Here is a 193222-nt window from a genome sequence, read left to right on the forward strand (position 1 = left end):
AAAATGTCTCCGATGACGTACCGCCAAATGCTCGCAAATGCAGCATAAAATGGACTCCGTGATTGACGGAGCCCAATGAATACAGTTTTATTATTTTATCTGTCTACTTGACGGGGAGCAGTTCACTAAGCCCGGCATCGACGGTCAGATTTTCTTCCCCTGCTCCGAGTGTAATGACATCACTGCAGCCACTGCCTGCATGTCCGCTCGCCAGATCAGCACCTCTATTTGCATCGGAATCCATCGCAGTATCATTTCCCTGCATGAAGCCGGTCATTTCGTAGCCGCCTGGGGCAGTGAAACAAACTCGATAATTCCCTGCTCTCAAATCTTCAAACAAGTAATAGCCTGGTTTGCCATCCTTATCCGCAGTTTGCATGTCTGCAACCTTCACATAGGTACCTGTGCCATTTTCCTTGTACAACTCGACCGTTGCCCCGTTAATCCCTTTTACTTCTGGTTCGTCCTGAATGCCATTTTTATTCTCATCGACCCACACGTAGTTCCCAATGCTTCCCAGCACTAAACCGGCGTCAATCGTCAAATTTTCTTCTCCAGCACCCAACGTGATCTCACCACTGCAACCTGTTCCGGTTCTTCCCGCAACCAGACTTTCTGATGCATCCGCGTCTGAATCAAGCGCGGTATCGCTGCCTTGCAGCTCACCCGTAAGCGCATAGCCTGCTGGTGCCTCGAAGCAAACCCTGTAATTGCCCGCTCTAAGATCATCAAACAAATAATAGCCCGGCTTGCCATCTTTATCTGTTGTTCGCATATCCGCCACTTTTACATAGGTACCTGTGCTATTTTCTTTATACAACTCGACCGTTGCCCCGTTAACCCCATTTTCCTCAGTCTCGTCCTGGATACCGTTCTTGTTCGAATCAACCCATACATAATTACCCAGACTTCCAAGGAGAGGATCATTGGCAACCGTTATTTCTTTATCGGGATTAGATGCATCCAGTGTAATCACTTGCTCATTATGGACACTTAACTCATAGCCTGCCGGTGCTTGTTCCTCTACAAGCTTGTAATCTGTGAACAATAAATGGTCAAAGGTTACTTCACCATTTGCATCCGTGGTCGCTATCTGGATCAGCTGTCCATTGGATTGGAAGTACAGCGAGAATACTGCCCCCTGGAGCACTTCCGATGGATCATCGACATCCACCTTCGTCACCGTTAAGCTTCCTACTGTCCCGCTTCCAGACCCCGATCCTCCCGACAGTTGAATCTGATAATTTTTGTTGGAATTCGTCGTGCCAGATAAGATGCCTGTTCCTCTAAAATCCACTTCATTGCTTACTGTTTCACCGTGAGAGGCTTGAATAAAGGATTGATATTCCAGTATATACGGTTGATCAAAAGCTTGAGTAAATACGATTTCAAAGGACCGACTTCCGTTGCCATCATCGATCATCTGCAGCGTATAGTCCGTATCCTTCACCAGCTCGTTACTGCTGTTCTTCGTCACATTTCCATGAATATCAACGTTTGTTTCATACACATGAAAAGTGTCATCCAGTAATATTTGATTGGTGCTTGGCGTATCTATGATCTTCATCCCGGCAGGCAGAGAGGATTGTCCACGATTGATCCAAACCTCCCAATCCATTTTCAGTCCATCCTGACTGCCGTCTTTGTAAACATATTCCGTTCCGTGATTTACCGGCACAGAAGCGGTCCACGAAGCCTCTTCAGCAGCCCCGTCAAACAATTTTGCCGTATTGGCATAATTGCCGTCTACCAGCTGATTGGCTAATGTTGTCTTGTACGTCACCCAATATGGACGGTGAATCGCATTGTCAAAGGTGATTTCAAAGCCCGGGTTCCCTAGTCCATCGTTTATTGTGTCGTTTAATGTGAAGCCGCTTGTGATCTCATTTCCTTTTTGAACGCCATTGGCTCCGCCGGTAAGATTCATTTCATATACTTGAATAGAGCCCGGTACCCGTTCCTGCCCTTGTAAGATAAAATCTTCTACGGAAGCATTCGAATAAGCATTCAGATTGTAGTTTAATCCGATATCCCATGTTATTTCCTTGGTAACGGCGTTATACGAACCATACTTGAATCCGTTATTTTGGGTGTATCCGTCTGGATTGAAGACAGCTTGAATCGTTTTGGTTGTTTGCGCTATGCTGCTTTCTTCCCATGCTATTTCCGCTCGATTGCTGAAGCCTTGACCCGAATGATTTCGTGCTTCCGGATCAAAAGACGTGGTGTAAGTGATCGAGTGCATATTTGAAATCGTGTTTAAAAATGTAATCTCGAAACCGCCGTACACATGATCCGTTACCGTATAGTCCGCACCAACCGTGAGTGGATGATTTCCTTCATCTGTAATCGATAGCGATCCTGGGACCAACGCCATTCCGGCATTAGGATACGTATCTGTGATGACTACATTCTCCATGCTATAGTCATCACGGTTAAATGTCAGGTTCCAATTCGCTGTTTTATTGGCATAGTCAATGGATTGATTGCTTTTTTCCAGTATGCCTTGTCTGATATTGCGGTTAGCAGATTTTGTTATGGCTTCGCTCGTCATCGTGACTTCATTTGTCATTTGCTGATCGTCATATACTTTATCCGTCATCTTTGTTTGGTACACGATCTTATATGGTTTTTGGACAGCTTGGTTAAACTGGAAGATGAAGCCGTCTCCTGTGCCGTATTCGGTGATCGTGTATTGTGAAGCATTGACTAAGGATTGACCGGTTTCATTTCCGTTGCCTGGATCTAATGTTACTTCATATACCTCAAACGAAGGCACTAGCAGATCCACCGCTAACCCTTGCGAAGTAGAGAAGGTATCCTCTAGCTTTGCATCCGTCTGACTAATAGACTTGGAATTATAATTGTATTGTATTTCCCATTCGACCGTTTGGGTGCTGCGTTCATAGCCGCTGCTCCGCTTATTCAACGGTTCTCCACGACTGATCGACACGCTGCTGGTTGCATTCCTTTGAATACCGCCATCTGCCGTAATCGTTGCCGTATTGGAGAATAGCCTGTTTCCGTCCCAGTCCGCGGTAATATCGCTCGTAAACTTCACCCGATAGGCTTTATCGATTTTGCCAAGACTCAAGTCGAGCGCACTGCTTGTGGAATGATCCGTGTATGCACCAGCATTCACCAGCGCACCTTGTGTCACGGTTCCATCCAGTTCAACATGTAATTCATAGATTTCAATAGAACCTGTATCGAGCTCCAGGCCGCTTTCTAGTACATCACTCAGATTCGCGTTCTGGATAACGTCCAGCCTTTTGTTCACATCTATGGTCCAGACTATCTCTGTTCCATTGTATCCACTATTCGGCACTCCGCTTTTCTCAATCAAACTGCCGCTCTCCGGCTTGAGCTTGATTGGGATTATTTTGCCTACACCTGCTATGTCCGGAAATACAAGATTTCTATCTGTGCTCCCTGTAAGATCTTCCCTGATGACACTCCAAACCTTCAACTCGCCGCCAATGTTTGATAAAATTTCAATATTATGATTGAATGTCATCATAACAAGGTTGTTGCTTTTCAAAACGGTAAATGTACCTACATCTCCGTTAGGAGTAGACAAAGGCAACGGCGAAATATCGTTATATAATTCAAATTCCGAAGGCAATGTAAACTCAAACGTATCTCCGGCTGTCGCGCCATGACCATTTGGAAGCTCCCAATTGTAGTGCAGCACCGTTTGAGTTTCCAGCGGGTATCGATTTTCTGGATGATATACGGCATCGATGACCGTAATCTCGTCGGTTTCCGTCAATTTTACGTCCGTTAGGTTTACAGGCGCTGCCGCTGCCTCAGCTATTGGCATCCCAAATGGCACAAACATATGTATGATAAGCATACCTATCAATATAGCTGTCAATGATTGCTGCCACATTTGTCTGTTTCCTTGTTTCTGGCGTCTGCGTTCATCCATTCTGTTCATCATACATCACTCTCTCTTCCTTCTTCCATTCTAATCATGTCTTTGTTTTCTTTGTTTCCCTTGTTTTCGTTTAACTCATGGATGCTGGATACGTGTACCAATGATGCCTTCACAATCAGTCTGTGGGTGGGGTTTTTCATCGGCTCACACGTAATTAACGTCAATTCCTGTTTGCCTGGATCTTGATCTAGGACATGAAGACCGTCAGGTTCCACCAGGAAAGTAGATTCCACTTCATACATGTAGTCCTCATCCATCGTCTCCAGCGTGATCCGATCCCCTTGCATCAGTTCATCCAAACGGCTGAATTGTTCACCATGCGTCCAGCTTCGATGTCCTGCCAGAACAAAATTCCCGTGTTCGCCTGGCTGAACATCCGGCAGTACGGACCCTACCCCTAACTGAAGCGTCTTCTTCGTTGCACCTTCCAGAACCGGTTCCAGCAAGTCAATGGCCTCAATCGAAATCTTGCCGATCAACGCTTGTCCTTCGAATGCCAGAAGCTCATTGCGCTTTCCTGCATCCTCTTCTGCCTCCTCCTCTGTTCGCCCTTCTAATACACTTGCCAAGTTTCTGATCACTGCCGCATCATACGATGGATCAGGAACAGGGGCCTGAGCTGACTTAACGTTCGCATTTCGTACTTCATCCCAATTCGCCAGCAGTGCTTGTTGCTGCCTTTCTTGCATATATTGATTCCACCACGGATACAAGATGAGCACGACGCCTGCGGCAAACAGCATCAACCCCATGAATTTCCGGATTGTAATCGGAACGCGGCTCTTCGTATCACGATTAGATGTCCAAGGAAACCTCTTCAATGTCTTGCACACCTCCTTGCAACAAATGATTATCTATGCAGCTTCTTGTTGAAATTTGCAAAATACAGCATCTTGATCAGTATACTGGAGTGCGCTGACCAACCACTGACCAATACAAATACGAAAAAAAAAAAAGACGTGACTGGTTGCGCCGCCGCTACATTCCGGCTTCCAGTACACGTCTTATACGAATGGTCAGAGATTGCTTGTAGCGGACCGGCATCGTACCGCCCCTATTCCCGATGGCTGCTTGTCCAGTCCTCATACCATTTCATCATCTCAGGGTCTGGCACAGCATCCATTTCTTGCTCCAAAACACTTGCCATATGTAAAAACTGCGAGACAGCCGATCTCCGGTCATTCATGTCGACATAAATGCGGATCATCGCCCAGTGCGCCTGCTCCAGCATAGGATCCAACCTCACCATTCGGGCATATACGGCTAGTGCAACGAGGGGTTGTCCTTCTTGTACATAATAAGCTGCCAATTGATGGGCCTGGTGCTGCCACATCATCTTCAGTCGCTGGCGTTCCGATTCCGCCCAGAGAAATCCGTCTTCTCCGAAGTAATCTCCCTCATATGCTTCAAACAGGCGTTGATAATCCTCCACAGTATGTTCGGATATGATTGGCAATGCTGTCAGTTCTGCCTCCCATTGCTCCGCGTCCAAAGCCATATGATTCATTTCCAGCATATAGCCATACTGCACATAGCTTATGACACATGCATCCTGTAAGCCATGCTCCTTCAAAAGGCTGCGAATCCGGTAAATACTCGTTTGCAAATTAACGAGACCGGCCTTCTCTTCCACCTCCGGCCACAGCAATTCAATGAGCGTATCCCTGCTGATTACTTGCCCCCTGCAATGAAGCAAATAAGCAAACAGCTCTTTAATTTTCATGGTTCGCCACTTTAGTTGTATTAGCTCTTGCCGTGCATTGACCAGTTGCAAACTTCCCAAGCATTTCATGCAAATTACGATTGGGGTGTCTACTTCGGACAGAGCAACGTGGGGCTGCAGAGCCAATCGTTGCGCAATGCGCTCGCGGATACGTTCCATCGTTACATTTAACCGCTCCATAGAGACCGGTTTCAGCAGATAATCCAACGCGTACAAGCGAAAGGCTTCCACTGCGTAATGATCATAGGCGGTAACAAATACGACCTCTGTATCCGCCGAGATTTCCTTTATTTCCGCAGCAACATCCAGTCCGCTGACTTCCGGCATTTGAATATCCAACAATACCACATCAGGGCGCAGATTTGCCATTTCTTTTAACGCTTCAGCAGCATGGATATACGAATGAATACCTTCAATTTTATTCACACCGCTTAGCAACTGTTCCATTCTGAGCAACGCCAATCTCTCATCATCGATGATCATGACTCTCATCTACTTCACCCGCTTCTATATTCCAATAACATTTCTACAGGCATTCTCCCTGTTCAGCTTAATTTTGTCAATGAAATCCTGGTGTAAAAAACAGAAACATTCTCTCCAACATGGTGGCATCTCCATTAGCAACAAAAAAGACCTTGAATGGTTCAATGATAAACCAGTCAAGGTCAAAACGATTCCTACTTATCTCCACTGCAAAATTTGACGTGTCCAGCGGTTAGGGGGGGCATCGCCCTGCATCGGGAAATCCACCGTGTCCAGTCGGTTCAGCGTATACGCGTGGCTGGGGGTAAGGGTGGAGAGGCCGACCTGTGTCGTCAGGGCCATCTGGAAGCGATGCTTGCGTAACAGCTCGATCATGGACGCATTGTAACCGCCATACGGGTAGCACATCACCCAGGAAGAGCGGCTCACACCCACTTCCTGCAAAAAGGCCATCGTGCCCGCCACTTCCTTCTCCTGTTCCTCTACAGACAGTGCATCCAGCCAGCAGTGCTGATCGCCGTGCCCGCCAATATACATGCCGTTTCTGGCCATACATCTGATCTGATCCATGCTCATATACAGCTCGGTGGCCAGGATGGATTCATCGGTCGAGACATATCGCTGGAACAGTTCATCTACGATCGGCTCCCTCACCTGAACGGGCAGCTCTTTTTGCAGCATTCGCTTCAGGAAAATGACTTCCTTGCTGTCCAGTCGATTGGCCACCGCCAAACGCCGGACATAGGATGCGTTACTGTCCAGCGCATAGTTCTCCCGATGTTGATCCAGCAGGTCAAACAGATCGCGGATGACTGGTTCCAGGCGAGTAGCCGATTCCAAAATAAAATGAATCTTGTTCACCTGCAGCACTTTCTTTTCGCGAATCGGCTTCGCAGCCGGGAAGAAGCTGCCCTGAATGCCGCGCTCATGCAACAGAGGAAACACATTTGTATAATGGTCCAAATAACCGTCATCGAAGGTCAGCAGGAGCGCGCGAGCTGGCAGATCCTGCCCGGAATTGAGGGCAGCGATACACGCCTCCATGGTCACAAACGTATAATAACGGGCAAAATAGTCCAGCTGTGCTCTGAACTGGGAAGTGAGCAGTCCCTTAATACCCGGGTACCGCATATAGGGCAGGTCTCGCACATAGTGATACATCACAATGGTCAGTGTCTGCATCCCGTCTCACCTGCCGATCTGATTGGGACGATCCTGATCAGAATCACCCTTGAAGAGGTAATAGGGTCTGTCTGAGGATTGTTTATAGGCGAATTCAAGTTCAACATTCTCTTGACTGAACGGTTCGAAGTAATTGGGAATGATGACCGAACGATCTCCATCCCGCTTCTGAAAACCAGCTTGCCTGATGATCTGCTCTTGCATGCCGTGCTGATAGAAATCTACATATTCCGCTCCGCTATCCAGCAAGAGTTGCTGCAAGCAGGGGCCGAGTCCGATCCACGCTTCCTCCCTGCCGATATAGTCCACAATCCGAATCGCCCGACTGGTCTGATGCTTTGCGGTTCGCATCACAATAAAGCCTTGAGGGGCTTCTTCCCTCACAATGGCATACGTATCATACCGATAGGAAGGATGGCGAAAATAGCGCTGGCGGAAATAGGTCCTCGTCTTATGCGGTATCGCACCGGTTGTCGCGACAAGACCATGGTCCACACCGGACAGGAAGCTCGATTCCTCACAGCGGATCAATTGAACACGTTCCTGGCTCGATTCATTCTGCATACTCCTTCGATCCTCGTCGCTGATCCCGCTGGCAAGCTGGAACGAACGGAGATTCGGATGAAGCATGTAGAAATGACGAAGCTTTCCAGTCGTATAGCCCATCAGCCGATAGATCGATCGCGCCACTTCACTGATGCCAAGCGCCGCAATCGACCTTGGATTCACCTCTGACATGAGATAGGACAAGAGCTGCATGCCAAGTCCTGCAGACCGACTGCCTTCCTTCACCTTCCAGATCGACAGCCATATATCCGGGTTCACGGTCAGGGAAGGGTCAAACTGGCTCGTCGGAATGAAGCCCAGCACGCCTTCAAGCTCTCCACTCGGCTGAACAGCAACGACAAAATGATCGTGGCCTGCCTGCTCATTCCGGTATTGCCAATCCATCAGCGCCGGATCGAGAACCAGCGGATGATCCGCCTTCCAGTGTTCGTGAATGAACCGGGTAAGCCTGCCTCGTTCTTCCAGACGGCTAAAGCGAATATCCAATGCCTCTTCCCCCTCTCATGAAGATCCCGGCTTTCTCATTTTTTTGAAACGTGTACTGTGCAGCGGCTCCTCTGTGACCGTGATTCTCACCGGAATCTTGAATGCCTCCAGCTGCTGTCGGCAATGCGTGCGTACCTGTCTCATCCAGTATGAACGGGATTCCTTCTCGGACAGCGGGCGAAGCGGCCGGATAACCGCGCAGACGATCTGTCCGGTCAAGGCATGTGCCTCCCCGTAAACGAGAACCTCGGCGATTCCCTCCATCGCTTCGATCACCTGCTCCACTTCAGCCGGATAAACCTTCTCCCCGCCCACATTAATCATCTCGGATTTGCGCCCCCGGATGCGCACATACTCGCCATCTACCTCAACCGCATCGCCCGTCATGAACCAGCCATCGGTCGTAAATGGGCTGGGTGCGTTCAGGTAGCCCAACATGGCAGATTCGGCCTTGATTTGCAGCATGCCGTCCACAACTCTCGTTTCATAGCCTTCCCCGCCGATCTTCACCCACAGGGAATCGGAGGATCTGGACTTCGAACGAAGCGTCCCTACCTCTGTCGTGCCATATTTCTGCAGCAGCTTCACCTGCGGGAACAGCGCATTCAGCTTCTTCAGCGTCGCTTCCGGCATCACTTCCGTGCCGTACGTAATGTATTTGAGTGAGCTCAGGTCATAGCGCTCATACGCTTCACTGAGCAGGAACAGCTTCAAGAAGGTAGGGGAAACCGGCAGCACCTCCGCCCGAAACGTCTCTATGGCCTGACAGACAGCATCCGGACTTCGATCACGAATCGTAATGAGGCAGCTTCCGTTGGATAGAGCGTACAGCAGAGTGTCCAGTCCGCCAATATGGTCAAATAGCAAAAACGAAATGGTGCGATAATTATGGCGTTGCTGTCTATATTTCTTCATCAGTTTCGTCACATCGTGCACCGCCGCTTTGCTCGTACCTGTCGTCCCGGAGGAAAACAGCACGAGTCCGGCATGATTCAGCTTTCGCAGCTGGGCGTAAAACGGATGGACCGCCTGAACAGGCCGGCGGAAGGCCTCGACCTGATCCTGCGCATCAAAACGGATTCGCCACTCTGTCTGCGAAATGTCCCGCCAGCTTTCCTTCTTGCTCGCCACCTGGTGAGAGACCGGTACGAGCATGCAGTTCCGCTCGAGCAGCACCAGCAGCATGGAGACCGCCCGTGGAGAGAAATCCGCTTCCAGCATGACCACCGAGCCCGGCTCGATCTGCCTCTGCGCCAGCCATTGCCGATCTGCTGCCATCTGCTCGAGCAGCCAGGCGTATGTCACCACCTGACCCTGCCAGCCGATCGCCTCCTGCTCCCCACAGGCCGCAAAACGCTCGAGCAGCGGGCCAACCGTCATGACACACCACCCAGATATACAATCTGTCCGGTCACAAAGTCACTGTCTTCCCGAATAAAGAAATCAATCACATTGGAAATGTCTCGAAATTCCCCAAACCGTTTGACCGCCTGTCGATCAATCAATGCATCCATCTTGGCTTGCGGGACAGAACGAATCAGATCGGTCTTCACCGGGGTGGGTCCTACCGCATTGACCGTAATGCGAAAAGGGGCCAGTTCTCGCGCCATCACTTCGGTCAAGCTCGAAACCGCCGCCTTGGAAGCAGCATAGACCGCCTCTCCCTCCAGCCTGAGCGGAGTGGCCACCGTGGCAAAATTCACGATTCTCCCGTAACGAGACTTGCGCATCAGCTTTGCCGCTTCCCGGCAAAACAGAAAGGTGCCAAACACATTGGTGCTGAAAATATTCTCGACCGTCTGCAGCGGCGTCAGCAGCAGATGATTCATCGAGGCAATGCCCGCATTGTTCACTAGCACATCTACATGCCCGTGCTTGCCTGCAATATCTGCAAACATCGCTTTTACCTTCGGTTCATCTGCGACGTCGAGGCAATAGTGATGATAATGCCGGATCTCTTCTTCTGCTGCCCCCCTGCTGCAACCGATCACTTCATAGCCCCGCTCCGTATAATACTCGACCAGATACCGTCCGATCCCTTTTCTGGTTCCGGTAATGAGCATGACTTTCCGGTTCGTCATTCCGCTCCCTCCAGTGTATCTGCAATATAATCGATCAGTGTCCCTATCGAGCGAAAAGGACTGTTGCGCAGTGACATCGCCTTCTCGTCCGCCAGCGTAATCGTCTGCTGCGTCTCCTCTTCCACCTTCATCTCAACGGTCACAATCAGATGAACCAGCTCCAGTGAGTCCAGCCCCTCATTGCCCCCAAACAGGACAGTATCGCGTGTGCAGGCCAGCTTTTTCTCGTCTGGCCACTGTGCATTCAACTCCTCGATTGCCGCGTATACCAGCTCCGAAATGTTTGCTTTACGATCCATCGTCGTTCATCTCCCTTTCCTGTCCAGATTCATGGATTTCCTTTTCACGTGCCACCTCAGCAGCTTGCTCACGAACAGACGCATACGACACCATGCTGCTAATAATGTATGTACGAGCAAACCCAATCGTCCTAGATGAATGTGCAACCCGTTCAAAATGGTTCGCTCACCTATGCCAACCTATCCCGAGCAGACATACGTTATATAAGGACATCCGACAGCGAGGCTCGAATCCCATGTTGTTAAGGAGTGGAAGGAATGAATCCAGCCTTTTACCACGCGCTAATGCGAACCGCATCATTCTTCAAATATTACGGACATATTCGCTATCGTTCTGTGCCGGTCGCCAGAGCGATGTTTTACGCGTTCCACCGCAAGGAAATGAAACGACTGTCCAAAAGACGTCTTCGCGCCTATCCAAATATGAAAGCACGCAAACGAAAACTGTATACCCAGCTCATCCGAACAGAGCCGCTGCGCCGCCTGCCTTATCGTCCCCATCCGAGACTGCCGGGCAAAATCATCTACAGCCCCCATGCCGTTCAGGGAATATCTGTTCATCCGCGAACCAGCATCGTATGCGGTCAGCTGCGGTCCGATCGCAAAATGTTGGGCCGTTCCCAAGTTCCCTTCTGCATCCCCGCACAGATGAGGCCCTTGAACAAAAAAAGCTACCGCATTCTACTCCGGCACATTCGCCGTACGATGCGGAACAAACGTGTGCCCAGTTACTTGAGAACCCGCTCCTTCTACCGATGGATGGCAGCCCAGCTCGTGGACGTCATGCGGATTATCGACGGAACCGAGAGGCTCATGCGCAAAAACCGGATCAAGGGCGTCGTGCAGCATTCCACTGTCCACCCGCTCGGCTATATCCTGATGCACATGGCCAAGCAGCGGGGCATCCGCACCATCAACCTCCAGCACGGTCTGAACGATGACTATCAGCTGATGTCCAGCTACGTACACTACTATGTCGCCTGGGGGAGCATGCACAAAAAGCGATTGACGCTGCTGGGCGTCCCGGCCCGAAAAATCGCCTTGATCGGCAGTCCACGGTTTGACGTCATCTATCGCCGCAAATGGCTCCATAAAGCACAGCTGGCACGCAAGCTGAAATATTCCGCCAAAAAATTCGTATTCGTCTATCCCGAACAACCTTTAAATATCCGCAAAAACCGGGCGGCACTCAGATTGATCGTCCGCTCACTGACCCCCTATCGAAGAAAAGTCATTCTCATTGTGAAAAAACATCCCCGCCAGCGAAAATCGACTCTGTCTAGGCACACCTTGCGCAAGCTGCGCTACATTCGACAGATCACCCATCGCCACCTTCATCTGTATCATCTATTGAAAGGATCCAATGCGGTCATTGTTCAATTCTCCACCGCTGGCATTGAAGCGATGCTGTTTCGCAGACCTACCATAGCACTGGCCATGTATAAAAATACGCTGAAGCACGAATTTTCCTATTATGCAAGCAGCAGATGGATCACTTCCGCACGCGGTCAAAGACAAATGAATGCCATTACCAGGAAGATGATATCCAGCAAGCGTTATCGCAATGCCGTCCTGCGCAAGCAAAACCGTTACCTGCGAAGCGCCTACCGCGTCAAGGTAGCCGGACCAGTCGTCAAGAAATATATACGGGCCAGAACGGGACGATAAGCATGACAAATCGAAAACCTGGCAATCAGCTACAAACCGGGACGACGCAGCAAAAAGTCATCGGCATCATCGGTACGGGTGGCCACGCCAAGATCGTCACGGATATATTCCAACTCGTTGAACCGCAGACACAGCTCCTGTTCGTCAGTGCCCATCCCGAGCAAGCCGGTGCATACTTTAATCCTTACCGCATCTACCCAGATCAGGCAGGCGAGCTGGCCCGGCTCCAGGCACAGTGCAACAAGTGGCACGTCGCTATCGGCCATATCCCCACCCGCCGACAAAAGCTTGCACAGCTGCGAAGGCTCAGCGCCACGATCACCAGCGCCATACACCCGAGCAGCATCTGTGCAGACTCCAGTACGGTCGGCACAGGCAGCACCATCTGTGCTTCGGTCGTAGTGGGTGCGGACACGCATCTTGGAGAAGGCACCATCGCCAACACAGCCTGCACCCTTGATCATGACGGACAGATTGGCTCCTGGGTGAATATCGGCCCTGGCTGTCATCTGGCCGGTCATGTCACGGTCGGAGAGGGGTCAGAGCTCGGAGCAGGAGCGATCGTCATTCCGCATGTGAAGATCGGCAAGGGATGTATCATCGGGGCTGGCGCCGTCGTGATCCGAGATATACCGGATGACGCTGTAGCCGTCGGCGTTCCGGCAAAAATCATCACAAAAAAAAGGAAAAGCGAAGACTGACAGCTGCTTCGTCTTTCCTTTTTTCGCTGTGATTACATCTGCTTCATCCGCAGTTGTGGATGGTGGATCATTTGTTTCAACGATGCCAGCATGACGTTTTCAGGTGAACCGGTCAGATCATACGGGTTGTGGCTTTCCGAGTCTCGCATGGACAGGCTCAGCGCTTTGCGAATCGCTTGCTGGATCGCGTCGGCATCGGCCTCACAATCGATCACATTGTCACCCCTCGTACGGTTTCGCTGCCGATGGCCAATATGAACAAACGGGAGCTGAAAGAACGGCGCTTCGATAATCCCGCTGCTGCTGTTTCCAATTAACACATCCACTGCTGACAGAAGGAACAAGTAATCGTGGGCCGGTATGGACGGATAGTAACGGGCACGGGGATGCTCCCGGACATAGGCCATCAGTTCGCGGTTAAACTGCCGGCCGCCCGCATCGCTGTTCGCTCCAATACAGATGATGCTGCCCTGCCTCGCTTCCTCCAGTTGCCTGAGCGCCGCCAGCACGGGGGTAATCTGAGCGGCAAATGCCGTGGAATCCTTGGAATCCGGATGCATGACCAGCAGCATCTTCTTCTGATCTCCCTGCAAGCCATACTGCTCAACCAGCTCCGCCTTTCGCTGGGCGGGCATTTGGCGAACCTCATGGAGATCTTTTTTGCGCAGAGAGCCGATCGGGAAAATGCGCCACTCTTCCTCCCCTAGCTGAACAAGTCGGTGCCTGGCTTCCAGGCTCGATACATAATGCAGATGGGCAAAGGCCGAGATCGCCTGTCGAACACCATCGTCTGCAGAACCGCTTTTTTCACCGCCATGAAGATGAACAATCCCGATATTCTGATAATGAGCTGCAATCGCCGCCGCCAGCATCTCCCCCCGATCGCCCAACACCAGGATCAGATCAGGCGCTTGATCCGCAAATAGATCTGCGAAATGAAGCAGGCACAGAGCCAGTGACTTACTCATGCCAGCCAGGGCATCCCCTTGCATAATGGTCAGCGGCCTTGACAGGATCGCAAGCCCGTCCTGCTCAATCGCCTTCACGGTATGCCCATACTCCTGCAGCACATGCATCCCTGTTGCCACGATGTGCAGGTCGATAGAAGCATCCTGCTGCATCGCGAGCAACAGGGGGCGATAGATGCCGTAATCCGCCCTTGTTCCAGTTATACACAATATCCGAATCATGTTCTCCCCTCGCTTAAATCCGTCCAGCTGAGCGGACTTTGTGCAGACAGGGAACGTTGAAGGGTGCGCCCTGTAACACGCGGGTATGCCGATGCCGGGACATCGGTTTCCGGCCTCAGACAGAGCAGATCTGCTTCCTGGAGGACCGTGCCCGCCTTCAGCTCCCGTCTGGCATAAATGCCTCTGCGTACCTTGTTGCGCGTTTCCTGCTCGGAGGGTCTGCATTGCTTGCGCGTGCTGCCGAGCGCCTGTTCAATATGCCGGATTCCCTGTACCATTCTTTTTAACTCGGCAGGTTCAATGGAGGCAGCATGATCGGGTCCTGCCAAATTTCGATCCAGCGTCACGTGTTTTTCGATCACGCGATACCCCATCGCCACAGCCGCGAACGGGATTTCGATGCCCAAGGAATGATCCGAGTAGCCAACCGGGTGACCGAAGGCCGAACGCATCGTCTCAATCGCAGACAGATGAAGGTCGTGATAGGGAGCCGGGTAAGCGGATGTACAGTGAAGAAGTACGATCGGTGTATCAGCAGGCAGTGTATGCAGGGCATCTTCAATGTCTCCCAGTCCGCACATGCCCGTAGAGAGCAGCATCGGTTTGCCGTACTGTCCAATTTGCTTGAGCAGCGGATAATGGGTGATATCCCCACTCCCGATCTTGAATGCCTGTACGCCCATGTTGTGCAGCGCTTCGGCACTTTGCTGGTCGAACGGGGTAGCCAGGAAGAGGATGCCGGAGGCATCGCAATATTGCTTGAGTTCTTCAAATTGGGTTCGGTTCAGCTGATATTGCTGCAACATCTGCTTCTGATTGTCATAGGTCGTCCGTTCCTGCTGATAACCGGTCAGGCCAGCCGTATCCGAGACCAGCTGATCGCTCTCATACATCTGGAATTTGACAGCATCTGCCCCGGCTTCACGCGCATGATCCACCAGCTTCTTCGCCATCTCCAAAGACCCGTTGTGATTGACGCCCACCTCCGCAATGATCCAGGTACGTTCTCCCTTCCACATTTGATCCATCTGCTCGGCATACATACTCATGGCATCTCCCTCCTGACCGCAGTATCCAGCTGCTCCACGACATATTCCTGCTCTTCGGAAGTAATGAGCGAATAAAACGGAATGGCCAGCGTCTGTTCGGACATCTGCTCACAGACTGGAAAATCATCAGGCTGGTAGCCGAATCGTTTCTGATAGGCAGGCTGCAAATGAATGGAAGGAAAATACGGCTTGCTCTGTATCCCGTTGTCCTGCAGCTGCCGGATAACCCGACTGCGGTTGATGGAAGGGGGCAGGACGACCACAAAAACAAACCAGCTCATCTTGCATGACGGCAAAACCCGAATCAGCTGAACCGGTACCTGTTTGGCCTGAATGAGCTGTATATAGCGAAGGGCGGCCGCTTCCCGTTTGGCGAGTATCTCGTCCAATCGCTCCATCTGCGCAAGTCCGACCGCCGCCTGCAAATCCGACATACGGTAGTTATAGCCCACCCGATCGTGGGTCAGCCATTCGCTGTTCACATTTCGGCCCTGATTGCGGTAGCTTGAAGCTGCTTCATATCCTTGCTGTTCCCTCGTAATCAGCATGCCGCCCTCTCCGGTTGTAATCTGCTTGTTCGGATAAAAGGCAAATACACTCATATCCCCAAGTGTGCCTGCTGGCTGACCCTGCCACTGCGCACCGATCGCTTCACAGGCATCCTCAATGATCTTCAGATGATGCAGATCCGCCACACGCTGCACTTCATCCATCTGGCACGGCTGTCCGAATACATGAACCGCCAGAATCGCCTTCGTTCTGCTCGTCACCGCGGCTTCCAGCAAGGAGACGTCCATATTCATCGTGCCGGGTTCAATATCAATAAAAATAGGCTTGACGCCTTCATAAATCAGGCAATTGCTGGAGGCGATAAAGCTGTAAGGCGTCGTGATGACTTCATCGCCTGGCCTCAGTCCCAATGCTTTGACCGCGACATGCAGCGCACTCGTTCCGCTGTTCATCGCCAGAGCATAAGGCACCTTCAGCAGCTTGCGAAAGCTGTCCTCAAAGCCTCTCAGCTTATCTCCAAAGCTGAGCTGGCCCGAACGCAGCGCCTCCAGTACGTATTTCTCCTCCAGTGAGGTAATGTCTGGCTTCGCCAATGGCACAATCATGGAGAATCGATCCTCTCTCATGGAATTTTTCAAGATGATGGACCTCTACTATCTTATTAGTTCGCCCGATGATTTGCGCCATAGACAGATGCACCTTTTTTGAGCGAAGCCCCGACAGCGTCAGTGAAAACAGTACCTTCTAAGGGTCAGCGAAGCCCCGACAGCGTTAGCGAAGCCTTGTCAGCGCAGCAAAGCCTTGTCAGCGCAGCAAAGCCTTGTCAGCGCAGCGAAGCCTCGCTAGCGCTAGCGCTTTCACACGGAGCCGAGAGAGAAGAAAGCGCATTACAGACAGAAAAAGCGTTCCGCTTCCCGGTGCTCGTGGAATCAGAACGCTTGAACTAGGGTGGCTGGACGAGACAATCAGGCTTTCTCGCCAATGGCAATCCAGTGCAGCATGCCTTTTGCAATCAGACTGTAGCGCGCCCGAATCACCTGCAGGACGGCACGATCTGCCTGCACTTCCTTGATGACGGCATAGCAGGCTGGATGATTAGTCATACCTACCACAGTCACCGTTTCATGCTGATAGGGGGCGTCAAAGGCAATGACAATCTCGACATGCTCATCCTTGGCAAACAATTCGAACGGAACCAGACCGAATTGCTGCATCGGCTGCGAGATCGCGGTCTGCATTTGTACGGGCTTGAAATTGAGCTGATTGCAGGACACCGCTTGATCCGCGATCTTCTCATGCGTCACAGCCTGATCAGCCAGTTGGGCGGCAGATACGGTTCCGTCCTGCAACTTCTCACCGGAAATCGATTGTGGCTGGATATGCTCAGATGCAATGATGCCTGCTTGCAAGTGTGCCGCTTCGATCGCCTGCGGCTGAATATGCGTGCCATCTACGGAGCCGGTCTGCAAATGAACGCCTTCGATACTCGCAGCGCTTAATTTGCTTCCGGTGACAGCTGCATCCTGCAGCTTTTCTTCCGACACCGCCTGATCCTGTAACTGCTCTGTTCCCACACTGGACACATCGAGATGGGCATCCGTGATACTGTTCACATCAATATGGTGTGAGGTGATCGCATGTTCCGCAATGCTGTCACCGGTGACTGACTTCGATTGCAACGCCCGGTTCGACACCGAATCAGAGGCCAGGTGACCCTCATGAACGGCTTCCGCAGCCAGATGCCGGGACTCAATCGCCGCCTCGCCGAGATGAATGGCGCCAACATGCCCCGGGGCGATCTTATCCTTCGTCACCGCGGACGGCGATAGGTGGGATTCCTTGACGGCTTCTGCCTGTAATTCATCACCACCCACGCTGCCGCTCGCCAGTTCATCCTGCGTGATCGACTTGGGTTCCAGATGATAGGGCTTCACGCTCGCAGGCATGAGATGATAGCTCTGTATGGATTTGGCCCCGATATGCGTATCCCCGACGCTGTCTGCGCTGATCTTCTCAGCTGTAACGGCTCCGTCGGCGATCTTCGCGGTTGTGACCGCCTCATCCATTAGCTTCGCTTCCGATACCGCTCCCTGACCGAGCTTAGACTCTGTGACGCATTCGTCCTGAAGCTTCTCGGTATGCACGGCATCCTGACCGAGCAGACTGCTCGTAATCGCCCCGGCCTGCACATGCCGGCCACTAATCGCCTGCTCAGCAATGTGTTCGCCCAGCACCGCCTTTTCCGCAATCTTCTCGGCTGAGATGGCATGCTTTTCAAGATGCTGTGCCTGCACAGAGGCGATGGACAGATGACGACTGTAGATGCTGTAAGTCTGAATATGACTGGCATTGACGCTTTTCTTGGCCAGCTTTTCCTCGCCAACAGACTGCGGGTATATATGTCTGGCCAATACGGCCCCTTCCTGAATTTTGGAAGCGTCGATGCTGCTCTCCTGCAGATGTTCATTCTGAATAATCTGCTCTTCGAGATGCTGGCTCTGAACATTGCGCTGGGCAATATGACGGCTATGCACGGACTCGGCATGCAGATGCTGACTGTGAATGGCATCCTGAGCCAGCTTCTTGCCCGTAATGCTGCCATCCTCGATTTTCACACCGGATACCGACTGATCCTTCAGCTTGCTCTCGGAGACGCTGCCGTCACGCAGGTGAGACTCTGCAATGGAGTCATCAGCGAGATGAATGCCTCGAATGGCATATTCCTTCAGGTGAACGGCATCGATGCTTTTCTTGGCCAGCTTGCGGGAGGTGACCGCGTCATCCCTGAGCTTGTCGGAGCTGATGGACTCATCCTGCACATGCTCATTGGAGACGGCATCCACGGCCAGATGCTCATGATGGACACTCTGCGGGCTGATTTTCTCGCGGATCACAGCGCCGTCCTGCAACGCTTGAGACTGCACGGCCTGCGCATGCAGGTGATGAGGTCGAATCGCACCGCTCTGCACATGTCTCTCGGATACCGCATCCACATCCAGCGCATGCTCGGTGATCGTATTTTCATCGAGGTGATACCCCTGAATACTGCCTTCGCGAAGATGTCGGCCTTCAATGCTGCCTGCGATCACATGCTTGCCGCTGATCGAATCCTTCATCAGCTTATCTGCATGGATGGACTCATCCGAGAGCTTGCTGCTGGTGATGGAACCGTCCTTCAGCTTCTTGCCGGAAATCATGTCATCATGAAGATGTTCTTCTGCCACTGTTTTGGGGGCGAGATGCTCTCCCTTGACAGCCTGAGGGCCGATTGCATGAGAGGTGACTGAACCTTCTGCCAAATGGCCGCTCTCGACGGATTTCTCGGCGAGATGCAGACTGTTGACGCTGTTTTCCTTCAGCTTCTCTGCGGAAATGGCATGGTCTTGGAGCTTGTCGGTGGACACGCTGCTCGGTGACAGATGAGCAGCACGGACGCTATGTTCACTTAGATGATCCGACCCGATCGCTTCCGCCTGAATGTGCTCGCCCGTAATCGCAGCCAGGCGCAGTTTCTCTGAGGTGACCGACTGATCCTGCAGCTTACTCGTAGAGATCGAGTCGGCCTGCAAGTGGTCACTCTGAATAGCGCCGGTCTGAATGTGATGCGTCTGCACCGAAGCATCGGAGATTTTCTTGGCGCTGACAGCTCCATTTACGAGATGATCATTGCGGACTGAAGCTTTGGCCAGCTTCTGCGAGGTAATGGCCCCATCCAGCAATTTATCGGTGTTGATCTGCGCATCCATGAGGTGATAGCCGGTAATGACATTTGCCGCGATTTTCCGTCCATCGACCGCGTAATCCTGAATGTGCTTGCTTTTCACGATGGCATGAGCAAGGTGGATATCAAATACGGATTGCAGTGCCAGTTTCTCGGCATTGACGGAACGATCCTTCAGCTTGTCGGTTCCGATCTCCTCTTCCTTGATATGATCAGCACGGATGGCATTGGCTGTAATATGTTCGGCATGAACCGCATGCGGGGCCAGCTTGGTTTCCGTGACCGCTCCGTTCATGAGATGCTCGCTCATAACTGCCCTGTTTGCAATTTTTTCAGAGACGACCGCCTCATGCTTTAATTTATCTGATGTCACGGCGCCATCCTGCAGCTTCGCCGCGTCGATGCTCTCATTTTCCAAATGCTCAGTTTGGACGGTTCCGATCATGATTTTGTCAGAGGTGATCGCACGATCCTGAATCAGTTCGCCGGTGATGGACTGGTGGTGCAAGTGCTTGGTTTCAATCGAGCCTTCTGCAATTTTCATCGCATCAATCGTCTTGTCGGCGAGCTTATCTGACGTTACGCTGTTTGGAGCGAGCTTGTCACCGGTAATCGAGCGCTCCAGAATCTTCTCCCCTGTAATGGCTCCCTTGGAAATATGCTTGCCGTCTACGGCGCCATCGGCAATCTTGTTTCCGATTACACTTTGGTTGGCGAGCTTCGTATGGTCTACGGCATAATCCTTGAGTGCGAGCTTTCCGATCGTTCCCGGGATGATATTGAGTTCATCGATTGAGCGTTTGGCAATTTTGCGGTTGGTGACCGCTTCATCTACAATATCATCGGTATAAATGACGGCCTGCTTTTTCTCTGTTTTACGCTGCATGACCGTGGACAGATCGAGATCATCTCTGTTCTTCTCCTTGTCCAACATTTTTTTATGTCTTTTTACCAGCTCGATCAGGTCATTTTCGATATCCTGTTTTTTGGCAGCACTGAACGACTCCTGTCCCTCTGGTCTGACAGGCTGTTTTTTCTTCTGCTGGACCTGCTGGACAGGGGGCTGCTGCTCCTCCTGTTTACCGCCCTCCTGCTTGGGATGCTGCTCCTCCTCTTCTTCTTCCAGATCTTCCTCTGACAGCTCCTCTTCGTTCAACTCATCATCCTCTGACTCATCAAACACGATGAAGTCACTGTCATCGTCCTCCAGATCCTGAATCAGACTCAGCTCATTAAATTCTTCATTGTAGACTTTTCTCTTTTTCTTTTTTCGGATGGGAGTCCTCTTCTTCATCAACAAGCTCCTTTCTGCTTGCATATATGCTGTAACATATGCACAAATCCAATATCGAGTTACTTGCACATGAAAAGTTAGGTTCTTACCTAACCGCACCCGTCCACACCAGTTGGAATTTCTGGACGTATTTTAAAGGAGCACCCTGAGAGGAGAGTGAACACATGGAGTCCCCGCACATCGGCATACTGTTAAACTCCTCTATGTTTCGTCAGATTCCTTCGGGAAAGACCAAACATGAGAAAATTGAATTTTATGAAGAAGCGGGACAGCAGCATCAGGTCACACTCTGTTATTTCAGACTGAGAGACGTAGATTTCAAACACAAACAGGTACTGGCCTGGATCAAAATAAACAATCGCTATACCCAGCGAAAAATACCCATCCCGCGCGTCATTCACAATCGCGGCATGTATTTCAAGCGAACGTCCTTCCAGAAAATCAGTCAACTCATTCAGCAGGGTCACATCGTGTTCAACCGCCATACCCGCTACACCAAGCTGCAAATCCATCGATTGCTGCTCAAGCATGCCGACCTGCACCCTCACCTGCCGGAAACAAGCCTGCTCACTCACGCCAGCCTGCGGCAATTTCTCGCCAAATATGGTTCTGTGATCATCAAGCCTAACAGCGGCAGCATCGGGATTGGCATTTCCAAGATCGAACGCAGAGGCAGAAAGTGGTGGATTACGCATACCTCCAAACGCCCGCGCAGAAAAGCCATTCGCGGCAAGCTCTACTCGACACCACAGGTGTACAGATTGTTTGCCAGACGAATCCGCTCCCACAAGTTCGTTGTCCAGCAGACACTGCCACTCGCGTTGTATCAGGGCCGACCGTTTGATCTTCGGGTATCTGTACAGCGGGACGCCACGGGAAAATGGATCATGACAGGACTGGTCGGGAAGGCGGCAGCCAAAGAAAAATTCGTGACCAATGTCGCACAAGGCGGCACGGTCTATGCACTGGAAGAGCTGCTGCGTGATCTGCCAGAGCTGAAGGAATCCGAGGTGCGCGAGCGTATTCAAGCCTTCTCGTTGAAAATCGCGGAGTGTTTAAGTACCCACCTGCCTGGTCTGGCGGACATCGGGCTGGATATCGGCATCAATGCCCAAGGGCTCCCTCTGTTTATTGAATGCAATGGGAGAGATTTGCGATACAGTTTTTTGAAAGGAAATATGATGGAGGAATGGAAGGCCACCTACGCGAACCCGATTGCCTATAGCCGTTATCTGGTGGATACCCTGTCTTCCGAGAAACCGTCATCTTGACCCATGGGGCGTCAGCCCCTTTTGCCTCTTGCGATTCGTCCTCCAATACAAGTCTGCCTACACATAATAGAAAGCGCCTGCTGCTGGCAGACGCTTTCTACTTTCGCTTACTATTCTTTGCGCTCTAGTGTTGGTCGAGCCACCCTTTTTGGGCTCTATTCTCTACTTCCCTTTCTTATCCATCTTTTTTCTTATCCATCGTTTTCAGTCGATGGCTGGACTCCGTCGTTCTCGCATTGCTGGAAGAAGAAGCATCCAGGGAATCCTTTTGATTGAGATGGGCCAGTTCGTTATAGCTGGGACGCAGCCGGACAACTTTTTTTCTCGCACTTCTTTTGCGTTTCATAGGGGCTCCTTTCTTCGTACGCTTTTAGTGCTAATGTATTCCTGTGCGGATCACATCGTACCCGTATCCCGACAATTCCCGCATCTGCCTACCCTTTTACAGAACAGGTTTTCATAGATCATTCATCGATCATTCATAGACATAAAAGATTTTTGTAAAGAATCATTACAGAAGCTTCAAATGTGTTAAAATAGTCATATCCATCTTCAAGAAGGAGGAATAGCATGTCTGTCAATTGTGCTGTTACTCAAGTGACGAGCGAAACCAATCAGATACGGCGTTTCCTGAATGATCGACAGTTCGAGAAACTGGAAACGATTATGACACAAGTCCACTACAAAGAAGGCTCGCGACTGTTCTGGGAAGATGAGCCCGCCGATAAATTATTTTATATTGCCAAAGGTCATGTAAAAGTGACGAAAATGACCGATGAGGGGCGGGAAATGATCCTTTATTTCCTGCAGGAAGGTGACATGTTCGGTGAGATCGGGGGGCTGAGCGAGGTTAATTTCAGCTTCTCTGGTGAAGCACTGGTGGATTCCGTCGTGGAGGTCATTACGCTGACCGATCTCGAACAGATGATCAGCGGGGACGGTGAATTTGCCGTTCAGTTCATCAAATGGATGGGCGTACTGCAGCGCACAACCGAGTCAAAATTCCGTGACTTGCTGTTGTTCGGGAAGACCGGCGCACTGGCCTCGACCTTGATTCGCCTCTGCAACTCTTACGGGAAAATGACCGAAGAGGGTATTGAAATTGAACTGAAACTTACGAATACCGACCTGGCCAACATTATTGGAACGGCCCGGGAAAGCGTTAATCGGTTGCTGAAGGAATACAAGGACAAGGGCGTCATGACCATCGATCATGGCAAAATCATCGTACACGACCTCGCCTACTTGCGAGAGATCGTTCATTGTCCGAATTGCCCGGATGAAATTTGTCGCATGTAAGATTGTTTTCGCTAGACCGCAGCATCTGGTTTGCCAGGTGCTGTTTTTGTATGAAAGGAAAGTTTCAGGAGAACGATGATTGTGACAGACATGTACGCGGAGAGGCGCACAGAGCGGAGAGACACAGAGAGAAATGAGCAACAGATGCCTTTGTTTTGGCGCCCGCCATAACGGGTAAAAGATATGTCATACGTATGTACAAAAACTGGATCTATACATAAAAGGAGCTGCCAATATGTCCAAGCTGGATATTTCTCAATTTGAAAAAAAGATGGTTATCCGAACGATTCAGGCCGAAGATATCGATGATATTCTGGCCCTTCAGCAAATCTGCTTTCCCGGCATGGTTCCCTGGAAACGCGAACACTTGCTCAGCCATATTGACATTTTTCCGGAGGGACAATTTTGTGTGGAGTATGATGGCAAAATCATCGGCTCCTGTGCCAGTCTGATTGTCAATTTCGATGAATATGATGATCACCATACGTGGGATGACATCACGGACGGGGGCTATATAACGAATCATAATCCCGATGGATACAACCTGTACGGCATCGAGGTCATGGTCGATCCGGAATATCGCAGAATGAAGATCGGTCGAAGGCTGTATGAAGCGCGCAAGGATCTGGCACGTGAGATGAATCTGAAAAGCATCATCATTGGAGGGCGTATCCCGAATTTTCACAAGTACAGTGAAACCATGTCTCCGCGTGAATATGTAGAGGAAGTATCGCACCATAATATCTATGATCCCGTTCTGACATTTCAGCTGATGAACGGATTTACGCTGATGCGGATCAATCCCAACTATTTACCTGACGATGCGGCCTCACAGCAATATGCTACCTTGATGGAATGGAACAACATTGACTTTCAGGCCCAGACCAAGCGCCATCTTCGAACCGCGCTTCCCGTACGCATCTGTGTCATTCAGTACATGATGAAAAGTATTGCTTCGTTCGATGAATTTGCCAAGCAGGTTGAATATTATACCAGCGTCGCTTCAGACAACCAGTCTGATTTTGCTGTCTTTCCGGAAATCTTCACCACCCAACTAATGTCCTTTCATGAAGAGAAAACCCCAAGCCGTGCGATCCGCAGGCTGACCGAATATACCGAAGACTATATTCAGCTGTTCACTCATTTGGCATTGAAATACAATGTGAATATCATTGGCGGCTCTCACTTTGTGGAGGAAGATGACCGCATTTATAATATTGCCTATCTGTTCCGCAGAGACGGAACCATTGAGAAGCAGTACAAGATTCATATTACGCCAAATGAACGCAAATACTGGGGGATCAGTCCTGGTGATGAGGTAAAAGTATTTGACACAGATTGTGGGAAAATCAATATTCAAATTTGCTATGACGTGGAATTTCCTGAAATCTCCCGGATCGCGGTAGACAAGGGAGCGAAGATCATCTTCACGCCTTTCTGCACCGATGACCGTCAAGGATATTTGAGGGTTCGTTACTGCGCACAGGCCAGAGCGATCGAGAATCAAGTATACACTGTCATTGCGGGAACGGTGGGCAACCTGTCCCAGGTTGTCAATATGGACATCCAATATGCTCAATCCGGCATTTTTACGCCGTCTGACTTTGAATTTGCCCGTGACGGAATTGTTGGGGAATGTCATCCGAATATCGAGACGGTGGTCGTCGGTGACGTCGATCTGGAAAAAATTAGTCGTCAGCGCAAATCGGGTACGGTTCGCCAGCTAAGAGATCGTCGCAGGGACCTGTACCGCATTCACTACCGTTTGTAAAAACAGAGCTGATGGCAATAACACATTTGTTTATAAAAGCAGAGCCTGTCTCTTGCAACTAAATAGGCTATCACCCCAATCCTGCTCTGTGCGAGATGCATGGAGCAGGATAAGGCCATCTTGTGGAGCACCCCCGCCATTCTCCATGGCAGCGGGTGCTCTATCTGCTGGGCTGAATCGTTTTCTTCAACGAGGCCAGATCCTCGTCGAGCATCGTCATTCTTTCCAGCATCAGTTTGCCTGCATCATGAATAGCCTGATTATACACATACGGCGTCAGCAGCTTGAGCATGAAATCCATCCATTGTTCCGCTGCCAAATCCCCGATGGTTTCTCCTCTTTCCCTATCAAAAAATTCCTTCACTTCTTCTACGATCATCTCTTTTTGTTCTCTTGTCAGCGATGGTTGCATGTTGCTCTCCTCCATTCGACTTATTCAGATTTTTCCAGGTCCTCAGTTGCGGGAAGCGTATGCTTTTTCTCCATATGTACAAACTGTAGACGAGCCGTCACCACTTCCTCGGACACCTGCTTGTAATTCAGTTTCTCGTAGAGATAGATATTTTTGTGATTATGCTTTCCTGTGAACAGTTTCAGCTTATATCCTGCTGGACAAGTCTGTTCAATAGCCCGCATCAGTCTCTGTCCAAGCCCCTCATTTTGTATGGACGGATCTACGATCAATTTCGCGATGACGTACGTCTCGTCCTGAACCGAGGCCCTTACAGAACCCACTATACGTCCCTCCTTGCATGCCACGATACACAGGCTGGTCTTCATCTCCCGTTCAAGCTCTTCCAAGCTCTGCGTCATGGGCTGAATCGTGTTATCCTGCAAGAAATCCGCCTCTATCTGAAAGGCTGTTCGCTGTAGCGCCAGAATCGATGGATAGTCCGTATAAATCGCTTCTCGGAGTGTAATCAACTACCTTCCCCTCTCAATCCCATCTAGATGCAAACGATTCGTTGCTTCATGCCTGTCTGATGCCGATACCACATTATACCAGACCTCTTGAACAGGCCCAACCCTCTACAATCAACAAAAATATTGTACAATCATTATACATACACTTGACAAAGTATATTACAACTCGGTATAGTAAGAATGGAATTGCGGCATAATGAGTCAGATAAGTAGGTTGCAGTTCAAAGAACGTCCAAAAAAAACAGGAAAGAAGGTTGAAGAAAAAATGTTCAAAAGATTACTAGTATTCGCACTTGTCCTGATGATGGTTGTTCCGGTGACTTCTGCTTTTGCAGAGGGAGAAGAAGCAATGGTCAGAGTCGTTCATGCTTCACCAGATGCACCTGAGGTGGATGTTTATGTGGATGGTAATGCCGTGTTGACCAAGGTTCCTTACAAAACAGCAAGCCAATACTTAGCCTTGCCTGCTGGTTCTCATGAAGTGAAAGTCTACGCTTCTTCAGCGAATGGTTCCGGTGATCCGGTTATCGCCGCTACACTGGATCTGGCTGCAGGACAAAAATATACAGTAGCTGCTGTCGGAAAGCTGGCAGAGATTGCGCCAGTCGTTCTGAATGATGCTACTTCCGTTTCCAACGGAAAAGCAAAAGTACGTTTCGTCCATGCATCTCCAGATGCCCCTGCCGTTGATGTCGCCCTTAAAGGCGGAGACGCGGTATTCGCCAATGCTTCCTTCAAAGATGCTGCCGACTATATGGAACTGGATCCAGGCACGCTGGATCTTGAAGTAAGACCTGCCGGAGACAGCAGCACTGTCGTTCTCCCGCTTCCAGGTGTCACGTTTGAAGCCAATACCGCCTATACGGTCATGGCAATTGGTCTAGCCAACGGAACACCATCTCTGGAAGCATGGCCGCTTGTCGATGTGATGGCTGAAATGCCTGATGCCATGCCTAAAACGGGAATGGGTGGTGCTAGTCCAGTCGCAGAGGAACAAAATGGCGTTTCTGTGTGGGCATGGGCAGCTGGTCTGATCCTGGTCTCTTCGGCCATGGTACTGTACACCGTTCGTCGTCGCGTATCTCAACAACGCTAAGATCATGGCTTCCAACCATAAACTAGGCTATTTTATCGGGATTACAGGGCTGCTCATTGGTGCAGCCCTCCTCCTGTTTTCACTGGCTTCACGGGCGGGAGAAGTGCAAGGTCCTGTTCAGTCATCCGAATCGCCACCGGTGGAAAGACAACAGGGGACCGGTCAGAGAGAGATGACTGAGATGATAGACTCTACAGACTCGGCAGAGTTGGGAGAGTTAGGAGAAAAGGGGCAGGAACCTGCTCTGCCAGAAACGTCTGTGTCTCCATCTGCCCCGCGAAATACGAAGCGTACCCAGCCTGTCGCCTTGCAAGGGATCGAGCCGACCAGGCTGTCTATTCCCGCCATTGAGGTCGATACCGATATCGTTCCGGTGGGCATTAACGACAAAGGGGAAATGGATGTCCCCCCAACGAGTGAACAGGTCGGATGGTTTGAATATGGAGCGAAGCCTGGAGAGAGCGGAAGTGCCGTGCTTGATGGTCACGTGGATCACAAAGACGGTCCGGCCGTATTCTTTGACTTGAAGAAACTGGAGGCAGGAGACGAAATTTTTGTCTATGACGCATCGGGTCAGTCCAGATCGTTTGTTGTCGATCGGGTGGTTGCCTATCCGTATGATGAAGCACCGCTCGAGGAAATTTTCGGATGGAGCAGCCAATCCCGTCTCCATCTCATTACTTGTACGGGCACGTACAGCAAAAAAACCGACAATCACGACCAGCGACTTGTCGTCTATGCCACACTGAAATCATGATCTATTCGCTTATACACCGAAAAAGCCATCTCAACCGGACTACTGCAATCTTGACTGCAATGACGTCCTGTTAGATGGCTTTTTTATATCTGAATTGAATGCAATCCAATGATACATGATTGAGTGAAGCTTTGATCAAAGAAACGATCAAGCTATTTCGTCATATCCTCAAACAAGCCGTGAGAGAAGAAGGAGAAGTGGATATAGCTGAGCCCGAATTTGATCTGGAAGTTATGTATCTATCTAGCTCATAACGATATGGTTGCTTATGTAATCAGATTTGATAGTTCCATACATATTTGAGCTATGAGGCATGTAGAACCTTTCATCTATTCCACTCGGAATCGGAATGAGGAACATAAATAACGTCAGTTTTCGCAATGCGGTCATGCAAGCAACGTTGATCTTCTCCAAAAATCATCAAGATGTTGATGATTGCATAGAAAGGGACATAACCAAGCAAGACTTGGGCAACGATAACTCGCAGGAATACGACTCTGTAAAAGCCGATTTTGTCATCGTCGTATTGACTGACCACCTGGATACCCAGACACAACTTTCCGATCGTCTGCCCCCTTGTAGAAGACAAATAGATCTGAACGATCACAAACATCAACACCCAGCTAATAATGACCGTCAAAAATAACTCTTCACTCCACCGACTCCCTATCATAACTATTAAAAAAAATGAGACAATATAAAAAGCGGCATCGAGCAAGTGCGCTAAGAGCCTCCTTGATTTGGAGGATAATAGCTTATCCTTTCCTTCCACATACTTGACATATTTATTGCTCAGTTCTGTAACACGATCTGGCTCCATCTCGTACACGGTATACACACATCCCTTATCATGATTTGAAAGTATAAATTCATCTTTATTTCACAATACTTATTAACTTTTGTAGAGTGTGTATGTTTTTTTCTTTTTTTATTCCATTTTACTGATCCGATCCTGACGACAAAAAGCTGAACTCAAGTAGTGGCTACTCAAGTTCAGCTCTTGGTGAATGTGTATTGGCTTTCCCTCTACTCTTGCTGTGAAGGCAGGGTGTGATGACGTTCTGCTTCAATAATTGCATAGGCTCGTTCCACAGACGCTTTGGAAGGTGGCTCCACATCGTGCAGGGTATAAGGTCTGCCTAGCTGCTCCCATTTATACACGCCCATTTGATGATAAGGCAGCAGTTCCACTTTTTCGACATGCTTCAGTGAGCCGATAAAAGCCCCTAAATGTCGTAAATGTTCTTCATCATCGGTCCAGCCTGGCACCAGAACGTGTCGAATCCACATGGGATTTCCCTGATCGGATGCGAAACGGGCAAAGCGGTGGATGCGTTCATTGCTCTGGGACGTAATATCTACGTGACGCTCTGCATCCATGTGCTTGATATCCAACAGAATCAGATCGGTGACGCTCAACAATTCCTTGGCATGCTCCGGTTCGCAAAATCCTGAGCTGTCTAGCGCAGTATGCAAACCGAAACGCTCCTTACAGGCCTGAAACAGCTGCGCCACAAATGGCGCTTGCAACGTTGGCTCTCCGCCAGTTACCGTGATGCCACCGCCTGAAAACTTGTAATAGTCTACGTATGGTTCAATCTCTGCGAGCACTTCCTCTACTGTCATTTGCTTGCCACAACTGGTATCCCAGGTGTCCGGATTATGACAATATCGGCATTGAAGTGCGCAGCCTTGCAGGAATAGCACAAAGCGGATGCCAGGACCATCAAGTGTGCCAAAGGTTTCCATGGAGTGTATACGGCCTTTCATGTGTGCTCATCCCCTTTTTTCCTGTCTCTCCCTAACTTCTATACCCTATCTATGCATCCCTGTCTCTCAAACTCACTTTTTTGATTCTATGCTTTATGTTTGACTCTCTATCTTTTTAATATCATATTCTAATGTCTGTCTGTCCATCTTTGTCTTCACTCTGGGCTTATTGCTTGCCTTTTACAGCTTTTATATCCTTGCTCAAGCAACCGTTCCATTCCCCTTTAACATCTCTCTCTATCTGCATACAGATTCGATGTAAGTCATGATGCTGTTGCCTGTCTGTGTACATCTCTCAACCTCTGCCGAATGACGTTTAACCTTCATCCAGGACATTAAAAAATGGGGACTGACGTATTTCACAAAAAGAGTTCATTGCAATGCGGATGGGAAGGAGTAGCACGCAGTCCCCAATTTCATATTTTTACCGAACTCTTCCGCCCTTCCCGGCGGAGAGAGAATGGAATCAGGCGACATTTGCGATCCACAGCAAGAGGAGCCTGAGCCTTTCTCTCGCACTCCCACCGCACTCCCTGGGAGAGAGAATGGAGTCAGGCGACATTTGCGCCTCACAGCAAGAAGAGTCTGAGCCTTTCTCTCGGGCTCCCCACCCTCCCCGGCGGAGAGAGAATGGAATCAGGCGACATTTGCGATCCACAGCAAGAGGAGCCTGAGCCTTTCTCTCGGACTCCCACCGCACTCCCCGGCGGAGAGAGAAAGGAGTCAGGCGACATTTACGCTCCACAGCAAGAGGAGCCTGGGTCTTTGGCGGAGAGAGAAAGGAGTCAGGCGACATTTACGCTCCACAGCAAGAGGAGCCTGGGTCTTTCTCTCGGGCTCCCCACCCTCCCCGGCGGAGAGAGAATGGAATCAGGCGACATTTGCGCTTCACAGCAAGAGAAGCCTGAGCCTTTCTCTCGGAGCCTTACATGTTCCCGTGGAACGTCCGGTTTATGACATCAAGTTGCTGTTCACGGGTAAGCTTGATGAAGTTTACCGCATATCCGGATACGCGAACCGTCAATTGCGGATAATTTTCCGGATGATTCATGGCATCGATCAGTTGATCGCGGTCAAACACATTGACGTTCAGGTGATGTCCCTGGTGTCTGGCATAGCCGTCCAGCATTGCCACCAGGTTATCTACCCGGTTGTCTTCGTCTCGTCCGAGTGCCTTCGGAATGATCGAGAAGGTGTTGGAGATGCCGTCCAGACTGTGCTCATACGGCAGTTTGGCAACGGAGTTCAGGGAAGCGAGTGCACCCTTCTTGTCTCGGCCATGCATCGGGTTCGCACCTGGCGCAAACGGCTCTCCTGCCTTGCGTCCGTCTGGTGTCGTACCGGTTTTCTTGCCGTACACCACATTTGACGTAATCGTCAGAATGGACATGGTCGGCAAGGCATTGCGGTACGTTTTGTGCTTGCGCAGCTTGTTCATGAAGCTTTCCACGATGTCCTTGGCGATCTGGTCAACCCGATCATCGTTGTTGCCGTATTGCGGGAAGTCTCCTTCGATTTCGAAATCAACCGCGATCCCTTGTTCATTGCGAATCGGCTTCACTTTCGCGTATTTGATGGCACTGAGGGAATCCGCGACGACGGACAATCCGGCGATACCGCAAGCCATCGTACGAAGCACTTCCTTGTCATGCAGAGCCATTTCAATCCGCTCGTAAGAATATTTATCATGCATAAAGTGAATGACATTCAGCGTGTTCATGTAAAGCTGGGCCAGCCACTCCATCATATCGTCAAAACGGGCCATGACTTCCTTGTATTCCAGCACATCTGCCTTGATCGGTACAAATGTCGGACCGACCTGGGCGCCTGACTTCTCATCGACCCCACCGTTGATCGCATAGAGCAGCGCCTTGGCGAGATTCGCACGGGCACCGAAGAACTGCATCTGCTTGCCGATACGCATCGCGGATACACAGCAGGCAATGCCGTAGTCATCCCCGTAATGCGGACGCATCAGATCATCGTTCTCATACTGAATGGAGCTGGTTTCAATCGATACCTTCGCACAGAAGCGCTTGAATCCTTCCGGCAGCTGATTGGACCACAGCACCGTGAGATTCGGTTCTGGCGCCGGACCGAGATTTTGAAGCGTGTGCAGGAAACGGAAGGAGTTCTTCGTTACGCGCGTTTGACCATTCAGGGCCATACCGCCGATGGACTCCGTTACCCAGGTCGGGTCGCCGCTGAACAGCTCATTGTAGTCTGGTGTGCGCAGGAATTTGACAATGCGCAGCTTCATTACAAAATGATCAACCAGTTCTTGCGCTTCTTCCTCTGTCAGCGTCCCTTCTGCCACATCCCGTTCAATATAAATGTCCAAGAAGCTGGATACACGACCCAAGCTCATCGCGGCACCGTTTTGCTCCTTGATCGCAGCGAGATAGGAGAAATACAACCACTGGAACGCTTCCTTCGCTGTTTCCGCAGGACGGGAAATGTCATAGCCATATTCAGCCGCCATTTGCTTTAGTTCATTCAGCGCACGAATCTGTTCCGAGATTTCTTCGCGGTCCCGAATGACTTCTTCACTCATCGAGCCGACTTCAAGCAGCTTGAGATCTGCTTTCTTGGCTTTCACCAAATAATCCAGTCCGTACAAGGCGGTGCGGCGGTAGTCCCCGATAATCCGGCCGCGACCGTAAGCATCTGGCAGACCGGTAATAATGCCTGCTTTTCTTGCGGCTCTCATCTCTGTGGTATAAGCGTCAAATACACCCTGGTTATGCGTTTTGCGAACATCGGTGAACAGGCGAATCATTTCCTCTGGCAATTCAAATCCATAGGCTTTACACGCATCAACCATCATGCGAATGCCGCCAAATGGTTGAATCGACCGCTTGAACGGCTCATCGGTCTGCAATCCCACGACCTGCTCCAAATCTTTTTCAATATAGCCTGCCTTGTGCGACACGATCGTTGAAACGGTATCGACATCGACATCCAGAACGCCGCCGTTGGCTCTCTCCAGCTTGGATAGTTCGGAAATGCGCTCCCACAGCTTTTTCGTCGCTTCGGTTGCCCCGGCAAGAAATTGATCGTCACCCTCATATGGGCTGATGTTTCGGTCTAGAAAATCCTTCACATCGACCTGATTCATCCATTTTCCGAATGCAAAACCTCTCCAAGGATCTCTGCTCTCACTTTGACGTTTGACTTCACTTTCCACCACTGACATGAAAAAGCACCTCCACTCAAGGTTCAAGATAGAGCGGGGAAGCCTGCCATTCAGGCCGTTGCACCCTCTCTAAGCTTGTTCATACTGATTTCTTCCTGTTCATCCTGTTGCTGTTGTTCTGTCTATGGTTTCAAAACTAGATAACGCTTCTGATAAAAGGGGGGCTTTCGGAAACAAAGTTTCCGAAAGCCTGATCCGGTCAACCTATTGCATCTTGATGATTAAAACTTTCCATAGAAAGCATTGCGGTACACATCAGCCAGCTCTGTGACAAGCGGCAATCTTGGGTTGGCCGTTGTACATTGATCCTCAAATGCACGGTCAGCCAGGTAATCGACTTTTCCTTCAAATTCTTTGGCATCGAATCCAAGATCCTGGAATTTCTCTTCAATACCCAGTGCCTTGTTCAGCTTGCGAATCGCATCAATCAGGCTGTTAACCCCTTCTTCGGTTGTCTTGGCTGGAAGTCCAAGAACGCGAGCGATTTCGGCATAGCGCTTGTCGGCCACGAAATGGTCATATTTCGGGAACGAAGCGAACTTCGTAGGCTTGGAAGAGTTATAGCGAATGACATGCGGCATCAGGATCGCGTTGGTGCGTCCATGTGCAGTATGGTATTCAGCTCCCCATTTATGCGCCAAGCTGTGGTTGATTCCGAGGAATGCATTGGCGAAGGCCATCCCCGCAATCGTGGAAGCATTATGCATTTTCTCACGGGACAACGCGCTGCCTGTCTTGTAAGATTCTTCGAGATATTCGAATACGAGCTGGATGGCTTTCATCGCCAAACCGTCGGTGTAATCATTCGCCATGACGGAAACATAAGCTTCAATGGCATGGGTCAATACGTCCATACCGGTATCAGCTACTGCACGCTGTGGCAAGCTCAATACGTAATCCGGATCGATGATTGCCACATCTGGTGTCAACTCATAGTCAGCCAGCGGATACTTGGTGTTTCCAACGGTTTTGTCTGTAATAACAGCGAAGGAAGTCACTTCGGAACCTGTACCGGAAGTCGTTGGAATCGCAACGAATTTCGCTTTTTGTCCGAGTCGCGGATATTTGTATACCCGTTTACGGATATCCAGGAACTTTTGCTTCAGGTCTTGGAAGTTGGTATCCGGATATTCATAGAACAACCACATGGCTTTCGCAGCATCCATCGGAGATCCGCCACCAATGGTGATAATGCAATCCGGCTGGAACTGGCGCATCATTTCGGTTCCGCGTTCCACGGTCGTCACAGATGGATCCGGCTCTACATCGCTGAAGACTTCAATCGCAACTGGATTCTGACGCTTGCGCAGATAGTATTCGACTCTCTCTACATAGCCCAGTTTTACCATCATCGGATCGGTTACGATCATGACACGAGTGATGTCCGGCATTTTGGCGAGATATTGGGTAGATCCTTTTTCAAAGTAGACTTTGTTCGGAATTTTGAACCATTGCATGTTCACTGTACGATACGCTACGCGTTTCACGTTAATGAGATTCACCGCCGTTACGTTGGATGTTGTGGAATTGTGACCATAAGAACCGCAGCCCAGTGTCAGGGAAGGCAAGTTCGTGTTGTAGATGTCACCAATTGCACCGTGCGTAGACGGGGAGTTAATGATAATACGTCCAGTTTGCAGACGCTTGGAGAAGGCATCGATGACAGCCTGATCGTTGGAGTGGATAACCGAAGAGTGACCCATTCCGCCAAACTGTACGATTTCAGCGGCCCGCTCGATTCCCTGCTCTGCGGTCTTCACTTTATAGCAAGCCAGTACCGGGCTCAGTTTCTCTGCAGACAACGGGAATTTCTCACCCACGCCCTGCAATTCCGCAATTAGCACTTTTGTCGTTTCCGGAACCTTTACGCCAGCCATTTCTGCGATTTTATGCGCCGGCTGACCCACAATCACGCCATTGACGGCACAGGAATCTTTCTTGATAACCAGACCGCTTACTTTTTCTGTTTCCTCTTTGTTCAGGAAGTAGCAGCCATGCTCTTGCAGCAATTTCTTCGCCTGATTGTAAATTGGCTCTTCCAGAATGACTGCCTGCTCAGATGCACAGATCATCCCGTTGTCAAACGTTTTGGACAGTACCAGATCGGTTGTAGCCTGTTCAATGTTGGCTGTCTTTTCAATGAAGCATGGTACGTTACCAGGACCAACACCGAGAGCCGGCTTACCTGTGCTGTATGCGGATTTCACCATGCCTGATCCACCTGTTGCCAGAACCAGTGCAGTATCGGCATGATTCATCAAGTATTGCGTCGCTTCCAGGGAAGGAACCTCTACCCATTGAATGATATGTTCTGGCGCTCCTGCTTTCACTGCTGCTTCATAAACCGTTTTTGCGGCTTCAGCGCTACATTTTTGAGCAGATGGATGGAAAGCAAAGATAATCGGGTTTCTTGTTTTTGCAGAGATCAGGGATTTAAACATCGTGGTCGATGTCGGGTTCGTTACCGGCGTTACCCCTGCAACGATCCCAACTGGCTCCGCAACCTGCTTGTAGTTCTCATATGGATTGTCAGCAATGACGCCAACGGTTTTGTCATATTTAATGCTGTGGTAAATATATTCTGTAGCAAAGATGTTTTTGGTGATCTTGTCTTCATAAACGCCGCGACCCGTTTCGGTAACAGCCATTTTGGCCAGTTCCATGTGACGATCAAGACCTGCGAGCGCCATTTGTTTGACGATCTCGTCAACCTGCTCCTGATCCAGCTTCATGAATTCTTCCAGGGCCTTCTTTGCATTATTCATCAACACATCGACTTGCTTCTGAGCTGTTTGTTGCTCGTTTGCTTTTTTCTCTGTCACATTCATGTTCTCCGCCTCCTATTGGATAATCGAACGCTCACATCATGGTGCGTGTTCTTTATGACTCTATCTTAGTTTTTTTTCGATGGACTCACTATGACAATTGTCACAACGCCTGAACGCAAACGCGTGATTGTGTGTCTTTTTTGTGAAAACTTTCACAAAGTATGGGAGGTCTTTCCCTTACTGCTGCACCTTGATCACGATTTGTCATTTCATTTTATGATATGAACATCCGAAACTTTGTTAATTGTAATCCTCCAGGCCGGGAAACACTGTGAGCTGACTCACATGAACTGAGAACGAAACGTGACGACTGGTAGACATCCGCTGATTTTGTCGATATAATGGTAACGAAATCTTCAAAAGGTGCATATCACCATATACGATACATGCGGGGGTGCTGGAATTGGCCGGCTGAGAATCGTGTCCCTTTAAGACACATACCCTTCACCTGATCTGGGTAATGCCAGCGTAGGGAGCGAAGCCTGTTATTAATCATGACTGTTTTCAAACACAATCGTGAGGCGCTTCCTGCGGGAGGCGTCTTTTTTGTATGGTGATCTATGTGTTTTTCGTGTCAAGATTTTATGTATGCATACCTATATAGATAAAGGAGAGAATTCAACTAATGAACATGATGACAAAACGATCCGGTATTCTAATGCTGATTGCGGTCCTGATGCTGTCCCTGCTCGCCGCATGCGGACAAGGCAACAACGAGAATGGAGAGGCAACCAATACGCAGTCTGAGAACCAGAACGAGGCCGCGGCTAATGGCCATAACGATGAAGAAAACACTGACTCCGCCACAGATTCAAATGAGAAGAAAGAGAAACAAAAGGTAACCGTTGTCCTCGACTGGACACCGAATACGAATCATACCGGTCTCTATGTCGCGCAAGCGAATGAATATTATGAAGAAGCCGGACTCGAGGTTGAGATCATCCAGCCTGGCGATGCTGGTGCTGCGAATCTTGTAGCGGCCGGTCAGGCAGATTTCGGTGTCAGCTACCAGGAGGAAGTCACCTATGCACGGACAGGAAGCGAGCTGCCAATCGTATCGATTGCCGCTGTTATTCAGCACAACACTTCCGGCTTTGCCGCTCCGGTAGAGAAAAATATCAAATCACCAAAAGACTTTGAAGGCAAAACCTACGGAGGCTGGGGCAGTCCAGTTGAAGAACAGGTAATGGATTCCCTCATGCGCACAGAAGGTGCGGATGTAAGCAAGGTAGATTTCATTTCACTTGGCGACAGCGACTTTTTCGCTGCCACGGAGCGCGATATTGATTTTGCATGGATTTTCTATGCTTGGACGGGCATTGAGGCCGAACTTCGCGGCAAATCCATTGACATGATTTATTTGCAGGACTATGCAGAAGAACTGGATTATTATACGCCAGTGCTGATCACCAACGAAAATCTCATTGCCGAGCAACCTGAACTGGTCCAATCTTTCATGAACGCAACAACCGAAGGCTATGAGTTCGCCATGCGTGAACCGGACAAAGCCGCTGAGATTCTGATTGAAGCTGAACCTGAGCTGAACGCAGAGCTTGTCAAAGCCAGTCAAGAGTGGCTCGCAGATCAATACCAGGCGGACGCACCGCGCTGGGGTGAACAGAAAGAATCCGTTTGGAACAACTATACTCAGTGGATGCTAGACAATGAACTGCTGGAAAAGCCGATGGATATCAGCAAAGCGTATACCAACGACTTTTTGCCTGCACAGGGTGAATAACGAGAGGAGCATGTCACCATGGCTAACGCACTTGTAAGTATTCAGATTATCCCGAAAACGAAGGATGGCGAGGATGTCATCCCCTATGTAGACAGAGCGATCGAAATCATCCATCAGTCCGGTATTAAATATGAAGTCCACCCGCTGGAAACGACGATGGAAGGTGAGCTTTCAGATTGTATGAACATTATCCAGCGCATGAACGAAGCGATGATTGAAATGGGATCGCCGAACGTGATTTCCCAGGTCAAGATTTATTACAATCCTGAAGGAGCATCCATGGATGTGCTGACGGAGAAATATCGATGAAGAAATGGAAAAAGGGATTGCAAAAAGGATGGCCAGCATGCACAGCGGCCATCCTTCTCCTTATGTGCTGGGAATGGGGCATTCGGCTCGACTGGATTTCTGTTCCTTCCTATATACTGCCTATGCCCAGTGAAATCGGGGTCACATTTGTTCAGGATTTTGGCACGCTCATGGAGAAGACAGGAAACACTGTGAAGCGGGTGCTGATCGGGTTTGCCATTGGCTCAGGGATCGGCATCACGACCGCGGTGCTGATGCATCTGATTCCGTTTACCCATCGGCTGCTATACCCGTACCTGATTGTATCGCAGAATATTCCCATCATCGCGCTGGCCCCGCTGCTGGCCATCTGGTTCGGATTCAATCAGGCACCCCATCTCATTATTATTACGCTGGTCTGTTTTTTTCCGGTCGCGATTTCCGGCCTGAGCGGATTTGCCCAAACGGATCGCATGATGCTGTCGTATATGCGCATGTCTGGCGCCAGTCGCTGGCAATTCTTCACCAAGCTCGAATTCCCATACGGTCTGCCCAGTCTCTTCTCCGGACTTAAAATCTCTTCTACGTACAGTGTAATGGGCGCCGTATTTGCTGAATGGTCTGCAGCAGGCAGACAGCAGGGAATCGCCGCCTACATGAAAATCTCCCAGTCGGGCTTTCAGGTCGATCGTGTGTTTGTCTGTTTCTTCATTATTGTATTGCTCAGCCTGCTGATGATTAGCCTGATCAAGGGAATCGAAGCGGTCACGCTGAAATGGAAGCATTCTGAGCCGAATGTATAGCCTCTTCGTCCGACGACTTATAAAGGAAGTGAACTCCGATGACTGAATCTGACTCCCATGCCCTCTTACGCATCGGGCAGCTCTCCCATCAATTTCAAATGGATCGGGAAAACACACCTGTACTGCAAGACATTCAACTTCACATTCAGAAGGGTGAATTCATTACCCTGCTCGGTCCTTCCGGCTGCGGAAAAAGTACGCTCTTTCAAATCATCGGCGGATTGATTCGTCCCGTCACGGGCGAGGTAATGATTCAAGGAGAGGCCTCCACTGGCAAGAGCGGTCATATCAGCTATATGCCTCAGCAGCCCGCTTTGCTGCCCTGGCGATCGGTGCTGGACAATGTACTGCTTGCGGCAGAAATTTCTGGTACAGCCGGCAGTGAGGCGCGTTCGCGAGCCAGTGAATGGCTGAAACAGGCCGGACTCGCCGAATATGAGCAGCACTATCCCCATCAACTCTCCGGTGGAATGCAACAGCGGGTTGCCTTTGTCAGAGCCTTGATGAGCCCGCAGGAATTGATGCTGCTGGACGAACCGTTCTCCGCGCTTGACGCGATGACCCGTCAGGAGATGCAGCAATGGCTGATCCGTATCTGGGAAGTCCATCGCAGAACGATACTCTTCATTACTCACAGTATAGATGAAGCCCTGTTTCTCTCTGATCGTATCTATGTCATGTCAGCAAGACCTGGCCGAATCATCGAAGAGCTGAAGGTGCCTTTCTCCAGACCGAGAACCGACGAACTGGTTCTGGACCCTGATTTTGCTGCCCACAAACATCGTCTCTATCAACGCCTGAAAGGAGAACCGACCGCATGAAAGCCAAAGTCATTGACAGCCACGTCCATCTGGATATGTACACAGATGATGAACTCGACCGCATCCTGAAAGAAGGCAAAGCAGAACAGGTGGATGCCTGGATCACGGTCTCCAAGGATATGGAAAGCTGCAAACGCAATCTTGCGATTGCACAGGCTCACCCTGATCTCGTTTTTCCGTGCTTTGGGCTGCATCCCGAGCAGTCGCTTCCTGGCGACGAGGCGCAGTCGGACCTGCTGCAATGGATGCGTGAGCATCAGCATGTCGCAGCCGCCATCGGAGAGGTAGGCCTTCCCTACTTTCTTCGCATGGAGAAGCAGGGCCGGGGAGAAGCCTTTAGCGAAGAGCCCTATCTGGAATGGCTGGAAGCGTGTATCCGTCTGGCCGCTGAATGCCAGCTGCCACTGGCGCTGCATGCCGTATACGAAGATGCTGACCAAGTCTGTGACCTGCTGGAGAAGCACTCCATTCAGCGTGCACATTTTCACTGGTACAAGGGCAGTAAGAAAACGACGGAACGCATGCTGCAAAATGGCTATATGATCTCCTTCAATCCGGAGGTTTGCTATGAAGACAGCGCAGCAAGCAGTGTTCGGGCCTATTCGCCGGATCACCTCATGCTGGAGACGGATGGTCCATGGCCTTTTGAACAAGCTTTCGCGGGACATATGACGGCTCCCTGGATGCTTCATGCAGCCATAGATACCGGAGCAGAAATACTAGGCATGCACAAGCAAGAATTGTACAAAAAACTGCATTTCAACACACGTCAATTTTACTTGTCATCGCGATCAAAGTGGATGACATCGACACGGTCTTGTGATAACATGTTGCCATAGTGCAACACCCAATTTGTTCTATACTTGGGAAAGGCAAATCCTTCGAAAGATGGAGACGCAAAGCCACGGGTCTAATACGAGCACATTCCTTCGTAATGATCGCCGGGTTGCCTCGCCGAACTTGACATCATCTTATACCTTCATCATTGTTGTGTGCGCTTTGCATCCAAACCTTGAGCTACACCTTAAAAATCGTGAAAAAGGAGTATGCAGCAATGAGCAAGAAGCAAGTATCGTTGTCAAATGAGGAAGTTCTATCCTGTATCCATGCATGCAGTTATTGTGTGGGCATCCATAAGGAACACAAGCAGACGCCCATCCAGTGCACCAAATACTCAGGCTCCCAATTTCCGATCTATGTCAATGTGAAGACCTGCTTCACCTGCTCGGAATTTGAATGGGTCATCGAACAGGTACGCACTGCTCCTGCATGTCCTTCGCTCCAGAAGGAAACCGGATAGCCCGATATGAGCAGGCTTGCCTTACCAGGCGTTATTGTGTTTTTCAGGCATCTGTGGCAAGATAAGCGAATAGAACTTTCTTTCAAGCCAGGAGTGAATATGAGGCATGAAACCCGTGTTTAAGCTATTGACCGAGCTATCCTCTCGCAAATGGATCTCGCAATTGACCGGCAAATTCGCCAAATCCAGCTTTAGCAAACGCCTGATTCCGCGATTTGCTAAAAGCTACGGCATCAACATCGAGGAAGCGGAAAAATCCATGGATCAATATGCCAGTTTAAACGACTTCTTCACCAGACGCCTCAAGCCAGGCAGCCGTCCGATCCACCCCGATCCAGCATCGCTGATCAGTCCGGTGGATGCGATCGTCACTGGCAAAGGAGTCATCCAGGAGGGTCAACTGTTCAACATTAAGGGACAGGATTATGACCTGGAGGAGCTTCTTAACCATTCCCCGCGCATGATCAATTACATTCACGGCTATTTTTACGTCTTATATTTAAGTCCAACCGACTACCACCGCATTCATGCGCCTGTCGAAGGGACCATCCTTGAAAAAGACCGAATTAAAGGTAAAGTCTATCCGGTACATGATTTCAGTCTGACCCACATGAACAAGGTTCTCAGTCGAAACGAGAGGGTCGTTACCTACATGCAGCATGCCTGCGGAGAGGTAGCCGTCGTCAAGGTGGGCGCTCTGAATGTGGCAAGTATTCAATATACCGATCATTTGCAGCCTCAGGTTGAACGAGGCGGTGAGCTGGCTTATTTCGAATTCGGCTCCACCGTCGTCTTGTTGACAGAAAACGGCACGCTACAGCCCGATGACAATATCCAGGTTGGCGACAAGGTGAAGCTGGGAACCCATTTGGGCACCCTGCATGCCAAATAAGGGATTTGTGATTTGGCTGTTTTCATCATAGTGAAGACACCGAATACCCTGCAAGGATGAATGACAGAATCTTTCTGGAAGGATGAATCGAATGAATCCGCTTGCTCAACAACTGAATGAATCCGTTCAAAAGGAAGACCCGAACGTTTATGCCATGCTGTCTACTCTCGGGAAGCAAATTTATTTCCCGAAAGAAGGCATCATCAGTCAATCTGCCGAAGCGGCTCAAAAGGCAAAAACCTTCAACGCCACGATCGGTATTGCACTGGAAAACAAGAAACCCATGCATCTGGAAGTGATCCAGGAATCACTGTCTGCGTTTGAACCGAAGGACTTGTATCCTTATGCACCACCGGCAGGAAAGCCTGAACTGAGAAGCTTGTGGAAAGAAAAAATGCTGAAGGAAACCCCCTCGCTTGCCGGGAAGAGCTTCAGTAATCCAATCGCAACCAACGCGCTGACACATGGGTTGAGCATCGTGGCTGACCTGTTTGTAGATCAAGGGGATGCCGTTATCATCCCCGATAAAAATTGGGAAAACTATGAGCTGACTTTCCAGATTAGACGCGGAGCAGAGATGGTCTATTATCCGCTATACAATGAGGAGCGCGCGTTCCATGCAGAAGCCCTCAAGGAAGCCATCCTCAGTCAGAAAGATAAAGGAAAAGCGATTGTTGTCCTTAACTTCCCGAACAATCCGACCGGGTATACACCTGGGCAGAAGGAAGCCGACAGCATTATCCAAGCGCTGCTCGCAGGAGCCGAAGCTGGCATTCGAACCGTTGTCGTAACTGACGATGCTTATTTCTCCCTTTTCTTCGAGGAGGACTCTCTGCACGAATCGATCTTCGGGAAGCTGGCCAATCTGCATCCGAATGTGCTTGCTATCAAGATCGACGGCGCGACCAAGGAAGAGTATGTATGGGGTTTCCGCGTAGGCTTTATTACGTATGCCCATGAGAATCCAACCGTTCTTCATGTGTTAGAGCAAAAGACGATGGGGATTGTTCGTGCAACCATCTCTAGCGGTCCGCATCCATCCCAGACCTTTGTGCTGAAAGCGCTGCAGGATCCTCGTTTTGAAGCACAAAAGCAGGAAAAATATGACATCATGAAAAAACGCGCCAATCGCACGAAGGAAGTGCTGGATAGCGGGAAATTTGATGACGCCTGGGATTACTATCCGTTTAACTCCGGCTATTTCATGTGTCTCAAATTGAAAACCGTCCATCCCGAAACCTTGCGTACGCATCTGCTCGAACAATACGGCATCGGCACCATCGCGCTGGGAGATACCGATCTGCGTGTTGCCTTTTCCTGTATCGAAGAACAGGATCTGGCGCAACTGTTTGAAACGATCTACCAGGGTGTACAGGATCTGGAGCAGGTCGCAGCGAAATAAGCACTTATATTCATGATTGATAGACTCACCCACCTTTTCCCTGGATGGCAGGCTTCTGTATCAGCCTTCCCTTCCAGGCCGAAAAGGTTTTTTTCATTTATCGTGCTGCAGGCCTCGATTCGAATCTGACGGATTTGTTTATACTTTTGTAAGGTTTCATCTGTATACTACGGGGAGTACCCATTCCGATACCCGATACCAAATTACGCAGCCCGGAATGACCGGAATTCGAATGCTAAAAACAGACAAACCGTGAGGTGAGAAGCATGTCCCGTTTGAGTAAAACCGTTCTCTTCGTCAGCTTGCCCGTGATCGTGCTGGCCGGTCTGATTTACTTCTTCTATGATCGATACCAGCAGCAAGAGGTCCAGGCCGCACAGAATCTGATCTCCCAAATTGCAGACCAGACTGGTGTAGAGTTGACCACAGCCACCTTTGCAGGCGGATGCTTTTGGTGCATGGAGCCCCCGTTTGAGAAGCTGGACGGAGTCTATCACGTCATTTCGGGCTATACAGGTGGAGAGGAAGCAGATCCAACCTATGAGCAGGTATCCAGTGGAACAACCGGACATCTGGAAGCCGTGCAGGTTCATTACAACCCGGAACAGATTCACTATTCCGATCTTCTCCAGGTGTTCTGGCGACAGATCAATCCGACTGATGACGGTGGCCAATTCGTTGATCGGGGCGAATCGTACCGCAGCGCAATCTTCTATCAGGATATGGAGCAAAAGCAGCTCGCCATCGATTCACGTGACCAATTGCAAGATTCCGGCAGATTCCAGGCCCCTATCGTAACTGAAATTGTGGAGGCCGGCATCTTCTACCCCGCGGAAGAATACCATCAGGATTACTACAAGAAGAACGCCCTGCGCTATTCGTATTACCGAGATGGATCTGGAAGAGATGATTATCTGGAGCAGACTTGGGGGGATGAACGCGAGTATGAGCCACAAATCTCACTGGATGATTCCCTTATCCCCTCCTTCAACAAAGCGGAAAGACTGAAAGAGCTTACTGATCTTCAATACGAAGTTACCCAGGAAGATGGTACAGAAAGAGCTTACGAGAATGAATACTGGGATCTGAAAGAACCCGGCATCTATGTCGATATCGTTTCCGGCGAAGCCTTGTTCAGCTCAACGGACAAGTATGATTCCCATACAGGTTGGCCGAGTTTCACCAAGCCCCTTGAACCCAACCATATCGTGTATGAGGAAGACCGCAGTCTGATCGCTGTTCGAATAGAGGTCCGCAGCCGGTATGCTGATTCCCATCTCGGTCACGTATTTGAAGACGGTCCTGAGCCTACCGGACTTCGATACTGTATCAATTCCGCAGCCTTGCGCTTTATTCCAGCCTCTGAATTGGAAGCGAAAGGATATGGGGCCTATGCCCCGCTGTTCGAAACCGGAAACGGAACCGAAACCGGAACTAAAACCGAATAAACCAAGCAACGAATACGTCAAAAAAACAACCAACACATCCTTTGTCTGTCATGTGACCAGACATCCAGACGTGTTGGTTGGTTGTGTTTAATCATATCTCAGGAGCTGAAAATCAGGAAATGGCCAATATATCAGGTCTGCTCTGCCCACAATATCGTCTGCAGGAATGAATCCAATTTCTCTGCTGTCCTTGCTATATGGACGATTATCCCCCATGACAAAATACTGGTCTTCCGGTACCGTCTTCAAGGGATCATTGGAATAATTGTATTGACGACCCTGCTCGATTTCCCTTCGCACGGCTTCTTCCAGATAAGGTTCTTCGAGTTTCTCTCCGTTAATCAGCACGTCGTCGCCCTTGACTTCAATCGTTTCGCCCGGCAGAGCAATAATCCGTTTGATAAAATCTCTGCCGTCGGGTGAATGAAGCACGATGACTTCTCCACGTTTAGGTTCCCGAAAATCATAGATAATCTTGTTCACAATAATGCGTTCCCCATCATAAAAATTGGGCTCCATGGACTGTCCTTCCACCTGATAATTGCCCAACAAAAACGTCTTTATAAGTAAAACAAGCACGAGTGCAATGGCAATCGTCTTGATCCAGTCCAACAGTTCTCTGATCATCGGTCTTCTTCCATCTCCCTGTAGATAGCGTTTCTGGTTGTCACACGCAATCATTCTTTTCTAGCATAACAGAGTAGTCAAGAAAAAACAAAGCCTTCTGTCCGCCTATATCCTCTCCTGCTCTTTGCTTAGCTTTCGTCTCAGTACCCCTATAAAGTACAAACGTGACAACACGAGCGCTGCGAAAACCAAGATGACACTCCAGATACTCCAGGCAAGCACGAGCAGCCAAATGCCGATCCAGATGGCCCCTACCGCATACAGCCAAAAGGATACGCTGCTGGCTGCTGCCACGGGCTCCTCGGGAGATATGGCATAAGAGTGCCAAATACGCTTGTCTGTCATGCGTCTGGCGTACACCGTCAGCTGAACGGCAGTTACGTACCATCCAGCTGCTGCAAACAGCAGGGTAACCACCGTTGTTGAACTGACCCCCATCAACAGGGCCACAACGAGCCATTGCCTCAATATAATGCCAGCTTCTTCCCCTCTGATGAACAGCTTGCTATTCAGATGATGAAATTTCCACTCTGAACGAAAGGGAAGCCATTTTGTCCGGTGTCCCAGCCAGAGCGCAACACGAGAGACCCGCTTCGTATCAGCTTGCAGGAACGGTACATCCACAAATAACTGGAGTGTGCGATAAACACGGGCCCGATCCCGTTTCTCAGACTGGATAAGGTACTCCCATGGTAGAGGGTGACGCGGCAAAAAGACAGCTGCCAACAACACGATTACCACAAACAATACCAGCACGAGCAGTGCTTCCACCGTTCCGCGGGCAAAAAATAAAAACAGGATCAAAAACATGGCTATTCTGCGAACCTGCAGTAGTAATACACGTTGCACAGTGGCAACGAGACTCACTTCTATCCATCTTCCCCACACATTTAGCAGCTGCAGGACCAGAAGCCCGGCATACACCCAGACGAATAGCAGAAGCGACAAGTCAGCTTCATCTATCCACAGCCGATAGAGCGGCCACAGCAAAAACCAGGGCAACAAGATCAGGACCGATTTCAACAACCAGGCTCTGCGCATGATCATGCCCATATACGGAGACATCGGAATCGGATTGGCCATCAAAAAAACAAGATCGGCCTCCTGCAGGTACGTACGCAGCGGGGTGATCAGCACAAATGGCAGCAAAACCAGTACAGCTACCCAGACAAAAGGGAAATCTGCCGGAAACGCATCGAGCAGCTTTTGATAGTAATAGATAAACACGCTTCCGCAGGCACCGGCAAAAAACAAAAACCCGCTGCTCAGCACATATCGCAGAAACGGTAGTACCTTGCCCCAAAATTGCTGTCTTCGCTGCTTGTACAAAGCATCCATATTCATGTTACCCGACCATCCAGTACACGCAATTCAAAAATCCGATCCAATCCCGCTTTCGGCTCTCCGCACAGGGTTCTCAGCTCGCTTAGTGTCCCACTCGCATTGACACGCCCTTGATCCAGAATAATGAACTGGTCCCCATACTTCTCGATCGTAGACAAAATATGAGAGCTCATTAAGATGCCCGCTCCTTCTTTTCGCTCCTTGTCCAGCTTCTCCAGTAGGGAACGCATTGCAAGCGGGTCCAGTCCGAGAAACGGCTCGTCTATGATATATACATCCGGTTTGGCTAAAAACGCATTCATGATCATCAGCTTCTGCTTCATTCCTTTGGATAAATAGGCAGACAATTTCTTCTGATGCTTCGTCATCTGGAAGCGCTCCAGCAGCTCCTCCGTCTGTTTCTGAAAGTCAGCCCGGGACAAATTGCGAGACATCGCGGTCATCTCCATATGCTCCAGCACCGTGAGTTCTTCATAAATGAGTGGAGATTCGGGTACATACGCATAGGTTTGCCGGTAGGCCATGGGATCTTCATCCAGTCTCTTGCCATGCAAGGTCACGCTCCCCGAGTGGGGCTTCATCATGCCCAATATATGCTTGATGGTGGTACTTTTGCCTGCTCCGTTCAATCCGATCAATCCGACCATTTGCCCTGCGGACACTTGCAGATTAACCTCATGCAGCACCGGCTTGTTGATGCTGTATCCACCTGTCAAATTCTCTACTTTCAGTAAGGTCATGCTTTATCTCTCCTCCTGCCAATCCAACTGCCTCTCCTGTGTATGATGTACAAGGATGTTTCTTTTCTCCAATTATATCGAATGCCTCGTATGAATGCGAATTGTCAATAATGAAGCGGAAGAAGAAAACTATGAGATCATTTATGTAAGCAGCACCGAGATATTTGAGGGTGATGCTATTTCCTTTATTGGGGTTCCCACCATTCATTCCGGTTTTGATAATGTGGGTGGCGGTTTTACCAATAGCATTATCGTCGTAGGCAGCTATGTAGAAATCGTTGAAGAATAGCCTGTATAGGAAATGACAAACAAAGAATCGTCACCTATATTAACGAATCATGACCCTATTGAAAAGGGGAGCCGCAACTGGGCTCCCCTTTCGTATTGGCATCCGATCCTGGTCAATAGCAGGTTCGATCTTCTCTAACCTTGCTGTCTATCTCTTCATCGCGTGATGAATAGCTTTACAGAATCGTAATATGATGAACAGTCTGCTGGCTGCCTTTCAATGAGATGGACTGGTTTTCTATCAACTTGCTTGCATCTCCGTGAATGGATACTTGCTTGCCAACCGGATAGATGCTGATCTGGCTGTCCGCGTCCAATTCATCTCGAATCAGAATGGTTGCAAGTTCTCCTTCGCTATTCAGCGTATAGCCTTGCAGATACCCACTTACCTCGAATTGCTCCTGCTGGGCACGATAAATGACATGGAGCTGACGAACTTGCTGGTCGTGAACGCTGGCCAGGACGATATCGCCAGCTTGCAGATCTTCAAGCCCGATCTTTTCCCCTTCCATCTTCACGCTTACTTCACTGTGCAAGGTGTAGGACTGTTTCTTCCCATCGACCATCAGCATGATCTGGTCATTGTCATAGACAGACCCGGTTACTGTTCCCAGGACAAAGGCCGCTTCGTCATCATCCTTGTCCCCTTCTTCACCGTCTTCATTTTCATCATCGTCCCGATCTTCATCGTGCTCTTCATCACGATCCTCATCTTCGTCTTCCCCATGCTCGTCCTGCTCATCCGCGTTCAGTACCTCGACAAATACAATGACACCATTGTACAGGTGGATAAACAGGTCATCGCCCATTTCAAGGTCCTCTGCGCTCACCTTTTCCCCATCACGAAATACAAATGCGTTCGGGTCCAGGGATAACTCCAGAGCGTCTCCGTCTTTGGTCGCGATCACAAGCACCCCGTCCTCAGACTGGGCTGCGAGCGTGCCTCTTTGCGTCATGTTGTCTCCAAAGTCCGGAAGCTGGCGACTGGCACGATCGAGGAAAGCCGCAATTTCCGCACGATTTACTGGTTTGTTCGGCTGAAATTTCCCGTTCGGGTATCCATAAATGATGCCATTCTCCACCGCAACTGCCACATACCCTCTTGCACCAGCCGGAATATCATCCTCATCTTTGAAATCAAGCGGATCATTCATGCTTGCCTTCGCTTCTTCCTCCAGCCCCATGGCCTTCACGAGCAAAATCGTGGTCCATAGTCGATTGGCGGGCTTTTCAAGATGCAGTTTATCCTCCGTTTCAATAAACAGATCATTTTCCAGTGCTGTCGCGATGTAGCCTACGGCATTCGGATATTTGCGGTACACCTGATTGGCATCCTTGAAATTCAGTTCAGTTTTCATCGCTTCTTCTGATTCGGCTTCTTCCCGCAGTCCCATCAATCTTACTGCGGTCACGATGGCTTCCAGACGGGAAACAGAGCGTTCCGGTTTGAAGGTGCCATCTTCATATCCGTCAAATATACGCTGGGAAGCAAGGCTGGCAATATTATGCTGGGCCCATGGAAAACGCTCCAGATCCGAGAAGGTAATCTTCACTTCCACTTTCTGTTTTCCCTTAAAAGAAAATTCATGCTTGATCTTCTCATGTCCCTTGCCTTTACCGTGTGCCAATGCGCCGGATGTTCCTCCTGCGATCATGGCCAGTGACAATCCGCCTACCAGTAAGTTCTTCATCCATTTGTTCTGTGTCACACAAACACGCTCCTCGCTTATTATTCAGGCTGATCCCGTTATGGCATACATGCTTGGCTGCATGCTCGGCTTTCCTGCCTGACATACTTGCATGGCATGCTTTACGGACAATCACCTATGTACAACTAAGCATTCGGAGCGTGTCGTTTTCATTTGGGGGGTGACCAATTGACTAGATTAGCAAGATCCTATCATCAAGGACGCCCTTGGTTTCCTTTTTCCTTGAGCCAGCGTGGAGCCCCCTTGCTTTTCTGATCCCGATGGCGACCTTCTTTTTTGGAAACTTGGGTCTTTGAGACTGGTTTTTTACGGGATTTCGCCTGCGACCGATTACCGGATTTGAGCTGTTTAGCCTGCTCCGGACTCAGCCACTTCCCTTCATAATAAGCCTGCTCCACAAGCTCAATCTCCAGTCTGTTCCCCATCCGAACCAGTTCCGCCACTTCCCGCGACGTCGCAAACGTCATGACACGACCAGCAGTCCCCATCCGTCCGGTGCGTCCTGCACGGTGAACGTATTGATCCGTTGTCAATGCTGGATCAAACTGAATGACGGCTTCGATCTGTTCAATGTCCAGGCCTCTCGAACCCAGGTCGGTCGTAACCAAAAACGGCACTTTCCCTGAGCGGAACTGCTGAATAATGTGGGCCCGCTCCACCTGTTCCTGATCGCCATAGATCGCCGCGACCTTCAGTCGGTGGAAGGTCAGCTTCTGCACGATACCGGCAATCTGATCCATTTCATTGGTGAAGATAATCGCCCGGTTCAGCTTCATGGAACGCAGCAGCTTCCTGAGCATGTCGATCTTCTCTCTCTGCTCACACACGACATAGCCATGCGCAATAGTCGGTGGCAGCTTGTCTTCATGCGGCACATAGACAAACCGGACGGCAGAGCTCCATGTGTTCAAATAATCCCGCACCGCTTGATTGATGGTCGCCGATACCGCAACCAATTGCCGCTCCTTTAAGGTAGACTGGATGATTTTGCTCAATTCATTCTGCTGCTTCAGCGCCAGCATTTGATCCACTTCATCCATGACGATGGCTTGTACCTGATGCATCTTCAGCTTTTTGAGCTCAATCAGTTCCACGATGCGGCTGGTGGTTCCAACGACGATTTGCGGATGCTTCTTCAGGTTTTCAATTTGCCGCTGAATATTGACACCCCCGATAAGCGGAATGGCCGCAAGTCCTGTAACAGATTGCAGATCCCGGATGACGTTCACGATCTGCATCGCCAATTCACGCGTAGGAACGACAATGACCGCTTGCGGTGTTTTGATGTCTGGCTGTTTCGCAATTCGGGTCATCAGAGGCAGCAAGTAGGCCAGTGTTTTCCCTGATCCGGTATGAGACTGGATGATTGTGTCCTCTTCACCCTGTATCGTAGCCCATGCAGCCGCCTGAATGGCAGTGGGGGCTGTTTTACCTTCGTTTATCATGAACTCTGACCACTCACTGGGCAGTTGGAGTTCATTCCATGACTCACTCATTTTCAACACCTCATCGATTCATTTCTATCGGTTGACAGCCTCTATTTTCGATTGACCATTCTGGACATCCAGCGGTCGAAGAAACGAGGAAATAAGAGGGCAAATTTTGCAGCCCAGCCTGAATAAAACGGCAAATTCAATTCCAGACGATTGGAGCCGATGATGGCGACCACCCGCTGGGCGACTTTTTCCGGTTTGAGCAGCATCCACTTCGGCAGATTATTGACATACGTCCCATCCGGGTCCGCAATATGAAAGAACGGTGTCTCAATCGGACCTGGGTTGACCAGAGACACGCGAATTCCGGAACCTCTTAATTCCTGCCGCAAAGCGGAAGAAAAGCCGATCACCGCATGCTTGGTAGCGGCATAACCCGCTGATTTGGCAGTGCCTACTTTGCCCGCCAGGGATGCAATATTGATAACATGTCCTTTTCCGCGGCTTCTCATTGCAGGGAGAACGGCTTTCGTACAGCGTACCAAACCGGTATAGTTCACATTCATCATCGACTGGATCTCTTCCATCGTCGTTTCCTCCACCGATTTGAACACACCGAAGCCTGCGTTATTGATACATACGTCAATGCACTTCCAATCCGTCATGATTTGCTGAACGACTCTGGTCACATCCTCTTCCTGTGTGACATCCATCTGGTATACACCACTAGGGCCAGGGATGGAACGGGCAATCTGCTGCAGGGCAGGCAGAGAACGGGCAGTGAGAATGGGAATGTGACCTCGCTTAGCCACCTCCCGTGCCATTTCAGCGCCGATACCGCTGGACGCCCCTGTAATCCATACAATGCTAGACTCCATACTTCTTCTCCGTCCCTTCCCCATGCCGTTTTCATGATCAAATCTCTCGTTAATATACCTTGTTTTCATGAAAATTCCAAGAAAAATACGGGTTTTCTTTCTTATTGAACCTGACTTCGCTATAATGAAGGACAGGATAGACAGATAAACAAAATAAATACGCTTTTCAATCATGATAAAATTCATCTATATATGCATGGGGGAGTGCATATGAACGTCAATCAATTGGAGACCTTAATTGCAGTCTCTCAAACGAAAAGTTTTCGCAAGGCCGGGGAAGTGCTGAATTTAACGCAGCCTGCGGTGTCCGCACAAATCAAGAGTCTGGAGGACGAGTTCCAGACGGTTCTGCTGAACCGCAATCATCCTGTTACCTTAACCGAAAGCGGCAAAATTTTTCTTGAACAAGCTTCAAAAATCCTGGGTCAGGTAGAAGAACTGAAGCAGCGCCTTTCTGACCTGCACCAGCTGCCACAGGGAAACATACAGCTTGGCACGACTACCTCCATTGCGATTCAGGTGCTGCCGCGCGTGTTGTCCTATTTCCAGGATCAGTTTCCAATGATCAAGACGACGATTCATTCCATGACCTCGTCCCAGGTCATTTCCAGTGTGGAGAATGGCAGTATCGATTTGGGGATTTCGTTTATGTTTGACCAAAATCCCCAGCTTGAATCATCGATCTTGTATTACGACAGCTTTGAGCTGGTTGTGGCACCTGAGCATCCACTGGCGGAAAAAAGCCATGCCTCGATTCATTGTTTGAAGGATTTGCCCATGATTATGCTGTCACCAGAAACAGCGGGCCGCAAGTTTCTGGATCGATTGCTGCTGCAATTCCATATTCAGCCCCAGGTCGTCATGGAGCTGTCCAGCAGTGAAGAAGTCAAACGGATGGTCGAGATCAATCTGGGAGCGGCGATTATATCCCGATCTGCGATTACCCAGGAATTGAAAAGGGGCACACTAAAACGCATTCAACTGCATGAGCTGAGTATCGCCCAGCCTGTCAGTGTTTTTTATCGGTCAGGACGTTATCTGAATGCAGCCATACGCCAGTTTTTGAATGATTTGAAAGGCATGCCGGAATCCCAGTTTCTAGGCTCTGAATAAGCGTAGACAAGGAGGAAACCATGAAATTCGATTTGCATACGCATCATGATCGCTGCGGCCATGCAGAAGGAAGTATCCGTCACTATGTCGAGGCTGCGATGAAGGAAGGTTTGTCGGTTATCGGCATCTCCGATCATTCTCCCTATTTTGCCAAGAAGGAGGATCAGGCCTTCCCACACATTGCGATGGCAAAAAGTGCGTTCACACCGTACATCCAGGAAGTGCTTGCCCTGAAGCAAGAATATGCGGATCGGATCGAAGTGCTGCTTGGCCTGGAGTCGGACTATTTTCCCGACGTGCTGGATGCCTATCAGGCGGCCTATCGGCAGGTTCCCTTTGATTATGTCATCGGCTCCGTCCATTACGTGAACGGCATCAGTATTTTCAATCGCAATCGCTGGAAAAAACTGAGCGAGGCGCAGAAGGTGGACGTGAAGGAACAATATTATGATCTTATTGAACAATCGGCCCGCAGTGGCATGTTTGACATTCTGGGTCATATCGATGCCATGAAAGGATTTTATCCGGAGTTTTCTGACATTGAAACAAACCGGATTGAAACTACTCTCCAAGTGATTGCCGAAAACGATGTGGTGATTGAGATCAACACTTCAGGCAAAACAAAGGATGTTGGTGGCTGGTATCCATCGGATGACATCCTGGAAAAGGCGCTTTATTATGGCGTGAAGGTGACATTCGGTTCGGATGCCCACGTTCCCTCACGCGTAGGCGATGAGTTCGAAATGGTGGCAACCAGACTAAAGGAGATCGGATTCAAGGAATGGGCCTGCTTTCGCGCACGTGAGCGGTATATGGTGGGGATATGAAAAACAGAGAGAGGAACGGGCTCCTATTGCTGTGAAACGCAAATGTCGCCCTTTTCCTCTCTCTGTTTTTTTGTGGAGTGAATGGTGAGACAGGAACGGGCTCCTATTGCTGTGAAGCGCAAATGTCGCCCTTTTCCTCTCTCTGTTTTTTGTTGAAATTAGATTCCGAAGGTGTTTCCGCCGTTTACGGTGATGGATTGGCCGGTTATGAAGGAAGAATCGTCGGAGGCGAGAAAGAGGACGGCTTGCGCAATGTCCATAGGGACGCCCATTCTTTGCATCGGAACGTGCTGCCGATAATCCTCAATCGCTTGCTCGCCAACGTCTTCATGACGTTCGACTGGAATAAACCCCGGATTTAGCAGATTTACCCGAATGCCATGCTGACCCAGTTCCTGCGCCCAGGAGCGAGTCATCCCGAGCATGGCGGACTTGGCTGTGGCATAATGGGCAAAATGGGCCGGCCCATTATGAATGACCTCACTACCGATATGGATGATACTCCCTCTTCCCTTTTCCTTCATAGAAGGCCATACAGCCTGCAAAATGTAAAGTGGTCCCTTCACTGAAAAGTTCAACTGCTGCAAGTAGTCTTCCCATGTCGATTGCGCCATCGATTTTGTCGGCTGGGCACCTGTCGCATTATTAATAACTATATCAATCGAACTACCTGCAAGCTTCTCTGCCTGTTCAATCAATTGGTATACGCTTGATTCATTTGTAACATCAGCTTGGCACGCGGCAGCCTGTCCGTTCCGGGATTGAATGTCTCGTACAACCTGTTCGGCTGCTTCTGGCTGATGTGCATAATTTACAATGACATAGGCGCCCTCACTGGCGAGCACTTGACTCATCACTTTTCCAAGTCCTCTGGAACCTCCAGTAACAAGGGCCACTTTTCCCTTTAATCTCACCTGCTCACTCCTTCGTCATGCTGCTCTGCATGGATAAGCTTGAATATGTTTATATCGTGAAGACCTCTATCATAAAAAGACAAATAACATGAAGACAAAAAAAATGGACCTGCCTCGCTGGCAGGTCTTCCATACTCTATTTATTAAAGGGGGTCTTGCTTATTATAATACCCAACGAACGTTATCGTACCATAACAGGAATATTACAGTTGTGTAACAAAAGTCTCTTTTTATTTAAGAAGCCGACGATTTTTTCAATTTGTTCAATACCCGCTCCCGATAGCGGCTGAAAACCACTGACAAGATCCCATACATTGCAAAGGTGAACAACACACTATTCAAAAATGAACCCACCATAAAGCTCTTGCCCAGCTTGTGAAAGGTATTCACAATCGGTTGCAAATAATGAGCTGTATTGTATTCGATATCCGGCAGCGCAGCCTGGGCAGGTGGATCGGGTAGGAACAAGGAACCTGTCTGATAATTCAAGTAAAAGAGAACCGGCCAAAGGAAGGAACCGATCGCAGCGGCAAATACGGCAGCTACAATATTGCCTTTCGCAATCTTTGTGATGGCAATGGACAGGAAAGGCCCGATGCCAAAGGTGGGAAACCAGCATGGAAAAAATCCGAGGATCAGACCCAGCGAGATTTGATGATTACTGTTCTTCATACGAAACAGGCGAATTAAATAATACTTTAGATTTCTGCGGGATTTCAACGACCATTTTACTAACCAATTCATAATTGGAATTCATCCTCATGTCTTAGGCTCCGTGCAATCCTCATTATAACAAATCACCTCTCGTTGTTCCATGGTGATCTGCCATTCACGCACAAAAAAGGAAGGAAGCCAACCTTGCATCCATTCCTCCTCATTTCATCGATATGTCATTATAATTATACGGATGGATTGCCTGGCTCCCCGCCAATCGGCCCCATATTCTCATCTCGTTCCGAAAGTAGCCATCCTGATCCCGTTTCCTTCTCTTTCTGAATCGATTCGTAAAAAAGCGCTTGCGTCGTATATAAATAAGGCAATACCCACAAAAAACCGATCCCGCAACTTAGAACGCAAAGGATATACCAACCCAGGAAGCTCAGATTCAGCTTGAAGTAGCGCATTTTGTTTCCTTCCATGAGCCTCGTGCTTTCCCGAATCGCCTCCATCGGCTTCAATTCAGGATGATCAATCATCAGATAATAAGCCATTGAATATTTCAACCAAGCGATGATGCCCGGCACAATCAGTAACATTGTCCATAATAAGGTGAGTACCGTTTGCATGACGTATAGCAAGAAGGATTTCAAAGGTTGCTCGAAGCCTTTAAACAACTGGGAATAAGCGGTATCTTTCCCCCTTGCAAAGGACAAGAAAAATAAGCTTAATCCATAAAATAATGGACCTGTCAAGAAAATACTCAAGACAATGGAGATAGGATCATCAATATTCGGTATGTAATTCGGTATACTGACTAGTAATCCGTATACCAATCCAGCCAGCACAGCCTTCGTCCACATCCCTTTCAGTCGATGCTGCGCCATTTCCCTGTAATTCTCGCTGTTTGGTATCCCCCTCTTATCCCCATTTTGCCGGAAATGATTTTTTTCATGATGGTCTCTGTTATGTTCTTCTCTGTCGTCCATACGTGTTCGTGATCCCCTTTCACTTTTTCCTTGTATTTATTCAAGATATGACAAGGAGGTCATGATGTATGTCTGTCAAAATATGTGGTGTTTTGTCACATCAATCCTAGTATAACACAGTACTCTGAATATTCATTGTATAGCGTATGAAAAAAAGCAGGTAGATGGGGTGCATCTCCTGCTTTTTCGTATCATGCCTATCGGCTTCCCTGCATTTTTTCATAGAGGGTCGCCTTGTATTAGTTCATGAACCATTTCTTGAACATCTGCTTGGTGGTATCCTTGTTGATCGCGGCAATGGAAGTAGTTAAAGGTATGCCCTTTGGACAGGCTTGCACGCAGTTCTGTGAGTTCCCGCAGCCCTCAATACCGCCATCTTCCATCAACGTATCCAAACGCTCTTCCTTGTTCATCTCACCTGTTGGATGGGCATTGAACAAGCGTACTTGGGAAATCGGAGCCGGTCCGATAAAACTTGTTTTGTCATTCACATTCGGGCACGCTTCCAGACAGACTCCGCAGGTCATGCATTTGGACAGCTCATACGCCCATTGACGCTTGGTCTCTGCCATACGCGGTCCTGGGCCAAGATCATAAGTGCCATCAATCGGAATCCATGCCTTCACACGCTTCAATGAGTCAAACATGCTGCCACGATCGATCACGACATCACGAATGACCGGGAAGGTCTTCATCGGTTCAATGCGAATCGGCTGCTCCAGTTTGTCTACGAGTGCCGTACAGGCCTGTCTCGGCTTGCCATTGATCACCATCGAGCAAGCACCGCACACTTCCTCCAGACAGTTGGATTCCCAGCATACCGGAGAGGTTTTCTTACCTTCCACGTCTACCGGATTTCGCTGAATCTCCATCAGTGCACTGATGACATTCATGTTGGAACGATACGGGATCTCGAATTCTTCCTTATAAGACTTGGAAGTCGGATCATCCTGACGGGTGACAATGAGGCGAATGGTACGGTTTGCAGTCGTTTGTTCGGCCACGATTATTTGCCCCCTTTCTTCTGCTTATCTGTGGTATAGTCACGCTTGCGCGGCTCAATGAGCGAGACATCCACTTCTTCATAAGAGATTTCAGGACCGTTTGCCGTGTGCTTGGCTTTGGTAGTCTTCAGGAATTTCTCATCATCCCGCTCCGGGAATTCTGGTTTATAGTGTGCACCACGGCTCTCATCCCGTTTGAGTGCGCCAAGCGTAACCACTCTCGCCAGCTCAAGCATATTCCACAGCTGACGTGTAAAGGAAGCTCCCTGGTTGCTCCACCCTTGTGTATCGTTGATGTTGATGTTTTTATAGCGCTGCATCAATTCCTGGATTTTCTCATCCGTTTGTTGCAGATTCTTATTGTAGCGAACGACGGTGACGTTATTGGTCATCCATTCACCCAGTTCCTTATGAAGGACATACGCATTTTCCGTGCCGTTCATAGCGAGAATGCCTTCATACTGCTGAGTTTGCTTCTTCGCTTCCCGTTCCAGCACGGAAGACGGGATGTCTTCCACTGTTTTCTCCAGGCCTTTAATATATTCCACGGCTTTCGGACCGGCTACCATACCGCCATAGATGGAAGAGAGCAGGGAATTGGCGCCGAGACGATTTCCGCCATGATACTGGTAATCCACTTCTCCCGCTGCGAACAAGCCCGGGATATTGGTCATCTGATTGTAATCGACCCACAGTCCTCCCATGGAGTAATGAACGGCAGGGAAGATTTTCATCGGAATCTTGCGCGGGTCATCGCCCATGAATTTCTCATAAATCTCAATAATCCCGCCAAGCTTCACATCCAGCTCCTTCGGATCTTTATGGGACAGGTCGAGGTAGACCATGTTCTCTCCATTGACTCCGAGCTTCTGATTGACACAGACGTCGAAGATTTCACGAGTGGCAATGTCACGAGGCACGAGATTTCCGTATGCCGGATATTTTTCCTCCAGGAAGTACCACGGCTTGCCATCCTTGTACGTCCATACCCGGCCGCCTTCGCCCCGCGCAGACTCGGACATCAGGCGCAGCTTGTCATCGCCCGGGATCGCAGTCGGATGTATCTGAATAAATTCCCCGTTCGCATAGTACACACCTTGTTGATATACCGCGCTGGCCGCCGTTCCTGTGTTAATGACAGAGTTGGTGGATTTTCCGAAGATAATCCCCGGCCCTCCGGTAGCCAAGATCACCGCATCTGCCGCAAATGATTTCACTTCCATGCCACGAAGATCCTGGGCCGTAATACCGCGGCAGATACCATCGTCATCCACGACAGCAGACAGGAACTCCCAGTGTTCATACTTGGTAACCAGGCCGGCCACTTCCCAGCGTCTGACTTGTTCGTCAAGCGCATACAGCAATTGCTGTCCCGTCGTGGCTCCTGCAAAAGCAGTACGATGATGCTTCGTGCCTCCGAACCGGCGGAAATCCAACAATCCTTCCGGTGTCCGGTTGAACATAACCCCCATGCGATCCATTAAGTGAATAATGCCCGGTGCCGCTTCACACATGGCTTTGACGGGAGGTTGATTCGCAAGAAAGTCGCCCCCGTATACCGTGTCATCAAAATGCTCCCACGGAGAATCTCCTTCGCCCTTTGTATTGACCGCACCGTTAATTCCGCCCTGGGCACAGACGGAATGGGAACGCTTGACGGGTACGACCGAAAATAAATCGACATGAACGCCTGCTTCCGCTGCTTTCACTGCAGCCATCAAGCCGGCCAGTCCACCGCCGACGACGATAACTTTAGATTTTGCCATTTTGGTTCACTCCCCTTTAACCCGATTATGATGAAATGGATTGACTCATGCTCATCGCCACTGCAAACTCTTCATTGGTGAATGAGGTCAATGCCAGAATGAACAGGGTAGACAAAATGACGAATACGCCCATCCAAATATACGAAGACACACGCTGTGCCCGAGGTCCTACTGTAATGCCCCAACTGACGAGGAATGACCACATACCGTTGGAGAAATGGAATACCGCCGCAACGATCCCGATGCAGTACAGCACGAAATACAGCGGATTGGTTACCAGCTCATGCATTCTGGCTGCCAGGTCTTCATGCCCGATATTGCCAAGGGCCACCTGAAAGCGAGTATCGTAGAAATGCCATACGACAAACACCAGGGTCATCACGCCCGTCACCCGCTGCAACATAAACATGATATTGCGTGCATAGCTGTGCTGGGTTACGTTGTTGCGTGCCTGATAGGCAATGTACAGCCCGTAGACCCCATGATAAAGCAGGGGCAGCCAAATCCCCACGATCTCCAGAATCAGCACAAGCGGCAAACTGTTGAGCCACAGTACCTGCTCAATAAAGGCTTCTTTCCCTCCACTGAATGCTTCATAGTTGGTCAGCATATGTTCCACCAAGAAAAACCCGAGTGGAATGACACCGAGCAATGAATGAAGCTTTCGGGAATAAAATGAGTTCAATTTCTTCATTATGTTTCCCCCCAACTTTCATCTTCTTCTCCAATGATCATATCAAAAATGAAAAGGCTTTCGCCATTACACACAAAAAATAACGCGGTTTACTCTCATCATGCCCGCAAACCCTTCCCATTGTACGCCTCCATACAGAAAGCGTCAACAAATTGTCACGAATTCCACACAGAGATGTGACAAATTCATCTTACCGTGTTTTTGCTTATAAAGGAAGTGCAATTATATTATAATATGTTATAACCATTACGCATAAGGAGAGAAACGATGCTGCAACTGGAGCTGTTGCCCTATTTCATGGCGGTTGTCGATGCAGGCAGTCTGAATCAGGCCTCCAAGTCGCTAAACCTGTCACAGCCCGCCTTGTCACGTAAAATCGCCAAGCTCGAAGAAATGCTGGGGGTCACCTTGTTTGAACGAGCGGGGAAGCGTTTAAAAATTACGGAGGTCGGCAAACTCACTTATTCCTATGCCCAAGAGCTGTCCAGACTGGAAAAGCAGTTCTTGCAGAGCATCACGACCTATCAGCCCCATATTCACAAAGAGTTGTATGTCGGGGCCAGTCTGACGACCCTTCCGTCTACGCTGCCCGATCTCATTCGCTATTTTACAGAAGACAGTGCGCGCTATGATCTGAAGGCATTGACCGGAAAGACGCATGAAGTGATTCATATGGTCAAGGAACAGCAGGTGGATTTTGGAATCGTCGCCTCTCGTATTCAAGAGGATGAGCTAGTCTGCATTCCGTTATTTGAGGATCACCTTGCCCTAGTATTGCCAAAAAAACATGCGCTCGGCCGAGAACTGTCCGTTTCGATTCAAACTCTGCATGACCTGTCGATGATCCTGTTTGCCAAGGGAAGCTGGTACCGGGTGCTGACGGATGAGTTACTGCTCAAGCACCAGGTGCGTCCTCTTATCAAGATGGAGATTGATTCCTTCGAAGCGATCATTAGACTGATCGCCCTGAATGGCTATGCCAGCCTGCTGCCTCAATCCTATCTGAGACCCGCTACTCTCAAGGACAACGGACTGGTACAGGTCGAGGTGGCTGAGCTAAAGGAGATGACCCGTACGACTTCGCTCATCTATCGCAAGGACACGGTGTTTCATCCCGAGGTAGAGTCCAGGCTGCAATCTGCTGTACGTTTCTTTCATCTGATGAAACAGGATGCGCCCGGTCAGCCTCTTATGCATTCCCTGATCGACCCGAATTAGGGGCGAACTCGAGCCGTACAGAGAATGGAATCTTATTGAAAATTACTTCGTACAGGCTTCTTCCAGCTTTTCGATTTGCTGGATCGTCCCGATCAACACCATGATGTCTGCTTCTTCCACGACATCGTTGGCACTAGGCGCTACAATGATATCGTCTTTCTTGTGCAGGGCCACGACACTGCAACCGAATTTGGCACGTGTGTCGAGTTCCCCGAGTGTCTTCCCGCTAATTCTGGAAGGAGCGGACAATTCGGCTATGGTATAGTTCTTGGATAATTCGATAAAATCCAGAATGTTCGGTTGAACGAGTTGATGCGCAACACGCACAGCCATATCCTTCTCCGGATAAATCACGCGATCGACGCCGATCTTTTCCAGGACGCGCCCGTGCAGTTCTCCAAGCGCCTTGGCGACTACGGTCTTCACTCCGAGGTCCTTGAGCAGGATAGCGGTCATAATGCTGGCCTGAATGTCATTGCCAATCGCTACGATCACACAATCAAAATTGCGGACACCGAGTTCTTTCAACACTTCGTCATCGGTCGTATCGGCGGCCACTGTAAAGGTCAAGTGATCACTGAGATCGTCGACCTTGTCCGGGTTTTTATCGATGCCCATCACCTCATAGCCGGCTTCCACCAGCTCGTTGGCCAGATTGGAGCCGAAGCGACCGAGACCGATCACGGCGAATTGGGAATATTTCATAGTAAATCCCTCCGGTTTATTGCATAAAATGAACATAGTCCCCATTCACACGCGCATCCTCGCAGCGAACATCCCCTTCTGTAACGGAGGGATGCATGTTGCGGTCAAAATGAGTATGATGAAGAAGTTCAGATTTATTGTCATTTATTTTTTATTTCGAGGAGACCTGATATGCAGAACAAACGAAATTTGATTTGGCTTGAAGTTGCGGCTGCTGTATGCCTGTTTTTCACCAGTATGATACTCGGCAATATGAGTAATCTGGAGGAAGTCCCCTCAGAGGAAGATATCAAAACTCCGCTCACTGCACAACAGGCAATTGATACCGCAAAAACGTTTATATCCGAGCAATTCGGGCAAAACCCTGCGCAATGGGAAGGATCTTCTGTCTTGCAGGCCCATACGAATCTGTCTGCCTACTTGAACAAATACAAGCTGGCTTCAGATTATCAGGATCAGTATGGAGAGAAATATCCCATTTCCTATTACGAGGTAGAATGGAAAGACCCTGCGCGCGCGAATCAGGCTACGTACATACTCGTCCATTATACGGAAGAGAGCATTCTCGGCTGGAATCAGGTCGGCTATCCCGAGGACACACCTGCCATGAGCGATACAGAGAGACTGGATCGTGCTGCTTCTGCGCTGCAAACACAAGGCTATGACCCGCAGGATTTTCAATCCACTGCGCTGGAAGATGGCCTCATTCGCTTCACCTCTATGGCACAATCTCTTGAGGATGCCCGGCTGACGATTGAGGTGGAATTGCTTGGAGGTAACGTATCCGCTTTTCATGCCTATTTTGCCCCGCCACAGAGCTTTACAGACTGGTTTCAGAATGAAATGAGCCAGCGTGATCAGCTGTCCATCATCAGCTTGCTGCTGTCGCTCTTTATGACCATCGCCGCAATTGTTACTGTGATTCTATATCGCAAGACGGCTTCCTTCAGCCGCGGTATTCTCCTCTCGATCGCGGTGTTGGCGCTGCTGTTGTTCGAAAGCTTCAATTCCTTGCCAATGCTGGAGGCTTTGTACCCCGAACAGCCGGACCGAGACGCAGAGGCACTTTTTCTGGCCGTCGTGAATGGCGTCATCTATGCCATATTAGCCATATCGCTCTATTTATCACTGGTAGCGGGAGACAGTATGTTCCGCACTCTCGGCAAATCTTACTGGCCAAGGTGGCGTGATGCCGGATATCGGGGCCATGTGCTGTCCGCCATGGGCCGGGGCTATCTGTATGCGATGATTATTCTCGGGGTGCAGCAGATTATTTTCTTCATCGCCGAAAAGCAGTTCCATATCTGGACCTTTGATGATCCGCAGTTTTATTCCGAGAACTATTATTACCCGCTGCTGTTTCCGTTAGGCGCCTGGGTAGCGGCCATTATGGAAGAAGGGACATACCGACTGTTCGGCATCTCCCTGTTTCAAAAACTGTTTCGTTTTCGCTGGATCGCAATCATTTTCACCAATTTTATCTGGGCGCTCGGGCACATCTCGTATCCGTTTTTTCCGCCCTATACACGTCTGGTCGAGGTGTTTATCATCGGATTTGTCTTTACGTTCATATTCCTGCGCTACGGTTTTATCTGCGCGGTGTTTGCCCACGCAGCACTGGACTGCTTCCTGATGGGGCTCTCGCTAACCTTTATCGGAGGCGATGCCAATGGCTGGATGGCCTTCTTCTACATCTTGTCGCCTGCCCTGATCGCATTCCTGATTGTGCTGCTTCATCGCATCATCAAAGGCAGACAGGAGGACGCTACAACGGACTGGACCCGACCTGCCCGTCTGTAGTCCGAACGTTTTGCGGTTCCGTTGGCGCCTCGTCACGCAAATGCTGGAGGATCGACTCCACCAGCTTTTCCCCGATTCCGAGCGGCTTGAAGTCTTCGACTTTGGCCTCTCGGATTTTTTTGAGTGAGCCGAAATGCTTGAGCAGTGCCTTGCGTCTCTTCTCCCCGATGCCCGGAATCTCATCCAGCTGGGATTGCACCATCGATTTTCCTCTCGCTTGACGGTGGAAGGTTATGGCGAAGCGATGCACTTCTTCCTGGATACGCTGCAACAGATAGAAGGCTTGGCTGTCACGCGGCATGGGTACGATCTCTGGCGGCTCTCCAATCATGAGCTGGGCGGTCTTGTGCTTGTCATCCTTCACCAGTCCGCATACCGGGATATCCAGGCCAAGCTCATTCTCCAATACATCGATGGCGGAAGAAATCTGTCCTTTTCCACCATCTACCACCAGCAGATCCGGCAATGGCAGCCCTTCCTTCAGCACGCGCTCATAGCGGCGGCGAATGACTTCGCGCATGGTCTCGTAATCATCCGGCCCCTGCACCGAGCGAATCTTGTATTTCCGATATTCCTTCTTGGCCGGTTTGCCATCCAGGAAAACGACCATCGCTGAAACGGGATCAGTTCCTTGAATGTTGGAATTATCAAAGGCTTCAATGCGGTGGATCGGCGGCATTTGCAAATATTCGCCCAGTTCATGAGCAGCGCGAACGGTGCGCTCTTCGTCTCGTTCAATGAGTCGAAATTTCTCATTAAGGGCGACCTTGGCATTTTCATTGGCCATATCAATCATGCGCTTCTTCAGACCGCGCTGCGGAAAATGCACCTTCACCTGCAACCACTGCTCCAGCATGGCGGCAATGTCCTCGCGCTGCTCGTGATCAGCCAGCAGCACTTCCTTTGGCAAGGCGGGATTCTCACTGTAATACTGGCTGACAAAGCTCATAAAATCATCGTATTCATCCCCATAATAGGGGAAGGTCGTGGCTCTGCGCTCCATCATTTTTCCATTTCGCATATACAAAATCTGCACACACATCCAGCCATTCAGGACGGCATAGCCCAGTACGTCGCGATCCATCGTATCGGCGGTCGTGATCTTCTGCTTTTCCATGACAGCATCAATATGGACAATCTGGTCACGCAGTTCCTTGGCTCGCTCAAAATTGAGCTGCTCGGAGGCAGCCAGCATTTTCTCGGTCAGGTCTTGCTTGATGTCCTCATGTCCGCCATTGAGAAATCTGCTGATCTCCTGCACCATCCGGTCATATTCGGCCTGGTCCACCTCAAACTCGCACGGGGCAATGCATTGACCCATGTGGTAGTACAGGCACACTTTATCCGGCATATTGGTACATTTACGAAAAGGATAGAGCCGATCCAGCAGCTTCTTCGTTTGCTGGGCCGCATAGGCGTTCGGATAAGGGCCGAAGTATTTGCCGCGATCCTTCACGACACGGCGGGTCACCTCGAGGCGCGGATGCACCTCTCCCGTAATCTTGATATACGGGAATGACTTGTCATCCTTCAGCAGTACGTTGTAGCGCGGATAGTACTGCTTGATGAGGTTGCATTCCAGAATGAGTGCCTCCATATCGCTGGAGGTGACAATATATTCAAAGTCTCGGATTTCACTGACGAGACGCTGGGTTTTCGCATTATGACTGCCGGAAAAATACGAACGCACGCGATTGCGCAGTACTTTCGCTTTACCGACATAGATAACGGTGCCTTGTTCGTTCTTCATGAGATAGCACCCGGGCTGTTCAGGCAGCAAGGCCAGCTTGTTGCGAATGTGCTCCTGTACTTTCTCCCTCTCAGCTGGTGACAGGGAATCCCGCAGTGGCGGCTGCTTCAGTTGAATTTTCTCTACATGCTTATCCATGTATTCCCCCTCCTCGGTGATAGGCTCTTCTCAGCTCCACCCTGTATGCTTGAAATCATAAAACTTATAAATTCAGAAATGATGTCTACTCTTCATTGTATCATATGAAAAAACCCTTCCACACAGGGCGAAAGGATTTTTCAGTGAAGGTAAGAACTGGATATGAGTTGGAATCTTGAAAGTGTGTATCTTAACAGGAATCTGCTGTGAAATAAGCGACATCTTTGAAATCATCATAGAAATAATGATTATAGTCATGGAGACTGGTTTGTTCAATCAGATTTACGTGTTGTGCAGGGCCAAACTTGTCAAACAGATCGCTTTTTAATTGTTCCATCGTGCAACCATCGAATAGATAGCCAACACAATCATGAATTTCCGGAATGTACAGTGGTGTTCCAAAAAAATCAGAAAGATGCAAGCATACTCTTCTCAAAAATATACGTGTCTCTAATTCAAATTGAAAATGATGCCATCTACTCACATGCCATAATTCGCATAAGTGTTTGCCCACCACTATCTTTAGCCCATAGGGTCCATCCAATGTTAAAGCACTGTCAAACATATAGTCATGTTTAAGATCTTGAAGACTGCCTACCCAATTCCAATCCTCTTCGTTGTGGTCTTTATTTACAAACAGATGGATCGGAAATTGTTCCCTTAACCTTTCGTGAAGTTCATACATATCCTCAAAAGTTTTCTCAGAATAGCCGAACATTGCTGTGAAGTTAACTCCCAAACTGTCCACGCTCCAATCCGTCCAGTAGATTAGGCCATACTCTCCCACTATTGCTATGCTTCGATGATTATGTCAGATCGTCCAAAGGAAGGATCGCAGAAAAATGGGCGATCCTTCCTTCTATTTTGTAACTGAAAACGGAGTTCATATTTATCCGTTTATATCCATTGGATATCTGGTATGTATTCAAATCGAATACATACATCCCCTTTTGCATCAAAGCTCCAATAAACGAAGACAAAACTATTAGAAAACCTATTTGTATGCCATTCTAATCTTGCGGCCTTTATGGCTTCTACTTCTTGAACAACCACTAGCCAACCGCTTAAGTTTTCGATATGCCACCCACGTTCGTACCTGCTATTCTAAGCCGTTACATTCCTGAGAATTACAACAATATGAATAAACGGAATGATCCCCGTTTCAATGATTTCATCGTTTATCGATATCTCAATCTATTTTTTATGTTCACTACAATTAAATACGCGAGCGAACCTAAAAAACCATATACATATAGCTTAATATTAAAATAGATGATCAAATGAACCAATAGCATGATGTGTAACGTGCTAAATATAGAAATAGCTATCCAATCATCAAAATCAAAATTTTCTTTCACTCCGAAGATTCGTTTCGTGATATGCAGCACTTTTTCCATGACAAACTCCTTCTAGGCGGAACTAACTTTCTTGAATATAATATTTTTCCATATAATATCTTTAAAATTCTGATTTTTCAAGAAAAATATTAGCCAGCTAACTATGAAATTCTCTGGGTTATTACGAATTTTCTTTTCTGATCTAGGTACTTCTGGACGTTAAATATAGCCAATTCGATTTCGAATTTATTATGGAGTGATAGTATCTTCAATGAATATCCACTTTTCCGGATAACCTCTTCAAGCGACAACAGTATGCCCATACAGAGAAACCCGTGATTCGATCCGATAATGGCACCCAGTTTACATCCAAAGCGTTTGCCAATGCGTGTGAAGAGCTAGATATGGAGCATGAACGGATTCCACCGCGTACACCAAATATGAATGCGCACATTGAAGCCTTTCATCGCATTTTGGAAGACGAATGCTTGTCTCGCCATGAGTTTCAAAGCGATGTGGAAGCCTACTAGGCTGTCACAACTTTCATGCAGTTTTAGAATACAAAACGCATCCACTCCAGCATTGGGTACCTCGCTCCTACGGACTTTAACAAACGAAAACAGTTAGGAGAAGTTACTACAAAGGAAGTCAGACTTTAAAAATGATAGACAGGTTTAGATTGAAAGTGAATGGCTCAACGATGACAAGTTCAAACTCGCGCAGAAGCTAAAAAAGCGATCTTTGAATATATTGAATTATTTTATAATCGTGTAAGGACACATTCATCTATTAACTATGTGCCACCATGCAAGATCGAAGATGCAGCATAAATATGATAGTCTAATGATGATAAATGAGGCCTTCTACCTTTCTATTATTTTGAGGCAAGATCATATATCTCGAATCTATATGAGAACAACGAGCAAGCGGTTTATTATTTATAAGACGGGATAAAAACTACTCCGGCTATTAACAGCAGTTATAAAAAGGGGATAAACTTCTGGTATTATGCTTGGAAGCCCTATCTGGCGTAGCTCTCAGAGGAGTATGAAAAGGATAAATTAGAATCATTTTGGGATCATATCCAAAATTCTATTCTCTCATCGACTTCCAATGATTTACTATATGCGATTACTATTTAAAACTCAATTGAATCTATTATATTTCTACCATTCATAATATTTACACGAATTTTATTTTTCAACTCCTCTTTTTTTACAATATCATAAGATGCTAAGTTTATACGACCATTAAATGAATAATTACGTATATTATCGAAAGTCATGTTTTCCGCTATTATGAATTCAGTTTGAACGGTTTCGTTCTCAAATCCCTTTAGTAATATTTTAATTGTGTACAGACCAGAGTTGTTATAGTAGTTCTTCAATGTTATTTTATAGTATAATGTAGGATCAGGTGAATATTTATCTAATGTTACAATCGTCTGATCGATCACAATTGAAACATCGCGTTTTCCTAGTTGAACAAATATCAAAACAAATATAATCAATAATATGAAACTAAAAGCAATTATCATTTTTTTTATTCTCAATATTCCCATTCCTTCCATCGTATGCTGAAGATTACAAAAACGGTATTTGCTCTATTACTGATCTATCAATAAAAATATAAACGTAATTTCATAAGTCGCTATCATCTTACTCCAATGATTTCTTTATTAAGCTTCAACTTAAGTTCTGTATCTTTTTTTTAAAATCAATTATTTTGAATCAATTTCATAAATCTAAACCCTTGATATAATCAAGTTTTTTGAGCATAGAAAAAGGAGTACCTTCCTAAATCTCGAATAGATAAGCGACCAAATAATACCAAGAGACGAGATGAACTCCATTTGCCATATATTCGACCCTAGAGCCTATTTACCCTGCAAGACTTATATCAAATGGAACAACGTCATCGTTTTGCCTCCATTTTCGAAACCATAGATATTACGAATCAATTTCATAAATCCCAACCCTTGATGCAATCAGGTTTTTAGAGCATAGAAAAAGGAGTACCTCCCCAAATCTCGAATAGGTTAAGCGACTAAACCAACCAATTGAGATGAGGTGAACTCCCTATGTCATATATTCGACACGAGAGTCTGTTCTCCTTGCAAGCATTATATGAAATGGAACAACGTCATCGTTTTGAAGCCATCTTTGCAACCATAGATATTACTCCAATTCTGTCCTTGGTCAGGAAAATGATCTCGCCATGGTGCTCCAGTTGAGGTGAATTACACAGCTGTGGTCTACTCGCTTATAGCCAGAATTGTAGAGCGAATCCCTACCATTAAAAACTTAGTGAAACGACTTCAGGAAGATATTCAGTTTCGGATGGATTGTGGCTTCATGCTTTCAGAATCGATTCCATCGGAGGCTACGTATTCTCGCCTGATTCAAAAGATCAGCCAGAGCCGTGCCTTAGAGGAAATCCAAGCAAAGCTGCTGGAGCAGGCGATGATCGAAAAGTTTGTGTCTGATGACACAGTAGCTATTGATACCACTCATGTTGAGGCTCGGGACCAAGCTCCAGCCAAGGAAGAAAAAGAGAAGCCGGAGCCGAACAAACGCGGTCGTAAGTCCAAAGAAGAACGAGACGCCTCACTAAAACAAAAGCAGTTAGAAGAAGAACAATAGCCGCTTTATGAGAAAGAAATTGCTGCTCAATTGGTCGAAACTTACTCTGTCTTACGTGACCAGATGCCAGTAGAGCCCCGGTGGGGCGTGAAGAAAAGCAGTGAAGGCAAAAACGTATTTTGGTATGGCTATAAGGCCCATCTTCTTGTGGGTACACAGAGTCAATATATCTTAGGTGCCTTACTCTCATCAGGAAGTTTAAATGACGGGAAGGCGGCCATTCCACTCCTAAAAGGGGTGAAATCCTTACATCCAAGCTACATCTTTAAATATGCAACCATGGATGCAGGATATGATTTTGAACCGATCTATCAACAAGTTCGCATAGCAAAAGCCCATGCCATCACCGCCTACAATCGTCGACGAGAACCGGAAATGGTAGGATTTGATGAGCACTTTGCTCCTACTTGTGTGCGAGAGCTGTCCGTTAGCCCATGATTCACTTTGCCAGAAGGACTACAAAATGAAAATAACTACAGATCTTCGCAAGTGCACCGCTCCAGCCCGTGGGACAAAGTCTTGGAAAGAGATATTCAAGAAGCGAACTGCAGTGGAGCGAGTGAATGCCTACTTAAAAGAGTATTTTCAACTCAATATTGTGCGGCACCGCTCAGGAGAGAAAGCGAGGACTCACCTAAACTTGGCGGTATTGGTTTACAACAGTACAAAATTAGCTTGTGATCGTCTAAATCGTCAGATGAATCGACAAGCAGCTTAACTTTTTCAATTGTAACATCCTAATTGGGATGTTCTAGCTATCTTTAATATGATGCATTATGAATTTGATTCAATACATTAAACAAAAAAATAAAATAATTATATATTTGTAATTAGTAATAAAATAAAGAGACTACAATAATCGACATTATCACCTATGGTTCGTTATATACTTTAAAAGATAAAAATGGTAATCTTAACTAGGATGATCATCTGCCAAAAAATTAACGAGGTGAACTATGAAAAAATCTTTGTTATTATCGCTCTCAATTATTTTTTTGTTATCATTCTTAAGTATTACCCCTGCAAAGAGTCTAAAAGCTGTTTCTAGTGAAAATCAGGAGAAATATATCTTAGAGATTTACAATGAGAAAGGTTTCTCATTGAATGAATTTGCCAGTAATATTAAATATTCCTAGGTTCATCCATTAGAATTTAGAGGAATTGTATTGATAAACGATCAAGAAATAACTTTTGGGGTTAATAATATTAACAAAGCATCGTACGAAGAGTTTGAGAAAAAAATTGATGAATTATTGATTGATGTGATTGCAGAGTACACAGACAACGATTTTATCGATAATAAAAAGGTTTTGTCGATAAAAGAATCACTTAAAGTTAAGTTAATATCATTTGAGGACAAAAAAGAAGTTATTGATAAATTCGATAAATCATTGATAATGAAAAATGAGAAGTATAAAAAAACAAAAATAAACAAAAAAGAGCGTATTGATAAAATAAATCTATTAAAGAAACAAAAAGAAAAAAACAAAGTCAAATACAAAAAAGAAGATTCTAGCATCGAAATACCTTTTGAAAACTATGATCCTTCTATAGATGAACTCCAAGAATATAAACAGAAAGCAAAGGAACAAATAAAGAAGAAAGAAACCACTAATACAATTAAGAAGAGTGATTCAGTATCAATCTTATCATCGTATCCACAAGGAGGACCATCGTTCACTGATGAACCATGCGATTCCTCTTCTATTAATCCTCATTGTGGAGATTCACAAGACAGACTTAAACAAAAACGGAGATTCAACGGGGTGGATGTCTCATATAATTGGCTCCCTTACTGGGTAAGTGCAGTAACTTATCAAGTAAATAATTCTACCAAGAAACGTGTAGTTAATGTGAAAATGATGTGGGATCAAACAGCTTTAAATAATCTGAATATTGATTCAAATGAAGCAATTGAAATGGAAGCGCTGTTTTATAACTATGGAGATTTAAGTGATGTTCCAGGATATGGGTATGCATATATGTACACTGAAGGTGAGGGTTGGAGTACAAATCTACCTGGTGGATATCTTGATACAAGGGATTTAGATCCAGATACTGAAAAGTCTTATGCTGTAGGCACAACATATACAGAGTTGATGGTACCAGAAAAAGTCTATGAATTTACAATATATGGATACCCAATTCCAAATTATGCAGAGCAAATTACTGGGGGCCTTTGGCAAGTAAATATCCAACGTGGTTATTGGTTTGACAGTACTAATTATTGGTTCAGACAAATTCGTGGTTCTGGTGATGAATGGTATGTTTTTAATGAAGAATATGAAACAACTGCAAAATTCAAACAATATCATCGCTATAACAATTTATTTTGGGCCCCTGGAGGATTCCAAGATTATACTGAAACAAACTACCACGACCAATTTAGATATAAAGAATCATTTAACCCATTAAACACTTATAATAGCAATGTATATACTGGAAGTATTCCAAGTGGGGGATACGAAGTTTATAAAATGCAACTAAATACTGCTAACCAAATAAGAATAAAAACATCCTCTTCAGGTTCTAATTACGATACAACATTAAGACTATACAACCACAATTTTGAAGAAATAGCTTATAATGATGATGCTAATGGCTCCTTGTATTCTGAAATTAATCAATACTTAGCTAAAGGTGATTATTACGTGGTTGTAGAAGGGTATTCAGGTAACCAAATGCAAAGTTACCTATCCGCATCCATTGTGCCTTCTATTGGATATGAAAGTATAAACATCGGTGAAACTAAGTATATCGACATTCCTCAAAACGGAAGTAAACGATATGTGTTTAATGCAAATACTACTGGTTCTCGTGACTTTACGACGGGATATTGGCAGACAAATGCTGATACATATCTATATTTATATGACAGCAATGATAATTTAGTAGCGTCTAACGATGATTACAGTGGTTACTACTCTAAAATTACTCATTATATTAGCACGAACCAAACTTTTTACATTGAGGTAAGAGGATATAATAATAGTGCTGTTAAATGCACACTCACACTCCAATAACACTTTTTTGTAAAAAAATATTAAATAAACATTTTATATTGTATTTAAATTCAATATAATTTAATTGGATGTCTCCCATGAATTCGGTAAGCTAGTGAGGCATCCTTTTTCCTTTCTTATGATACGGTCATTATATTCTACAACCTCTGGTAGGAAATACCGTCAGCTTTTGGGTACTATGATTCAGCGGTAACACTCGTTGTTCTTATATAGATTCGAGATATAGAAGGAAAAAGAGAACGCCGAGAAAAAACGCCCAAGTGCATCTTCTGGGCTTTTTATGCTATGCTCAAGCATTTATTTCTGTGTATCTGTGGGAGAAAAAACTATCACTCTCCCGTAGACTGAGACACGGGAGAGTGATAAATAAGTTATAATCAAACTATGGAAAAACGAAATCGATATGCCTCAGAATTCAAAACCAAAGTCGTCCTTGAAGTATTACAAGAAGAACAGACGGTAAATGAAATTGCAGCAAAATATGAAATTAGTCCAGTGATGTTGAGTCGTTGGAAAGCGGAGTTTATGGAACGTGCTTCGATGGTATTTGAGAAGAAAACCAATGAAGTCGAAAAAATGAAAAAGGAGTATGAGAAAAAGCAAGAACATCTGGAGAAGCTGGTAGGCCAACTCACGATAGAGGTCGACTGGCTCAAAATAAAATTTGGCCTCAAATAAACCGATAGAAGTACGAAAAAACATGGTGGAACGTGGTCATGCACGTGTCCATATGAAACGTCAATATAAGTTGCTAAGCATCAATCGCACCAGCTTAGATCGTAAACCAAAGAAGAAGCAACCAAGTGATGTCAACATTCAGCTCATGCATCTCATCGATGAAATCTATACGAGGCATCTATACTTTGGCTATCGAAGAATGACCGCTTGCCTACAGGAGCGCGGATTTCATGTCAATGTAAAACGTATCTGCCGTTTGATGAAGATCATGGGGCTGGAAGCGATTTATCCCAAACCTAATTTGAGCAAGCGACTCCATGCGAAATATTGTCGTCCTTATTTGCTGCGGGGTTTGACCATTGATCGTCCTAACCAAGTCTGGGGAGTAGATATTACGTATCTTCGGATGGGCAAGGGCTTTATGTATCTGTTCAATATCATCGATTGGTATAGTCGCAAAGTGATCGACTAACTACGAGTTGTCTAGTAACCTAGAGAAAGGCTTTGTCATAAGGTGTTTGAAACGAGCGTTCAGCCGTTGCAAGCCTGAGATCATGAACAGTGATCAAGGCTCCCACTTTAAGAATCCAGCCTATCTGGATCTCCTTCAAAAAAAAGGAATTCAAGGCATAACGGAACTGACCCCCGTCTTTGAGAGAGGGATCAAAACACCATTCAAGTTTATGTAGCCAGTCGCCTTTAATCAAAGGGTGACTGGTTATTTAGTTTTCTTTGAATCCGAATTTTGTTATAGTAAGTGATATAATCTTGAACGGTCTGTTCCACGATTGCCGTCGTTGTGCAGGTTAAACCTTCGAGATAGCATGATCAGCAGGCGTTCCTTTTCGGGACCTGCTCATGATCATGCCTTTTCCTTTTACAGCCTCTTGATACGACTGGGACGTATAAACACTGCCTTGATCACTATGGAGCAACGTACCAGGTAGGATTGGCAATTGATTTAAGGTATCGAGTACAAAAGTAGTGTCCTGCTTGTCCGCTATACTGTACGCCACAATCTCCCCGTTAAACAAGTCTAAAATACTCGACAAGTACATCATCTGTCCACCGAACGGCAAATAGGTGATGTCTGTGACCAGCTTTTGCATAGGTGCATCTGCATGAAACTGTCGCTGTAGTACATGCTCAGCTATGTGTGCAGGCTGTCCATTTTGTCTACGTTTCTTGACTCTGACCCGACATTGTAGCCGCTCCGATCGCATAATACGCTGCACGTGTTTATGGTTGATCCGCTTTTCGTTCCTAAGCAGCGCTGTAATTTTGCGATAGCCATAGCGAAATTTATGCTGGGTACAGAGTTCTCGGATTCTCTCAACGGTTTGATCCTGCTTTCTGTTCTCGCAGGCCGCTTTCCAGCGATAGTAAGAGGCACGTGCTATTCCGAGCCACTTACAGGCTTGGGATATGCTAATCTCTCCTCGGATAGATGCCATCCAGGCGATGACGATTCGTGGTTCACCTCCTTTCGATCTCCTTGTACTTTTTTAGAACGTCTATTTGCTGCCTCAAAAAGCGATTCTCGGCTTTCATCATCTCGAGTTCTGAAGCGTACGCTGGCCCTTTTCCGTAGCTGTACGGTTTCCCTACTGGCTGCTTAGGTCGCTTCAGCTCACCGTTGTGGTACCATTTCAACCAGGTCCCAATCTGTGTCTTATTTTTTATGACGAGCTGTTCCATGATCTCCTTGACGGGGATACCCTCCAACCTCATTTCAATCGCCTTCATCTTTGTTTCCACGGGATAACTCACTCTAGTTGCCAACGCAAAAACACCTCCAAGGATATTCCCATATCATACGACATGGTGTTAGTTTCTTGAAGGTGTTTTGATTTGTCTCACACTATGGGGTCAGTCCCCTCCATCTTACGACATGGTAGTCTTTTCTTGAAGGTGTTTTGATTTGTCTCACGTTATGGGGTCAGTTCCTAACTTATTCCTCAGAAATTTGTGTCTTGACAATGGGGAGCATTACACAAAGCCAATCAAGGTGTGATTGATATTACTTTGCTTTTTTCAAGTCTTTTCTAGCTAAATCAACTGCTACCGCTAATTTTTTTTGGTTAATTTTAATTAAACCTACTTTATATTGTGATAAAGGCATGGAATTAATTGTCGGTACTACATCTTGAATAGTCCTATTTAATTCAATATCAGCAATTAAAGAATCATTTATTAGTATTTTGTAAAAATCCTCTTCTTGTTCAGGTATCCAATGGAGAATATACCCCGTCTCCAAACTAGGAAAACTTTGACGAAGAACATCAAGTAATCTTCGCTTTCCTTCTTCTTCAAACAATGACTTATTTGAAACCAATAATTGCTCTCTTATTTCTTGTTCAGTTTTACTTCCAATAAGTTTCAGCTTGTATCCCTCCCATATCTTATTTTATTATTCCTGGTGATGCTGTAACTAAGTTTCCATGACTATCGGTCAAAATGGTCATCGTTGAGGTAGGATTAAAATCATTAAATTTGTCAGTACCAATAGGTTTATCCAAAGTAACCTCTCTTACATAGCGAATCCCATTTGCACTATCTAGAGTTCTAGTTACAGGAGTATTCACTACATTCTTATCTGAAAGTATGGTACGAAGCTCATCTTGAGAAATTGTGAATTGTGATTTGTTCTTAGTTGAAATGTGTTCTTGTACAACGTGTTTACATTACTGATATTAATTCTAGATTGTACGATAGGGGGCATTCCTTCGATTTTAGCCTTCCCCTTGTTGTCATTACTATTAGAGTCATTATTATTCGATTCTGATTTTTTTCCTTGGAATCCTCCTTTTCCTTCTTCTTTAATTTTACATTTCTCATTCTAATATTCGCCTTAACTTTCACCTGTTGTGGGACTTCATATTGATCACCTGTGCCTCCTACTAGTGAATCTTCATGTAAATAGGCAGACATATCCAATGCATCGTCAAATGATTCATAACCATACTCCTCCATTTCGGAGTGTATATTATAATAATGATCAACTAACCATCGAGCGCGAATATACGATGTGTTAAAACCATATTCTTCTGAATATCCTTCATTAAACAAATAACTATAGTATACTCTCGTCTTAGCCATATTCTCTAGAAGGTCTGGATCAAAAGTTATATCAAAATCAATTGGATCTGGATTGCTACATGATATCTGTTCTAAGCAAGCAAACCAGTATAATCCATAGGCAATATCCGTTTTTTCAGATGCATAAATGCATAAACACCCTCTAATTGTGATACGTACTCTTCCGCAAATTTTTTGGCGTTCTCTGACCATTTGCTATTAAAACTATCAGCCATATCCCCTGCATTCCCTGTACCTCTAGTATATGCAGAAGCCTTAACTCCACCACTTGATAAGGAGTCCGGATTGAGTAGATAGTAGACAAGATCGTCAAATACAGAAGAGTTTGGTATACCTCGTGCCGTGTACATTTCATTTTCTTCGTAATTAGGTGAATACAGATCATATATTGACCTAATTTCTTCGGCGGTTGGCCCGTGGAATCCTTTACTTAGAATACTTTTATGATCCCAACCGTTTTCTTCAGTGTACACCCAGTCTTGATCAGTATCTTTTTCTAACCAATCAGCAACATCGTTATTATCCTGATCAAAATGGATCATATCTTCATCTGTGTCTACTTTACCATCCCGATCCCAATCTAGCCATTCTGGTATATCCGATCGCGCCTTTTTATACGACCATCCATATTCTTCATCATAGGTCCAGTTGCTATCACCCTGATTCCAATCTGCAATGGAATCTCCATCTTTATCAAAGGCTGATTTGTCTTCTCTCGAATCCAATACGCCATCCCGGTTCCAGTCCAACCAATCTGGGATTTCGGAGGCATGACCGCTCGGGTCTATATAGCGTATCGGATCATTATGTGCATACGTGTACAGATTTAGGCTAAGCGGGTTCGTGTCCTCTCCCCAGTAGCTGTCTTCACTAATGAAACGTCCAGTGTACGCATTGTAATATCTCGCTCTTAGATAATAGAGACCTGTTTCTTCATCGTAGAACTCGCCAGCGTAACGAATGGCATTGCTATACGTTTCAATAGTTAGAATCGGGTTGCCGAAGATGTCATAGTCATACTGATACTCGATCTCTCCGCTCAACAAATTTTGTAAAACTCTGCTTTTGTCGTTTTCGGTCGAATAAAATGGATTTGTCGAAATATACAAAACCAGCCACGCAAAATCCAAAACTTCCACGCGGCTGGTTTTCATGTTTGACTATATCCCTACACCTTCATGCTTGCCTAGTTCCAACCCAACTCTCTCAATCTCCTCGTGCATCCAACTGGCCAGTTGGTCTATGGACTCTCTTGAAATGAGTCCAGCAATATAGAACCAGTACAGATGGAGACGCTGGCCTTGTACCTGACTGCCGACATTGAGTAAATCCCGATCCTGGAGACTGGAATTTACTTTTTGCTTTTCTGGCAACGGAATGGGGGTGACCTCATGGAGCCAGTCCGTGTGCATTTCTTCATCAAACTGACCGATAAAGTTGAAATTGACCTGGGCATCGCGAATGTGCTGCATCTGTGCCCGAATGTGGTCATCCTGGTGAGCGTAGCGCAGCAGGCTGTAACTGTTGTCCTGCGGAATCTGTTTACGTTGCCGGGCCACATCGCGCAATTCATCCAGGATGGAGTCCGAGCCGCTTAACTCGAATCGAACCGGATACTTGCCAGCCATCCAGCCAATTGTATTCGACAGCTCCAGCCCCTCCTCATAAGGATAACGTCCCGTATCAAACAGATTCATCATCAGTTGAGTCTGTCCGCTCCATTTCTGATAGCCTTTCAGAAAGGCATAAATCAGGACATCATTCAGCTGAATACCTGGCTGCCGGTTCAATTCCTTGAGCAGTCCCTGAATATCTATCTCATGCTGGGTCATCCCGATGGTCCATTCCGTACATGCGCTGACCGGCATCTCGAGAGGAATATCCACCCCTTCACCATTGGCAAGCGGCAGCCAGTAATCCATCTGCTCACGGCACGCATCACTGTCTGCATATGCTTGCATCGCCTTCATCAATTCCATATACGTCGCTGTACGAGGCGGCAACTGGAATGTGCGGTTTTCTCGCTGTTGTTGAATAAGCAGCATGAACTCCTTCATAAATATATGAATCGAAATCTGATCGAAGCAGAAATGATGCATCGCATAGACAAGCGTGCTTGGCTCTTGGTCGCCTCCATCCAGCAGTCTGAACAGCAGAAGCGGACCCTCCTGTACATCCAGTGCACTTTCCATCGACCACGCCATGTCCGCAAGTCGCTCCATTCGTTCCTCTTGGGGAATGTGACGGATATCGATCACCTCAAACGGTACAGAGCCGTCCCATTCCACAATGCGCTGCTTCCAGCCATCTGCAGTACGTATAGAGCGAAGCTGGAGAATATCATGACGGTTCATCAGAATGCGAAGCACCTGCTCGATCCAGGACGGATCGAGTCGATCCGGAAAGCGAATCGCACTCACCTCCCCCCACATCATCTCGCGCTTCTCCTCGGAATCCGAGAAAGAATGAAAGTGATTTGGATGGATAGCCACCTCTCCGGTCTCATAGCCTTCCATCTCTCGTTCCCTAACCTGCTTCACATGTGGAGCCAACTCCGCAATGGTGACATACTGGAACAGCTCCTGGATCGTGACACTCCGTCCCCGTTCGGCCAATCGCGAGGACACATGAATGAATTTCATCGAGCTGCCCCCAAGATCGAAGAACGAGTCCATGACGCTCACTTCCTCCAGTTTGAGCACGTTCGCCCATACCTCTGCCAGCACGGCTTCCGTCTCATTTCTCGGTTGAACCACCACCCGCTCCTCGTCTCCTTGCTGCGGATTCGGCAATGCCTTACGATCCACCTTCCCGTTCGGCGTCAGCGGCATTTCCGTGAGCACGGTGAAAAATGCCGGAATCATATATTGCGGCAACCATTCCGTCAAATAACCACGCCAGGAGATCCGATCTCCCTGATCTCCTTGCTCTCCTTCATGTGGTCCTTCATTGGCAACGGTTGAATCAGACATGGAACCAGCTTCTTCACAATCCCTGTCCTTCTCTAGCCGATCATGCAGCACGAGATAGGCTGCCAGCGCGGATTCACCCTGGCTGTCCCGCACCTGTATGACCACAGCTTCCCTGACCGCTTCATGACGCAGCAGCATCGCTTCGATCTCGCCCAGCTCAATGCGGAAACCGCGGATCTTCACCTGATGATCGATGCGTCCCATATGCTCAAGGCGTCCGTCTGGCAACCACCGTGCCAAATCCCCGGTATGGTACATCCGTCGCTGATCCCATAACTCCTTGCTACTTAAATCCTCATCCACGCTCACTTCATCTCCGGACCACGGAAAAGGCACAAACTTCTCAGCAGTCAACGTCTCCCGCTTCCAGTAACCCCTTGCCAGACCGTCACCAGCAATGCAAAGTTCACCCGCCACACCAGCAGGCTGCAACTGTCTCCATTCGTTTACAATTACCATCTGTGTATTGGCAATTGGGCGACCGATCGTAATAGTCGTCGCATCTGTCAGTTCCTCTACCGAGGACCATACGGTCGTTTCCGTCGGGCCATACATATTGAAAATTCGGGCATTCGTTCGCTCGCGAAGCCGTTCCAGCAGCGCCATCGACATCGGTTCACCGCCAAGCATGAGCACCTTCAACTGACCCAGCCATGTGGCCTGCCGGTCTCTCTCCATCAGCAGCGTCATGCGTGAAGGCGTGGTCTGCATCATCTCGAATGAATGCCGTTTGTTCAGCGCTTCCAGTGCAAGACCATCTACCGCTTCCTCTTCACTAGCCAGCACCACCTTCATCCCTCTCGACAAGGGCAGCAGCGTCTCCAATACGAAAATATCAAAGGACATCGTCGTCAGAGAAGCGATGGAAGCATGTTCCGCAAACGGGATTCGCTGCGCCATGCCAGTCATAAAGTTCATCACAGCACGGTGCTCGATCATGACCCCTTTCGGCTGTCCGGTAGAACCAGAAGTATAGATGACATAGGCCAGATCCCCGCTGGTCACCTTCTGCTCGGGTTGGGTGGCTGAATAGCCAATCCATGCGTCTGCTCCGAGCAGCAACACCTCGCCATCAAATCCATCGAATGACACCCTGTCTGTCAGGTGGGACTGCACCAGCAACAGCGAAGCATCACTGTCTGCGAGCAACACCTTCACCCGTTCCTCCGGGTAAGCCGGATCAATCGGCAGATAAGCCGCACCTGACTTCATCACACCATAGAGACCAACCAGCATATCGAGCGAACGTTCACACATCACGCCTACAATCATACCTGGTCCCGCTCCCCGTTCCAGCAGCCCATGGGCTACACGATTGGCAGCCTCATTCAGTTCCTGGTAAGACAGCGCCTTCTCCTCGAAACAGATCGCCGTCGCCTGTGGATTGCGCATGGCCTGTTCTTCCAGCCGTGCGTGCACCGTCTTCTCTCGGTCATATTCCGTGGCGGTCTGATTAAAATCCACCAGTAACTGACGTGTCTCCTCCTGTGTCAGCATCGTAAGCTGTGACAGGGCTTTCTCCGGAGAAGCCGCCGCATCCTTCAGCAGCTCGCAGAAATGATGCATCATACGCTTCACCGTTTCCTCACGAAACAGGTCCGTACAATATTCCATGAAAAAGGACAGCTGATCCGCTTCCTCCACCACCGTCAAGTTAAGATCCACCTTGGCAATCTGATGAGTCATCTCATAAGGACGGATCGTCATCCCATCCATCTCCAGCTTGACCTGATCCATATTTTGCAGCGTAAACATCGTATCGAACAGGGGGTTGCGGCTCAGATTTCGCTGCAGCTCCAGCTTTTCCACGAGCCGTTCAAACGGATACGCTTGATGCTCATAGGTAGCCAAAGACAGGTCCCTGACCTGTTCCACATAATCGCAAAAGCTTAGTTCCCCGCGCGGAGCAGTACGAACAGCGAGCGTATTTACGAACATGCCGATAATACGCGCCACATCGCCATGAGATCGGCCGGCAATCGGGGAACCTACTACGATGTCGTCCTGTCCGCTGTAGCGAGACAGCCAAGCGGTGTAGCCTGCCAGCAAGACCATGTATATGGTTGCACCTGTGTGGGCAGCGAGACTTCTCAGTCTATCCGTCACCTTTGCATCCAAGGTGAAACGAACCGCACTGCCTTTAAAGCTTTGCACCGGTGGTCGCGGGAAATCTGTGGGCAGATGCAGCACCGGCACGTCATCAGCATATTGCTGCAGCCAATAGGCTTCATGCTGCTTCATGAGGTCGCTCTCCATTTGTGCTTGCTGCCATACGGCTACATCCTTGTACTGCAGCGGGAGCGGATCAAGTGTTTCTCCCTGGTACAAGGCCATCGTATCGGCAATGAGCAATTGCATCGACACTCCGTCTGAAACGATGTGATGCATGTCCATCATCAGGACCGCACGATTCGCTCCGATGGCAACCCATCCAACCCGGAGCAGCGGAGCCTGGCCCAGATCGAAAGGACGCACAAACTGCTGTACAATCTGCTCCATCTGCTGTCTCATTCCAGCGTGAAGATCCGAAGCCCCACGGTTTGTCTCTATCTGCGGGCTCGCTGCTTCCAGCGAGAATCTCTCAATAGTCAGCTCCACCTGTTCATGAACCCGCTGCACGAACTGATCCCCCTGCATCTCGAAGGAAGTACGCAACGATTCATGACGTTCCAGCAGCTGTCGACAGGCCCGCTCCAAGCGGTCCAGATCCAGCGTTCCCTCCAGCTCCAGCAGTTGAGGCATATTGTAACTAAGCTGCGCTCCCTCCAGCTCGTTAAGAATATAGAGCCGTTTCTGGGAGGAAGTCACCGGATACACCTCACTCACCGGTGCCGGCTTGATTACGACAACCTCGCTCTTCTCTTTTCGTTCCAATCGTTTGGCCAGTTGCTCCACCGTCGCCGTCTCAAACACATCCCGCAAAGCGAGCTGTACCTGCATTTGTTTATAAACGGCCGCAATGAGGGTCGTGGCAGACAGAGAATGACCGCCTAACTCGAAAAAAGAATCTTCGACACGGACTGAACCCGGTGGCATACCCAGCACCTGTTCGAAGATGGCGGCCACTTCTTTCTCAGTTTCATTGCGCGGAGGCGTGCAGGCAGACTCCCGTTCCGCCTGAGTAACGAGCGGGTCCGGCAACGCCTTGCGATCCAGCTTGCCATTGGGTGTGACGGGCACATCATCCAGCCTGACGAAACGGCTCGGGATCATGTAGGCAGGCAGCTGCTGCCCGAGACAGGCTTTCAGTTCCGACTCTCCTGGATCAGACCCGGTACACAAATAATACGCACATAAATACTTCGTCCCCCCATGCTCCACGCGGTCGAGCACCAGCGCCCACTTCATGCGGTCATGCTTCATCAGCTGAGCCTGAATCTCACCCAGTTCAATGCGGTAGCCCCGTATTTTCACCTGATGATCCATCCGGCCGAGAAACTCGATATTCCCATCTGCTCCCCATCTCGCCAGGTCGCCCGTCCGATACATAACTGAACTGCCTGCTTCTGAATGTGCCCCCGCTACAGCCTGCGGGTCCGTGACCTTGGTTGCAAACGAATCGGGGACAGTGCCAAACGGATCGGGAACAAATCGCTCCTTCGTCAGTTCGACATCTGTATAGCCTGCTGCGAGACATTCCCCACCTATGTACAACTCTCCGGGCACATGCACCGGACATGGTTCCATGCGCGTATTCAAAATGTAATACCTGGCATTTTGAATCGGCCTGCCGTACGGAATGCTGGCCCAGTCGGGACTGACCTTGTCTATAGGATAAAAATTCGACCAGACCGTCGCTTCGGTAGCGCCTCCCAATGACACCACCTGAACGCCGTCAAACGTCTGCTTTAATGCTTCCGGCAATGTCAGTGGAATCCAGTCTCCACTCAGGAAAACCAGTCTGAGCTTGCTGATTCTGCGGGACGCACGGCATCGCTCGCTCTCCATAAAAGGCACCAGCTGCTGTAGCGCTGCGGGAGCCGAATCCCAGAATGTAATGGGCTCCTCATAGAGGATGTCCAGCAAGCGCTGCGGTTCGCGAATCTCTTCTTCCTTCACCATACGGATCGAACCGCCAAACGACAGCATGCCGAACAGATCAAATACAGACAGATCAAAGCACAGGGAGGTAATAAAGAGCACACAATCTCGTGAATCAAAGGCAAACTGTCGCTCTGCCCATGCCAGCAAATTCATGACAGGGCGATGCTGTACGATGACCCCTTTGGGTTTGCCCGTCGAACCCGATGTGAAGATACAGTATGCCGGGTGCGCAGAAGTGGCAGCAGGAGCGAGTGCATGTTTCGGCATCTGCTCCGCCTGTCCCCGGGTGAACCAGCGCAGGGAAGGCAAACCTTTTGCATTCGAATCGTGAACAGTCCGGTTCAGATCTTCGGCCATGTTCATATTTGGCTGGATCGATTCAGGTTGATTCAATTCAGGTCTGATCAAGTCTGATTGGCCCAGATCTGGCTGGATCAAGTCAGCTTGGATCAAGTTTGCTGCACTCAGATCTGCTTCGCTCTGTTCATTGGATTCCAGTGGGGCATGAGACCCCCCTTTTTTCCGTATCACGGCATCAAAGCGATATTGCAGTTCATTCTGAAAAGCATCATTGCGATAGATGCATTCCGTCAGCTCCAATTGCGCAGTCTGCTTCAGGATATCTTGAAGCATCCGCTCGTGCACATAGAGCTCCCCGTCAAATTGCTGCTTGCTGCCAGATGCTTCTGGATGCGCCTTTTCATAATGGTGAACAGACTCGATGTAGGCCGTTTTCTGGTTTAGATCAAGCAGATCAGCCAGAATGAGAACTCCACCAGGCTTGAGCAAGCCTTCCAGCTCCGTAATGACCGCTGACAGATAGTGAAATCCGGGAAAAAACTGCACCGTACTGGCCAAGACGATCACATCCATTGAGGAAGCCTCAAGCGGCAGTTCCGCCAACTCATGGGCAAATCCCTTCATCCATTCCACCTGATCCAGACCGTGCTGATCGGCATAATTTTGATTTCGTCTGAGGGTTTCACCAGACGGGTCCATCGCTCTGACACGTTGAACACGTTTGCACAATGAAAACGTCAAAAGTCCTGCTCCACAGCCAATCTCCAGTACCTCTGCCTTTTCATGCACATGTGGAGCCATAATTCCCATCACATGATCATGATATTGATGAACCTCTTGTTCTGAGAAAGGACGCCCATCGTAGCTGCTGACGAAGCCACCTGCTGTCACGCTGTCGTAAGATCGCTCGGCAATATGATCCCACAGTTGTTCAACCGTTTGCATTTCCAGCGTTTCGACAGGTGGGGACGAAGCGTGCACATCCATATACAGGACGGCTTTCATCGCATCGAGTGAGTAGAACAAGCTCTGTAACGGCTTGGCCACCTCGAATTGCGTTAGTACATACCTAATCTGCAATTCCTGCATAATCGACGCTACACGACCTTTTGGATAGCCTGGCTCCATCGGCACATAAGCCCCACCTGCCTTGAGCACCGCAAGTACCGCGATCACCATCTCGGCCGATCGTTCCAGCAGGACGGCCACATACGTGCCTGGCCCAACCCCTGCTTCTCTTAGCAGGTGCGCCCACTGATTGGCTCTTTCATTCAATGTTTCGTATGTCATCTTCCCCCTGCCATCATAGATTGCAATCTGCTGCGGATGCTGCTCCGCCTGCTGTTCAAACCGCTGATACATCAGTCCTTCTTCATCATATGGGGCCTGCGTCTGATTCATTTTCTGCAGCCACTGCTCCGCTTCCGTGCGGTCGATGACGCTAAGTTCCCCGATCGACCGATCAATTCCTTTGCGCTCTTCATCAAGCAATTCCGATAGCAGCCTGATATATCGGTCCACAAAAGAACGAATGGTCGCCTCATCAAATCGTCCCTCATCGTAAGCAATCTGAATTTGATATCCTTGCTCACTACCTGCCAGCTGCCATCTCAGCTCCATATCTTCGAGATGGAGCCATTTCTCCATCTCTTTGTCCCCATGAATGGAAGTCATACCAAACATCGTACTTGCCAGCAGCTCGGACGGCTCGGTCAGATGCAGCGAACGGACGAGCTCGTCAACCGGGAAATACGGATGCTTCCAATCCTCCTTCAACTGCTGTTGCAAGCGCCCAAGCAGGCTGCGGAAGGGCTCCTGCGCATCGAGCTGGAACGGAATCACCACACAGGATGAGGGGGATGGTTGCTGTCCCTCCTGCATCGCCAGCACTGGCACCGTCACCGCCACTTCCTCTTGGTCGGTATGGGCATGCAGCCATACATAGTAAGCACCGAGCAAAAATACATAGGCAGAAATATCTTTGCCCCGTGAAACTCGTTGAATCGAAGCGATCAGCTCTTCGGACAGATGCGCCGTCAGTTGATGAGTGCGTACACTCCTTTTTACCTGAAAGGGGGATGGCAAATGGGTCTTGGTTTCCAGACCAGTGAGCCTTGAAAGCCAATACGCTTCAGATCGCTGGTAGGCCTCTGTCGCGCGCATGGTTGGATCGATCATGTCGTACCTCCTCATTAGATGCAAATCGGATGAATATCTCATTTAGCCAGTAATATTAACCTGCAATCGATTACCCTTTTCATTCACAAGTTGTTCCGGATGACTTGTGCGGCATGTGATTGAATTGTTCATTCATTTCGACATAAACTGACGATTTTCCTGTTTTTAGACTGAATTTTTAGAATATTTCATTTCTTTTCTTCCTATGTATCTTTGTTTGTGTAGGGTATCGTCACTCTATTCCGCTACCCGTACATACCCCGGCCTGTTTCTGTGCATCATGTTAACAAAGGAGAGTGAAGAAAACTTGAAAAATGTCTCCAAAGTATTCTGGATTTCCCTCATTACCACCCTACTCTTCGTCTTTTGGGGTGTCCTATTTCCTGATCATCTCAGCCGTATGATGACTACCGCACAGTCCTTCTTTCTCGTTCAATTTGGATGGTTCTATCAACTGTGCGCGAGTTTTTTCCTGCTGTTTGCCCTGTTTCTCGTATTCAGTCGGTATGGTCGGATCAAGTTGGGGAAAGACGAGGACAAGCCTGAATTCAACCAACTCACCTGGTTTGCCCTGCTGTTCAGTGCGGGTATGGGAATCGGTCTTCTGTTTTTCGGTGTTTCCGAGCCGATCTCTCATTACGCAGCCCCTCCCCTTGGAGAAGCCAAGACGAGCGAAGCAGCCACAGAGGCGCTGCGCTACACCTATTTGCACTGGGGATTGCACGCCTGGGCGATCTACTCATCCATCGCACTGGCCTTGGCCTATTTCAAATTTCGCAAAGGGTATCCCGGACTGATGAGCGCTGCACTCTACCCGCTGCTCGGTGAACGGACGAAGGGGACACTTGGCACAGTCATTGATTCTGTGGCCGTGTTTGCTACCATTTTCGGCGTCGCCGCCTCTCTCGGACTTGGCGCTGCCCAAATTAACGGAGGACTCTCCTACTTAACAGGTATCCCGAATCAATTTTCGATTCAGCTCATCATCATCGCCGTGGTGACCGTGCTATTCCTGCTATCTGCCGGAACAGGCCTGCAGAGGGGAATTAAATATTTGAGCAATACGAATATGGTGCTGGCGTTTCTTCTCTTTCTCGGGTTTCTGATCGTTGGGCCAACCATTTTCGTGTTGAATCTGTTTACCACAACCTTTGGTGAATACGTGCAATACTTACCCAGCATGGGACTGAGGCTCGCTCCCTTTAACCCCGAACGTGCAGAGTGGGTGAGAGGCTGGACGATTTTTTACTGGGCCTGGTGGATTGCCTGGTCTCCCTTTGTCGGTACCTTTATCGCGCGTGTATCCAGAGGAAGAACCGTCAGAGAATTTGTCATTGCCGTCACCTTAATCCCTTCAATCGTCTGTGCATTCTGGTTTGCCGTATTTGGCGGAACCGCCATTCACTTGGAGCACATTCTCGGCATTAGCATCTCGGACAAGAATCTGGAGACTGCCCTTTTCTACGTATACGAACAGTTGCCCTTCAATTTGTTTTTTGTCATCATCACGCTGCTGCTCATCTCCACGTTTTTCATTACATCTGCCGATTCCGCCACCTTCGTGCTTGGCATGCAAACGACCCACGGCAGTCTTAATCCATCCACGATCGTCAAAGTGATCTGGGGATTATTGCTTTCTGCCTCCGCCATTGCCCTGATGGCGTCCGGTGGGCTGCCAGCAATGCAGACCGCCATTATTGTCAGCGCCCTCCCCCTGGCCGTGGTCCTGCTGTTGATGTCCGTATCTCTGCTTAAAGCTTTCCGCTCGGAAGTGACCAAGAAGCCGAAAGAGCGTAATGGAACTGGCAATCGCATCGCTCCGATCAAGGAAACGCTGAGTACCTCCCGGATTTGGAGACGCAAGAACAAGGAACCCCTGGGCTAGCTGCAAAAAAAGAGATCTCCAGATGCCCATGCAGGCCGGAGATCTCTGTTTATCCCTTATTCTAATTCTTACAGTTGGCGGCTGATGACGCTCTTCAGCGCATCCTTGGACTGGAAACCGACTACTTTATCCACGGGCTGTCCGTCCTTGAATACGATCAGGGTAGGAATGCTCATAACCCCGAAACGGGAAGCAGATTCCTGATTGTCATCCACATTTACTTTTGCAATCTTCACTTGCTCGCCCATCTCTTGATCCAGTTCCTCCAGAACTGGTGCAATCATCTTGCACGGTCCACACCAAGGGGCCCAAAAATCAACTAAAACCGTTCCCTGACCTTCTACTTCTGTACCAAAGGTTTGGTCGGTCACATTTACAATTGCCATGATTATTCCTCCTAACAAAAATGCTTTCCAATTTGAAACAATGACAGTATACCATAAATGATCTTGCCATGGCTATGCAACCGGCAAGCTGTCATACGGCGGGTCATCTGTAGTATCTGCAATGCGCTTGCATCTATGCAGAAGCAGCAGGTCATCTCCAGTCTGACTATGAACTGCCTCACATTTGTCACATCCATTTGCTTTACAATCTTTGAGATGATTGGGTATACTAAGGACTATAAGTGAACATCAGGCGCAGTGTAAGGAGGAACGGAACATGAGTGATCCGCAAAACCCAGAACTCCATGTAAATGAAGAACCCCGCAATGACTTTATTGATGTAGGCGTAGGCTTCGCGGCTACGTTTGGATTCTTTTTCGTCGTTTGCGTTGTCTTTACCTTCATTCAATATTTCAGCAGCTAAAAACGACAGGCTAAACCGCTCAGGCAGCGGATCCTTAGATCGTTGTCACAGCAAAACGCTGAACAGAACTGGCAAGCAGCAAAAGTCGAGTCTCCATCTGGGGACTCGACTTTTTTCATGCGTATTTCCATGATTGATTTCTTCCTCTACATGTCCGGTTCAGCGGCTGATGAATCATTCGTTCTTTTCGCGATGATTCTTCCCCTTCACCGTCAGCACATCTACATAATGACGAATCCGTTCCATCAAGCGTTTGCCCTTAGCGTCATTCTCGCCTTCCTTGTCCGTGAAGCTCAGATGCTTCTCCAGTGCCTCCAGGCTGTAATTGGAAGTAAAGAACGTCGGCTTGCGATCCATCCGGTAATTCAGAATACTCCCAAGCACATGATCCCTTACCCATGGGGACATATTCTCTGCGCCGATATCGTCGAAAATGAGCAAATCCGTCTGCTTGAGCAAGTCGATCGTATCCTTTAGTCGCTGATTGTCCTGAAACATGCTCTTCAGATCCTCCACGAAATCAGGCATATACACGATGACACCGCTATGCCCGTCCTTGGCCAGCTCATAGAGCAGATAGCACATGAGAAATGTCTTACCCGTACCAAAGCTGCCTTGCACGTACATGCCTCGTGCTTGCAGACCTTCCTGCTTCGTCTGATAAATATATTGCAAAATATGCTCGACGCTCTCACTGCGCTCCCAGTCCCGCTGCAAAATTTCCTTCGGCGAATAGCCCTGCTCCAGCGCCCGATCGTCTACATAAAAGCTGCGGATACGTCCATGAATCGACTGCTGGGCCTGCTTCGCCCTCATTTTCTTGCAGCTTACTTTATGGTCCACAATGACCTTGCGTTCCTGAATGGTCTGTACGGACAGTTTCGTATAGTGTCCCTGGAAGTCATTCGGACAGCGATCCAGTCCCGGGCAGTTCATGCACTGGTCATATTCTCGCTGATATTGATAGAGCCGGTTCTGGTTCAATCTGATTTCCTGCTCCTGAAAGGGACCCTGTTTCGTCAAAAAAGCCTGTACAGCTGGATGAGCAAGGAGTGAACGATAGAGTTCCTCCGCCTGCTCGCCTTGACGAAGCCTGCCAGGCAGCTGTTTCATTACATCTGACAACGATTCCATCTGATGTCCACCTCTTTCCCTGTCCGTTTCCGCACGGCGATTGGCCGAGCTTCTGTCCCATCAGCGCTTATGCTCATGATCCAGCATCTCTGCCAGCTTCAACGCCCGTTGCATCGATTCTTCATTATAGGTGCCGGTGCTCTGTTCCTGCATAACTTCCAGTTTGGGTTTCTGGCTGTTTCCGTTCGTGAAGGAGCGGCCTCTTCCCTTGCTCTTCTTCGCTGCGGGCGCTTTTGGCTTTCTCCGCTCTTCCATTTCCCGAATATAGGTGACCGCCTTCTCGAAGCTGTCCACCTGGCGTCCCAGCATATCCGAGGCAATCGCCATCACATAGTTTTTATTCCACGACAGATCATGCATTTTAATGTAATGAATCAGTACATTGATCACGCGCTCATTCATGCGGTAATTCAGATCAATCTGGGCAAACGTGTTTAGGACCAAATCAGGAATCGTGCCCGGAAAAAACTGAGCCAGCACATGCGTGTAAGGCCGTTCCTTCAACATGCGGTTATAGTCATGAACATTGAACTTCTTTAACAGCGCAGCAGGAACCTGCACGTAATAGGCCATCTGCAATTCAGTGGTTTCCGACTGATTGCCTTCCGCTTCCGGCGAGGCAGCGGATGTGTTTGCGGTCTGGTCCTCTACGGTGTTTTCCGAGGTCGAAGAGGTCGAAGAGGTCGAAGAGGTCGAAGTTGCCGGGCCGACCTGATGCAAATGAACCGTTCGTTCCTCCTGCCGTTTCTTGCCTTGCCGGAAATACAGATGCGCCCATTTCTCCAGCTCTGCATACTGGAGCCGGCCCCTGGTATCAAATGCGCCATCCTCATCCAGCATTCTGCTCATATGCGATATGCCCAGCTGATATTTTTGCAACAGATAATGCAGCTCCTGCAATTGCTGACGCTCATATCGAAGCTGCTCCACATACATCCGGTTTTGAGAGGTTCGCGGGATGCGTCGCAATATTTCACTGAAATCCAGCGAATGAGCATCCAGCTTGCCGCTGCCCGATTCCTCTTCCCTGTCTGCATCCGAAGGAGCGGACTGACTGCTGGCCGTCTCCATAAAGGCCTGTTCCAATTCGTAATCCACGACATGTGAATTGAGCTCAAACCATTCATAGAACGGGACAGACAAATCTTCCTCGTCCCCTTCCATCACTTCCTGCTCCGTCAGTTCACAGCACAACTCATCTTTCAGTGCCAGCACGGTATGCTTGCCTACCTTGTCCCTGAGCAGCAACAACAAGTGGGTTGTATGGAAAAAGGCATAGGGATCGAGCGGACGCTGCATCCGATATTGATACACATATTCCTCATTGTCTGTCAGATAGGCTCGCTTCGTCTGCAATAGGCCTACCGCTTCCAGCTTGGATGTCATCTCTATTAAACTCTTTCTACCTTTTTCACTCGGTTCCAGACAAAGGGAAAGAAACAGCCTGCGCTGCTGCTCGACGCGAGCGTACCCGATACGTTCGGCGGGCACTTGCTCATAGAGCAGTAAGTACAGGCTGATGGCGGACGGACCAATCATCGGCTGGTAGACGGTGTGAAGCATCCGGTAATCCAATGGACTAAGTGAAAAGTCCCGGTACGTCAAAAAGCGATGATTTTCAGTGAAATGTAGCAAATTGGTTATTTTCAAGGTTCGACACACGTCCCCAAATCACAAGTTTTCTCCTCTCATTTTAACACACTTTGCACAAACGACTATACACCTTTTCCTGTAAAGTTTCCGGTTGCTATTGCAACGATGGCGAAGACTCCGCACGTTCGAGTGTTCGAAGCACAGAACCGGACAGTCCCATTTCCTGATGCTCTGTGATCCATTTGCGAATCAGACCATTCAATCTGCGCGGCGCCTTCGTTGGCAGTTGATGACTCACACCGCGCATGTAATACAGCTGGCTGCTCGGCAACTCCGCTTGCAGCAACTTGGCATAGCGATGAAAGGCGCCATCCTTGTTGCCATACACCAACAATTGTGGAAGCTGAAGATACTTCAACGCCTTCGTACAGTTAAAGGTAAGACTGCTTTCATAATATTGCCGAATATTGGGCGGATTGCCGTGCTTCGCCGCCTCAGATAAATTGCGATAGGTCAGATTCATATCTGCATTTCCGCGACAGATACTCCATCTGAGCAACGGATGCAGACGTGTTTCGCTCAGTCTGACAGCCAGGCGGATGCGATTTCGCAGCGATGCATCCGAAACCTCCGGCATCGCACTGATCATAATCCCTCCGTAAAAGCGATGGGGATAGGAGAGCATGGCATCCAGAGCAATGCCACCCCCGGTCGAATACCCCCCGATATAGCAGCGATCGATATCCAGGCTGTTTAGCAGCAGTTGAATATCTGAGGAAACCTGTGAGTAAGTGACGGCCTGCTCCGAGGGAGAACTGAAGCCATGTCCACGGATATCGAAGACAATGACTTGAAAATCATCAGACAAATCTTCCAGCTGATAATTAAAATTTTCACTCGTTAGCAAGGGAGGATGAATCAATACGATCGGAATTCCCTTGCCCTTCTTATGATAATGCAACCGCACACCATCCGCTTCCATCATCGGCATATCACTGGACACCTCCAAGTCAATTATGACTTAGATTCACCAACGGGACTGGCATCTATGTATGAGTCGAAAATATGTACTCGACCCACAGAGCTAATATAAGTACCTGGTATATGCTTCCTTTCACATAAAAATGCTCCCCTTATGTATACAGGTTTACCTGTATACATAAGGGGAGCATGCCACTCAACTATGGTCACAAATTATTATTAGCCGATTTGTTGGTGAACATGACAAACGTCTTTGGCGGATTCTCCTTCATTACGTCGATCATGCCCTTGCAACCCAGGATCTGTCTTACGTTTCAAATCAATATGGATGAAACATCAGCTAAACGCGGCCACCAGTACGTAACCATCTTCATGGATGCGGAACAAAAGAACGTCATCTGTGTAACCAAAGGGAAAGATTCACACACCTGGAACGAGTGAAAAAAACAATTGGAGTCCCATAGAGGCAATGCGGAGTATGTCCTTTTAACGTATACTCAATGGGGCATTGTTTTGTCGCTGCACAAAATGTTGATATGGTTAAATTGCTTTATAGATTAAAATATTATATAGTATAGGAGCAAAGTATATTAATGGTCTAATGTATATATTTTTGAATAAAATAGGGGGTGAATTGGTAAAGTAGGCGGCACAAGCACGGGACATCAATAGCAATTCATACCGCAGAATGAATACATTTATATTAAGAGTAGGTGGTGGAGTTTATGTTAAAGTATATTTCTGCAATTTCTATTATTTTGGTATTAGTAGGTTGTCAGCAAGACACGGAAATGCCTTCTAAAATAATGATGCAAGCGGAATCAGATAATTGGTTTGTTACAATCGAGTACAATATGGAAGGCACAGAGTATGTCGAGCGACCATCAATTACATATATTGGAGACCCAGACATTAACTCGGCATGGTTAGATATTAAGTATGAAAAAGGAAAAAGCGTCACCCGGAACCACATACAATTACCTAAAGAATTGAATAGCCATCAAGAAATAACACTAGTAACTCGGTCAAAGGTTAAACCTCCGGTGAGTATTAAACATTTGGTTATAAAATGGGAACAGAATGGCGAGGAACTCACAGAAACTATAATCCCAACAACTTTAGAAATAGAATAGGAAAAGCAACCTTAACTTTGTTAAGGTTGCTCGACCATTTTAGTTTTTAGTCCAAAACCACTGTTCGCCAGCACTCCCATCTGACTGGGAATATTGCCAGGAATAAGTGATGCCAACCGTTGGAACCGCTCCACCTTGGTATTGCAAGGTTCCTTCATTTGCACCAATGTGATGGTGGAAATAGGTTCCTACTGCCGACGAAGATCCTGTACCACCACTACCATCGTGATCAATTACAGCCGTAACTTGGCCCCATCCTTTATGTCTATACGTGCCATACGAACGTTGGTGATCACTAAAAGATTCTACTAATTCAATTTCCCAACCAATACCTTCTCCCTGGTCGAACGAATCGTAATCATTAATCATTCCGATGCTTTCATTTCTGTAGATGCTACCGTTGCTTCCGTAATAACGATAAGAGTATACCGCCGATTCGGGTTCCGGATCCCAACCATCACTCCAAGCAATACCAAATTTATCTACATCATGATAATTCAGTTCGTGGTATCTGCCGTTGTAGTTCGTCAGATCCCAGTCCCAATTATAGTCAAACTGGACTCTAGCAATAGTACTATACGGATCTGCCACTTGGCTGGCGACAAGAGTAGAATCAAAGAAATCCATATTCACATCATCACTTCTCAATGTCGTGATTCCACCGGCCCCCGGCTCGGATTCCGCAGGTGGCATTTCGGCTAAAAGGCTTCCCACTTCGGATTTGTGGTACAGATAGACAGCTTTTCGATTGAACAAACTTATCTTCTGTTCCACTTCAAAAGATGAAATAACATCTCCTGGATACCCAGCAGTTCTAAGGTATGCGTCAAGTGCAGCTTCATTCGGCTCGGCTTTTCCTTCGGCAAAAACAGCGGTAGGCAACATAATCAAAACAAGCAGCAACGACAGAATTGCGATAACACGTTTTTTCATTTTATTACAACTCCTTTTCTTTTATTAGCTATAGGTTAGTAGATTTCCCGCAACAATTTTCTGAATTAGCAAAAACAAAAAAACACAAACTAAAACAATAATTTTCTCATAATTAACCTCCAATTAGAATATGTAATATCATTAAATAATGATATAATAATAGTATATCATAAAATTTGAAGTATGAATAGAAAAAAATGGAGTTGAAGTAGATGAATAAAAAAAAAATGATTTTACTATTTTTATTTGCATTCATTTTGTCTTCTTGTGTTAAACAACATGAACAAAATGAAGTAAAATATTTTACCAGCAAGCACGAGGCGCTTCAATACGGGATGAATGAGGTCAGAGGAGAAGTCATAGATCAGTGGACAATGGAAAACGAAACATTCATCTTCTATAAAGAAATCGATGACGGAGGAGTAAGCGTATCCAGTATTTCACATTCCTCCGAAGGATATTATTGGTTTAACGGCATCGCTTCTATGATCTGTCATCAATGCTATTTCCAATATACGTCCGAATACCAAAACACCATCCCGATCATAGCAGGCAAAATTGAAAACCCGAATGTGAAGTCTGTGGAGGTTGAAAATGCCGCTGGACATGCGCAAACATTAAACGTGCAGAAAGGATATTATATCGAATGGAACACCAAGCTCGGTGCAAATTATAAAGTAACAAAAGAATTGCAATAACGCCTGTCAACTGACCCGCCATTCAGTCCTGCAATTCCCATTCCGACCTCTACCATCCATCCTGGCGGCATAAGAAAATGAAGACATAAGAAAAAGCGAAAGTTCCTTTTCAGCACAAGCTGCGAACTTTCGCTTTCTTTTTGTTTGTTATCCCATTAAAACATGCGGTACCCTTTTGTGCGCAGCGTCTTGATCGTGGCGCCACTGGCATAAGCCCCGATAAACCCGCCTGCTGCCGTTAAATAATCAGCGAGCTGGTATCCGCTCACATTGCCCCACAAATTGGTGCTGTTGTCATACTGCCAGTAAATCACAGCCGGAATCATGACAATCATGTATACATAGATTGGAAACCAGGTCGTCTTCAGCAGCATATTCAGTATAAACCCGATTCCAAACAGCAAGACGAAAAACAACAATAATAATATCGGTAGTTGAAGCAATTCAACAGTCAATTCGTTCTCCTCCTTGGTACCCTATCCCAACATCTAGTGTACTTGAAAACGCGGGAATGTTCAACGATCCGGCACTTTCGTCACCGTTTATCCACAAACCGTTCATTTGATCTGAAGCCCTATATCCATTAAACTGAAAGGGTTTAAGGAATAAACCGGAAATCGAACAAACCAATAAAACTGGATCAGAATAAGGAGTGGAATACACATGAATGAAGTACAAAGCCCGAACGAAGCAGCCAAAACCCTTGATGGATGGTACGCTCTCCATGATTTCAGACAAATGGACTGGGAAGCGTGGAAACTCGCGGACGAGTCTGTCAAACAACATGCGCTTGAATCCTTTAGCGCATTGCGCAAACAGTACGCCGAGGTGGAAGCCCAGCAAAAAGGCAGCTATGCCCAATACTATATTTTAGGACAGAAAGCGGATTTTGTGTTTCTGCATTTGCGTGAAACGATGAATGAAATCGGAGAACTGGAACGTGCTTTCAATCAATCTGCGATCGCGCCTTTCCTCCTCCCGGCCCATTCCTATGTCTCTGTTGTTGAACTGAGCAATTACATGGGCAAGCCCGGTACAGACCCGATGGAAAACCCGGAGATTCTCGCAAGGCTGAAGCCGGTTTTGCCAAAAGCGGGACATATCTGCTTCTATCCGATGAACAAAAAGCGGGATCTCCAGGACAACTGGTACATGCTCTCCATGGATGAACGCCGCGCCATGATGCGCAGCCACGGATTGATCGGACGCTCGTACGCAGGCAAGGTCAAACAAATTATTACCGGCTCCATCGGATTCGATGACTGGGAGTGGGGCGTTACATTATTTGCAGAAGATCCGCTGCAGTTCAAAAAGCTGATCTATGAAATGAGATTCGATGAAGTCAGTGCACGTTTCGGGGAATTCGGGGAATTTTTCGTCGGCAACCTTATTCAGGAAGAAGCATGGGACGAACTGTTTAAAGGATAAATTTTTGGTGTAAGAATAGGAGGCAGTTCCACTAGCCTCAACAGCTAGAATACACATAAGGGAGAGAAAGGGAAGCATGAAAAGAGGGTTTTTATTTGTACTTATGGTGATGCTGGTCTTCACCGCGGTTGCCTGCGGCTCGAACGAAAATGAAACGAACACAAACACAGCCAACAAACAGGAAGAAACTGAAAACAACGCAGGTACGAACGCCGATGAGGATGCATCTGCCAACGAAGAAGATGGGACTGCAAATGCCCCGGCTGATTTTGAAGGGAATGTCTTCACTACCGCAGACAACAAAGCTGAAATCAAGCTTCCGTCTGACTGGGAAGAAGCCCCTGTACAGCAGAACGTTCTGGCTGCACTGGAAGCAGGAAATCCGGATGAAGAAAAGTATGTCATGATCATCAATGAAAGCAAGGAGAATGTCTCCATCCCTCTAGAAAAGTATACCGAGATTATTTTGATGCAATCAGAGAACATGGTGGAGAATGCCACCACTTCTGAACCGAGTGAGATCGACTTGGGCGGCTACCCAGCCCTTCGCTATGAAGTAAGCGGAGAGATTCAGGGGATGAATGCCACCTATCTTCTGAACATCGTGGAAACGGAACAGGATTTTGCACAAATCATCTTCTGGTCGGAATCGGACCGTTTTCAAGATCACAAGGAAGAATTCATGGCTATCGCCTCGACGTTTACTGCGCTCGAATATGATCCCAACGCTCAGGGAACAGGCGAAAACGTAACCTTGGAAACCGTTGAGCAAGATGGCCTGGCTATCGATATTCCAAGCAACTGGCAAAACAATCCTTCCCTCAATCCGGATGCAGCCATGGGTTATCAGAGCATGAATGGATTCATGATCGTGATCAAGGAACCGATCGAGGACTTTGAAGGCAACCTGACAGAACTGGATGAGTATTACTCTCTCGTTCGGGACAGCTTCTACAGCGGAATGGATATTTCGGAAAAAGAAACGACGACCATTAACGGCAACGAAGCGATTCTTCACCAAATGAGCGGAGAAGTGTCCGGCATGAACCTGTCCTATGTAGCTGCCATGGTCAAAACAGACACTCATTTTTACCAGATCCTGACCTGGACCAGCTCCAATCAGTTTGCAGGCCAGAAAGATGTATTCTATGACATCATTAACAGCTTCAAGGAAATCTAGTCCCAGCGTCCCGGGTCAGACATCAGGCTCTGGCAAAAGGCCTCTGACAAAAGGTACTGACAACAAAAAGGAATCCCGCCATCGGGATTCCTTTTTGTTATAGATGCATGCCATGCCATTTCCATGTATGCTCGTCACGATCAACAAATATTCACTGATCTTCTGCTTGCTCCGCTTTGTTTCGCAAATATTCAGCCGTCATCTCATCACGCTGGCGGCTCTTGTCTTTCAGGCGTTCAATAGCAGGCTGAATCAGGAGATCAACCTCTTTTTGCACGTTATAAGCCAAATCATGACGGTTTTGCTCTTCCAGGAATTTGCCGGCTTCCATCAGCCCGTTATAGCGATCCAGTTCATCCCTGGTGAGCAGACCTCTTACTTGCACACTACAATGTCTCATCGCCTCGTGCCTCCTTTCTCAGAGGAACATCCAGCCTTAATTAAAGAAACGTCCTTTTTTCAGCACCAGTGGCAAACCGCCAATGACGAACAGCCAGCGGTTATCAATGACTTTCTTCATCTGAGCAGCCGTCCAGCCTTTCAGTTTCTTCTTCCCAACGACTCCGATCGCTTCCCCTTTTCCAAGCGAAGCAACGGTTCCTTTCATACTTGGTACGAATGACTTCAACTGACCATTGCGAAGGGTTGCCACCACATTCTGTGCACAATTGGCACCCATCTGCATGGCAATCTGAGCGGTTGGCGGATATGGTTTTCCTTCTTCGTTGAAGAAGAGGGCATTGTCCCCGATCACGAAGATGTCGTCATGACCCGGCATACGCAGGTACTCATCTACCTTCACACGACCGCGCATCACTTCAAAGCCGGCATCTTCAATCATTTTGTTACCGCGTACGCCACCTGTCCAAATAACCGTTCTGGACTTGATTTCTTCGCCTTCACCCAAAATTACGCCTTCAGGTGTCACTTCCTTGATGGCCACGCCGATCTTGAACGTCACGCCTTTGTCTTCCAGCACCTTCACGCCATACTGAACAAGCTCAGGATCAAATCCAGGCAAGGCAGTCGGGGCTGCTTCTACATTATAGATCTTCACCATTTTCGGATCGACATCATATCGCTTGCACAGCTCCGGAATGCGGTCGGAAAGCTCTCCTACGAATTCGATCCCGGTAAATCCGGCTCCACCAACCACAAATGTCAGGTATTCAGGACGATGTGGCTCTGATTTGAATTTGGCAAACTGATATTCAATGTGCGCACGAATCATATTGACCGCATTCAGACTGCGAATAAAGAACGCATGCTCCAGCATGCCTGGAATGCCAAACGTTTCCGGCTGACCGCCAAGACCAATAATCAGATAATCATAAGAAAGCGTGCCGTCCTCCAGAATCACCTTCTTCTCCTGTTGACGGATCTGCTGTACAGTTGATTTTACAAAATCAATTTTAAACTCATCAATCAGCTTCAATATGTTAACCTTGGCATTGGCAGGCTCGTCCGTCCCTGCTGCAGGCATGTGCAGGTGGGTCGTGACATAATGATATTCATGCTTGCTGACCAGCGTCACATCTGCTTCATTATAATTTAATTGTTTCTGCAGCTTCTGCGCCGCGATAATACCGCCATATCCGGCTCCAAGAATGACAATGCGTGGTATACGGTTACTCATCCTAATCCCTTCCAATCTGTAATGTTATTTATCTATATCTTGTGATGAAACCATGAAAAAGATTACTCACAATAGATTGTGAAAATTAGCACATACATGTTCAAAAAAGAATGAAAACATGCATTTAAGGCTTTATTAAAGGAGTTGAATCGGTTGACTGCGACTTGGATCACATTTAAACCATACAAACCCGCAACATCGTGACCATAATCTCATGCAATCATATAATGAATTTCTTAAAAATTCAACCCTTTTTCACTAAATTGTTCGGTTTTTCCATGACTTTTGTGTCGATATTTCTTTCTGCATTTGAAAACGCTATAATGTAAAAAGAATTCCAAACAAGACATTGGCTTCACACAGAAGGAGGTTCCTCATGACGGAGTTGCAAAAACACGATCTCGTAGACATTATCGTGATCGGCGGCGGTCCCGCCGGACTTTTCGCTGCATTTTACGGCGGAATGCGACAAGCAAGTGTGAAAATCATTGAAAGCATGCCCCAGCTCGGAGGCCAATTGGCTGCGCTCTACCCGGAAAAATACATTTATGACGTAGCAGGTTTTCCAAAGGTGAAGGCACAGGAGCTGGTGGATCAGCTGCTCCAGCAGATGAACCATTTCCAGACACAGGTCGCTCTCGAGGAAAAAGTGCTCCGAGTGGATAAAAAGGAAGAAAGGCTGTTTGAGGTGACGACCGACAAGGGCATTCATCAGGCTAAATCGATCGTCATTACGGCTGGAGTAGGCGCCTTCGAACCAAGAAGACTGGAAGTACCCGATGCCGAGAAATTCGAGAAGAAAAATCTCCATTATTTCGTTCAGGACCTGTATCAGTTCAAAGGCAAGAAAGTGCTCATCTCCGGGGGTGGAGATTCAGCGGTGGACTGGTCGCTCATGCTCGAACCGATCGCAGAAGAAGTGACCCTTATTCATCGTCGCGACAAGTTCAGAGCCCACGAACACAGTGTCGAAAACTTAAAAAATTCCAAGGTTCGCGTACTGACCCCTTATGAAATCGAAACCCTTCACGGGGAGAACGAGATCGAAGCGGTGACGCTCTCGCAGATCAAGGGGGAGGACAAGCAGACACTGGAGGTAGACGATGTCATTGTCAACTTCGGTTTCATTTCTTCCCTCGGTCCCATCACCGAATGGGGACTGGAAATTGAAAAGGGCTCAATCATGGTGGATTCCAAAATGGAGACCAACATCCCCGGCATTTTTGCGGCAGGCGATGTCACCACATACCCAGGCAAGCTGAAACTGATTGCAGTCGGCTTTGGCGAAGCCCCTACAGCCATCAACAATGCAAAAGTCTATTTCGATCCGGAAGCCAAGCTCTCCCCGGGTCACAGCAGCAACATGAAGTTTTAGATACGAAAAAAAAGGGTATCCTATTCACAACATTCGTTGGGAGGGATACCCTTTATGATGTATGCATGTCCGGTATGCAATGGATGGAATGAAATGCAGGAAGCCTGTCCGCAGTGCGGGCAATCGTTGCAGGACTATGGCCGTACAGGTGATTTCTATGGTCCTTATTCCCCTTATCGTCCGATTGATGATATTCGACTTACAAACGGCATCCCTGATGTCCGTTTGCACCAGTGCATCCACACCTGCTATTGTGCACATTGCAAACATAAAGTAGAAATCACAATCGAGGAAACCAGGGTGTAAGTACGGTTCAAGCTTCCATACAGAGCATCAGTGGAAACTTCAGGCCTCTGCGCCTCATTTCCTGAATAATCAAATGAATGAAATCATGCTCCAGCTGTAAATCTACGGCTTTCTCATAGGTTTCCAGCAACGCCTCGTTACTCAACAATCTCATTGTTCATCACCACTTCACATCCATAATATGGTTGGTTTTCTCATCTTATCATGACAGGATGTTACAAACAACATCCACATTATCCACACAATACTGTGGATAAACTGTTAATAAAATGTTAACAACTGTCTAATTGTGTCTGTTTTCAAGTGTGGATTGTGTGGATATTTTTATACACATGCTGGCTGCCCAGATGCTACTATAAAAAATATCAATCTATCATTCTGAGATGAAATAAAATCTTTATCCCCCTGCTCATCCTCCCTGTCGCCTCTCCCATATTGAAATTCAGGTTCGTTTATACGAAAATAAAACTATGAGAGACGGATCGACTATGGAAGTCTGAAGGAGTTATTGCGATGCTGCACGTACCTGCCACTTCTTTTCAATTAACCCAGTCCTTCGCCAAAATCAGCTGTGAACCTTCGTGGAGATGGGCAAAGCGGGAAAAACCGATCCCCAACTATGATTTGTTTTATGTGTGGGACGGACAAGGGGAAGTCATTCTGAATGAAGAACCTTTTTCCGTACACAAGGGTAGCTGCTTCCTGTTTCGACCAGGTGACTACACAAGTGCCACCCACCATCCACAGAAACCACTGACCATTACGTACATCCATTTTAATCTCGATCCTGCCTACACCCCGCAAGCTGTGCCTGCCCAGTACCGGGTGCTGAAGGATACGAAGGATGTCGAAACCCTGCTCACCAGATATGTCAGGGTACTGCTCAATCAGGAATACGAAGCGGAACTCGAAGCCCAGCTCATTATCAAGCAGCTACTCGTTCATCTGTTTCGTTCAGATCAACAATCGATACAGGAACACAATCCAACCAGTCGCCAGCTGCATGAGGTCATCCAGGAATCAGCCAACTATATTATGCAAAACCCGGCGGCCTGGCATAAGCTGGAGGATATCGCCAAACGGGCCAACCTGTCCCCTCGTTATTTTTCGATCAAGTTCAAGGAAATCGTCGGGAAGCCGCTGCAGCAGTTCATCATCGAGTCGCGCATTGAAAGAGCGGAGCATCTGCTCTATTATGCCGGCATGAACGTATCTGAGGTGGCAGAGGCGCTCGGTTACAAGGATGTATATTTCTTCAGCCGTCAATACAAAAAATTTCGTGGAACCAGTCCATCTAAAGTCCGTTAAACGACAAAGAAAGATGTTCGCTATAGCTGAGCTTACCTATGAAGCGAAGCAGGGAAGCAGATATGGAAGCTCCCCAAAGAAAAAAGCACGCCCTCTGACCAAAGTCGGTCCAGAAGCGTGCTATTTGCGTGAATCGGGTATGCCATTGCAGTTTCAAGCGGCACGTTCAAGCGCCGAGTGAATCGCTTAGCAATCGGATGGCTTGCCTGCTTCTTCCTTCGTACGGAATGAAGAGCCGCAGCCACAATTGGCAATCGCGTTCGGGTTATCGATCGTAAACCCGCCCCCTACATCAGATTGCTTATAGTCAATGACGACACCATACAGGAATTTGGCGCTCTCCTGATCGACGACCACCTTCAAGTCCTGTACCTCCAGCGTCTGGTCTTCCGCAGCCTTCTCGTCATCGAAGCCCATCGCATAGGAAAAACCGCTGCATCCGCCTTCTTTTACCCCTACACGAAGAAACAGACCGGAAACCTCCTGCTCCTCCAGCATCTCTTTTATTTTCACCGCTGCATTGTCGGTAATGGTTAGCATATCATCAACCTCCTCTTGTCAGCCATTATACGCAGTGACTGAACGTACTTCAAGTATACACAACATCCCCCTTCCCGCTCAAGGGATATCCAAAGAATGACGTTGCCCCTGCCTGTGCAATGGGTTTATAATGACATTATTGAACAAACCGTGAAATTGATTCTCGTTTCATTTTATCTTTATTTGTGAACATCATCACATTATTACACCATCCGCTTCTGTAAACCCATGGAAGTCTGGATGAATAGGAGGACAAGCATGACCATCATATTGGATCGTCCTGAGAGAAAGATGCAGGAAATTCGCGAAAAAGTAGCTGCCGGGGAACGTTTATCTATAGAAGATGGTTTGTTTTTGTACCAGAGCGATGATTTGCTGTCGCTGGGGCAAATGGCAAACAGCGTGAATATGAAGAAGAATGGCAAGAAGGTATATTTTATTGAAAATATGACGCTCTACTTCACCAATGTCTGTGAAGCGACCTGCGCTTTTTGCGGATTCAAGCGCAACCCTGGAGAAGAAGGAGCCTATACGCTATCTCCGGATGAAGTGATAGATTTTGTGGAGAAGCATATTCATGACGGAGTGAGAGAATTCCATATTACCGGAGGCCATAATCCTACCGTCCCGTTCGACTATTACGTCGATGCCATCCGGGCATTGAAAAAGCAGTACCCGCAAGTGACGATCAAGGCGTATACCGGCGCGGAGATTGAATTCTTCTCCCGCCTGAGCGGACTGAGCATTCGGGAGGTTCTGTCCAGACTGAAAGACGCCGGACTTGGTTCCCTCACCGGAGGCGGCGCGGAAATTCTGTCGGAACGCTACCGCAAGAAAATGAGTGTCAACAAGGCCACTACCGTACAATGGCTGGATGTTCATCGCCAGGCCCATCAACTCGGATTCCGTACCCATGCTACCATGCTGTACGGCTCCATTGAAACGCTGGAAGAGCGACTTCAGCACATGGTATACCTGCGTGAGCTTCAGGATGAGACCAATGGCTTCATGGTGTTCATTCCATTGGCTGTACAGCCGAAGAGTATTAACGCCAGCATCAAGCGCCGCACCTCCGCCTATGAGGATATGCGCACGATTGCCATCAGCCGGTTGATGCTGGACAATTTCCAGCATATCAAGGCATACTTTATCAATATTGGCACGCAGTTGACTCAAATGGCGCTTACCTTTGGCGCATCGGATGTACATGGCACCCTGGTCAAGGAACGAATCAGCCATTCGGCTGGCGCCTTGTCTCAGGAAGGATTAACGAGAGATGAACTCATCTGGCTTGTTAAGGGAGCCGATCGGATTCCGGTTGAGCGTGATACGTTCTATAACGAAATCAACGTCTATGGCTAACCCGATCAGCGTACCTGTGCGTACCAACATCCGCTCGAACGTTGCAGCCGGGCAATACGAATCATCTAGGAAAGGGTTCGAATGGGAATGAAAAATATCATCATATTGGGGGGCGGCTATGGCGGCTTGGCCGTTGCCCATCAATTGCTGGACAAATCGATTCCACCCGATACACAGCTGATTTTGGTGGATCGCATGCCTTTTCAAGGCTTGAAAACGGAATATTATGCACTGGCAGCCGGTGCAGTCGCAGATGTAGATATTCGGGTGCAGTTTCCTGCCGATGACCGTCTGCAGCTGGCTTTTGGAGAAGTTTCGCGCATCTCCCTGACCGAACAGCAGGTTCACTTTGAAGATCGTGAACCTCTTTCCTATGATCAACTGATTATTGCCCTCGGTTGTACAGACAAATACCACAACATTCCGGGCGCGCAGGAACACACCTACAGCATCCAGTCCTTCTCCAGCTCCCGTGCGACGGCTTGCAGAATCAATGATCTCTCCCCGTACAGTCAGGTAACCGTCGTGGGAGGCGGACTATCCGGTGTGGAAATCGCAGCCGAGCTGAGGGAGTCCAGAGCGGATCTGAACGTGAGAATCATGGACCGGGGCGAAAGTGTATTGTCTCCTTTTCCGCAAAAACTTCGCAGCTACGTAACAGCATGGTTCGAAGATCACGGGATTGATATGGTCTCCCATGCTTCGGTCTCCAGGGTAGAACCTAATGGCATCTACAATCACGATCTGTTCCTGCAGACCGATGTGACGGTCTGGACCGCTGGTATCCAGCCGGTCGAGGTCGTTCGTCAACTGGAAGTGGATAAAGATCCGGCAGGTCGCGTATGCTTAAACGAGTATCACCAGATCCCGCTCTTTCCAAACGTGTACGTCGTCGGTGACTGTGCCAGTCTTCCCTTCTCGCCGAGCGCACAGGCTGCAGAAGCACAAGGCAAGCAGGTCGGCGAAGTGATCCAGGCGCTATGGAAGCAAGAAACCCCTAAGCTTGGTCAAATCAAGCTTAAGGGTGTATTAGGGTCACTGGGCAAGAAGCACGGCTTTGGACTCATGGGCAAGGAAACGGTCATGACCGGCCGCATGCCTCGTGTGCTCAAAAGCGGTGTGCTCTGGATGTCCAAGCATCATTTCGGTTAGTAAACGGGATTTAACCTTTCAAATCTTGTGGCTTGTGAATGATTGATTACAAGTCAAGATCGTCCAGCAGCTTCAGATTCTCTTCCTCTTCCCTGATCTTGTCCAATATTTTTTGAAGCAGCGCTTCAGGGGAGGGCGCTTCGACTATCGTGCCATTGACGAGGGCATACGGTTCGGTCATACATTGTCCGCAATTGCCCAGACAACCGTATTCAATCACGTCGAATTCTGGATTTTGCTCCAGCTCGTTCATGACCCGATCGGTCCCATGGTGCATGTTGCTTGCACAAAATTCGATGATCGGTCTCATGGTGCATCGTCCTTTCTGTTGGATATGCCTTAAAATTGACTTATCAAAATTAAATTAGAACCATTTTAATTTATCGTTCATTGTACTATAATAAAGGAAGGAAGGAGATGAATCAAATGACTGAACAAACTCAAAAGTCTCAGTATGATCAAGTACTTGAGGTTCTAGATAAGTTGCGCCCATTCCTCCAACGTGACGGCGGTGACTGTGAACTGGTAGACGTGGAGGACGGCGTAGTGAAGCTCAAGCTTGTTGGCGCATGCGGCAGCTGCCCAAGTTCAACCATTACCCTGAAAGCAGGGATTGAACGCGCACTGGTGGAAGAGGTTGAAGGCATTACTGAAGTTGAGCAAGTATTTTAATTAGCGGCACATTACATTTGCGGCTAACCGACGAAAGCCTCCGTGCGATATGCGCGGAGGCTTTCTGTATCCATTTACCCAGTATCCTGCAAGCTAGTGATAGGGAAATGTCTTGATCGGGTCCAAAGCGCCCGAAACGTCCATCATATTGCCGGTAATAAAATCGGATTTGTCTTCACACAAAAAGACGATCGTTCGCGCAATATCCTCGCCAGAGCCAGGACGTCCTCGCGGTGATTCCGCATCGGTCAGTTCGCGCACCTCATCAATCTGCTTTTCTTTATTCGATCCGCGAATATCCCCCGGACAAATCATATTGACCGTAATGCCATGCGGCGCTTCTTCTACCGCCAGCGTTTTTGTAAAGGAGACCAGACCGACCTTGGCTGCTGCATACACGGCACGATGAGGCCACGCTCTCGCTTCCGCGGCATGACCAAATCCAAAGTGAATGATTCGGCCCCAGCCTTTTTCCCGCATATGTGGAAGAACCAGATGATCCAGCTCCATCACGCTCAACAGATTGCCTTGTACGAGATAACGAATCTCCTGCTGTTCATAATCTGCAAACAGCTTCCGCTTGCGAATAAAGGGACCGGCGTTGTTAATCAGGATATCCACCGCACCCATCTCTGACTGAATCTGCTCCAGCATCTCGCACACCGCGTCCGCATCCGTGATATCGGCTCGATATGCGTTCGCTTGTACCCCGTAATGCTCCCGCAATTCCTCGACCAGCTCGAAGGCCTCTTGTTCACTGTTTACGTAGTTAATGGCTATCTTGCATCCCCGCTCTGCGAGCATTCTAGCGGTCATCCGTCCCAGACCTTTTGCTCCACCCGTAATAAAGGCTAGCTTTTGCTGCAACCCCATGATCCTTCTCCCTTCCCCAGACCATCTTTGGCAACGCCAGTTTGTGTATCCTCCGAATGGCCCATACGGTACGGACCGTTCACCATGCGCGTATATCCATGTTTCTCCCCGGTTCAGACAGGCCAAGTCGTGCTAATACAAGTGTATGCATCTGTCACGCAAACATGCCTGTTCTATTATGTTAGCATACGTTTTGCGTATTGAAAAATGAGATAGACAGACTGCAACACCATCTCATAGCCCTGACGAAGATCATCTAGATTTTCCTTTGGGTTCTCAATCGCATTTTTGCCATGCAGCGTACCCGCAGCACGATGCATATCGTCCAGAAACTCCACATTGATGAAATGGATTTCCATGTTCCGCTTTTTCCGCAGACGCAGCATCGGCTCACGATATTTCTTCTTCAAGTCATAGAGAGACTGCTCAAAGGTAGTATGTACGTGCTGATCATGCATATGACGAAGGACGGTAAAGTAGGAAAACTTCCTTTTGACTCGCTCGGTTCGCAGTTCCAGCCATTCATTGATATAATGCCCGAGCTTGTCCAGGATCGAGAACACACGGATCAGGGCATTTTTATAAAAGTATAAATACAAATGATATTGGTCCAGTTCTGCCTCATCCATTTCTTCCTCAAAACGATGAGTGATTCCTTCCGAAAATTTCTCCGCACAGTACTTGCTTTGCTCCAGCTCATCGATGGCATCCATGAAACTCTTGGCCCAATAGGCCAGCTTGTGATGCTTGTCTGTCGGCGCAGACACCTTGTCCATCCGATTCAGATAGGCTCTGATCGCTTCATTAGCAGAAAGCAAAAAACCTTCATCTACACGTTTAGGTTCATTAAATATTCTTCTAAGCATAACGTTCACCGCTCCCTGCTATGTCAGATCTGCTGCTCGTTTGACGATAAAAAGGGGCCCAAGGCCCCTAGTATACGCGAATCGATATCGACTCATTCCTGCTGCTGTATTCGTATCGCTTTCTTATCTTGCTTGATCTCAAAAAGTGATGTAAATCTCAAGAAGTCATGCTCTCAATCCGTTCGGAAAATATTGCTTCCACTTGTCGTCTACGAGTTCTACAATATCTTCTCTCGGGAACAATTCATCCGGGTAACCCGGCTTCATGCGGGCATCAATGATGATCGGAAGCTTGTAATGCAGATGATGCTGCTTCACTTCGTAAGCAGCAAACAAATCCGTCGCCGGATTAAACCGCGTAAAGGTGGTCCACAGGAACGAGGTTTGATCCACGATCGCATCCGCATCATCGACCACAAAAATCATAGGCCAGCTGTCCAGCTGTTCGGACGCCTGTTGCAGCAACCGTTCAGGCAGATTCGGATCTTCCTCGAAGCTCCGTCCCGAAACCACCAGACAACCCTTGGCATGAACCTTTAGCTTGTGAATGCCCGGCAGCACGCCTCCCTCATACTGGGCTGGCAGCTTGCGAATCGGGTCTCCGATGCCCAGCAGCACAGCCTTGCTGCCGCGATTGAGCCGCTTTCCAGTATAATCCAGCGTATCATGCGATGTTTTGTTGAAGACGAATAAATCCTTTTCCGGTCTGAATCGTTCCAATACCGTTTCAAACAAATCATTAAACCGGCTCAGATCCAGCGTCTGATCCGTCACGATCAGAAACTTTGTCAGCGTAAGCTGTCCCTGACCCAGAATGCCAAAGGCCGTCGCGAGCGCTTCTCTCGAATAGCTCTCTCTTACGATAGCCGCAGCAAGTGGATGAAAGCCGGTCTCAGCGTACGTCCACAGATCCTTCACCCCAGGCATCGCCATCGGGAATGCAGGATGGAGCAGACGCTGCAGAAATTCACCGAGATAATAATCTTCCTGCTTCGGCTTGCCCACGATGGTAGCCGGATAGATGGCATCCTTGCGGTGCCACATATGCTTCACATTCAGAATCGGAAAATCATGTGTGAGCGAGTAATAGCCATAATGGTCGCCAAAGGGCCCTTCCGGTCTGCGTACATGAGGCGGCACCTCGCCATGAATCACAAATTCGGCATCTGCCGGCATACGCAGACCGCCGAGTGGATCATCGACCACGCGCAGCTTCTTGCCAATAATAAGCGAAGAGAGCAGCAGCTCAGGCAGATTTTCCGGAACCGGGGCAATCGCTGATGCAATCAAGGCAGGTGGACCACCGAGGAAGACCGAGACAGGCAGCGCCTGATCCCGTTTCTCTGCTTCGTGGTAGTGAAATCCGCCGCCTTTATGAATTTGCCAGTGCATGCCCGTGGTCTGATCATCATAAATTTGAACCCGGTACATGCCAAGATTGTGCGCCTTCGTATCGGGATGTTCCGTATACACCAGCGGCAGCGTAAGGAACGGGCCTCCGTCCTCCTGCCAGCAGGTCAATACCGGCAATCCCTTCAATGGGTCCTGAACCCGATGCTGTTCTAAAATTGGAGCCTGCTCTCTGCTGACCTTCTTCATGCCAACTTTGAGCATATCGCCGATCATCCCGCGATGCTCCCACAACTTCCTCGGTGTCGGGGGAACGAGGGAGTCCATCGCCCCTACAATTTCTTTCATCAGGTTTTCCGGTCGGGGGCCAAACGCCATGTCCACCCTTCTGCTTGTTCCGAACAGATTCGTCACAATTGGAAATGAACTTCCCTTCACATTGGTAAACAGGAGGGCAGGTCCTCCCTCATCGATGACTCTTCGATGAATCTCGGCGACTTCCAGATACGGGTCCACCGGTGCGTCGATGATCGCCAGATCCTGTTCCTTCTTCAATTGCTCCAGCATTTCCCTCAGGCTAAGCAGCATCTCGATTCCTCCTCATAAACCACGCCATGATACTGATATAACACAAGATAGAGAACAGCACACAAATAATCACAGTATGAAACAAGCCGGCAAATAAATACAAATTCTCATCATTCAGACTATATACGACCAGCGCACCGCTAAGCACCTGGGTCGTGATCAGTACGATCAGCGCAATCGCACTCTTGCGAAAGAGTGAAATATGCCGATAATGCCAGAAGCTGACGTGAGCCAACCAGGCAACCAGAACAAACAACAGCAGCGCGCCCAGTCGATGAACGAAGGCAATGCCTGCCCCGTCTTCGAAATCCGGGATAACTTGTCCATTGCACAGTGGCCAGTCTCTGCCACATCCGGCTCCCGAATCGGTATGTCTTACATACGCGCCGAGATACACTACGATATACGTGTAGATCAGCGTGGACCATATAAGCAGACGGAAGCGACCGCTGACCGTCTGTCCGGCCACCCATTTCTCTCCCCATCCGCTTGGATGGATAGGCAGATGTGTTCGGTACATGACCAGAACGAGCAGCAGCGTAGAGGCAAATGCCAGCAATGAAAACCCGAAATGCAGCGCCATGACCAGTGAAGAGGTCTCATATTTCACGGCGAGCGCCCCCATGATCGCCTGCAACAAGGTGAAAAACAGTGTGCTAGCGGCGTACAGCTTCGCGTCCTTGCGTCTTACCTTCACCATTACGGCTATAAACGTAGCCAATACCATCAGTCCCACGATCCCTGTTACAAGACGATGGCTATATTCAATCATCGATTCAATCGTATAAGCCGGAATAAATTCTCCATGACACAAAGGCCAGTCCGTTCCGCAGCCTTCTCCTGATTCTGTCTGTGTGACGACTGCACCCGCCAGAACAACGAGAAACATGCCGATGCAGGTTATAATTGCGAGTCTTTTAATCCAGGGATGCAACACGATTCACCTTCTCTGCCTGTAATCACGATTCTCATGTAGAATCACCCTTCATTATATCGAGAAAACGTCGCCAATGCTACGTGCATCTACCGGGATCTGTTACAATGTCGTGTCAGGCCTGAACCAGCCATGAACCTTTGGCTGGGCTGACGCATAAACTACATCAATCATCGCATACGCACAGGAGGTGCCGTCATGCCTGTTAAGAAATTAAGTTTCTTTCTTGCCGCCTTGCTCATCCTTTCCCTGTTCAGTGCCTGCAGTGACCCATCTGAGTCCATCAACAAAGTACGGATTGGGGAAGTGACACGTTCCATCTTTTATGCCCCTCAATATGTGGCATTGGAGAAAGGCTATTTTGAAGAGGAGGGGCTGGAAATTGAACTGACCACCACATTTGGTGGGGACAAAACGATGACCGCGCTGCTGACCAATGGCATCGATATCGCGCTCGTCGGTTCAGAAACGTCCATCTACGTCTATCAGCAAGGATCAGAAGACCCGGTTATCAATTTCGCCCAGCTGACGCAAACCGACGGGACATTCCTCATGGCCAGAGAGCCTCATGACACTTTTAGTTGGGATGCGCTAAAGGGCGCTACCTTCCTCGGTCAGCGCAAAGGGGGAATGCCCCAGATGGCAGGGGAATACACCTTGAAGCAGAAAGGCATTGATCCCCAGTCTGATCTGAACCTCATTCAAAATGTAGAGTTTGCCAACATCCCGACTGCTTTTGCATCGGGAACAGGGGATTTTGTTCAATTGTTCGAACCACAAGCAACTATCTTTGAACAGGAAGGAAAAGGGTACATCGTCGCCTCCTTTGGCGCAGAGAGCGGACATATTCCGTATACCGTCTTCATGAGCAAGCAAAGCTTCCTGGAGGAACATCCGGATACCGTTCAGAAATTCACGACCGCCCTCCATCGCGCCCAGCGCTGGGTGCAGACCCATACCCCGCAGGAAATTGCGGAAGTCATCCTGCCATATTTTGAAGACGTGGACCGCACGACCGTTGAGAAGGTCGTGCAGCGATATCTGGAGCAGGGCAGCTATGCCGAAGACCCAATTGTTGATGAAACCGAATGGAATCGGCTGCAAGACATGATGGAAAGTGCTGGAGAATTAAGTGAGCGAACGCCTCATGGGGTGCTGGTCGATAATCAGTTTGCGCAACAAGCAAAGCAATCCGATAGCTAAGTCTGAACGCAGATCACTCGAACCTGCCGGATCTAGTCGGTCCTTTTCAGTCAATACCATCATATCCGGTGTGGAATCAAAGGACAGAAATGGGGGAATGAAACATGCAGCAGGCCCTTCAGATCAAGGAAGTTTCACATGTTTATGTAACGGAGAAAGAAGCTTCTCTGGCTATTGAAAAAATCTCGCTTGATATTGCAGCTGGTGAATTCGTCAGTCTGGTCGGTCCGAGCGGCTGCGGAAAAACAACCCTGCTGTCTATCATGGCCGGCCTCATTCCCCCTACTGCCGGGCAGGTAACACTGGCAGGATCGCCGATCAACGGCCCCCATCGCGGCATCGGGTATATGCTGCAACAGGATTATCTGTTTCCGTGGCGGACGATTTGGCGAAATGCCACGCTGGGACCCGAACTGCGTAAAGGGGTAGACACTTCTGCCCATTTCGCGTATGTCCAGCATCTGCTGCAGGAAATGGGTCTGAGCCATGTCAGGCATCTCTACCCCCGCCAGCTGTCCGGCGGGATGAGACAGCGGGTGGCACTCGTGCGCACCCTGGCCACCAAGCCGGATGTACTGCTGCTCGATGAACCGTTCTCTGCTCTGGATTATCAAACCCGGCTTCAACTCGAAGACCTCGTGTTCGAAACGATTCGTTCGCGCCAAAAAACCGCTGTGCTGGTCACCCATGATATATCCGAAGCCATCGCCATGAGCGACCGCGTGATCATCCTTAATGCGAATCCAGGCACCATACGCAGAGAAGTGGTCATTCCTCCCCTTATTCGCCAGACTCTGCCCTTCCATGCGCGCGAACAGGCCGGATTCCATGAACTCTTTCATACGATCTGGCAGGAATTCGAAGCGATGAAAACAGAGCGAAGCAGAGGTGAAAGCCTGTGAAAACAGCAGCATGGACCCAGCACATTCATGAACAGTACAAGCGACAGCAGCGCATACGCAAGAGCTGGGTATGGGCAACACAGATGGCGCTGCTCACACTCTTTTTTGGACTATGGGAGCTGGCGGGACAAATGAAATGGGTGGATGTGCTCTTGTTCAGTTATCCCTCTAAAATTTCAATACTGCTATGGGAGAAAACGCTAGACGGTACGCTGCTCCCGCACATCGGCATCACGGTCACAGAAACCATCATCGGCTTCTTGTTAGGCACGCTGTGCGGCACAGCACTGGCCACCCTCATCTGGTGGTCTCCCTTTCTGGCCCGGGTGCTGGACCCCTTCATTGTCGTGTTCAATTCGATGCCAAAAGTAGCGCTGGGGCCCTTGTTTATCGTCGGGCTCGGACCCAATATGTTCTCTATTATCGCCATGACCCTCGCCATCACGGTCATTATCACGACCCTGGTTGTCTATTCCGCCTTCAAGGAAGTCGATCCGCATTACGCTCGCGTCATTCAAATTTTTCACGGAAATAAAGCCCAAATGTATCGGCTTGTTATTCTTCCCGCTTCTTTTCCTGCCATTATCTCCGCTCTCAAAGTCAATGTCGGTCTTGCCTGGATCGGTGTCATTGTCGGTGAATTCCTCGTTTCGAAGGATGGACTCGGCTACCTGATCATCTATGGATTTCAGGTGTTCAACTTTACCCTCGTCATTGGCAGTCTGTTCATCATTGCGCTGGTGGCGACCTTGATGTATCAGGCAGTCGCCTATCTGGAAGCCAAAGTTTCCGCTCGCTCTCAAAAATAACCACATGCAAAAAAACCTCCGTGTCCAATCGACTCGAATGAGCCAATGGGCACGAAGGTTGGATGACCAGGATCACGGCAGGAGTGTTCCCAACCGCACATATAGTTGGCACTCCCATCGCCAGAAGGAGATTACACCGCTTCAGCTACGGCCACAACCCGATCAAGGAATTGCTCAATTTCTTCTCTGGACTTTCTGAGCTTGCTGACAAAGCGGATCAGTTCCTGCCCGTTCTTGAACCCGATGAAACTCGGGATACCCAGAATATTGTATGCTTCGCAGAGATCCGGAAGCTCGTCCCGGTCTACATGATAAAAATCCAGCTTGTCCGCATAAGCCTTCTCCAAATCCGGCATAAACGGATCGATATAGTGACAATCTCTGCACCAGGTTGTTTTAAAGACGACGATAGCCGGCTTGCCTGCGGCAATGACCTGCTCAAATTGTTCTCTGGTTGCTAGTTTTTCCATGTCAACTCACCTCTTTCTATGTCTTACGCCTCCATCATAAAGGGTATGCGCCCGTTCGTCAAATGACCCTGCTTACCCTACCTGCCAAGACCAGACCCGCCAGCATGCATGAAGCACCCCCATCATCCATACAATGAAGCTAGACAGAGGAGGGCTAGGAAGATGCGATGGAAGACAACCTCAAAGCTTTGGAATCAGATCATGCAGACCCTGGTAAGTGTGCCTCTGCATGGGATTGAATGGTGGAATGAACGCTCCCGATCCCAGGAGGCCATCGTTCCCCGTGGGGTTTACAAGCAGCTGGAACAGCAGTTAAAGCGATGCCTTGCTGAGCCCTCATCGCCCGTTGCGCCCATGACCGCGACCGAACAGGCCATCGTGCAGCGAATCGAGCAGGAAACGAAAATGAGCAACCTGAACAACGTCACTCGAACCCAGGCATACCTGGACATGTACCAGCAGCATCCGGAACTGCATTGGGCCTTTCTGGCGCATATGGTATCACGCAACGGAGGCTGGAGCATGACCGATCTGAAGGGAGAGTGGCTGCCGCGCTTGCTTCCTGCCGATGCTCGGCGTCATTTGTTTCAGTTTCTGGAGCGGGCGAATAGCTACATTTTTCAAGACGCCTATCCCCAGTTGGCCTTGTACCGCGAAAGCATCCGGCATGATCAAAATTTGATGCCGCTCCTCTCCCATTTTCATGTCTCCCGATTCATGCAGCCGATATGGGCCTATTTTTGGCGTACCCGGCACGCCCCTCTCCTGAGTACGGCACTCATTGTTAATGAGCAGCATTACATTGAAGAACGGATCGTCCGGCAACCCTTTTTTCAAAAGCACGTCCTGATGACACCAGCCTTTCAATTGCAGTCGCTGCTGCAGCTCAATCAGATATGTTTTCCCCAGCTTCGCAATTCCACAGAAATCTCTTTCAACGCAAGTCAAAAGCCGCTGCCACTGAACGGACTCATCCTGGAGGACTTTTCCGATCTTCAGGAGCGCATTGATTTTGGCAAGGCGTTGTATCAGCTTCTGTTTCATACCGAACCAGCTCGCCTCAAACATACCGTGGCCTTTGCCACAGCCCGTCCTCACAGCGGATCACGCGCCGATTACTGGCCTCACCTGTACCGGTCTGTTCGTCCTGATCCAGAGCCGCAGACGTATATCGCCAAACTGAAGCATTGCAGGCTGATCGATCCTGACAAGCCGCTGTACAGTCCTTCACTCAGACAGTCCTGGCCGAATGAGCCCTTCGTTGAACCGGATCGCACTGATTGGTTCCAGGCGCGCACCAAAAAGGCGATCACCTGCTTGAAAAGCATGGCATCGCCTGTTCAGATTCATATGGAAAAAGAAGTTTGCTTCGGTTTGCGCAAGATCGAGTCAGCCGTACTGGCAGGGGACTGGTTCCATCATCTTGCCTCCCCTTCCCCTTTCTCCAGCCCGGACTGAATGCAGTTCTCTACTTACCTTTTTCGATTTGCTTCACACCGAGCTTGTTCAGAACCGGCCTTAACAGACGCTGAATACGAGCTGGCAGCATCTGTACATCTTCCGGACGAAACGCCTTCGTCACCCACATCAGTACCGGATAGAGAAGCATCAGACTTGCACCGGTGATGAGACCGTTCAGGAAGTAATCCAGCTTGATCCAGTCCGTGGCGATGGTGGCAAATGCCGTCCTTTCCAGCACAATACCTGCACCGACCAGCAGCGCTGTCGTAAGCAGGGTACCTGGCCAGCGCTTGCCCAGCACATGATATCGCACCGTTTTACGCAGAACCATCAGGTTCAGCAGCATGGTCACGATAAAACAGGCCATCGTCGATACGATAATGCCGAAGATACCGAAGTATGGCGCCAGTCCATAGCTGCCCACCAGCTTCACGACGATGCCCACGCCTACATTTAGCATTGGGGCTTTCGTCAGCCCCATTCCCATCAGGATGGCCGAGGACGTCATCATGAGAATCTGGAACATCGAACTGACTGTCATCCAGGCCATAATCGCCGTCCCCTCCAAATCGGTAAACAGCAAGCCGTTGATCGGTCTGGCAGCCAGTGCCAGAATCAGGACAAGCGGCAACCCCGACAATACCGATATGCGAAGCGCCTGCGAAGCTTTTCGGTTCACCTCTGCCATGTCCTTCTTCGCATAGGCCGAAGACACGACCGGAACGATCGACATACTGAGCGCGATCGCCATAATCGGAGGTATGCCCGCCAGCGATTGGGCACGTCCGGTCAAGATCCCTACGACATCCTTCGCTTCCTCCATGCCCAGATCTCCCTTGAGCAGAGGGACAATGATCGAAGAATCAATGAAGTAAATCATCGGAACCGCAAGCGAAATGAGACTGATCGGAATGGAAAGGCGAAAAATCGCCTTATAGATGGATCGATACGACATCGGCGTATGCTCGGCTCTTTCAGACGTTTCCATCTGAGCCTGTTGCTGCAATCGCTTCTTCCGGTGTCGTCTCCCATAGAACAGCATGACGGCAAACGCACCTGCTGCGCCCATGACACCGCCAAAGGAAGCTCCGGCCGCCGCCCATTCCAGACTGTAATCCCAGGAAAGCAACAGGTAGACGAGCACGACAGCCGTAACCACCCGCAAAATCTGTTCCACGATTTGCGACAGACCGCCCGGCATCATTTGCTGGTGTCCCTGAAAATATCCGCGCATAATCGCGATCAGCGGAAACAGCAGCATCGCAGGCGCGAGCGCGCGAATTGCCCATGCGGCTTCCTCGATTTCCGCCACGTGGGTCGCATAGAAAGGGGCTCCTACGTATAGCAAGGCGGTAATGACGACCCCTGCTGTCAGGGCAAAATAAACGGCCGCACGGTAAATACGGTTGGCTTCTTCCACCTGATCCAGAGCCAATTTCTCGGAAACCAGCTTGCTTAACGCACTGGGAATGCCCGCCGTTGCTACGATGAGCAGCAGGAAATAAATATTGTAGGCCAGACCATACGAGGCCATGCCTTCATCCCCGAGCATGTTTTGCAGCGGCACGCGCTGCAACAATCCCAAAAAACGGGCGACAAATGCCGCCCCTGCCAAAATAATCGTTCCTTTAATTAATGAATCTTTGGACACACGCTTCCCCTTCTTTTCTCTTGCTTATCGTTTCGATTCGTTTCCGATTGTCCCCTCTGGACAGGATGCTTAGGATCAGGATGGGTGTACGATATATTTCTTCACAACCTCTGCGACACCATCTTGCTCGTTATCCAGCGTAACGAAATCCGCTGCTACCTTGACGGATTCCTGGGCATTGCCCATGGCCACGCCAAGACCAGCTTCATGGATCATCGCCAAATCGTTCAGACTGTCCCCCACCGCAATGACCTGCGACATATCCAGACCCAGCAGCCTGCAGATCGACTGGAGGCCGGAGGCCTTGCTCACGCCCGGCGGATTCATTTCCAGATTGCAGGGGTGGGAATTAGTGATCTCAAACAGATCCATATCCCGAACGCGTTCGTGCACCTGCTTCAACGTATCTAGGTCTTCAATGTAATACCCGAATTTCAGCCAAGTTGCCGTCTCGGGCTCTTCACGCCAGTCCCCCTGGTTGTAAACCCCCTCGGTGGAATACGCCCAATACCATACGTCGTGCTTCAAGGCGATTTCCCGCAACTCCCGAATCCAGTCGATCTTCATTTCATGCCGCTCCAGCAGCTTTCCCGGAGCTTCCCAGACTTCGCTTCCGTTCACGGTCACAATCGGACTCAACAGCTGAAGTTCCTCCAGATAAGGCTCGATGGAGAAAATACCTCTTCCTGTAGAGAGACAGACCGTGACACCTGCTTCCTCTGCCCTTTTCAGCCATGCCTTGTTTTCATTCGAAATGGTTTTCTCCTCTGTCAGCAGTGTCCCGTCCATATCCAGAGCCAAAAGCTTATACGCCATATCCATCCTTCCACCTGCTTTCTCTCTATTGGTCGAACTCAAATGGTTGAACTCGAATTTCTGAAGCTGTAAGGCTATAGGGAAGCAGATTGCAGCGAAGGCTGCTCTTCCATATAGGTTTGATGCCACAGGGCGAACATATAGATCGTCCACAGTTTGCGGGCATGGTCATGCGAGCCTTGTCTGTGCTCGCGCAGTAACTGCTCCATGCTGCCTGGCTGGAAGAAATGCTTCGCATCGCTGGAGAGAATCGTTTCCAGCACCTGATCCCCGCGTTTTCCCTTGATCCATTGCCGCATCGGAACCGGAAAACCGAGCTTTGGACGATTTAGAATAAAATCAGGGATAATGCCCTCCATCGCTTTTCTGAAAATGTACTTGGTTGTGCCGTGTGAGATCCGGTACTTCGCCGGAATTTTGCGCGCAACCTCATACAGCTCCTTGTCCAGAAACGGAACGCGCAGTTCCAGGGAGTGAGCCATCGTCATCTTGTCCGCCTTCATCAAGATGTCTCCTGGCATCCACAAATTCAGGTCAATATACTGCATCCGGCTTACCGGGTCCAGATGCTTAGTCCGATCATAGAACTGTTTCGCGATATCAAACGGATTCATATACGACCCGAGCAACTGCCGGTCCATGTGTACGATCTCTTGCTTCATGTCTTCACTAAAAATGCGTGCATTGCCCAGGAATCGCTGCTCCAGATCGGTGGAAGCTCTCATCAGGTAATTGCGTCCATACATCCCGGTAGGGAGCTTGTTCGCCATTTGATGGACGAGTTGCTTGACGATACGGGGCAGCCAGGCAAGCGGTCTGAGCGAAAGCGGCTCCCGATAAATCCGGTAGCCCCCGAACAATTCATCCGCGCCTTCCCCCGATAGTACGACCGTAACTTGCTCTCTCGCCAATTGAGCCACGTGGTACAGCGCGATCGCAGACGGGTCAGCGACTGGCTCATCCTGGTGCCAGGCCGCTTTTGGCAACACGCTGAAATAATCTTCCTCCGTAATCACCTTGCTATAGTGATCTGTCCCGATAGCCTGCGCAGTCTGATGGGCAATCAGGGTTTCGTTGTTAGCGCCCTCGAAGCCGACCGAAAAGGTTTTGATCGGTTCAATCGAGCGCATCAGGGTTGCGATGGCCGTCGAATCGATGCCGCTGGATAGAAAACAGCCGCGCTGCACATCGCTGTGCATATGATGGACGACTGAATCCTTCAATTGCGCGCGCAGTTCCTCGATATATGCCTCCATCGGACGATCCATCGGCTCAAACATCGGGTCCCAGTATTTTTCTGTCTCGACCTTTCCATCCAGTGTCACCGTAATGGTATGGGCCGGCGGAAGCTTGCTGATGCCTTCGTACATCGTGTCCGGTTCGGGCACATATTGAAAGGTCAAATAGTTGAGCAGAGACTCTCTGCGAACCTTGCGCTGGATGGCGCCAGATTGCAGGATGCTCTTGATTTCGGAACCAAATACAAATTGATGCTGATTGTTCACATAGTAAAACGGCTTGATGCCAAAATGATCGCGCGCTCCGAACAGCCGTTGCCGCTTGCGATCCCAGATGGCAAATCCGAACATGCCTCTTAAACGTTTGACGCATTCTGTCCCGTATTCTTCATATAAATGAACAATGACTTCCGTATCACTATGGGTTTTGAATACATGCCCTCTTGCAACCAGATCGTGGCGTAGTGCCTGATAATTGTAGATCTCCCCATTGAAAGCAATCCAGACCGTACCATCTTCGTTGCTCAGCGGTTGATGTCCCTCCGCCAGGTCAATAATGGACAACCGGCGAAAACCTAAACCAACACCTGGCTCTCCCCACGTTCCTGCATCGTCCGGACCCCGGTGAATAATTTGATCCATCATTTGCTTTAACGTATGTTCAGCAGGCTGCATGCCTGTAAAATCGACGATTCCCGTTATTCCGCACATTATGCTTCGTATCCTTTCCAGTAAGCTTCAATAAGTTGTTGGCCTTTCATTATCCTCAAATTATAGCACACTCGAGTCACTGCAATAAATGTGCGAAAAAAAAAGCACGGCACGAACGGGATCTCTCCACGCTCATGCCGTACCCAATTCGCATTTACTTGCCATACGCCTCGTCTGATTAAGCCACAGGCTGTTGCAGATTGCGCATTTCTCTCTTGCGGATGAAATGGCGGCTGACGATCCCGTGTGTCGGAGAAAACAAAAATGCGACCACAAACAGGATTCCCGCTACCGTTACCATGCATCCGGCAATGGAGGCATCCAGCCAAAATGCCACGTAATAGCCAAGCACTGCAGATGTTACGCCAGTCAGTACACTGTACACCATCATCACCGACAGTTTATCTGTTAGCAGGTACGCTGTCGCAGCCGGAATCACCAGCATGCCAACGACCAGAATAGCGCCCACACTCTCGAATGAAGCAACGGTACTGACAGACACCAGCCCCATCAGCAAGTAATGAAAGAGAGCTACCGGAATGCCTACCGCTGCCGCGAGGGCAGGGTCGAAACTGCAGATTTTAAACTGCTTGTAAAACAGTCCCACCACAATCACGGTAAGCAGCAGGGAAAGTCCCAAGCCCCATACCGCCTTCGGCATGCTGATACCGAGTACCGTCAGATCGTGAAACGGAATAAATGCGATTTCCCCATAAAGGACACAATCCAGATCCAGGTCAATTTGCCGCGTATAACTGCTGACCAGCACCACGCCGATTGCAAACAGGGAGGTAAAGACCACGCCGATGGAGGCATCCGACTGCACGCCACTGTTTTTAAACAGCTGAATCAGGAAAACCGTAACGAGGCCAAGCACCGCCGCACCGAGCAGCATAACGAGAGAGTCCCTCGAACCGCTGATCAAAAAGGCAATGACGATTCCGGGCAGAACCGAGTGACTGATCGCGTCGCCGACCATCGCCATTTTCCTCAATATGAGAAATACCCCCAGAATACTGCACGTTCCGGCCACGAGCGCACCGGTCAATATAATCCAGAAGTCATTCATGCTCATTGCGAGGTCCCCCTTTGCGGTTTCAGACTTCGCATGGTCGCGATATCTTTCTCCAGCTGCTTCTTCGCCTGCTTCCGTATGAATACTTTTGCAAGCAGCCCCCGCTTTGGAGACAAGAAAACAGAGACGAGAAAGATCGCCGTTGCAGACAAGACGCTTAGTGGACCGGAAGGCAGGTTGTTGGCGGATGTGCTGATTAAAGTGCCTGCAAAACCACTAAAAGCACCAAAAATGCCCGCCAATACGACCATGATGCCCAGATGATGGGTCCAATATCTGGCTGATACGGCCGGCGTAATGAGCAGCGCCGACATCAGCACGACCCCGACCGCTTGAATCCCTACGACAACCGCCACCACAATGAAAAACATGAGCAGTTGATCGAGAAACGCCACCGGGTAACCGAGTCCCTTGGCAAAGCCGGAATCAAAACTCAGTACTTTGAATTCCTTGAACAGCAGCGCACAAGCTGCCACCAGAATCAGAGAAATGATCGTCATCGTCACGACATCCGCGTACACCATGGACGCCGCCTGACCAAACAGAAACTTATCCAGTCCACTCTGATTGCCTACTCCACTGTGCTGAATGTGTGTAAGCAAGACGATTCCAAGGCCAAAAAAGGCCGAAAGCACAATCGCCAGCGCAGTGTCCTGCTTAATTCTTGAATTGCGTGTAATCGCCCCGATGCCAAAGGTGGCGATCAGGCCGGAAATGGCCGCGCCGACAATGAACAGCAGGATCGATTTGACACCTGTTAACATAAATGCGATACAAACGCCGGGAAGCGCGGCATGTGCCAGCGCATCTCCCATCAGGCTCTGTTTTCTCAAATAAGCGAAGCTGCCGATGACTCCGCTGCCTAAACCCAGTAGCGTAGAAGCTGCCAAGATCCAGCGTACATTAGGGTCTTTTAGTATATCCAGCCATGCTTCCACTGGTCTCACCGCCTTAGCTTAAAATAACCGATTGTTCCTTCTTGTCATCCAGTATGGCAAGCTTGCCGCCATACGTTTCCTTCAACAATTCCTTGGTGAACACGTCTTCCGTCGGGCCGATCTCGATCAGCTTTTCGTTGAGAAGCATCACCCAGTCAAAATATTCCTCAACCGTTGCCAGATCATGATGAACGACCAGCACGGTCTTGCCTTGATTTTTCAGTTCATTCAAGAGCGAAATGATCGCTTTCTCTGTTGCAGCATCTACCCCGACAAACGGCTCATCCATAAAATAGAGCCGAGCATCCTGTGCAAGCGCTCTGGCGAGGAAAATCCGCTGCTGCTGTCCGCCAGACAACTGACTGATCTGACGATCTGCATAGGATTCCATTCCGACCTTCTCCAGCGCATTCATCGCCATTTCCTTCTCTTTCTTGCCAGGCCGCTTGAACCATCCCAAGTGACCATAGCGTCCCATCATCACAACGTCGAGTGCATTTGTAGGAAAATCCCAGTCCACGGACTCGCGCTGTGGAACATACCCGACCATTTTGCGCTGCTGCTTGTAGGGCTGTCCATAAATGTTTACATCTCCCGCCAGCTTCGGAATGAGACCGAGTATCGCCTTGATCAGTGTAGACTTGCCTGCCCCGTTCGGTCCAATGATGCCAATGAGCTTGCCTTCCGGTATCTGGAAGCTGACATCTCTGAGCACCGGTTTTTTCTGGTAGGCTACACTTATATTTTTAACGGAAAGTGGGGCATTCATCGCCAACACTCCTTTCACTTTCTGGTCGTACCGTGGTGCCATTATTTCAGGGCACTGACAATCGTATCGACATTGTGTCGAACCATGCCGAGGTATGTTCCTTCTTCTGTCCCTTCAGAACCCATCGCATCCGAGAACAGTTCCCCGCCCATCTGGATGTCGTGACCTTTTGCCTTCGCACCTTCAATGACCGCGTTAATGCTCTTGTCTGAAATACTCGATTCTACAAATACAGCTTTGATCTCATTTTCCACCAAATAGTCCACCAGGTCCGTTACATCCTTCACACCGGCTTCAGATGCGGTACTGATCCCTTGCAAACCCGTTACTTCAATATCATAGGCCTGGCCAAAGTAACCGAAGGCATCGTGCGCCGTCACCAGTACGCGACGCTCTTTTGGAATCGTTGCAATCTGTTCTTTCGTATAGGTATGCAGCTCCTGCAGCTTGGCCAAATAGGCCTCTGCATTTTCCTTGTATGCGTCAGCATGCTCTGCATCTTCTTCCACAAGCGTATCCCGAATCACTTCGGTTACCGTAATCCAGTGCTCCAAATCAAACCAGACGTGCGGGTCATGTTGTGTGCCGGCTGAAGGATCTCCATCCAGCAACTTGGACTCATCGACAAACTCTGCGACGGCTACGGTTGTTTTATCCTTGCTCATGTTATCCAGAATGTCGGTCAGCTTGGATTCGAGATGAAGGCCATTGTAGAAAATCAGATCAGCCTGATCCAGTTTCTTCACATCGCCCTGAGTCGCTTTGAACAAATGAGGGTCTACCCCTTCACCCATCAATCCGGTTACTTCTACATGTTCCCCGCCAATGTTCGCCACGACATCCTTGATCATCCCGATGGTCGCCGTGATCTTAAGCTTGTCTTCTCCTTCTGCTTTAGCCGAGTTGTCCGCTGCACCACACCCAGCCAGGAAAACAGCCACGACCAGTATGTAGCCCATTGCCAGCGCCCAGCGCTTGAATGGTGATGATTTCAATTTCAATTGCATTTGATTCATTTCTCTCTCTCCCTTTTCATTTTACGATTGATCTGAACTTTATCCAGTGTCCCTGACGTTGACTTTGATAAATTATATTGCACCAGGGACGAAAAGTTTCCTTCAACTTTCTTTTTTAAGTATACACAAAAAAGTTTCCCTAAGGCAACATTTATTTTTTTCCTTATGTGTTTTCTTTTCCAACCAACGAATCCACCACTTTTTTCTCCATCCGCTATTGACAGATGACTAAGGGTCATTTATAGTTGACTCATGGTCATTGACCCAAGGTCATCAATTAAGATTAAATACCTTCAAGCCTCAACAGCCTTATCGCAACCATCTCGCAAGGTGTCAAAGAAACACGTAGGGAATATGCAGGGACATGAAGGGATATGAAGCAATCGGAGACAGAAACCGTTCATGAAAATCAAAAGAACAATCAGGAGGGAACAAACATGAATGCAACACACCGTCATGGCAAGCAAGTGATCCTTATTACGGGAGCCTCTTCCGGGATCGGGAAAGCATCCGCCCTTAAGCTGCTGGAGGAAGGTCATATCGTCTATGCGGCAGCAAGACGTCTGGAACAAATGGAAGATTTGAAACGCTCTGGTGCCCGTATCCTCTCGCTGGATATTTCGCAGGAGGCAGATATTGTACAATGCGTTCATACCGTCATAGAGGAGCAGGGCAGAATCGACGTTCTGTTTAATAATGCCGGGTTTGGCCTGTATGGCAGTGTAGAGGACATCCCGCTTGAAGAAGCCAGATATCAATTTGATGTCAATCTGTTCGGACTGGCTCGGATTACCCAGCTGGTGCTGCCACACATGCGGAAACAAAACAGCGGCAAAATTATCAACACCTCTTCCATGGGCGGAAAAATGTATACACCGCTCGGAGCCTGGTATCATGCCACAAAACATGCCCTGGAAGGCTGGTCGGATTGTCTGAGATTAGAAGTTCAATCGTTTGGCATTGATGTGGTCATTATTGAACCCGGCCTTATCCTGACTGAATTCGGGGATGTCGTCAGCAAACCGATGAAGAGACATTCCGGCAATGGTGCATACCGTTCACTCGCCCAGGCAGTCTCCAAAGCGTCAGAAAGCGCATATACAAGTGGGGGCGGCTCTTCCCCGGATGTCATAGCCAATGTGGTGGCGCGAGCAGTTCGGTCCCCGCGTCCCAAAACGAGATACGCGGCAGGCAAATGGGCAAAACCGATGATGACCATGCGAAAATGGCTGGGCGACAAAGTATTTGACCGTATCATCATGAGCCAGGTGAAATAACCGCTCCCTACAACCTCTCTTGAACGATCTTCTGTGACCGGTTGAAATAACGTATAATAAAGGAAGTACAGGAGATTGAGGTGTTTTCATGAAACGGGCCATGACGGAAAGTGCAAAAGCAGAAAAAGCAAAGCTGATTCTCGATACCGCATATCGATTGTTCCAGCATCAGACGTTCAATGAAATCAAAATGATGGATATTGCCAGGGCAGCCCAGGTCTCAAAAGGAACTTTATTCAACTATTACCGCACCAAGGAAATCCTATTTATCGAGATGCTGTATGTAGAATATGAAAAGCGGCTGACTCAATTCGTCCAGCTGCTGTCCGAATATGAAATGATGGATCATGAGACGTTCAAGCAGTTCATGCTGGATGAAATGGCGACCATACTCGACCCGGACTCCGTGATGATCCGATTGAGCGCAATCAAAAATTCCATTCTGGAAAACAATATTGATTATGAGACCGCCGTGAAGGACAAGGTCGAGATGTATGCAGGGCTGGAGAAAGTCGGTGCCCTGCTGGCAGAGAAGGTGGCGTATCTGACAGTAGACAGTGCCATGCAAGTCATCATGGCCCAAAATGCCATCATCATCGGCTACATCCATATTGCACGTGTACCAGATATCATCCAGAGAGCGATTGAAGAAAACGAGCTCGAAGGCTTCAAGGTCGATTTCAAGGCCCATTCCCTGCAGGCAATGGGATACTATCTGGACGGACTGTATATGCATGCAAAAAAGACTTGAATCGCGGGATGACGATTCAAGTCTTTTTTCATACCTTTATTTTTCATGCCCTTCATTTTTTCATACCGTTATGGCGTCGTAGCTTCAATCAGGCCGATCGGAGCATCTCCAAGCCCGTACTGCTCATCATAGGCATCGAAGATTTTACGAGCAATCGGTGCTGCGGCTGCGGAGCCATAGCCCCCCTCCGGCACGACTACGGCCACCGCAAGCTTCGGATTGTCCAGTGGGGCAAAAGCGATGAAAATCCCGTTCTCTACCAAACCACCGGATACGGCTTGCTGCGATGTCCCGGTTTTGGAGCCAACCGTATACGGAAAATCCTCGAATTCCATTTTATAGACCTTGCTCATGCCATCCAGCACTTCGTCCCAATGCTCCTGCTTGAAGGACACCTCATTCAAAATTTCCGGCTCAAACTGCTCTACAATATTGCCATCATAGGTCTCGATGCGATTGACAAATTGCGGCTTGGGACGCTTGCCCTGGGTGGCGAGTGTAGCAGCAAACTGGGCGAGCTGCAAAGTTGTATAACGTCCCCCCTGACCGAATGAAGCAAATACCATGGAAGCCAACTGGCTTCCGGTGCTGCTCGTCTCGGTGTAGTCAATGCTTCCTCGCGACTCATTGGGCAGCCCGCTCCCCGTATCCGCGCCCAGACCAAACTGCTTCATATATTCGTCCCACACCTCAATAGAGCGACCGCCCTCTCCGCCATATCTTCGGTACAGCGGTTCACCGATCATGGCAGCCATGAACGTATTGGATGATTTCTCAATCGCCCTCGAAGGATCCATGGAACCGTAACTGGCTGAATTGGAGTTACGAATACGGGAGTCATCCCGACCAAACTCGAAGATGCCGGTATCCCGATAAATCGACTCTGTCGTAATCAGTCCCTGATCAAGTCCCACCAGGACGGTCAGCGGCTTAATGGTGGAGCCAAGTGGAACGAGTGACCCTGGATGCTTGGCACGTTCCGTATCATCCTCATAATGTGCGGGTATTCCTTTAATCGTTCCGTTCAGACTTTTATTGGATATTTCCGCGAAGGTTTCGGTAGAGATCCCACCACGCCATACATTGGAATCATAGGAAGGGTAGTTGGCCATCGCAATGACCTTCCCCATATTTTGCTCACTGACCTCCATCGCGACGGCATAACCGGATGTTGCCTTCACACCCGTTTTGTTCACACTCGTATAGCGAGGGTCTTTCTGCAACTTGACCACATGCTCACGGATCGCATTCTCTGCTGCCAGCTGCACGTCCTTGTCCAGCGTCAGAAACAGATTATGTCCCTTGACGGGCGGGATAATCGAGACACGATCTCCTACGATCTGACCCATCGGGTTAATGGAATAAATCTTCTCTCCATTTTCTCCGCGTAGCTCTTTCTGGTACATGTATTCCAGTCCCTCGAGACCGACCCCTTCCTCCTGCAAATAATCCACATCCTCTTCAGGGTTGCGGTATACGTCATAGATGGAAACCGGATTGGCCTGTGCGACCCTGAATTCACGCAAATAACCGAGAAGCTGGGCCGCAATGGTCGCCTCTTCCCCTTCCGGAGCGTCCGGATTCAGGGTGTAATGCCGAATACTCTCTTCCACGATCTCAATCCCCTTGAATTCATCGCGGTGCTCAGTGAAGAAAGCCAGCTCCTCATCACTCAGATCCGTCTTGATCCTTCGAGGGGTATTGTAATAGAGGGTAATTGTCGTCGGGTTCAGGGCAAGATCAACCCCGACATTCATTTCCTTGATGATTTCCTCGGCCGTCATCGTCTCTTCGCCGTCCTCCCCATACTTCGCGAAGATATCTGCCAGACGTTTGGCCAGTTCGACGAACTCTTCATTTTTGGTCTGGGGCTGAACGCGATAAAACAAAGACTGGGTAGACGTGGAGTAGGCGAGCGGTGCTCCTTCCCGGTCATAAATATTGCCCCGGATCGGCGGTATCGGATTGGAGGCTTCGTTTTGTTCATTTTTCAAAGCCATGAGTTCCTTCGTCTCGACGAATTGCATAATCGCCAGGCGCACTACTAAAATCGAAAACAGCACAAACGTGCAAAAGAAAAAAACATTAAGCCGTACCGCGAAATGACGACGCTTCATCCACTGTCTCTTCCTCGGATCTTCCTCATGCTTCATATTCATGATCGAACAGTTTCCCTCCCGGTTCGAACAAATCTAGCAACGAATGAATGTGTTCTCCTTTTTTTGTCCCGTCACCCTGCTCGGTCTGATACGGATAGCGGATGATTTTGACCGCATCGATGCCCACCTGGTTTGGAGACCAGATATCATTGATCTCATGATCCCCGATATACAGCACGTCGGAAGATTGCAGGCCGGATTGCTCCAGAGCCATTTGAAAAATTCGCGGATTTGGCTTCTCGATCCCGACCTCGGTTGAAACCAGAACCGGATCAAAATAGGACAAGATCCCTTTTTCCTCCAGTATGGCGCGCAGCGTAGGTGCAAAGTTGGAAATGAGTCCGATCTTGTATCCTCGTTGCTGCAACTGTGCCAAGGCTGGCTTCACATCGGGAAACAAGACATACTGCGACGGAGAGACAAACAGATCATACAGCTCATGACAGCATCGATGAATTTCATCCTCCTGCAGCTTATCTTGTGCACCCAATTGTGCCAGTACATAATCATATATGCCAATCCAGTAGGTGCGATCACTTTCCGGGGAACACACCGCTTCGGCATCGAGCTCTTTTTGATAGTAAAATCGGTCAAAGGCCTCCCGGAAAAAGGCCTCAATTTGTTTCGGTTGTGCGGTGAATTGTTTTTCAGCCAAATATTTCTGTACCGTTTCCTGTGCCTCTGGCACGGTCACTAGCGTATCTCCGGCATCCAGAAAAACGGCTTTATACGTCGTTAATGCCTGCTGCACGTTCATCTCCTCCATCTATGTTGACGACACTGTGTGCCTTTTCGTTCGCATTTCAGTCCGAATATCTTTCCATTCCATGTGCGGGATGCTTTCATCTTGCTGATCTTTCATGATCCGTATATAGTGTAACATATTTTCATCAGAAAAAGCCGCTTGACTTCATGGTCGAAGCGGCTTCTCTTCTTTCACCGTTCATACGTGAACGATGGCAATGGCCTTACTTGGACTGCTCAATGAACTGGTTTACAAAATCACTGCGATGCAGCGTAAAGGATTGCCCTTTGAAGGTCACCTTCACTTCATCCCCGTTCGCCTTGCCTTCCACTTTGACGTTTGGGCTGGTCACCGTGAACGTACCGTCGTCATGCTTCTCAAATTGTGCCTGCTTCGCTTCCTCTTCCATGACTGTATAAATTTCATCCTGGGCATAGGTTACGATCTTGTCCCCTACCTTGTTGCCCATCGCCTTGATGTCTTCGGTGTAATCGGCTCCGTAATAAACCACGGCGGCTGCAATAATCAACACGAGTGCCCACTTGAGCATGGTTTTCACAATTCGGATAATCAGGACCACCGCGATGACGGCAACCAGTACGATCAGCCATTCATCCTTCAAAAACTGAATCCATTCGTTTTCCATCCTACTTCCCCCTGTTTCCGCTCTTTAATCAACCTCTGACTGCTTGTAGACCCTGCTTGTTCAAGCTCATTATATCGAATCTGCCTGCTTCGTTCCACTGTATTCTATCGCAATGGCAAACAAATCCGATACATATCTGCGGCAGCCTGTGCGTACAAGTAGTAGGAGAAAACATCAGACAAGTTGGCAACCTGCCAATTCTTGATGACTTGCCATGGACGCAGGTTTAGGAGGGATTGTGATGCGCAGCGCACTCTGGCTGTATCTGTTTATGTTTGTCGCTTTTTTTGATCTTCATGCCCAGTACCCGATCTTGACCCCGTTCGCCATCTCACTCGGTGCCGTTCCGTCCTTCATCGGCTATATCATGGGCATGTATTCGATTACCCATCTGCCGGGCAATATGCTGGCCGGGTATGGCGTTGACCGATTCGGAGGAAAATGGTTTATCGTGTGCAGTCTCATTCTGGCCGGCTGCCTCCTCATGGTTCAATCCAGGGTGAATGATCCGTGGGAGTTGCTATGGATTCGATCCATCAGCGGATTTGTCCTGGCGTTCCTGTCACCGGCCTGTTTAGCCATGCTCGCCAAAATGGCGACAGACCGGGTTCATCAGTCCAAGCTGATGACAGGCAACGGGCTCGTTCATACCCTTGCCTCTGTCGTCTCTCCTGCAGCAGGTGCAGCCCTCGTAGCGAAAACCGGCTTTTCCCTTGCCTTTGAGATACTGGGCTGGGGTTTGATCGCTTGCGGGGTCATGGCCGTATTTTTCGTACATGATCAGAAGCCGGCGAGAACGCCCTTTTCATCCGCTGAACGAGAACATCAACAGGCAGCCCAGGATTTCTCTACCCTGAGACCCGCCACTTCCTCACGGGACATGTCCATTCTCTTTTTCTGTATTCCGCTGGCCCTGGCCTGCTCACAGGGCATTCTGTTCTTCGAGGTGCCGCTTACGCTACGGGACGGCCCCAACATGGTCATGTCCACCGGGCTGCTGTTCTCCATCGTCAGTCTCGGCGCTCTGGTCTCTCTGAGCATGTGGTTTCTCAACCGGATTCCTGCTTCTACCCGATTACTGGCCGGGACGATCACGCTCGCTTTGCTATTCTTCGCTCTCTCTATCCAGTGGCCGGTCTCCCTCTCCGTTACCCTGTTTTTTATCGGCATGTCCAAAGGCATTACCTTCCCGGCGATCGCTTCCTCCCTGGCTGAGCAATCCAATCACGCCAGATATGGCAAGCAATTCGCCATTCTCTCGATTGCTTACTCAATCGGTGCCTTTTTCGGTCCGGTCATTGCTGGAGAGCTTCGTGAATGGATTTCTCCCTATTTCGCTGCTTTTCTCATCTTGCTGCTGGGTACGACCCTGCTCCCCCCCAAACATCGCAGAACCCGCCTGGACCTTTCTCCTTCCTCTACACCTAAATAAAATCAGGCCGTACAGGTGTTTTTCCCTCGGATTCCGTTATAATATACGGTAATCGGCAATCGACATTTCCCGGGAAATCAACCGCCTGACTTACAGCATTTGTCACGATGAGGCAGGTGAATGACAAGGGATGTGAATGGAGGAAGGAATATGGGGGATATGGTCATGATCGTGGAAGGAAAAAACGACAAAAAGCGTTTGAGACGACTGCTCACCGACGATATCGACATCTACTGCACGTTTGGCAGCCTCAGTACCGAACGTCTGGAACGACTCAAACGAAAAATCGGACAGCGCGAGGTGTTTATTTTCACCGACAATGATGCGTCCGGTCGTAAAATTCGCGGGATCTTGCGCGACACCTTTCCCGATGCCGAACAAATGTATACAAAAAAAGGGTATGCCGGCGTAGAGGGCACCCCTGATGAATATCTGATCCAGCAGCTGGAGAAGGTCGGACTGGATGAATTCCTGCTCCCCCTCTCGCCTGGATTTGATGCAACATGATCGTTTGAGTTCTCTTAGAGAAAATACAGTACGAGCGTCACTGTAAACATACTCAGCACAGTGGAAGACAGCACGGTCTGGGAAGCATACTCCGGCTCATTGTCAAACTCAACCGCCAGCAGCACGGTATTGAGCGCCGTTGGAACCGCACATGACAAGATGAGCGCATCAGCCAAAATACCGTCGAAGCCCAGCATCCAAACGACCATCGCGCCGATCAATGGACTGACAAGCAGGCGCAGGCTATTCGACCAGACCAGCTCTGTCAGCCGGAAACGCCATGTCATACTGCCAAGCTGGGCGCCAAGCGTAATGAGTGCCGTTGCAATAAAACCATCTGCGATGTAAGAAATGGGCATATAAATCGGCTTCGGCGGCGTCACTTCCCAGAAATTGCACAGGACCGCCAGCGGGATTGCATAGATGACCGGAAGCGAAAAAACGGTTTTCAGTGTCTTGCCGAGACTTTGCTTGTGTGAATTAATGCTGTAGACCCCATATGTATACGGCAAGATCGTCTGAATAACCATAATAACAGTCTGTACAGAGAAGGCAAACGGATTGCCTTGAAATACGAGCTGATTGAGCGGGAGAGTATAGTTGGCACTGTTATAGAAGAGCACGCTGTGTCGAAACGCCACCCTTCTCCCGTTGTCTTTTTGCGACCATTTTATGCGAAGCACGATTTCCGTCACGAGAATAAGCAATGAAAAGAAAATGACAAAAAACAAAAGAATCTTCCAGAACAGAGAGGCTGAAATGGAGCTTTCCAGCAAGGTTCTGAACATAATCGCGGGAGAAAACACATAAAAAATCAACTTCGATAACGTTTTAATATCCAGTTGAAAGCGTCGTTGCAAAAGAATACCCGCTCCAATCAAGATCGAGAGCGGGATGATATTTTGAATAAATATGTGGGTAAAGTAACTCATGGGCAACGCATCCTTTTTCTGTTGTTGCATATTCTGGTTGGCGCTGAATCCCGATCTCTGCATCTTTCGTCATGATTCAAGCTACTCCACGCTACTCGTTGGCCAGCTCGATCATGTCCTTGGCAATCGCGGCCGGATCCACATCCTCGATGTTGTTTCCGATCCCGTAATAGTTGCGAATATTGCCTTCCTTGTCCACCAGCACATACACATTGGTGTGGGCATAGTCTCCGTCTTCCATCTTCTGAACCGCTACGCCGTATTCATTCGTAATTTGTTGACTGTATGCCTGATCATCACTCGTCAGAAAATACCAACCGCTGTCATCTGCCCCGTATCCTGAGGAAAATTCCTTGAGCCGTTCAGGCGTATCGTTCTCCGGATCGAACGTGATCTGGATGATCGCCGTATCCTCTCCAAATGCCTCTTCTTTCTTCAACTCTTCCTGAACCTCAGACAACACAAAAGTCGTCGGTGGACACACATCCTTACAGGTAGAAAAGAAGAAATAAAACAGTCTGGCTTTTCCATTCGTATTCTCCAGCGTCACGGTTTCCCCGTTCAGATTTTGCAATTCAAAAGCAGGCGCTGGACCGACGACTTCAAAATCCGAGCCGCCGCTATCCTTGAAATACGCCCAATACACCATCGCTCCGCCGACAATGAGCAAAATGGCCACCGCAGCATACGTCAACTTATAGCTTTTCATGCTTCACTTTCCCTCCACGTTCAGACTCCGAGCGTGCCTATACTCGTGTTGTATCGATAATCATGATCAAAAATGACACCATTAAATATTGAATAGAGAACAAGAATGCTTTTCGCGCCCATTCGTCCTCTTTCTCTCCCGTTAAACGCAAACCTTTGATGCAAATCCAGAGCCATATGACGCCCAGCACCAGGGATACAACCAGAAAGATAAGTCCTGTATAGTTGTAGACATACATCAGTATGCTGAAAGGCAGCAACAAAATGACGTAAGGAAGCATCTGCCATTTCGTTCGTGTCACGCCTTTTACAACCGGCAGAAGCGGGAACCCCGCTGCCCGGTATTCCTCTCTTTTGCGAATGCCGAGCGCCCAAAAATGAGGGGGCTGCCACAAAAACAGAAGGGCAAACAGCAATATCGCACCCATATCAATCGTGTTGGTCACAGCCGTATAGCCGATTACCGGCGGAACGGCACCCGATACGCCACCAACGGAAGTACTCCACGTCGAAGTGCGCTTCAGCCACATGGTATACACCACGACATAAAAAAACATGCCGACAGCGCCCAGCACGGCCGTCAAAATATTGATCACGCTCAGGACGATCAGCCCTGCAACGCCGAGCAAGATCCCGTACCACAAGACAATTGACGGCTTCATCTTGCCGGTCGCAGTCGGCCTGTGCTTCGTACGGGCCATCTTGGTATCCAGCTCCCGATCCAGATAGTTGTTGAATACACAGGAGGACGCCATGACAAGCGTACTACCCAGCAGCATATATACAAAAAGTAACCAGTCAATATTCCACTGTGAAGCCAGCCAGAACCCACCAAATGCCGCGATCAGATTGGATTTGATGATCCGCGGCTTTGTAATTTCTATAAAGTCCCTCCATGTCAAGGATTGCTCGACCGCAGGGGTGGAGGATGACTTCATTTCCAGTTGCTTGTCCACCTTAGACCTCCTTCTATACGCTGAAACACAAAAAAAGAAAAGGGGACTGACCCCTTCATCTACTCGTCATCGCGTTAAACCAGTTTTCATCTATTTCATCATATCAGCGCAGGGCTCTTTTGACAACAATCCCGCCAGAATGTCGATGGATTGTCAATTCCTTTCCGTTTGCGATAAATCTGCTCCAAATCGTCACCTTTAGGCAGTCGGGTCAATAGACTATATTGTTCACTTCCACCATGAACCTGATTGGAGAGAAAGGATGTGAAAAGAAAGCTGTGGCTATTGTCAAAACGAATGCGAATCAAACGAAACTGCTGGCAAGGCTAATGCGCGCTGAAGCAGAGGGTGATGGAGAACTCGGCATGCTAATGGTCGGCAATGTCGGAGTCAACCGCGTGGTATCGGACTGTCTCGACTTCAAAGCACTGGATAATCTGGAGCAGATGGTGTACCAGAGTCCGGGCGGATTTGAAGCCACACAAAAAGGCTACTTCTACCAACGGGCACGGGATAAAGACATCCGCCTCGCCAAGCAGGCGATTCAGGGGAAGAAGTATCATCCTGCTGAATATTCGCTGTGGTTTTTCAAACCGGCCGGGGCTTGTCCCGTACAGTGGTTCAATCAATACAACACCGGCCGGTACAAGTCTCATTGCTTCTTCACCCCGACGGCCAGCAACTGTCCGCAAGTTTTTCAATATTAAGCTCATCACGAAGGTGAGAAGGAGGATGTTATTGCATGCAAAGTTATTATGACGGATACGGCCAGGTTACGTATCCCTACCGTTCCCCAATGACCGGCATGACACAGCAAATGGGTGCTGGCATGGGTCAGCCAAGCGGAACCACCATCCCGGGCACAGGTCCAATACAAGGCGTTCAGGGTCAATTGCCTGCCGAACAGTCTTATGTAGAGAACATACTGCGAATGAATCTAGGGAAAAAAGCGAAATTATACATGACCTATGAGAACAACTCGGAATGGAATGCCAAAATTTTCGAAGGCTACCTTGAAGCGGCCGGACGGGATCATATCATTATCAGTGATCCCAAAACCGGAAAACGCTACCTGCTGCTGACCCTCAATCTCGACTACATTGAATTCGACGAGATCCTGAACTATACCCTGCCGTTTGGAGCCGGACGCTAGCCGCCTTTTGCCCGTGGGTATGATTCAACGACAGCGTGGCAACAATGAAGGAAACCATGGCTTCAGTTACTCAGGGAGAGGCGAGACACGGTGGAAGGCCCACGCCTTGATCCGTTCCTCTCCTCCCTTTACATAGGGATACAGCTGCGCGCGAAGCGGGTAGTACCGAACCTCTTCCACGGTCAGTCCGGGATGCTGCCATACTTCCACAAACAGGGCGCCCTGGTCGGCAGACTGATAAACCGCCCTGTCCGGCTCGTTCTCACAAAGGGCTTGCATCCAGCTCATATAGTTCGGGATGCAGTCTTCCCGGATTTCATATTCCACAAATATCATGCCATCTTCACCTTTTCTTCATAGTAGGACAAACCATTTCCATGGTAAAATCATACCATCACAACATTTCTAAGACAAAGTTATGGAGGGGATTGTATTGGATACGGGTACGCATTTCGTCATCGGGCTTGGCCTGGGGGGACTAGCCATGGTAGATCCGGTCCTGTCTGCAGATACGACCACGGCAGCAGCAGCCATCACGGGCATGGTTCTCGGTTCTCAGGCTCCCGATGCGGATACCATCTTGCGATTAAAGGGAAATGCCACTTATATACGCAATCACCGGGGAATCACACACTCTCTTCCTTTCCTGTTTATCTGGACCCTTGTCATCACGGGCATATTGACCCTTGTATTCGGTTCCTTGCCCATCGTGCATATTGCTGCCTGGGTATTCCTTGCTGTGGCTCTGCATGTTTTTTCTGACTTGTTTAATACGTATGGGACGCAGGCGATTCGGCCTTTCTCTCACAAATGGATTTCTTGGAATATCATTCATATCTTTGACCCCTATATTTTTGCCAGTCATACCTTTGCCCTGATCTTATGGGGGCTTGGCATCTCCACCCCGCAGATCATCTTCCCTGTGCTGTACAGCACCGTGGTTCTCTATTATGTGATTAAGACGGTGCATCATTATCGTCTTACACGCAGTATGCCCCAGCTCGATCCGGAGCATGTGGAGGGAGAGTCCTATATGCTCATTCCGACGGTCAAGTACCATGTCTGGAATGTCGTCAAAAAACAGGCGGACGGAGAATATCGGCTGGGTGAATTAAGCAGCCGTCAGCTCAAATGGATCGATTCAGCCTCCTGCTCTGATCATCCGCTCGTCAAGAAAGCTGAACAGCACCCGGACATTCAGTCCTTTCTCTACTTTACCAAATATGCCTGTGCGGAGTGGAAGGAACACCCGTGGGGCTACGAGGTGAGATGGTTTGACGTTCGTTACCGGCATCGCAAGCAATATCCATTTGTTGCAGTCGTGGTGTTGAATCGGAACGAGGAAATTATGGACAGTTATGTTGGATGGATCAGTGACAAGCGAATGGAAAAGAAGCTTCGTTTTGATTCCTACTAAACAAACAAGCTAAACAAACAAGCCGCCCGGTTCACAAGAGGATGTGAACGAGGCGGCTTTATTTTGGCTTGACAGCCTATTCATTTATTGACCTTGACCAGCCATAGCTTGCTCAGCAATTTGAACCAAACGGCGAGTGATATGTCCACCAATAGCACCTGTATCGCGAGTGGCCATATTCCCGTAGTATCCGTCTTGTGGAACCTGGATACCCAGTTCCTGTGCCACCTCGTATTTCAGTTGTTGCAAAGCTTGGTTTGCTTGAGGTACAACTAATGCGTTTGTTCTGGTTGCCATTTGATGTAGCACTCTCCTTTCTGAGATGTATATCATGTCTTGCAAGCTTGCAAACATATTATGACTCTGATCCTGATCCATTATGCAATTCCGGCGAAGTTTTTTCTCCGGCCTGAAGCGTTGCATGATGGCATGGAACAGGGTACACTTCATATACATCATTACACTTGGAAAGGAAACGGTCACATGAACAAAAAGCTGTCTCTGCTGTTCGCATTCGGATCGGTGCTGCTATTGTGTGCCGCCGGTGCTGCACTTAGCTATCGGCAAGCCTGGCTCGCCCTGCTCTTTATCGTCCTGTATATCGGTTTTGTCGGATTTGGATTTGTCCTGAAAAGCAAACGCAATAAACAAAAGCAGGGAGAAGAGCATTAACGCGGCAACAAGAAGCCCATTTTTTCCTTCGCTTCCTGAAGCTTCTGTTGAGCGGTTTCCTCTGCGCGCTGCGCGCCAAGTTTCAGGATATCATAGATGTCACCGGAGGCGCGCAGCTTCTCATAACGCTGCTGAATCGGCTCCAGCACTTCGACAACCCGCTCTGCGAGTGCCTTTTTGAAATCCCCGTAGCCTTTCCCTTCAAATTCCTGTTCAATCTGCTCGAGCGTCAAGCCCGCGCAATGGGCATAGATGCTCATCAAATTGCTGATTTCCGGCTTGTTCGTTTTGTCGTAGTGTACCCGCATCTCGGAATCTGTGGTGGCCCTCTTTATTTTTTTGCGGATTTTGCCGGGCTCATCGAGCATGGCTACATAACTTCCTTCGTTCGGATTGCTCTTCGACATTTTGGTACTCGCATCATCAAGTGACATGATACGCGCCCCAAATTTTTGAATCAGTGGCTCCGGCGTATGGAACGTTTGACCATAGCGGTGGTTGAACCGTTCCGCCAGGTCCCTGGTCAGCTCCAGATGCTGCTTCTGATCGTCGCCAACCGGTACGAAATCGGCATTATATAGTAGAATATCTGCCGCCATCAAGGTCGGATAGACAAACAGGCCAGTCGGAATCGATTCCTTGCCGGCTGATTTATCCTTGAATTGCGTCATTCTCTCCAGCTCGCCCATATAGGACATGGTCGTCATCAACCATCCAAGCTCGGCATGAGCCGATACATGAGATTGCAGAAAGATCGAGGACTTCTCCGGGTTGAGGCCTGCTGCCACGAATAACGTCGCAACGGATTCAATCTGTTCCCGGAGTGCTGCCGGGTCCTGAGGGGTTGTAATGGCATGCAGATCGACGATCATGAAGTAGCTCTCGAACTCGTCCTGCATCGTCACAAAATGCTTCAATGCGCCCAAATAATTGCCCAGCGTTAACTTTCCACTAGGTTGAATACCAGATAATACACGCTTCATCTTACCCTTCACCCTTTCATTTCACTGTTCGTTGATTTTACTTGCACCTACCACTTCTGCCAAACAAATAATGCCTTTCACTAGCTGCACAGGGCGTACAGAACGGCTGACAAATACAAAAAAGCCCCCGTCCGCAAGGGACGAGAGCTCGTGGTGCCACCCTAAATTCACTCCATGCCACAGCCCGATCTATCTCTGCGGTATGCAAGTCTTTGCATCCTTAACGCGGATAAGACGGACTCTCTACTTCGTTCGAGAATCATGCTCCAGGACCCATTTCAGCACATTTGACCGCCGGCTTCGCAGCACCGCCAGCTCTCTTGGGGTCAAACGACCATGCCTACTCTTTCCCTTCTCTGCATCGATGAACCTTTGAGGTTTTGAGTATATCTATATTATGGGGCATGATTGCGTTTTGTCAATCTCTATGTCGGTTACGGTTCATCCTTTGGAATCATCTCAAAGATCGATCCGTCTTCAAATGTATCGATTAGCTTGCCCAGCCACCTGTAATATTGTACGGCTTCCTTCATTTTAAGCAGATCCTTTTGCAGATGCGGAATCGCTTCCTCTGGTGTTTCCTCGGCTGCCAAAATGGCCTCCACCTCTCGAATAGACCTTTTGACCGCGTGCATATTGGTCTCGGCCAGCTTTCTCCATTTCACATTGAAAAAGTCGACAAAGGTCTGGTACCAGTCCCACTCCACTTCATACAGATCCTTGCGGGTTCCTTTCTCCCACACTTTGTTCACCATTTTCAAATCCATCAAGGTGCGCATGCCGGTGCTCATGCTCGTTTTGCTCATACCCATGATCTTGCCCATCTCGTCCAACGTGACCGCATGATCCTTGAAAAACATTTCTCCATATAAATAACCGACTGACAGGGTTACACCATACAGTTCCATATTTTTGCCAACGGTCTCAATCACTCTGCGGCGTGCTGCTTCCAGCTTGTTCTGCTGTTCTTCTGAAAGTTCAATCGGTTCGTTCATGCACACACCTCCTCGTTTTGAGACCCGAAATGGTCATGGGTTTCCATCTATCGTCTGTCATCATTACCACGCTCCACTTCCCTTGCGCACACCCAGATAAAGCAATTGCAGCCGTATCTCCTACTTAATCATACCCATTCTATGCAACTATGCAAAAGATGTAAAGTGTTCGGATTATGAGGAATTTTAAGGAATAGGGAGTATAGTGTACGTAATGTATGTACAGTTTTTACTGTACGTTCTGTATGTACAATAAACTCTTTTGACCGATCGGGATTCTTTCTCTAAACTTGAATCCGTAGCGCAAAGAGCGAATAAACACGGAAATGAGGTGACACCATGCCACTTATCGAAGTCGATGGGCTAACAAAGATATTCGGTTCAGAGCCCAAAAAAATCGTCCCTCTCCTGCAGGAAGGCTGGAGCAAGGAACGCATATTAAAAGAAACCAAGCATACGGTCGGGGTCAACCGGGTTAGCTTTCATATTGAACAAGGTGAGATTTTCGTTATTATGGGCCTGTCGGGCTCAGGGAAATCCACACTCGTCAGACTATTGAATCGTCTGATCGAGCCAACCAGCGGTAAAGTATCCTTAAATGGCACGGATCTTGTTCAGATGTCGCAAGAAAAACTGCGCGACGTCCGACGTAAAAAAATGAGCATGGTATTTCAAAAGTTCGCCCTGTTTCCTCATCGAACGGTACTCCAGAATGTAGAGTATGGCCTTGAGGTACAGGGAATGTCGAAGACAGAGCGTCGCAGCAAGGCGGTCGAATCACTGGAGCTTGTCGGACTGAAGGGTTACGGCGACAGCTATCCGGATCAACTGAGCGGCGGCATGCAGCAGCGGGTCGGTCTGGCTCGCGGACTTGCCAATGATCCTGATATCCTGCTGATGGATGAAGCTTTCAGTGCCCTTGATCCATTGATTCGCAAGGATATGCAGGACGAGTTGCTTGAACTGCAAGCCAAAATGAAGAAGACGATTATCTTCATTACCCATGATCTGGATGAAGCACTTCGCATCGGAGACCGGATTGCCCTAATGAAGGACGGCAGTGTCGTTCAGGTCGGTACACCAGAGGAAATCATGATGAATCCGGCCAACGAATACGTTGAGCGCTTCGTGGAAGACGTGGACGTATCCAAAGTATTTACAGCAGCCCACGTCATGCAGCGCGCAGAAACCATCACCTTGGACAAGGGTCCTCGTGTGGCACTGCAGCTCATGAAGGATGAAGGGATTTCCAATCTGTATGTCGTGGATCGCAGCAAAACGCTGCTCGGTGCGGTGACAGCCGAAGACGCGGCCGCAGCAGTGAAGGAAGGCAAGAAGCTGGCGGATATTTTAATTCAGGATATTCCGACCGCTGCCCCTGATACGCTGCTGTATGAACTGTTCGACACGGTCAGTTCAACCCGCATTCCACTCGCGGTAGTAGGAGATCAGAACCGGCTGAAGGGACTTGTCGTACGTGGCGCTGTACTGGCTGCACTCTCCGGACAAAGTACGGAAGGAAGTGAAACGACATGAACCCGTTATCCAGCACAGGGCTGCCCAAGATCCCGTTAGGGGACTGGGTCGTATCTACCGAAGAATGGATGAGAGATAATCTTGGTTTTTTGTTTGATGCGATTGGCAATACCATCAATTTCACGGTAGACAGACTGGAATGGCTGCTTGAACTGCCCCATCCGATCATCACCATTCTGGTGATCAGTTTACTGGCCTATTTCATGGGTGGTTTGAAGCTAGGCCTCTTCTCTCTCATCGGCTTGCTGTTTATTGACAATCTCGGTTACTGGGATCATACGATGAAGACACTGGCTCTCGTATTTACCGCCGCACTCTTGTCGATTGTGGTCGGTGTACCCATCGGGATCTTGTCAGCGAAATCGAAAAATATTTACCGCGTCGTACAACCGATTCTTGATTTTATGCAGACCATGCCTGCATTTGTGTATTTGCTCCCGGCCGTTACTTTCTTTGGCCTCGGGGTCGTACCCGGCGTAATTGCCTCGATTATCTTCGCGATTCCGCCTACGATTCGCCTGACTTATCTGGGCATTGAACAGGTTCCGAAGGATCTGGTGGAAGCCGCTGATGCATTTGGTTCCACCTCTACACAAAAGCTGTTCAAGTTGCAGTTGCCACTGGCTATTCCGACCATTATGGCTGGAATCAACCAGACGATCATGCTGTCCCTTTCCATGGTGGTTATCGCCTCTATGATTGGTGCACAGGGACTGGGAACTGCTGTCTATGCGGCCGTTACCCAGACGAAGACTGGCGTTGGTTTTGAGGCAGGGATCGCGGTCGTCATTCTGGCAATTATTCTGGATCGACTGACACAAAGCATGGTCAATAAAAAATAAATGAAATTTTTTGGAGGGTCTTTGAACATGAGGAATTTTTTTGGAAAGTCATTCTTGCTTTTTACCGTACTTGCACTTGTGCTAGCCGCTTGCGGTGGGAACAATGAGGAAAACAATGCAAACAACAACAGTGGCAACAACGCAGCCGCAGGTGAAGCGTCTGATGCAGGCAAAACCATCAAGCTTGCTTATGTGGCCTGGGATTCTGAAATTGCCAGCACCCATGTTGTGAAGGAAGTACTGGAATCCAAACTGGATATGGAAGTTGAAATGATGCAAGTAGACGCTGGTCCTATGTATGCAGGTGTTGCAGACGGCAGCGCGCATGCGATGGTAGCAGCATGGCTGCCTACGACACATGGTCACTACGTGGAACAGTACCAGGATGGACTGGAAGACTTGGGACCCAACCTGGAAGGAACGAAAATTGGTCTGGTCGTACCAGCCTACATGGACATTACGTCTATCGAAGACTTGAATAATGCAGACGTGGCTGATTCCCTTGAATCCACCATTACCGGAATCGAGCCGGGCGCTGGAATCATGACCGGAACAGAGAAAGTCATTGAAGACTATAGCCTCGAAGGCTGGAATCTGCTGCCAAGTTCTTCTGCAGCAATGGCAAAAGCGTTGGAAAGTGCCTACAACAATGAAGAGCCGATCGTCGTAACGGGCTGGACGCCGCACTGGAAGTTTGCGAAGTTTGATCTGAAATACCTGGAAGATCCAAAAGGGAACTATGGTGGTGCTGAACAAATCAACACCCTCGTTCATAAAGGTCTGAAAGATGACATGCCTCAAGCTTATCAAGTGCTGGATCAGTTCAACTGGACACCAGCCGATATGGAAGCGGTCATGGTCGATATTTATGAAGGAAAGTCCCCTGAAGAAGCGGCTGCCAAGTGGGTAGCTGACAATGAAGACAAAGTCAACGAATGGCTCAAAGGAATCGAATAAACAGACTAGTGAAAAACAAAGCGCACTGCGGTCCGATGACTGCAGTGCGCTTTGCTCATAAAGACCTAGACTGACTCGAATAGGGTGTGAGCTAGGATTGATCCTTGAGACGGTTTGCCATATTGTAATTGGATTCAAAAGTAACGCTTGTGTACAGCAAATCTTTTTTCAACGCGAATTCAAATTGAATTTCGCCATGTGTCCAATGTTTGTAAGCCAACGATTCAACTGCCATTTCACGAAAAGCGTTAATCTGTTTGGCTGTAAGTCCTTTTTCGGTACCTTCCCACTTGCCATTGACAGATTCAATGGGATCATGTTTTACCCCGAATTTCCCCACAATATTATTTCGGATATGTATAAATATAAGTCCTGAAGACAGGTGGAGAAGCTCTTGACTGATTTCCCAGAATACACATTCGATCTGTTTCGCCAGCGAGATGTTAGCAGTATCCTTCACGAAGTCGCCCCCTCTCTTAACACAGCATTCAGTCCCTCACCCTCCATAATCTAACAGTACTAGGTCATGTGACTCATTATACGACGTTCGTACCCTTTTTTCAACAATAATTAACAATATTGTTCAATGTTTATTTCTCCTGCATATTTAGTTCAATCACATTATGATCTGGATCAAGAATAAAAATTTGCGGGAATCCTGCTCTGCTCGACGGATTGGCCTTAAAGGGAATACCCTTCTGTTCGAGCCACCTTAACGTCTCCTCGTAATCCGCTACCTCAAAAGCGACATGCCCATCACGTGTATCGATGCCTCCCTCACGCCAGGTCTGACCTTCATGCACGATCAAGTGAAGCTGCTGCTGACCCACTGCCAGCCAGGCCCCTTCAAAGTCAAAATCAGGACGGGGAAGCTCCTCCATTTGCAGAATCTCCTTGTAAAATGCGGTAGAACGTTCGATATTCGTGACGAGTAAACTCACATGATGAATGCTTTTAATCTTCATCTTTATCATCCTTTCGACATGGTTTATCAATTAAAGCGCTTTATAGACCAATATTGTCAACAGTGATATAATCATGAATAAGATATGACATTTTCGAATACATAATAGTAAGGAGTATGGGCCTATGGAATGGATGAACAGATTTTCCTTCAAACACAAGCTGTTAATCGGGACGTACAGCATCGTTGGTCTTTTCTCAATCATGATGTTGATTTTCATTTTGGCAACGAGCTCTAGTCCGCTTTTCGGCGTCATTCTCATCGTCGTATTGTTGGGAGCCATTTATCCCCTCGTCAATATGCTGGAGAGTATGCTGACCGACCCGATTCGGGAAATGTCCCGAATTGCGCTAAGTATTTCCAAGGGCGACTTCACGCAGCGTGTTTCAACCAACTCGCAGGATACGCTCGGAGAGCTTGCAGAATCCTTTAACAAAATGATCGACAAGCTCAAGGACATTTTAAATGAAACGACGAATTTATCCAAGCACGTTTCTGATTCAAGCCGAGACATTTTTCATAAAAATACCGGAATGAAGGATGTCATTGGCCAGGTAACCAGTGCAACGGACGAGCTGGCTACCGGAGCGAGTGAAATATCGGAGGATGTCACGAATATTTCCGTCGCCATCAAGGATATCGAGATCAAGGTAACCGGGTATGCGACCTCTACAAAAGATATGAATACCCATTCCGAGCAGATGATGCAGCTCGTCGAGAAAGGACGAGGAGCCGTTGAAACACAGAGTGAAGGCGTGAAGCGAAATGTATCCGCTTCCTCCAATGTTTCGAAAGCCATCTCCGAGCTGGCGACACAAGCAAAAGGCATCACCAAAATTACGCACACCATCTCAGAAATTGCAGAACAGACCAACCTGTTGTCCCTGAATGCTTCCATTGAAGCCGCACGCGCAGGGGAGCACGGCAAGGGATTTGCCGTCGTAGCTCAGGAAGTACGGAATCTGGCAGAGGAATCCACGTCCTCTACAAGAGAAGTATTCAACCTGGTAAAAAGCATTGAAGCGGGCATCAAGCAGGCGATTGAAAATATCAGTATCAATGAGGAAGTCGTGCATGAGCAAACCCGCTTAATCCAGGAAACAGAAAAGGTATTCGCGGATATCGTACATAGTGTTAAATTCATTTCCGACCAGATTTATAGTTTCTCCAAAGAAAGCGATACCATGTTGGAAAGTGCCAAGCGCATCTCGGCATCTATGGAAAACATTTCTGCCATTACACAGGAATCTGCTGCTGGTACGGAAGAGGTTTCTGCTTCCATGAAAGAGCAGATCGCAGCGGTAGAGGCGATGGTACAACAGTCCGAACAGATGACGACGATGGTGTCCAAACTGCAACGTACCATTGACATTTTCAAGTTCTAAATCCAAACAGGACTAACGACCCATATAAAAAACAGCCCCTCTCACATCGGCACTCGCTGACCAGAGAGGGGCTGTTCTATATGCTTATTCCCTTTTCACGGTTGGCGGATAGGCCACCTCGTAATGGCCCAGTCTCGTACGAAGAACAAATCCCTCTCTTTCCAGGTAGTGACCGCCTTGTACATTCGGGACCTCAGGTGCCCATGTTTTGACTTCAGGGTTCACCGTATAGTAGTTGAAATAATCCGATAGATAGGACGCATGTCTCACTACGTCATAATAGGGAGCACTGGAGCTGTAATGCATGGGACTCACCCCGTACCCGTCCAGTGAAAATATCGCGGCAGCCACTTCATGGATTTGAAAAAAGGCATCGAGATCACTTTCCTCGTACACCTGGTAGTCCATCATACTGACCGACAGCAACTTTGTCCCTGTTGCCTGCCGGTAGTGGGTCACCTGTTGCAATTTATTGAGCCAGCCCTCTGCAATCAGTGGATGTGCAGCGTTCCCTTTCATACCGGATGGCTGAATAAAGTTCTCCAGTAAATAATAATCTGCCGAGCCTAATTCCGAAGGCAAGCCTCTGGGATTGTACCTGTCATGCCGATCCGAGCTGAACACGTCTGACGGATGCCAGGCGTTGACACAAACCGGAAGTCCCAGGTGATGGACATATTTGACGACTCGATTCAGCCTTTCGCGCGGCACTTCAAAATCATATCCGGCATCATCCAGAAAAATACCTGAAACGCCAAGTTGTCGCCATTTCCTGATTTTCTGCTTCATCTCCCGCAATGAAAAATCATGCGTGCTGACTCCGATATCCACATAGCCGAATAGTTGTGTTTGCGGGGAGATGTCTCGTACGTTCTTCAGGATCTCTTTACTGGACAAATGGTGTTCGTGCGACGCTTCCTCCAGTCCCGCTCCCCAAACCACGTAGTCATACATGGCAAATTGTCGGGCTGCCAGCTCATTGTCCCAGCTTCCATTAATCCCTTTTGGCGTCCCGTAATAAATGAGCAGCTTCGCGCCTCTTTCTTGTGCATCTGCATCCTGGACCGTTGCATGTTTAAACAAGCCGGCAAAGATTAACGTGATCATAATGAACACCATTCCCATCTTTGAAAATCTCATCGCTTCCACTCCTCCTCGTATCGATGCGAACAGGGCGGAGGTTTGCCTAGTATTTTCCTTTATCGTTTGCCCATTTTGTGCTATTTTAAAGTTCATAAACTCGTCGTTTATGAGCGGGTCCCGTATCGCATTCATGATCAGGAGGAGAAACACGTGAACCGAACTCATTTCATGTCGATGGCTTCCATCGTGCTGTTGTCCCTGTTTCTTGTACTGCTTCCACATCCACAGCCGACATTCAGCCAGGCGGAACAACCGCCTATTCATATTGCCATGAAATCAAACGATCCTGCTTCCTCCATTCAACTGTTGCTCATGGAAGAAAAGCAGACCATCCGTTGGACGAAGAAAGCGGGAATGCTTCCGCCCCTCCTCTATGAAGATTATTTCGTATTTATTCCCTATGCCGATCGGCTCAGCGCGTATTCCATGCAAGGTACCCTGCTCTGGTCCTATCCCGTCCCGGCTCTGTCAGACTGGAAATCCCTCTCGCTCGATGAGCATGGCTTGACCGGTCTGCTATATCATCGTGAGAAGCAGGCCGTCCTTACGTTACAATGGGATTTGCAAGGCAATTTGCTGAAACAAGTGAACGCCCCTGTCCCGGAATCAAATCAGCAGCCCGCCATATTCTCACCTGTCTCACCTGATGCCCATACGGCCTCCGCCACGATCAGAGACGGGAAGGGCTCCCCGATTCTGCAAGTACAAGTGCCACAAGCGACCCCGTATCGCTATTTCACACAAACTTCATCAAGCGGAAACGTGTTGCTTCATTTCCCGCAAGACGCGATCTATTTGATTTCAAGAGATTCAGGGCAGACGGACACGGTTTACGTGAATGGTTTACAGGCTTCCCTGCCCCAGCAAGTCAAAATCTTGGAGCAACGAGCCTATTTGCCGGTTCGCAGCATATTTGAACTCGTTCACACTACCTTTGAATGGCAGCACCAGCAAAAAAAGCTTCAGTTTCAGTCTGCCTATCATCAGTCGATCAGTTGGACCATCTCTGAGCCGTATTTTGTAACCGGACAGCACATTTACTCAGACTGGGATTCACCTCAGCTGATCGATCATGCCATCTTCGTACCTGTCCGCACCCTTTTGTATTTTCTAGACAAGGAAGTTTTCTATGAGGCGACGACCAAAGCCATCTACATTTATTGAAGTTTCAGCTTGCCTAGCCCATATCTCCCGTCTTGCTGCCGTCCTTCCATGGCCAGACTCATTCCTGGCTTTGCTGTACTCGGGTCGAGTATCGCAATCAGGAGCTGATACTCACCTGCAGGTATGGCTTCAGGCAATTTGAATCGAGCTTCGAAGGTATGCGTCCCGGGTAGCCAGGAGCGAATATCCTCTTGCAGTTCGGTTTGAAAAACCAGCTTTCCGGTTTCATTTGCGAGCGACAATTCAATGGGCCAATCAAAGTAAAAAGGGGCCACACCCTTGTTTTCAACCTCGATTTCCACGTTTATCTCCTCTCCCCTGCTGCCCTTTTCAGGATGCTGAACGGAGCGAACGACAAAATGATACCCCATCGCATTGACGAATTGTTCCGCTCGCTGCCGCTCTTCCACACGGAGCGACTGGGTCACCGGGGAATTGGGTCCCATCCAGCTGGCATGCGTCAATTGCAATTGCGTCATGACACTGCCAAAACGATCCTTCTGAAAATAGCTTGTAATGGCATCCTGGGTTGAAAATTCTCCGCCGCCTGCCCCGTGCTTCCAATAATCCGGCATAGCCGGCATCTCTTCATCAGTCAGCCATGACGTATATCCCTCATTCACCCAGCTTACGAATTCCTCGATGGTCTCCTGCTCATTGCCAAAGGCATCATTAAACAGGCCCAGACGGTGCTTCAGAGCCAACGGCTCCGGTCTTCTCATCATCAACTTGTCATGTGCAAAATGATCCAGGTAGTGCTGTATATACTGGGTAGCAACAGGCTGCTTGGGATACGGAATGCGTTTATTGTCCATTCTTGCCGTGTGCCACTCCCCCCAGTGTCCGATGCTCCCGATCTGAATAAAGGCAATGGAAGGATCTTCATCGTAACGGGCTGCCAGAGCAGCAATCGCTTTTTGATGAGCCTGGATCAACTCAGGATGGGCGTAATCCGGACTGAAGCCTTTGCCATAATCCACCTCATACCAGGTACCGGATTGATCGATTTTCTCATAGAGCCAATCTGGTATCGTGCTGGTCATTGTATCGCCTGGGTCATCCAGCACAAATCGAAGGACGAACCGAACGTTTCTGGACTTCCATTCCTCGAAATACGCTTGTTCCTCGATGTCATCGAATCGATAGACGCCCTCCTCAGGTTCAAAGTCCTTCCAGTCAATGTTGACATGGGCCAGTGAGACGGGAAACTCAATCCAGTCCACGTCTGTGGCATCTGCACTGAATCCCTTATACGGATTGATCAGCAGCTCGTCCGTTTCAGTTGGATAAAAGGTCATCATTTTTGTAGATGATTCACTCCAAATCTGACTGGTAAAAAAAGCAACAACCGCTAATCCCCCTGTCAATAGTAAAACACGGACATATCGGATCCATTTGGACATGGTCAGACCCCTCTCTGTTCCTTTTAATTCCTTTTTATCTTTGGTCTCACTATATTATAATGAAGAATAGACAGACAAGACATTCTTTCATTCGACAACATTTTTCATTCTACTTTATTTTTGCTAAAGTTCACCTAAACTTTTTAGTCGTTTCCAACCAAATCATTGACTAAAGTCCTAGCTTTCTTTACAATTCAAGAAAAGATCAACACGTCCATTTCATCAGATTCTGGCTTATTTCATATACAGAAAGGGAAATTTCCTTGAATGTTCTAATTACTGGAGGCTATGGCTTCATTGGGTCTTTCGTCGCAGAAAGATTTTTCAAAGAAGGCTACAAAATCTATATCATAGACAATTTATCCACGGGCCACAAAGAAAATGTGACGATCCCGCATCATTTCTATGAACTGGATATAACGGATTCGAAATGTGAAGAGGTATTTCGGAGCGTTCAGTTTGATGTGGTTGTTCACCTGGCTGCGCAAACCAATGTGCATACGTCCATCGAACACCCTTATCAGGATACGCACGCCAACATTTCCGGTCTGGTACATATGCTCGAATTATCCAGCAAGCACCATGTGCGGCGATTCATGCTGGCCTCTTCCGCAGCCGTTTATGGCAACTCTTCTCAACTGCCTTTGCAGGAAGACCACCTGTGTGACCCGCTGTCTCCGTATGGAATGAACAAGCTGCTAGGGGAATATTACACGCAGAAGTGGAAGCAGATTTATCAGCTGTCCTCGCTATGCTTTCGTTTTTCCAACGTATATGGACCGCGGCAGACGAGCAGTGCAGAAGGCGGCGTAATCTCCATTTTCATGGATCGCCTGCAACGAAACGAAGAGATTCAGGTCTATGGTGACGGGGAGCAAACGAGAGATTTCATCTACGTTGAGGACGTAGCCGATGCGATCTTCAAGGGTGCCAAGAGCACAGCGGAAGGCGTACTCAATTTGTCTACCAATTCAGAGACGTCCATTAACGAGTTGCTGGAGAAACTTTCACAATTCAAAACGATCCATCAAACCTCGTATCTGGACCCGAAACCGGGCGATATCTATCAATCCAGATTAGACAACCGGCAAATTGTGAAGACGCTGGATTGGGTTCCTCTTTATGATTTGGACAAAGGGTTGAAGAAAACCTTTGAATGGCAGCGAGGAACAAAGGCTGCCGGTAAAAAAAAGACGCAGGCAAAAAAAAAAGAACCCATCCATAAAAAAATCAAATGGCTTCCCTATATAGAGAACCTGGTGATTTTTATTTTGCTGTGCTGGTTCACCATGGCCAATCATCACTGGGTACAGCACACCTTCATTGATTACAAGATCATTTATATTATTTTTATTTCCGTTCTGTATGGTACCCGTCAGTCTCTGATTTCCGTACTGCTCAGCATCGGGTTGTATTTCTATGAGCGCCTGGATTCAGGCAGGGAGCTGGTTTCTCTACTCTATGATACCGATGCCCTGTTCAACATTGCCATCTATCTTTTCTTTGGACTGCTTATTGGCTACTCTACGGACAAACGAAGAGCCGATGTGGAGTATGCGCGTGAACAGCTGGAGAACGAAAAAGAAAGATATCATTTTCTGAATCGGGTCTATCGGGACACGCAGGTGGTCAAGGAAGAATTGCAGTCTCAAATCATTCATAATGAGGAAAGTCTGGGCACCATCTATAGCATCATCAAGGAATTGGAGCTGTTAGAACCGCAACAGGTGCTGCAATCATCGGTGGAAGTGCTCGAAAAGATTACGAAATCCAGCCAGGTTTCCGTCTATTCCATTAATGAGGATCAATATTATTTGCGCTTGATGGCCAAATCTCAGGCACTGGCTTCGAACCATCCACGCTCCATCAAGGTAGAGAATGAACCTTATCTGAAAAAGGCGATTGAGCAACGCATCATCTGGATGAACAAGACACTGGATCCTGATTTGCCGATGTATATCATTCCGATCGTCTATGAGAATCGGGTTACCTCCGTCATCTTCGTGCACCAGGTTGCCTTTCAGCACTTTTCCCTTTACCGGGAGAATGCCTTGATCGTGACGAGCAAGCTGATTGCCACTTCACTTTCAAGAGCGATCCAGTTCGAGACCACGAATGCCAATGAAAAATATATGCCGGGCACCAAGATCATCCTTGAACCCTACTTCACCAGCATGCTCGCCAACATGCAGGAGGGGAAGCGCAAGCAGCTCGTGACCTTCACCTTGCTGCGAATCATCCGGACATCGCTTTCCGAACAGGCTGTTGGACAGCTTCTTCACAAAATGCTCAGAGACACAGACGCCTTTGGCTATTATCACGGCGCCATTTGCATTTTACTGCATAACACAAACCCGGATGAAGCCGATATTGTCATCCAGCGCCTCGAACATTCCCGTATTTTCGTTGAAATGATGAGTGAGGATCGATTATATGCATGAATACGTCATCATCGTCTACTATATACTCGCCCTCATTTATATTGTGCTCTTCCGTCTAGTCAAGCGATCACCTGTAAAAGTAGCGATTAGTTTACTCATTCCGTATATCGGATTGCTGTTTGCCATCTGGATGCATGTGTCGGAAAGAGGCAAGCCCGCTGTCAAAGTAGCAGACTGGATGAAAGAACTCGAAGAAGAAATGCGACAGGAGAGACAAAGCAACCCCTATATTGTGTCAGAGGATGTACAACGGGAAATCAATATTGTGCCCTTGACGGAGGCTCTCTCCATGTCCACTCCATCGGTCCGACGCCGACTGCTGCTTGATGCACTGAAAAACGATGCAATCAAAAATGTCTCGCTGCTTGAAGCTGCGATCGAGAATGAAGATACGGAAACCTCCCATTATGCGGTGACCGCTGTTACCAGCTTTCGCGGACAGTTGATGATGGAGATCCAGAAACTGGCGGTTCATTATGAACAGAACAAGCAAGATGTGACGGTGTTGAAGCAGTTCGCTTCTTCCCTGGACACATTTTTGCAAAGCCGCTTCATTGATCGCAGTACACGAAAGCAATATCAGGCATTGTACGCAGAGGTGTTGCAACGTCTGATCGATACCGGAGAAGCCGAGGAAAAACATTTCACTCATAAAATTCGAAATGACATTGTGCTGTCCAACTATGCGGATGCCCGAGAAGCAAGTGAACGTTACCTGGAGCAGTTCCCGCTCAGTGAAGAAGCCTATCTGCTTCAGCTTGAGCTGTATTATGTGCTTCGATCGAAGGATGAATTTGATCAGACACTTCACAATTTGAAGGCTTCTCCAATCAAATTGACCAATGAAGCCTTGACGACGATTCGATACTGGATGTGAATGAAGTGAGGGAAGTGAGAGAGATGAGCAAAATAAAACGCAATCTGGAATCAAAAAATATATGGATTATGGTCGCCATCGTATTGATTCTCATCCTCATTATCGAGCTGTCCAGATCATCCTATTTGATTACCTGGAACGACCAGTTAAACAAGATTGAACGGTATCATCCGGACAAGGTGGTCCATGCCCTCTCTGGCGAAGAGAAAGAAGAGATGGCAACGATCCAACAGCGCTATGCCATTATTCATCAGCCTGGTCATCCCTATAGCGATGCAGCTACCGAACATGTAGAGCAGGTTATGTCCTACATGAAGAAATCTACGCAACTGGTTCCCGTTACGGAACTGGCGAGCTTCAATCCCGCTTCCTATGACATGCTGATCATTACAAGCCCAGACGTGACTGAGTATTGGGGCCTGACAGAGCTGATTGCGTACGTCCAGGACGGGGGCGATGTCTTTTTTACCGATCTGCCTGCCCGAAATGACCAGTTCCACGGATTATATCGTTTTCTAGGTATGTATGACTACGGCGAATGGATGGAGACTACGGGCGTCTCGTTCGCCAAAAACATCCTGCTGAACATGGCGGGAACTTCATTCCAGGAAGCTTTCTTGCTTAACGTCTCGCTGAATGTATATCTGGATAAAGAAACGGAAGTCTGGATGACTTCAAATGACAATATCCCTTTGCTCTGGCATACACCATACGGAGAAGGGAGCTTTACCGTATTCAACGGACAGATCCTCCAGGAAAAGCTTAGCCGCGGCCTCATTGCCGGAACGCTCAGTTTTATTCAACCCGATTTCATCTATCCCATTCTCAATGCGAAGATCATGTACCTGGATGACTTTCCGGCGCCATACTCCGGTGTGATTGACAGAAAGAATAAAAGTCAGCAAGGCTCACTCCAAATTTATGATCATTATGGACGGGCCATGACGAGATTTATCAAGGAAATATGGTGGCCGGATATCATCGCAATGGGAGACCGGTACAATTTAAAATACACGTCTGTGTTCATACAATCCTATCAGAATCAGGTAGAGCCTCCCTTTTCATCCCCAGTAGATGAGAATATGAGCAACCTGGTTATCTATGGCCGGGATATCCTCAAGCAGGGTGGCGAAATCGGCCTGCACGGCTATAATCACCAGTCTCTCGTAACGAGCAAACGCATCGCCAACTTCTTTGACTACAAGTCCTGGAAGTCTGAAGCAGAGATGTCTCTTGCCATCAAGGAGGCGCTTCAGCATTTCAGACGTTCCTTTCCCGATTACGCGATCCAGACCTATGTCCCGCCTTCCAATGCACTCGACGAGACGGGAAGAGATGCCCTCAAGGCCAGCTGGCCGGAGTTGACGAATATTGCTTCGCTCTATAATGAAGACTACAGCCGTACCGCATATATTCAGGAATATGAAGTGGCGGAAGATGGATTGATTGAACTCCCTCGGTTAACTTCGGGCTTTGAGAACAGCGAGTTCAATCAGTGGTCAGCCATCAATGGACTTACGACAATCGGGATCTTCTCTCATTTCTTCCATCCCGATGATATCACTGATTTTGATCATCGGAATGCGGAGCGAAAATCATGGGACGATCTAAAAGCCGACTTTGAAGCCTTTATTTCTCTTTTCTCCAATCAATATCCTTGGCTCAACCCTATGACCTCTGCTGAAGCAGCCATTGCACTGGAGAAGCATCTCGAAACGGAGGTCTATTTCCATCAAACGAATGAACGCATTCAAATCTATCTGAATGATTTCTCTGAACAACAGACTATGACCTTCATCCTTCGAACAGATAAAGAGATTCGCGAAGCGATCGATTGTACGGTTCAGAAAATTGATGATCAGACGTATCTGGTAGAAACAACGAAAGCCAAATCTGAAATAAAACTGGTGGTATCATGAGAATATGCATATTGGCAGAGGGCTCTTATCCCTACATTTCCGGTGGCGTTTCAAGCTGGGTGCACAGCCTGATTCGCGCCATGCCTGAGCATGAATTTATTATTTATGCCATCGGCGCAGAAGCATCCAAGAAAGGTCAGTATCGTTATGAACTGCCTGACAACGTCATCGAAGTCCGGGAAGCCTTTCTTGATGATTACAAATCTGAAGCCGCGACTTGGGGGAAGAAATTTCGCCTTGGTGATAAGGGTTCGGAGCATTTCCTGCAGATTCTGCGCAACGATCTTCAGATTGACTGGGCGTCCTTTTTTGACACGATGGAAACGATTAAGAAAAAAAGCTCTACCGAGTTTCTGATGAGTCTCAACTTCTATGACATGATTCAGGAGCTTGCTCTTACCCAATATTCACAGGTTCCCTTCACAGAGCTATTCTGGACGGTGCGCTCTATGCTGCTGCCCATGCTTCAGCTGCTGAGAGATGATATGCCGGAAGCGGATTTGTACCATAGCGTATCCACCGGATATGCAGGCTTGATGGGGGCGTATGCCAAGTACCAGCACCACAAGCCTTTTTTGCTGACAGAGCACGGAATCTATTCCAGGGAAAGAGAGGAAGAAATCATCAAGGCCGACTGGGTGAAAGGCTACTTCAAAGACCTCTGGATTCAATACTTTTATTCGCTGTCCGGTTGTGCCTATCAGTTGACCGATGAGGTCATTACCCTCTTCCATCGCAATAAGGAGATTGAAGTAGAACTGGGGTGCGAGGAAGACAAAATCAAAATCATTCCCAATGGCGTGAACGTTACCTTTTTTGAAGATATCGCTCCTCCTACAGAGGAAGACAGGCAATTCATCAATATCGGCGCCTTCATTCGGGTCGTGCCTATCAAAGATATCAAAACGATGTTGCACAGCTTTCAGGTCGTACAGCGTGAAGTGCCGAATGCCCGCTTCTATGTCATGGGGCCTTACGAGGAAGACCTCCAGTATTACGATGAATGTCTGCAACTGGCCAAATCTCTGGATTTGCAAAACGTCATATTCACAGGCCAGATCCCGATCAAGGCGTACATGGGGCGCATGGATATCTTGACGCTGACTAGCATCAGTGAGGGACAGCCGCTGGCCCTGCTGGAGGGAATGGCGGCAGGCAAGCCATTTGTCACCACTGATGTCGGTAGTTGCAAGGAATTGATCTACGGCAAGGACGATCCCTATGGTCCAGCCGGCATGGTGGCACCGGTCATGCACTATGAACAGATTGGACAAGCTCTGATCGAACTTTGCCGGAATCCCGAGCTTCGCACACAATACGGACTGAACGGACTGAATCGGGTAAAGAGCAACTATACGATGGACAGCTTTATCTCTCAGTATAAAGCACTCTATCAGCAATTAGGAGGTTAAGGTATGGCTGGAATTGGTTTTGAACTTAGAAAGCTATACCGCAAAGAGGGCTTACTGCAAAAGGTTCGGGCCTTTGCTTTCACCTCATTTATCACCGTAGGTCCCTTGATCTCCTGTATTTTCATGATTTTGGGCGTGCAAGGCTTGTCGCTTCAAACGGGGGTTGATTTTGTAGAGCGAGAGCTCATCCATGTTTCGATGGTCTATGCTTTTATTTTTTCTTACCTGATTACCAGCATTGTCAATATGTTCATCACCCGCTATCTGGCTGATCGGTTGTTCACAAAAAATTACACCCATCTCATTTCGACATTTTACGGATGCCTGTGTCTGTGCCTGATCGCCAGCAGCCTGGTGGCCCTGCCCTTTATCCTGATGAAACTGGCACACTGGAAGCTCATTCTACCAGCCTTCCTGTTCTATCAGGAGCTCGTGATTATCTGGCTGGCTTCTACCTATGTGACAGCCGTGAAACATTACAAATCGATCGTGCACGCGTACTTGATCGGCGTTTTCCTTACCTTGACCAGTCTGTTTGTTTGCGTGCATTACTTTGATATCCATCAAGCACAACACCTGCTTTACTGCTTTGTATTTGGCTTTCTGTTCACGGCTGGCTGGCTGCTGCACCGGATCGATCGCTTTTTTCGGACAGACGAAGATTCGCCGGTATCCTTTCATTTTCTGTCCTATCGCAAGAAATTTCACAGCTTGATCGGCTCCAGCTTTTTTCTTGCGCTCGGTTTGTATGTTCATCAGTTCATGTACTGGATTGCGCCAACCTATCAATACCCGATTCAGAACATTTACTATGTCTCCAATTTTTATGATCTGCCCGTTTTTTACGGGTTTATCACCGTCATCCCGTCTATGGTTATCTTCGTTATGAGTGTGGAGACGGCTTTCTATCCCAAGTATCGAAAATACTATGACACGATTATTGAAAAGGGCACCATTCTGGACATCAATCAAGCCAAGCACGAAATGAACAAAGTGCTGATGCAGCAGTTGACTCTTATGATGGGCATCCAGTTAATTGTCTCGGTCATTTGCCTGGCTCTAGGTATTCGATTCTTGCCAAAGCTCGGCTTCACCTCCTATCAGATCGATACCTTCACGGTGCTGGTGCTGGCCTTTTACATGTTCATCGTTTTCTCCACCATCTGTCTGTTGCTGCTGTATTTCGATGATCGCATGGCGGTATTCAGGCTGACGCTGCTGTTTTTTGTTTCCACGGTGGTGCTCACCTGGGTCAGCATGTACCTGGAACGACATGGACTCGGATTTTTCCTGTCCTGCTTTCTGTCATTTGCTGTTGCGTATCGGCGACTTGCCCATATCTCCAGTCACATTCACTATTACACGTTCAGTGCCCAGCCGCTGTTATCCAAAGAGGGGGATTCAAGTGTTCAATCGTAAACTTATGCCAGCCGTCCTCATTTGTACGTTGCTGCTTAGCGGATGCTGGAATCAAAATCTCGCACCGGACTCGGCCAACGATCAGGCTCAATCCGACCAGAATGATCTGGGAATCCCGGATTCTGAGCCCTTTGTACCCAAACTCACAGATGATCGAATGGTATACGAGCGTGACAGTGATGGTGTCATCCAGTTGTATGTCACCGTCACGCCTGAGAATCTCAAGGAACAGCCACCCAAACGGTTTGAGATACTAAACCAGATCACCAATACCATAGATACGGAGAAAACCGTGTTTAAAGCGATCTTTCAGGAAGGGGATCTGGAGGGAGTGAAGGCCGGATACTTTGAATCCGGTCAAACGGTAGCCAATGCGACCATTACCACCCGGGGAAGATCTACCATGCGGGCGCCTCAAAAGTCCTACAAGATCAAGCTGATGGACGAGACCGGTTACTGGAGAGAGCAGAACAATCTCAACCTGAACAAGCATCCCTATGACATTACCCGCTTTCGCAACAAGCTCAGCTTCGATTACTTTGAACTCATCCCGGATCTGACAAGCCTGCGAACCCAATTTGTCAGCCTGCACATCAAGGACCTGACATCGGACGTAGCAGCGGATCGCTCGTTTAAGGAATACGGACTGTTTACCCAGGTGGAACATCCCAATAAATCCTTTCTGAGAACGCATGGTCTCGACCCAAATGGTCATTTATACAAAGCCAACAACTTTGAATTCTTCCGTTATCCCGAACAGATCAAGCTCAAATCCGACCCCGGCTATGACAAAGATGTATTTGAAACTGTTCTGGAGATCAACGGAAGTCAGGATCATGCGAAGCTCATCGACATGCTCGAGGACGTCAATGATCCCTCTCAAAATTTCAACGAGGTCTTTGACCGCTATTTTGATGAAGACAACTATCTGACCTGGGTAGCCGTCAATATTCTCTTTGACAACATGGACACCAATTCCCAGAACTTCTTGCTCTATTCTCCATTGAATTCAGAAAAATGGTTTTTCCTGCCTTGGGATTATGACGGAGGATGGGGATTTTCCATCTTCGATGAAGAGGAAGCCCAGGAGCTTTCAATTTGGGAGCAGGGAATTGCTAACTATTGGGGAACGATTTTGCATCAAAGGTATTTCAAAAAACCGGAGCATATCGAGCTCCTCATCCAAAAGATGAACGATCTGCTGAAGATCGTAACCGAAGAACAGACCCAGCAGTTTATTGATCAATATTATCCCGTTGTCAAAGCCTATATTTCACGCGAACCGGATGTCACCAAGCTGCCGGGCACCCTGGCTGAATTCGAAGAAACCATCAAAAAAATTCCGCCTTTGCCGAGACAACAGCTGGAAGACTTTCTGGTCAATCTGGAGAAACCGATGCCCATCTACCTGGATAACATCAGGGTGGAAAATAACCAGCATGTGTTCTCCTGGGATTATTCCTATGATCTCCAGGGAGATCGGCTGGCGTATACGTTTGAATTAAGCAAGTCGCCTGATTTCTCTTCTGTTCTGACCTCCAAGAAGTTGACCGAAAACCATATCGAGCTGGATTTGCTGCCCAGCGGTACGTATTATTGGCGGGTCACCATTCAAGATGAGAAAGGAAACATCATGCTCCCGTTCGATGTGTATCAGGATGTTGAGGATCGGCTCTATTTTGGCGTAAGAGAAATTCATATCGAACCTTCATCCCCATAAACCGAAGCAGGAGGCGCGACATGAAATTTGCAAATAAAAATCTCCGCCATGAATTAAAGTATTACCTGCATGATTTTGAGTACCATACACTCCGAACCAAGACCAGAGGACTGTTGTCCCTGGACCCCTATTCACAGGGTCCGGAAGGCTATCATATTCGCAGCTTGTATTTTGACAGTCTCAAACAGTCCTCTTATTACGAGAAGATCAACGGAATCTTCCATCGCAAGAAGTATCGCATCCGGATCTATAATCGCTCCGATGCATACATCATGCTGGAGAGAAAAAGCAAGTACAATGAGTTCATTTGCAAGGAATCGTCACGGCTTACCCGACCGCAATATGAGATGATTCTCAATGGCGAAATCGAATTTCTGCTAAAGGGCGATACCCTCCAGCAAGAGTTCCATGCTGATCTGAAGGACGGGCACATGAAGCCCTCCATCATCGTTGATTACATTCGCGAGGCCTATATCTACCCGATTTCTAACGTGCGAATTACGTTCGACAAAGAATTAAGTGCAGGAATCAATACCGTCGATATCTTCGAACCCGATATCGTAACCAACGAAATTCTGGAGAAGGAACGGCTGATCATGGAAGTCAAATTCAATTCGTTTATGCCTTCCCACATCCAGTCGATGATTGACCTGAACCGGTTCCAGCGTTCAGCGATATCCAAATATGTGTTGTGCCTGGCCAAAAAAATGTACGGTTCCTACTAGACAGCTGCCTGGACCGATCGTCGCAGACGCAAATCCAAATGGTGTGAGTATCAGTTAAAGGAGATCTGAGTGGATGGTAAATTTTCAGGATGTTATCAAAGACAAATTTCTAGATCTAAATGCTTTCGGTTCTCTTACCCTTGTTGATTTTTTACTGGGACTTTTTATTTCTTTCCTGATCGGAATGTTTATCTATTACGTGTATTCAAAATGCTTCCGGGGCGTGGTGTACAGCCATAATTACAACATCTCCTTCGTTCTGATCACCATGATCACCACCATGATCATTATGACCATCAGTACCAATATCGTCCTCTCGCTCGGGATGGTAGGCGCCTTGAGTATCGTGCGGTTTCGTACGGCGGTGAAAGACCCGCTGGATATCGTGTACATGTTCTGGGCCATCGCGGCAGGCATTGCCACAGGTGCCAAGCTCTATCCCGTTGCCATCATCGGTTCCATCGCTGTCGGCATCGTCATTGCCTGGCTGTCGCTGAAGCGCGCTCGCAATTTTCCTTATCTGCTTGTCATTCATTATCGGTCGGAAGCACACGAAGTGGTATTGAAAACCATCCGAACGCTGAATTCCAGACTGAAATCCAAAACCGTTCGTAAAGATTTGATCGAGATGACGGTAGAAGTGAACCTGAAGGATGACAATACAGCCTTTATGAGTCTGCTACAGGATCAGGAAGGCGTCATGGATGTGTCCCTGATCAGTTACAACGGGGATTATGCCATTTAATCTCTTCTCCTGTTGCCATTGACCTGTAGATACAAAAAGGACGATTCCCGTTCAACGAGATATCGTCCTTTTTGTGTGCCTGTTTGAATTGCGAAGTTGCGGAGTCGCGGAATCATGCGGTCCAAGGAGTCACCGATTCATTGAACCGAGAAGTGATGGAACGGATGTGCGAGGCGACGCATTCATTGGGTTAATGCCAGAAATTCATCCAGATCTCGTGCTGTCAACGCAATGGCTGCCTCCCAGAAACCTGGATGCGTCAAATCCACGCCCAAATGCTTCATCGCCAGGTCTTCCACCTTCATGATGCCCGTATCCCTGAGCAATGCGATATAGCGTTCCTCAAACGCCTCGCCCTGCTTCTCCGCTTCGGCATACAGACCGGCACTGAACAAATAGCCAAACGTATACGGAAAGTTGTAAAAAGGCACATCGGTCAAATAGAAGTGAAGCTTCGACGCCCAAAAATGCGGATGTTCATCCTGAAGCGCGTCTGCATAAGCCTCCCGCTGGGCAACCATCATCCATTCATTCAGTTCTTCAGCAGAAACAACCCCCTGCTTGCGCTTCTCATAAAACCGGGTCTCAAACAAGAAGCGGGCATGAATGTTCATATAAAACGCAACCGACCGCTGCAGCTTCTCGTCGAGCAGGCTGATTCGCTCCTCCTCGCTGTCCGCTGCCTTCACCGCTGCATCAGAGACGATCCATTCTGCAAGTGTGGATGCTGTCTCCGCGACATTCATCGCATAATTTTGGGCAAGTGGCGGCAGATCATCCATCACATATTGATGGAAGCCATGACCGAGCTCATGCGCCAGGGTAGACACATTGGACGGACTGCCGTCAAAGGTCATAAATATGCGGGTTTCCTCACTCTCTGGAAAGGACGTGCAAAATCCGCCCGGACGCTTGCCGCTGCGGTCCTCCGCTTCGATCCATCCCTCTTCAAAAGCCATCTCGGCAAAAGTAGCCAGCTTCGGCATCTGCTTGCCAAACTGCGCCACGATAAAAGCGGCCGCCTCATCATACGAATAGGTCTTGCTGGCTTCACCGACCGGAGCATCGACATCCACCCAGCTCAGCTTATCCTTGCCAAGCAGCTTGGCCTTCCGTTCCAGATAAGGCAGAAAGCGTGACTTCTGCTCCGAAATGACCTGCCACATGACTTGAAGCGTCTGCTCACTCATGCGATTCATATGCAGCGGCTCCTGCAGCACCTCCCAATTCCGATGCTTATACATATTCAATCGGTAGCCCGCTACCCGATTCAGGGTATCGGCAAACAAATCGGCATGCTCGCCCCACACCCGCTCCCATTCTGCAAACATGCGTGAGCGAACTGCTTCCTCTTTGCTGCCGAGCTTGTTTGCCGCCTGACCCGCGGAAAGCTGAACCGGCTTGCCATCTTCCTCCCACTGAAACGACAGGCGGCTGACAATCGTATTATAATGCTCCGCCCAGCCATGATATCCGTCAAGCGCCAGATCCTGAATCAGTGCTTCCTTGTCCGCATCCAGTTTCATGGCTGCCCATTCTCTGCGTTCCATGACGGGATACGTAATGTCCGAGAGTCCTGCGTCTGCCAGTAGCTGCTTGAGCTGAGATGCTTCCGTTTTCAGCAGCCATTGATCAAACCGGTTCAGGGCATTCTCATACTCCGCCAGCAGTTCCTTCATTTTACTGCCCAGCCGAACTGCTTGATGATCCTTCATATCATTGGAAGACAGACAATCCGCAAAGGATATCCCCTCCAGCAGTCGGCTTTGCAGGGATTGCAACTGATCCGTCAATGGCTCCAGCTGCTGGGCCAGCTGTTCAGCTGAGCCCTCAATTTGCAGCATGCCTGCAAAAGTATTCAGATCCTGCTGCAACTCGGACAGAAAGGCCTGGAAGCTCTCCGAGGCACTGCCTCCTTCAAAGATACGATCCAAATTCCAGCGTTGTGGCAATGGATGGTTCAACGTCATCCCTTCTTTCATTGAATGTATTCGATTCCGTTTGCTATACTGGGGAGAGAAAAGGAGTGATCATATGAGACCCTTGCAAATCTCGCCCGATACCGCTCAGAAACTGGCAAAAGCGCTCGGTGTTCCTCTTGAGCACCTCATGCATATGCCTCAGCATATTTTACTGCAAAAGCTGGCCGAATTAAACCAGCAGGCAAGTGAAAATGAACCTGAAAACGGAACCGAGAAAGCCGCTCCCCCAGATTCGCAAGAAGACTCCAAGCTTTAAGACTGCGCAAAAGCCTGCACGCAGATGCAAATGTGCGGACAAAAAAACTCCTCTTTTCTATGACAGCGAATCGATCTCACTGTTCACGAAAAGAGGAGTTTGCTTCGTTCAGGTTGCTTTATTCTTTATTCCGCTGATCAAATCGACCTGTATAATCCATCGTGCTGCCCGATTTCAGAGGAAGCGTAATACGCTTTCCTTCGGCAGCAGATTGATAAATGGCCAGCACCAGCTCGACCGCCTTTTTTCCATCCTCAGCCGTAACATACGGCTCCCGATCCTGTTCGATCGCTTCCTTCACATCTTCATAGAGACGCTCATGGCCAAACCCGTATACATTTGGCGGCATCTCCTTGTACAGGTTCCGAATGGCATCCGGGTCATCTTGGCCATCCGAGAAGTGCCATTCCTCAATCAGATTCACCGATTTTCCGCCTGCCTTTGCCGTACCTTTCACACCGGAGAGATACAAGGTTTCCTCGAGATCGAGCGGATACGTGTTCGCCGTGCCTTCCACCAGTCCATAGCCGCCATTTTCGAATAAAATCATAGCCAGACCAATATCCTCTGCCTCTATATAGGGATGATTCAGATTATCCGTTAGTCCGATTACCTCTTTCACTTCATCCCCCATCATCCAGCGCAGCAGATCAATATTGTGGATGCACTGGTTCATCAATGTACCGCCATCGAGCTCCCATGTTCCGCGCCAGTCAGCCTGGGCATAGTAGCTCTCGTCTCTATACCAGCGTGTGGTGGCTGTTCCATACATCAAACGGCCAAACCGTTCTTCCTCCACCGCTTTCCTCACTTGCTGCACTGCTTTATTGAAACGGTACTGATGACAGGCACTCACCTTGACTCGGTGCTTGTTTGCCAGCTCTATAATTTGATCTGCATCCTCGATAGAGAGGGCGATCGGCTTTTCAATAATGAGATGAATGCCCGCCTGAATACAATCTATGGCAATGCTCGCATGTCGTCCACTGTCTGTGCATATGGCGATCAGATCAACCTGTTCCTCCCGAATCAGTTCCCGATAGTCGGTATAGCATGACGTCGTTTCAGGCAGATCGAACTGCGCGGCGACCCCTGCCATTTTCTTCGGATCTGTATCGCACAACGCCACTACCTTCATCTGATTTTCGATGGCTGCCGCAATATGATTTGGAGAGATTCTGCCACAGCCGATGATTGCATATGTCAACCCCATGTCCTCACCCTGTCTCTTCAAAAGCACAATCCCTCTGAATGATTGCGCTTTCAACTTATTTGTATGTTGTATCCGCTATTTTACATGATGGATCGACACGAGACAATGAGAGAGGCTACCGAATGCTTTCAATATTTTACGATCACGACAACCGCACCATCCCGATCACGATCATAAGCGATAAAAAAACCCTCTTGTTCATCTCGATTCCCTTATCAGGAATCTGTATAAACAAGAGAGTCTATGTCTATCTATATACCAGTCGCAACGTTTCCATCAGTCTGGCGCTGGCTTCATACAATAGTGCTTCTCCCTCACGGATTGCCTCGTCCAGCCCCATCGGCCGGTCTACAATTGGACAGACGAGTGCAAGACCTTCCTGCTGAAAGGTCGTCATCTCACCGGACATCTGACCGGTAAAGGCGACAACGGGAACCTCGTATGGTCGGGCAAGCCGGGCAATGCCAACCGGAACTTTGCCGTAAAGGGACTGTGCATCCATTCGGCCTTCCCCCGTGATCACCAGATCTGCTGCCGCAATGCGTTCCTCCAGACGAGACCATTCACTCATCAGCAGAAGCCCGCTCTTCATCTCTACTTTCAGTAGCGACAGCAGTGTAAATCCAAATCCCCCCGCTGCCCCGCTTCCGGCGGCATGGATATAGTCCGTGCCTGTGGTCATACTCATCACCTGGGCATAATGGGTCATCGCTTTCTCAAACGCCGAGAATTCTTCTTCTCTTAGCCCTTTCTGCGGTCCAAATACCACCACTGCACCTTCATTTCCAAGGAGCGGATTCGTGACATCCGAAGCAATCTGAATACGCGTATGCCGGAGTCTCGGGTCCAGTTCTGCCACATCGATCTGTTCGACCTCACCCAGTTTCCCCCCGCACATATTCAGCTCTTCACCCTTGGCATTGGCAAAGCGAACGCCCAGTGCCTGAAAACAGCCCGTCCCGGCATCCACCGTTGCGCTGCCTCCGATCCCTAGCACGAGCGTTTCCGCTCCGTGATCCAGCGCTGCCTTGATCAACTGACCGGTGCCATAGGTGGAAGTCAGGAAGGGATTCCGCTCGTCTGCGGTCAGCAGCGGCAAACCCGAGGCGGCTGCCGTCTCGATTACCGCCGTTTTGCTCGCGGCCAACCAGCCATAGCAAGCCGTAATCGGACGACCAAGCGGGTCCAACGCAGGTACTGTCACTCGTTCCCCACCGACCGCAGCCAAGATGGCATCCACCGTGCCTTCCCCGCCATCGGCCATCGGAATTTGCACAATTTCGAGCAACGGGTCCACCGATCGGAAACCCGCTTCAATTTGATTCGCTGCTGCCGTGCTCGACATCGAGCCCTTGAACGAATCCGGTGCGACGACGATCTTCATTCGGCTTCCTCCTCTCCTATTGATTCAGCCACATGACTTGATAAGGCTCAAGTGTAAGCGATATTCGATCAGCTCCACACTCCACGACGTTGCCGGTCATGAGATCTGTTGCAGTCTCTGAAGCTGTCAATCCCAGTTCCTGAGCGGATCGTTCCAGCGTGACCTGCTCATCACTGACATTGATCAGAACAGCGACGGCTTCGTCCCTATCCGGAGACGTTCTCAATAAGGAAAACACGCGATCATCGAGCATGAGCACCTTCTGCTCCCCGTTCGGATGGAACGCTTTCGATCCCTGTCGCATAGCAATCAGCTTTTGGAAGGAGGTGAACACGTCATGGCGAAGCGATCCTTCACGGTCCAGTTCCGCCTGAACAGCCTTTCGCTCCAGCTTCTCCCGGTTAATCGAGCGGTTGCGACCTGTCTTCTTCACACCCTCCAGGTCATTTTGGGAACCGAGCAAGCTGTGAATGTAGATGCCAGGCACGCCCTGCATGGACAGCAGGATGGACTGGGCAGCCATAAATCTCGCCACTCTCATGTCCTGCTGTTCCTCAGGCGCTGACAGTGCATCCATGTAGTTAATATTCAGCTCATACGGACTCTTCGTGCCATCCCCATTATCCTTGTAGGAGACAAAGCCGCCATGCTGCTGCACCTTGTCCACCATCGCCTGGACCTCTTCCTTCGTCAGCAGACCTTCCACAGGACGAACGCCAATCCCGTCATGCGAAGCCAGGAAGTTGAAAAATGACGTTTCAGCTGTCGTCGGCTCCAGTGAATCTGCCCATTCAGACAGCTTGCGGGCACGGCCCGTTTGCAGTGCGTGCAGGGTGAGCGGGGGCAGCGGAAATTGATAGACCATGTGCGCTTCATTGTGTCCGTTTCCGAAATAGCTAATATTCTCCTTGTGCGGCACATTCGTTTCGGTAATCAGGATTGTACCTGGGGCAGCGGACTCCAGCACATCACGCATGACCTGGATCAATCTGTGGGCTTCCTCGAGATGAATACTGGTCGTTCCGAGCTTCTTCCACATGAATCCGATCGCATCAAGGCGAAGAAAACGGGCTCCCCGGTCTACATACATCAGTAAGATACGCAGAATATGCAGCAGAACCTGTTCATTCTCATAATTCAAGTCGATCTGATCATCGCTGAACGTCGTCCAGATATGCTTGAGACCGTTTGCCGTCTCAAATGGTGTCAGCAATGGCAACGCTCGCGGACGAGTGACAGAACGGTAGTCTTCATTCGGGTCTGCTTCGATAAAATACGAGGCAAATGCCGGATCGCCCTTCAAATACTGCTGAAACCATTCACTCTCTTGCGAAATATGGTTGATGACCGCGTCAAACATGAGATGGTAGTCTTCATGAAGCTTGAGAATGTCTGACCAGTTACCGAGTGCCGGATCCACCTGCTCATAGTCGATAACCGAAAATCCGTCATCCGAAGAATACGGATAAAACGGTAATAGATGAACATTTGTAAGCTTGTCTTTCATATTGTCATTCAGGAATCGATGCAAGCTGCTTAGCGGACTCTCTCCTTCTTCCCGGATGGAATCCCCGTACGTAATGAGCATCACATCCTGCTCATCGACCCATTGTTTCGCGGGTTTGGCCTGGACATCCTCCAGCATGTCCGCGATGGCTTCATACGTTTTGTGTGCCTTTTCCTCTCCATATACAAAGGTTAAGTTGTCCAGGATGCGGGCTCGCTTGCTCTCAGTCAAATGAATCTCTCCCATGGTCATCACCTTTCTCTCTCTTTCCTGTCCGTCTTCGGACGGCCCGATATCTATCGAAATCACGTTTTCATACTTCCATCGTAATGCATTCGATGGGGACGATCTATAGAACCGGAAACAAAAAAAGGGACGGCGCCCTTTTCTTTTTTGTTATCCGTACCAACTGGCCTCATTCAGATCACCAAACGCATGCATGGTCATCGCGACATAGAGTAACACGGCATCTTCCAGCACGCGCGGATCGTACCCTGTCCATTCCTTGATCTTCTTCAGGCGATACTGCAATGTATTCTTATGAATAAACAATTGGTTGGCGGCCTCATTAATCGACTGGTTGCACGTGAAAAATACGCGAAGTGTCTCCAGCAGCTGCTCCTGATTGGCGTTGCGGTTCAGCCTGAGCATCCGCTCGATGAAGTCCTCCCTGGTTTCCCTGGAAATCTCCGAGATAAATGATTCCAGTCCCATTTCATCATAGAACTTGAGGCGCGGTTCGGCTGTTTTGGCAAAAGACACCGCCCGATCTGCTTCCCTGAATGATCTGGAGATGCCGGATAGTCCTTCGAGATATCTGCCGGCCCCGCATGCCGCTTCAAAGCCGTGCTGGTTGGAAATGTAACGGAGGATACGTGCCACATCAAAACGAATGCGTTCTTTTTGTTCCTCCAGCGATTTCTCCGGGTTGACCGGCAGCAGCACGGTGTACTTCGAGCTTCCGGTACTGACCGCGATCGCTTCCTTTTGCGGTCCGAAATACCGAATGATCGTATCGAGGATAGCCTTGCGTGTCCGCTGAATTTCCAGTTCACCCCTCACATCCCCCTGGTGATGCTTAAGATGGTCATAGACGACCTCGCTAAACTGAAGCAGATCAAACACGAGCACGATCCGAGGCAAATACACGTTGATCTCCATCATCCATCCGCGAGCGGCGAACAGCTTGTCATCCTGCCAGTTTCCCGCCACCCATTCGTCAATAAAGGACTTCCTCGCCTGCTGTTCCAGCTCCAGCTGTTGATCGAGATACGCTTCTTTCACCAGAATTTCAGTCATTTTCTGAATGACTTCACCCAATTGAAGCACCTCTGTCTCGGAACCGGTAATCCCGATCACGCCCACAATCTGGTCCTTGAGGTAAACGGGGAGGTTCACTCCGGCCTTCACCCCTCTTACCGGATCGTCCTCGGTAATCATCACTTTTTGTTTGGTGCGCAGCACTTCTTGTGCGCCTTCATGAAAATCCCCGATGCGAGCCTGATCAATACTCGCAATGATCTGGGCCTCGCTATTCATAAAATTGACATTGCGCTTAATGACCTTCTCCGTCTCTTCCACAATGGATTGGGCCATTTCTGATGAAACCAGCATCTCGATCACCTCCGTTCTAAAAAATAAGGGCTGACTCCGCTTGCCGCAGAGCCAACCGCATGGACTGAATAACTTGAAATTACCCTTTTACCGCCCCGTCCATGATGCCTTTGATGAAAAAGCGTTGCAGACCGATAAACAGAATGACAACCGGCACGATGGTGAGCAGGTTGGCCGCCAATATTTGCGACCATGGAATGGCTACACTTTCCGAAGACAGCATGGCAAGCTTCAACGGAAGCGTATACTTGTCTTCACTTTGCAGCAACACGAGCGGCATGGTGAAGGAATTCCAGTTGTTGACGAACTCAATGATAATCAAGGTGGTTACCGCTGGCTTGATGAGCGGGGCAATGATCTGGAAGAATATTCGAAACTCTCCACACCCATCAATACGCGCCGCCTCAATCAGCTCATCCGGAATATCATCCATATACTGCTTCATGAAGAAGATACCAAAGACCGTCACACTGAACGGCAAGATCAAGCTGTGCAGCGTATCATACATACCAAGCTTGATGATGATGAAATATAGCGGCAGCAGCAGGGCTGGCGGCGGCACGGTCATCGTACCGACCAACACCATGAACATGATGTCCTTGCCGTAGATGTGCTTTTTGGAAAGCGCATAGGCCGCAAAGGTTGAAAACATGGCAATCAAAATCGTGGTCGACGTGGACACATAAATGGAATTGAAAAAGGTTTGGGTAAAATCCAGCCGACTCCAGATTTCGGCGAAATTGCTCCACTGAAACGATTCCGGCCAGAAAGTGGGCGGAAAACGAGTGATCTCCGCGTCACTCTTCACACTTGAAACAAATAGCCAGTATAGTGGCATCATGAAGATCAGACAAAGCACCCACATGACGATTTGCAAGCCGATTGCTCTTTTTTGCATACCGATCCCCTCCTTATCCGAGGCGTTTGTCTACCGCACGCTTTTGAATGACGGTAACAATGATGACAATGATAAATAAAATGTAAGACATGGCGGAAGCCGAACCAATCCGGTAATATTTGAACGCTTCATTATAGATGAGGAACGGCACTGTCGTGGTCGAATCCCCCGGACCTCCGCCGGTCATGACGAAGATTTCCTGGAATACATTCAGCGTATCGATCATGAGCAGCACGCTGACCACGAGTGTAATCCGGCTCAACATCGGCCATGTAATGAGCCAGAAACGCTGAAAGGCATTGGCTCCGTCGATATCGGCGGCCTCATACAAGCTCTGCGGAATGTTCTGCAGGCCAGCCAGATAGATCAGCATGAAATATCCGACTTTTTTCCAGGCACTCATCACCGCAATAACGGGCATCGCAAGCAATGAATTGGAGAGCCAGTTCGGTCCATCTATGCTGAATTTCATTAAGACGGCGTTAATCATCCCCTGCTCACCATTGAAGATAAACAGGAAGATCAGACTCGCACTGACTACCGAAATAATATAGGGAATGAACAAAACCGTGCGAAAGAAATTGACGCCGGGTATTTTTTGAGTTAGCAATACCGCCAGCAGCGCTGCTGCCATCAGGGTAATCGGAATATAGATCAGTCCGAAGTAGGCGGTGTTGAATAACGCCTTGATAAACAGTTCATTCTGGAAAACCTCGATATATTGGGACAGGCCGACAAATTCACCTGGAATTTCAAACAGGCCGGAATTCTTGAGCTCCAGCGGCTTGATCTCCTTGAAGCTGACGATAAATGCCCACACAATCGGATAGATCAAGAACAACATCAGAATCAGCATGGCCGGCAAAATAAACATATAGCCGCTCCAATCCAGCCTGATTCGATTTTTATTTTTTCTCATCACACTCATACTTCCACCACCTTTATCGAAACTGCTGCTGAATATGGCAGCGTACTGGCTGGCCCTGCCAGATCCATGGTCTGCGGTAAAAGGAGAGCACCAACCGTCAAGCGCGTCGGTGCTCTATATTCTCTCTATTTAGCTAGTAATTTATTTCCTTTTTCCTCAATGGTACTTAGAACCTCATCGACCGATTTGCTGCCCGTGACGAGATTGTTCAGCTCACTCTGATACACTTCTTCCTCTACTCTCACCCAGGAGTCTGTCGGAGAAGAGATGCTCGGTGTCTTCAGACCTTCAATAAAGACGAGGAATTCAGGATGCTCCTTGAAATATTCAGCATCTGCCAAATCCTTGCGCATTGGCACACGGAACGGATAGAAATTGCCGTCCTCTCCTTCTTCACCCAGCATGATCATTTCCTGCGCTTCCTTCGTTCCCAGGAATCGAATCAGCTCCTTGGCTGCGGACTCTTTGTCTTCGTCAATGCCATCTGGAATAGACAGCATGTATGGACCAAGGTCGGAAGCAGTGCCTGCTGCGCCAGCTGGAGCCAACGCGGCATCCACCTCAAACGGGTTGCCATTTTTCCAGATATCTGTAATGCCCCATGGTCCCTGGAATTCCATCGCTACAATTCCGTTACGGAAATCGGCCATGACGGCACCGCCATCTTTATTGCTTGTATCCGGAGGCGCAACTTCATCGACCAGCTTTTTATAGAAAGCGAGGGCTTCCTTGCCTTCCGGTGAGTTCAATGCAACCTTGTACTCCTCACCATCCTGCTTCACCAGTTCTCCACCTGCCTGGGAAACAAACATATTTACCAACCACGTAATATCGTGGTGCTGCTTGCCTACGAGACCGATGCCATACTGATCCAGTTTGCCGTCACCGTCTGTATCTTTCGTCAGTTTCTTGGCCGTTTCATACAGCTCGTCCCATGTGGTCGGTGGTCCGTCGATGCCTGCTTCTTCAAACATGGTTTTGTTGTACACGAGCTGAATGGTATGTCCCAACCAAGGGAATCCGTATAGTTGTCCCTCTACAGACCCAAGGTCAATCAACTGATCATAGAAATGCTGGGATTCTTCCTGAAAGTCTTCTGTCAAATCCACAAATGCACCCTCTGAACCCAAACTCTTCACTTCGCGATAAGGCACTTGCAGCAATTCCGGTGCTTCTCCGCTTAGTACCTGGGTCAGCAGTTTCTGATTGTTCTGAGTGGAAGCCACAAGCTGAACATCGATATGCTCATGCTGTTTCTCAAACTCATCCACGATCTTCTGGATAGCCTGACCGCGACCGGAATCCGTGTCCCAAGCAATCTGCATACGAATGGATACGTTCTCCTTCTGTCCATTGTCACCTGCGGCTCCGTCGTTTCCATTTTGACCATTGTTATTGCTGCTGCATCCGACCAGGACAAGCACGAATACCATAAACACCGCGAAAATTGAGGTTCTTTTTTTCATTTGAATAGCCTCCTTTTATTGTTTGTCCATTTATGTGCCCATATATTTGCCAACGATGGCAATGTATACGAAAAAACGTTTTGTTACGATCAGATTTGATTTCATTTGATTCGTTTGATCCCATCTGATCGCATTCGATGACATGCACTAGACAGATTCCCGCTCCACGATGGCTGGCTCGATCAGTCTTCGATGAGGTGCTGTGCCTGTCTCACCGAGCCTTTGGAACAAGATTTCCAGTACCGATTGGCTGAATTGCTTCTTGGGCTGATCAATCGTCGTGAGCGGAGGATACATATATGCCCCCATCTTCACATTATCAATACCGAGAACCGCCAGGTCCTGTCCAATCCGCAATCCCTTTTCCTGAACAGCCCGGTAGACACCCAGCGCACGTTCATCACCCGAAATAAACAGGGAGATCGCAGCGTCTTCTTCCAATAACTGCTTCGTTCGCTCATAGGCGGCCTTCATGTCCGAGATGCCGTAATAAATCGCTGGCTCAAGCTGCTTTTCCTCGCAAAACCGTCGAAATCCCTGTGCCCGCTCCTGATTGACCAGGAAATCTTCATTTCCGAGCAGAAAAGCGACATGTTGATAGCCGCGTTCGTACAGATAGCTTGCACCGAGATAGCCGGCCTGTTCATTGTCGAGATCAACAAATGGCGTGTCCGCATGGACCATATCCTTCCCGATGATAACAAAAGGCAGCTCATGCTTTTTCAAGTATTCAATGCGCTTGTCACCATATTTGGAATCAAACATAATGGCCCCGTCACAAAACCCGTTCTTGATAATGAAGAAACCGTCGTTCTCATCCTCTTCAAAACTGTCTGCCGAAGAGGCCGAAATGACCATCCGGTACCCCTTTGCTCGTGTTTCGCGGTACAGCTCCTGAATAATTTCATTATGAAAGGTGCTCCAGTATTGTTCATCATGCCGATCAATGAATACGACGATCTGGTTCGAACTTTTTTCCTTCAGGCGGCGAGCAATGAGATTCGCTTCAAATCCCAGCTCATCAATAACGGCCTGAATCCGTTCTCTCGTCTCTTTCTTCACATTCGGATCATGATTGATGACCCTCGACACTGTGCGAATGGAAATGCCACATGTTTCTGCGACATCTTTAATCGTTACCCGTTTTCTCATTTTCAGTCGTCACCTGTTTCTTTGCCAACGATGGCAATTTCCTGCATGACTTCATGATAGCGATTTCAGTTCGGGTGTGTCAACCTCTTGTTTCTCATTTGCTGGCTCGATCACTTGCGACAAGTAGCCATAGAGTGACTCGTAGGAGTAATAGGTCTTGCCGATGTCAAAATTGTGACTGGTCACTGCTTCGTACCGGCTTCGATCCGTCAGGGTGTCAATCGCAGCCTGCGCCGCTTCCCGAACCCGCTGATCCGCTACCTGAACAAGACCGTTGTCCTGAACCGTATGCGTATTGCCCAAGGATTCAAAGTTGAAATGTTTGGCTTTGATGTCCTTCTCATATACAGGGTATTCATAAATGACCATCGGTTTTCTGGCATAGACCGCTTCCAGCAGCTGATTGCCCCATCCCTCGAGAATGCTCGGATACGTCACATAATCGGCATGGACGTAAGCATCCCACAAGGAGAATGATTTGGTCTCTTCATGCTGAACGCGTTCGTGCTCAATATGGTCATTGACGTATCGAATATCCACGTTCAATTTGGCCGCTTTCTCATTTAACTGCTCCAAATATTGATCAGTCGACTCAGGCAGACCGGCGAATACATATACGATTTTGCTGTCCGCTTCAAATCGTTTGCCATTGTAAAGGCCCTTTTCCTGCAGCGTCTGCAAATATTCCGGCTTTTGCATCTCCGCCACGACATCGATGCCAAGCTCGATCGCCTTTCTCTCTGTAATCCGTGTTGCCTGCAACACCAGCAAATCCTGTTCCTTGACCCCGATTGCTTGACGGAAGTCTGCGTTAAAGTCATCTGCCACCCATGGTTCTCCAGAGAAATCGAAGACATTTGGAACGACTGTCGCCTCAATGCCCCGACGTTCATACAGCTCGGCCTTGGCAATCTCATTGATAACCACATGCTTCACATTGCTGAGATTTGGCGGGAAATAGGTTTCCAGCCACTCCTGAACAAAGCTGCAGGTTGGATGACTGTATCGTTCACGCTCCCAGTAAAAATCATGATGGTGAGCCACAAAGGCGATGCCTGTCCGTTTGGCCGCTTCCGTGAAAGCAATGCCTGCCGGCAGCCCCCACCCTAGAGACCAGATATTGTTCGGAATCATCATATCAATGTGGTGCGTCGTAATGAACTCACACAATTTATGTTCAATCTGCTTGGCAAACGCCAGGATATCTTCTTTCAATGCCTGTTCGGTTAAATAATTTGCTCGTTCATCATACGCATTGTCTACAAACAGATTGTTTCTCGGGTGCTTGTAATGCAGTTCATCGATCACATAGGCGTTCCCGGTACCATGACTCCCTGCCAGAAAGACGACCTCATGTCCCATTTGCTCCAATACCAGCTTCCATTTTTCCATTTCAAGTGAAACACCGTCTGTTTCTCCTACCCTGAAATGGGCTAACGCGATTTTCATAGGTTCACCCCTTTGAGCGTAATTCGATCGATGACTTCATTGTAAGCCAGGCGGTAAGCGTTTTCTATATGTGGTCAAACAAAAATCAGAACCAAACAGCCGCATGATTTGTTACAGATACCAATTGCGGTCAGCTTGGCGCTGCAACGACAAGGGAACAGCTGCCTTTCTATCCGTTCTGTTCGCTCTGAGCTCTCTATTCGCTCTATCCGCTCTGAGAGCCCGCAGTAAAAAAAGAATACAGGGCGCGCAGGCGTCCCCGTATCCTTCTGTCCTCATTTACGTTTCCTCATTCATCAATCATCAATCAGGCCTCTGCCTGCAATTTGTCCCGTTCCATATCCTCACGAACGACCGCCCATTGCTCCCGACAGGCTGCTATCATCGCTGCATCCATAATTTTCTGATCATTCACGACCCGGCTGAACCAGCGAATCGCTTCATTGTAATTTTTCAATCTGCGCTGCAATTCCCCTAACAAATACATCAGCTTGGCATTGTTGACACTGACACCTTCGATTTCATAGACCCGGATGTAGGCATCCAGCGCAAATTGCAGGAACCGCTTCTCCTGCTCATGTTGTTTGCGGTAGCGATAGAGCCACGCGATATGATGCAGCAAACCCGCAATCACCCGATCACTCTGCTGTGTAATCTGCGCGCACACCAGTGCGATCTTATAGGCGCTCATCGCGTCTTCCCACGTTCTTTCTCCGCCATAATCCCGGAAGGTCCAGTTGGCCGCGATCTTGTCAAAAAACTGTTTCTTCGCTGCCTCATTCCATTTGGCTTCGAAATTTTCCGTGTGGGCGTACCCACAGGTTGGACATACCTGTACGACATAGTATTCCGGATTATAGCGTTCATCCTCGTAATAATGGCAGAAATCACTGTCTCTCGACATCGCTTTCTTGAACTTCGGTCTGACTTTGGACGAATGATATGGGGTCTCGCACAATGAACATTGCTGCTGAATTGTATAGAGCGGCTCTACCATCCCTGTCAGCTCCTCTCCCTGTGGCTGGTTTAAATTCTGAACGGTATCAAGAACCGTCACGGTTGATAAAATGATAGGCGGGCGCAGACAGGCGCTCCAGAATCATTTTCTTCTTCTTGTCCTCCATGCCGATCTGCTCCAGCGCCTGTTTCATACAGCCGAGCCAGGCGTCTGCCCGTTCCTTGGTAATCGGAAATGGAAGATGTCTGGCTCGCATCATCGGATGCCCATAGGCATTCGAATAAAGAGGCGGGCCACCAAAAAATTGTGTCAGGAACAAAAACTGCTTATCTTGAACAGGCTCGATATCTTCTGGGAACAACGGGCCAATCTGTGGATTTTGCTGTACGATCGGGTAGAAGGCTTCCACCATTTTGCGAATGGTTTCTTCGCCGCCGATCCATTCATATAGAGATTCAGGGGGACGTTCCGTCATGCACATCGCTCCTCCAGCATTTATTTTTTTCATTATAGCACGGAAGCCTGTCCTTCGCATGACCCGCTCGGACAACCATTCATATTCCCCTCTCCCGTTTCATATACTGGGTAGCAATATACAACCGGACAACATGGTCTGACGATAGAATGGAGGATTCCTGTACGTGATCCGACAAGCTTATTCTGCTGCATATCTGTGCCTCTTTCTGACCATGACGGGCATGCTGGCCCTTTTCATTCTTTATCCCCAACCGCTGCTTCAGGCTTCCATGCAGGGTCTCGACATCTGGTGGGAGGTGCTCTTTCCTGCCCTGTTTCCGTTTCTCGTCATTTCGGAGCTGATGCTGGGCTTCGGTATCGTCCATTTCTTCGGCACCTTACTCGATCCCCTCATGCGTCCCCTGTTTCGGGTACCCGGACTGGGTGGATTTGTACTCGCCATGGGCTTCGCTTCCGGCTATCCGGTTGGTTCCCGCCTGACCGCCCAATTGCGGGAGCAGCAGTTGATCAGTCGAACAGAAGGCGAGCGGCTGATTTCGTTCACAACGACATCCGACCCCATTTTCCTGATTGGCGCCGTATCCGTCGGCTTTTTTCATCAGGCTGAAATTGCCGTAGTGCTTGCACTTGCCCACTATTCCGCTGCACTCCTGGTCGGCCTTCTATACCGCTTCTATGGAACGAACGAGAACAAGGTGCGACGAGCCAACTCGTGCAGGAACGATCATGCTCAGATCCAGCCTCCAAGGCCCATTCCCGATGACACACCGCCTTCCGGCTCTTTACTGCGTGAAGCCTTTATGGCCATGCATCGTTCCCGAATCATACAGAACAAACCCGTGGGCACCCTGCTGCGCGAATCCATCCAGTCCGCCGTCCAGCTTGTGATGGTGATTGGCGGACTCGTCGTATTTTTCTCGGTACTCATCGCATGCCTCGAAATCGTGCAGATCCTCGACCGCCTGTATGACATACTCGCCGTCTTGTTTGCATTCATTGCCCTGCCCGTTTCCTTCTCTGTTCCCATCGTTAGCGGACTGTTCGAGGTAACGCTAGGGGCGAAGCATGCAGGGAATTTGGCGGGAACCGAATCGCTTAAGCTGGCAAGCGCAACGGCAGCGCTCCTTTTATCCTGGGGAGGGTTGAGCGTCCACGCCCAGGTCGCCAGCCTGATCAATCGTACAGACATGCGTATGCGTCCCTTCATTGCTGCGCGGCTAATTCATGGTCTCCTTGCTTTTGTGCTCGTACTGCTTCTCTGGCCATTCACGCCTCACCTGGAGCATGTGCTGCTTCCGGTCTGGTCGCCTGATGCACAGTCTGCCTTCGCCGTATCCTTCACCAGCAGCCTGCAGGTGATACGCCTCTTCCTCTTCCTGTTGCTCGGCTTGCTCCTGCTCAGCTGGCTCATGCATCACATTCGCCGAATCGTTCACCTGCTGCGTCCGCCTACTTCCCGTTGAGTTCTGTCCGCAGATTCGATATGATGAGATGGAACAAGCGGTTAGGAGGAAATGAGTTTGAACTACTATGTATTGAGCCGAGGGGATGAAACCTCTAATTCCTTAAAAAAAGCGTTTGAAGCAATGGCTGAAGAACGTCACATGAAACAAGACGAAAAAAATCCCGACATTGTCATTTCCATCGGCGGAGACGGAACGATGCTACTGGCCTTTCATTCCTTCGTCGAACAGCTCGACCGCATTTCATTTGTAGGCGTACATACCGGACATTTAGGCTTTTATGCCGACTGGAAATCAGACGAACTTGAGACATTGGTGGAGCTGATGGCAAGTTCTCCCCAGTTGTTCTCTCACAAGATTGTGGAATACCCACTGCTGGATATCGAGATTACGACCCTTGACGGGCAATCCCATACGTACTATGCCCTGAATGAATGTACCTTGCGTGGGGGACGATCTACACTCGTAGCTGAACTGCATCTCAACGATACACCGTTTGAGATGTTTCGCGGGGACGGCATGTGCATCTCCACCCCGTCTGGAAGCACGGCCTATAACAAAAGCCTGGGCGGCGCGATCATCCATCCGGCTATCGAAACCATTCAAATTGCCGAGATGGCTTCGATCAACAACCGTGTTTTCCGAACGCTCGGTTCTTCCATGCTGCTTCCCAAGCATCACCACTGTGATATTTACCCGAAGACCAACCAGCCCTTGCAAATCTCAGTCGATCATATGCAATTGGAATTTGAAGCGGTCCAAACGCTGCGATGCAAAGTGGCCAGACAAAAGGTTCGCTTCGCCAGATATCGTCCTTTTCCATTCTGGAACCGCGTGAAAGAGGCCTTTATTGGCTCCAAGTACGACGAACAACGCTGAATCACAGTAAAAAAAGAAACATGCGGATTTACAACGATAAGGAAATATCAAATTAAAAAGCCCAACTTCTCTGCAAAACAAATAGAGAAAGTGGGCTTTTCTGTTACATTCGCTCAGCTATTTAATGAATTCATTAACTGGAAGAAGTATTCATCTTTATGAGTCTTATTGAGGTGATACCATGCATGTAATGTATCTGGTGCAAAGACATCTAGTTTTTTCAGAACTTCCATCGCAAATTCCAGAGGAGCTATTCCTGATGCCGTAACTAAATTCGCATCAGATATCGCAGATTCCACATCGTAGAATTTTTCTCCTTTATAGTTAGGACATACCATTTTCGTGTATGCTAAATGATTACTTGTATGTCTTCTAGTATCTAAGTATCCCCTATTCGCAAGGGCCTCAATTGCACCACAAATGGCAGCAACGATCGTGCCATTCTTTAAAGCTTGTCCAATTGATTCCAAGATAGGTTGATGGATGTCTTCATTCCAAGTAGTCCCTCCTGGTAAAATTAATAGATCTTTATGCTCAAAAGTATATTCATCCAGAGAAATATCTGGTTTTATATTCAGTCCTCCCATCGTCGTAATCATTTCTTTATTAGCGCCTACAGTCATTACTTTCAAGGGTGCTACATTTTTTTTGAAATATCTGCCTGAGTTTAGTTCAGCAGTTAAATATCCATATTCCCAGTCCGACATTGTATGAAATACATATAGAAAAGCTTTTTTTGTTTGCATCCAATAGCACTCCAATCACGATTGATGTAGCCATTATATAATAGCTTCACTGACAGTTAGCGTCAGTGAAGTTATGATTCTTGATGAAATTTTATTAAGTCCGACAGAACTTCAACAAGTTTTTTCTTCAGACTTACTGGCTCCATCACTTTAATCGATTTATTGTACGGCAAAAGTAAATAAGGTACATATGTATGTACGATATCTTTTTCAAGAAGAAAAACGGCTTGATTTGAAGTCCGTTCATGTACATAATGTCCTAAAAACCAATGTTGGCAAATATCAGCCAATGCACTTTTATCCCCACTAATAACCAAAGAAATCATCCCTTCCTTATCTTCCATAGCTGGTAGATGATTTTTCATAAAGAAGTCACGTGCTGAAAAATTTTCTGGCCGGTTAAACTTATTTTCGGTTAATATGAGACTTTCAATTCGATCTACTCTAAAACTACGGATATCATTTCTAAGATGACAAAATCCAATCACATACCACTTATGATTCCAATAGAGAATTTTGTACGGATCGACCATTCTATAATTGAATTCCTTTTCGCCACTTTTATGGTAAACCATTTTTACTGAGTACCTGTTAGCTAAGGCCTGCTCCAACTCCTTCAAAAAAGATTCCATGGAGAGAGAACTTACTCGACTTATGACTTCAAGACTATCAAAATGTTGATTTACCTTTGTTTCCTGCTGTTTGTTTGCGTATTTACTTAGTTTTGAAGTGGCCCTATTGAGTGCTTCACCTCCATAATATCCGGCTTCTTCTGCAAAAACAGCCGCATGGTATAGTGAAGTTTGCTCCTCAAAATCAAAAAAAAGAGGAGCCTCAATAAAATTGTTCAATAAAGTGTATCCACCGTTATGTCCTGGTTCAGAAATGATAGGGACGCCACTTGTTGAAATGGTATCCATATAACGATACACCGTTCTTATGTTCATTTCTAATTTTTCTGAGATTTGTTTTGCGGTTATTTTTTCACCTGAACGCAGCATCCATATCATCGCCAACATATTGTCGATTTTAGGCATATCCTTTCACCTCTATATTAAATATATTTCCAATTTCGAGTGTAACTCATCCACTATTTTTCCGATCGTTTTCTAGACGAGCTTTTCTTTGGGAGTAAATTACCTTCTATGATCTGTCATCCAACTAAGCATACTCCTTTTTGCTGTCTAGATTATAGCTGCTAGTTCAAGGTTTAGCACTACTGGTATTGTAATTGTGTTTCTTAAATGTCAGCTTTAAATGACTACAAAAAACGGCGACCTCTCCAGATCTTAGATCAGGCAGAAGGTCGCCGTTTCGTATTTACATGTTTCACACGGTTGTTTCTGGCACGCTCTTGTCAGGCGTGTTGTTTTTGCGAGGATTTGTCCGGCTTTTCCGATTTGCCAGACCGATCTGCTTTCTCCCGGCGATCTGAAGAACGATGGTGTCTGCCACCTTCACGTCCTTCGCGCCCCTCCCTGGAAGGTCGCTCTTTCTTGGGCTCTTCCATCCGCTTCAACACGAAGTAGGCACAGCCGAAATTGCAGTATTCCAGCAAGTAATCTTCAAGCTGATCGAAGGTATTCTGGTCTCTCGGAACCTGCTTGCCTGTATGCTCTTTGTGAAAGCCTTTCAGGCGAAGCTGGTTGTAGCCCCAGTCCCCGACAATGTATTCGTACTTGTCCAACACTTCACTGTAGCGATCCCGAAACGCTTCCGCATTCCATCCGTTTCGGTGATCCTTCAACAGTTCATATTGCTTGCCACCCAATTGAATCAATCGTTTCCCCTCCATCTCACACTGCGGTTCAGTTGAAGGGAAGATTCAGCTATGCCTGCTCCGCTGCAATCGTACGATCTGCGGCTTCCTTTTGTTCATGAGCATGGTATGAGCTTCTGACGAGCGGGCCGGATTCCACGTGACTGAATCCTCTCTTCAAGCCTTCTTCCTTCAGTGCTTCGAACTCTTCAGGTGTATAATATTTTTCAATCTTCAGATGATGTCTGGTTGGCTGCAGATACTGCCCAATTGTTAAAATGTTGCAATCTACGGCTCGCAGGTCATCCATCGTCTGCAAAATATCTTCCCAGGTTTCTCCTACCCCGATCATGATACTGGACTTTGTCGGAATTTTGGGCGCGTACGCTTTAGATGTCCGAAGCAGTCCCAAGGTTCGGGCATACTTCGCTTTGGAACGAACCCGATCTGACAATCTTTCGACGGTTTCTACATTGTGATTCAGCACATCGGGCTTCGCATCGAGCACCTTTTCCAGCGCCTCTGCATTTCCCATGAAATCCGGGATCAGCACCTCCACGCTGCATAAAGGCAGCTTTTCACGAACGGCCTTGACCGATTCTGCAAAAATACTTGCCCCGCCATCACGAAGATCATCTCTGGCAACAGAAGTAATGACACAATGGTTCAGGCCCATCTGCTCTGCTGCTTCTGCCACACGCTGCGGCTCCTGGAGATCCAGTTCTGTAGGCAGTCCGGTATTGACCGCACAAAATCGGCATGCACGCGTGCATGTATCGCCCAAAATCATAAAGGTTGCGGTACGGTTCGCCCAGCATTCGTGGATATTCGGACATTTCGCTTCTTCACACACGGTATGAAGCGTCTTCGACCGCATCATCTGCTTTAATTCCTTGAATTCTTTGAATTCATCTCCGGACGTCAATTTTATCTTTAACCAGTCCGGCTTGCGCTTGGTAGTAAGTGCCATGTTTATCGCCTGCCTTACGGTTCAGTATGAATGTTCTGTCTCATTCTCCCATCCTATCTTCGTATTATAACATGTTTGCCCTAACATTCCACATCGTCGCCCGTTTCTGTTAAGATAAGTTTAACAGCGTATGACATTCATGGAGGAGGAATATCGATGAATCAACCCTTATCCTTACAGGAGAAAGATGCCCGATTAGGTTCGATTTTAAGAGAAATGGGAAGCGCGCTAGTCGCTTTTTCCGGGGGCGTAGACAGCACCTTTGTTTTACTTCGTGCGAAGCAGGAACTTGGGGATAACGTCGTCGCCGTCGTGGCAGCCTCCGAAACATTTCCGAGCAGGGAATTCGATGCCGCGGTTCAGCTGGCACAAGACCTTGATGTGAAGCTTATCAAGACCGAGGTACAAGAGCTGGAAAATGCCGATTTTGTGAAAAACGATCCCAGTCGCTGCTATCATTGCAAAACCGGACTCTATGTCCATTTGAAAAATATGGCCGCGGAGCATGGCTACCCATACATTCTCGACGGCTCCAATGTCGATGACCTCGGTGATTACCGTCCCGGGTTAAAAGCAAAAAATGAACAGGGCGTGCGCAGCATTTTGCAGGAAGCAGGCATGACCAAGGAGGAGATCAGACAGCTGTCCAAAGAGCAGGGTCTGCCTACCTGGAACAAGCCTTCCTTTGCCTGCCTGTCCTCCCGTATTCCTTACGGGACCAAGATCGAGAAGCATAAAATTGATCAACTTGATGCAGCAGAGGAATACTTGCTGAAACTTGGCCTGTATCAGGTGCGTGTTCGTCATCATGATGAGATTGCCCGAATTGAAGTCATGCCGGAGGAAATCAGCAAGCTGCTGGAAGCGCGTGAAGAGATCCATCAAACCTTTACGAAGCTCGGGTTCAAATATGTCACCCTTGACTTGCAAGGCTATCGAACAGGCAGTATGAACGAGGTGCTTGATCGTAACGTCTATGCCTCACAGACAGGAGAGTCCAACTGACATGTCCATATCCCAATTTCTCAAAGAATTTGAAGCCGGATTGCTGACCATGACGCAATTGCAGGAAAAGCTGGAGAGCTATACCGCAGCGCTTCAAAAAGGCGTAGTCGAAATAAACGAGGCAGGAACCCATCTTGACGTGAATCGCGAGCAAAGACTTGGATTCCCGGAAGTCATCTATGGAGAAGGAAAAACAGCGGAGCAGATTCTAAACATTATGAACCGACTGAGTGAATATACCGATCGCATTCTTGCTACCCGCGTCGATGCGGAGAAGGGTGCGTACGTGCTGTCGCAATTTCCTGAAGCACAATATGATGAAGTCGGCCGCACCCTCACTTGGCGCAAGCACCCCGTCACGGAAGCAACCGGTTTGTACGGGAAAGCAGCCGTCGTCTGTGCGGGTACCTCCGATCTGCCAGTAGCTTCAGAAGCTGCGGCTACTGCGGCCATTATGGGGTGTGAGGTGATCCGCATTCATGACGTCGGGGTTGCCGGAATTCATCGCCTGTTTGCCAAGCTTGACCAGATTCGCGAAGCGGATGTCATCATCGTCGTGGCCGGCATGGAAGGCGCACTGGCCAGTGTGCTGGGCGGTTTGGTTGACAAACCGATGATCGCAGTGCCGACCTCCATTGGCTATGGCGCTCACTACGAAGGTCTGGCAGCGTTATTGTCCATGCTCAATTCCTGTGCGCCCGGCGTTACCGTCGTAAATATTGACAATGGTTTCGGAGCCGGGTATGCAGCGGCTACCATCTTGAGAAATCGTGGCAACGTACAACCATAATCCGTTTCCCATCACCCCGATGGGTCACGCATCCTAAGGAGATCCAGTGAAATGAAGATTTTATATCTCGATTGCTTCTCCGGCATCAGCGGAGATATGTTTCTGGCCGCACTAATTGATGCTGGTGCAGATGTCTCATATATCAAGCAAGAGCTTGGCAAGCTGAATTTGAGTGGATTCGAGCTGCAAACGAAAAACGTCGTGAAGAATGGCATTACCTCTGTGAAGGCAGACGTCGTGGTCACAGAGGCAGCCGCTCACACCCATCATCGTCACTACACCGACATCGTGCAGCTGATCGAACAGGCCAATCTGGCACCTGACGTCACCGCAACCGCGCTCGATATCTTTCTTCGCATCGGAAAGGCGGAAGGAAAGATTCACGGCATCCCGCTCGAAAAGGTTCACTTCCATGAAGTTGGCGCCGTAGACTCTATCGTAGATACGGTAGGCGCTGCCCTCGCTCTCCATTCGTTGCAGGTAGATCGGGTGCTCTCCTCTCCGATCCCGATGGGCTCCGGCTTTGTCCGATGTGATCACGGTCTTTATCCGGTTCCCGCGCCAGCCGCGCTGGAGATTATGAAAGGACTGCCCCTTGCCCATTCGGTGCACAAAGCAGAATTAACCACACCGACCGGAGCAGGCATTGCGGCTTCCCTCGTACATGACTGGATGGAAGCCATGCCGCACATGAAGGTGACAGCAATTGGCTATGGGGCAGGCACACGTGATCTGCCGCAGCAGCCGAATGCACTTAGATCCGTGATAGGAGATACGACTGCCGCCAATCTCGAGCTGGCTATTCAAAGGGAACAGAACAGGCACCAGCAGAATCACGCCCATCATCATGCACATGATCATGAGCACCATCATCATTCACACAACCATTCAGATGACCATGCTCATCACCATCATGATCATACTCACGATGGAGAGCACTCCCATCACCATCATCATGACCATGGTCATGATCATAACGAACATCCATAACGCGATCCTTTATTGCTTCAAGCCGGCCTCCTATAACAAGAGGCCGGCTTGATTTTGTTGACAGCACCGCGAATTAACCCTCTCCATGCGCAGAATTTTCGACTGCCTCACGGCATTATTGCGCTCCCTGCTGCTCTGCGTATTTGCGTCTGACTTCTTCATATACCTGCTTCAATGGAACGCCTGCCTGCCTGGCAATGCGTTCACAATCCGCAAATTCCGGTGCAAACTGGACGACTTCCCCTTCATAAATGCCTGCTTTAACCGTCACACTTCCCCAAATCGTTTCTACCTGTTCCATTACTCTGCCTAATCGATGAACGGTACATTTCTGATAGCGAATGCCCAGTGTCGTCGTTTCCCGAAAAATAATTGCCTCCATTTGCCCCAGTTTCGTCTCGGAAACAAGAACGTTCAGCATCATGCCTGGACGTCCTTTCTTCATGATAATCGGAATCCAATAGACGTCATTGGCCCCAGCTTCAAACAATCGGTCCATCACATAAGAGCTGTGCTCCGGATTCATGTCATCCAGATTGGCCTGCAACACAATCATATCTGGGTCCACATGCTCCTCAGCATGATTAAATGATGCCATGGCGTCGCCTCCATCTCACCTTATTTTCCCCATCATAGCAGAAACATCCCTGCACATACATAAGCAGCGAGCAAGAAGGAGAAAATAACCGACAGCATCGAGCTGTCATTTACTGATTTGGAGGGATTCATTTATGAGACCATACATAGCCTTCATCCGCATGCCGCTGTTACTATTGAGCGTAACGGCATTCTTGCTGGCACAGCCGGGACAAGCGTCCGCATCCCTGTTAACGAAAACTTCCTGTTGTACGAATCCACAATCCGTGGAAGCGACCCATGGCACCGCTATCGTGATCACTGATTCGACGAACCAACCCCAACCGTCTGCAAAAACCGCCATACCGGGGAAACAAAGCGGCATCCAAAGCATGACAAGCAGTTCTGGTAAATCCAATAAAGACGACCCCTCTCAATCTCCCATGTATGCCCGGCGAATGCTGATTGAGGACATGGCACTGGTAACCGGCATCCCCTGGTATCAGCTCGCTGCTGTCGATCAATATGAACGCACACGCAGCCAGACCCATCCGAAGAAATATCCGAAGCGGGACGGATTGATCGCGATCCAATTCTCAGAAATTCAATGGTCGGGTCTGTTCAATCCCGATCAAGCTGATCATCAGCCTGAAACCATCGAACTGTTCGGGGGAATCGGGCAGGATGGGGACGGAGATGGCAAGGCTGAGAGAAGCAATGACGCAGATGTCCTGTATACGATGGCCCGTTTACTGCTGGATAGCGGAATGAGCAAGGAAGATTTTCCTGCAGCCGTCTGGAACTATTACCAGAATGACCGCATCGCCAGACGCATCAACCAGTTTGCACGCATTTATCAACACTTCGGCTCCATCGATCTGTCGAGGCACGCCTTCCCCGTCCCGATTACGTCCCAATATTCCTATCGCAGCACCTGGGGGGCTGCCCGTGGATGGGGAGGCAGACGCATTCATGAAGGCACAGATATATTCGCCGGCTATGGCGTCCCCGTTCGGAGCACCACATACGGGGTCATCGAGATTATGGGGTGGAACCGGTATGGCGGCTGGCGCGTAGGCATCCGGGACATTAACAACATCTATCACTACTATGCTCACCTCTCCGGCTTCAACAAGCAATACAAGGCTGGCGATATCGTGCAGCCCGGAGAAGTCATTGGCTGGGTAGGCAGCTCGGGCTACGGAAAGCCTGGCACTTCGGGCAAATTTCCTCCACACCTGCACTATGGATTATACCGAGACAATGGCTACAGTGACTGGTCTTTTGACCCCTACCCTATGCTGAAACGGTGGGAAAGAGCTGAATACAAGGCAAGACGCAAAGCAAAATAACCGATAAAACCTTAACGTTCTGCTAAATGGCAGACCAGGCGCAAGCCTTGAATTCTCGAACGGATGTAGTAAAATGTGATTAACGCTGATGGACGAGAAGGTGAGCGCATGCTTGAACATAATGGCAAAAAATTCGTGTGTCACATCGATTGGGGAATGGAACTCGTACGTGGGAAATGGAAATCTGTCATTCTATGTCATCTCAGCGATGGACCGAAACGATTTCTGGAGTTGCAACGCATTACGAGCGGGGTCAGCCAGAAAGTGCTGACACAAAAGCTGAACGAGATGGAGCAACATGGGCTGATCCTCAAAAAAACGTACCCCGAGGTCCCTCCCAGAGTCGAATATGAGCTTACAGAGCTGGGAAAAGAACTCTTTCCCGCGCTCCAATTGCTGGAGTCATGGTCGATCAAATACTTTGACCAAGTGACGCAAGAGAGTGTGAAACCATAACCACCAAAAATTCATGCACTTGCTAAACTGCATGGAGCTAAGCATAGAAAAGGGTTGCTTCCGCAGACAGGTTCGACTGCGAAAGCAACCCTTTCGTGTTCTACTGGCCTGATCGTGCCTCTTGGATCTGTTCCTCAACCGTTTGTTGCGCTTGCCGCGCCTGTTCGTCTGTCCACCCAAACTGCTGTTGAAATTCAGCAACGACCCTTTCCTTGTTCCGCTGAACCGCATCCATCTCAAAAAATAATGCGCCTGTTCGTCTGCACAGAAAATCCATCGGCCTCATCACCATCTCATGCTCGAAGCTATAAGCCAGTTCTGTCAGCAATACGGCCTGCTCCTGCTTGGCAAGCTGTTTATATCGCGCCAGGACATCCTCTATATTAGAACCGTACCGCATGACCCATCGTTTCGCCACTTCCTCAGACAATCCTAACGACTTCACCCGCTCCGTCTTCTCTCGAATAAAGCGCGGGAAACCTTGTGAACCGCCAACCTCTCCACCGGACAGCGCCATATTTTTCGTACGGCAAGCAGGCAGATCATGCAAACTTTTCCCGCTCCAACGGTGACCTGTTGATTCCGTCAGCAGCTTCTGTACGAGGGTCACGACCTGCTCGGCCATTTTCCGATATCCTGTCAACTTGCCGCCTGCAATAGAGATCAGACCGGAATCGGAGACGAAAATCTCATCTCTGCGGGAAATTTCCGACGGGTCTTTACCCTCCTGATGAATGAGCGGTCTCAGACCGGCCCAACTGGACTCCACATCCTCCGGCTTTAACTGGACAGAGGGAAACATATCTGCAATACATTGAAGCAAATAATCCCGATCAGCTTCTGTCATGACAGGCTTTGCGATGTCTCCCTTGTAATTGGTGTCCGTCGTGCCGATATAGGTTTTTCCATCTCTCGGTATGGCAAATACCATTCGTCCGTCAGACGTATCGAAATAGACGGCCTGCTGCAACGGAAACTTGACCTGATCCACAACAATATGAACGCCTTTGGTCAGTCGCAATGTTTTGCCTTTCTTGGAACCATCCTTCTCGCGCAACGTGTCCACCCAGGGACCGGCTGCATTGACAATACGGTGTGCATAGATGTCATGACTTTCACCGGTCAACTGGTCCTCAGCCTGTATACCGATCAGACGGTCCCCTTCATAGATGAGTTCCTTCGCCTTGAGATGATTGCTGGCATAGGCTCCGTTCTCCACCGCCTTTTTCATCACTTCGATCGTTAACCTGGCATCATCCGTCCGGTATTCAACATAATAGCCGCCTCCAAGTAAATCCTCATCCTTGAGCAGCGAGCACCGCTCCTTGACCTGGGCAGCGGACAGCATCGATCGCCGTTCTTCCTTTTTAACACCTGCCAAATAATCATAGAATCGAAGCCCAACCGAAGTCGAAAACTTGCCGAAGGTGCCTCCCTTGTAAATCGGAAGCAGCATCCACTCCGGAATCGTAACGTGAGGGGCATTCTCGTACACAACCGCCCGTTCCTTGCCTACCTCAGCCACCATTTTCACTTCGAACTGCTTCAGATACCTCAGTCCGCCGTGAATCAGCTTGGTAGAACGACTGGACGTTCCCTCTGCGAAATCCTGCATTTCAATCAGTCCCACGGACAGGCCTCTTGTTACACCATCGAGTGCGATCCCTGCGCCCGTAATGCCGCCTCCAATGACCAGGACATCCAGCTTGTTCGCTTTCATTCGCTCTATATGTTCCGCTCGTGACGATGCGGAAAAGGCAAGCGCCCCTACTTCTGCTGTTGTTGCTGCTGTTTGATTCATGCCATCTCCTCCTGTTCATATCCCGATCCCGTTCGAAAAAAATACCGTGCGATAAAAAAAAGCGCAGAATACCCTACCCCTTTTCGGATAGAGTTGCTGCGCGGCTTCTCTGCGTCTCTGGCCCCTGATGAACTTGTATCATGCTGCAGCTGTTCCTGCGGGAATCAGCTCTCGACCGGCTTGAAATAAATCGCAGCTTCCACGGCCTTTTTCCATCCTGTATATCGGGTCTGTCTCAACCCTTCATCCATGCGACATTCAAAATCACGATCCAATCGCCATAGCTGTTCAATCTCTTCCCGGTCTTTCCAGAATCCGACAGCCAGTCCAGCCATATACGCAGCGCCCAAAGCCGTCGTTTCCTTCACCATCGGTCTCTCTACCTTTACCGCCAGCATATCGCTCTGAAACTGCATAAGCAGATCGTTATGTGAAGCACCGCCATCGACCCGCAATGTTTTCAGGTGAATGCCCGAGTCTTCCTCCATCACAGACAGCACATCCTTGGTCTGATAAGCCATCGATTCCAGCGTGGCCCGGACGAAGTGCTCCTTGTTGGTTCCTCTTGTCAGACCGAATATCGCGCCTCTGACCTCGCTGTCCCAATAAGGGGTACCAAGGCCAACAAAGGCCGGCACGACATATACACCTTCTGTGGACGCGACCCTGGCAGCGTAAGCTTCACTGTCACTTGCGGACTTGAGCATGCGCAGTCCGTCTCTCAACCATTGGATCGCTGATCCTGCTACGAATATGCTTCCTTCCAGCGCGTACTCCACCTTTCCATTCATGCCCCAGGCAATCGTGGTCAACAGGCCGCGCTTGGACTGAATCGCTTCCTCACCGGTATTCATCAGCATGAAGCAGCCGGTGCCGTAGGTGTTCTTGGCCATACCTGCTTCGAAGCAGGCCTGACCGAACAGGGCCGCCTGCTGGTCGCCCGCAGCCGATGCAATTGGGATCGACTGACCGAAGAAATGGTACGGCTCTGTCTTCCCGTACACCTCTGACGAAGGTCTGACTTCCGGCAGCATGGAGGCAGGAATCTGCATAATATCCAGCAATTCCTCGTCCCATTCCAGCGTATGAATATTGTACAGCAGCGTACGGGATGCATTGGAATAATCTGTCACATGGGTCTTGCCGCCCGTGAGCTTCCAAATAATCCAGGAATCAATCGTCCCGAACAGCAGATCCCCTCGCTCGGCCTTTTCACTGGCCCCTTCCACATGATCCAGAATCCACCTGATTTTTGTCGCTGAGAAGTAAGAATCTATTAACAGTCCGGTTTTGGCTTTGAACGTATCTTCATGCCCCTGTTCCTTTAACGTCTCACAAATCTCTGCTGTTTGACGCGACTGCCACACGACCGCATGATAGATGGGCCAGCCGGTCTGTTTATCCCATACGACTGTCGTTTCGCGCTGATTTGTAATCCCGATAGCCTTAATCTGATCGGGCTGAATATGACATTCTGACAGCACGTTATTAATCACGCTCATGACCGATACCCAGATTTCATTGGCATTGTGCTCAATCCAGCCCGGTTTCGGAAAATACTGCGTAAATTCCTGCTGTGCCGTACCCTTTATCTGTCCATCGTGATTAAATACGATGGCTCGTGTACTCGTGGTCCCCTGATCCAGGGCCAAAATATAGCCTGCATGCTCCCCCATGCTTCACAACCGCCTTCCTCTTGTCTGTTTCCTCTCCCACTGTCTTGCAGCGCTGCTGGATGCGCCTATGGATGATAAGCCTTCCACAGCTCAACGCGTGACGTCGTAACTGCGGCAGCGCCAGCTTCCAGCGCTTGTTCAATCTGCTCCTGCGTCTCAATCAGACCGCCTGCAATGACAGGGAGCCGAGTCTCCTGATGTACTTTCTCGATCATATGCGGAATGACGCCAGGCAGCACCTCGATCACATCCGGCTTCGTTTTCTCCACCAGGCGAATCGCTTTTTGCAGCGCCGAGCTGTCCAGCAGAAACATGCGCTGCACGGAAATCAGCTTGTTCTGCTTGATCTTCGGTACGGTCGATCCTCGCGTGGTGATCACGCCGTCTGGACGAATGGTCTGACTGACAAATTCAGCCCCAAATTCATCGCTCTTCAGACCTTGAACGAGATCAAGGTGAACCAGAATACGCTTGCCATGCTTTTGCGTACTGCCGACGATGCTTTTCAGCTGATTGATGTGGGAATCGAGCAAGATAATCGTCTTGTAGTCCATTTCCCACAACTTCTCCAAATCTTTTAATTTCCTTGCTGCCGGGATGATTCGCTGCGCTTGGATCATCTTCAGCTGTGTGCCGAGTTCCATGCCTGTCACATCCTTTGTCATATCGAAAAAAAAGAGACTCAAGCCACAGCCTGCATAGACACAATATCTCCTATAGGCGTATGACGTGAATCTCTCGGACTCCTTCACGAATATTAACTTATTCTTATTGTAAACGCTTTTTCACAACTCTGTCAACCGTATGTGTGAGCCATCCCACAGCCTCTCTCAAACTTGCATGTTGCTCTGCTTCACTCTCCCCTGACTGTCACGTAAAATGTGCTGTTTCTCCCTCTCTTTCTCCCTTTCTATCTCCTTCCTCTCTGCGCAGTTCGGTGCTCACCGGCAGCTCCAGCGCTTCTTCTCCAGGTATAGCCTTGTTGCCGGAAGAAGGAGAAGATTCCGGAGCGGTCTCCGAATCGGATTCCGGACTCACGCTCGGAAGCGACAGAGTCGGAGGCAGCACGTCTGACGTATGCGGCGTATCCACCGGATGACCCTTGTTGTCAAAATAATACATGGGCACATCTCCGACGACGAGCAGATAGGAAATGGGTACTTCCGTGGATACCAGTTCCGGTTCGGTATCAAAGGGAATGATAATCGTCACTTCTGTCATAATTCGAATGAACACTTCGACGAGCAGCATATTGATGCCTGCGTCCTTTTGCTTCGTATCCAGATCTACCTTCACGGCACCCGCCGGAACAAATTTTACCTTGATCTCCGGACCAAAGGAAGACAGGATGGCACTGTCAAAGGCCTGACCGATCGGCACATGCTCGGGAATTTTTTGCAATGTATTCAGCGTATTTTGCACTACACTGACAGTATCTGCTGTAATTTTCATGTGCTCGGCATAGTTCAGCATAAAGCCGGTTACCTTCCCGTTCCGATCCAGCTTCCAGTCAATCAGCTTCTCAAAATTGGTCGCCTGCGAGATTTTTTCCGTGATCGCCGTATTGATCGCCTGTGTCGCCATCTGCTTGACCCGGACCTTCGCCACACTCAGAATGGCCGGCTTCAGGTTGCGCTCGATAAAAACAAAACTTTGAAAGCTGAGAAAGACCGCAATCACCAGAGCAAAGAAAAAAATACGCCGTTTCTTCAGCTTGGTCGGCTTGCGACTCCTCCATCCTCTCTGACTTTTCCATCTTCTGCGGCGAAACAAACTCATACCCCCTCTGAAGCCTGTTTCGTAACGCGTGCGCGCTTGCACATAACCGTTCGTTGTTAATCAATGTATGCATGACCACCTTCCCTTAGCCCTGCAAATTGTCACACCAAGAACATGCAGGAAGTACAACGGATTCTAGCCGGTTTTTCAGCCTTCTCCAATAAATAAAGCGTTTACATAACATATGCCCTGATTTTGTCATCGTCACCGATTCATCACCGATTCATAATAGGGAGTAAAATCGGCTCTTTCGGTCAATAACGACGATAAAAAACCAGGGCAGAATAGAATTGTTTCACTTCTTCTACAGCTTCTTTATGCAGAGGGATTTTCTTGTCCTTCAAATACGCCAGTTCCTCTGAGGCATCCGTCACCTTCATGGAAGGGGAACAAGCGGGTTTTCCCATTTTACAAGACAGCGCCCATGCAGTATTCAAATTCAGGAAACTTGCACACAAGAAAATCAACAAAAACATTATTGTGCCTAATCCTAACTTCTTCATCACACTACCTTCTCCTCGTACTTAGACGAGAAGTTTGGTGTGAAAGGTTGCACCTGTCCGTTATGCAATACGGCTCGATTTATTATGTATCCTATCATACCTTCTTCAAATCTTCTTCAAAATAGGGATACTCCATGTAAAGTTGAATTATATTCACATTTTCTTTTGTCGTAATGGACTCTATGAATTCCCGATCTGACAGGATGGTCATGCCTCTATCGTTTCTTACTATCTTTTTGTTTGAGCCAAGATCCCAAGTCAGTTCCTCCAAAAAGATTCAGTTTTTTGAGCCAAGTCACTGCATTATGAAAGCCTGAAAAATTTAGTGTCGTCATGTCATCAAAAATCACCAACGCAATTTTCGTGTATCCATATATTTTCAGTCACATCCGTTTTTTTCTTGTTACTTTCTTCATACTGAGTATATAATTGATGTAACCTATAGAAAAGTGTCAGCTAAATCATTGTTAATTTGGGATTGCACAAGAAATAGAATTTTCAGTACAAAATCAGTTTGAAATCATTTCCTTTCCAAATTATAAATTTTAGTAGAAATATTTCTCTGCCGATATTTGTTTTTATAAACTCCTCGTAAAAGTCTACTTAATTATAAATATAACTTTATATTTATTATCATTTATTGATTATCACATTTTTATTAACTTTCGTACGTGTCTTTGAAAAAATCCTTGTTATTGATTCGACAAATTAAGATTATTACTACTTGCCTATATAAAAGAATAGTCTATACACGATAGAATTGCTCAAGCAATATTCTGAGTCGAGGTTAAAATAAAGGAGGAAATTTAATTATTATTGGTCTTTAATATCAATCCAATTGGAGGTGTAACTTGAAAAAAGCCGTCTATCGTTTTCTTGTTAAAGCTCATCCCAATCTAAATCACAAGAAATATTACCCTTGGAACCTAGCAGAAATATGTTTATTAATTGGGGAAGATGAAAAAGAAAATGCACTTTCTAAAGCAGTCGACAAACTTCAACGTGAAAATTGGATTCAAATATCAGAAATGCACAAGGATATTTTAATTGAAGAAAGAGTTATTGCATTGGGTGGGGAATTATTAGAACAATATTATAGAGCAAAGCAGGGCGAAAATATATTTCTTGTTTTCACAGAGAATTGGACCGGTTTTAAAGATAGCCCTCCAATCTCAATTCCAAAATTAACTGAAGCATTTATGGACAAAGTCATCTTAAGAGCAGGAGGCAAGAGGCTAGATTATATAAGCAAAAAAATGAAAAAGAATGCTGATTATATCATTGGAGATTATATTATCGAGTTAAAAATTCTTGAAGAAGAACGCTTATTTAAAGAATCCGTTAAAACTAAACTAGCCAATCTATTGGGTGTTCCAGAAAACAAATATGTTTCACTAAACCATCAAGACATTCCAGCGGACAAATATAATTTATACTTAAATGTTTTCCGTGAGCCAATTCAAGATGCTATTAAATCTGCTTCAAAGCAAATAAAATCAACCAAAGAAATCCTAAATAATGACAAATTAAAAGGTGGCATTATATTTATAAATAACGGAACGACCAGCACGCCACCAGAAGTATTTTTAGAGTGTGTCAGCAGATCTATCAAAAACAATACTTCTCAAATTGACACTAATATTACAATTTGCAATTGGCTTGAAACAAATGGATCTGATTCTTACTTCATGTACCAGATACATCCCTTGGAACCAGTCGGCATACAAAAAATCATTTCTGAATCATTCGATAATGAAATGGACGCTTTTATGAATGATTGGGGGAAATCTGGTTTTCCTCAAACAGAAGAAATGTTAGAGCCACTATTTAATATTTCATATGAGAAATATGGAATTGTATTTACTCGGTATGGCTCATATTAACTTCAATTTCCGCTTTGCATATTCAAAATCCAGTGGAACTGGGTCTGTCAATAATTTTGTGTAAACTCATTTATAAGGAATCTCCCATAAGGGAGATTGACCTGATGATTCAGGGTAAATGCTGACCAATACGCTCTGGATAGAAAACGGATAGCTGGAGAAGG

General features: G+C 48.4%; 168 protein-coding genes, 4 pseudogenes, 2 riboswitches and 1 other annotated feature. Of the genes and pseudogenes, 74 read left to right on the plus strand and 98 right to left on the minus strand.

Going from position 1 to position 193222, the window contains the following annotated elements:
- Positions 1-103: 103 nt before the first annotated feature.
- The 8 genes from ACFSUC_RS03075 to ACFSUC_RS03110 all read right to left on the minus strand — a co-directional run bounded on the left by ACFSUC_RS03075 (position 104) and on the right by ACFSUC_RS03110 (position 10761).
- Complete coding sequence (locus ACFSUC_RS03075) at positions 104-3943, minus strand: collagen binding domain-containing protein (RefSeq protein ID WP_379927998.1); 3840 nt, start codon at positions 3941-3943, stop codon at positions 104-106.
- Entirely contained in the window at positions 3940-4761 is an 822-nt protein-coding gene (locus ACFSUC_RS03080; RefSeq protein WP_379927999.1) for a class D sortase, read from the minus strand. Before ACFSUC_RS03080 ends, ACFSUC_RS03075 begins: the two co-directional genes overlap by 4 nt.
- 233 nt (positions 4762-4994) lie before the next feature.
- Positions 4995-6155 (minus strand): response regulator, encoded by a 1161-nt coding sequence (locus ACFSUC_RS03085; RefSeq protein WP_379928000.1) that lies wholly within the window; start codon positions 6153-6155, stop codon positions 4995-4997.
- A gap of 189 nt (positions 6156-6344) precedes the next feature.
- On the minus strand, positions 6345-7328 hold the full coding sequence (locus ACFSUC_RS03090; RefSeq protein WP_379928001.1) for a polysaccharide deacetylase family protein: 984 nt from the start codon (positions 7326-7328) through the stop codon (positions 6345-6347).
- A 6-nt stretch (positions 7329-7334) separates the two neighbouring features.
- On the minus strand, positions 7335-8381 hold the full coding sequence (locus ACFSUC_RS03095) for a hypothetical protein (protein WP_379928002.1): 1047 nt from the start codon (positions 8379-8381) through the stop codon (positions 7335-7337).
- A 15-nt stretch (positions 8382-8396) separates the two neighbouring features.
- Complete coding sequence (locus ACFSUC_RS03100; RefSeq protein WP_379928003.1) at positions 8397-9761, minus strand: ANL family adenylate-forming protein; 1365 nt, start codon at positions 9759-9761, stop codon at positions 8397-8399.
- Complete coding sequence (locus tag ACFSUC_RS03105; RefSeq protein ID WP_379928004.1) at positions 9758-10462, minus strand: SDR family NAD(P)-dependent oxidoreductase; 705 nt, start codon at positions 10460-10462, stop codon at positions 9758-9760. The genes ACFSUC_RS03100 and ACFSUC_RS03105 overlap by 4 nt, the downstream gene beginning before the upstream one ends.
- Positions 10459-10761 carry a hypothetical protein gene (locus tag ACFSUC_RS03110; RefSeq protein WP_379928005.1) on the minus strand — a complete coding sequence of 101 codons (303 nt, stop codon included), beginning with the start codon at positions 10759-10761 and terminating at the stop codon, positions 10459-10461. The genes ACFSUC_RS03105 and ACFSUC_RS03110 overlap by 4 nt, the downstream gene beginning before the upstream one ends.
- A 258-nt stretch (positions 10762-11019) precedes the next feature.
- On the opposite strand from ACFSUC_RS03110, the gene ACFSUC_RS03115 reads away from it, so the two are divergent.
- Complete coding sequence (locus ACFSUC_RS03115) at positions 11020-12429, plus strand: UDP-N-acetylglucosamine 2-epimerase (RefSeq protein WP_379928006.1); 1410 nt, start codon at positions 11020-11022, stop codon at positions 12427-12429.
- A 2-nt stretch (positions 12430-12431) separates the two neighbouring features.
- Complete coding sequence (locus ACFSUC_RS03120; protein ID WP_379928007.1) at positions 12432-13130, plus strand: acetyltransferase; 699 nt, start codon at positions 12432-12434, stop codon at positions 13128-13130.
- Between the two features lie 32 nt (positions 13131-13162).
- Here the strand turns inward: ACFSUC_RS03120 and neuC are convergent, their stop codons facing one another.
- From neuC to ACFSUC_RS03140, 4 genes are all read right to left on the minus strand, one after another.
- Positions 13163-14320 (minus strand): UDP-N-acetylglucosamine 2-epimerase, encoded by a 1158-nt coding sequence (gene neuC, locus ACFSUC_RS03125; RefSeq protein ID WP_379928008.1) that lies wholly within the window; start codon positions 14318-14320, stop codon positions 13163-13165.
- On the minus strand, positions 14317-15369 hold the full coding sequence (gene neuB, locus ACFSUC_RS03130; protein ID WP_379928009.1) for an N-acetylneuraminate synthase: 1053 nt from the start codon (positions 15367-15369) through the stop codon (positions 14317-14319). The genes neuC and neuB overlap by 4 nt, the downstream gene beginning before the upstream one ends.
- Positions 15366-16517, minus strand: coding sequence for a DegT/DnrJ/EryC1/StrS family aminotransferase (locus ACFSUC_RS03135; RefSeq protein ID WP_379928010.1), 1152 nt, complete (start codon positions 16515-16517; stop codon positions 15366-15368). The genes neuB and ACFSUC_RS03135 overlap by 4 nt, the downstream gene beginning before the upstream one ends.
- 327 nt (positions 16518-16844) lie before the next feature.
- The gene (locus tag ACFSUC_RS03140) at positions 16845-20894 is read right to left on the minus strand and encodes a WIAG-tail domain (RefSeq protein ID WP_379928011.1); all 4050 of its coding nucleotides are present in this window, start codon (positions 20892-20894) and stop codon (positions 16845-16847) included.
- Between the two features lie 164 nt (positions 20895-21058).
- On the opposite strand from ACFSUC_RS03140, the gene ACFSUC_RS03145 reads away from it, so the two are divergent.
- Entirely contained in the window at positions 21059-22165 is a 1107-nt protein-coding gene (locus ACFSUC_RS03145; protein ID WP_379928012.1) for a YheC/YheD family endospore coat-associated protein, read from the plus strand.
- A gap of 175 nt (positions 22166-22340) precedes the next feature.
- Here the strand turns inward: ACFSUC_RS03145 and ACFSUC_RS03150 are convergent, their stop codons facing one another.
- The gene (locus tag ACFSUC_RS03150; RefSeq protein ID WP_379928013.1) at positions 22341-22511 is read right to left on the minus strand and encodes a hypothetical protein; all 171 of its coding nucleotides are present in this window, start codon (positions 22509-22511) and stop codon (positions 22341-22343) included.
- 224 nt (positions 22512-22735) lie between these two features.
- On the opposite strand from ACFSUC_RS03150, the gene ACFSUC_RS03155 reads away from it, so the two are divergent.
- Together ACFSUC_RS03155 and ACFSUC_RS03160 are read left to right on the plus strand one after the other, a co-directional pair.
- On the plus strand, positions 22736-23464 hold the full coding sequence (locus ACFSUC_RS03155; protein ID WP_379928014.1) for a Crp/Fnr family transcriptional regulator: 729 nt from the start codon (positions 22736-22738) through the stop codon (positions 23462-23464).
- A 235-nt stretch (positions 23465-23699) separates the two neighbouring features.
- Positions 23700-25235 (plus strand): GNAT family N-acetyltransferase, encoded by a 1536-nt coding sequence (locus ACFSUC_RS03160; RefSeq protein WP_379928015.1) that lies wholly within the window; start codon positions 23700-23702, stop codon positions 25233-25235.
- A gap of 160 nt (positions 25236-25395) precedes the next feature.
- Here ACFSUC_RS03160 and ACFSUC_RS03165 read toward each other — a convergent pair whose 3' ends face one another.
- On the minus strand, positions 25396-25647 hold the full coding sequence (locus ACFSUC_RS03165) for a DUF2164 domain-containing protein (protein ID WP_379928016.1): 252 nt from the start codon (positions 25645-25647) through the stop codon (positions 25396-25398).
- 20 nt (positions 25648-25667) lie between these two features.
- Positions 25668-26159, minus strand: coding sequence for a GNAT family N-acetyltransferase (locus tag ACFSUC_RS03170; RefSeq protein ID WP_379928017.1), 492 nt, complete (start codon positions 26157-26159; stop codon positions 25668-25670).
- Between the two features lie 265 nt (positions 26160-26424).
- Between ACFSUC_RS03170 and ACFSUC_RS03175 the strand changes: the two genes are divergently transcribed.
- Both ACFSUC_RS03175 and ACFSUC_RS03180 read left to right on the plus strand, forming a co-directional pair.
- Positions 26425-27255, plus strand: coding sequence for a DUF4397 domain-containing protein (locus ACFSUC_RS03175; protein ID WP_379928018.1), 831 nt, complete (start codon positions 26425-26427; stop codon positions 27253-27255).
- 4 nt (positions 27256-27259) lie between these two features.
- Positions 27260-28012, plus strand: coding sequence for a class F sortase (locus ACFSUC_RS03180; RefSeq protein WP_379928020.1), 753 nt, complete (start codon positions 27260-27262; stop codon positions 28010-28012).
- A 325-nt stretch (positions 28013-28337) separates the two neighbouring features.
- Here ACFSUC_RS03180 and ACFSUC_RS03185 read toward each other — a convergent pair whose 3' ends face one another.
- From ACFSUC_RS03185 to adhE, 4 genes are all read right to left on the minus strand, one after another.
- Positions 28338-28832: an RDD family protein gene (locus ACFSUC_RS03185; protein WP_379928182.1), complete on the minus strand. Its 495-nt coding sequence runs from the start codon at positions 28830-28832 to the stop codon at positions 28338-28340.
- Between the two features lie 206 nt (positions 28833-29038).
- The gene (pflA, locus tag ACFSUC_RS03190; protein ID WP_379928022.1) at positions 29039-29782 is read right to left on the minus strand and encodes a pyruvate formate-lyase-activating protein; all 744 of its coding nucleotides are present in this window, start codon (positions 29780-29782) and stop codon (positions 29039-29041) included.
- 925 nt (positions 29783-30707) lie between these two features.
- On the minus strand, positions 30708-32978 hold the full coding sequence (gene pflB / locus ACFSUC_RS03195; protein ID WP_379928023.1) for a formate C-acetyltransferase: 2271 nt from the start codon (positions 32976-32978) through the stop codon (positions 30708-30710).
- Positions 32979-33199: 221 nt separating this feature from the next.
- Positions 33200-35806: a bifunctional acetaldehyde-CoA/alcohol dehydrogenase gene (gene adhE / locus ACFSUC_RS03200; protein WP_379928024.1), complete on the minus strand. Its 2607-nt coding sequence runs from the start codon at positions 35804-35806 to the stop codon at positions 33200-33202.
- 380 nt (positions 35807-36186) lie between these two features.
- Positions 36187-36298, plus strand: a riboswitch (TPP riboswitch).
- A gap of 139 nt (positions 36299-36437) precedes the next feature.
- Here adhE and ACFSUC_RS03205 point away from each other — a divergent pair.
- The 9 genes from ACFSUC_RS03205 (at position 36438) to msrA (ending at position 44498) form a co-directional block, all read left to right on the plus strand.
- Positions 36438-37544 (plus strand): ABC transporter substrate-binding protein, encoded by a 1107-nt coding sequence (locus ACFSUC_RS03205; protein ID WP_379928183.1) that lies wholly within the window; start codon positions 36438-36440, stop codon positions 37542-37544.
- Between the two features lie 18 nt (positions 37545-37562).
- Positions 37563-37853 (plus strand): MTH1187 family thiamine-binding protein, encoded by a 291-nt coding sequence (locus ACFSUC_RS03210; RefSeq protein ID WP_379928025.1) that lies wholly within the window; start codon positions 37563-37565, stop codon positions 37851-37853.
- The gene (locus ACFSUC_RS03215) at positions 37850-38635 is read left to right on the plus strand and encodes an ABC transporter permease (RefSeq protein ID WP_379928026.1); all 786 of its coding nucleotides are present in this window, start codon (positions 37850-37852) and stop codon (positions 38633-38635) included. Before ACFSUC_RS03210 ends, ACFSUC_RS03215 begins: the two co-directional genes overlap by 4 nt.
- 38 nt (positions 38636-38673) lie before the next feature.
- On the plus strand, positions 38674-39456 hold the full coding sequence (locus ACFSUC_RS03220; RefSeq protein ID WP_379928028.1) for an ABC transporter ATP-binding protein: 783 nt from the start codon (positions 38674-38676) through the stop codon (positions 39454-39456).
- Complete coding sequence (locus ACFSUC_RS03225; RefSeq protein WP_379928030.1) at positions 39453-40295, plus strand: TatD family hydrolase; 843 nt, start codon at positions 39453-39455, stop codon at positions 40293-40295. Before ACFSUC_RS03220 ends, ACFSUC_RS03225 begins: the two co-directional genes overlap by 4 nt.
- 22 nt (positions 40296-40317) lie before the next feature.
- Positions 40318-40410: riboswitch (cyclic di-GMP riboswitch) on the plus strand.
- 100 nt (positions 40411-40510) lie between these two features.
- The gene (locus ACFSUC_RS03230) at positions 40511-40756 is read left to right on the plus strand and encodes a hypothetical protein (RefSeq protein WP_379928031.1); all 246 of its coding nucleotides are present in this window, start codon (positions 40511-40513) and stop codon (positions 40754-40756) included.
- 106 nt (positions 40757-40862) lie between these two features.
- Positions 40863-41648 carry an archaetidylserine decarboxylase gene (asd, locus tag ACFSUC_RS03235; RefSeq protein ID WP_379928032.1) on the plus strand — a complete coding sequence of 262 codons (786 nt, stop codon included), beginning with the start codon at positions 40863-40865 and terminating at the stop codon, positions 41646-41648.
- A 91-nt stretch (positions 41649-41739) separates the two neighbouring features.
- On the plus strand, positions 41740-43050 hold the full coding sequence (locus tag ACFSUC_RS03240) for an aminotransferase class I/II-fold pyridoxal phosphate-dependent enzyme (RefSeq protein WP_379928033.1): 1311 nt from the start codon (positions 41740-41742) through the stop codon (positions 43048-43050).
- A 266-nt stretch (positions 43051-43316) separates the two neighbouring features.
- The gene (gene msrA / locus ACFSUC_RS03245) at positions 43317-44498 is read left to right on the plus strand and encodes a peptide-methionine (S)-S-oxide reductase MsrA (RefSeq protein WP_379928034.1); all 1182 of its coding nucleotides are present in this window, start codon (positions 43317-43319) and stop codon (positions 44496-44498) included.
- An 87-nt stretch (positions 44499-44585) separates the two neighbouring features.
- Here msrA and lepB read toward each other — a convergent pair whose 3' ends face one another.
- The 3 genes from lepB to ACFSUC_RS03260 form a co-directional block, all read right to left on the minus strand.
- Entirely contained in the window at positions 44586-45125 is a 540-nt protein-coding gene (gene lepB, locus ACFSUC_RS03250) for a signal peptidase I (protein WP_379928035.1), read from the minus strand.
- 105 nt (positions 45126-45230) lie between these two features.
- Entirely contained in the window at positions 45231-46469 is a 1239-nt protein-coding gene (locus ACFSUC_RS03255) for an ABC transporter permease (RefSeq protein WP_379928036.1), read from the minus strand.
- A complete protein-coding gene (locus tag ACFSUC_RS03260) occupies positions 46466-47209 on the minus strand; it encodes an ABC transporter ATP-binding protein (RefSeq protein ID WP_379928037.1) in 744 nt (247 codons plus the stop codon). Before ACFSUC_RS03260 ends, ACFSUC_RS03255 begins: the two co-directional genes overlap by 4 nt.
- A gap of 94 nt (positions 47210-47303) precedes the next feature.
- Here ACFSUC_RS03260 and ACFSUC_RS03265 point away from each other — a divergent pair, with 94 nt between their 5' ends.
- Entirely contained in the window at positions 47304-47498 is a 195-nt protein-coding gene (locus ACFSUC_RS03265; protein WP_379928038.1) for a hypothetical protein, read from the plus strand.
- 175 nt (positions 47499-47673) lie between these two features.
- Here ACFSUC_RS03265 and ACFSUC_RS03270 read toward each other — a convergent pair whose 3' ends face one another.
- The 3 genes from ACFSUC_RS03270 to ACFSUC_RS03280 all read right to left on the minus strand — a co-directional run bounded on the left by ACFSUC_RS03270 (position 47674) and on the right by ACFSUC_RS03280 (position 51517).
- Complete coding sequence (locus ACFSUC_RS03270) at positions 47674-49206, minus strand: S-layer homology domain-containing protein (RefSeq protein WP_379928039.1); 1533 nt, start codon at positions 49204-49206, stop codon at positions 47674-47676.
- Positions 49207-49400: 194 nt separating this feature from the next.
- Entirely contained in the window at positions 49401-50702 is a 1302-nt protein-coding gene (locus tag ACFSUC_RS03275) for a DEAD/DEAH box helicase (RefSeq protein WP_379928041.1), read from the minus strand.
- A gap of 41 nt (positions 50703-50743) precedes the next feature.
- Positions 50744-51517, minus strand: coding sequence for an SDR family NAD(P)-dependent oxidoreductase (locus ACFSUC_RS03280; protein WP_379928042.1), 774 nt, complete (start codon positions 51515-51517; stop codon positions 50744-50746).
- A 210-nt stretch (positions 51518-51727) separates the two neighbouring features.
- Between ACFSUC_RS03280 and ACFSUC_RS03285 the strand changes: the two genes are divergently transcribed.
- Together ACFSUC_RS03285 and ACFSUC_RS03290 are read left to right on the plus strand one after the other, a co-directional pair.
- A complete protein-coding gene (locus ACFSUC_RS03285; RefSeq protein WP_379928043.1) occupies positions 51728-52630 on the plus strand; it encodes a LysR family transcriptional regulator in 903 nt (300 codons plus the stop codon).
- 20 nt (positions 52631-52650) lie between these two features.
- Positions 52651-53457, plus strand: coding sequence for a histidinol-phosphatase (locus tag ACFSUC_RS03290; RefSeq protein WP_379928044.1), 807 nt, complete (start codon positions 52651-52653; stop codon positions 53455-53457).
- A gap of 158 nt (positions 53458-53615) precedes the next feature.
- Here the strand turns inward: ACFSUC_RS03290 and ACFSUC_RS03295 are convergent, their stop codons facing one another.
- From ACFSUC_RS03295 to ACFSUC_RS03320, 6 genes are all read right to left on the minus strand, one after another.
- On the minus strand, positions 53616-54371 hold the full coding sequence (locus tag ACFSUC_RS03295; protein ID WP_379928045.1) for an SDR family NAD(P)-dependent oxidoreductase: 756 nt from the start codon (positions 54369-54371) through the stop codon (positions 53616-53618).
- A gap of 234 nt (positions 54372-54605) precedes the next feature.
- Positions 54606-55115 carry a DUF2062 domain-containing protein gene (locus tag ACFSUC_RS03300; protein WP_379928047.1) on the minus strand — a complete coding sequence of 170 codons (510 nt, stop codon included), beginning with the start codon at positions 55113-55115 and terminating at the stop codon, positions 54606-54608.
- Between the two features lie 155 nt (positions 55116-55270).
- Entirely contained in the window at positions 55271-56017 is a 747-nt protein-coding gene (locus tag ACFSUC_RS03305; RefSeq protein WP_379928048.1) for a DUF975 family protein, read from the minus strand.
- A gap of 239 nt (positions 56018-56256) precedes the next feature.
- The gene (sdhB, locus tag ACFSUC_RS03310) at positions 56257-57021 is read right to left on the minus strand and encodes a succinate dehydrogenase iron-sulfur subunit (RefSeq protein WP_379928050.1); all 765 of its coding nucleotides are present in this window, start codon (positions 57019-57021) and stop codon (positions 56257-56259) included.
- 2 nt (positions 57022-57023) lie between these two features.
- The gene (gene sdhA / locus ACFSUC_RS03315) at positions 57024-58787 is read right to left on the minus strand and encodes a succinate dehydrogenase flavoprotein subunit (RefSeq protein ID WP_379928051.1); all 1764 of its coding nucleotides are present in this window, start codon (positions 58785-58787) and stop codon (positions 57024-57026) included.
- A 25-nt stretch (positions 58788-58812) separates the two neighbouring features.
- Positions 58813-59481, minus strand: coding sequence for a succinate dehydrogenase cytochrome b558 subunit (locus ACFSUC_RS03320; protein WP_379928052.1), 669 nt, complete (start codon positions 59479-59481; stop codon positions 58813-58815).
- A 267-nt stretch (positions 59482-59748) separates the two neighbouring features.
- Here ACFSUC_RS03320 and ACFSUC_RS03325 point away from each other — a divergent pair, with 267 nt between their 5' ends.
- Entirely contained in the window at positions 59749-60699 is a 951-nt protein-coding gene (locus ACFSUC_RS03325; RefSeq protein ID WP_379928054.1) for a LysR family transcriptional regulator, read from the plus strand.
- Positions 60700-60741: 42 nt separating this feature from the next.
- Here the strand turns inward: ACFSUC_RS03325 and ACFSUC_RS03330 are convergent, their stop codons facing one another.
- Positions 60742-61404, minus strand: a complete 663-nt coding sequence (locus ACFSUC_RS03330) for a potassium channel family protein (protein WP_379928056.1) — start codon at positions 61402-61404, stop codon at positions 60742-60744.
- Positions 61405-61575: 171 nt separating this feature from the next.
- Here ACFSUC_RS03330 and ACFSUC_RS03335 point away from each other — a divergent pair, with 171 nt between their 5' ends.
- Positions 61576-63204, plus strand: coding sequence for a CPBP family intramembrane glutamic endopeptidase (locus ACFSUC_RS03335; protein WP_379928058.1), 1629 nt, complete (start codon positions 61576-61578; stop codon positions 63202-63204).
- On the opposite strand, the gene uvrC is transcribed toward ACFSUC_RS03335, so the two are convergent.
- Both uvrC and ACFSUC_RS03345 read right to left on the minus strand, forming a co-directional pair.
- On the minus strand, positions 63170-65092 hold the full coding sequence (uvrC, locus tag ACFSUC_RS03340) for an excinuclease ABC subunit UvrC (RefSeq protein ID WP_379928059.1): 1923 nt from the start codon (positions 65090-65092) through the stop codon (positions 63170-63172). The genes ACFSUC_RS03335 and uvrC overlap by 35 nt on opposite strands.
- Positions 65093-65282: 190 nt before the next feature.
- Positions 65283-65840: a hypothetical protein gene (locus tag ACFSUC_RS03345; RefSeq protein ID WP_379928060.1), complete on the minus strand. Its 558-nt coding sequence runs from the start codon at positions 65838-65840 to the stop codon at positions 65283-65285.
- A gap of 924 nt (positions 65841-66764) precedes the next feature.
- Here ACFSUC_RS03345 and ACFSUC_RS03350 point away from each other — a divergent pair.
- The 6 genes and pseudogenes from ACFSUC_RS03350 (at position 66765) to ACFSUC_RS03375 (ending at position 73244) form a co-directional block, all read left to right on the plus strand.
- The gene (locus ACFSUC_RS03350; RefSeq protein ID WP_379928061.1) at positions 66765-66959 is read left to right on the plus strand and encodes an integrase core domain-containing protein; all 195 of its coding nucleotides are present in this window, start codon (positions 66765-66767) and stop codon (positions 66957-66959) included.
- A gap of 180 nt (positions 66960-67139) precedes the next feature.
- Positions 67140-67259: pseudogene (locus ACFSUC_RS03355) on the plus strand (IS3 family transposase); the annotation flags it as partial.
- Between the two features lie 1250 nt (positions 67260-68509).
- A pseudogene (locus ACFSUC_RS03360) lies at positions 68510-69789 on the plus strand (transposase).
- Positions 69790-70237: 448 nt separating this feature from the next.
- Positions 70238-72094 (plus strand): hypothetical protein, encoded by a 1857-nt coding sequence (locus tag ACFSUC_RS03365; RefSeq protein ID WP_379928062.1) that lies wholly within the window; start codon positions 70238-70240, stop codon positions 72092-72094.
- A gap of 384 nt (positions 72095-72478) precedes the next feature.
- The gene (locus tag ACFSUC_RS03370) at positions 72479-72772 is read left to right on the plus strand and encodes a transposase (protein ID WP_379928063.1); all 294 of its coding nucleotides are present in this window, start codon (positions 72479-72481) and stop codon (positions 72770-72772) included.
- A gap of 22 nt (positions 72773-72794) precedes the next feature.
- Positions 72795-73244, plus strand: a complete 450-nt coding sequence (locus ACFSUC_RS03375; protein WP_379928064.1) for an IS3 family transposase — start codon at positions 72795-72797, stop codon at positions 73242-73244.
- 227 nt (positions 73245-73471) lie between these two features.
- Here ACFSUC_RS03375 and ACFSUC_RS03380 read toward each other — a convergent pair.
- From ACFSUC_RS03380 to ACFSUC_RS03400, 5 genes and pseudogenes are all read right to left on the minus strand, one after another.
- Positions 73472-74554, minus strand: a pseudogene (locus ACFSUC_RS03380) (IS3 family transposase).
- A gap of 238 nt (positions 74555-74792) precedes the next feature.
- Complete coding sequence (locus tag ACFSUC_RS03385; protein WP_379928065.1) at positions 74793-75107, minus strand: hypothetical protein; 315 nt, start codon at positions 75105-75107, stop codon at positions 74793-74795.
- A 344-nt stretch (positions 75108-75451) separates the two neighbouring features.
- Positions 75452-75871 carry a hypothetical protein gene (locus ACFSUC_RS03390; RefSeq protein WP_379928066.1) on the minus strand — a complete coding sequence of 140 codons (420 nt, stop codon included), beginning with the start codon at positions 75869-75871 and terminating at the stop codon, positions 75452-75454.
- 71 nt (positions 75872-75942) lie between these two features.
- Entirely contained in the window at positions 75943-77025 is a 1083-nt protein-coding gene (locus ACFSUC_RS03395; RefSeq protein ID WP_379928067.1) for an RHS repeat-associated core domain-containing protein, read from the minus strand.
- A 6-nt stretch (positions 77026-77031) separates the two neighbouring features.
- Positions 77032-85365: an amino acid adenylation domain-containing protein gene (locus tag ACFSUC_RS03400; protein ID WP_379928068.1), complete on the minus strand. Its 8334-nt coding sequence runs from the start codon at positions 85363-85365 to the stop codon at positions 77032-77034.
- Positions 85366-85672: 307 nt separating this feature from the next.
- Between ACFSUC_RS03400 and ACFSUC_RS03405 the strand changes: the two genes are divergently transcribed.
- Complete coding sequence (locus tag ACFSUC_RS03405) at positions 85673-87250, plus strand: glycine betaine uptake BCCT transporter (protein ID WP_379928070.1); 1578 nt, start codon at positions 85673-85675, stop codon at positions 87248-87250.
- A 68-nt stretch (positions 87251-87318) separates the two neighbouring features.
- On the opposite strand, the gene trxA is transcribed toward ACFSUC_RS03405, so the two are convergent.
- On the minus strand, positions 87319-87636 hold the full coding sequence (trxA, locus tag ACFSUC_RS03410; RefSeq protein WP_379928071.1) for a thioredoxin: 318 nt from the start codon (positions 87634-87636) through the stop codon (positions 87319-87321).
- A 277-nt stretch (positions 87637-87913) separates the two neighbouring features.
- On the opposite strand from trxA, the gene ACFSUC_RS03415 reads away from it, so the two are divergent.
- Positions 87914-88060, plus strand: coding sequence for a YqzM family protein (locus ACFSUC_RS03415; protein ID WP_379928073.1), 147 nt, complete (start codon positions 87914-87916; stop codon positions 88058-88060).
- A 174-nt stretch (positions 88061-88234) separates the two neighbouring features.
- On the opposite strand, the gene dnaI is transcribed toward ACFSUC_RS03415, so the two are convergent.
- The 3 genes from dnaI to ACFSUC_RS03430 all read right to left on the minus strand — a co-directional run bounded on the left by dnaI (position 88235) and on the right by ACFSUC_RS03430 (position 91778).
- A complete protein-coding gene (gene dnaI / locus ACFSUC_RS03420; RefSeq protein ID WP_379928074.1) occupies positions 88235-89194 on the minus strand; it encodes a primosomal protein DnaI in 960 nt (319 codons plus the stop codon).
- Positions 89195-89254: 60 nt separating this feature from the next.
- On the minus strand, positions 89255-90844 hold the full coding sequence (locus tag ACFSUC_RS03425) for a helicase DnaB (RefSeq protein ID WP_379928075.1): 1590 nt from the start codon (positions 90842-90844) through the stop codon (positions 89255-89257).
- Positions 90845-90941: 97 nt separating this feature from the next.
- Complete coding sequence (locus ACFSUC_RS03430) at positions 90942-91778, minus strand: alpha/beta fold hydrolase (RefSeq protein WP_379928077.1); 837 nt, start codon at positions 91776-91778, stop codon at positions 90942-90944.
- A gap of 208 nt (positions 91779-91986) precedes the next feature.
- On the opposite strand from ACFSUC_RS03430, the pseudogene ACFSUC_RS19260 reads away from it, so the two are divergent.
- Positions 91987-92206 (plus strand): annotated as a pseudogene (locus tag ACFSUC_RS19260) (transposase); the annotation flags it as partial.
- A gap of 287 nt (positions 92207-92493) precedes the next feature.
- Positions 92494-92901 carry a hypothetical protein gene (locus ACFSUC_RS03435; RefSeq protein ID WP_379928079.1) on the plus strand — a complete coding sequence of 136 codons (408 nt, stop codon included), beginning with the start codon at positions 92494-92496 and terminating at the stop codon, positions 92899-92901.
- A 39-nt stretch (positions 92902-92940) separates the two neighbouring features.
- On the opposite strand, the gene ACFSUC_RS03440 is transcribed toward ACFSUC_RS03435, so the two are convergent.
- On the minus strand, positions 92941-93834 hold the full coding sequence (locus tag ACFSUC_RS03440) for a hypothetical protein (RefSeq protein WP_379928081.1): 894 nt from the start codon (positions 93832-93834) through the stop codon (positions 92941-92943).
- Between the two features lie 212 nt (positions 93835-94046).
- Between ACFSUC_RS03440 and ACFSUC_RS03445 the strand changes: the two genes are divergently transcribed.
- On the plus strand, positions 94047-94532 hold the full coding sequence (locus ACFSUC_RS03445; protein WP_379928082.1) for a hypothetical protein: 486 nt from the start codon (positions 94047-94049) through the stop codon (positions 94530-94532).
- A 155-nt stretch (positions 94533-94687) separates the two neighbouring features.
- Here ACFSUC_RS03445 and ACFSUC_RS03450 read toward each other — a convergent pair whose 3' ends face one another.
- On the minus strand, positions 94688-94987 hold the full coding sequence (locus tag ACFSUC_RS03450) for a YuiB family protein (protein ID WP_379928083.1): 300 nt from the start codon (positions 94985-94987) through the stop codon (positions 94688-94690).
- A gap of 208 nt (positions 94988-95195) precedes the next feature.
- Between ACFSUC_RS03450 and hemQ the strand changes: the two genes are divergently transcribed.
- Together hemQ and ACFSUC_RS03460 are read left to right on the plus strand one after the other, a co-directional pair.
- Positions 95196-95960 (plus strand): hydrogen peroxide-dependent heme synthase, encoded by a 765-nt coding sequence (gene hemQ / locus ACFSUC_RS03455; protein WP_379928084.1) that lies wholly within the window; start codon positions 95196-95198, stop codon positions 95958-95960.
- Between the two features lie 76 nt (positions 95961-96036).
- A complete protein-coding gene (locus ACFSUC_RS03460) occupies positions 96037-97140 on the plus strand; it encodes a hypothetical protein (protein ID WP_379928085.1) in 1104 nt (367 codons plus the stop codon).
- 151 nt (positions 97141-97291) lie between these two features.
- On the opposite strand, the gene ACFSUC_RS03465 is transcribed toward ACFSUC_RS03460, so the two are convergent.
- Together ACFSUC_RS03465 and ACFSUC_RS03470 are read right to left on the minus strand one after the other, a co-directional pair.
- The gene (locus tag ACFSUC_RS03465) at positions 97292-97540 is read right to left on the minus strand and encodes a hypothetical protein (protein WP_379928086.1); all 249 of its coding nucleotides are present in this window, start codon (positions 97538-97540) and stop codon (positions 97292-97294) included.
- Between the two features lie 36 nt (positions 97541-97576).
- Positions 97577-98776 (minus strand): NAD(P)/FAD-dependent oxidoreductase, encoded by a 1200-nt coding sequence (locus ACFSUC_RS03470; RefSeq protein ID WP_379928088.1) that lies wholly within the window; start codon positions 98774-98776, stop codon positions 97577-97579.
- A gap of 376 nt (positions 98777-99152) precedes the next feature.
- On the opposite strand from ACFSUC_RS03470, the gene ACFSUC_RS03475 reads away from it, so the two are divergent.
- Both ACFSUC_RS03475 and ACFSUC_RS03480 read left to right on the plus strand, forming a co-directional pair.
- Entirely contained in the window at positions 99153-100151 is a 999-nt protein-coding gene (locus tag ACFSUC_RS03475; RefSeq protein WP_379928089.1) for an NAD(P)/FAD-dependent oxidoreductase, read from the plus strand.
- A gap of 54 nt (positions 100152-100205) precedes the next feature.
- Positions 100206-100457 carry a hypothetical protein gene (locus ACFSUC_RS03480; RefSeq protein WP_379928091.1) on the plus strand — a complete coding sequence of 84 codons (252 nt, stop codon included), beginning with the start codon at positions 100206-100208 and terminating at the stop codon, positions 100455-100457.
- 7 nt (positions 100458-100464) lie between these two features.
- Here the strand turns inward: ACFSUC_RS03480 and sda are convergent, their stop codons facing one another.
- Positions 100465-100611 carry a sporulation histidine kinase inhibitor Sda gene (gene sda / locus ACFSUC_RS03485; RefSeq protein ID WP_379928092.1) on the minus strand — a complete coding sequence of 49 codons (147 nt, stop codon included), beginning with the start codon at positions 100609-100611 and terminating at the stop codon, positions 100465-100467.
- 359 nt (positions 100612-100970) lie between these two features.
- Between sda and ACFSUC_RS03490 the strand changes: the two genes are divergently transcribed.
- Positions 100971-101765, plus strand: a complete 795-nt coding sequence (locus tag ACFSUC_RS03490; protein ID WP_379928093.1) for a helix-turn-helix domain-containing protein — start codon at positions 100971-100973, stop codon at positions 101763-101765.
- A gap of 186 nt (positions 101766-101951) precedes the next feature.
- On the opposite strand, the gene ACFSUC_RS03495 is transcribed toward ACFSUC_RS03490, so the two are convergent.
- Positions 101952-102305 (minus strand): HesB/IscA family protein, encoded by a 354-nt coding sequence (locus ACFSUC_RS03495; protein WP_379928094.1) that lies wholly within the window; start codon positions 102303-102305, stop codon positions 101952-101954.
- Between the two features lie 258 nt (positions 102306-102563).
- On the opposite strand from ACFSUC_RS03495, the gene mqnE reads away from it, so the two are divergent.
- Positions 102564-103667, plus strand: a complete 1104-nt coding sequence (gene mqnE, locus ACFSUC_RS03500) for an aminofutalosine synthase MqnE (protein WP_379928095.1) — start codon at positions 102564-102566, stop codon at positions 103665-103667.
- Positions 103668-103754: 87 nt separating this feature from the next.
- Complete coding sequence (locus ACFSUC_RS03505) at positions 103755-104819, plus strand: NAD(P)/FAD-dependent oxidoreductase (protein ID WP_379928184.1); 1065 nt, start codon at positions 103755-103757, stop codon at positions 104817-104819.
- A gap of 46 nt (positions 104820-104865) precedes the next feature.
- On the opposite strand, the gene ACFSUC_RS03510 is transcribed toward ACFSUC_RS03505, so the two are convergent.
- Complete coding sequence (locus ACFSUC_RS03510; RefSeq protein WP_379928096.1) at positions 104866-105129, minus strand: YuzB family protein; 264 nt, start codon at positions 105127-105129, stop codon at positions 104866-104868.
- 116 nt (positions 105130-105245) lie between these two features.
- Between ACFSUC_RS03510 and ACFSUC_RS03515 the strand changes: the two genes are divergently transcribed.
- Positions 105246-105491: a NifU family protein gene (locus ACFSUC_RS03515; protein WP_379928185.1), complete on the plus strand. Its 246-nt coding sequence runs from the start codon at positions 105246-105248 to the stop codon at positions 105489-105491.
- Positions 105492-105584: 93 nt separating this feature from the next.
- Here the strand turns inward: ACFSUC_RS03515 and ACFSUC_RS03520 are convergent, their stop codons facing one another.
- The 4 genes from ACFSUC_RS03520 to ACFSUC_RS03535 all read right to left on the minus strand — a co-directional run bounded on the left by ACFSUC_RS03520 (position 105585) and on the right by ACFSUC_RS03535 (position 110105).
- Positions 105585-106364: an SDR family oxidoreductase gene (locus ACFSUC_RS03520; RefSeq protein ID WP_379928097.1), complete on the minus strand. Its 780-nt coding sequence runs from the start codon at positions 106362-106364 to the stop codon at positions 105585-105587.
- Between the two features lie 176 nt (positions 106365-106540).
- Complete coding sequence (locus ACFSUC_RS03525) at positions 106541-107230, minus strand: Cthe_2314 family HEPN domain-containing protein (RefSeq protein WP_379928099.1); 690 nt, start codon at positions 107228-107230, stop codon at positions 106541-106543.
- A 165-nt stretch (positions 107231-107395) separates the two neighbouring features.
- Positions 107396-109168 carry a menaquinone biosynthesis decarboxylase gene (locus tag ACFSUC_RS03530; RefSeq protein ID WP_379928101.1) on the minus strand — a complete coding sequence of 591 codons (1773 nt, stop codon included), beginning with the start codon at positions 109166-109168 and terminating at the stop codon, positions 107396-107398.
- Positions 109158-110105 (minus strand): COX15/CtaA family protein, encoded by a 948-nt coding sequence (locus ACFSUC_RS03535; RefSeq protein ID WP_379928103.1) that lies wholly within the window; start codon positions 110103-110105, stop codon positions 109158-109160. Before ACFSUC_RS03535 ends, ACFSUC_RS03530 begins: the two co-directional genes overlap by 11 nt.
- Positions 110106-110300: 195 nt before the next feature.
- On the opposite strand from ACFSUC_RS03535, the gene ACFSUC_RS03540 reads away from it, so the two are divergent.
- The 3 genes from ACFSUC_RS03540 to ACFSUC_RS03550 all read left to right on the plus strand — a co-directional run bounded on the left by ACFSUC_RS03540 (position 110301) and on the right by ACFSUC_RS03550 (position 113016).
- Positions 110301-111305: an ABC transporter substrate-binding protein gene (locus ACFSUC_RS03540; RefSeq protein ID WP_379928104.1), complete on the plus strand. Its 1005-nt coding sequence runs from the start codon at positions 110301-110303 to the stop codon at positions 111303-111305.
- A 104-nt stretch (positions 111306-111409) separates the two neighbouring features.
- Complete coding sequence (locus ACFSUC_RS03545) at positions 111410-112207, plus strand: ABC transporter ATP-binding protein (RefSeq protein ID WP_379928106.1); 798 nt, start codon at positions 111410-111412, stop codon at positions 112205-112207.
- Complete coding sequence (locus ACFSUC_RS03550) at positions 112204-113016, plus strand: ABC transporter permease (RefSeq protein WP_379928107.1); 813 nt, start codon at positions 112204-112206, stop codon at positions 113014-113016. The genes ACFSUC_RS03545 and ACFSUC_RS03550 overlap by 4 nt, the downstream gene beginning before the upstream one ends.
- 131 nt (positions 113017-113147) lie before the next feature.
- On the opposite strand, the gene ACFSUC_RS03555 is transcribed toward ACFSUC_RS03550, so the two are convergent.
- Positions 113148-113486, minus strand: a complete 339-nt coding sequence (locus ACFSUC_RS03555; protein ID WP_379928108.1) for a thioredoxin family protein — start codon at positions 113484-113486, stop codon at positions 113148-113150.
- Positions 113487-113648: 162 nt separating this feature from the next.
- Between ACFSUC_RS03555 and ACFSUC_RS03560 the strand changes: the two genes are divergently transcribed.
- Positions 113649-114944: a DUF2515 family protein gene (locus ACFSUC_RS03560; protein WP_379928109.1), complete on the plus strand. Its 1296-nt coding sequence runs from the start codon at positions 113649-113651 to the stop codon at positions 114942-114944.
- Between the two features lie 10 nt (positions 114945-114954).
- Here the strand turns inward: ACFSUC_RS03560 and ACFSUC_RS03565 are convergent, their stop codons facing one another.
- The 7 genes from ACFSUC_RS03565 to ACFSUC_RS03595 form a co-directional block, all read right to left on the minus strand.
- Entirely contained in the window at positions 114955-116598 is a 1644-nt protein-coding gene (locus ACFSUC_RS03565) for a putative polysaccharide biosynthesis protein (protein ID WP_379928110.1), read from the minus strand.
- A 75-nt stretch (positions 116599-116673) separates the two neighbouring features.
- Positions 116674-117420, minus strand: coding sequence for a Cof-type HAD-IIB family hydrolase (locus tag ACFSUC_RS03570; protein ID WP_379928112.1), 747 nt, complete (start codon positions 117418-117420; stop codon positions 116674-116676).
- Between the two features lie 68 nt (positions 117421-117488).
- Positions 117489-119363, minus strand: a complete 1875-nt coding sequence (gene asnB / locus ACFSUC_RS03575; RefSeq protein ID WP_379928113.1) for an asparagine synthase (glutamine-hydrolyzing) — start codon at positions 119361-119363, stop codon at positions 117489-117491.
- A gap of 178 nt (positions 119364-119541) precedes the next feature.
- Positions 119542-120432, minus strand: coding sequence for a metal ABC transporter permease (locus ACFSUC_RS03580; protein WP_379928186.1), 891 nt, complete (start codon positions 120430-120432; stop codon positions 119542-119544).
- Positions 120433-120434: 2 nt separating this feature from the next.
- Positions 120435-121376, minus strand: a complete 942-nt coding sequence (locus ACFSUC_RS03585; protein WP_379928114.1) for a metal ABC transporter permease — start codon at positions 121374-121376, stop codon at positions 120435-120437.
- Positions 121377-121389: 13 nt separating this feature from the next.
- Complete coding sequence (locus ACFSUC_RS03590) at positions 121390-122145, minus strand: metal ABC transporter ATP-binding protein (RefSeq protein WP_379928115.1); 756 nt, start codon at positions 122143-122145, stop codon at positions 121390-121392.
- 41 nt (positions 122146-122186) lie between these two features.
- Entirely contained in the window at positions 122187-123161 is a 975-nt protein-coding gene (locus ACFSUC_RS03595) for a metal ABC transporter solute-binding protein, Zn/Mn family (protein ID WP_379928116.1), read from the minus strand.
- Positions 123162-123598: 437 nt separating this feature from the next.
- Between ACFSUC_RS03595 and ACFSUC_RS03600 the strand changes: the two genes are divergently transcribed.
- A complete protein-coding gene (locus ACFSUC_RS03600; RefSeq protein WP_379928117.1) occupies positions 123599-124438 on the plus strand; it encodes an oxidoreductase in 840 nt (279 codons plus the stop codon).
- A gap of 88 nt (positions 124439-124526) precedes the next feature.
- On the plus strand, positions 124527-125189 hold the full coding sequence (locus ACFSUC_RS03605) for a TetR family transcriptional regulator (protein WP_379928118.1): 663 nt from the start codon (positions 124527-124529) through the stop codon (positions 125187-125189).
- 68 nt (positions 125190-125257) lie between these two features.
- Here ACFSUC_RS03605 and ACFSUC_RS03610 read toward each other — a convergent pair whose 3' ends face one another.
- The 3 genes from ACFSUC_RS03610 to ACFSUC_RS03620 form a co-directional block, all read right to left on the minus strand.
- A complete protein-coding gene (locus ACFSUC_RS03610; RefSeq protein ID WP_379928119.1) occupies positions 125258-127348 on the minus strand; it encodes a peptidoglycan D,D-transpeptidase FtsI family protein in 2091 nt (696 codons plus the stop codon).
- The gene (locus tag ACFSUC_RS03615) at positions 127332-128105 is read right to left on the minus strand and encodes an HAD-IA family hydrolase (RefSeq protein WP_379928120.1); all 774 of its coding nucleotides are present in this window, start codon (positions 128103-128105) and stop codon (positions 127332-127334) included. Before ACFSUC_RS03615 ends, ACFSUC_RS03610 begins: the two co-directional genes overlap by 17 nt.
- A gap of 211 nt (positions 128106-128316) precedes the next feature.
- Positions 128317-128739: a hypothetical protein gene (locus ACFSUC_RS03620; RefSeq protein WP_379928121.1), complete on the minus strand. Its 423-nt coding sequence runs from the start codon at positions 128737-128739 to the stop codon at positions 128317-128319.
- A 241-nt stretch (positions 128740-128980) separates the two neighbouring features.
- On the opposite strand from ACFSUC_RS03620, the gene ACFSUC_RS03625 reads away from it, so the two are divergent.
- Together ACFSUC_RS03625 and ACFSUC_RS03630 are read left to right on the plus strand one after the other, a co-directional pair.
- Positions 128981-130171: an MFS transporter gene (locus ACFSUC_RS03625; protein ID WP_379928122.1), complete on the plus strand. Its 1191-nt coding sequence runs from the start codon at positions 128981-128983 to the stop codon at positions 130169-130171.
- A gap of 150 nt (positions 130172-130321) precedes the next feature.
- Positions 130322-130678 (plus strand): toprim domain-containing protein, encoded by a 357-nt coding sequence (locus ACFSUC_RS03630; RefSeq protein WP_379928123.1) that lies wholly within the window; start codon positions 130322-130324, stop codon positions 130676-130678.
- Positions 130679-130692: 14 nt separating this feature from the next.
- Here ACFSUC_RS03630 and ACFSUC_RS03635 read toward each other — a convergent pair whose 3' ends face one another.
- The 3 genes from ACFSUC_RS03635 to cyoE form a co-directional block, all read right to left on the minus strand.
- Entirely contained in the window at positions 130693-131610 is a 918-nt protein-coding gene (locus tag ACFSUC_RS03635) for an AEC family transporter (protein ID WP_379928124.1), read from the minus strand.
- A gap of 91 nt (positions 131611-131701) precedes the next feature.
- On the minus strand, positions 131702-132319 hold the full coding sequence (locus tag ACFSUC_RS03640; protein ID WP_379928125.1) for an SCO family protein: 618 nt from the start codon (positions 132317-132319) through the stop codon (positions 131702-131704).
- Between the two features lie 37 nt (positions 132320-132356).
- Positions 132357-133274: a heme o synthase gene (gene cyoE / locus ACFSUC_RS03645; protein WP_379928126.1), complete on the minus strand. Its 918-nt coding sequence runs from the start codon at positions 133272-133274 to the stop codon at positions 132357-132359.
- A 329-nt stretch (positions 133275-133603) separates the two neighbouring features.
- Between cyoE and ACFSUC_RS03650 the strand changes: the two genes are divergently transcribed.
- Positions 133604-133981 carry a cell wall hydrolase gene (locus tag ACFSUC_RS03650; protein ID WP_379928187.1) on the plus strand — a complete coding sequence of 126 codons (378 nt, stop codon included), beginning with the start codon at positions 133604-133606 and terminating at the stop codon, positions 133979-133981.
- A gap of 35 nt (positions 133982-134016) precedes the next feature.
- The gene (gerQ, locus tag ACFSUC_RS03655) at positions 134017-134427 is read left to right on the plus strand and encodes a spore coat protein GerQ (protein ID WP_379928128.1); all 411 of its coding nucleotides are present in this window, start codon (positions 134017-134019) and stop codon (positions 134425-134427) included.
- 66 nt (positions 134428-134493) lie between these two features.
- Here gerQ and ACFSUC_RS03660 read toward each other — a convergent pair whose 3' ends face one another.
- Positions 134494-134763, minus strand: coding sequence for a hypothetical protein (locus ACFSUC_RS03660; RefSeq protein ID WP_379928129.1), 270 nt, complete (start codon positions 134761-134763; stop codon positions 134494-134496).
- Positions 134764-134860: 97 nt separating this feature from the next.
- Between ACFSUC_RS03660 and ACFSUC_RS03665 the strand changes: the two genes are divergently transcribed.
- Positions 134861-135844 (plus strand): metal-dependent hydrolase, encoded by a 984-nt coding sequence (locus ACFSUC_RS03665; RefSeq protein WP_379928130.1) that lies wholly within the window; start codon positions 134861-134863, stop codon positions 135842-135844.
- Positions 135845-135928: 84 nt separating this feature from the next.
- On the opposite strand, the gene ACFSUC_RS03670 is transcribed toward ACFSUC_RS03665, so the two are convergent.
- Positions 135929-136141 carry a small, acid-soluble spore protein, alpha/beta type gene (locus ACFSUC_RS03670; protein WP_379928131.1) on the minus strand — a complete coding sequence of 71 codons (213 nt, stop codon included), beginning with the start codon at positions 136139-136141 and terminating at the stop codon, positions 135929-135931.
- Positions 136142-136327: 186 nt separating this feature from the next.
- Here ACFSUC_RS03670 and ACFSUC_RS03675 point away from each other — a divergent pair, with 186 nt between their 5' ends.
- Positions 136328-136516, plus strand: coding sequence for a DUF5325 family protein (locus ACFSUC_RS03675; protein ID WP_379928132.1), 189 nt, complete (start codon positions 136328-136330; stop codon positions 136514-136516).
- On the opposite strand, the gene trpS is transcribed toward ACFSUC_RS03675, so the two are convergent.
- Positions 136513-137499, minus strand: a complete 987-nt coding sequence (trpS, locus tag ACFSUC_RS03680) for a tryptophan--tRNA ligase (protein WP_379928133.1) — start codon at positions 137497-137499, stop codon at positions 136513-136515. The genes ACFSUC_RS03675 and trpS overlap by 4 nt on opposite strands.
- Before the next feature lie 133 nt (positions 137500-137632).
- Positions 137633-137865: a binding site (T-box leader), on the minus strand.
- A 68-nt stretch (positions 137866-137933) separates the two neighbouring features.
- The gene (locus tag ACFSUC_RS03685; RefSeq protein WP_379928134.1) at positions 137934-138494 is read right to left on the minus strand and encodes a GbsR/MarR family transcriptional regulator; all 561 of its coding nucleotides are present in this window, start codon (positions 138492-138494) and stop codon (positions 137934-137936) included.
- 339 nt (positions 138495-138833) lie between these two features.
- On the opposite strand from ACFSUC_RS03685, the gene ACFSUC_RS03690 reads away from it, so the two are divergent.
- Genes ACFSUC_RS03690 through ACFSUC_RS03700 form a run of 3 tightly spaced genes read left to right on the plus strand, consistent with a single transcriptional unit; the run spans position 138834 to position 141829 of the window.
- Positions 138834-140030 (plus strand): quaternary amine ABC transporter ATP-binding protein, encoded by a 1197-nt coding sequence (locus tag ACFSUC_RS03690; protein WP_379928135.1) that lies wholly within the window; start codon positions 138834-138836, stop codon positions 140028-140030.
- Positions 140027-140872, plus strand: coding sequence for an ABC transporter permease (locus ACFSUC_RS03695; protein WP_379928136.1), 846 nt, complete (start codon positions 140027-140029; stop codon positions 140870-140872). The genes ACFSUC_RS03690 and ACFSUC_RS03695 overlap by 4 nt, the downstream gene beginning before the upstream one ends.
- A 27-nt stretch (positions 140873-140899) precedes the next feature.
- Positions 140900-141829: a glycine betaine ABC transporter substrate-binding protein gene (locus ACFSUC_RS03700; RefSeq protein ID WP_379928137.1), complete on the plus strand. Its 930-nt coding sequence runs from the start codon at positions 140900-140902 to the stop codon at positions 141827-141829.
- Positions 141830-141920: 91 nt separating this feature from the next.
- Here ACFSUC_RS03700 and ACFSUC_RS03705 read toward each other — a convergent pair whose 3' ends face one another.
- Together ACFSUC_RS03705 and ACFSUC_RS03710 are read right to left on the minus strand one after the other, a co-directional pair.
- Positions 141921-142289 carry an O-methyltransferase gene (locus ACFSUC_RS03705; protein WP_379928138.1) on the minus strand — a complete coding sequence of 123 codons (369 nt, stop codon included), beginning with the start codon at positions 142287-142289 and terminating at the stop codon, positions 141921-141923.
- A 130-nt stretch (positions 142290-142419) separates the two neighbouring features.
- Entirely contained in the window at positions 142420-142794 is a 375-nt protein-coding gene (locus ACFSUC_RS03710; protein ID WP_379928139.1) for a VOC family protein, read from the minus strand.
- Positions 142795-142918: 124 nt separating this feature from the next.
- Here ACFSUC_RS03710 and ACFSUC_RS03715 point away from each other — a divergent pair, with 124 nt between their 5' ends.
- On the plus strand, positions 142919-144178 hold the full coding sequence (locus ACFSUC_RS03715; protein ID WP_379928140.1) for a methyl-accepting chemotaxis protein: 1260 nt from the start codon (positions 142919-142921) through the stop codon (positions 144176-144178).
- Between the two features lie 84 nt (positions 144179-144262).
- Here ACFSUC_RS03715 and ACFSUC_RS03720 read toward each other — a convergent pair whose 3' ends face one another.
- Positions 144263-145318: a hypothetical protein gene (locus ACFSUC_RS03720; RefSeq protein ID WP_379928141.1), complete on the minus strand. Its 1056-nt coding sequence runs from the start codon at positions 145316-145318 to the stop codon at positions 144263-144265.
- A 153-nt stretch (positions 145319-145471) separates the two neighbouring features.
- Between ACFSUC_RS03720 and ACFSUC_RS03725 the strand changes: the two genes are divergently transcribed.
- Positions 145472-146485 carry a stalk domain-containing protein gene (locus tag ACFSUC_RS03725; protein WP_379928142.1) on the plus strand — a complete coding sequence of 338 codons (1014 nt, stop codon included), beginning with the start codon at positions 145472-145474 and terminating at the stop codon, positions 146483-146485.
- Here the strand turns inward: ACFSUC_RS03725 and ACFSUC_RS03730 are convergent.
- Positions 146479-147888, minus strand: coding sequence for a DUF4832 domain-containing protein (locus ACFSUC_RS03730; protein ID WP_379928143.1), 1410 nt, complete (start codon positions 147886-147888; stop codon positions 146479-146481). The genes ACFSUC_RS03725 and ACFSUC_RS03730 overlap by 7 nt on opposite strands.
- Before the next feature lie 263 nt (positions 147889-148151).
- On the opposite strand from ACFSUC_RS03730, the gene ACFSUC_RS03735 reads away from it, so the two are divergent.
- From ACFSUC_RS03735 to ACFSUC_RS03770, 8 genes are all read left to right on the plus strand, one after another.
- A complete protein-coding gene (locus ACFSUC_RS03735; RefSeq protein ID WP_379928144.1) occupies positions 148152-150329 on the plus strand; it encodes an NAD-dependent epimerase/dehydratase family protein in 2178 nt (725 codons plus the stop codon).
- Positions 150322-151206 (plus strand): hypothetical protein, encoded by an 885-nt coding sequence (locus ACFSUC_RS03740; protein WP_379928145.1) that lies wholly within the window; start codon positions 150322-150324, stop codon positions 151204-151206. Before ACFSUC_RS03735 ends, ACFSUC_RS03740 begins: the two co-directional genes overlap by 8 nt.
- A gap of 23 nt (positions 151207-151229) precedes the next feature.
- Positions 151230-153125 (plus strand): DUF2194 domain-containing protein, encoded by a 1896-nt coding sequence (locus ACFSUC_RS03745; RefSeq protein ID WP_379928146.1) that lies wholly within the window; start codon positions 151230-151232, stop codon positions 153123-153125.
- The gene (gene pelF, locus ACFSUC_RS03750; protein WP_379928147.1) at positions 153122-154537 is read left to right on the plus strand and encodes a GT4 family glycosyltransferase PelF; all 1416 of its coding nucleotides are present in this window, start codon (positions 153122-153124) and stop codon (positions 154535-154537) included. Before ACFSUC_RS03745 ends, pelF begins: the two co-directional genes overlap by 4 nt.
- Before the next feature lie 3 nt (positions 154538-154540).
- The gene (gene pelG, locus ACFSUC_RS03755; RefSeq protein WP_379928148.1) at positions 154541-155956 is read left to right on the plus strand and encodes an exopolysaccharide Pel transporter PelG; all 1416 of its coding nucleotides are present in this window, start codon (positions 154541-154543) and stop codon (positions 155954-155956) included.
- Positions 155943-157676 (plus strand): CotH kinase family protein, encoded by a 1734-nt coding sequence (locus ACFSUC_RS03760; protein ID WP_379928149.1) that lies wholly within the window; start codon positions 155943-155945, stop codon positions 157674-157676. Before pelG ends, ACFSUC_RS03760 begins: the two co-directional genes overlap by 14 nt.
- Before the next feature lie 20 nt (positions 157677-157696).
- Positions 157697-158401 (plus strand): polyphosphate polymerase domain-containing protein, encoded by a 705-nt coding sequence (locus ACFSUC_RS03765; RefSeq protein ID WP_379928150.1) that lies wholly within the window; start codon positions 157697-157699, stop codon positions 158399-158401.
- A gap of 73 nt (positions 158402-158474) precedes the next feature.
- Positions 158475-159146, plus strand: coding sequence for a DUF4956 domain-containing protein (locus ACFSUC_RS03770; RefSeq protein WP_379928151.1), 672 nt, complete (start codon positions 158475-158477; stop codon positions 159144-159146).
- Positions 159147-159328: 182 nt separating this feature from the next.
- Here the strand turns inward: ACFSUC_RS03770 and ACFSUC_RS03775 are convergent, their stop codons facing one another.
- A complete protein-coding gene (locus ACFSUC_RS03775; protein WP_379928152.1) occupies positions 159329-161116 on the minus strand; it encodes a M3 family oligoendopeptidase in 1788 nt (595 codons plus the stop codon).
- Between the two features lie 64 nt (positions 161117-161180).
- Between ACFSUC_RS03775 and ACFSUC_RS03780 the strand changes: the two genes are divergently transcribed.
- Entirely contained in the window at positions 161181-161384 is a 204-nt protein-coding gene (locus ACFSUC_RS03780) for a YycC family protein (protein WP_379928153.1), read from the plus strand.
- A 118-nt stretch (positions 161385-161502) separates the two neighbouring features.
- Here the strand turns inward: ACFSUC_RS03780 and ACFSUC_RS03785 are convergent, their stop codons facing one another.
- The 11 genes from ACFSUC_RS03785 to ACFSUC_RS03835 form a co-directional block, all read right to left on the minus strand.
- Entirely contained in the window at positions 161503-162597 is a 1095-nt protein-coding gene (locus ACFSUC_RS03785; RefSeq protein ID WP_379928188.1) for a Gfo/Idh/MocA family protein, read from the minus strand.
- 247 nt (positions 162598-162844) lie between these two features.
- Positions 162845-163981 (minus strand): glycerate kinase, encoded by a 1137-nt coding sequence (locus tag ACFSUC_RS03790; RefSeq protein WP_379928154.1) that lies wholly within the window; start codon positions 163979-163981, stop codon positions 162845-162847.
- 16 nt (positions 163982-163997) lie between these two features.
- Entirely contained in the window at positions 163998-165797 is a 1800-nt protein-coding gene (locus ACFSUC_RS03795; protein ID WP_379928155.1) for an alpha-amylase family glycosyl hydrolase, read from the minus strand.
- An 87-nt stretch (positions 165798-165884) separates the two neighbouring features.
- Complete coding sequence (locus tag ACFSUC_RS03800) at positions 165885-167102, minus strand: CdaR family transcriptional regulator (RefSeq protein WP_379928156.1); 1218 nt, start codon at positions 167100-167102, stop codon at positions 165885-165887.
- A 79-nt stretch (positions 167103-167181) separates the two neighbouring features.
- Positions 167182-168000 (minus strand): carbohydrate ABC transporter permease, encoded by an 819-nt coding sequence (locus ACFSUC_RS03805; RefSeq protein WP_379928157.1) that lies wholly within the window; start codon positions 167998-168000, stop codon positions 167182-167184.
- Positions 168001-168013: 13 nt separating this feature from the next.
- The gene (locus ACFSUC_RS03810) at positions 168014-168928 is read right to left on the minus strand and encodes a carbohydrate ABC transporter permease (protein ID WP_379928158.1); all 915 of its coding nucleotides are present in this window, start codon (positions 168926-168928) and stop codon (positions 168014-168016) included.
- Positions 168929-169053: 125 nt separating this feature from the next.
- Entirely contained in the window at positions 169054-170394 is a 1341-nt protein-coding gene (locus ACFSUC_RS03815; protein ID WP_379928159.1) for an ABC transporter substrate-binding protein, read from the minus strand.
- Positions 170395-170541: 147 nt separating this feature from the next.
- The gene (locus tag ACFSUC_RS03820) at positions 170542-171546 is read right to left on the minus strand and encodes a LacI family DNA-binding transcriptional regulator (RefSeq protein WP_379928160.1); all 1005 of its coding nucleotides are present in this window, start codon (positions 171544-171546) and stop codon (positions 170542-170544) included.
- A 51-nt stretch (positions 171547-171597) separates the two neighbouring features.
- Entirely contained in the window at positions 171598-172995 is a 1398-nt protein-coding gene (locus ACFSUC_RS03825; RefSeq protein WP_379928161.1) for a glycosyltransferase, read from the minus strand.
- A 307-nt stretch (positions 172996-173302) separates the two neighbouring features.
- Positions 173303-173992 (minus strand): DUF2225 domain-containing protein, encoded by a 690-nt coding sequence (locus ACFSUC_RS03830; RefSeq protein WP_379928162.1) that lies wholly within the window; start codon positions 173990-173992, stop codon positions 173303-173305.
- Positions 173993-174038: 46 nt separating this feature from the next.
- On the minus strand, positions 174039-174428 hold the full coding sequence (locus ACFSUC_RS03835) for a globin domain-containing protein (RefSeq protein ID WP_379928163.1): 390 nt from the start codon (positions 174426-174428) through the stop codon (positions 174039-174041).
- Positions 174429-174642: 214 nt separating this feature from the next.
- On the opposite strand from ACFSUC_RS03835, the gene ylbJ reads away from it, so the two are divergent.
- The gene (ylbJ, locus tag ACFSUC_RS03840; protein WP_449288686.1) at positions 174643-175893 is read left to right on the plus strand and encodes a sporulation integral membrane protein YlbJ; all 1251 of its coding nucleotides are present in this window, start codon (positions 174643-174645) and stop codon (positions 175891-175893) included.
- A gap of 51 nt (positions 175894-175944) precedes the next feature.
- The gene (locus ACFSUC_RS03845) at positions 175945-176772 is read left to right on the plus strand and encodes an NAD kinase (protein ID WP_379928165.1); all 828 of its coding nucleotides are present in this window, start codon (positions 175945-175947) and stop codon (positions 176770-176772) included.
- Positions 176773-176885: 113 nt separating this feature from the next.
- On the opposite strand, the gene ACFSUC_RS03850 is transcribed toward ACFSUC_RS03845, so the two are convergent.
- From ACFSUC_RS03850 to lipA, 4 genes are all read right to left on the minus strand, one after another.
- Positions 176886-177518 (minus strand): type 1 glutamine amidotransferase family protein, encoded by a 633-nt coding sequence (locus tag ACFSUC_RS03850; protein WP_379928166.1) that lies wholly within the window; start codon positions 177516-177518, stop codon positions 176886-176888.
- Between the two features lie 71 nt (positions 177519-177589).
- Positions 177590-178555: a helix-turn-helix transcriptional regulator gene (locus ACFSUC_RS03855; protein ID WP_379928167.1), complete on the minus strand. Its 966-nt coding sequence runs from the start codon at positions 178553-178555 to the stop codon at positions 177590-177592.
- A gap of 320 nt (positions 178556-178875) precedes the next feature.
- Positions 178876-179298, minus strand: coding sequence for a YutD family protein (locus tag ACFSUC_RS03860; protein ID WP_379928168.1), 423 nt, complete (start codon positions 179296-179298; stop codon positions 178876-178878).
- Between the two features lie 49 nt (positions 179299-179347).
- Positions 179348-180247, minus strand: coding sequence for a lipoyl synthase (gene lipA, locus ACFSUC_RS03865; protein ID WP_379928169.1), 900 nt, complete (start codon positions 180245-180247; stop codon positions 179348-179350).
- Between the two features lie 156 nt (positions 180248-180403).
- Here lipA and larE point away from each other — a divergent pair, with 156 nt between their 5' ends.
- From larE to ACFSUC_RS03880, 3 genes are read left to right on the plus strand one after another with little or no spacing between them, the layout of a single operon-like run.
- Positions 180404-181252 carry an ATP-dependent sacrificial sulfur transferase LarE gene (gene larE, locus ACFSUC_RS03870; protein WP_379928170.1) on the plus strand — a complete coding sequence of 283 codons (849 nt, stop codon included), beginning with the start codon at positions 180404-180406 and terminating at the stop codon, positions 181250-181252.
- Between the two features lies 1 nt (position 181253).
- A complete protein-coding gene (larB, locus tag ACFSUC_RS03875; protein ID WP_379928171.1) occupies positions 181254-182042 on the plus strand; it encodes a nickel pincer cofactor biosynthesis protein LarB in 789 nt (262 codons plus the stop codon).
- A 51-nt stretch (positions 182043-182093) separates the two neighbouring features.
- Complete coding sequence (locus ACFSUC_RS03880) at positions 182094-183032, plus strand: LarC family nickel insertion protein (RefSeq protein ID WP_379928172.1); 939 nt, start codon at positions 182094-182096, stop codon at positions 183030-183032.
- Positions 183033-183147: 115 nt separating this feature from the next.
- Here the strand turns inward: ACFSUC_RS03880 and larC are convergent, their stop codons facing one another.
- Positions 183148-183630 carry a nickel insertion protein gene (gene larC, locus ACFSUC_RS03885; RefSeq protein WP_379928173.1) on the minus strand — a complete coding sequence of 161 codons (483 nt, stop codon included), beginning with the start codon at positions 183628-183630 and terminating at the stop codon, positions 183148-183150.
- 133 nt (positions 183631-183763) lie between these two features.
- Here larC and ACFSUC_RS03890 point away from each other — a divergent pair, with 133 nt between their 5' ends.
- Both ACFSUC_RS03890 and ACFSUC_RS03895 read left to right on the plus strand, forming a co-directional pair.
- Entirely contained in the window at positions 183764-184960 is a 1197-nt protein-coding gene (locus tag ACFSUC_RS03890) for a M23 family metallopeptidase (RefSeq protein ID WP_379928174.1), read from the plus strand.
- A gap of 108 nt (positions 184961-185068) precedes the next feature.
- Entirely contained in the window at positions 185069-185416 is a 348-nt protein-coding gene (locus ACFSUC_RS03895; protein ID WP_379928175.1) for a winged helix-turn-helix transcriptional regulator, read from the plus strand.
- 100 nt (positions 185417-185516) lie between these two features.
- Here the strand turns inward: ACFSUC_RS03895 and ACFSUC_RS03900 are convergent, their stop codons facing one another.
- The 5 genes from ACFSUC_RS03900 to ACFSUC_RS03920 all read right to left on the minus strand — a co-directional run bounded on the left by ACFSUC_RS03900 (position 185517) and on the right by ACFSUC_RS03920 (position 191175).
- Positions 185517-187217: a glycerol-3-phosphate dehydrogenase/oxidase gene (locus ACFSUC_RS03900; protein ID WP_379928176.1), complete on the minus strand. Its 1701-nt coding sequence runs from the start codon at positions 187215-187217 to the stop codon at positions 185517-185519.
- A 164-nt stretch (positions 187218-187381) separates the two neighbouring features.
- Positions 187382-188893, minus strand: coding sequence for a glycerol kinase GlpK (gene glpK / locus ACFSUC_RS03905; protein ID WP_379928177.1), 1512 nt, complete (start codon positions 188891-188893; stop codon positions 187382-187384).
- 65 nt (positions 188894-188958) lie between these two features.
- The gene (locus ACFSUC_RS03910) at positions 188959-189537 is read right to left on the minus strand and encodes a glycerol-3-phosphate responsive antiterminator (protein ID WP_379928178.1); all 579 of its coding nucleotides are present in this window, start codon (positions 189535-189537) and stop codon (positions 188959-188961) included.
- Between the two features lie 226 nt (positions 189538-189763).
- On the minus strand, positions 189764-190666 hold the full coding sequence (gene yunB, locus ACFSUC_RS03915) for a sporulation protein YunB (RefSeq protein ID WP_379928179.1): 903 nt from the start codon (positions 190664-190666) through the stop codon (positions 189764-189766).
- Between the two features lie 260 nt (positions 190667-190926).
- Positions 190927-191175: a hypothetical protein gene (locus ACFSUC_RS03920; protein ID WP_379928180.1), complete on the minus strand. Its 249-nt coding sequence runs from the start codon at positions 191173-191175 to the stop codon at positions 190927-190929.
- An 851-nt stretch (positions 191176-192026) separates the two neighbouring features.
- Between ACFSUC_RS03920 and ACFSUC_RS03925 the strand changes: the two genes are divergently transcribed.
- Positions 192027-193058 (plus strand): hypothetical protein, encoded by a 1032-nt coding sequence (locus tag ACFSUC_RS03925; RefSeq protein ID WP_379928181.1) that lies wholly within the window; start codon positions 192027-192029, stop codon positions 193056-193058.
- Positions 193059-193222 lie beyond the last annotated feature (164 nt).

This window comes from Marinicrinis sediminis (assembly GCF_042685085.1).
GTDB classification, from domain to species: Bacteria; Bacillota; Bacilli; order Paenibacillales; family KCTC-33676; genus Marinicrinis; species Marinicrinis sediminis.

What these genes read in the sequence shown, in the direction of transcription:
- ACFSUC_RS03075 (WP_379927998.1), bottom strand. Translation starts at nt 3,943, where the DNA reads ATGATGAACAGAATGGATGAACGCAGACGCCAGAAACAAGGAAACAGA.
- ACFSUC_RS03085 (WP_379928000.1), bottom strand. Translation starts at nt 6,155, where the DNA reads ATGAGAGTCATGATCATCGATGATGAGAGATTGGCGTTGCTCAGAATG.
- ACFSUC_RS03090 (WP_379928001.1), bottom strand. Translation starts at nt 7,328, where the DNA reads ATGCAGACACTGACCATTGTGATGTATCACTATGTGCGAGACCTGCCC.
- ACFSUC_RS03100 (WP_379928003.1), bottom strand. Translation starts at nt 9,761, where the DNA reads ATGACGGTTGGCCCGCTGCTCGAGCGTTTTGCGGCCTGTGGGGAGCAG.
- ACFSUC_RS03105 (WP_379928004.1), bottom strand. Translation starts at nt 10,462, where the DNA reads ATGACGAACCGGAAAGTCATGCTCATTACCGGAACCAGAAAAGGGATC.
- ACFSUC_RS03110 (WP_379928005.1), bottom strand. Translation starts at nt 10,761, where the DNA reads ATGGATCGTAAAGCAAACATTTCGGAGCTGGTATACGCGGCAATCGAG.
- ACFSUC_RS03115 (WP_379928006.1), top strand. Translation starts at nt 11,020, where the DNA reads ATGAATCCAGCCTTTTACCACGCGCTAATGCGAACCGCATCATTCTTC.
- ACFSUC_RS03120 (WP_379928007.1), top strand. Translation starts at nt 12,432, where the DNA reads ATGACAAATCGAAAACCTGGCAATCAGCTACAAACCGGGACGACGCAG.
- neuC (WP_379928008.1), bottom strand. Translation starts at nt 14,320, where the DNA reads ATGATTCGGATATTGTGTATAACTGGAACAAGGGCGGATTACGGCATC.
- neuB (WP_379928009.1), bottom strand. Translation starts at nt 15,369, where the DNA reads ATGAGTATGTATGCCGAGCAGATGGATCAAATGTGGAAGGGAGAACGT.
- ACFSUC_RS03140 (WP_379928011.1), bottom strand. Translation starts at nt 20,894, where the DNA reads ATGAAGAAGAGGACTCCCATCCGAAAAAAGAAAAAGAGAAAAGTCTAC.
- ACFSUC_RS03145 (WP_379928012.1), top strand. Translation starts at nt 21,059, where the DNA reads ATGGAGTCCCCGCACATCGGCATACTGTTAAACTCCTCTATGTTTCGT.
- ACFSUC_RS03150 (WP_379928013.1), bottom strand. Translation starts at nt 22,511, where the DNA reads ATGAAACGCAAAAGAAGTGCGAGAAAAAAAGTTGTCCGGCTGCGTCCC.
- ACFSUC_RS03155 (WP_379928014.1), top strand. Translation starts at nt 22,736, where the DNA reads ATGTCTGTCAATTGTGCTGTTACTCAAGTGACGAGCGAAACCAATCAG.
- ACFSUC_RS03160 (WP_379928015.1), top strand. Translation starts at nt 23,700, where the DNA reads ATGTCCAAGCTGGATATTTCTCAATTTGAAAAAAAGATGGTTATCCGA.
- ACFSUC_RS03165 (WP_379928016.1), bottom strand. Translation starts at nt 25,647, where the DNA reads ATGCAACCATCGCTGACAAGAGAACAAAAAGAGATGATCGTAGAAGAA.
- ACFSUC_RS03175 (WP_379928018.1), top strand. Translation starts at nt 26,425, where the DNA reads ATGTTCAAAAGATTACTAGTATTCGCACTTGTCCTGATGATGGTTGTT.
- ACFSUC_RS03180 (WP_379928020.1), top strand. Translation starts at nt 27,260, where the DNA reads ATGGCTTCCAACCATAAACTAGGCTATTTTATCGGGATTACAGGGCTG.
- ACFSUC_RS03185 (WP_379928182.1), bottom strand. Translation starts at nt 28,832, where the DNA reads ATGGAGCCAGATCGTGTTACAGAACTGAGCAATAAATATGTCAAGTAT.
- pflA (WP_379928022.1), bottom strand. Translation starts at nt 29,782, where the DNA reads ATGAAAGGCCGTATACACTCCATGGAAACCTTTGGCACACTTGATGGT.
- pflB (WP_379928023.1), bottom strand. Translation starts at nt 32,978, where the DNA reads ATGTCAGTGGTGGAAAGTGAAGTCAAACGTCAAAGTGAGAGCAGAGAT.
- adhE (WP_379928024.1), bottom strand. Translation starts at nt 35,806, where the DNA reads ATGAATGTGACAGAGAAAAAAGCAAACGAGCAACAAACAGCTCAGAAG.
- ACFSUC_RS03205 (WP_379928183.1), top strand. Translation starts at nt 36,438, where the DNA reads ATGATGACAAAACGATCCGGTATTCTAATGCTGATTGCGGTCCTGATG.
- ACFSUC_RS03210 (WP_379928025.1), top strand. Translation starts at nt 37,563, where the DNA reads ATGGCTAACGCACTTGTAAGTATTCAGATTATCCCGAAAACGAAGGAT.
- ACFSUC_RS03215 (WP_379928026.1), top strand. Translation starts at nt 37,850, where the DNA reads ATGAAGAAATGGAAAAAGGGATTGCAAAAAGGATGGCCAGCATGCACA.
- ACFSUC_RS03220 (WP_379928028.1), top strand. Translation starts at nt 38,674, where the DNA reads ATGACTGAATCTGACTCCCATGCCCTCTTACGCATCGGGCAGCTCTCC.
- ACFSUC_RS03225 (WP_379928030.1), top strand. Translation starts at nt 39,453, where the DNA reads ATGAAAGCCAAAGTCATTGACAGCCACGTCCATCTGGATATGTACACA.
- ACFSUC_RS03230 (WP_379928031.1), top strand. Translation starts at nt 40,511, where the DNA reads ATGAGCAAGAAGCAAGTATCGTTGTCAAATGAGGAAGTTCTATCCTGT.
- asd (WP_379928032.1), top strand. Translation starts at nt 40,863, where the DNA reads ATGAAACCCGTGTTTAAGCTATTGACCGAGCTATCCTCTCGCAAATGG.
- ACFSUC_RS03240 (WP_379928033.1), top strand. Translation starts at nt 41,740, where the DNA reads ATGAATCCGCTTGCTCAACAACTGAATGAATCCGTTCAAAAGGAAGAC.
- msrA (WP_379928034.1), top strand. Translation starts at nt 43,317, where the DNA reads ATGTCCCGTTTGAGTAAAACCGTTCTCTTCGTCAGCTTGCCCGTGATC.
- lepB (WP_379928035.1), bottom strand. Translation starts at nt 45,125, where the DNA reads ATGATCAGAGAACTGTTGGACTGGATCAAGACGATTGCCATTGCACTC.
- ACFSUC_RS03255 (WP_379928036.1), bottom strand. Translation starts at nt 46,469, where the DNA reads ATGAATATGGATGCTTTGTACAAGCAGCGAAGACAGCAATTTTGGGGC.
- ACFSUC_RS03260 (WP_379928037.1), bottom strand. Translation starts at nt 47,209, where the DNA reads ATGACCTTACTGAAAGTAGAGAATTTGACAGGTGGATACAGCATCAAC.
- ACFSUC_RS03265 (WP_379928038.1), top strand. Translation starts at nt 47,304, where the DNA reads ATGCGAATTGTCAATAATGAAGCGGAAGAAGAAAACTATGAGATCATT.
- ACFSUC_RS03275 (WP_379928041.1), bottom strand. Translation starts at nt 50,702, where the DNA reads ATGAGTGAGTCATGGAATGAACTCCAACTGCCCAGTGAGTGGTCAGAG.
- ACFSUC_RS03280 (WP_379928042.1), bottom strand. Translation starts at nt 51,517, where the DNA reads ATGGAGTCTAGCATTGTATGGATTACAGGGGCGTCCAGCGGTATCGGC.
- ACFSUC_RS03285 (WP_379928043.1), top strand. Translation starts at nt 51,728, where the DNA reads ATGAACGTCAATCAATTGGAGACCTTAATTGCAGTCTCTCAAACGAAA.
- ACFSUC_RS03290 (WP_379928044.1), top strand. Translation starts at nt 52,651, where the DNA reads ATGAAATTCGATTTGCATACGCATCATGATCGCTGCGGCCATGCAGAA.
- ACFSUC_RS03300 (WP_379928047.1), bottom strand. Translation starts at nt 55,115, where the DNA reads ATGAATTGGTTAGTAAAATGGTCGTTGAAATCCCGCAGAAATCTAAAG.
- ACFSUC_RS03305 (WP_379928048.1), bottom strand. Translation starts at nt 56,017, where the DNA reads ATGGACGACAGAGAAGAACATAACAGAGACCATCATGAAAAAAATCAT.
- sdhA (WP_379928051.1), bottom strand. Translation starts at nt 58,787, where the DNA reads ATGGCAAAATCTAAAGTTATCGTCGTCGGCGGTGGACTGGCCGGCTTG.
- ACFSUC_RS03320 (WP_379928052.1), bottom strand. Translation starts at nt 59,481, where the DNA reads ATGAAGAAATTGAACTCATTTTATTCCCGAAAGCTTCATTCATTGCTC.
- ACFSUC_RS03325 (WP_379928054.1), top strand. Translation starts at nt 59,749, where the DNA reads ATGCTGCAACTGGAGCTGTTGCCCTATTTCATGGCGGTTGTCGATGCA.
- ACFSUC_RS03330 (WP_379928056.1), bottom strand. Translation starts at nt 61,404, where the DNA reads ATGAAATATTCCCAATTCGCCGTGATCGGTCTCGGTCGCTTCGGCTCC.
- ACFSUC_RS03335 (WP_379928058.1), top strand. Translation starts at nt 61,576, where the DNA reads ATGCAGAACAAACGAAATTTGATTTGGCTTGAAGTTGCGGCTGCTGTA.
- uvrC (WP_379928059.1), bottom strand. Translation starts at nt 65,092, where the DNA reads ATGGATAAGCATGTAGAGAAAATTCAACTGAAGCAGCCGCCACTGCGG.
- ACFSUC_RS03370 (WP_379928063.1), top strand. Translation starts at nt 72,479, where the DNA reads ATGGAAAAACGAAATCGATATGCCTCAGAATTCAAAACCAAAGTCGTC.
- ACFSUC_RS03375 (WP_379928064.1), top strand. Translation starts at nt 72,795, where the DNA reads ATGGTGGAACGTGGTCATGCACGTGTCCATATGAAACGTCAATATAAG.
- ACFSUC_RS03390 (WP_379928066.1), bottom strand. Translation starts at nt 75,871, where the DNA reads ATGGCTAAGACGAGAGTATACTATAGTTATTTGTTTAATGAAGGATAT.
- ACFSUC_RS03395 (WP_379928067.1), bottom strand. Translation starts at nt 77,025, where the DNA reads ATGAAAACCAGCCGCGTGGAAGTTTTGGATTTTGCGTGGCTGGTTTTG.
- ACFSUC_RS03400 (WP_379928068.1), bottom strand. Translation starts at nt 85,365, where the DNA reads ATGATCGATCCAACCATGCGCGCGACAGAGGCCTACCAGCGATCTGAA.
- trxA (WP_379928071.1), bottom strand. Translation starts at nt 87,636, where the DNA reads ATGGCAATTGTAAATGTGACCGACCAAACCTTTGGTACAGAAGTAGAA.
- ACFSUC_RS03415 (WP_379928073.1), top strand. Translation starts at nt 87,914, where the DNA reads ATGAGTGATCCGCAAAACCCAGAACTCCATGTAAATGAAGAACCCCGC.
- dnaI (WP_379928074.1), bottom strand. Translation starts at nt 89,194, where the DNA reads ATGGAATCGTTGTCAGATGTAATGAAACAGCTGCCTGGCAGGCTTCGT.
- ACFSUC_RS03430 (WP_379928077.1), bottom strand. Translation starts at nt 91,778, where the DNA reads ATGCCGATGATGGAAGCGGATGGTGTGCGGTTGCATTATCATAAGAAG.
- ACFSUC_RS03435 (WP_379928079.1), top strand. Translation starts at nt 92,494, where the DNA reads ATGTTAAAGTATATTTCTGCAATTTCTATTATTTTGGTATTAGTAGGT.
- ACFSUC_RS03440 (WP_379928081.1), bottom strand. Translation starts at nt 93,834, where the DNA reads ATGAAAAAACGTGTTATCGCAATTCTGTCGTTGCTGCTTGTTTTGATT.
- ACFSUC_RS03445 (WP_379928082.1), top strand. Translation starts at nt 94,047, where the DNA reads ATGAATAAAAAAAAAATGATTTTACTATTTTTATTTGCATTCATTTTG.
- hemQ (WP_379928084.1), top strand. Translation starts at nt 95,196, where the DNA reads ATGAATGAAGTACAAAGCCCGAACGAAGCAGCCAAAACCCTTGATGGA.
- ACFSUC_RS03460 (WP_379928085.1), top strand. Translation starts at nt 96,037, where the DNA reads ATGAAAAGAGGGTTTTTATTTGTACTTATGGTGATGCTGGTCTTCACC.
- ACFSUC_RS03465 (WP_379928086.1), bottom strand. Translation starts at nt 97,540, where the DNA reads ATGAGACATTGTAGTGTGCAAGTAAGAGGTCTGCTCACCAGGGATGAA.
- ACFSUC_RS03470 (WP_379928088.1), bottom strand. Translation starts at nt 98,776, where the DNA reads ATGAGTAACCGTATACCACGCATTGTCATTCTTGGAGCCGGATATGGC.
- ACFSUC_RS03475 (WP_379928089.1), top strand. Translation starts at nt 99,153, where the DNA reads ATGACGGAGTTGCAAAAACACGATCTCGTAGACATTATCGTGATCGGC.
- ACFSUC_RS03480 (WP_379928091.1), top strand. Translation starts at nt 100,206, where the DNA reads ATGATGTATGCATGTCCGGTATGCAATGGATGGAATGAAATGCAGGAA.
- sda (WP_379928092.1), bottom strand. Translation starts at nt 100,611, where the DNA reads ATGAGATTGTTGAGTAACGAGGCGTTGCTGGAAACCTATGAGAAAGCC.
- ACFSUC_RS03490 (WP_379928093.1), top strand. Translation starts at nt 100,971, where the DNA reads ATGCTGCACGTACCTGCCACTTCTTTTCAATTAACCCAGTCCTTCGCC.
- ACFSUC_RS03495 (WP_379928094.1), bottom strand. Translation starts at nt 102,305, where the DNA reads ATGCTAACCATTACCGACAATGCAGCGGTGAAAATAAAAGAGATGCTG.
- mqnE (WP_379928095.1), top strand. Translation starts at nt 102,564, where the DNA reads ATGACCATCATATTGGATCGTCCTGAGAGAAAGATGCAGGAAATTCGC.
- ACFSUC_RS03505 (WP_379928184.1), top strand. Translation starts at nt 103,755, where the DNA reads ATGAAAAATATCATCATATTGGGGGGCGGCTATGGCGGCTTGGCCGTT.
- ACFSUC_RS03510 (WP_379928096.1), bottom strand. Translation starts at nt 105,129, where the DNA reads ATGAGACCGATCATCGAATTTTGTGCAAGCAACATGCACCATGGGACC.
- ACFSUC_RS03515 (WP_379928185.1), top strand. Translation starts at nt 105,246, where the DNA reads ATGACTGAACAAACTCAAAAGTCTCAGTATGATCAAGTACTTGAGGTT.
- ACFSUC_RS03520 (WP_379928097.1), bottom strand. Translation starts at nt 106,364, where the DNA reads ATGGGGTTGCAGCAAAAGCTAGCCTTTATTACGGGTGGAGCAAAAGGT.
- ACFSUC_RS03525 (WP_379928099.1), bottom strand. Translation starts at nt 107,230, where the DNA reads ATGCTTAGAAGAATATTTAATGAACCTAAACGTGTAGATGAAGGTTTT.
- ACFSUC_RS03530 (WP_379928101.1), bottom strand. Translation starts at nt 109,168, where the DNA reads ATGCTGCTTAGCCTGAGGGAAATGCTGGAGCAATTGAAGAAGGAACAG.
- ACFSUC_RS03540 (WP_379928104.1), top strand. Translation starts at nt 110,301, where the DNA reads ATGCCTGTTAAGAAATTAAGTTTCTTTCTTGCCGCCTTGCTCATCCTT.
- ACFSUC_RS03545 (WP_379928106.1), top strand. Translation starts at nt 111,410, where the DNA reads ATGCAGCAGGCCCTTCAGATCAAGGAAGTTTCACATGTTTATGTAACG.
- ACFSUC_RS03555 (WP_379928108.1), bottom strand. Translation starts at nt 113,486, where the DNA reads ATGGAAAAACTAGCAACCAGAGAACAATTTGAGCAGGTCATTGCCGCA.
- ACFSUC_RS03560 (WP_379928109.1), top strand. Translation starts at nt 113,649, where the DNA reads ATGCGATGGAAGACAACCTCAAAGCTTTGGAATCAGATCATGCAGACC.
- ACFSUC_RS03570 (WP_379928112.1), bottom strand. Translation starts at nt 117,420, where the DNA reads ATGGATATGGCGTATAAGCTTTTGGCTCTGGATATGGACGGGACACTG.
- asnB (WP_379928113.1), bottom strand. Translation starts at nt 119,363, where the DNA reads ATGTGCGGAATAACGGGAATCGTCGATTTTACAGGCATGCAGCCTGCT.
- ACFSUC_RS03580 (WP_379928186.1), bottom strand. Translation starts at nt 120,432, where the DNA reads ATGAATGACTTCTGGATTATATTGACCGGTGCGCTCGTGGCCGGAACG.
- ACFSUC_RS03590 (WP_379928115.1), bottom strand. Translation starts at nt 122,145, where the DNA reads ATGAATGCCCCACTTTCCGTTAAAAATATAAGTGTAGCCTACCAGAAA.
- ACFSUC_RS03595 (WP_379928116.1), bottom strand. Translation starts at nt 123,161, where the DNA reads ATGAATCAAATGCAATTGAAATTGAAATCATCACCATTCAAGCGCTGG.
- ACFSUC_RS03600 (WP_379928117.1), top strand. Translation starts at nt 123,599, where the DNA reads ATGAATGCAACACACCGTCATGGCAAGCAAGTGATCCTTATTACGGGA.
- ACFSUC_RS03605 (WP_379928118.1), top strand. Translation starts at nt 124,527, where the DNA reads ATGAAACGGGCCATGACGGAAAGTGCAAAAGCAGAAAAAGCAAAGCTG.
- ACFSUC_RS03610 (WP_379928119.1), bottom strand. Translation starts at nt 127,348, where the DNA reads ATGAATATGAAGCATGAGGAAGATCCGAGGAAGAGACAGTGGATGAAG.
- ACFSUC_RS03615 (WP_379928120.1), bottom strand. Translation starts at nt 128,105, where the DNA reads ATGAACGTGCAGCAGGCATTAACGACGTATAAAGCCGTTTTTCTGGAT.
- ACFSUC_RS03620 (WP_379928121.1), bottom strand. Translation starts at nt 128,739, where the DNA reads ATGGAAAACGAATGGATTCAGTTTTTGAAGGATGAATGGCTGATCGTA.
- ACFSUC_RS03625 (WP_379928122.1), top strand. Translation starts at nt 128,981, where the DNA reads ATGCGCAGCGCACTCTGGCTGTATCTGTTTATGTTTGTCGCTTTTTTT.
- ACFSUC_RS03630 (WP_379928123.1), top strand. Translation starts at nt 130,322, where the DNA reads ATGGGGGATATGGTCATGATCGTGGAAGGAAAAAACGACAAAAAGCGT.
- ACFSUC_RS03635 (WP_379928124.1), bottom strand. Translation starts at nt 131,610, where the DNA reads ATGAGTTACTTTACCCACATATTTATTCAAAATATCATCCCGCTCTCG.
- ACFSUC_RS03640 (WP_379928125.1), bottom strand. Translation starts at nt 132,319, where the DNA reads ATGAAAAGCTATAAGTTGACGTATGCTGCGGTGGCCATTTTGCTCATT.
- ACFSUC_RS03650 (WP_379928187.1), top strand. Translation starts at nt 133,604, where the DNA reads ATGCGCGCTGAAGCAGAGGGTGATGGAGAACTCGGCATGCTAATGGTC.
- gerQ (WP_379928128.1), top strand. Translation starts at nt 134,017, where the DNA reads ATGCAAAGTTATTATGACGGATACGGCCAGGTTACGTATCCCTACCGT.
- ACFSUC_RS03660 (WP_379928129.1), bottom strand. Translation starts at nt 134,763, where the DNA reads ATGATATTTGTGGAATATGAAATCCGGGAAGACTGCATCCCGAACTAT.
- ACFSUC_RS03670 (WP_379928131.1), bottom strand. Translation starts at nt 136,141, where the DNA reads ATGGCAACCAGAACAAACGCATTAGTTGTACCTCAAGCAAACCAAGCT.
- ACFSUC_RS03675 (WP_379928132.1), top strand. Translation starts at nt 136,328, where the DNA reads ATGAACAAAAAGCTGTCTCTGCTGTTCGCATTCGGATCGGTGCTGCTA.
- trpS (WP_379928133.1), bottom strand. Translation starts at nt 137,499, where the DNA reads ATGAAGCGTGTATTATCTGGTATTCAACCTAGTGGAAAGTTAACGCTG.
- ACFSUC_RS03685 (WP_379928134.1), bottom strand. Translation starts at nt 138,494, where the DNA reads ATGAACGAACCGATTGAACTTTCAGAAGAACAGCAGAACAAGCTGGAA.
- ACFSUC_RS03690 (WP_379928135.1), top strand. Translation starts at nt 138,834, where the DNA reads ATGCCACTTATCGAAGTCGATGGGCTAACAAAGATATTCGGTTCAGAG.
- ACFSUC_RS03695 (WP_379928136.1), top strand. Translation starts at nt 140,027, where the DNA reads ATGAACCCGTTATCCAGCACAGGGCTGCCCAAGATCCCGTTAGGGGAC.
- ACFSUC_RS03700 (WP_379928137.1), top strand. Translation starts at nt 140,900, where the DNA reads ATGAGGAATTTTTTTGGAAAGTCATTCTTGCTTTTTACCGTACTTGCA.
- ACFSUC_RS03710 (WP_379928139.1), bottom strand. Translation starts at nt 142,794, where the DNA reads ATGAAGATTAAAAGCATTCATCATGTGAGTTTACTCGTCACGAATATC.
- ACFSUC_RS03715 (WP_379928140.1), top strand. Translation starts at nt 142,919, where the DNA reads ATGGAATGGATGAACAGATTTTCCTTCAAACACAAGCTGTTAATCGGG.
- ACFSUC_RS03720 (WP_379928141.1), bottom strand. Translation starts at nt 145,318, where the DNA reads ATGAGATTTTCAAAGATGGGAATGGTGTTCATTATGATCACGTTAATC.
- ACFSUC_RS03730 (WP_379928143.1), bottom strand. Translation starts at nt 147,888, where the DNA reads ATGTCCAAATGGATCCGATATGTCCGTGTTTTACTATTGACAGGGGGA.
- ACFSUC_RS03740 (WP_379928145.1), top strand. Translation starts at nt 150,322, where the DNA reads ATGCATGAATACGTCATCATCGTCTACTATATACTCGCCCTCATTTAT.
- ACFSUC_RS03745 (WP_379928146.1), top strand. Translation starts at nt 151,230, where the DNA reads ATGAGCAAAATAAAACGCAATCTGGAATCAAAAAATATATGGATTATG.
- pelF (WP_379928147.1), top strand. Translation starts at nt 153,122, where the DNA reads ATGAGAATATGCATATTGGCAGAGGGCTCTTATCCCTACATTTCCGGT.
- pelG (WP_379928148.1), top strand. Translation starts at nt 154,541, where the DNA reads ATGGCTGGAATTGGTTTTGAACTTAGAAAGCTATACCGCAAAGAGGGC.
- ACFSUC_RS03765 (WP_379928150.1), top strand. Translation starts at nt 157,697, where the DNA reads ATGAAATTTGCAAATAAAAATCTCCGCCATGAATTAAAGTATTACCTG.
- ACFSUC_RS03770 (WP_379928151.1), top strand. Translation starts at nt 158,475, where the DNA reads ATGGTAAATTTTCAGGATGTTATCAAAGACAAATTTCTAGATCTAAAT.
- ACFSUC_RS03775 (WP_379928152.1), bottom strand. Translation starts at nt 161,116, where the DNA reads ATGACGTTGAACCATCCATTGCCACAACGCTGGAATTTGGATCGTATC.
- ACFSUC_RS03780 (WP_379928153.1), top strand. Translation starts at nt 161,181, where the DNA reads ATGAGACCCTTGCAAATCTCGCCCGATACCGCTCAGAAACTGGCAAAA.
- ACFSUC_RS03785 (WP_379928188.1), bottom strand. Translation starts at nt 162,597, where the DNA reads ATGGGGTTGACATATGCAATCATCGGCTGTGGCAGAATCTCTCCAAAT.
- ACFSUC_RS03790 (WP_379928154.1), bottom strand. Translation starts at nt 163,981, where the DNA reads ATGAAGATCGTCGTCGCACCGGATTCGTTCAAGGGCTCGATGTCGAGC.
- ACFSUC_RS03800 (WP_379928156.1), bottom strand. Translation starts at nt 167,102, where the DNA reads ATGCTGGTTTCATCAGAAATGGCCCAATCCATTGTGGAAGAGACGGAG.
- ACFSUC_RS03805 (WP_379928157.1), bottom strand. Translation starts at nt 168,000, where the DNA reads ATGCAAAAAAGAGCAATCGGCTTGCAAATCGTCATGTGGGTGCTTTGT.
- ACFSUC_RS03810 (WP_379928158.1), bottom strand. Translation starts at nt 168,928, where the DNA reads ATGAGTGTGATGAGAAAAAATAAAAATCGAATCAGGCTGGATTGGAGC.
- ACFSUC_RS03815 (WP_379928159.1), bottom strand. Translation starts at nt 170,394, where the DNA reads ATGAAAAAAAGAACCTCAATTTTCGCGGTGTTTATGGTATTCGTGCTT.
- ACFSUC_RS03820 (WP_379928160.1), bottom strand. Translation starts at nt 171,546, where the DNA reads ATGAGAAAACGGGTAACGATTAAAGATGTCGCAGAAACATGTGGCATT.
- ACFSUC_RS03825 (WP_379928161.1), bottom strand. Translation starts at nt 172,995, where the DNA reads ATGAAAATCGCGTTAGCCCATTTCAGGGTAGGAGAAACAGACGGTGTT.
- ACFSUC_RS03830 (WP_379928162.1), bottom strand. Translation starts at nt 173,992, where the DNA reads ATGGTAGAGCCGCTCTATACAATTCAGCAGCAATGTTCATTGTGCGAG.
- ACFSUC_RS03835 (WP_379928163.1), bottom strand. Translation starts at nt 174,428, where the DNA reads ATGACGGAACGTCCCCCTGAATCTCTATATGAATGGATCGGCGGCGAA.
- ylbJ (WP_449288686.1), top strand. Translation starts at nt 174,643, where the DNA reads ATGACGGGCATGCTGGCCCTTTTCATTCTTTATCCCCAACCGCTGCTT.
- ACFSUC_RS03845 (WP_379928165.1), top strand. Translation starts at nt 175,945, where the DNA reads ATGAGTTTGAACTACTATGTATTGAGCCGAGGGGATGAAACCTCTAAT.
- ACFSUC_RS03850 (WP_379928166.1), bottom strand. Translation starts at nt 177,518, where the DNA reads ATGCAAACAAAAAAAGCTTTTCTATATGTATTTCATACAATGTCGGAC.
- ACFSUC_RS03855 (WP_379928167.1), bottom strand. Translation starts at nt 178,555, where the DNA reads ATGCCTAAAATCGACAATATGTTGGCGATGATATGGATGCTGCGTTCA.
- lipA (WP_379928169.1), bottom strand. Translation starts at nt 180,247, where the DNA reads ATGGCACTTACTACCAAGCGCAAGCCGGACTGGTTAAAGATAAAATTG.
- larE (WP_379928170.1), top strand. Translation starts at nt 180,404, where the DNA reads ATGAATCAACCCTTATCCTTACAGGAGAAAGATGCCCGATTAGGTTCG.
- larB (WP_379928171.1), top strand. Translation starts at nt 181,254, where the DNA reads ATGTCCATATCCCAATTTCTCAAAGAATTTGAAGCCGGATTGCTGACC.
- ACFSUC_RS03880 (WP_379928172.1), top strand. Translation starts at nt 182,094, where the DNA reads ATGAAGATTTTATATCTCGATTGCTTCTCCGGCATCAGCGGAGATATG.
- larC (WP_379928173.1), bottom strand. Translation starts at nt 183,630, where the DNA reads ATGGCATCATTTAATCATGCTGAGGAGCATGTGGACCCAGATATGATT.
- ACFSUC_RS03890 (WP_379928174.1), top strand. Translation starts at nt 183,764, where the DNA reads ATGAGACCATACATAGCCTTCATCCGCATGCCGCTGTTACTATTGAGC.
- ACFSUC_RS03895 (WP_379928175.1), top strand. Translation starts at nt 185,069, where the DNA reads ATGCTTGAACATAATGGCAAAAAATTCGTGTGTCACATCGATTGGGGA.
- ACFSUC_RS03900 (WP_379928176.1), bottom strand. Translation starts at nt 187,217, where the DNA reads ATGAATCAAACAGCAGCAACAACAGCAGAAGTAGGGGCGCTTGCCTTT.
- glpK (WP_379928177.1), bottom strand. Translation starts at nt 188,893, where the DNA reads ATGGGGGAGCATGCAGGCTATATTTTGGCCCTGGATCAGGGGACCACG.
- ACFSUC_RS03910 (WP_379928178.1), bottom strand. Translation starts at nt 189,537, where the DNA reads ATGGAACTCGGCACACAGCTGAAGATGATCCAAGCGCAGCGAATCATC.
- ACFSUC_RS03920 (WP_379928180.1), bottom strand. Translation starts at nt 191,175, where the DNA reads ATGAAGAAGTTAGGATTAGGCACAATAATGTTTTTGTTGATTTTCTTG.